At 42.7% G+C, this 230,686-nt stretch carries 213 protein-coding genes, 4 tRNA genes and 2 pseudogenes (2 of these 219 running past the window's edge); 153 read left to right on the top strand and 66 right to left on the bottom strand.

All coding sequences use genetic code 11. The features are described 5' to 3' along the window. The 5 genes in view from AC5FX4_RS14460 to AC5FX4_RS14440 are tightly spaced (at most 12 nt apart) and all read left to right on the top strand, a layout consistent with a single transcriptional unit that may run on beyond the window. Window positions 1–1,059 carry the 3' portion of a DegT/DnrJ/EryC1/StrS family aminotransferase gene (locus tag AC5FX4_RS14460; protein WP_493607061.1) on the top strand. The gene continues 120 nt to the left of window position 1, outside the view, so 1,059 of the gene's 1,179 nt are visible here — the last part of the coding sequence; its start codon lies off the left edge, out of view; it ends in the stop codon at window positions 1,057–1,059. Continuing rightward, window positions 1,060–1,998: an NAD-dependent epimerase/dehydratase family protein gene (locus tag AC5FX4_RS14455; protein WP_493607060.1), complete on the top strand. Its 939-nt coding sequence runs from the start codon at window positions 1,060–1,062 to the stop codon at window positions 1,996–1,998. Beyond that, window positions 1,991–2,929, top strand: coding sequence for a GDP-L-fucose synthase family protein (locus tag AC5FX4_RS14450; RefSeq protein WP_493607059.1), 939 nt, complete (start codon window positions 1,991–1,993; stop codon window positions 2,927–2,929). Before AC5FX4_RS14455 ends, AC5FX4_RS14450 begins: the two co-directional genes overlap by 8 nt. After that, window positions 2,923–4,236, top strand: coding sequence for a hypothetical protein (locus AC5FX4_RS14445; protein ID WP_493607058.1), 1,314 nt, complete (start codon window positions 2,923–2,925; stop codon window positions 4,234–4,236). Before AC5FX4_RS14450 ends, AC5FX4_RS14445 begins: the two co-directional genes overlap by 7 nt. A 12-nt stretch (window positions 4,237–4,248) precedes the next feature. Beyond that, window positions 4,249–5,169: a hypothetical protein gene (locus AC5FX4_RS14440; RefSeq protein WP_493607057.1), complete on the top strand. Its 921-nt coding sequence runs from the start codon at window positions 4,249–4,251 to the stop codon at window positions 5,167–5,169. 53 nt (window positions 5,170–5,222) lie between these two features. On the opposite strand, the gene AC5FX4_RS14435 is transcribed toward AC5FX4_RS14440, so the two are convergent. The 3 genes from AC5FX4_RS14435 to AC5FX4_RS14425 are packed head-to-tail and all read right to left on the bottom strand — an operon-like array spanning window position 5,223 to window position 8,612. Next, on the bottom strand, window positions 5,223–6,428 hold the full coding sequence (locus AC5FX4_RS14435; protein WP_493607056.1) for a class I SAM-dependent methyltransferase: 1,206 nt from the start codon (window positions 6,426–6,428) through the stop codon (window positions 5,223–5,225). Then, on the bottom strand, window positions 6,425–7,396 hold the full coding sequence (locus AC5FX4_RS14430; protein WP_493607055.1) for a phytanoyl-CoA dioxygenase family protein: 972 nt from the start codon (window positions 7,394–7,396) through the stop codon (window positions 6,425–6,427). The genes AC5FX4_RS14435 and AC5FX4_RS14430 overlap by 4 nt, the downstream gene beginning before the upstream one ends. A gap of 4 nt (window positions 7,397–7,400) precedes the next feature. Beyond that, window positions 7,401–8,612, bottom strand: a complete 1,212-nt coding sequence (locus AC5FX4_RS14425) for a hypothetical protein (RefSeq protein WP_493607054.1) — start codon at window positions 8,610–8,612, stop codon at window positions 7,401–7,403. A gap of 186 nt (window positions 8,613–8,798) precedes the next feature. Here AC5FX4_RS14425 and AC5FX4_RS14420 point away from each other — a divergent pair, with 186 nt between their 5' ends. The 12 genes from AC5FX4_RS14420 to AC5FX4_RS14365 are packed head-to-tail and all read left to right on the top strand — an operon-like array spanning window position 8,799 to window position 19,914. After that, entirely contained in the window at window positions 8,799–10,304 is a 1,506-nt protein-coding gene (locus AC5FX4_RS14420) for a B12-binding domain-containing radical SAM protein (protein ID WP_493607053.1), read from the top strand. 1 nt (window position 10,305) lies between these two features. After that, entirely contained in the window at window positions 10,306–11,013 is a 708-nt protein-coding gene (locus tag AC5FX4_RS14415) for a sugar phosphate nucleotidyltransferase (protein WP_493607052.1), read from the top strand. Further along, the gene (locus tag AC5FX4_RS14410; RefSeq protein ID WP_493607051.1) at window positions 11,010–12,002 is read left to right on the top strand and encodes a GHMP family kinase ATP-binding protein; all 993 of its coding nucleotides are present in this window, start codon (window positions 11,010–11,012) and stop codon (window positions 12,000–12,002) included. Before AC5FX4_RS14415 ends, AC5FX4_RS14410 begins: the two co-directional genes overlap by 4 nt. A gap of 5 nt (window positions 12,003–12,007) precedes the next feature. Next, window positions 12,008–13,069, top strand: coding sequence for a hypothetical protein (locus AC5FX4_RS14405; protein WP_493607050.1), 1,062 nt, complete (start codon window positions 12,008–12,010; stop codon window positions 13,067–13,069). 42 nt (window positions 13,070–13,111) lie between these two features. Further along, window positions 13,112–14,197 (top strand): pseudaminic acid synthase, encoded by a 1,086-nt coding sequence (gene pseI, locus AC5FX4_RS14400; protein ID WP_493607049.1) that lies wholly within the window; start codon window positions 13,112–13,114, stop codon window positions 14,195–14,197. Continuing rightward, window positions 14,194–14,934 carry a cytidylyltransferase domain-containing protein gene (locus AC5FX4_RS14395; RefSeq protein WP_493607048.1) on the top strand — a complete coding sequence of 247 codons (741 nt, stop codon included), beginning with the start codon at window positions 14,194–14,196 and terminating at the stop codon, window positions 14,932–14,934. The genes pseI and AC5FX4_RS14395 overlap by 4 nt, the downstream gene beginning before the upstream one ends. A gap of 2 nt (window positions 14,935–14,936) precedes the next feature. Beyond that, window positions 14,937–15,482, top strand: a complete 546-nt coding sequence (locus tag AC5FX4_RS14390) for a GNAT family N-acetyltransferase (protein ID WP_493607047.1) — start codon at window positions 14,937–14,939, stop codon at window positions 15,480–15,482. Continuing rightward, the gene (locus AC5FX4_RS14385; protein WP_493607046.1) at window positions 15,482–15,721 is read left to right on the top strand and encodes an acyl carrier protein; all 240 of its coding nucleotides are present in this window, start codon (window positions 15,482–15,484) and stop codon (window positions 15,719–15,721) included. Before AC5FX4_RS14390 ends, AC5FX4_RS14385 begins: the two co-directional genes overlap by 1 nt. Beyond that, window positions 15,672–16,469 carry an SDR family NAD(P)-dependent oxidoreductase gene (locus tag AC5FX4_RS14380; RefSeq protein ID WP_493607045.1) on the top strand — a complete coding sequence of 266 codons (798 nt, stop codon included), beginning with the start codon at window positions 15,672–15,674 and terminating at the stop codon, window positions 16,467–16,469. Before AC5FX4_RS14385 ends, AC5FX4_RS14380 begins: the two co-directional genes overlap by 50 nt. Continuing rightward, complete coding sequence (locus tag AC5FX4_RS14375) at window positions 16,466–17,779, top strand: AMP-binding protein (RefSeq protein ID WP_493607044.1); 1,314 nt, start codon at window positions 16,466–16,468, stop codon at window positions 17,777–17,779. Before AC5FX4_RS14380 ends, AC5FX4_RS14375 begins: the two co-directional genes overlap by 4 nt. Then, window positions 17,766–18,803, top strand: coding sequence for a LuxE/PaaK family acyltransferase (locus AC5FX4_RS14370; protein WP_493607043.1), 1,038 nt, complete (start codon window positions 17,766–17,768; stop codon window positions 18,801–18,803). Before AC5FX4_RS14375 ends, AC5FX4_RS14370 begins: the two co-directional genes overlap by 14 nt. Then, the gene (locus tag AC5FX4_RS14365) at window positions 18,787–19,914 is read left to right on the top strand and encodes an acyl-CoA reductase (RefSeq protein ID WP_493607042.1); all 1,128 of its coding nucleotides are present in this window, start codon (window positions 18,787–18,789) and stop codon (window positions 19,912–19,914) included. The genes AC5FX4_RS14370 and AC5FX4_RS14365 overlap by 17 nt, the downstream gene beginning before the upstream one ends. A gap of 18 nt (window positions 19,915–19,932) precedes the next feature. Here the strand turns inward: AC5FX4_RS14365 and pseC are convergent, their stop codons facing one another. Then, entirely contained in the window at window positions 19,933–21,093 is a 1,161-nt protein-coding gene (pseC, locus tag AC5FX4_RS14360; RefSeq protein WP_493607041.1) for a UDP-4-amino-4,6-dideoxy-N-acetyl-beta-L-altrosamine transaminase, read from the bottom strand. Continuing rightward, entirely contained in the window at window positions 21,090–22,091 is a 1,002-nt protein-coding gene (gene pseB, locus AC5FX4_RS14355) for a UDP-N-acetylglucosamine 4,6-dehydratase (inverting) (RefSeq protein WP_493607040.1), read from the bottom strand. Before pseB ends, pseC begins: the two co-directional genes overlap by 4 nt. Before the next feature lie 221 nt (window positions 22,092–22,312). Between pseB and AC5FX4_RS14350 the strand changes: the two genes are divergently transcribed. After that, window positions 22,313–23,098 (top strand): flagellin N-terminal helical domain-containing protein, encoded by a 786-nt coding sequence (locus AC5FX4_RS14350; protein ID WP_493607039.1) that lies wholly within the window; start codon window positions 22,313–22,315, stop codon window positions 23,096–23,098. 165 nt (window positions 23,099–23,263) lie between these two features. Continuing rightward, on the top strand, window positions 23,264–24,700 hold the full coding sequence (locus tag AC5FX4_RS14345) for a sigma-54 dependent transcriptional regulator (RefSeq protein ID WP_493607038.1): 1,437 nt from the start codon (window positions 23,264–23,266) through the stop codon (window positions 24,698–24,700). Here the strand turns inward: AC5FX4_RS14345 and AC5FX4_RS14340 are convergent. Beyond that, a complete protein-coding gene (locus tag AC5FX4_RS14340; RefSeq protein ID WP_493607037.1) occupies window positions 24,697–25,302 on the bottom strand; it encodes a DNA-3-methyladenine glycosylase I in 606 nt (201 codons plus the stop codon). The genes AC5FX4_RS14345 and AC5FX4_RS14340 overlap by 4 nt on opposite strands. Before the next feature lie 178 nt (window positions 25,303–25,480). Here AC5FX4_RS14340 and AC5FX4_RS14335 point away from each other — a divergent pair, with 178 nt between their 5' ends. From AC5FX4_RS14335 to AC5FX4_RS14195, 29 genes are all read left to right on the top strand, one after another. Then, the gene (locus AC5FX4_RS14335; RefSeq protein WP_493607036.1) at window positions 25,481–26,590 is read left to right on the top strand and encodes a sensor histidine kinase; all 1,110 of its coding nucleotides are present in this window, start codon (window positions 25,481–25,483) and stop codon (window positions 26,588–26,590) included. Further along, window positions 26,587–27,972 (top strand): sigma-54-dependent transcriptional regulator, encoded by a 1,386-nt coding sequence (locus tag AC5FX4_RS14330; protein ID WP_493607035.1) that lies wholly within the window; start codon window positions 26,587–26,589, stop codon window positions 27,970–27,972. The genes AC5FX4_RS14335 and AC5FX4_RS14330 overlap by 4 nt, the downstream gene beginning before the upstream one ends. Window positions 27,973–28,129: 157 nt before the next feature. Beyond that, window positions 28,130–28,462: a flagellar hook-basal body complex protein FliE gene (gene fliE, locus AC5FX4_RS14325; RefSeq protein ID WP_493607034.1), complete on the top strand. Its 333-nt coding sequence runs from the start codon at window positions 28,130–28,132 to the stop codon at window positions 28,460–28,462. 66 nt (window positions 28,463–28,528) lie between these two features. Beyond that, complete coding sequence (fliF, locus tag AC5FX4_RS14320) at window positions 28,529–30,193, top strand: flagellar basal-body MS-ring/collar protein FliF (RefSeq protein ID WP_493607831.1); 1,665 nt, start codon at window positions 28,529–28,531, stop codon at window positions 30,191–30,193. Further along, window positions 30,186–31,226, top strand: a complete 1,041-nt coding sequence (fliG, locus tag AC5FX4_RS14315) for a flagellar motor switch protein FliG (protein WP_493607033.1) — start codon at window positions 30,186–30,188, stop codon at window positions 31,224–31,226. The genes fliF and fliG overlap by 8 nt, the downstream gene beginning before the upstream one ends. A gap of 3 nt (window positions 31,227–31,229) precedes the next feature. Next, window positions 31,230–32,048 (top strand): flagellar assembly protein FliH, encoded by an 819-nt coding sequence (fliH, locus tag AC5FX4_RS14310; RefSeq protein WP_493607032.1) that lies wholly within the window; start codon window positions 31,230–31,232, stop codon window positions 32,046–32,048. 14 nt (window positions 32,049–32,062) lie between these two features. Continuing rightward, window positions 32,063–33,394, top strand: coding sequence for a flagellar protein export ATPase FliI (gene fliI / locus AC5FX4_RS14305; RefSeq protein ID WP_493607031.1), 1,332 nt, complete (start codon window positions 32,063–32,065; stop codon window positions 33,392–33,394). Then, window positions 33,394–33,834 (top strand): flagellar export protein FliJ, encoded by a 441-nt coding sequence (fliJ, locus tag AC5FX4_RS14300; RefSeq protein WP_493607030.1) that lies wholly within the window; start codon window positions 33,394–33,396, stop codon window positions 33,832–33,834. The genes fliI and fliJ overlap by 1 nt, the downstream gene beginning before the upstream one ends. Window positions 33,835–33,991: 157 nt before the next feature. Next, the gene (locus AC5FX4_RS14295; protein WP_493607029.1) at window positions 33,992–35,953 is read left to right on the top strand and encodes a flagellar hook-length control protein FliK; all 1,962 of its coding nucleotides are present in this window, start codon (window positions 33,992–33,994) and stop codon (window positions 35,951–35,953) included. 56 nt (window positions 35,954–36,009) lie between these two features. Then, a complete protein-coding gene (fliL, locus tag AC5FX4_RS14290) occupies window positions 36,010–36,528 on the top strand; it encodes a flagellar basal body-associated protein FliL (protein WP_493607028.1) in 519 nt (172 codons plus the stop codon). 8 nt (window positions 36,529–36,536) lie between these two features. Beyond that, window positions 36,537–37,628 carry a flagellar motor switch protein FliM gene (gene fliM, locus AC5FX4_RS14285; RefSeq protein WP_493607027.1) on the top strand — a complete coding sequence of 364 codons (1,092 nt, stop codon included), beginning with the start codon at window positions 36,537–36,539 and terminating at the stop codon, window positions 37,626–37,628. Window positions 37,629–37,656: 28 nt separating this feature from the next. Beyond that, a complete protein-coding gene (gene fliN, locus AC5FX4_RS14280; protein ID WP_493607026.1) occupies window positions 37,657–38,055 on the top strand; it encodes a flagellar motor switch protein FliN in 399 nt (132 codons plus the stop codon). Window positions 38,056–38,114: 59 nt separating this feature from the next. Further along, window positions 38,115–38,456 carry a flagellar biosynthetic protein FliO gene (fliO, locus tag AC5FX4_RS14275; RefSeq protein ID WP_493607025.1) on the top strand — a complete coding sequence of 114 codons (342 nt, stop codon included), beginning with the start codon at window positions 38,115–38,117 and terminating at the stop codon, window positions 38,454–38,456. After that, complete coding sequence (gene fliP / locus AC5FX4_RS14270; RefSeq protein ID WP_493607024.1) at window positions 38,449–39,189, top strand: flagellar type III secretion system pore protein FliP; 741 nt, start codon at window positions 38,449–38,451, stop codon at window positions 39,187–39,189. The genes fliO and fliP overlap by 8 nt, the downstream gene beginning before the upstream one ends. A gap of 1 nt (window position 39,190) precedes the next feature. Beyond that, window positions 39,191–39,460, top strand: a complete 270-nt coding sequence (gene fliQ, locus AC5FX4_RS14265; RefSeq protein ID WP_493607023.1) for a flagellar biosynthesis protein FliQ — start codon at window positions 39,191–39,193, stop codon at window positions 39,458–39,460. Between the two features lie 2 nt (window positions 39,461–39,462). Continuing rightward, entirely contained in the window at window positions 39,463–40,242 is a 780-nt protein-coding gene (fliR, locus tag AC5FX4_RS14260) for a flagellar biosynthetic protein FliR (protein ID WP_493607022.1), read from the top strand. Between the two features lie 2 nt (window positions 40,243–40,244). After that, window positions 40,245–41,375, top strand: coding sequence for a flagellar biosynthesis protein FlhB (flhB, locus tag AC5FX4_RS14255; RefSeq protein ID WP_493607021.1), 1,131 nt, complete (start codon window positions 40,245–40,247; stop codon window positions 41,373–41,375). A gap of 62 nt (window positions 41,376–41,437) precedes the next feature. After that, window positions 41,438–43,534 (top strand): flagellar biosynthesis protein FlhA, encoded by a 2,097-nt coding sequence (flhA, locus tag AC5FX4_RS14250; protein ID WP_493607020.1) that lies wholly within the window; start codon window positions 41,438–41,440, stop codon window positions 43,532–43,534. 21 nt (window positions 43,535–43,555) lie between these two features. After that, a complete protein-coding gene (gene flhF, locus AC5FX4_RS14245) occupies window positions 43,556–45,019 on the top strand; it encodes a flagellar biosynthesis GTPase FlhF (RefSeq protein ID WP_493607019.1) in 1,464 nt (487 codons plus the stop codon). Beyond that, complete coding sequence (locus AC5FX4_RS14240) at window positions 45,012–45,872, top strand: MinD/ParA family ATP-binding protein (protein WP_476287763.1); 861 nt, start codon at window positions 45,012–45,014, stop codon at window positions 45,870–45,872. Before flhF ends, AC5FX4_RS14240 begins: the two co-directional genes overlap by 8 nt. Before the next feature lie 2 nt (window positions 45,873–45,874). Next, window positions 45,875–46,609, top strand: coding sequence for an RNA polymerase sigma factor FliA (locus AC5FX4_RS14235; RefSeq protein ID WP_493607018.1), 735 nt, complete (start codon window positions 45,875–45,877; stop codon window positions 46,607–46,609). Between the two features lie 38 nt (window positions 46,610–46,647). Then, window positions 46,648–47,031, top strand: coding sequence for a chemotaxis response regulator CheY (cheY, locus tag AC5FX4_RS14230; protein ID WP_070991394.1), 384 nt, complete (start codon window positions 46,648–46,650; stop codon window positions 47,029–47,031). 20 nt (window positions 47,032–47,051) lie between these two features. Further along, window positions 47,052–47,834, top strand: coding sequence for a protein phosphatase CheZ (locus AC5FX4_RS14225; RefSeq protein WP_493607017.1), 783 nt, complete (start codon window positions 47,052–47,054; stop codon window positions 47,832–47,834). 14 nt (window positions 47,835–47,848) lie between these two features. Next, window positions 47,849–50,071, top strand: a complete 2,223-nt coding sequence (locus AC5FX4_RS14220) for a chemotaxis protein CheA (RefSeq protein ID WP_493607016.1) — start codon at window positions 47,849–47,851, stop codon at window positions 50,069–50,071. Window positions 50,072–50,151: 80 nt separating this feature from the next. Further along, window positions 50,152–51,255 (top strand): protein-glutamate methylesterase/protein-glutamine glutaminase, encoded by a 1,104-nt coding sequence (locus AC5FX4_RS14215; RefSeq protein WP_493607015.1) that lies wholly within the window; start codon window positions 50,152–50,154, stop codon window positions 51,253–51,255. Window positions 51,256–51,322: 67 nt separating this feature from the next. Continuing rightward, window positions 51,323–52,093, top strand: a complete 771-nt coding sequence (locus tag AC5FX4_RS14210; protein ID WP_493607014.1) for a ParA family protein — start codon at window positions 51,323–51,325, stop codon at window positions 52,091–52,093. A gap of 8 nt (window positions 52,094–52,101) precedes the next feature. Continuing rightward, a complete protein-coding gene (locus AC5FX4_RS14205; protein ID WP_493607013.1) occupies window positions 52,102–52,872 on the top strand; it encodes a chemotaxis protein CheW in 771 nt (256 codons plus the stop codon). Between the two features lie 24 nt (window positions 52,873–52,896). Continuing rightward, entirely contained in the window at window positions 52,897–53,394 is a 498-nt protein-coding gene (locus AC5FX4_RS14200; RefSeq protein WP_493607012.1) for a chemotaxis protein CheW, read from the top strand. Window positions 53,395–53,418: 24 nt separating this feature from the next. After that, entirely contained in the window at window positions 53,419–53,820 is a 402-nt protein-coding gene (locus AC5FX4_RS14195; protein WP_493607830.1) for a DUF2802 domain-containing protein, read from the top strand. On the opposite strand, the gene AC5FX4_RS14190 is transcribed toward AC5FX4_RS14195, so the two are convergent. Beyond that, the gene (locus AC5FX4_RS14190) at window positions 53,817–54,113 is read right to left on the bottom strand and encodes an EscU/YscU/HrcU family type III secretion system export apparatus switch protein (protein ID WP_476287779.1); all 297 of its coding nucleotides are present in this window, start codon (window positions 54,111–54,113) and stop codon (window positions 53,817–53,819) included. The two genes, AC5FX4_RS14195 and AC5FX4_RS14190, sit on opposite strands and share 4 nt — an antisense overlap. Before the next feature lie 2 nt (window positions 54,114–54,115). Beyond that, window positions 54,116–56,455, bottom strand: a complete 2,340-nt coding sequence (locus AC5FX4_RS14185) for a flagellar hook-length control protein FliK (protein WP_493607011.1) — start codon at window positions 56,453–56,455, stop codon at window positions 54,116–54,118. Window positions 56,456–56,543: 88 nt separating this feature from the next. Between AC5FX4_RS14185 and ccmA the strand changes: the two genes are divergently transcribed. Genes ccmA through AC5FX4_RS14135 form a run of 10 tightly spaced genes read left to right on the top strand, consistent with a single transcriptional unit; the run spans window position 56,544 to window position 64,269 of the window. Then, a complete protein-coding gene (gene ccmA / locus AC5FX4_RS14180; RefSeq protein ID WP_493607010.1) occupies window positions 56,544–57,179 on the top strand; it encodes a cytochrome c biogenesis heme-transporting ATPase CcmA in 636 nt (211 codons plus the stop codon). Further along, window positions 57,179–57,865, top strand: a complete 687-nt coding sequence (ccmB, locus tag AC5FX4_RS14175; RefSeq protein ID WP_493607009.1) for a heme exporter protein CcmB — start codon at window positions 57,179–57,181, stop codon at window positions 57,863–57,865. The genes ccmA and ccmB overlap by 1 nt, the downstream gene beginning before the upstream one ends. Window position 57,866: 1 nt before the next feature. Continuing rightward, complete coding sequence (locus AC5FX4_RS14170; RefSeq protein WP_493607008.1) at window positions 57,867–58,607, top strand: heme ABC transporter permease; 741 nt, start codon at window positions 57,867–57,869, stop codon at window positions 58,605–58,607. After that, the gene (gene ccmD, locus AC5FX4_RS14165) at window positions 58,607–58,810 is read left to right on the top strand and encodes a heme exporter protein CcmD (RefSeq protein ID WP_493607007.1); all 204 of its coding nucleotides are present in this window, start codon (window positions 58,607–58,609) and stop codon (window positions 58,808–58,810) included. Before AC5FX4_RS14170 ends, ccmD begins: the two co-directional genes overlap by 1 nt. After that, window positions 58,807–59,286, top strand: coding sequence for a cytochrome c maturation protein CcmE (gene ccmE / locus AC5FX4_RS14160; RefSeq protein WP_493607006.1), 480 nt, complete (start codon window positions 58,807–58,809; stop codon window positions 59,284–59,286). Before ccmD ends, ccmE begins: the two co-directional genes overlap by 4 nt. Window position 59,287: 1 nt before the next feature. Continuing rightward, window positions 59,288–61,252, top strand: coding sequence for a heme lyase CcmF/NrfE family subunit (locus AC5FX4_RS14155; RefSeq protein ID WP_493607005.1), 1,965 nt, complete (start codon window positions 59,288–59,290; stop codon window positions 61,250–61,252). Then, the gene (locus tag AC5FX4_RS14150; protein ID WP_493607004.1) at window positions 61,249–61,821 is read left to right on the top strand and encodes a redoxin family protein; all 573 of its coding nucleotides are present in this window, start codon (window positions 61,249–61,251) and stop codon (window positions 61,819–61,821) included. Before AC5FX4_RS14155 ends, AC5FX4_RS14150 begins: the two co-directional genes overlap by 4 nt. Continuing rightward, window positions 61,818–62,273 carry a cytochrome c-type biogenesis protein gene (locus AC5FX4_RS14145; protein ID WP_493607003.1) on the top strand — a complete coding sequence of 152 codons (456 nt, stop codon included), beginning with the start codon at window positions 61,818–61,820 and terminating at the stop codon, window positions 62,271–62,273. The genes AC5FX4_RS14150 and AC5FX4_RS14145 overlap by 4 nt, the downstream gene beginning before the upstream one ends. 1 nt (window position 62,274) lies before the next feature. After that, window positions 62,275–63,537, top strand: a complete 1,263-nt coding sequence (gene ccmI, locus AC5FX4_RS14140) for a c-type cytochrome biogenesis protein CcmI (protein ID WP_493607002.1) — start codon at window positions 62,275–62,277, stop codon at window positions 63,535–63,537. Beyond that, window positions 63,538–64,269, top strand: coding sequence for an MlaA family lipoprotein (locus tag AC5FX4_RS14135; protein ID WP_493607001.1), 732 nt, complete (start codon window positions 63,538–63,540; stop codon window positions 64,267–64,269). A gap of 82 nt (window positions 64,270–64,351) precedes the next feature. Here the strand turns inward: AC5FX4_RS14135 and AC5FX4_RS14130 are convergent, their stop codons facing one another. Beyond that, a complete protein-coding gene (locus tag AC5FX4_RS14130) occupies window positions 64,352–64,636 on the bottom strand; it encodes a hypothetical protein (protein WP_493607000.1) in 285 nt (94 codons plus the stop codon). 274 nt (window positions 64,637–64,910) lie between these two features. Then, window positions 64,911–66,482, bottom strand: a complete 1,572-nt coding sequence (locus tag AC5FX4_RS14125; protein WP_493606999.1) for a cation:proton antiporter domain-containing protein — start codon at window positions 66,480–66,482, stop codon at window positions 64,911–64,913. A 200-nt stretch (window positions 66,483–66,682) separates the two neighbouring features. Between AC5FX4_RS14125 and AC5FX4_RS14120 the strand changes: the two genes are divergently transcribed. Next, window positions 66,683–67,426, top strand: a complete 744-nt coding sequence (locus AC5FX4_RS14120) for a sporulation protein (protein WP_493606998.1) — start codon at window positions 66,683–66,685, stop codon at window positions 67,424–67,426. Window positions 67,427–67,498: 72 nt separating this feature from the next. After that, window positions 67,499–67,948, top strand: a complete 450-nt coding sequence (locus AC5FX4_RS14115) for a GNAT family N-acetyltransferase (RefSeq protein WP_493606997.1) — start codon at window positions 67,499–67,501, stop codon at window positions 67,946–67,948. Window positions 67,949–67,970: 22 nt separating this feature from the next. Here AC5FX4_RS14115 and AC5FX4_RS14110 read toward each other — a convergent pair whose 3' ends face one another. The 5 genes from AC5FX4_RS14110 to AC5FX4_RS14090 form a co-directional block, all read right to left on the bottom strand. Then, window positions 67,971–69,317 (bottom strand): sodium-dependent transporter, encoded by a 1,347-nt coding sequence (locus AC5FX4_RS14110; protein WP_493606996.1) that lies wholly within the window; start codon window positions 69,315–69,317, stop codon window positions 67,971–67,973. Between the two features lie 233 nt (window positions 69,318–69,550). Next, the gene (locus AC5FX4_RS14105) at window positions 69,551–70,840 is read right to left on the bottom strand and encodes a sensor histidine kinase (RefSeq protein ID WP_493606995.1); all 1,290 of its coding nucleotides are present in this window, start codon (window positions 70,838–70,840) and stop codon (window positions 69,551–69,553) included. A 10-nt stretch (window positions 70,841–70,850) separates the two neighbouring features. Continuing rightward, on the bottom strand, window positions 70,851–71,558 hold the full coding sequence (locus tag AC5FX4_RS14100) for a response regulator (RefSeq protein ID WP_493606994.1): 708 nt from the start codon (window positions 71,556–71,558) through the stop codon (window positions 70,851–70,853). A gap of 153 nt (window positions 71,559–71,711) precedes the next feature. Then, window positions 71,712–72,554 (bottom strand): MipA/OmpV family protein, encoded by an 843-nt coding sequence (locus tag AC5FX4_RS14095; RefSeq protein WP_493606993.1) that lies wholly within the window; start codon window positions 72,552–72,554, stop codon window positions 71,712–71,714. Window positions 72,555–72,626: 72 nt separating this feature from the next. Next, window positions 72,627–73,430 carry a hypothetical protein gene (locus AC5FX4_RS14090; protein WP_493606992.1) on the bottom strand — a complete coding sequence of 268 codons (804 nt, stop codon included), beginning with the start codon at window positions 73,428–73,430 and terminating at the stop codon, window positions 72,627–72,629. Between the two features lie 97 nt (window positions 73,431–73,527). Here AC5FX4_RS14090 and AC5FX4_RS14085 point away from each other — a divergent pair, with 97 nt between their 5' ends. Further along, window positions 73,528–74,682, top strand: a complete 1,155-nt coding sequence (locus AC5FX4_RS14085) for a serine hydrolase domain-containing protein (RefSeq protein ID WP_493606991.1) — start codon at window positions 73,528–73,530, stop codon at window positions 74,680–74,682. A 5-nt stretch (window positions 74,683–74,687) separates the two neighbouring features. On the opposite strand, the gene yhbY is transcribed toward AC5FX4_RS14085, so the two are convergent. Continuing rightward, on the bottom strand, window positions 74,688–74,984 hold the full coding sequence (yhbY, locus tag AC5FX4_RS14080; protein ID WP_476287823.1) for a ribosome assembly RNA-binding protein YhbY: 297 nt from the start codon (window positions 74,982–74,984) through the stop codon (window positions 74,688–74,690). A gap of 83 nt (window positions 74,985–75,067) precedes the next feature. On the opposite strand from yhbY, the gene rlmE reads away from it, so the two are divergent. The 9 genes from rlmE (at window position 75,068) to AC5FX4_RS14035 (ending at window position 84,999) form a co-directional block, all read left to right on the top strand. After that, complete coding sequence (gene rlmE, locus AC5FX4_RS14075; RefSeq protein ID WP_493606990.1) at window positions 75,068–75,697, top strand: 23S rRNA (uridine(2552)-2'-O)-methyltransferase RlmE; 630 nt, start codon at window positions 75,068–75,070, stop codon at window positions 75,695–75,697. 68 nt (window positions 75,698–75,765) lie between these two features. Beyond that, complete coding sequence (gene ftsH, locus AC5FX4_RS14070) at window positions 75,766–77,700, top strand: ATP-dependent zinc metalloprotease FtsH (protein WP_493606989.1); 1,935 nt, start codon at window positions 75,766–75,768, stop codon at window positions 77,698–77,700. A 162-nt stretch (window positions 77,701–77,862) separates the two neighbouring features. Next, the gene (folP, locus tag AC5FX4_RS14065; protein WP_493606988.1) at window positions 77,863–78,708 is read left to right on the top strand and encodes a dihydropteroate synthase; all 846 of its coding nucleotides are present in this window, start codon (window positions 77,863–77,865) and stop codon (window positions 78,706–78,708) included. Next, window positions 78,705–80,045, top strand: a complete 1,341-nt coding sequence (gene glmM, locus AC5FX4_RS14060) for a phosphoglucosamine mutase (RefSeq protein ID WP_493606987.1) — start codon at window positions 78,705–78,707, stop codon at window positions 80,043–80,045. Before folP ends, glmM begins: the two co-directional genes overlap by 4 nt. Window positions 80,046–80,124: 79 nt before the next feature. Then, window positions 80,125–80,874 (top strand): triose-phosphate isomerase, encoded by a 750-nt coding sequence (gene tpiA / locus AC5FX4_RS14055; RefSeq protein ID WP_493606986.1) that lies wholly within the window; start codon window positions 80,125–80,127, stop codon window positions 80,872–80,874. After that, window positions 80,875–81,222: a preprotein translocase subunit SecG gene (gene secG / locus AC5FX4_RS14050; protein ID WP_493606985.1), complete on the top strand. Its 348-nt coding sequence runs from the start codon at window positions 80,875–80,877 to the stop codon at window positions 81,220–81,222. A 68-nt stretch (window positions 81,223–81,290) separates the two neighbouring features. Further along, a tRNA-Leu gene (locus AC5FX4_RS14045) sits at window positions 81,291–81,375 on the top strand. 277 nt (window positions 81,376–81,652) lie between these two features. Continuing rightward, window positions 81,653–83,620 carry a UvrD-helicase domain-containing protein gene (locus tag AC5FX4_RS14040; protein ID WP_493606984.1) on the top strand — a complete coding sequence of 656 codons (1,968 nt, stop codon included), beginning with the start codon at window positions 81,653–81,655 and terminating at the stop codon, window positions 83,618–83,620. A gap of 89 nt (window positions 83,621–83,709) precedes the next feature. Beyond that, a complete protein-coding gene (locus AC5FX4_RS14035) occupies window positions 83,710–84,999 on the top strand; it encodes a Glu/Leu/Phe/Val family dehydrogenase (protein WP_493606983.1) in 1,290 nt (429 codons plus the stop codon). 10 nt (window positions 85,000–85,009) lie between these two features. On the opposite strand, the gene AC5FX4_RS14030 is transcribed toward AC5FX4_RS14035, so the two are convergent. Further along, on the bottom strand, window positions 85,010–85,234 hold the full coding sequence (locus AC5FX4_RS14030) for a hypothetical protein (RefSeq protein WP_493606982.1): 225 nt from the start codon (window positions 85,232–85,234) through the stop codon (window positions 85,010–85,012). A 123-nt stretch (window positions 85,235–85,357) separates the two neighbouring features. After that, entirely contained in the window at window positions 85,358–86,017 is a 660-nt protein-coding gene (gene queC, locus AC5FX4_RS14025; protein WP_493606981.1) for a 7-cyano-7-deazaguanine synthase QueC, read from the bottom strand. Window positions 86,018–86,138: 121 nt separating this feature from the next. Here queC and queE point away from each other — a divergent pair, with 121 nt between their 5' ends. Next, the gene (gene queE, locus AC5FX4_RS14020; protein ID WP_493606980.1) at window positions 86,139–86,804 is read left to right on the top strand and encodes a 7-carboxy-7-deazaguanine synthase QueE; all 666 of its coding nucleotides are present in this window, start codon (window positions 86,139–86,141) and stop codon (window positions 86,802–86,804) included. 42 nt (window positions 86,805–86,846) lie between these two features. Here queE and bcp read toward each other — a convergent pair whose 3' ends face one another. Both bcp and AC5FX4_RS14010 read right to left on the bottom strand, forming a co-directional pair. Further along, window positions 86,847–87,317: a thioredoxin-dependent thiol peroxidase gene (bcp, locus tag AC5FX4_RS14015; RefSeq protein ID WP_493606979.1), complete on the bottom strand. Its 471-nt coding sequence runs from the start codon at window positions 87,315–87,317 to the stop codon at window positions 86,847–86,849. Window positions 87,318–87,325: 8 nt separating this feature from the next. Then, the gene (locus tag AC5FX4_RS14010; RefSeq protein WP_493606978.1) at window positions 87,326–87,859 is read right to left on the bottom strand and encodes a glycine cleavage system transcriptional repressor; all 534 of its coding nucleotides are present in this window, start codon (window positions 87,857–87,859) and stop codon (window positions 87,326–87,328) included. A gap of 344 nt (window positions 87,860–88,203) precedes the next feature. Between AC5FX4_RS14010 and bamC the strand changes: the two genes are divergently transcribed. Beyond that, a complete protein-coding gene (bamC, locus tag AC5FX4_RS14005; protein ID WP_493606977.1) occupies window positions 88,204–89,265 on the top strand; it encodes an NlpB/DapX family lipoprotein in 1,062 nt (353 codons plus the stop codon). 68 nt (window positions 89,266–89,333) lie between these two features. Then, on the top strand, window positions 89,334–90,707 hold the full coding sequence (locus AC5FX4_RS14000) for a YjiH family protein (protein WP_493606976.1): 1,374 nt from the start codon (window positions 89,334–89,336) through the stop codon (window positions 90,705–90,707). Window positions 90,708–90,744: 37 nt separating this feature from the next. On the opposite strand, the gene AC5FX4_RS13995 is transcribed toward AC5FX4_RS14000, so the two are convergent. Further along, the gene (locus AC5FX4_RS13995) at window positions 90,745–90,927 is read right to left on the bottom strand and encodes a DUF2897 family protein (protein ID WP_493606975.1); all 183 of its coding nucleotides are present in this window, start codon (window positions 90,925–90,927) and stop codon (window positions 90,745–90,747) included. Window positions 90,928–91,159: 232 nt separating this feature from the next. Here AC5FX4_RS13995 and AC5FX4_RS13990 point away from each other — a divergent pair, with 232 nt between their 5' ends. Further along, window positions 91,160–92,491 (top strand): ankyrin repeat domain-containing protein, encoded by a 1,332-nt coding sequence (locus AC5FX4_RS13990; protein ID WP_493606974.1) that lies wholly within the window; start codon window positions 91,160–91,162, stop codon window positions 92,489–92,491. A gap of 29 nt (window positions 92,492–92,520) precedes the next feature. On the opposite strand, the gene AC5FX4_RS13985 is transcribed toward AC5FX4_RS13990, so the two are convergent. The 5 genes from AC5FX4_RS13985 to AC5FX4_RS13965 are packed head-to-tail and all read right to left on the bottom strand — an operon-like array spanning window position 92,521 to window position 96,028. Further along, entirely contained in the window at window positions 92,521–92,961 is a 441-nt protein-coding gene (locus tag AC5FX4_RS13985; protein ID WP_493606973.1) for a DUF2069 domain-containing protein, read from the bottom strand. Further along, window positions 92,958–93,509 (bottom strand): NAD(P)H:quinone oxidoreductase, encoded by a 552-nt coding sequence (gene wrbA / locus AC5FX4_RS13980; protein ID WP_493606972.1) that lies wholly within the window; start codon window positions 93,507–93,509, stop codon window positions 92,958–92,960. Before wrbA ends, AC5FX4_RS13985 begins: the two co-directional genes overlap by 4 nt. Further along, window positions 93,509–93,856, bottom strand: a complete 348-nt coding sequence (arsC, locus tag AC5FX4_RS13975; protein ID WP_493606971.1) for an arsenate reductase (glutaredoxin) — start codon at window positions 93,854–93,856, stop codon at window positions 93,509–93,511. Before arsC ends, wrbA begins: the two co-directional genes overlap by 1 nt. Before the next feature lie 50 nt (window positions 93,857–93,906). Beyond that, window positions 93,907–95,361 carry a beta-barrel assembly-enhancing protease gene (gene bepA / locus AC5FX4_RS13970; protein ID WP_493606970.1) on the bottom strand — a complete coding sequence of 485 codons (1,455 nt, stop codon included), beginning with the start codon at window positions 95,359–95,361 and terminating at the stop codon, window positions 93,907–93,909. Between the two features lies 1 nt (window position 95,362). Further along, window positions 95,363–96,028 carry a hypothetical protein gene (locus AC5FX4_RS13965; protein ID WP_493607829.1) on the bottom strand — a complete coding sequence of 222 codons (666 nt, stop codon included), beginning with the start codon at window positions 96,026–96,028 and terminating at the stop codon, window positions 95,363–95,365. A gap of 141 nt (window positions 96,029–96,169) precedes the next feature. On the opposite strand from AC5FX4_RS13965, the gene AC5FX4_RS13960 reads away from it, so the two are divergent. Together AC5FX4_RS13960 and AC5FX4_RS13955 are read left to right on the top strand one after the other, a co-directional pair. Beyond that, window positions 96,170–96,403, top strand: a complete 234-nt coding sequence (locus AC5FX4_RS13960; protein ID WP_493606969.1) for a hypothetical protein — start codon at window positions 96,170–96,172, stop codon at window positions 96,401–96,403. After that, on the top strand, window positions 96,396–97,472 hold the full coding sequence (locus tag AC5FX4_RS13955) for an AI-2E family transporter (protein WP_493606968.1): 1,077 nt from the start codon (window positions 96,396–96,398) through the stop codon (window positions 97,470–97,472). Before AC5FX4_RS13960 ends, AC5FX4_RS13955 begins: the two co-directional genes overlap by 8 nt. 33 nt (window positions 97,473–97,505) lie before the next feature. Here the strand turns inward: AC5FX4_RS13955 and AC5FX4_RS13950 are convergent, their stop codons facing one another. Further along, on the bottom strand, window positions 97,506–98,537 hold the full coding sequence (locus tag AC5FX4_RS13950) for a LacI family DNA-binding transcriptional regulator (RefSeq protein WP_493606967.1): 1,032 nt from the start codon (window positions 98,535–98,537) through the stop codon (window positions 97,506–97,508). Between the two features lie 475 nt (window positions 98,538–99,012). Here AC5FX4_RS13950 and pgi point away from each other — a divergent pair, with 475 nt between their 5' ends. The 4 genes from pgi (at window position 99,013) to AC5FX4_RS13930 (ending at window position 106,393) form a co-directional block, all read left to right on the top strand. After that, on the top strand, window positions 99,013–100,653 hold the full coding sequence (gene pgi / locus AC5FX4_RS13945) for a glucose-6-phosphate isomerase (RefSeq protein WP_493606966.1): 1,641 nt from the start codon (window positions 99,013–99,015) through the stop codon (window positions 100,651–100,653). A gap of 331 nt (window positions 100,654–100,984) precedes the next feature. Further along, window positions 100,985–102,457 (top strand): glucose-6-phosphate dehydrogenase, encoded by a 1,473-nt coding sequence (gene zwf / locus AC5FX4_RS13940; protein WP_493606965.1) that lies wholly within the window; start codon window positions 100,985–100,987, stop codon window positions 102,455–102,457. Further along, window positions 102,457–103,164 carry a 6-phosphogluconolactonase gene (gene pgl, locus AC5FX4_RS13935; RefSeq protein ID WP_493606964.1) on the top strand — a complete coding sequence of 236 codons (708 nt, stop codon included), beginning with the start codon at window positions 102,457–102,459 and terminating at the stop codon, window positions 103,162–103,164. Before zwf ends, pgl begins: the two co-directional genes overlap by 1 nt. Before the next feature lie 583 nt (window positions 103,165–103,747). Further along, entirely contained in the window at window positions 103,748–106,393 is a 2,646-nt protein-coding gene (locus AC5FX4_RS13930; RefSeq protein ID WP_493606963.1) for a TonB-dependent receptor, read from the top strand. Window positions 106,394–106,422: 29 nt separating this feature from the next. Here AC5FX4_RS13930 and AC5FX4_RS13925 read toward each other — a convergent pair whose 3' ends face one another. After that, window positions 106,423–107,415: a cupin-like domain-containing protein gene (locus tag AC5FX4_RS13925; protein WP_493606962.1), complete on the bottom strand. Its 993-nt coding sequence runs from the start codon at window positions 107,413–107,415 to the stop codon at window positions 106,423–106,425. A gap of 66 nt (window positions 107,416–107,481) precedes the next feature. Here AC5FX4_RS13925 and AC5FX4_RS13920 point away from each other — a divergent pair, with 66 nt between their 5' ends. The 16 genes from AC5FX4_RS13920 to AC5FX4_RS13845 all read left to right on the top strand — a co-directional run bounded on the left by AC5FX4_RS13920 (window position 107,482) and on the right by AC5FX4_RS13845 (window position 128,948). Beyond that, window positions 107,482–108,180: a SapC family protein gene (locus AC5FX4_RS13920; protein ID WP_493606961.1), complete on the top strand. Its 699-nt coding sequence runs from the start codon at window positions 107,482–107,484 to the stop codon at window positions 108,178–108,180. Window positions 108,181–108,595: 415 nt separating this feature from the next. After that, window positions 108,596–111,814, top strand: a complete 3,219-nt coding sequence (locus AC5FX4_RS13915) for a TonB-dependent receptor (RefSeq protein WP_493606960.1) — start codon at window positions 108,596–108,598, stop codon at window positions 111,812–111,814. Between the two features lie 96 nt (window positions 111,815–111,910). Then, window positions 111,911–113,137 carry an alanine racemase gene (locus AC5FX4_RS13910; protein WP_493606959.1) on the top strand — a complete coding sequence of 409 codons (1,227 nt, stop codon included), beginning with the start codon at window positions 111,911–111,913 and terminating at the stop codon, window positions 113,135–113,137. Between the two features lie 13 nt (window positions 113,138–113,150). Continuing rightward, a complete protein-coding gene (locus AC5FX4_RS13905; RefSeq protein WP_493606958.1) occupies window positions 113,151–114,023 on the top strand; it encodes a MurR/RpiR family transcriptional regulator in 873 nt (290 codons plus the stop codon). A 14-nt stretch (window positions 114,024–114,037) separates the two neighbouring features. After that, window positions 114,038–115,498, top strand: coding sequence for an N-acyl-D-amino-acid deacylase family protein (locus AC5FX4_RS13900; RefSeq protein WP_493606957.1), 1,461 nt, complete (start codon window positions 114,038–114,040; stop codon window positions 115,496–115,498). Between the two features lie 18 nt (window positions 115,499–115,516). Continuing rightward, on the top strand, window positions 115,517–115,903 hold the full coding sequence (locus AC5FX4_RS13895) for a RidA family protein (RefSeq protein WP_493606956.1): 387 nt from the start codon (window positions 115,517–115,519) through the stop codon (window positions 115,901–115,903). A 33-nt stretch (window positions 115,904–115,936) separates the two neighbouring features. Next, complete coding sequence (locus AC5FX4_RS13890) at window positions 115,937–117,364, top strand: sodium:solute symporter family protein (RefSeq protein WP_493606955.1); 1,428 nt, start codon at window positions 115,937–115,939, stop codon at window positions 117,362–117,364. Then, window positions 117,361–118,341, top strand: a complete 981-nt coding sequence (locus AC5FX4_RS13885) for a PfkB family carbohydrate kinase (RefSeq protein ID WP_493606954.1) — start codon at window positions 117,361–117,363, stop codon at window positions 118,339–118,341. The genes AC5FX4_RS13890 and AC5FX4_RS13885 overlap by 4 nt, the downstream gene beginning before the upstream one ends. After that, complete coding sequence (locus AC5FX4_RS13880; protein ID WP_493606953.1) at window positions 118,334–120,706, top strand: family 20 glycosylhydrolase; 2,373 nt, start codon at window positions 118,334–118,336, stop codon at window positions 120,704–120,706. Before AC5FX4_RS13885 ends, AC5FX4_RS13880 begins: the two co-directional genes overlap by 8 nt. 8 nt (window positions 120,707–120,714) lie before the next feature. Continuing rightward, window positions 120,715–121,638 carry an SMP-30/gluconolactonase/LRE family protein gene (locus AC5FX4_RS13875; protein ID WP_493606952.1) on the top strand — a complete coding sequence of 308 codons (924 nt, stop codon included), beginning with the start codon at window positions 120,715–120,717 and terminating at the stop codon, window positions 121,636–121,638. Between the two features lie 186 nt (window positions 121,639–121,824). Then, window positions 121,825–122,532 carry a SapC family protein gene (locus AC5FX4_RS13870; RefSeq protein ID WP_493606951.1) on the top strand — a complete coding sequence of 236 codons (708 nt, stop codon included), beginning with the start codon at window positions 121,825–121,827 and terminating at the stop codon, window positions 122,530–122,532. A gap of 156 nt (window positions 122,533–122,688) precedes the next feature. Then, window positions 122,689–123,672: an isoaspartyl peptidase/L-asparaginase family protein gene (locus tag AC5FX4_RS13865; protein ID WP_493607828.1), complete on the top strand. Its 984-nt coding sequence runs from the start codon at window positions 122,689–122,691 to the stop codon at window positions 123,670–123,672. Window positions 123,673–123,740: 68 nt separating this feature from the next. After that, the gene (locus tag AC5FX4_RS13860; protein ID WP_493606950.1) at window positions 123,741–124,169 is read left to right on the top strand and encodes a CBS domain-containing protein; all 429 of its coding nucleotides are present in this window, start codon (window positions 123,741–123,743) and stop codon (window positions 124,167–124,169) included. A gap of 121 nt (window positions 124,170–124,290) precedes the next feature. Further along, on the top strand, window positions 124,291–128,175 hold the full coding sequence (gene hrpA, locus AC5FX4_RS13855; protein WP_493606949.1) for an ATP-dependent RNA helicase HrpA: 3,885 nt from the start codon (window positions 124,291–124,293) through the stop codon (window positions 128,173–128,175). Window positions 128,176–128,264: 89 nt separating this feature from the next. Next, the gene (locus AC5FX4_RS13850; protein WP_493607827.1) at window positions 128,265–128,648 is read left to right on the top strand and encodes a response regulator; all 384 of its coding nucleotides are present in this window, start codon (window positions 128,265–128,267) and stop codon (window positions 128,646–128,648) included. A gap of 9 nt (window positions 128,649–128,657) precedes the next feature. Continuing rightward, on the top strand, window positions 128,658–128,948 hold the full coding sequence (locus tag AC5FX4_RS13845) for a PilZ domain-containing protein (protein WP_493606948.1): 291 nt from the start codon (window positions 128,658–128,660) through the stop codon (window positions 128,946–128,948). A gap of 222 nt (window positions 128,949–129,170) precedes the next feature. Here AC5FX4_RS13845 and AC5FX4_RS13840 read toward each other — a convergent pair whose 3' ends face one another. Further along, window positions 129,171–130,361 (bottom strand): class I SAM-dependent methyltransferase, encoded by a 1,191-nt coding sequence (locus AC5FX4_RS13840; protein ID WP_493606947.1) that lies wholly within the window; start codon window positions 130,359–130,361, stop codon window positions 129,171–129,173. A gap of 188 nt (window positions 130,362–130,549) precedes the next feature. On the opposite strand from AC5FX4_RS13840, the gene AC5FX4_RS13835 reads away from it, so the two are divergent. Then, window positions 130,550–131,179 carry an HD domain-containing protein gene (locus AC5FX4_RS13835; protein WP_493607826.1) on the top strand — a complete coding sequence of 210 codons (630 nt, stop codon included), beginning with the start codon at window positions 130,550–130,552 and terminating at the stop codon, window positions 131,177–131,179. An 8-nt stretch (window positions 131,180–131,187) separates the two neighbouring features. Here the strand turns inward: AC5FX4_RS13835 and AC5FX4_RS13830 are convergent, their stop codons facing one another. Beyond that, window positions 131,188–132,168: an ion channel gene (locus AC5FX4_RS13830; protein ID WP_493606946.1), complete on the bottom strand. Its 981-nt coding sequence runs from the start codon at window positions 132,166–132,168 to the stop codon at window positions 131,188–131,190. Window positions 132,169–132,253: 85 nt separating this feature from the next. Here AC5FX4_RS13830 and AC5FX4_RS13825 point away from each other — a divergent pair, with 85 nt between their 5' ends. Continuing rightward, complete coding sequence (locus AC5FX4_RS13825; RefSeq protein ID WP_493606945.1) at window positions 132,254–132,943, top strand: M48 family metallopeptidase; 690 nt, start codon at window positions 132,254–132,256, stop codon at window positions 132,941–132,943. A gap of 6 nt (window positions 132,944–132,949) precedes the next feature. Here the strand turns inward: AC5FX4_RS13825 and AC5FX4_RS13820 are convergent. The 3 genes from AC5FX4_RS13820 to AC5FX4_RS13810 all read right to left on the bottom strand — a co-directional run bounded on the left by AC5FX4_RS13820 (window position 132,950) and on the right by AC5FX4_RS13810 (window position 133,245). Further along, window positions 132,950–133,034 (bottom strand) — tRNA-Tyr (locus tag AC5FX4_RS13820). Window positions 133,035–133,056: 22 nt separating this feature from the next. Continuing rightward, window positions 133,057–133,141 (bottom strand) — tRNA-Tyr (locus AC5FX4_RS13815). A gap of 19 nt (window positions 133,142–133,160) precedes the next feature. Next, window positions 133,161–133,245, bottom strand: a tRNA-Tyr gene (locus tag AC5FX4_RS13810). Window positions 133,246–133,357: 112 nt separating this feature from the next. Between AC5FX4_RS13810 and AC5FX4_RS13805 the strand changes: the two genes are divergently transcribed. After that, a complete protein-coding gene (locus tag AC5FX4_RS13805) occupies window positions 133,358–133,879 on the top strand; it encodes a VC2046/SO_2500 family protein (protein WP_493606944.1) in 522 nt (173 codons plus the stop codon). A 1-nt stretch (window position 133,880) separates the two neighbouring features. Here the strand turns inward: AC5FX4_RS13805 and AC5FX4_RS13800 are convergent, their stop codons facing one another. The 3 genes from AC5FX4_RS13800 to AC5FX4_RS13790 form a co-directional block, all read right to left on the bottom strand. Beyond that, window positions 133,881–134,339: a YchJ family protein gene (locus AC5FX4_RS13800; protein WP_493606943.1), complete on the bottom strand. Its 459-nt coding sequence runs from the start codon at window positions 134,337–134,339 to the stop codon at window positions 133,881–133,883. A 12-nt stretch (window positions 134,340–134,351) separates the two neighbouring features. Then, the gene (locus AC5FX4_RS13795) at window positions 134,352–134,795 is read right to left on the bottom strand and encodes a SulA-like leucine-rich domain-containing protein (protein WP_493606942.1); all 444 of its coding nucleotides are present in this window, start codon (window positions 134,793–134,795) and stop codon (window positions 134,352–134,354) included. A 155-nt stretch (window positions 134,796–134,950) separates the two neighbouring features. Further along, window positions 134,951–135,406, bottom strand: coding sequence for a tetratricopeptide repeat protein (locus AC5FX4_RS13790; protein ID WP_493606941.1), 456 nt, complete (start codon window positions 135,404–135,406; stop codon window positions 134,951–134,953). Window positions 135,407–135,526: 120 nt separating this feature from the next. Between AC5FX4_RS13790 and AC5FX4_RS13785 the strand changes: the two genes are divergently transcribed. After that, window positions 135,527–136,816 (top strand): NCS2 family permease, encoded by a 1,290-nt coding sequence (locus AC5FX4_RS13785; RefSeq protein WP_493607825.1) that lies wholly within the window; start codon window positions 135,527–135,529, stop codon window positions 136,814–136,816. Between the two features lie 13 nt (window positions 136,817–136,829). Here AC5FX4_RS13785 and AC5FX4_RS13780 read toward each other — a convergent pair whose 3' ends face one another. Next, window positions 136,830–137,591, bottom strand: a complete 762-nt coding sequence (locus AC5FX4_RS13780) for a hypothetical protein (RefSeq protein WP_493606940.1) — start codon at window positions 137,589–137,591, stop codon at window positions 136,830–136,832. A 288-nt stretch (window positions 137,592–137,879) separates the two neighbouring features. Between AC5FX4_RS13780 and cysB the strand changes: the two genes are divergently transcribed. The 4 genes from cysB (at window position 137,880) to AC5FX4_RS13760 (ending at window position 144,391) form a co-directional block, all read left to right on the top strand. Continuing rightward, complete coding sequence (gene cysB / locus AC5FX4_RS13775; protein ID WP_493606939.1) at window positions 137,880–138,857, top strand: HTH-type transcriptional regulator CysB; 978 nt, start codon at window positions 137,880–137,882, stop codon at window positions 138,855–138,857. A 115-nt stretch (window positions 138,858–138,972) separates the two neighbouring features. Beyond that, a complete protein-coding gene (locus tag AC5FX4_RS13770; protein WP_493606938.1) occupies window positions 138,973–140,445 on the top strand; it encodes an amidohydrolase family protein in 1,473 nt (490 codons plus the stop codon). 220 nt (window positions 140,446–140,665) lie between these two features. After that, on the top strand, window positions 140,666–143,455 hold the full coding sequence (locus AC5FX4_RS13765; protein WP_493606937.1) for a collagenase: 2,790 nt from the start codon (window positions 140,666–140,668) through the stop codon (window positions 143,453–143,455). A 144-nt stretch (window positions 143,456–143,599) separates the two neighbouring features. Continuing rightward, window positions 143,600–144,391: a type 2 periplasmic-binding domain-containing protein gene (locus AC5FX4_RS13760; RefSeq protein ID WP_493606936.1), complete on the top strand. Its 792-nt coding sequence runs from the start codon at window positions 143,600–143,602 to the stop codon at window positions 144,389–144,391. A gap of 28 nt (window positions 144,392–144,419) precedes the next feature. On the opposite strand, the gene gloA is transcribed toward AC5FX4_RS13760, so the two are convergent. From gloA to AC5FX4_RS13740, 4 genes are all read right to left on the bottom strand, one after another. Continuing rightward, a complete protein-coding gene (gene gloA, locus AC5FX4_RS13755; protein WP_493606935.1) occupies window positions 144,420–144,860 on the bottom strand; it encodes a lactoylglutathione lyase in 441 nt (146 codons plus the stop codon). 69 nt (window positions 144,861–144,929) lie between these two features. Continuing rightward, window positions 144,930–146,885: a pre-peptidase C-terminal domain-containing protein gene (locus AC5FX4_RS13750; RefSeq protein ID WP_493606934.1), complete on the bottom strand. Its 1,956-nt coding sequence runs from the start codon at window positions 146,883–146,885 to the stop codon at window positions 144,930–144,932. 18 nt (window positions 146,886–146,903) lie between these two features. Beyond that, on the bottom strand, window positions 146,904–147,479 hold the full coding sequence (locus AC5FX4_RS13745) for an Lcl C-terminal domain-containing protein (RefSeq protein ID WP_493606933.1): 576 nt from the start codon (window positions 147,477–147,479) through the stop codon (window positions 146,904–146,906). Window positions 147,480–147,559: 80 nt separating this feature from the next. Beyond that, a complete protein-coding gene (locus AC5FX4_RS13740; RefSeq protein ID WP_493606932.1) occupies window positions 147,560–149,062 on the bottom strand; it encodes an ethylbenzene dehydrogenase-related protein in 1,503 nt (500 codons plus the stop codon). 186 nt (window positions 149,063–149,248) lie between these two features. Between AC5FX4_RS13740 and AC5FX4_RS13735 the strand changes: the two genes are divergently transcribed. From AC5FX4_RS13735 to AC5FX4_RS13705, 7 genes are all read left to right on the top strand, one after another. Continuing rightward, window positions 149,249–150,427 carry a GAF domain-containing protein gene (locus AC5FX4_RS13735; RefSeq protein ID WP_493606931.1) on the top strand — a complete coding sequence of 393 codons (1,179 nt, stop codon included), beginning with the start codon at window positions 149,249–149,251 and terminating at the stop codon, window positions 150,425–150,427. 78 nt (window positions 150,428–150,505) lie between these two features. Next, a complete protein-coding gene (locus AC5FX4_RS13730) occupies window positions 150,506–151,561 on the top strand; it encodes a DUF8605 domain-containing protein (protein ID WP_493606930.1) in 1,056 nt (351 codons plus the stop codon). Beyond that, a complete protein-coding gene (gene hda / locus AC5FX4_RS13725) occupies window positions 151,558–152,268 on the top strand; it encodes a DnaA inactivator Hda (RefSeq protein WP_493606929.1) in 711 nt (236 codons plus the stop codon). The genes AC5FX4_RS13730 and hda overlap by 4 nt, the downstream gene beginning before the upstream one ends. Window positions 152,269–152,445: 177 nt before the next feature. Continuing rightward, window positions 152,446–153,426 (top strand): phenylalanine--tRNA ligase subunit alpha, encoded by a 981-nt coding sequence (pheS, locus tag AC5FX4_RS13720; protein ID WP_493606928.1) that lies wholly within the window; start codon window positions 152,446–152,448, stop codon window positions 153,424–153,426. A gap of 13 nt (window positions 153,427–153,439) precedes the next feature. Further along, window positions 153,440–155,827: a phenylalanine--tRNA ligase subunit beta gene (gene pheT / locus AC5FX4_RS13715; protein WP_493606927.1), complete on the top strand. Its 2,388-nt coding sequence runs from the start codon at window positions 153,440–153,442 to the stop codon at window positions 155,825–155,827. Between the two features lie 2 nt (window positions 155,828–155,829). After that, window positions 155,830–156,129: an integration host factor subunit alpha gene (gene ihfA, locus AC5FX4_RS13710; RefSeq protein ID WP_010362644.1), complete on the top strand. Its 300-nt coding sequence runs from the start codon at window positions 155,830–155,832 to the stop codon at window positions 156,127–156,129. A 133-nt stretch (window positions 156,130–156,262) separates the two neighbouring features. Beyond that, window positions 156,263–157,876 (top strand): EAL domain-containing protein, encoded by a 1,614-nt coding sequence (locus tag AC5FX4_RS13705; RefSeq protein WP_493606926.1) that lies wholly within the window; start codon window positions 156,263–156,265, stop codon window positions 157,874–157,876. 9 nt (window positions 157,877–157,885) lie between these two features. On the opposite strand, the gene AC5FX4_RS13700 is transcribed toward AC5FX4_RS13705, so the two are convergent. Next, window positions 157,886–159,508 (bottom strand): alpha-glucosidase family protein, encoded by a 1,623-nt coding sequence (locus tag AC5FX4_RS13700; protein ID WP_493606925.1) that lies wholly within the window; start codon window positions 159,506–159,508, stop codon window positions 157,886–157,888. 649 nt (window positions 159,509–160,157) lie between these two features. On the opposite strand from AC5FX4_RS13700, the gene AC5FX4_RS13695 reads away from it, so the two are divergent. The 9 genes from AC5FX4_RS13695 (at window position 160,158) to AC5FX4_RS13655 (ending at window position 174,450) form a co-directional block, all read left to right on the top strand. Further along, on the top strand, window positions 160,158–162,983 hold the full coding sequence (locus AC5FX4_RS13695) for a TonB-dependent receptor (RefSeq protein WP_493606924.1): 2,826 nt from the start codon (window positions 160,158–160,160) through the stop codon (window positions 162,981–162,983). An 85-nt stretch (window positions 162,984–163,068) separates the two neighbouring features. Continuing rightward, a complete protein-coding gene (locus tag AC5FX4_RS13690) occupies window positions 163,069–164,565 on the top strand; it encodes a tryptophan halogenase family protein (protein ID WP_493606923.1) in 1,497 nt (498 codons plus the stop codon). Between the two features lie 12 nt (window positions 164,566–164,577). Next, window positions 164,578–166,422, top strand: a complete 1,845-nt coding sequence (locus tag AC5FX4_RS13685; protein ID WP_493606922.1) for a glycoside hydrolase family 13 protein — start codon at window positions 164,578–164,580, stop codon at window positions 166,420–166,422. Window positions 166,423–166,528: 106 nt separating this feature from the next. After that, entirely contained in the window at window positions 166,529–168,412 is a 1,884-nt protein-coding gene (locus AC5FX4_RS13680; protein WP_493606921.1) for an alpha-amylase family glycosyl hydrolase, read from the top strand. 47 nt (window positions 168,413–168,459) lie between these two features. After that, the gene (locus AC5FX4_RS13675; protein WP_493607824.1) at window positions 168,460–169,908 is read left to right on the top strand and encodes an MFS transporter; all 1,449 of its coding nucleotides are present in this window, start codon (window positions 168,460–168,462) and stop codon (window positions 169,906–169,908) included. A 9-nt stretch (window positions 169,909–169,917) separates the two neighbouring features. Then, complete coding sequence (locus AC5FX4_RS13670; RefSeq protein WP_493606920.1) at window positions 169,918–172,350, top strand: glycoside hydrolase family 15 protein; 2,433 nt, start codon at window positions 169,918–169,920, stop codon at window positions 172,348–172,350. A gap of 194 nt (window positions 172,351–172,544) precedes the next feature. Then, window positions 172,545–173,354, top strand: coding sequence for a trypsin-like serine protease (locus tag AC5FX4_RS13665; protein WP_493606919.1), 810 nt, complete (start codon window positions 172,545–172,547; stop codon window positions 173,352–173,354). Between the two features lie 139 nt (window positions 173,355–173,493). Further along, on the top strand, window positions 173,494–173,907 hold the full coding sequence (locus AC5FX4_RS13660; RefSeq protein ID WP_493606918.1) for a hypothetical protein: 414 nt from the start codon (window positions 173,494–173,496) through the stop codon (window positions 173,905–173,907). 117 nt (window positions 173,908–174,024) lie between these two features. Then, window positions 174,025–174,450, top strand: a complete 426-nt coding sequence (locus AC5FX4_RS13655) for a hypothetical protein (protein WP_493606917.1) — start codon at window positions 174,025–174,027, stop codon at window positions 174,448–174,450. A 46-nt stretch (window positions 174,451–174,496) separates the two neighbouring features. Here AC5FX4_RS13655 and AC5FX4_RS13650 read toward each other — a convergent pair whose 3' ends face one another. Then, a complete protein-coding gene (locus AC5FX4_RS13650; protein WP_493606916.1) occupies window positions 174,497–175,516 on the bottom strand; it encodes a LacI family DNA-binding transcriptional regulator in 1,020 nt (339 codons plus the stop codon). A gap of 294 nt (window positions 175,517–175,810) precedes the next feature. Between AC5FX4_RS13650 and glk the strand changes: the two genes are divergently transcribed. The 4 genes from glk (at window position 175,811) to AC5FX4_RS13630 (ending at window position 179,997) form a co-directional block, all read left to right on the top strand. Further along, window positions 175,811–176,812: a glucokinase gene (gene glk, locus AC5FX4_RS13645; protein WP_493606915.1), complete on the top strand. Its 1,002-nt coding sequence runs from the start codon at window positions 175,811–175,813 to the stop codon at window positions 176,810–176,812. 18 nt (window positions 176,813–176,830) lie between these two features. Continuing rightward, window positions 176,831–177,844 (top strand): LacI family DNA-binding transcriptional regulator, encoded by a 1,014-nt coding sequence (locus AC5FX4_RS13640; protein ID WP_493606914.1) that lies wholly within the window; start codon window positions 176,831–176,833, stop codon window positions 177,842–177,844. 166 nt (window positions 177,845–178,010) lie between these two features. Further along, complete coding sequence (locus AC5FX4_RS13635; RefSeq protein WP_493606913.1) at window positions 178,011–178,250, top strand: HP1242/YdcH family protein; 240 nt, start codon at window positions 178,011–178,013, stop codon at window positions 178,248–178,250. A gap of 142 nt (window positions 178,251–178,392) precedes the next feature. Beyond that, window positions 178,393–179,997: a putative bifunctional diguanylate cyclase/phosphodiesterase gene (locus AC5FX4_RS13630; protein WP_493606912.1), complete on the top strand. Its 1,605-nt coding sequence runs from the start codon at window positions 178,393–178,395 to the stop codon at window positions 179,995–179,997. 183 nt (window positions 179,998–180,180) lie between these two features. Here AC5FX4_RS13630 and AC5FX4_RS13625 read toward each other — a convergent pair whose 3' ends face one another. Beyond that, window positions 180,181–181,152 (bottom strand): LysR family transcriptional regulator, encoded by a 972-nt coding sequence (locus tag AC5FX4_RS13625; protein WP_493606911.1) that lies wholly within the window; start codon window positions 181,150–181,152, stop codon window positions 180,181–180,183. 123 nt (window positions 181,153–181,275) lie between these two features. On the opposite strand from AC5FX4_RS13625, the gene AC5FX4_RS13620 reads away from it, so the two are divergent. The 4 genes from AC5FX4_RS13620 (at window position 181,276) to AC5FX4_RS13605 (ending at window position 187,598) form a co-directional block, all read left to right on the top strand. Then, a complete protein-coding gene (locus AC5FX4_RS13620) occupies window positions 181,276–182,460 on the top strand; it encodes an efflux RND transporter periplasmic adaptor subunit (RefSeq protein ID WP_493606910.1) in 1,185 nt (394 codons plus the stop codon). A 2-nt stretch (window positions 182,461–182,462) separates the two neighbouring features. Next, complete coding sequence (locus tag AC5FX4_RS13615) at window positions 182,463–185,636, top strand: efflux RND transporter permease subunit (RefSeq protein WP_493606909.1); 3,174 nt, start codon at window positions 182,463–182,465, stop codon at window positions 185,634–185,636. A 101-nt stretch (window positions 185,637–185,737) separates the two neighbouring features. Beyond that, entirely contained in the window at window positions 185,738–186,736 is a 999-nt protein-coding gene (locus AC5FX4_RS13610) for a zinc-binding dehydrogenase (RefSeq protein ID WP_493606908.1), read from the top strand. Window positions 186,737–187,013: 277 nt separating this feature from the next. Continuing rightward, window positions 187,014–187,598, top strand: a complete 585-nt coding sequence (locus tag AC5FX4_RS13605; protein ID WP_493606907.1) for an MlaC/ttg2D family ABC transporter substrate-binding protein — start codon at window positions 187,014–187,016, stop codon at window positions 187,596–187,598. Window positions 187,599–187,665: 67 nt separating this feature from the next. Here AC5FX4_RS13605 and AC5FX4_RS13600 read toward each other — a convergent pair whose 3' ends face one another. Beyond that, window positions 187,666–188,466, bottom strand: a complete 801-nt coding sequence (locus AC5FX4_RS13600; RefSeq protein WP_493606906.1) for a DUF2989 domain-containing protein — start codon at window positions 188,464–188,466, stop codon at window positions 187,666–187,668. A gap of 144 nt (window positions 188,467–188,610) precedes the next feature. Between AC5FX4_RS13600 and AC5FX4_RS13595 the strand changes: the two genes are divergently transcribed. The 10 genes and pseudogenes from AC5FX4_RS13595 to AC5FX4_RS13550 all read left to right on the top strand — a co-directional run. Continuing rightward, complete coding sequence (locus AC5FX4_RS13595; protein ID WP_493606905.1) at window positions 188,611–190,056, top strand: glyceraldehyde-3-phosphate dehydrogenase; 1,446 nt, start codon at window positions 188,611–188,613, stop codon at window positions 190,054–190,056. Between the two features lie 160 nt (window positions 190,057–190,216). Next, window positions 190,217–191,344: a M14 family metallopeptidase gene (locus tag AC5FX4_RS13590; RefSeq protein ID WP_493606904.1), complete on the top strand. Its 1,128-nt coding sequence runs from the start codon at window positions 190,217–190,219 to the stop codon at window positions 191,342–191,344. A gap of 66 nt (window positions 191,345–191,410) precedes the next feature. Next, complete coding sequence (locus tag AC5FX4_RS13585; protein WP_493606903.1) at window positions 191,411–193,141, top strand: alanine/glycine:cation symporter family protein; 1,731 nt, start codon at window positions 191,411–191,413, stop codon at window positions 193,139–193,141. A gap of 79 nt (window positions 193,142–193,220) precedes the next feature. Next, on the top strand, window positions 193,221–193,547 hold the full coding sequence (locus AC5FX4_RS13580; RefSeq protein ID WP_493606902.1) for a hypothetical protein: 327 nt from the start codon (window positions 193,221–193,223) through the stop codon (window positions 193,545–193,547). 2 nt (window positions 193,548–193,549) lie between these two features. Further along, window positions 193,550–193,831 carry a YeaC family protein gene (locus AC5FX4_RS13575; RefSeq protein ID WP_493606901.1) on the top strand — a complete coding sequence of 94 codons (282 nt, stop codon included), beginning with the start codon at window positions 193,550–193,552 and terminating at the stop codon, window positions 193,829–193,831. After that, window positions 193,821–196,502: a DUF349 domain-containing protein gene (locus AC5FX4_RS13570; RefSeq protein ID WP_493606900.1), complete on the top strand. Its 2,682-nt coding sequence runs from the start codon at window positions 193,821–193,823 to the stop codon at window positions 196,500–196,502. The genes AC5FX4_RS13575 and AC5FX4_RS13570 overlap by 11 nt, the downstream gene beginning before the upstream one ends. Window positions 196,503–196,701: 199 nt before the next feature. Further along, window positions 196,702–197,676 (top strand): transposase, encoded by a 975-nt coding sequence (locus AC5FX4_RS13565; protein ID WP_493606899.1) that lies wholly within the window; start codon window positions 196,702–196,704, stop codon window positions 197,674–197,676. 305 nt (window positions 197,677–197,981) lie between these two features. Further along, window positions 197,982–198,383 (top strand): hypothetical protein, encoded by a 402-nt coding sequence (locus AC5FX4_RS13560; RefSeq protein WP_493606898.1) that lies wholly within the window; start codon window positions 197,982–197,984, stop codon window positions 198,381–198,383. A gap of 139 nt (window positions 198,384–198,522) precedes the next feature. Continuing rightward, window positions 198,523–198,663 (top strand): annotated as a pseudogene (locus tag AC5FX4_RS13555) (transposase); the annotation flags it as partial. 99 nt (window positions 198,664–198,762) lie between these two features. Further along, window positions 198,763–199,335 (top strand): annotated as a pseudogene (locus tag AC5FX4_RS13550) (transposase); the annotation flags it as partial. A 292-nt stretch (window positions 199,336–199,627) separates the two neighbouring features. Here the strand turns inward: AC5FX4_RS13550 and AC5FX4_RS13545 are convergent. Continuing rightward, the gene (locus tag AC5FX4_RS13545; RefSeq protein WP_493606897.1) at window positions 199,628–201,361 is read right to left on the bottom strand and encodes a M12 family metallo-peptidase; all 1,734 of its coding nucleotides are present in this window, start codon (window positions 201,359–201,361) and stop codon (window positions 199,628–199,630) included. Between the two features lie 162 nt (window positions 201,362–201,523). Here AC5FX4_RS13545 and AC5FX4_RS13540 point away from each other — a divergent pair, with 162 nt between their 5' ends. Next, complete coding sequence (locus AC5FX4_RS13540; protein WP_493606354.1) at window positions 201,524–202,645, top strand: ISAs1 family transposase; 1,122 nt, start codon at window positions 201,524–201,526, stop codon at window positions 202,643–202,645. Here the strand turns inward: AC5FX4_RS13540 and AC5FX4_RS13535 are convergent. Continuing rightward, complete coding sequence (locus AC5FX4_RS13535) at window positions 202,619–202,873, bottom strand: hypothetical protein (RefSeq protein ID WP_493606896.1); 255 nt, start codon at window positions 202,871–202,873, stop codon at window positions 202,619–202,621. The two genes, AC5FX4_RS13540 and AC5FX4_RS13535, sit on opposite strands and share 27 nt — an antisense overlap. Before the next feature lie 303 nt (window positions 202,874–203,176). Between AC5FX4_RS13535 and AC5FX4_RS13530 the strand changes: the two genes are divergently transcribed. Both AC5FX4_RS13530 and AC5FX4_RS13525 read left to right on the top strand, forming a co-directional pair. After that, on the top strand, window positions 203,177–203,557 hold the full coding sequence (locus AC5FX4_RS13530; protein ID WP_493606895.1) for a hypothetical protein: 381 nt from the start codon (window positions 203,177–203,179) through the stop codon (window positions 203,555–203,557). Between the two features lie 122 nt (window positions 203,558–203,679). Further along, window positions 203,680–204,075, top strand: a complete 396-nt coding sequence (locus tag AC5FX4_RS13525) for a DUF4267 domain-containing protein (protein WP_493606894.1) — start codon at window positions 203,680–203,682, stop codon at window positions 204,073–204,075. A gap of 57 nt (window positions 204,076–204,132) precedes the next feature. Here AC5FX4_RS13525 and AC5FX4_RS13520 read toward each other — a convergent pair whose 3' ends face one another. Further along, a complete protein-coding gene (locus tag AC5FX4_RS13520; RefSeq protein WP_493606893.1) occupies window positions 204,133–204,603 on the bottom strand; it encodes a GNAT family N-acetyltransferase in 471 nt (156 codons plus the stop codon). A gap of 17 nt (window positions 204,604–204,620) precedes the next feature. Next, complete coding sequence (locus AC5FX4_RS13515) at window positions 204,621–204,938, bottom strand: heavy metal-binding domain-containing protein (RefSeq protein WP_493606892.1); 318 nt, start codon at window positions 204,936–204,938, stop codon at window positions 204,621–204,623. A gap of 203 nt (window positions 204,939–205,141) precedes the next feature. Between AC5FX4_RS13515 and AC5FX4_RS13510 the strand changes: the two genes are divergently transcribed. After that, window positions 205,142–205,516 (top strand): hypothetical protein, encoded by a 375-nt coding sequence (locus AC5FX4_RS13510; RefSeq protein WP_493606891.1) that lies wholly within the window; start codon window positions 205,142–205,144, stop codon window positions 205,514–205,516. A 105-nt stretch (window positions 205,517–205,621) separates the two neighbouring features. Next, a complete protein-coding gene (locus AC5FX4_RS13505; protein WP_493606890.1) occupies window positions 205,622–206,059 on the top strand; it encodes a GNAT family N-acetyltransferase in 438 nt (145 codons plus the stop codon). A gap of 112 nt (window positions 206,060–206,171) precedes the next feature. Here the strand turns inward: AC5FX4_RS13505 and AC5FX4_RS13500 are convergent, their stop codons facing one another. After that, the gene (locus AC5FX4_RS13500) at window positions 206,172–207,200 is read right to left on the bottom strand and encodes a methionine synthase (protein ID WP_493606889.1); all 1,029 of its coding nucleotides are present in this window, start codon (window positions 207,198–207,200) and stop codon (window positions 206,172–206,174) included. A gap of 30 nt (window positions 207,201–207,230) precedes the next feature. Further along, complete coding sequence (locus tag AC5FX4_RS13495; protein WP_493606888.1) at window positions 207,231–208,205, bottom strand: DUF1852 domain-containing protein; 975 nt, start codon at window positions 208,203–208,205, stop codon at window positions 207,231–207,233. Between the two features lie 470 nt (window positions 208,206–208,675). On the opposite strand from AC5FX4_RS13495, the gene AC5FX4_RS13490 reads away from it, so the two are divergent. Beyond that, the gene (locus AC5FX4_RS13490) at window positions 208,676–209,485 is read left to right on the top strand and encodes a sulfite exporter TauE/SafE family protein (protein WP_493606887.1); all 810 of its coding nucleotides are present in this window, start codon (window positions 208,676–208,678) and stop codon (window positions 209,483–209,485) included. Between the two features lie 64 nt (window positions 209,486–209,549). On the opposite strand, the gene AC5FX4_RS13485 is transcribed toward AC5FX4_RS13490, so the two are convergent. Then, the gene (locus AC5FX4_RS13485; protein ID WP_493606886.1) at window positions 209,550–209,978 is read right to left on the bottom strand and encodes an organic hydroperoxide resistance protein; all 429 of its coding nucleotides are present in this window, start codon (window positions 209,976–209,978) and stop codon (window positions 209,550–209,552) included. 108 nt (window positions 209,979–210,086) lie between these two features. Between AC5FX4_RS13485 and AC5FX4_RS13480 the strand changes: the two genes are divergently transcribed. From AC5FX4_RS13480 to AC5FX4_RS13470, 3 genes are all read left to right on the top strand, one after another. Next, window positions 210,087–210,515 carry a MarR family winged helix-turn-helix transcriptional regulator gene (locus AC5FX4_RS13480; RefSeq protein WP_493606885.1) on the top strand — a complete coding sequence of 143 codons (429 nt, stop codon included), beginning with the start codon at window positions 210,087–210,089 and terminating at the stop codon, window positions 210,513–210,515. A gap of 146 nt (window positions 210,516–210,661) precedes the next feature. After that, window positions 210,662–211,717, top strand: coding sequence for a hypothetical protein (locus AC5FX4_RS13475; RefSeq protein ID WP_493606884.1), 1,056 nt, complete (start codon window positions 210,662–210,664; stop codon window positions 211,715–211,717). A 263-nt stretch (window positions 211,718–211,980) separates the two neighbouring features. Continuing rightward, window positions 211,981–213,045, top strand: a complete 1,065-nt coding sequence (locus AC5FX4_RS13470) for a hypothetical protein (RefSeq protein ID WP_493606883.1) — start codon at window positions 211,981–211,983, stop codon at window positions 213,043–213,045. Between the two features lie 79 nt (window positions 213,046–213,124). On the opposite strand, the gene AC5FX4_RS13465 is transcribed toward AC5FX4_RS13470, so the two are convergent. Further along, window positions 213,125–214,036, bottom strand: coding sequence for a TIGR01777 family oxidoreductase (locus AC5FX4_RS13465; RefSeq protein WP_493606882.1), 912 nt, complete (start codon window positions 214,034–214,036; stop codon window positions 213,125–213,127). Window positions 214,037–214,165: 129 nt separating this feature from the next. On the opposite strand from AC5FX4_RS13465, the gene AC5FX4_RS13460 reads away from it, so the two are divergent. Next, window positions 214,166–215,185 (top strand): AI-2E family transporter, encoded by a 1,020-nt coding sequence (locus tag AC5FX4_RS13460; RefSeq protein WP_493606881.1) that lies wholly within the window; start codon window positions 214,166–214,168, stop codon window positions 215,183–215,185. Between the two features lie 20 nt (window positions 215,186–215,205). Here the strand turns inward: AC5FX4_RS13460 and AC5FX4_RS13455 are convergent, their stop codons facing one another. The 5 genes from AC5FX4_RS13455 to AC5FX4_RS13435 form a co-directional block, all read right to left on the bottom strand. Beyond that, a complete protein-coding gene (locus AC5FX4_RS13455; RefSeq protein WP_493606880.1) occupies window positions 215,206–215,616 on the bottom strand; it encodes a hypothetical protein in 411 nt (136 codons plus the stop codon). Further along, the gene (locus AC5FX4_RS13450; RefSeq protein ID WP_493606879.1) at window positions 215,603–216,943 is read right to left on the bottom strand and encodes an ATP-binding protein; all 1,341 of its coding nucleotides are present in this window, start codon (window positions 216,941–216,943) and stop codon (window positions 215,603–215,605) included. The genes AC5FX4_RS13455 and AC5FX4_RS13450 overlap by 14 nt, the downstream gene beginning before the upstream one ends. Further along, entirely contained in the window at window positions 216,937–217,611 is a 675-nt protein-coding gene (locus AC5FX4_RS13445) for a response regulator transcription factor (protein ID WP_493606878.1), read from the bottom strand. The genes AC5FX4_RS13450 and AC5FX4_RS13445 overlap by 7 nt, the downstream gene beginning before the upstream one ends. A gap of 2 nt (window positions 217,612–217,613) precedes the next feature. Next, window positions 217,614–217,862, bottom strand: coding sequence for a PepSY domain-containing protein (locus AC5FX4_RS13440; RefSeq protein ID WP_493606877.1), 249 nt, complete (start codon window positions 217,860–217,862; stop codon window positions 217,614–217,616). Window positions 217,863–217,938: 76 nt separating this feature from the next. Beyond that, a complete protein-coding gene (locus AC5FX4_RS13435) occupies window positions 217,939–218,238 on the bottom strand; it encodes a YciI family protein (RefSeq protein ID WP_493606876.1) in 300 nt (99 codons plus the stop codon). A gap of 173 nt (window positions 218,239–218,411) precedes the next feature. On the opposite strand from AC5FX4_RS13435, the gene AC5FX4_RS13430 reads away from it, so the two are divergent. Beyond that, window positions 218,412–219,836 carry a sodium-dependent transporter gene (locus AC5FX4_RS13430; RefSeq protein ID WP_493606875.1) on the top strand — a complete coding sequence of 475 codons (1,425 nt, stop codon included), beginning with the start codon at window positions 218,412–218,414 and terminating at the stop codon, window positions 219,834–219,836. A gap of 51 nt (window positions 219,837–219,887) precedes the next feature. Here the strand turns inward: AC5FX4_RS13430 and AC5FX4_RS13425 are convergent, their stop codons facing one another. Together AC5FX4_RS13425 and AC5FX4_RS13420 are read right to left on the bottom strand one after the other, a co-directional pair. Then, window positions 219,888–220,529, bottom strand: a complete 642-nt coding sequence (locus AC5FX4_RS13425) for a CPBP family intramembrane glutamic endopeptidase (RefSeq protein ID WP_493607823.1) — start codon at window positions 220,527–220,529, stop codon at window positions 219,888–219,890. A 78-nt stretch (window positions 220,530–220,607) separates the two neighbouring features. Continuing rightward, on the bottom strand, window positions 220,608–221,195 hold the full coding sequence (locus AC5FX4_RS13420; protein ID WP_493606874.1) for an inner membrane-spanning protein YciB: 588 nt from the start codon (window positions 221,193–221,195) through the stop codon (window positions 220,608–220,610). A 155-nt stretch (window positions 221,196–221,350) separates the two neighbouring features. Between AC5FX4_RS13420 and AC5FX4_RS13415 the strand changes: the two genes are divergently transcribed. Further along, window positions 221,351–221,626, top strand: a complete 276-nt coding sequence (locus tag AC5FX4_RS13415; protein ID WP_493606873.1) for an HU family DNA-binding protein — start codon at window positions 221,351–221,353, stop codon at window positions 221,624–221,626. Between the two features lie 4 nt (window positions 221,627–221,630). Here the strand turns inward: AC5FX4_RS13415 and trpA are convergent, their stop codons facing one another. The 6 genes from trpA to AC5FX4_RS13385 are packed head-to-tail and all read right to left on the bottom strand — an operon-like array spanning window position 221,631 to window position 228,165. Beyond that, window positions 221,631–222,437, bottom strand: coding sequence for a tryptophan synthase subunit alpha (trpA, locus tag AC5FX4_RS13410; RefSeq protein ID WP_493606872.1), 807 nt, complete (start codon window positions 222,435–222,437; stop codon window positions 221,631–221,633). Then, a complete protein-coding gene (trpB, locus tag AC5FX4_RS13405; RefSeq protein WP_493606871.1) occupies window positions 222,437–223,621 on the bottom strand; it encodes a tryptophan synthase subunit beta in 1,185 nt (394 codons plus the stop codon). Before trpB ends, trpA begins: the two co-directional genes overlap by 1 nt. 7 nt (window positions 223,622–223,628) lie before the next feature. Next, complete coding sequence (gene trpCF, locus AC5FX4_RS13400) at window positions 223,629–224,996, bottom strand: bifunctional indole-3-glycerol-phosphate synthase TrpC/phosphoribosylanthranilate isomerase TrpF (RefSeq protein ID WP_493606870.1); 1,368 nt, start codon at window positions 224,994–224,996, stop codon at window positions 223,629–223,631. Continuing rightward, window positions 224,989–225,996: an anthranilate phosphoribosyltransferase gene (gene trpD, locus AC5FX4_RS13395; protein WP_493606869.1), complete on the bottom strand. Its 1,008-nt coding sequence runs from the start codon at window positions 225,994–225,996 to the stop codon at window positions 224,989–224,991. Before trpD ends, trpCF begins: the two co-directional genes overlap by 8 nt. A gap of 8 nt (window positions 225,997–226,004) precedes the next feature. After that, window positions 226,005–226,595 (bottom strand): aminodeoxychorismate/anthranilate synthase component II, encoded by a 591-nt coding sequence (locus AC5FX4_RS13390; RefSeq protein ID WP_493606868.1) that lies wholly within the window; start codon window positions 226,593–226,595, stop codon window positions 226,005–226,007. Then, complete coding sequence (locus tag AC5FX4_RS13385) at window positions 226,585–228,165, bottom strand: anthranilate synthase component 1 (protein ID WP_493606867.1); 1,581 nt, start codon at window positions 228,163–228,165, stop codon at window positions 226,585–226,587. Before AC5FX4_RS13385 ends, AC5FX4_RS13390 begins: the two co-directional genes overlap by 11 nt. A 447-nt stretch (window positions 228,166–228,612) precedes the next feature. Between AC5FX4_RS13385 and rnm the strand changes: the two genes are divergently transcribed. The 3 genes in view from rnm to AC5FX4_RS13370 are tightly spaced (at most 6 nt apart) and all read left to right on the top strand, a layout consistent with a single transcriptional unit that may run on beyond the window. Then, window positions 228,613–229,461, top strand: coding sequence for an RNase RNM (gene rnm, locus AC5FX4_RS13380; RefSeq protein ID WP_493607822.1), 849 nt, complete (start codon window positions 228,613–228,615; stop codon window positions 229,459–229,461). Between the two features lies 1 nt (window position 229,462). Beyond that, a complete protein-coding gene (locus tag AC5FX4_RS13375) occupies window positions 229,463–230,086 on the top strand; it encodes an L-threonylcarbamoyladenylate synthase (RefSeq protein WP_493606866.1) in 624 nt (207 codons plus the stop codon). Between the two features lie 6 nt (window positions 230,087–230,092). Then, a protein-coding gene (locus AC5FX4_RS13370; RefSeq protein WP_493606865.1) for a segregation and condensation protein A crosses the window boundary here: on the top strand, window positions 230,093–230,686 show its 5' portion. It continues 210 nt past the right edge of the window; the window shows 594 of its 804 coding nt (coding positions 1–594); the start codon lies at window positions 230,093–230,095; its stop codon lies beyond the right edge, outside the window.

Here is a 230,686-nt window from a genome sequence, read left to right as displayed (position 1 = left end):
GCCGCCTATCATGGTAAGAAGCATGCGATCATGGTTAACTCCGGTTCATCTGCCAACTTAGTTTCTGTTGCGTCTTTATTTTTTAAACAAGATGCGCCTTTGCAAAGAGGTGATGAAGTTTTGGTGCCAGCATTAAGCTGGGCAACAACCTATCACCCTCTGCAGCAATATGGCCTAAAAGTACGCTTTGTTGATATCGATCTTAATTCATTAAATGTCGATATAAACAAACTCCGCGACGCGATTACTGAAAAGACCAAAATGATTTTGGGAGTGAGCATTTTAGGTAATCCAGCAGCCTTGGATGAAATGCGAAAAATTGCGGATGAGCACGGTCTTTACTTCATGGAAGATAACTGTGAATCCATGGATGCTGAGATTGCTGGGAAAAAAGCGGGTACCTTTGGTGATTTAAACACTTTCAGTTTTTTCTTTTCTCATCACATATCAACGATGGAAGGTGGCATGATCCTAACGGATGATGATGAGCTACACGAAATCTGTAAGTGCTTAAGAGCACATGGCTGGACGCGAGATTTGCCTCAAGGTTCCCAGTTGTTTGAAAAATCTTCAGAAGACCTCTTTGAAGCTTATCGATTTATTTTACCCGGTTATAACGTGCGCCCGACTGAGCTAAATGCTGCAGCAGGTATTGAACAGTTGAAGAAGCTACCTGAGTTCACGAAAGAAAGAAGAAAGAACCTGGCATTGTTTACTTCTCTGTTCGCTAATGATGAGCGATTTATAATTCAAAAAGAAAACGGCAAAAGCTCATGTTTTTGTTTCACAATTATTTTAAACCCTCAAATGAACCTGAATCGTAAAGCTATTTTTTCAGCTCTCACTGAAGCGGGTATTGGCTTTAGAATAATTACTGGTGGTAACTTTCTGCGTCATGATGTTATTAAATACTATGACTACAGTGAAGCGGGTCCAATCATTAATGCCAATATAGCGCATGATTTTGGGTTCTTTGTTGGGAATCATCCATTTGATTTAAGTGAAGAGCTATACACATTGCGTAAAGTATTAGATGAAGCTGCGAAGGAGAACGGTTAAATGTCGTTAAATATATTGGTCACGGGTGGCGCCGGTTATTTGGGCTCAATCTTAGTGCCGGAGCTATTGTTAAAAGGACATAAAGTTACCGTGTTAGACAACTTTATGTTTGCGCAAGATTCACTCAATGCGGTGTGTGCTAACCCTCAGTTTTCGGTTGTTCGCGGTGATTGCAGAGATAAACAATTGATGTCTGCGTTGGTCAAAAAGCACGATGTAGTTATCCCGTTAGCTGCGTTGGTAGGGGCTCCTCTTTGTGCTCGAGATGAGGTTGGAACAATCACCACAAACAAAGACTCTGTTGTCTTACTTACTCAATTGTTGAGTAAAGATCAAAGAGTACTGATGCCTATTACAAACAGTGGTTATGGCATTGGCGAAAGTGGGAAAATGTGTACTGAGGAAAGCCCACTAAAACCAATTAGCTTGTACGGCAGAACTAAAGTTGAAGCAGAAGAAGCGGTGCTTAGCCGAGATGCGTCTATTAGCTTTCGTTTAGCAACTGTATTTGGCTTTGCGCCTAGAATGCGGTTAGATCTGCTCGTTAACGACTTTGTATACCGAGCAGTAAAAGACAGAGCGTTGGTGTTATTCGAATCTCATTTTAAACGTAACTACATTCATATTAGGGATGTTGCGCGTGCTTTTATTCATGGCCTAGAAAACTTTGAGACAATGAAAGGTGAGGCATACAATGTAGGTCTTTCTGATGCCAATCTATCTAAATTAGAACTTTGCCAAGAGATACAAAAACAAGTACCTAGTTTTACTTTCCTTGAAGCGCCGATCGGTGAGGATCCTGATAAACGAGACTACATTGTTTCAAATGCAAAAATAGAAGCGACAGGCTTTTTACCTCAGTACTCGTTAGAGGTGGGCATTAGCGAACTCATCAAGGGATATGAAATGATTTCTAATACCAGATATAGCAATGTCTAAAGTATTTGATTTAGAAAATAAAAAAGTATTCATTGCTGGTCACACAGGACTAGTAGGGAGAGCACTCGCAAGAGTGCTTTCTGATTTTCAAGTAGAAGTAATTTCGGCTAGTAAAAATCAACTAGATCTGCGAAACCAAGCAGATGTGGCAGACTTTATTGCGCAAACTAAACCTGATTTGGTACTTAACTGCGCTGCAAAAGTAGGGGGTATAGAAGCGAACAGAACACAGCCTGTCGATTTTTTATACGACAACTTAATGATATCGACTAATTTAATACATGCGAGTGCCCAACTCGGTGTAACGAGGTTGATGAATTTAGCATCAAATTGCTATTATCCTAGGCTTGCCGCTCAGCCACTCAAAGAAGACTGCTTACTTACAGGGCCATTTGAGCCTACCAATGAAGCGTATGCCATTGCAAAGTTAGCTGCTATGAAGTTGACGCAATATTATGCCCAGCAACATCAATTAAATTACTTTACATTGGTACCGACTAGTTTATATGGACCAGGTGATCATTTTAATGATGAACGCGGGCACGTGATCCCTGCCTTAATTAATCGTTTCCATCACGCCAAACTGCAAAATTTGAAGTCTGTGACTTTGTGGGGAAGTGGTTCCCCCACTCGAGAGTTTTTATATATTGATGATGCGGCTCACGGTATGCTTCACTTTGTTGAGCACTATAATGCGCCAGAGGCAATCAACTTATGTGGTGGCACTGCTATCTCGATTAAAGAGTTAGGCCATAAAATAGCAAACGTGGTGGGCTTCGAGGGAGATCTCTGCTGGGACACTGCTAAACCTGATGGGATGCCACATAAAGCATTGGATCAGACAAGGTGCTTTGAGCATAGTTGGCGACCAACAACTAGTTTTGATGAGGGGCTCAAATTGACTTATCAGGATTACCTTACGCAATGTTAGAAAAACCCAAAACATTTTTTGCAATACATCTCTTTGAATCTAAATCTTACGAGGATTCCGCTGGAAAACTAGAAGTAAGAGAGCCTATGGTTCAATCCGGCTTGCTAGGAGAGCATCAAACTTATCATTTTGGTTGGCAAGAACAAGATAGCATCGATTTAGTAGAAGGTTCGGTAAACAAATGTGCTGAAATAGTCGCAATGCTGCCAGTCGTGGTTTACGGTGCTGGCGCGCATACGACTCAGTATTGGCCTCAGTTGAGCAAGCTGAATATTGTTGCTTTAGCTGACAAAAATAGCCAATTGTGGGGATCACAAGTAAATGGTGTAACAGTTATTTCTCCAGCAGAAATAGCTTCTTATAGCGCTCATGTATTGATTTCTAGCCGAGCATACGAAGAGAATATTTACAGTGAACTGAGTAGTAAATACCCTAACTTAACTTTGCATAAGCTGTATGGTGCCGAATTTATGGCTGCATCGTTAGAGCTGTGGTGTCAAAAGCTAGAACAGCAGGTGATTGATTTTAAACCAGACTTGCTCGTACATACGCCTACACACGTAAAAGAGAATATACCAAAAGCGGTCTTTATCAGGCTCAAAAGCAAATTACCCAGTTTGAAAATTCTCACTATATGGTGGGACTACGACGAAGAAAATGAAGCAGCTGGGTATTTAGATTATGAGCGTGAAGTGCTTAGCTATGCTGACTTAGTTATTGAAAATTCTAATGCAACACGTTTGATCAAGATGCACAAAAATCAACAGCCTTACCATAGGCATAGTAATGTGCATAAAGTGATCTTTCATCCCACATGGTTTGATCCAACGCTATTTTATGATGAGCAATGTCAAAAAAAGCCGATTAAAATTGCGCTATTTGGCAGCATTGTTGGTGACAGACAATATTGGGTAGATCTATTAAGCGCTCGTTATGGCTCAGATTTTCATCACTTCGGTGGCGTATCTGGTGAGCAAAGAAATCCTATACCGATTGCAGAATATGCAAAAATGTTAAGGCAAACACATATCGTGATAAACACTCAAACTTATGGCTTTAGATCTCAATGTAAAGGCAAGGTAAGAGAAACACTACAGGCTGGTGGTGTGCTTTTAGAACAAGATAACCTAGAAACGAGAAGTTTTGAGCAGCTTTATCCAGATATCAAAATTAATTATTTTGATTCAGAAGCGTCGTTAATAAGTCGTATTGATAGTTTGTTAGCGCAGGGAGTGAATGTTCAAAAGGCGGTGCATGCAGATAAGTTATGTACTAATTGGACACGTAGGGTACTCGAGCAGTTATAACTGAGAATGGTCATGAATAAAATAAGAATTGCATACGAAAACCATTGGAACTTCGGTATCCATATTGCTGACACAGTTAAGTTGGCTCAAAAAATGTTCCAGTCTATTGGCTTTGAAGTAGAAATTGCAAAGCAAATAGACTCAAACGTAGTCAATGTTCTAATTGAAAATTTTGACGATGAGTTCACGAATAAAGTATTGGAATGCAAAAAGCAGGGTGCTGAGTTTATTGTCATTGCAACTGAGTTTTTGACTGAGTCAACATTCAATAACTTTAATGGTAAAGAGGGTACTGGGCATTATGATAAAAAAGACTATTGGTTAAAGCGCTATCATAACTTTAAGCAAGTGGCATCAATTTCTAAACTTGTTATGCATTTATCTGATGTACAAGTACCTGTATACCAAAAAGTTTTAATAAATACTCCCGTTGTATATTTACCCCATGTTTATTTTGAGTCTTTGATCCGATTTGAAATGCGGGATCCAATCGATAGGGATATAGATATTCTGTTTACCGGTACAATGACCGACTATCGGCAGAAAATTCTTAGTTCCTTGGCTGAAGCTGGCTTGAATGTTGTGACATTGCCGATGCTAACTGCCGATTTTCATAGAGAAGATGTGGTTAGTAGAGCCAAATTAGCACTCAATATTCCTCAAAATGAAGAGTGGATATATCCTTCCAACTCAAGAATATACTACCATCTACTACATAACTCGCCGATTTTATCTAAGGAAACGGCAGTGCGATGTGAACTAGACGATTACATTTTCCATTACCAGGCCGGCGGGGCTGTTGAAGCTGCGTTGAAAATACTTAACAGTAAAGATTACTTGTCTAAATTTGAACAAAAAAGAAATGCATTTATTGAAGATGATGGAGTGAAGGTCAAGGCGCAAGCGATGATATTGTCACATCTTAATGTGTAGACTCTAGGCGAAACAAAGGGCTAAAGCTGAACTTTAACCCTTTGTTTGAAATTTTATTCTACCAAAGAACCACCCAATACTGGATGCTCTAGAGAGCTTAAACGGCCATTATCAAGCTTTAACAAAGATACTGAGCTGTATATATAGTCTATACCAATCACTGTCACACCTTCTCTATGCATATAGAGTAAGTCTTTATGAGTATCGGCATCGATGATGACATGCTTAATCCCTTTTTCAGCTAGTTCGAATAGTTTAGCTTTAACGGCTTTTTTGTTTTGAATAAAGCTAAAACCGTCTAAGTTAATATTGGTATTTTCAAGAATGAACTTCGCAACAGGGTTGCTTTGGTATTGAGACACGCTAAGAAAGTGCACACGAGATTGAGAGCTTCCTAAATACTCTAAGTCAGCCATCAACGTGTTTTCAATGCGCTCATGAATATACAAGTTTTCAGGGTTAACGATGTCTACCTGTAGGTGATCTAATGATGCATCCTTTGAAAAAAGCACTCTATTTCTTAATCTAATTTCATTAGATGAAATAACTTTGGCATGTTTAAAACCATTATCAATAAAACACTGCTGAAAACTAGCGAGGCTTTGCCAATAGGAGTAGTGACTGCCAATAGCTGCTCTAGGGTGTCTGCGTTCTGAGCCTTCCACTTCTTTACGCAGACCACCTTCTCCAAATTTACACCCTGTCAGTTGATTTGAATCTTCATCAAAATCATACAGGCTATTACTAAAATAAGAGGCTTTTGCTTTTTCAATCGTTGCCGGACAGTTATGAGTACAAAAATATACTGCACCATTGCAAAACTTAGTAACTAAAGCGATAAGATCGGTTGGGTTGTTAAGGTGATGGATGATACCGGATGCATATACTGCATCACATTGTTCCCACATAGCTTCGTCAAGAACATTACCAACTCTGAACTCAACGTTATCGAGTCCTTCAATGGCGGCAATTTGTCTTGCTCGCAATACGACTTCTTCTCTGCCTTCAATACCGATAACTCGAGCACCAGTTCGGCCAAGTTCAATGGTACTGCTACCTTCACCACAACCGATATCTAAAATAGTGCACTCATTCCAGTCTTTTGTTTTTATTTGTGAAAACAAACCGATAAATTCTTTGGGGCGACCATCTTCTAAACCGACCACATCAGGATAAATTGTTTGATCGCTCAACACGGTTGCAAATACGTTAGAAGAGGGGCCTAATTCGTACAGCTTGTTTCTATTTATGCTCATCATTCGTTTCCAATTATTAACCTTGTAAGGTATTTATGCTCATCAGTAATATGGCTGCAATCAACCTTTACTGGCTCAGTATTATCTAAATATAAACTATGATTTAAACCTAGGCCGTAACGGGCCCAAACGACTAATCTATCTTTACTCTTTGGGTTGGAACCTCTATGCAGACCATATGAGTCAGTGATAAATGCGGTACCTGCGGGTCCCTCAACTTTTTCAATGTACTCTGAAAATGAAGAGACAATCAGCTGCTCAAGATCTTCGTTATTGCCATCACCAATAAATGTTGATGCAAATAGCGCTTTGACGTCTTCATCAGGTGAGCTATTGGCAAATTTTTTGTAGAAAATCTGTTCGAATAGCTTGTAGTTATGGCTTTGTCTTACATAAAGTTGAGGTGCACTCTGGTCGTCTACATCGGTTAAATAAATAAACAATGCACAAAACTTGAGGTCATCAGGATCGCGATGAAAGTTTTGAGTTACTTGGGCTTTGGCTTCATGCCCAGACAATGACCACCATGCATTTAATGAGTAAAGTGATGGTGGACAACCCAAATAGTTTTGAATGGTTTCAATGACCTTGTCACTAGTAAAAATATCATATAAATAAGGTGCTTCAATGACATCACTGAGGTTGTAGGATGCAAAATGTCCTAACTCTCTGGCTTGTTCTATGCTGCATGGAGGTAAATCTTGGTTGTTAACGTGCGCAGGATAGCAGTCGCGACTTAAAAAATAGGCTCTGATTTGTTCGCACTGCTCCTGACTCAGAACTTTTCCTAAATTTAAGTAGCCTTGCTCGTCCAGCGCAGACGTTTTTTTCTCGGAGGGTCTTGGTATACCGAGTTGTCTTCTCACAGATATAGCAAATGACTCCGCAATATCGGCTCTGTGTTTTGGGTCCATATCATTCATCAGTTGACCCAAAAAGTTAGTAATAATCTTTTTATCTATATTTTGCATTGGCTTATTCCTCATTTTTTATAAATTTATACATGAGAAATTCATTAGACTCATTGATAGACATCAACGAAAAATGCATCGTCAGAAGTGCCAAAAATTCGTGAGGTAACTCAGTTTCTTCCATTAAAATCAAAGATTTTGAACAGCTTGATAATAGCAAGTCACAGATGTTTTGCTCTTTACACTGTGAATAATGGTGTAACTCTTTGAGTACATTCGTTATGAATACGACCTCACTACGGTAGGGGCGTTCAATGTACAAGCGATTGAGCGGGTGGAGCTTAGCAATAGCGGAATGGGCATTGTGAGGCATTGCTTCAAATTGATGTATTTTTACATCATCTTTTTCAATCACAATACACGCTTGATTATTGGTTTTAAGCGCCGCGAATGATTCTACGCCAAATACCAACATGGGATTGGTCGCAGAACTAGCGTCTAGTTCGTGTTGAACTGTTTTTGAGAAAGCACCAGTAGCCACTTTTGGTAATAATTGCTCGATATAGTCTCTGGCAATTTTTAAGGCCATTTTAATGGGATGGCCTTGTAACTTTGCTGTCAGGGCTTGTTGTTCATGTTCAAGCATGTTATCCAGTCCAATACTGGCAAGTGTCATGGGAGGTTGTCCCTTGGGATAACAGGGGCCGTAGTATGGATGTTCTTCGATCAAAAGCCTTGCCACTCGGTCTAATTCAGGATGCTTAATCATAAGCAAAAGTGGTGCCAGCATGTTGTTCCAAAAAGATGGCCAATTGCAAAAGGGCTGTAAGTCCTGCTCTTTGGGGAGTAATTGTATAGAACCTAAATCCACCATTTTAATTTGCTTATCTACGTGTAACATAAAATTACCGAAATGGGCGTCAGAAAGATGATAACCAAACTCGTATAATTCAGAAAAAACATCGAGCCAGCACATAGCGGAACGCTTTAGATCATAGAGTGAAAAGTGACTACACCTAACGCTAAACTGCATTTTTTCAACCTCTAGCACCTTGTAATAACCTGCTAGGTTGAGGTTGGCAATTTCAGTTCGAGGTATTAAAGCCGCTTGCTGTAGTTTATCGAGCACTTTGCTCTGAAGTAAGGCACTAATTTGTGCCTTTGAAGAATCGTGATAGGCTCTGAAGAACTTACCGTTAAATTGAAACACTCGAGAACTTGGATCGGTTACCGGTGAATTTATCCAAGTGATATCTTTCGTTGTTATATTAGCCATTTTTCACTTTAACTATTTGGAAAACCGATAAGTTTTCATATTAATGCTAGTGTCAGTCTAGCTTTTTTAGTACCCTCCCTCAAGTTATCAATTACATTGCCGAATACATAATAGGAAGAAACCTCGCGGCGCTGTACGTATTTTGTATAAGTGATCGGCGTTAACTAAGCTGAGAGTTATTAATTTATGAATCATAAAGTTGTAGTAGTTAATCCAGGTGGTAGAGAAGCAATCTACCAATCGCTAGGTAACGAGCTGACCGCAATCGAACCCCCTTTGTGGGCAAGACTGATCACAGGCTTTTTAGTTGATAAAAATGTGCCAGTAGATATTCTTGATACTGAAGCGCTTAGCTTAGGTGTTAAAAATGCAGCGGATAAAATTCAAAATATGGACCCATTGTTGGTCGTTGTTGTTGCATTTGGACATCAACCTTCTGCGTCGACACAAGTCATGGTTGGTGCATCAGCGCTTATTGACGAGCTAAAACTACTCAATCCACATATCAAAACACTGTTGGTTGGTGGCCATGTCTCTGCACTGCCTCAGGATACTTTAGAAAAAACTCAATCAGATTTTGTATGCCAAGGTGAAGGAACGATAACCTCATACGAACTTTGGCAGGCATTAAGTAATAACAATGCATTGAGTGAAGTGAAAGGTCTTGTTTATCGTGATGACAATGGAGCCGTTTGTTTTGGTCCTAAGGCCGAAATTTCGGATGATTTAGATACCGATTTGCACGGTAACGTGTGGCACATGTTACCAATGGAAAAGTATCGCGCGCACAATTGGCAGTGTTTCGGAGAGCTAGATACGAGACAGCCATATGCGTCGATTTATACAACTCTTGGCTGTCCTTACAAATGCGTTTTCTGTTGTATAAATGCGCCATTTGATACCAATAAATACCGAACACGAAGCCCACAAGCTGTGGTCGATGAAATCAAGCATCTTTATTACGAATATGGTGTTAAGACCTTTAAAATCATTGATGAAATGTTTGTTTTGAAGAAAAATCATTATATTCCAATTTGCGAAATGCTTGCAGAACTCCCATTTGCCCACGAACTGAACATATGGGCATACGCAAGAGTTGATACGGTGAGGGAAAACACGTTGCCCTTATTGAGAAAAGCTGGGATACGTTGGCTTGCTCTGGGTATTGAATCAGGTAGTGAAGTCGTCAGAGATGGCGCTAAAAAATCTTTTTCTCAAGATGATATTCGTTCCATCGTCAAACAGATTCAACATGCCGATATCAATGTGATGGGCAATTTTATTTTTGGTTTGCCAGATGATGACTTAGAAGCGATGCAGCAAACGCTCGACTTGGCCATTGAATTGCAGTGTGAGTTTATCAACTTCTATTCAGCTATGGCCTATCCAGGTTCAAAGCTATATGTAGATGCAAATCGCTTAGGGTGGGAGTTACCCAAAACATGGTCGGGTTATTCGCAACATAGTTATGATTGCCAACCTCTGCCTACCAATCATATATCTGCGGCAGAAGTGTTAGCATTTAGAGACTCTGCATTTCATGCATATTTTGACAATAAACAATACCTTGAGTTCGTAGCATCAAAGTTTGGTGAAGACACAAAGCAGCACATTTTAGATATGTCTAAAACTAGGTTGCGCCGCAAAATTGTTGAAAGGGTAGAAAACCAAATTGGAGTACAGAACCTTTAATATGAATGATTTACCAATTTTGGTGGTTTTGGCAGGGGGAAAAGGTACTCGGTTGCAAAGTGTCGTTAATGACAGACCTAAAATCCTTGCAAAGATCGCAAATAAACCTTTTATTGAGCACTTGCTGAAATGGGCCAGCACGCAGGGACTCAAACGCATCCATTTTTGTTTGGGTGTTAAAGCAGAGCAAGTGGTTAACTGGCTCGAAGCCCAACAAAGTGAGCTCAATATCTCTTGGCACATTGAAAGCTGTGCAAGAGGCACAGGTGGGGCAATCAGTGATGCGATTGAGCACCTCAAACGAGATGGAACAACTGAGCTTCTCGTTTGTAATGGTGATACGTTTGTTGATTTTGACTTAACCAAATTTGTTGGTCTGTCCAAAGAAGTTGGGGGAGGCATGTTAACGACACAAGTGGAAGATGCTGCTCGCTTTGGCATGGTAGAGCATACAAACGGCTTGTTATCTCACTTTGCAGAAAAACAGCAAATACAAAAATCGGGTGAAATTAATGCAGGCTGGTATTACTTAGGAAAAGCGCATATGGACGCGCTTCAAAAAAGGACGATTGTTTCTTTTGAAACGGAATACCTAATGGATCCACAAAGACCGCCGATAAAATGTATTAACATAGGCCAAAATTTTTTGGATTTTGGCACACCTGAGAGCTACTTACGTGCTCAAGCATTATTTCAGGAGCTATTATGATCATCACTCGCACCCCATTTCGTGTTTCTCTATTTGGTGGAGGTACTGACTACCCAGCTTGGTACCAAGAAAATGGAGGCGCGGTCGTTGGTACAACTATTGATAAGTATTGCTATCTAAGCGTCAGAAAGTTGCCTCCTTTTTTCGAACATAAACACAGAATTGTGTATTCCAAGATTGAAAATGTCAGTGAGCCGAGTGAAATTCAGCACCCTGCGGTCAAAGCGATTCTTCAGGAATATCCGCTAGAACACGGCGTTGAGGTGCACCACTTCAGTGATTTGCCCGCGCGCTCAGGGCTTGGTTCTAGCTCCGCATTTACGGTCGGTCTGATAAATGCGCTGCGAGCTTTGGATGGCAAAATTTCTTCTTCAACACATCTCGGCCTCGAAGCTATTAGAATTGAGCAAGAGGTGATTGGTGAAAAGGTCGGATCACAAGATCAAGTGTGGGCTGCACATGGTGGAACAAATTTCATCGAATTTAACGAGAACGGCAGAATAGACGTGTCTCGACTCATCATGCGACCAGGCAATCATGCACTATTGAATGATCATATTTTATTGTTCTTTACTGGTTTTACTCGCATAGCCGAAACCATTGCGGTTAAAAAAATAGAAAACGTCAAGAAAAAAGCTTCTCAGCTGAAAACATTGCACCAAATGGCAGTTGAAGCGCGCAGTATTCTACAATCGAAAACTCCCGAGTTTACTAACGTGGGTAATATGCTTGACGATGCCTGGCAGCTAAAAAGAGAGTTAGCTGACGGGGTGTCTAACTTAGCCATTGATGAAATCTATCAAAAAGGTAAAAGTGCGGGCGCACTAGGTGGAAAGCTGTTGGGTGCAGGTGGAGGTGGGTTTATGATGTTTTTTGCACCACCACATGCACATCAAAAAATCAAAGCTGCACTGTCAGATCTGATCCATGTTAATTGTAATATTGGCAGTGAAGGCAGCAAGGTTGTTAGCTACGAGCATTATGAGTAGAAGTAGTGAACTTGCCATCTAATGTACCGCAATTAGCTGAAGTATTTATATATGCGAATGCAAGTAAAGATGCGGGGTTTGGCCATGTCATTAGGCAGCAAGCATTGGCAGAAGAACTAAACATGCGTGGGGTGATGGTGACGTTTCTATACCGTAACATGCCCCTTGAGTTACAGAGCCAATTAGCTGGTCAGGGCTTCCAACTTAGACAGGTAACTGTGCAAGATTTATTGTCAGTGCCATCACCGTGCTCAGTGCTCGTATTAGACGATTATCAGTTACGCGAGCTTGATTTATGTACAAGCCAAAAATTCGATTTCTACATCGCAAGTATGGACGATGGGGTTGAACGGTTGGACTATTTATTTGACTTGATCATTGCACCTAGTGAAGTTAACGCAGTGACATTGAATGGAAAACATATTTTGCACGGTGTTGATTATCGATTAATTCGTCGTGACATTGTTGCGGCGCGATGTCAGCAACCAGTGACACCATTTAAGCAAGACATCACATTATGCATCATGCTTGGTGCAACAGATGTATTAGGTCTACAAACACAATTAGTCGCAAAAGCTTGTGAGATTCAGGCGGTGACAAACATACTCATTATTTCAGCATTAGCGCCAAGTACTGCGTTACAGGAGTTGGTGATGACGCAAAAACGAGTGAAAATCGATTATCACCAATCTCCTCGTAATTTAGCACAACTTATGAATCAAAGTGACATAGCAATATGTGGTGCGGGCGGTACCTTATATGAGTTGTTATGTTTGGGGATCCCAGCAATTGCTATCGTTGTCGCTGATAACCAAATGCAAGTAGCATTTTCGCAGCTTAATAAAAAAGCTTATTTTAGTGTAGATGCCACATCAAATATATCATTGGCGATAGACAACACCACAGCGTACATCAACGAATTAATTGGCAATACGACTTTACGAGAGAAAATGTCAGAGTTCGCAAAGCAAAGAGTGTCGGGGATGGGAGCAAAGCATATTGCAGATACGATGCACGAATTGGTGGTTAAAGCACCAAAATGTCATGTAGGCGACTTACATAACTAACGTGGCAGTATCCACTTTATTTGAATATAGGCAAAGGTTTTTATGGCTCAGTCTTTCATTAAACACAGTAACAATTTTAAGCAAGTTTTCAATATAGATGGTATTGAGGTCGGTGCAAACAAGGCACCTTATATCATTGCTGAGCTCTCTGGTAATCATGATGGTGATCTTGAACAAGCATTGGCAATGATTGATGCGGCTGCTAGAACAGGTGTGCAAGCATTAAAAATTCAAACTTACAAACCCGATACCATAACGTTAGATCATAATGGTCCAGAGTTTGTTGTAAAAGAAAAGTTATGGCAAGGGAGAACGCTTTACGACTTGTATGAGCAAGCTCACACGCCCTGGCAATGGCATGAACAGTTATTCAAACGCGCAAGGGCGAATGGCGTAACATTGTTCTCTTCTCCTTTTGATAACACGGCGGTTGATTTACTCGAAGATCTTAACTGCCCAGCATATAAAATAGCATCGTTTGAAATAACAGATATAGGGTTAATTAAGTATGCGACGAGTACTAAAAAGCCTATTATCATGTCCACCGGTATGGCGACATTGGATGAAATTCAAGAAGCGGTTGCTGCTGTGCGCGACGCCGGGGGTAAAGAACTGATCGTGTTACATTGTGTGAGTGGGTATCCTACACCAATTGCCGATTGTAATTTAAACACGCTAGTCGATTTACAAGCTCAACTTGGGGTTCCCGTAGGCTTAAGCGATCATAGCCTAGCAGACACCGCTGCGATAACAGCTACTGCACTTGGGGCTTGTGTCATAGAGAAACATTTTAAACTCTGTGGCGATGAAACCAGCGTTGATGCGGCATTTTCTCTTGATACAGAGCAATTCAAACAATTAGTGACAAGAGTAAAAGACGCGCATTCAAGCTTAGGAAAAGCCAGCTATCGGTTGGCTAAGAGCGAACTTGATAATATCGCATTTAGGCGCTCACTTTATGTAGCGAAAGATATAAAACAAGGTGAAGTATTCACGGTTGAACACGTACGCTCTGTGCGTCCTGGCAAGGGTTTACATCCAAGACACCTAACAGAAGTAATAGGTAAAGTAGCGGCACAAGACGTCGCTTTTGGTACGGCATTATCATGGGAGCATGTTCAATCTTGAAAGTATTTATATTTTCACAAGCGAGAATTGATTCAACAAGGCTGCCTAACAAAGTATTAAAATCTATTGCAGGGCATACCTTGTTGGATCTGCATATTATGCGCGTAGCAAAAGTCAAAAGTGCTCATCGACACGTCATTGTCACTAGCACTGAGCAAAATGATGATGTGATAGTACAAAGTCTAAAGCATAAGGATGTTACAGTTTGTCGCGGCAGTAAGTTGAATGTATTGGAAAGGTTTGTAAGTGCAGCGAAAGAATTAGAGCTTGCGGATAGTGACTGTATTGTTCGACTAACCGCCGATTGTCCGTTGGTTGACGCTCAGCTAATTGATGAACTTATCACGTTACATACTAAAACAAGCTCCGACTATTCAAGTATAGATATTACAACTATCCCTCGAGGGTTTGATGCAGAAATATTCACCGTGGCAGGACTGATGAGTGTTTATCAACGCGCTACGGAAATGTATCAAAAAGAACATGTGACCCCTTATTTTTATCAGCATAAAGAACAATTTAAATGCACAAGTATGTCATTCTCACCCACATTATCACCAGAATTTCGCTTGTGCGTCGACGAGCTTGAAGACTTTGAACTCGTTCGTCAGGTCATCGAACACTTTGAGGATGAAATTGAAAATGTGTCTGCACAAGAAGTTGTGCAATTTTTATCTGAAAACCCTTATGTTGCTAATATAAATAGCCAGATCAGGCAAAAAAAATTGGAAGAGTAATCATGGTTTCAGAGCACTTAACGGGCTATGCGATAGAGCTGAAAAAACTATGTGCAACAGATGTTGAGCAAGTATTTCATTGGCGGAACTTACCTGAGATAAGAAGTCGGATGGTAAGTGATAGCGTCATTGAATTGGATACGCACCGCAAGTGGTTTGATAAAATGCTTAGCTGCAATACTCAAGCACATTATAAAATTATATATAAGGGCGAAGCGCTAGGGGTGATAAATCTCAAATCTGAGTTACCTCTTACTCAGACGGATATTGCTGAAATTGGCATTTATATCGCCGATGAAAAATTTAAAGGCAACTTGCTTGCGTTTGCGCCTTCTCTTTTGTTGATTGATTATGCTTTTGAAACACTAGATATCAGTAAATTGTGCTCTGTAGTGAGAGCAGAAAACAAAGAAGCCCTGAGGTATAATGAGGTGTTGGGTTACCAAGTGGTTGAAACATTGAATAATAACCAGGTTAAGATTGAATTAGATGCCACAGCTTATGGCCGAGCAACTCAACAAATTAAAACCTTTTTGAGTAGAAGTTAATGAATGAAGAAACGTTAAAAAACATATTTGCCACCGTATTGGATATCTCGCCAGAAGAGGTGACAAATGAATTGGCTTATGGACAACATGATAAGTGGGACTCGATGAGCCACATGATGATCATTGCGCAAATTGAATCTGATTTCGATATTATGATTGATACAGATGATATTATTGATATGAGTTCTTTTGAAAAAGCAAAAGAAATCGTTGCCAAATACGGTGTTGAGAGTGAGTAATCAGGCCAAGCAAATTGTTGTGGTGACCGGAGCCTCATCAGGCCTCGGGCTTGCCGTTGCAAGGCAACAAGCCTCAAACCAAGACAATTTGGTGTTGTTGGTTGCTCGTGACGAAGAAAAGTTGTTAAGCGCGAAGCAAAGCATCTGTATGGGCGATGCAGATAATATCCGCTATTTTAGTGCAGATCTCACTGATGATACGCATATTCAATCTCTTATGAAGTTCATTCAGCAGCTCAAGTTACCCGTCCATGCATTTGTGCATTGTGCGGGTTCTATGTATGAAGCGCCTTTACTGATGAGTAAACCCTCTGTGATAGATGAACAATATAGCCAGCATGTAAAAAGCGCCATATTGCTTAGTCAAGGGATCAGCAAACTGATGTTGAGAAATAAAGCGGGTAGCATTGTTTTGGTCAGCTCAGTGGTCGCTCACCAAGGAAGCAAAGGACAAAGTGTCTATTCTGCGATGAAATCAGCGCTCCATGGCTTTGTTGCCAGCCTTGCAGCCGAACTTGGTGGCTTTAATATTAGAGTTAATGCGGTGGCTCCTGGGGTGATAAATACACCACTTGTCGCGCATTTTTCTTCAGATAAAAAACAACAACTCGCTCAATCCACCGCGCTAGGACGGTTAGGCGAACCGGAAGAAATTGCAGAGGTTGTGAGTTTTTTGTTCAGCGAGTGCAGTAGATATATTACTGGACAGGTCATTAATGTTGATGGTGGACTGAGGTTGAGCTTATGACACCATTTTGGATGCTACCCAATAAAAGTAACAGTGTCATTATTGAGGATGATGACTCTCTTAGTTACCAGCAGCTAGATGAAAAGGTGCAAGTGCAACTTGAAACTTTCCCTGTTGAGAAACAGCTAGTCGCGTTGGTGGCAGAAAACACGATTCGCTTCATTGTGACTTACTTGGCACTGTTACGTGGCAAGCATCTTATCTTGTTACTCGATAGCAGTAAAAGTGAATGTGATAATAAAGCAACTGCAGAGCTGTATGGTGCAAACTATTTTGTTACTGAGCATGGCTGCATGCTACTTAATCGTGAGCAAAAAAAGTTAGCCGCAGAGTTAGCATTGTTGTTGCCAACAAGTGGTTCTACAGGCAGTGCTAAGTTTGTTAAGCTCACTTTTACGAATTTGGCACATAATTGCCAAGCGATTACTGCGGTGCTGCCCATTGTGGCAACAGACTGTGCGATGACTTCGTTACCCTTATCTTATAGCTTTGGATTATCCATTTTACACACCCACCTATCAGTTGGCGCAAGCTTGGTTCTGGGCCAACAAAGTGTGATGGCAAAGTCATTTTGGACTCAATTTGAGCAGCATAAGGTCAATAGTTTTTATGGCGTGCCATTCAGTTTTGAAATGCTTCACCGCCTTGGTTTTCAGCGTCTTCCTCTTGGGCAACTAAAGTATTTTGCTCAAGCCGGTGGCAAATTGAACGCACAACTATGGAAAGCGTTACAAACTTATAGCCTTCAATCGAGTACGCCTTTTTACGCTATGTATGGCCAAACAGAAGCAACGGCACGCATTGCGATTATGGATCCTGACATATTTATCACTGCGCCCGAAGGGAGCATCGGAACTTCGCTACCTGAGTGTAAGTTGTATATCGAATCACACAATGACGAGGGGGAGCTTCTTTTTGAAGGCCCGAATGTATTCGCCGGATACGCGTGTGGAGCAGGGGACTTGGCACACTGCGAGCAAATTAACATACTAAGAACCGGTGATATTGCTAAATACTCAGCTTTGGGCTTGATAGAGATCGTTGGGAGAAGCAAGCGCATTGCAAAAATTCAAGGGCGTCGAGTGAATTTGGATGAACTTGAAAGTCAGATTAGCAGTCAGCTGGATTGGCAGTGCGTTATAACAAGTGATGATAAAGTATTGGATGTTTTTTATGAAAAACATTTAGATGAGGCAGAGCGCAAAATTGCTGATATTGCCCTATGTCATTTCGCACTTGTTAAACTTCACCACTGTGATCATATTCCCAGATTGAAAAATGGAAAGGTTGATTATTGTGCTCTTAAATGATGATGAATTAGTAAACTTGCCTGTCTATGAGCTTGATCAGGAGGCCAAGAGTAACTTATTAGTATCAGCGCTTGAGCACTTGCAGGCTTTTCACTGTGAACACTGTAAAGAATTTTTAGTAACCCAAAGGTTGGGAGATACACCTCTTGCTGTCAGTGCATTCAAAAACACGTTGCTAAGCAGCATTGATAAGCAATATATTCATCGAGTGCTTAAATCATCAGGCACAACGGGAAAGCAGTCACAGATCGTACTAGACAGCGCAACAGCGCGATTACAATCAAGAGTTTTATCAAAAATAATGCAGCACTGGCTAGGCCCAAAGCGGCTACCGTTGCTCATTCTTGATAGCAAAAAAGCCCTGGACGTGCGCTCTGGAATGTCAGCCCGTGCAGCGGGAATACAAGGTATGTCTTTTTTCGGACGAGATCTGCATTTTGCTTTGGATGATAAGATGGAGCTGGATCTAGATGTAGTGATGTCATTTGCGCAGAAGTATCAGCAACAAAGTGTTTTTATGTACGGCTTTACATTTATCGTTTGGCAGCAAGTTATTAAGCGCTTACAACAGCTAAATATGACATTGCCTTTTTCCCAAGGGACACTTTTGCACGGCGGTGGTTGGAAAAAAATAACGCAGGAGGCGGTAGACAAGAATACTTTTAAACAAACAGTGCGTGCGCATCTTGGTAATGTACAAGTGCATGATTATTACGGCATGGTAGAACAAACGGGCACTATTCATGTGGAATGTGAACATGGCATGTTACACACGCCAGTTTGGGCTGATATAGAGGTTGTTGATCCAATTGATTTACAGCCTTTACCTTTACACACTCAAGGCATAGTTAAGCTGCAGTCAATGCTTGCAAGAAGTTATCCGGGACACCACATTCTTACTGAAGATTTGGCCACAATTCACGGCGTTGATGATTGTCAATGTGGTCGCAAAGGGAAGTACTTCACGATGCAAGGACGTGTTGCACAAGCACAAGCTAGGGGGTGCAGTGACACTTTCAGATGATCAGACCATGTTACTTGCTGGTAATACGCAATTTCATGATGAACAAATAGCCCCATTTGATGATAGCCTGATAATGTGTGTTGCTCTTTTTTCCCAGTTCTTATTAGCAAAAAAACCGACTGTCGAAGTGGTTGCGTTTGCCTTTTGGTGTCGCGGAAGTAATCTAAAGCGGTTGGCACAGATGTACCGTGATACCCATAAGTTAGGGGGGAATCACCGAGTATTTCATATTGCACCGGCGAATGTTGACACCGTGTATTTGTATACACTCATGCTGAGCTTTTTAGCTGGTAATTTTAATGTTGTTAGGCTTAGCTCTAGGCGTGGAGAAATAGCAGAACAGTTAATTGGTTATTTGAACGAGTATATGCATTCGCAAGCTGGCACGCTACTGGCTCAGAGATGCCAAGTTGTGAGCTATGATGCAGCTAATGAAAGGCGGACTCAGTACTTCTCAAATTGGTGCGATAAGCGTGTTATCTGGGGCGGGAATGAGTCGATAAAGCGAGTTAATGCAATTGCGCCTGTGGCTGATCAGCTGACGTTTCCAGATAGGTTTTCCATTGCAGTAATAAGCTTAAGTAGCAAACCGCTAGCTGAGTCTGCCGCTAAATTGTTTTGCGCAGATTACTTGAGCTTTTCGCAGCAAGCTTGCTCCTCACCCAAAGCTATTATGTGGTTTAATACAAATGAAGTGCTTAAAGCGCACTTTTGGCGTTCCGTAGAGTGTCATGCGCAAATGACGGCTGAATTTGCTACCCACCATCAGTTAAATCGACATATTAATGTGCAAACACTCTTGATCTCACATCCTGATTTAGTTCCAAGATCATCTAAGGCGACTGCACACTATTTAGCTCTAGAGTGTAACCAGTTAAAAAGTTTGGAATTTTTATCAGAACATGAAGGCAACGGTCTTGTTGTCTCGTCTGATATCGATAAATTAAGCACTTTACCACAGAACAGTAAGTTACAGACCATTACCCACTTTGGCTTGTGCGAAAAAGACGTAGAGCAGCTTGGGGGGTTACGTGTTGTACCATTAGGCCAAGCTTTGCAGTTTAATCACGTATGGGACGGAGTGGATCTAATCGCTAGGTTGGCTGATTGAGCATCACCTAGAACTATTTTAAGCGTCGTTCACTATTCGCTCTAGTGTGTGCACGATATAATGTTGTTGTTCTTTCTCTAAGCTAGGGTAAAGAGGAAGAGTCACGGCGCTTTGATAATATTTTTCAGCTTGAGGACAATAGCCTCCTTCAAAGCCCATTTTTTGATAGTACGGTTGCAGGTAAATGGGAATATAGTGCACATGAGCAAAAATATTGTTATCTCTCAGTGCGTTGATAATATTCTTATGTTGAGTGTGCGTTAAATTGGGGACTAAAACAACGTACAGGTGGTAGGCGCTGATCGTTGAACTGTTAACGGCTAATGGCACGACCTTTAAATGACTAAAAAGCGTGTTGTAGTGTTTAGCAAGTTGGTTTCTTCTTTCAATAAAACTATCTATCTTTTTTAGCTGTTCTATACCTAGTGCAGCCTGAATATCTGTCATCCGATAATTGAACCCTAACTCTTGTTGTTGGTAATACCATACGCCGTGACTTGGCTCCGTAAACTCTGTATCGTTATTGGTAATACCATGACTGCGTAGACGCGCCATTTTATTAGCAATGTCAGACTGATTGGTTAAAGCGACACCGCCTTCAGCAGAAGTAATAATTTTGACAGGATGAAAACTGAAGATACAAATGTCGCTATATTGGCAGCTACCCACTTTTTTGTTTTTATAGAACCCACCTACGGCATGTGATGCATCTTCAATAATGCGAAAACCATACTGTATCGATAACTTGTGAATGGCAGCCATATCACATGATTGGCCAGCGAAGTGCACAGGGATAACAACTTTAGGTAATGTGCCTTGTTCTTTGGCTGCCGAAAGTTTACTCGCCAGTGTACTGACACACATATTCCCATTGCTGATATCAATATCGACAAAGTCTACGGATGCTCCGCAATATAATGCACAATTAGCAGAGGCGACGAAAGAATTAGGTGATGTCCAAACTCTATCTCCTTGGCCTACGCCAAGGGCTAAGCAGGCAATGTGTAGTGCGGATGTAGCACTGTTAACTGCAACGGCGTAGCGAGCATCTGTATATGCGCATAAATGCTGCTCAAACTCAGGCACTTTAGGTCCTTGAGTGAGCCAGTTAGACTTTAAAACATCAACAACGGCGTCAATGTCCTGTTGATCGATAGACTGCTTACCATAAGGGATCATAACTGCGCCTGGGCATTAAAAGCTTTAATCTGTTCAACAGTCATATAGATTGGGTTGGTCAGCGAATTATATTCAAATCCAGGCGCAACCGCTTTGCCAACTTCACCAATGGCGTTGGTGTCGAACTTGTTGCTTCTACTGCTAAATTTTATGCCCGGTGCAATGACAAAGTGATCATCAAATTCAAATGTATCATAGCTAAGATCTTCTGGGCACATGACTTCATGAAGCTTTTCACCTGGTCGTATGCCAATTATTTTTTGTGGTAGCCCGGGAGCCATTGCGTTTGCTAAATCCACGATTTTGATTGATGGAATTTTAGGGACAAATATTTCCCCCCCAAGCATACGCTCGAAATTTTTCAAAACAAAATCGACGCCTTCTTGCAAGCTAATCCAAAATCGTGTCATATCGGCATGCGTGATTGGTATGTAACCTTTCCCTTCGTCAATAAACTTTTGGAAAACAGGAACAACAGAACCTCTAGAGCAAACAACATTACCATAGCGGACGACAGAAAATGTGGTTTTATGACCCCCAGCAATATTATTGGCAGCGACAAACAACTTATCAGAAGCGAGTTTGGTTGCTCCGTAAAGATTTATCGGATTTGCAGCTTTATCAGTAGAAAGCGCTATTACCTTCTCAACATCGTTATCCAATGCTGCATCAATGACATTCTCTGCACCGTTAATATTTGTTTTAATGCATTCCATCGGATTGTATTCTGCTGCAGGCACTTGCTTTAATGCTGCAGCATGGATGACATAATTAACCCCTTGCATGGCTCTGCGTAGTCTCGCTTTGTCACGTACATCACCAATAAAATAGCGCATGCAAGGTTGATCAAATATCTGTTGCATTTCAAATTGTTTCAATTCGTCTCGAGAAAAAATAATGATTTTCTTAGGTTTATACCTTTCCAATAAAGTCTTTGTGTATTTTTTACCAAAAGAGCCTGTGCCACCCGTTATCAGGATTGTTTTATTGTCAAACATGGTTACTTTCCTCGAGGTGTAATTAAATCTTTACACTTAGCTCGGCAGATTCTTGTTAATTGTTAGCCGAGCATTATAAATAGAATATCAGTCAATACTTTATATTAGTTTTCGGGATTTTGCAGTATTTATGGTTACAGCATAGGTAATTTGTAGTGGTAGGTGACTTTTTGTGCAAAAAGTAGTATGGTCTAACCTAATACCACTTGATGGGGGTAGGTATGAAAATCCAGTCACAAAGTAGTAGTATTTTTAATAGAATTGAAAATACAGGAAATAAATTAAGCCAGCAGTTGTCTTCGGGCAAACGTGTTAATTCGGCAGCAGACGATGCGGCGGCATTGCAGATTATTGATCGGCTCACTTCTCAGCAAAATGGCTATAGCCAGTCTATTCGGAATGCGAATGATGGTATTTCGTATGCACAAACTGCTGATTCGGCACTATCGGGTGTTAACGATGCTGTGTCGCGTATCAGAGAGCTGTCGATTCAGTCAGGTAATGGCGCTTTAACTGATTCAGATCGCCAAGCGTTGCAAGAAGAAGTGTCTCAGTTGCAAACGCAAATTACAGAAACATTTGAAAACACCTCTTTCGGTGGCGCGAAGCTGTTTAATGGTGAATCGGCGAGCTTTCAAATTGGTCCCGATGCCTTAACAACCAAGTCATTGACGCAAACAGATGGCAGTTTTGCCAGTGGCATTTTGAGTGTCGATATTTCTACGCAAGCCGGTGCGCAAGCAGCTATTGATGTTGCTGATACAGTATCTCAAGACTTAAATACGCAGCGTACTCAATTAGGTGCGTTCGAAAATACAATTTCGAGCACGATTAGACAGGCTGATAATCAGCGTGAAAACATCGCAGCGAGCCAAAGTCGTATCCAAGATACGGATTATGCCAAGGTCGTTTCTGAGCGAACAGCAAATGACATTTTATCACAGGCTTCAATTGCACTAAGGGGTCAAGCAAATCAATCTGCTTCGGCGGTGTTGAACTTACTCTAAAGTCGATAACGAGCTAAATTTAATGATTTAGTACTACCCACTTCTATACCATGTGGCGTTTTTTTGGCGATTATGTCAATAAAATGCCACTTAGGTATTGCATCCCACCTTAAGTGCCTTACAATCATAACTTTAATCCTTACTGAAAGTAGTTGGACTTGTAAGATGGTTTTGATCTTAGATAATAATAATGTTCGCGCTCATGGCCTTCAGGCGGCTTTAACGTTTGTGGGGCAAGGGGCGAAAGTCATACAAGAGTCTGAGATTGAACCGCAAACCACTTTGTCCAACGAATCCATAATCGTGCTAGGTGCTTTGTCAAACTTAGAGCATGAAAAACTCATCAAGTCGCAACCAGCTTTCCCGTTTTTACTGATTGGTGAAACGCTCAAACCGCTTTTAAGCTTGGCAAATGTGGTTGGTCTTATCTCTGAACCATTTAGCCATGATGTAACAATGCAGTTGCTCCACGACTGTCAGCAATACCAACGTATGTTACCTGGCAAGTCAGAAAAAATTGATGGTCGTGCTTTTGATGGTCTTGTCGGTGAAACACCTGCCGTTAAACAAGTTCGATTTTTAATCTCTCAGGTGGCAAAAACAGATGCTAATGTTCTTATTCTAGGAGAATCTGGTACAGGTAAAGAAGTGGTTGCACGTAACGTGCATTTGCTTTCTAATCGTAGTCAAGGCCCTTTTGTGCCTGTGAATTGCGGCGCTATTCCTGGGGAGCTGCTTGAAAGCGAATTATTTGGTCACGAAAAAGGGGCTTTTACGGGAGCGATATCAGCTCGTAAAGGGCGTTTTGAGTTGGCACAAGGTGGTACGCTGTTTCTTGATGAAATAGGGGATATGCCACTGCAAATGCAGGTTAAGTTGCTTCGTGTGCTACAAGAGCGATCTTATGAGCGTGTGGGTGGGACTAAAGCGATTCAAGCAGATGTTCGGATTATTGCAGCGACCCACAGAAACCTGGAAGATATGATCGAAGAAGGCAAGTTTCGTGAAGACTTGTTCTATCGTCTAAATGTGTTTCCGATCGAAAACCCGTCATTAAAAGAACGTGGGGATGATATTCCACTGCTACTAAAAGAGCTAATGCGTCGTGTAAATGAGCAAAGTGGTTCTACTGCTAAATTCACTGAACGTGCAGTTGAAAGCCTCAAAGCCCATGATTGGCCGGGTAATATTCGTGAATTAGCGAATTTAGTTGAACGTATGGTGATCATGTTCCCTGAAAAAGTCGTTGATGTGACCGATTTACCAAATAAGTATCGCCATATTGAGGTTGAAGCATATGAACCTGAATACCCCGAAGAGCTATTAGAAAAAGATGCATTTAATGAGTTGTTCAGTGAAGGCTTTAGTGATTTTGATGACGAGATCGATAATGTTGATATGTCGGGATCCCAGCCACTTCTTGGTTTATTACCTGACGAGGGAATAGAGCTCAAAGAGTATTTGGCTGATCTTGAAGTAAGTTTGATTACTCAAGCGCTGGAGCGTTACGACTATGTTGTATCACGTGCAGCCGACGTACTAGGGGTACGCCGAACTACCTTGGTAGAGAAAATGAAGAAATACAACTTGAATAGAGATTAACTGGTAAGTTCACTGAAAAGTTGCTCAGAATACATGTCGATCACTTGTTGTTTCCTAAAACAGCTATTGTCGTGATCGTTTACCATGCCACAAGCCTGCATATGTGCATACACAGTGGTTGGCCCTAAAAATTTAAAACCACGCTTTTTTAGATCTTTTGCAAAAGCATGGCTTATCTCGGTAGTCGCGAGATAATCACCTCTTGTCGCGATGCTATTCACGATTGGTTTGAAGTTCACAAATGCCCACTGATAACGAGCAAAACTCCCAAATTCTTTTTGAATTTTGATAAACGCGTTGGCGTTGTTTATTGTCGCCGCTATTTTCTTTTCATTGCGCACAATACCTGCATCTTGCATTAGCTCGGCGATATTATTGTCATCCATGGCCGCGACACGTTCGACGTTAAAATTTGCGAAGGCATTCTTATAGCTGTGGCGCTTTTTCAAAATGGTATACCAACTCAGACCAGCTTGTGCAGATTCGAGCGTGATAAATTCAAACAGAGTGTGATCGTCAATAATGGGGACACCCCACTCTTTATCGTGATACTCAACGTAATCGGGCTTGCTTTCATCAACCCATAAACAGCGTGTACACATGATTTTGCTTCCTTGAAAGAATAGTGATTTAGTTAGTGTACATAGTGCTGTATAAAAAACCAGTGTCAAAACACTGTCATTTAAATTTTTATTTTAACTAATTGATATGTATGTTGTTATTTTTTGGCACGTATCCTGCATTTTCAACGATAGAGTTTTATTGGTTGAGAGCAATGTTATGGCTTTAGCGCATGTATTGAATCCACAATTTGTGCCATCTGCACAATACAATCCTTGTTTATTGCAAGAAGCCTACGTTGGCGAATTGAGTGAGCTACGTCAGCAAGCAAGCTGGCTGAGTCATTTGGTTCACACTATGCCTGCTGGGGTCATCGTGCTTGATGGTCAAGGTATGATAGCGAAAGCGAATCAAATCGCCATTGATATGCTAGGCGAACCTTTGGAAGGCGAAAAGTGGTTTAATATTATCCAGCGTTCGTTCAGCCCTCAACAAGATGATGGTCATGAGATTTCGCTCAAAGATGGTCGCTTAATAAAACTGGACATTACAGCGCTCGCACCGGAACCAGGCCAGCTTATTCTAATGACGGACTTAACAGAAACCCGTCGCTTACAATCTCGGGTTGCGCATATGCAAAGGCTAAGTGCGCTTGGCAAAATGGTGGCTTCATTAGCACACCAAGTAAGAACGCCACTGTCGGCAGCGATGCTTTATGCCGCGAATTTAGGCAGCCAAAAGCTGCCAAAAGCGTCGAAATTGAGATTTCATGAAAAGCTAATGTCGCGTTTAAAGGACCTTGAATCTCAGGTTAATGACATGCTGTTGTTTGCAAAAAGTGGTGAGCAACAAGTCGTTGAAAAAGTATCGATGCAGCAGCTTTTAAATGAAGTAAAAGCGGGGGCCGATGCCATGGTTGCAATGAACCAAAGTTCACTTGAGGTGTGCTTACCTGATCCAGACATTACGATTTTAGGAAATAAAACGGCTTTGGCCAGCGCAATTCAAAATCTGATCCATAACAGTATTCAAATTATTGGCACCGACGCTCAAGTTACGTTGGTCGCCCAACAGGATGATCAGCATGACAAAGTGAGGATTTCCGTGATAGACAATGGTCCAGGTATCAACCCCAGCGACGCCGATAAATTATTTGAACCGTTTTACACCACAAAAAGTCAAGGCACAGGATTGGGTCTTGCCGTTGTGAATTCCGTAGCAAATTCGCACAAAGGACGTGTTGAAGTGAAAAATATGCCACAAGGGGGCGCGTGCTTCAGTTTGTTGCTACCCATATCATTCGATACTGAACAATTGGAGGTTGTATGAGTTATTCCATACTAGTTGTTGAAGATGACGCTGGTTTACGCGAAGCCCTAATTGATACGTTGCAGTTGTCAGGTTTTAATTGCGTAGAAGCTTCAAGCGCAGAACAAGCTGTTGTGCTGCTAAAGGAGCAAAGCTTTTCTTTGGTCGTGAGTGATGTACAAATGGGCGCAATGAGCGGTATTGATTTGCTCAAAACCATCAAGCTGAATTATCCAGATTTACCTGTATTGATGATGACCGCTTATGCCACGATTGATGACGCTGTCGAAGCAATGCGTTTAGGTGCCATTGATTATATGGCTAAGCCGTTTGCACCGGAAGTGTTACTAAACATGGTAAGCCGCTACATGCCGCCTAAAGAAAAAGAAGCTGACGGTCCTGTGGTTGAAGATCCACAGAGCCTTAAACTTCTTGAACTTGCAGCAAAGGTTGCTAAATCGGACGCCAGCGTTATGGTCTTGGGTCCAAGCGGTTCTGGTAAAGAAGTACTGGCGCGATATATTCATGACAAATCGGATAGAGCGCAAGAAGCGTTCGTTGCGATTAACTGTGCAGCAATTCCGGAAAACATGCTCGAAGCCACGCTGTTTGGTTACGAAAAAGGGGCATTCACTGGTGCTATCCAAGCGTGTCCAGGTAAATTTGAGCAAGCGCAAAAAGGGACAATTTTGTTGGATGAAATCACCGAAATGGACCTTGGCCTCCAGGCTAAATTGCTGCGCGTTCTGCAAGAACGTGAGGTGGAACGTCTAGGTGGTAGAAAGACTATAGATCTGGATGTCAGAGTTTTGGCAACCAGTAACCGAGATCTCAAAGAAGCAGTGGCTGCAGGTGAGTTTAGAGAAGACTTATATTATCGTTTAAATGTGTTCCCACTCACTTGGCTACCGTTATGTGATAGACCGGGTGACATTGTGGTACTCGCAGAGCATTTGATCGCACGTCACAGCAAGAAATCCAATAAGCCAGCGCCGGTATTAAGTTTTGATGCAAAACAGAAACTGTTATCACATGCATGGCCGGGGAATGTAAGAGAGTTAGACAATGTTGTACAGCGTGCACTGATCTTGCAATTTGGTAATGAAATAGGTGCGGATGATATTTTCATCGAAAATCATCAACCTAGCATATCGATACCGAATGTAAGAGCAACGGAGCCAGTCTATGCTGAGTCGTATGAAGCGATAGCACAGATGCCTAGCGCTGAAGGTGTAGATTACAAAGCGGAGCTACAGGACAAAGAGCACCAAATGATATTAGATACGCTATCAAGGTGCCAAGGGAAGCGTAAAGAAGTCGCAGAGATTCTAGGAATGAGTCCAAGAACCCTTAGGTATAAACTCGCAAAAATGCGCGATATGGGGATCGCCGTACCAGCCTAGTTATATCCTTTTTTCACAAGCCAGCAATTAGCTGGCTTGTGCTTGTCAAAATCATGACGCACCAAAAATAACACCTAAACCTTTGATTTTAAATTAATTTAAAGTTGGCATAAATTCTGCTTTGATATAGGTATCAATTGTAGATGAGGGTGTGGAAATGAACATACAACCCAATGCTTTATATCAAGAAATGCAATCACTAGCGCTTGAAGCAACGCGTAACAGAGGGCAAGAAAGTTTGCCTGTGCAGTCTTCAACTACGTCATCGGCACAGTTTGGCGAACTGCTTTCTGATGCTATTAACACTGTTAATGGTTTACAAAAAGAGGCAAAATCGAAAGTGACGGCGCTTGAAATGGGAGACCGCAGCGTATCACTTGCAGAAGTAATGATAGCCTCGCAAAAATCATCAGTAGCATTTGAAGCAACAGTTCAAGTGAGAAACAAACTGGTTGAGTCTTATAAAGAAATTATGAGCATGCCTGTTTAATTTAGGTAGTGGAGAGTAACTGTGGCAACGAATCAATCAACAGACCTCGCTTTATCAGACGGCCCAATGGGTGTTGAATCTGAAGAGCAACAAGAGCAAAAATCGGGCTATTTTAGTGCGCTGAGTGGCGTTGATATGCTACGCCAAGTTACTCTCGTGATCGCTTTGGCCATTTGTCTTGCAATTGCAGTATTCATTATTATCTGGGCACGTCAGCCTGACATGCGTCCTTTAGGTAAGTATCCGATGGAAGAGCTTGTGCAAACGCTCGACTTTTTGGATGCGCAAAAAATTGAATATGAGTTGGAAGGCAACACCATCATGGTGGCTGAGAACGACTATCAGAGTATTAAATTACAAATGGCTCGTGATGGGTTTAGCCAGTCTCCAAGTTCTGGCACTGACATTTTAATGCAAGACATGGGTTTTGGCGTGAGTCAGCGTTTAGAGCGTGAACGTCTAAAGCATAGCCGTGAGCAACAACTCGCACGCACCATTGAAGAACTGCAAGATGTAAATCGCGCCAAAGTACTTTTGGCGATTCCAAAAGAGAATGTATTTGCGCGTCGCGAAAAGAAACCGTCTGCCACAGTTGTTTTAACTCTAAAGCGCGGCAGAACACTCGGTGGTGAAGAAGTTGACTCGATTGTAGATATTGTTGCATCCGCAGTACAAGGTCTAGAGCCAGCGCGCGTTACCGTGACGGACCAAAATGGTCGTTTGTTAAATTCAGGTTCTCAAGACTCACTCGCAGCTCGTTCACGCAAAGAGTACGAAATTGAACGTAAACGCGAGCAAGAGTACCTAGAAAAAATTGACAGTATTCTTATTCCAGTTGTTGGTTTAGGCAACTTCACAGCGCAAGTTGATTTAACAATGGACTTTAGCGCAGTCGAAGAAACGCAAAAACGCTTTAATCCAGATTTACCAGCAGTGCGCAGTGAAACGACATTTGAAGAAAATAACGTGGGCGGGTTGGCTGTGGGCATTCCTGGTGCGCTAACCAACCAACCACCAGTGAATTCAAATATTCCAGAAATTGCAGGTGCTGGGAATGGCAGTAATAGTACTAACCCAAGCCGTATGCAAAAAGAAGCAACGCGTAACTATGAATTAGACACTACAATTAGTCATAAGCGTCAACAAACAGGTGTCATTCGTCGTATCAGCGTATCGGTTGCGGTTGATTATCTGCCAAAGCCTGACGCTGAGGGTAATATGACTTTAACGCCACGTAGCCAAGAAGAGCTTGCCAATATCCGTCGTTTGTTACAAGGTGGTGTTGGGTTTGATATGCAGCGCGGTGATGCACTTGAAGTTGTTACTGTGCCATTTGTCAGAGAAGATTTAGGCGATACAGTCGAAGTACCACTTTGGGAGCAGGAGTGGTTCATGAAAATCACTCGCTTGGCGCTCGGGGCCTTGGTTATTATCGTACTTATCTTAGCGGTAGTTAGACCAATGCTGAAACGTTTAATCTACCCAGATGATACGTTAGAAGAGTTTGATGAAGATTCACTGACCTCTGGAGTGGACTTGGGAGACAGCACATTAGATATGTTAAATCATGAGTTTGATTCAGCTGCTGTTGGCTTCTCGTCCGATGGTACATTACAATTGCCTGACTTACATGGTGATGAAGACCTGCTCAAAGCAGTACGAGCGCTGGTTGCAAACGAACCTGAATTATCCTCTCAAGTAGTGAAAGCGTGGTTAACTGAAGATGACTGATGAAGAACAAAAGCAACTACCAGCTGCTTATGATGTAAACAAACTGGATGGCGTCGATAAAGCCGCCATCCTGCTACTAAGCCTATCAGAAGAAGATGCTGCGCAAATTTTAAAACATCTAGAGCCTAAACAAGTGCAGCGTGTGGGCATGGCAATGGCGGCACTGGATGACTTATCTCAAGCAAAAATTAGTGCAGTCCATAATCTGTTTATTGAGCAAATCCAAAGCTTCAGTACCATTGGCTTCCAATCGGAAGACTTTATTAAGAAAGCACTGACAGCAGCATTGGGTGAAGACAAGGCTGCCAGTCTCATAGACCAAATTGTGATGGGATCTGGCGCTAAAGGTTTGGATTCACTCAAGTGGATGGACTCTAAGCAGGTTGCGAACATTATTCGCAATGAGCACCCGCAGATCCAAACCATTGTATTGTCTTATCTAGAACCTGAGCAATCTGCGGAAATTTTATCTCAGTTCCCTGAGAAGGTGAGACTTGATTTGACCATGCGTATTGCCAACTTAGAAGAAGTACAACCTGCTGCATTACAAGAATTGAACGAGATCATGGAGAAACAGTTTGCTGGTCAAGCGGGTGCACAGGCAGCGAAAATGGGTGGTCTGAAAGCGGCAGCAGATATTATGAACTACCTAGATACGAATATAGAAGGTCAGTTGATGGACTCGATTCGTGAGCATGACGAAGAAATGTCACAACAAATTCAAGATCTTATGTTTGTATTTGAAAACTTACTCGATGTGGATGACAGAGGTATTCAGGCCATCTTGCGCGAAGTGCAGCAAGATGTATTGATGAAAGCCATCAAGGGTACCGATGACGCACTGAAAGAGAAGATCATGAGCAACATGTCTAAACGTGCGGCTGATATGTTGGCTGATGATTTAGAAGCTATGCCTCCAGTGCGGATCAGTGAAGTTGAAGCTGCTCAAAAAGAAATCCTATCTACAGCGCGTCGTCTAGCCGATTCAGGTGAGATCATGCTCGGTGGTGGTGGCGGTGAGGAGTTCTTGTAATCCATGAGCGACACTAAATTTTATAAAGGTCGTCCAGTTGAAGGTGAAGCGCTGGACGAACTGTTAAAAAACTGGCCTATTCCTGATGTAGCTGAAGATCCTCGAAAGTTTTCTGGTCGCTCTACTGCATTTGGTAAACCGCTTGCGGAACTCTATCAAAAACCAGAGCGTAAAAAGCAGGAGCCTGAGGCTGAAGAGCCAGAATTCCCTACACTGACATTAGAAGAGCTAGAACAAATTCGCCAAGATGCATATGATGAAGGCATCAAGCAAGGTCATGAGCAAGGCTATATTGACGGATTTGATAAGGGTATGACCGAGGGCAAAGAAGCTGGATATAAAGAAGGGGTAGAAATTGGCAAGCAACAAGGACATGACGAAGCCAAGCCTTTAATTGAAGAAAAGCTACAAACTTTGACACTTATCATAAACGAATTACATGAGCCACTACGTTTGGTTGATGAGCGCTGCGAGAAACAACTTGTAGAGCTTGCCAATTTATTGGCACAAGCGGTGATTTTTAAAGAAGTAGAGCAAAACCCTGATGTCGTGTTATTGGCCTTAAAAAAAGCGATGGATGCTTTGCCTATCGCAGACCAAACAGTCAAAATTCATCTTCATCCCGATGACTTAGAGCTTGTCAAAGTCGCGTATGGCGAGGAGCAACTTGCACAACAGCATTGGCACTTATTGCCCGAGCCGACGTTAGAGCGGGGTGGCGTAGAGGTTAAAACGTCACAATCCTCTATTGATATGACACTGAAAACCAGAATGAAAGAAATCTTGGACGACTTTTTGCATAGCAGTGGTATAGAGTCGTAACATTTGGTTGCACAATGAGTGTCGAAAGCCCATTAGCTGAACGTATATCCACATATAAAAAACATATTTCTCCCTATGCAGTGCCAGTTGCAGGCAGCTTAACACGCGTAGTAGGGCTGACCTTGGAAGCTAAAGGGCTCAGTGCACCAGTGGGTAGTCAATGTAAAATTGAAACCATTAGAGGTTTAGTTGATGCAGAAGTAGTCGGCTTCAATGACGACACGCTGTATTTAATGCCGAATGATCATATCTCTGGCGTATTGCCCGGTGCACGTGTTATTCCTCAATTGAAAGAAACAGGCTTACCAGTTGGTATGAGCCTACTCGGACGCGTTGTGGATGGCTTGGGTAGACCGCTCGATGGACTGGGTCCGATCAATGCGGAGCGGACATTAAAGTTTGCCCAATCAACCATCAACCCGCTGGCCAGAAGACCAATTAGCCAACCTATGGACGTTGGCGTGCGAGCAATTAACTCAATCATTACTGTGGGACAAGGCCAACGTATGGGCTTGTTTGCAGGGAGTGGTGTTGGTAAATCAGTGCTGCTTGGCATGATGACTCGAGGCAGTGAAGCCGATGTTATTGTTGTTGGATTAGTTGGTGAACGTGGTCGTGAAGTAAAAGAATTTATTGATGAGATTTTGGGCGCTGAAGGACGAAAACGTTCAGTGGTTGTCGCTGCGCCAGCAGATGCTTCACCACTTATGCGTTTAAAAGGGTGCGAAAGTGCGGTGACGATTGCGGAGTATTTTCGCGATCAAGGGCTTAATGTTCTGCTTTTACTAGACTCCGTCACTCGCTACGCGATGGCGCAACGTGAAATTGCACTCGCAGTTGGTGAACCACCAGCTACCAAAGGATATCCCCCCTCGGTATTTGCTAAACTCCCCGCGCTTGTTGAACGTGCAGGTAATGGCGGAGAAGGGCAAGGTTCAATCACGGCATTTTTTACTGTGTTGAGTGAAGGGGATGATATGCAAGACCCCATCGCAGATTCCGCGCGGGCCATTCTTGATGGTCATATTGTACTGTCTCGTGAACTGGCTGACAGCGGCCATTACCCTGCGATTGATATTGAAAAATCGATAAGCCGTGTTATGCCTCAGGTGGTATCAGAAAGTCATATGCAACAGGCTCGCGTGCTCAAGCAAGTTTATTCAATGTATCAACAGAATAAAGACATGATCACTTTAGGTGCATATCAAAAAGGCAGTGATCCCATGTTAGACCAAGCAATTAATATGATGCCAACTGTCAATGCTTTCCTGCAACAGGGCATGAAAGAAGTGCTTAATTATGATCAGTGTTTACAAGAACTTGCTCAATTACTAGGACAAGAATAATGGCCGTCAATAAGCTTGATTTACTTTATAACTTAGAATCGGAAAAAGAAGAGTCATTGCGCGTGCATTATATGCAGGCACAGCACAACTTAAACGATAATCAACAAAAGCTCTCAGGGTTAAATAATTTTCGGCTCGAATATTCACAGCAACTGCATTTGAAAGCGAAGCAAGGCTTATCAACAGGTGGCTTTTTACAGTACCAAGCGTTTATCAAAAAAATTGAAGATGCGATTTTACAACAGGCTTCAACCGTGAATACAGCAAAGCAAGTTGTCGAGCAACGAAAAAGACTATGGTTGGCTCAACAGGTTAAAGCAAAAGCGATAGCCAAGCTCATAGAGAAGAAAGAACTTGAGCATCAAAAGCGCTTAGATAAAGCCGAACAAAAAATGTTGGACGAGTTCGCGACCAATCAATTTATGAGAAGACGAGCGTAACGTATTAATTTCTATTGAGTAATGAGTTCGTTACTTGGAATCATTCAGTCAGCGGCTAAATACTCAGCAACTCCAATAATAAATTGGTCTGAAATTTGCTTTTATCACGTCAGTGAAGTTTTTGCGGCTGTTAATTGCCGCTTCGGCAGGTACCCATATGCTAAATCTAGTTCTGAATAATACGCCAAAGGTGAATAGTGAACCTTCGGCATTAGAGCAAACTGCATCATCAAACGACAGCTCAGAGCAAAAGAGCTTTTTAGAGGCTTTTAGAGCGCTCAATGATGCGAGTGAGCAACATGCACCTCGGATTTCTGAGGCGTTAGGTACAGACCAAGAGGTGGTTGACAACTCTGACGAAGCCCCCGCTAACGAATTTACACATTCAGACTCTGCGGAAAAATCTGAAGATAACATCGATGATGAACAACAAAAGCCGCAAGGTGAAGCTGCTGACACATCAGGGCAAGATCTACTCGCTCAGATAAATGCGGCTAACCAGCAAAAAACGGATGTTGTTAGGCACCAGTCTAGTAGTGATGGGACTGACGAGCAGCAAGCCGACGGTGCAGACAAGCAAAGCTTTAAGTTTTTGTACGATAAATTGAACGATGAGATAGTCGTCAAAAACCATCCCAAAGATCAGGTTAGCATACCTAAAGTGCCAGAAAACGTGAGTTTGCAGGCAGATGAAGAACCAACTGAAGATCCCCTTAAGTCTGAGTTGAGTAAAGCGGCAGCACAAGGGAAAGCAGAGCAAAACATAGAGGGTGAAGAAGCCGCTGTTAAGAATAGTAAAAAAGAAGCGCAGCTAAACGACTCTACGAAGAAGTTGAATAACGAAGTCGCAGCAAAGCAAGTTGTCAGTGAGGAAGAAAAGACAAAACTTCACTTAGCCGCTGAAAATGACGCTAAAGTTTTGCAGGGTAAACTGAGCGCCGATTCTGTCGGCTCAGGGCAACAAACAAAAAATGACAGCGTTTTAACAGCGACACAAAGTACGGCTCAGTCAGGTAAAGCTCCACAACAATCTGATATTGCAAAGCAAGTGCACGACATTCTAAACAAAGCGCAAAGTGTAGCTACTGCTAGCGAAGCAAGCCCGGAAATGCCAGAAGCAGAGGTTAAGTTGGGTCAAATTCTCAATAAGCAACTTGAATCTTTGAGTCCTAATGAGCGTAAGGTGCTGCAACAAGGGCTGCAGCAGCTTGCCGATAGTGGTAAAGCAAGCCCTATGGCTGAACGTGCATTGTCACAACTAGCAGCCCTTGAGGAACAAGATGCTGCACAAAGTAAATCAATGAATACCCCTTTGACCGTAAACATACCGGGTACAACCAATAAAACGGTGAGCTATAACAGTACCAAGGTGGATAAAGAGAGTATTAAAAGTGAGATGAAAAATGCATTTAAAGGCACTGAGAAGGATGCAACAACTGCACAGTTCATGAACGAGAACAAAAAAGAGTTCAATAATTTGGTGAACTCAATCGCGCAGGCTATGCCGACGCCGCAAGCGGAGCAACTGTTTAGAGCGATTGCATCGCCAGCGCAGAGCGCTTCGCAGCAGGTTGATAATATGGAATTTGTTAAATATGTTGAGCAAATGGATGCAGCACAACATCATACTCAACAAACCCAGCATGCCAACAGTACAACGCAAAAGGTAATCGTTGATCCCCAGCTTCTGCAAGCAATTAATATTGCGCGTAATGATGCGGCTAAAGTGCTTCAAGAAAAAGTATCGATGATGTTGAACCTCAATAATCAAGAGGCCGAAATCCGTCTAGACCCCAGAGAATTAGGCAGTATGCAGATCCGCATAAGAACAGATGCTGAACAAGCTCAGGTTAACTTCGTCGTTCAAAATCAACAGGCTAAAGATCTACTTGAAGAATCTATGCCGAAATTACGAGAGATGTTAGCAGAGCAAGGCATCGAGCTTGGTGAAAGCAATATTCAACACGGTGGCGAAGGAGGAAGTGACACGTCTGATGATAACAAAGGTAGCTCACTTGCTAATTCTGACACAACAAACGAATCAAGCAGCGAAGAAAATTCAAACAGTGGAGCGCGGCCTAATATAAACGATGGTTCTTCAATAGATTATTACGCCTAACTACTGCTATTATATAGAAATAGACCCTTAAGCTGAGTGCTTGAATAAGGATTAACATGGCAGAAGAAACCGACTTAGAAATAGTAGAAACCGGCGGAAAGAAAAAAATCATTATTGCGGGTGCTGCAGTACTTGTTTTGGTTGTAGTAGCTGTATTCTTCCTTTTATCATCCGATGATGAGCCTGTTGAAACACTGGCAGAAGAAACGACAGCAGCAGAGGTTGCTACAACAGCCGCCGCTTCAGCAGATACGGGTAGCGCGTTATACGTTGCTATGCCTCGACCATTTGTTTTTAATGTGCCAGGCGCTAGCCGAGATCGAATTGTACAAATTAAAGTGCAGTTGTTGGTCCGTGGCGATGTGAATGAAGAGATTGCTAAAAAGCATATTCCATTAATTGAAGGCACTTTACTGAGTGTTTTCTCCACAACGACTGCGGATGAACTGACGACCAGCGCCGGAAAAGAAACGCTTCGTTTGGCTGCGGTTGACAAAGTACAAGAAGCGATGGAAAGCGTGGAAGGTAGTAAAGTCATTGAACGTGTTTTATTCACCGGCTTTGTAATGCAGTGAGGTCTTAAGTGAGTGATTTATTATCTCAAGACGAAATTGACGCGCTATTACATGGTGTCGATGACGTTGATGAGGAAGAAATAAACGACGGCGATGACGGGGAGTCCTCCGCGTTACAATATGACTTTTCGTCACAAGATCGTATTGTTCGTGGTCGTATGCCTACGCTCGAGATTGTGAACGAACGTTTTGCTCGTCACATGCGCATCAGCTTATTCAATATGATGCGTCGCACCGCGGAAGTCTCTATCAACGGTGTTCAAATGCTCAAGTTTGGCGAGTATATTCATACACTGTTCGTACCTACCAGTTTGAATATGGTGCGGTTTAGACCTCTAAAAGGAACGGGGCTTATTACCATGGAAGCCCGTTTGGTATTCATTTTAGTAGATAACTTCTTTGGCGGTGATGGCCGTTACCATGCCAAAATTGAAGGTCGAGAATTTACGCCAACTGAACGACGTATCGTGCAAATGCTGCTTAAAATTATCTTTGAAGATTATAAAGAAGCATGGGCACCCGTTATGGATGTGTCGTTTGAATATCTAGACTCTGAAGTAAACCCCGCAATGGCAAACATCGTGAGCCCGACAGAAGTGGTGGTTATTAGTTCCTTTCATATTGAGCTTGATGGGGGCGGCGGAGATTTCCATATTTCTCTACCTTATTCAATGCTCGAACCGATCCGTGAGTTACTCGATGCGGGTGTGCAATCAGATACAGAAGACACCGATCTTCGCTGGAGTAAAGCTCTGCGTGACGAGATTATGGATGTGGAGGTTGAGCTTTCAACGCAACTTTTGGAGATAGATTTAACATTACAACAGGTGATGGAGCTAAAGGCTGGTGATGTTATTCCTGTAGAAATGCCGGAACATATCACCGTATTTATTGAAGAGTTGCCTACATTTAGAGCGAAAATGGGCCGCTCACGAGATAATGTTGCCCTGCAAATTAGTGAGAAAATTAAACGTCCAGAGTCTGTTAAGTCTGAGCTGCATGTATTTACTAAAGGTGGTAAAAAGCTGGACTCAGATGCTGAACTGGCTGAATTAGAAGAAGATTTACACCTTTCTGAAGGCGTAGACTTAGACTGGTAAAGATTGATTATATTAAGGTTTTGATAGTATGAGTGATGATCAAGATACAATGGACGAATGGGCAGCAGCGTTGGCTGAAGCTGAAGAAAGTGAGCAGGGCGTTGAACCTGAAGTCGCAGAACTCGATGAGTTATCTGAAACGAGTTCGAACATATCGCCGGACGAAAAACGTAAGTTAGATACGATTTTAGATATCCCGGTCACCATATCCATGGAAGTAGGACGTTCTAAAATCAATATTCGTAACTTGCTGCAGTTGAACCAGGGCTCGGTTGTTGAACTGGACCGTGTTGCAGGTGAACCGCTAGATGTATTGGTTAACGGTACATTAATCGCTCATGGCGAGGTGGTGGTAGTTAACGACAAATTTGGTATTCGTTTAACTGACGTGATAAGCCAAGTGGAACGTATCAAAAAACTACGATGAGAAGCCTTTTACTCTGCTTGCTGTTTTTAATATCAGCACCAAGTTTAGCGAAGCAACCAATGGCAGGTTTGAGTACAGAACTTATATCCGTCGGCCTGTCATTGATGTTGGTGGTACTCGTTATTATCGGTTTGGCATTTGTGGTAAAAAAGTTGAATCCGAATGTTGGTAATAGCCGAGATTTCAAAGTGATCAGGAGCTTGCCTTTGGGTACGAAAGAGCGGTTAATGGTGATAGAAATCGATAATAAACAACATCTATTAGGCGTAACACCACACAGTATTAATTACTTACATCAACTCGAGCAACCCTTAGAAGAAGCGCAAGTTCCTGCTTTTGCGAAAGAGCTTAGTCGGTTTTTAGGTAATCACAATAACAACAAGAACAAGCCCCATGATTAGATTGATATTACTGCTACTTAGTTTGAGCTTTATACCTTTTGCGGGCGCTGAAGGGATCGAAGCACTGAGCGTAACGACTAACCCGGACGGTTCTCAAGAATACTCGGTAACGCTGCAAGTTTTAGCGATAATGACCGCGCTGAGTTTTATTCCTGCTGCGGTGATCATGATGACTTCCTTTACGCGGATCATTGTTGTATTGGCCATTTTGCGTCAAGCTATCGGCTTGCAACAATCACCTTCTAACCAAGTACTCCTTGGTATGTCCTTGTTTTTAACCTTTTTTATTATGGCGCCTATATTTAGCCAAATAAATGACAGAGCGGTGCAGCCTTATCTCAATGAGCAACTCACTTCAATGCAAGCACTTGAGCAAGCTAAGGAGCCTTTGAAGACTTTTATGTTGTCTCAAACGCGCATTAAAGATTTGGAGACATTCGCTAAAATCGCGGGTTACGACAAGCTTGATAGCCCAGAAGACACGCCATTTATCGTGATTATTCCAGCCTTTGTGACGAGTGAGTTACAAACGGCCTTTATTATTGGCTTTATGTTCTTCATCCCATTTTTGATCCTAGACTTGGTGGTGGCCAGCGTTTTGATGGCGATGGGTATGATGATGTTGTCTCCGATGATCGTCTCGCTTCCATTTAAAATTATGCTGTTCGTCCTCGTGGATGGTTGGGGTTTGGTCATGGGTACCCTCGCGAGAAGTTTTGGACTAGGGGTGTAGTATGGAACCAGAAGTATTTGTCGATATTTTAAGCGATGCCCTGTTTCTGGTGATAAAACTTGTTGCAGCTATTGTTTTACCAGGTCTTATGATTGGTTTAGTTGTCGCCGTTTTCCAAGCGGCAACTTCAATTAACGAGCAGACATTGAGTTTCTTACCTCGTCTCATTATAACAATACTAGCATTGATCATTGCTGGCCACTGGTTAACACAAGAGCTCATGGACTTCTTTACCGGGATTGTGATGCGCATACCCGAAATTGCAGGCTAGCTATGGAAGTTCAACTTGGCGTATTAATGCAATGGTTGAGCGACTTACTGTTACCGTTAGTGAGAATAAGCTCTATGATCATGGTGATGGCGGGTCTAGGCGCACAAACAGTGCCAACGCGCATAAAGCTAGCGTTATCGGTGGTAATTACTTTCGCCGTAATGCCGGCGTTACCTAAATCTGAATTCGTGGAGTTATTTTCATTTGCCATGTTGCTGGTCGTCATTCAGCAAATGATTATCGGCATCGCGATTGGTTTTGCGTCTTTGCTATTGCTTAATACCTTTATTATTGCGGGTCAAATACTGGCTATGCAGACGGGTCTCGGTTTCGCTTCGGTTGTTGATCCTGCCAATGGTATGAGTGTACCGGCTGTTGGTCAGTTCTATCTTATCTTAGCAACCTTACTATTCTTTGTGTTCAATGGTCATTTGATGATGATCCAAATGATAGTGTTCAGTTTTGAAACATTTCCAATTAATGGGCAGTGGTGGCTTGTTGATAACTATTGGCAAATTATCAATTGGGGAGGCTGGATGTTTACCACAGCATTAGCATTATCACTCGCCCCTTTGACTGCTATGCTAGTGATTAACATCTCGTTTGGTATTATGACTAGAGCGGCACCGCAGATGAATATCTTCTCTGTAGGCTTTGCATTTACATTAGTAGCTGGCCTCACAATTATTTGGGCAACATTGGGTAACTTCGTTGTACAGTTTGAGTTTCAGTGGGTAAAAATGACGGAGCTAATGTGTAATTTAATAGGTTGTACGGTGTAGATATGGCGGAAGATTCGGGTCAAGAACGTACGGAAGAACCCACGGACAAAAAGATCTCTGAGTCCAGAAAAAAAGGTCAAGTCGCTCGTTCGAAAGAGCTTGGGACGACATTTGTGCTTATGTTTTCAGCTATTGCGTTGTTGCTATATGGCCCGGCGATAGGCAAAGGCTTGTTTAATGTAATGACTCGCTCATTAACACTCAATCGAAATGAGACCTACGACACAACGAAGATGTTTGCTGTGTGGGGGAGTGCTTTTTCGGAATTGATTTTCCCGCTAGCCATGTTCGTTTTCATTATCGCTTTGGCAGGGATTATAGGAAACACCCTGCTAGGTGGGTTTAACTTTAGCTGGGAAGCGGCGGGGTTTAAAGCCAGTAAAATGTCTCCAGCAAAAGGCCTAAAGCGTATGTTAGGACCACAGGCTGCAATTGAATTAGTAAAGTCAATACTTAAGTTTGTACTTGTTGCGGGCTTCGCTATTTTTTTGATCAATACATTTTTCGACGAAATTTTGCACCTCAGTATTGAGGCTGTGCCAGACAGTGTCGTGCATGCTTTGGAAATACTGGCTTGGATGTTCTTGGCGCTCAGCTGTACTTTAATTATTATTTCTGCGATAGATGCACCTTACCAAAGCTACAACCATCATAAGCAGTTAAAAATGACCCTCCAAGAAGTTAAAGATGAGTACAAAAACTCAGAGGGTGATCCACAGATCAAAGCGCGTATTCGTCGTACGCAACGAGAAATGTCTCAACGGCGAATGATGCAAGATGTACCTGATGCCGATGTTGTAGTGACTAACCCAACGCATTACTCCGTTGCGCTTAAGTACGACACAGAAAAGGCGGGAGCGCCGATCGTCATTGCAAAAGGCGTAGACGAATTAGCGATGCAAATACGAAAAGTAGCCATTGGTAATGAGGTGCCTATCGTTGAGTCGCCAGCACTCACTCGCTCTTTGTACCATACCACAGAAGTGGGTCACCAAATCCCAGATCAATTGTTCACTGCGGTTGCACAGGTATTGGCTTACGTCTTTCAACTTAAGCGTTTCAAAAAGGGTCGAGGACGGCGTCCAACAGAAATCAATAAAGACTTACCGATACCGGATAACTTAAAACACTAGTAAAAATTTGGCGTGCTAATTGCTTTATTAGCTTAGTGTCAATATTTTGCAGTTGTTAAGTTATGGAATTTAAAGCAGTTTTAGCACAGCTCAACAAAGATAAGAAAGAATATGCCAAAGGCGTAGGGACGCCTTTGTTGGTACTTGCTGCGTTAGGTATGGTTATTTTACCCTTGCCTCCTTTCTTGTTGGATATTCTATTCTCTTTCAATATTGCATTAGCATTGGTTGTACTGCTGGTCACTGTTTACACCATGAAGCCGCTTGAGTTTGGTATGTTTCCCGCCGTGCTGCTGATCGCAACCATTATGCGCTTGGCGCTTAACGTTGCCAGTACCCGAGTGGTGTTACTCGAAGGTCACAATGGCGGAGACGCGGCTGGTAAAGTTATTGAGGCGTTTGGCTCAGTGGTTATTGGTGGTAACTATGCTGTTGGTCTTGTGGTGTTCTTAATTCTTATTATCATCAACTTTGTCGTAATCACGAAAGGTGCGGGTCGTATTTCAGAAGTATCTGCACGTTTTACCCTTGATGCGATGCCAGGTAAACAAATGGCGATTGATGCTGACTTAAACGCCGGTTTTATTAGTGCAGATGATGCGCGTGCAAGACGTGAAGAAGTAACGCGTGAGGCAGATTTTTACGGCTCAATGGATGGTGCCAGTAAATTTGTTAAAGGTGATGCGATAGCGGGTATCGTGATCTTGGTTATCAACATTGTTGGTGGTTTGTTTGTAGGTATGATCCAGCACGATTTGTCATTTGGCAGAGCGATGGAAGTATACACCTTGCTGACCATCGGTGATGGTTTGGTGGCACAGCTTCCTTCACTATTACTGTCAATTGGTACTGCTATTGTCGTTACTCGTCAAAACGAATCTCATAACATGGGCGACCAGTTCAAAACTCAGTTAGGTAATGAAAAGTCACTTTTCATCGCATCTGGCATTCTTGTTGTAATGGGGGTCGTGCCGGGCATGCCACATATCGCCTTTTTAAGTTTAGGCGCACTGCTTGGTTATCTTGCGTACTATACACAGCAACAGAAAAAACAAGCCGAGGAAGAAAGCGCGGCTGCTGAGGCCAAAGGTGGTGCCGTTGCAAAACAGCAGGACCAAAAAGAATTGGGCTGGGATGATGTACAGCCAGTTGATGTTATTGGATTAGAGGTGGGTTATCGCCTTATACCTCTAGTTGATCAAGCTCAAGGTGGTGAGTTACTGAGCCGAATTAAAGGGGTGCGTAAGAAACTTTCCCAAGAGCTTGGCTTCTTAGTTCCGCCAGTGCATATTCGCGATAACCTTGAGCTTGATCCAAATGCTTACAACATCACATTAATGGGTGTAGGGTCAGGTACAGGTGAATTAAAGCATGGTGATGAGCTAGCAATTAACCCAGGTCAAGTGTTTGGTCCTATCAAGGGGATTGAAACTAAAGATCCGGCGTTTGGTTTGGACGCGGTCTGGATTAAGCCTGAACAAAAAGATGAGGCACATTCTTTAGGTTATACCGTAGTAGACGCAGCAACGGTTGTCGCAACGCATATCAGCCAATTACTCACCAATAACGCATCGTTGTTACTTGGTCATGAGGAAGTACAGAATTTATTAGATATGCTAGCTAAGAGTCATCCTCGTTTAGTTGAAGGTTTAGTGCCGGACATTTTACCGCTGACTACGGTAGTAAAAGTGTTACAGAATTTGCTTAACGAAGGCGTCGCAATTCGTGATATGCGTTCAATTGTTCAAACCTTAGTTGAGTATGGCCCACGTAGCCAAGACCCTGATGTATTAACGGCTGCAGTGCGAATTTCACTGCGTAGATTAATCGTTCAAGACGCCGTTGGTAACGCGGATGAGATCCCTGTCATAACATTGGCGCCTGAGTTGGAACAGATGTTGCATCAGTCACTTCAGAACGCAGGTGATGAAGGGGCAGGAATCGAACCAGGCCTTGCTGAGCGGCTTCAAAACTCGTTGAGAGAAGCGCATCAAACGCAAGAAATGCTGGGTGACCCGTCCATTTTATTAACCTCAGGTATGTTAAGAAGTGTGCTTTCAAGATTTGTTAAACATACGATCCCCGGCCTTCGCGTGATGTCATATCAAGAAGTGCCAGATGAAAGACAAATTAAGATTGTGAGCTCAGTTGGACAGTAATAGGATTAAAGGGGTTGTAACATGAAAATTAAACGTTTTTTTGCCAAAGATATGCGCACCGCACTTAAAGAAGTGAAAGAAGAGCTTGGTGTTGATGCTGTAATCATGTCAAACAAAAAGCTGGCTGATGGCGTCGAGATTGTTGCTGCTATTGATAATGACCGTGCACCTGCGGCAACAAAAGCGCCTAAAGCAGAGCCTGCGCATCAAGCTCAGCCTCAAGCAGCCGCCCCACGTTTTGTTCGCCCAGAGCCACAAAGAGCGCGTCCAGAGCCACAAGCTCAGGTTGCTGATAGTTTAGAAGCGTTACTTGAGCGTCAAGCCCCACGTCCACGTTCACCGCAGTTAGCCTCTATGTTTTCGCAATCTGGTATTGATACTGAGCAAGTGTTTAAAGCTCGCGCACAAGCTGAAACACACACCCATGCTCAGGAGCGCTTTCAACAGCCACAACATCAACACAGAGCACAAACGCAATCATCAAGCTGGCAGTTTGATGATGAATTAGAAGCTGGGTTTGGTGATGATATGGATCATGACGATCCAAAGCATGATGAAATGAGTGCGATGCGCGAGGAAATGAACGCTATCCGTCAACTTCTTGAACATCAGGTGTCAGGTTTGATGAAACAAGAAATGGCTCGTCGGGATCCAACACGTGCTTGTTTAATTGATCGCCTGCAAGGCATGGGTATTGATGCAGAAGTTGCACAGCAAATGGCGTGCTTTATCCCCGATGACGTATCACGAAAAGAAGCGTGGAACGCGTTACTGAATATGGTTGTAAACCAAATGCATACCACTAATAACGACATTCTTCGTCAAGGTGGTGTATACGCGTTTGTTGGCCCTACAGGCGTAGGCAAAACGACCACCGTTGCAAAGCTTGCAGCACTTGGTGCACAAAAGTACGGCGCTGATAAAGTGGCATTGATCACAACAGATACATATCGTATCGGCGCATATGAGCAATTGTCTACTTATGGTCGGATTATTGGTTGCCCGGTTAAACAGGTAAAAGATGCGAATGAACTTGCAGAAGTTTTGTACCACTTAAGAAATAAAAGACTAGTATTAATAGATACCGCAGGAATGAGCCAACGTGATTTGCGTTTAACTGAACAGTTAAATACTTTGATGCGTAGCACGCGTGTAGATATTCGCAGCTATTTAGTGTTAAGTGCCACATCGCAAATGCATGTGTTACAAGAAACGGTTCGCCATTTCCAAAAAGTAAACTTAAGTGGCTGTATTTTCACCAAACTTGATGAATGTCTAAGTTTAGGCGAGATTATTAGCATAGCGATTCAAAATCGCCTGCCAATAGGGTATCTTACCAATGGACAGCGAGTTCCTGAGGATATTCGCGTCGCGAATGCTCAAAAGCTAGTCAAAAAGGCTGAGCAATTGTATTTAAAAAGAATAAAAGCACAACATTCGAGACCTGTAGCAGTAGCGTCTCAGACAGTAGGAATGTATGATTAACACAGTTTTAGATCAAGCAAGTGGCCTGCGTAAAATGAGTCAAAATAATAATCACGGTGTTAAAGTTATCGCTGTAACCGGTGGTAAGGGTGGTGTAGGCAAAACAAATGTCTCGTTGAATACCGCAATTGCGTTAGGCCAGCAAGGAAATCGCGTCTTAGTATTAGACGCTGACTTAGGTCTGGCTAACTGTGATGTCATGTTAGGCTTAAGGGTAGAAAAAAACCTTTCTCATGTGCTTTCAGGAGAGTGTGAGTTAGACGAAATACTCGTTGAAGGGCCAGCGGGAATTAAAATTGTGCCAGCGACGTCGGGTTCGCAAAGCATGGTTGAGCTAACTCCAGCAGAACATGCGGGACTGATCCGTGCTTTTAGTGAGCTAAACACCGAGTTTGATATATTAATTGTCGATACCGCAGCGGGTATCTCTGATATGGTTCTTAGTTTCTCTCGTGCGGCTCAAGACGTCGTTGTCGTAGTATGTGATGAACCAACTTCTATTACTGATGCTTACGCACTTATCAAAGTACTAAGTCGTGAGCATGGCGTATATAAATTCAAGATTGTTGCCAACATGGTGCGCAGTTTGCGCGAAGGCCAAGAATTATTTGCTAAACTGTCAAAAGTAACTGACAGGTTTTTAGATGTGGCACTTGAGTTAGTCGCAACCATTCCGTTCGACGAAAATATGCGTAAATCATCAAGGCGTCAAAAAACGATTGTTGAGCTTTTTCCAAACTCACCTGCAGCAGTTGCGTTTAGGGGGCTCGCTAGCAAGGCTGTGAAGTGGCCAATTCCACATCAACCTTCTGGTCATTTAGAGTTTTTTATTGAACAACTTGTCAACGGGTAACTATGGCATCATCGGTGAGTAGAGCGATGGGGTATCAGACGTCTGAAAATATACACAAAGTGGTTGAGCGTCATGCGCCGCTAGTGAAAAAAGTCGCGTGTCATTTATTGGCGCGTCTACCAGCTAATATCCAATTAGACGATTTGGTCCAGTCAGGTATGATCGGCCTAATTGAAGCGTCGAAAAATTTTGATGCTTCGAAAGGGGCGAGTTTTGAAACTTTTGCGGGTATTCGCATTCGTGGCGCCATGCTTGACGAAATTCGCCGAGGAGACTGGGCACCTCGTTCTGTTCATCGCAAAAGCCGCATGGTTGCAGAAGCCATCGCTGAGCTTGAATCAATTCTCAATAGAGAGCCAAAAGATACTGAAATAGCTGAAAAACTTGATATTACGCTGGATGAGTACCATCATATTCTTAATGATGTAAATAGCAGTAAAGTGATAGGTATTGAGGACTTAGGTGTTGATGAAGATGTTATTTCGCCATCAGGCGAGGATTTATCGCTAGACAAACCATTTAATAATGTTAAAAATGAACGCTTTAACGAATCGTTGGTCGCAGCGATTAAGTCTTTACCTGAAAGAGACGCTTTAGTTTTGTCGTTGTATTACAATGATGAAATGAATTTAAAAGAAATCGGCCAGATACTAGATGTAAGTGAGTCTCGTGTTAGCCAAATTCATGGGCAGGCAATGATAAGGCTAAGGGCCAAAATCAATGACTGGGTCAATTAGAGTAAAAATAATAGGTTCAAACCTCACTGGAGGATGTTTTGGATAAAAACATGAAAATTCTCGTGGTTGATGATTTTTCTACAATGAGGAGAATAATCAAAAACCTGCTTAGAGATTTAGGCTTTACCAATGTACAAGAAGCTGATGATGGCAGTACTGCGCTTCCAATGCTACAGAATCAAGAGTTTGATTTTGTGGTAACAGATTGGAATATGCCTGGTATGCAAGGGATTGATTTACTCCGTGCAATTAGGGCGGATGAGAATCTTAAGCATATCCCAGTGTTGATGGTAACTGCTGAAGCAAAGAAAGAACAAATCGTGGCAGCAGCCCAAGCAGGCGTAAATGGTTACATTGTTAAGCCGTTTACGGCAGGAACACTAAAAACCAAGTTAGAAAAAGTGTTTGAGCGTTTAGGCTAAGAAATAAGAAGGAGAGGCTAATGTCAACGCCTTCTGTGCCTCAGATCAGCCTTGAGCAGGCAAAACAGCTTGTTGCATATTTGGAACAAGGTGAACAAGAAAAAGCAGATCAATTAATTTTGGAAGCTGCCAATAAAGAGCAGTCTGAGTTGTTTGCAGAGGTGGGTAAGTTAACTCGCCAATTGCATGAATCTTTAAAAAACTTTGAACTCGACACGCGTCTTGCCGATCTGACGACTGAAGCCATTCCTGATGCAAAGCAACGTTTAAATTACGTCATGGAAATGACAGAGAATGCAGCTAATAAAACCATGGACGCAGTTGAGGCAAGTTTACCGCTTGCTCAACAATTAGCTGATGATTTGTCTGATATTAAGCCTACATGGGATCGCTTGATGCGACGTGACATTCAGTTAGGTGAGTTTAAATCACTATGTCACGATTTAGATAAGTTTATGCAAGGGTCACAAACTAGAACAGATGAACTACAAAGTTTGATGACCAATGTTTTAATGGCTCAAGATTATCAAGATTTAACAGGGCAAGTTATTCGTCGAGTTATAGAGCTAGTCAGAGAAGTAGAAGATAGCCTAATTAATTTATTGACTGTTTTTGGTACTACAGACGAGCAGCCAGGTAAAGCAAAACGCTCAGAGGCGAAAGCTGCTCCAAAAGATATTGAAGATGTAAATGTTGATGATATTTCAGGTCCTGAAGGGCCAATTATCGACGCGGATTCAAGGGATGATGTGGTATCAGGGCAAGATGAAGTTGACGACTTACTGTCAAGTTTAGGCTTCTAATTAGGAGAGTATGCATGAGCTTTGAAGTCGATGAAGATATCTTACAAGACTTTCTTGTTGAAGCCGGTGAGATCCTAGAACTGTTATCTGAACAGTTAGTCGAACTAGAGAATAATCCAGAAGATAAAGAGCTGTTAAATGCAATTTTCCGCGGATTTCATACGGTTAAAGGGGGCGCAGGCTTCCTGAGTATGACGGAACTCGTTGATGCCTGTCACGGGGCGGAAAACGTGTTTGACGTACTAAGACAAGGGCAAAGAAAAGTAACATCTGAGCTGATGGATGTTATCTTACAGTCTTTAGATACGATTAATGAAATGTTCGCGCATATTCAAAACCGTGAACAACCAGACCCAGCTGACCCTGCATTGTTGGAAACACTCCACCAATTGAGCAAGCCAGCTTCAGCTGACGAAGTGATTTCTCCACCACCTGCTGCGAGTGCACCAGAGCCTGTCGAGGAAGACGTCCCACCAGTTCCTGAAGTGGAGGCAGATGATGTTCTGTTTGATATCGATACTTCAGATGTTTCATCAAATGGCGACGATGCCAGTATAGATGAAATTACGGAAGATGAATTTGAGAGTCTGCTAGATGAACTGCATGGCACCGGTAATGGTCCTGCGTCTGTGAGTAAGCCTGCAGGGGAAGAGTCTGATGATGGTGATATAACGGATGATGAGTTTGATAGTCTGTTAGACGAGCTTCATGGTGTGGGTAGTTTTGGCGCTTTAGATAAGTCAGGTACACCGAGTGCGGCCCCCGCAAGCACTCCACCTCCAGCTGTTTCAAGTAGCGATAACGACGAGGAAATCAATGATGATGAATTTGAAGCGCTATTAGATGAATTGCACGGTAAAGGAACAGCCCCTCGTTCAGTAGAAAGTGGTGCATCAAAGAGTACGCCTGCGGCTAAACCAGAACCTCAACCAGAAGCAGCGAAGCCTGCGCCCAAACCGCCTGCAACCTCGGCCCCGAGCCCTGCGGCTACAAAAGCGCCAGCGCAAACGCCAGCTTCTGATAGTAAAGCTGCGCCTGCGGCTGCCGCTAAAAAGGCACCCGCGGCACAGGCGGAAACGACCGTTCGTGTTGATACCAAGCGTTTAGATCAAATTATGAATATGGTCGGTGAGCTGGTACTGGTTAGAAACCGATTGGTGAGCTTGGCTAACAACACTAACAGTGAAGCGATGGGCAAGGCTATTTCTAACTTAGATGTGGTCACGGCTGATCTTCAAGGTGCTGTGATGAAAACCCGTATGCAACCGATCAAAAAAGTGTTTGGTCGATTCCCTCGGGTTGTACGTGACTTGGCTAGAAGCCTTAAGAAAGACATTAACCTTGTTCTAGAAGGTGAAGAAACAGATTTAGATAAAAACCTTGTAGAGGCGCTTGCCGATCCGTTGGTGCACTTAGTTAGAAACTCAGTAGACCATGGGATCGAGATGCCGGAGGTACGTGAAGCAGCAGGTAAGGTCCGTACAGGTACCGTTACGCTATCTGCTTCACAAGAGGGTGACCATATTTTACTGACCATTAGAGATGATGGTGCAGGTATGGACCCTGAAAAACTAAAGAAAATAGCTATCAATAAAGGCGTTATCGACTCTGATCAAGCGAGTCGTTTGTCTGATACAGAAGCGTATAACCTCATTTTTGCGCCGGGCTTCTCGACCAAAGAAGAGATATCTGATATCTCAGGTCGGGGTGTGGGCATGGATGTAGTTAAGACCAAAATTACTCAGCTGAATGGTTCGATTAATATTCAATCTGAGTTAGGTGTTGGTACTATCCTGGAAATTAAGGTACCTCTGACACTCGCGATTCTTCCAACCCTCATGGTCATCGTTGGAGAGCAAACATTTGCTTTACCTTTGGCTGGGGTAAGCGAAATTTTCCATTTAGATTTGACCAAGACCAATATTGTTGACGGTCAGTTGACGATCATTGTTCGTGAAAAGGCGATACCGCTTTTCTATTTAGAACATTGGTTGGTCAAGGGTGCTGATAGAAACAGGAGAAAAGCTGAGGGTCATGTGGTTATTGTTCAAATGGGGACGAAGCAGGTTGGCTTTGTGGTGGATTCACTCATTGGGCAAGAAGAGGTGGTTATTAAACCACTAGATGCATTACTGCAAGGTACTCCTGGTATGGCTGGTGCAACAATCACATCAGATGGTGGGATTGCTTTGATCCTTGATGTGCCTAATATGCTTAAGCATTATGCTGGTAAATAGTGTTTTGCATGTAGTGACTTAAATCTTAGTGGTGCCCCGCGCACCACTTTTTGGATCTGTATATTTGAATGAGCGTGCCAATGGCAGTTAAAGTATTAGTAGTTGATGATTCAAGTTTTTTTAGACGCAGAGTAAGTGAAATTCTTGAACTAGACAGTGAAATTAAAGTAATTGATTTTGCTGTTAATGGTAAAGAGGCAGTCGAGAAAGCAGCACAGCTAAAGCCTGATGTGATCACAATGGATGTTGAAATGCCTGTACTGGATGGCATTAGTGCAGTAAAACAAATCATGGCAGCGACGCCTACGCCTATTTTAATGTTCTCTTCGTTAACTAGAGAAGGCGCTAGTGCGACGTTAGATGCTTTAGATGCAGGGGCACTAGACTTTCTACCTAAAAAGTTTGAGGATATAGCTAGAAATAGCGACGATGCGATTAAATCTCTACAAAATAAAGTAAAAGAGATTGGCCGTCGACGCCTGTCACGTTTTGCAATAAGTCCGGCGACCAGGCAGCCTACACGTCCATCAACTGGCACAGGGATTTCGCAGCCAGATAGAACCTTTCAACGCCCGATGGCGAGTTCATCACCAATTGCAGCTAAAGCGTCGGGCAAAAAGTATCAATTAGTGGCGATTGGAACATCAACGGGTGGTCCAGTTGCGCTTCAAACCATCTTGACGCAATTACCAAGTAATTTTCCACATCCGATATTATTGATTCAACACATGCCAGCGGCTTTCACTCCGGCATTTGCTGCTCGCTTGAATAGCCTTTGCAAAATTAAGGTGAAAGAAGCGGAGCAAGGTGATAAGTTGCAGCCAGGTGTTGCATACCTGGCTCCTGGTGGTCAGCAAATGATGGTTGAATCACGAGGCACCTTAAAAGTGTTCGAAGATGATAGTCCGAGAATTACATACAAACCGAGTGTTGATGTGACCTTTGCCAGTGCAGCCAAAGCCTACCAAGGTGATGTACTTGCGGTTGTATTAACAGGAATGGGCGCAGATGGAAGAGATGGTGCCAGAATGCTGAAGCAAGCTGGTGCAACAATTTGGGCACAAGATGAAAAGACTTGTGTGGTCTATGGTATGCCACAGGCAATTGCTAATGCCGGGCTCGCTTCTGAGCATCTCGCATTAGGTGAAGTTGCTGCAAGAATATCAAAAGAGGTTGGCTGTTAAATTTCCACCATGGACAGGCAATAAATAATAATAACAAAAGCTGATAACTTGGAGAGAGCTTTAACACGTGAAGATCTGGACAGTAGCAAACCAAAAAGGGGGAGTAGGGAAAACAACAACTACGGTGAGCTTAGGCGGTATTTTGGCGCTGGAAGGCAAACGGGTGTTGTTAATTGATACCGACCCTCATGCGTCGTTGACATATTATTTCGGGATAGACTCAGAAGAGCTCGAAGTGAGTGTTTACGACGTTTTCGCCCGTGGCAGTGCCATGGAAGCAGAAGAAATTTTGCAAGCACTTTGTCCATCTACGATTGAAAACTTAGATATACTGCCAGCGACAATGGCTATTGCAACGCTGGACAGAAGTATGGGAAACCGTGCTGGTATGGGTTTAGTGTTAAAAAAAGCACTAGACAAAATAAGCGAGCATTATGATTACGCTATTTTAGACTGCCCGCCCGTACTTGGCGTATTAATGGTTAATGCTTTGGCCGCGAGTGAGCGCGTTTTGATCCCTGTCCAAACCGAATTTTTGGCGCTAAAAGGGTTGGATCGAATGATGCGTACGATGGAATTGATGCAAAGTTCGCAATCAAAGTCGTATAAATATACCATAGTACCTACAATGTATGATAAGCGGACCAAAGCATCACTCGAAGCCTACAAGAGCTTACTGAACAGCTATAAAGGCAGTGTTTGGCCTGGAGTTATCCCTGTCGATACAAAATTTAGGGACGCAAGTTTGGCCCAGCAAGTACCGATAGTATATTGTCCCAAATCAAGAGGGGTATTTGCTTATCGTGCGTTACTTGATTATTTACAGCAAGTTGATTAGAGGTATAAATGAGTAAGCAGTTGTTTGCTAACGAAAAAGTAATGAAACAGTATTTGGGAGCTTTGCTAAGCGAAGAAGAGCCCGAAGACAGTGCATTGCTACCTGTTGCTAAGCTGCTCGAACAGGTTCCCGTTATTGTTGAGCAACCAGTTGATGAAGTTGTACCACAAGAACAAGTTGTAATTGAAACGCTTCCAAACATCACTCCTGTTGAAGAACGGGAAATCCCTGAAGAACAAACAAAAAATCTTGAGATACCAGAAAAAAATACTATTATCAAAGAATCTGACGAAACAAAAAATCAACCAGTTAGCGCGAGAGAAGCTTACGGTGATAATGAGTTTCAGGCGTTATTTTTTGAAGTTGCAGGGCTTACTTTAGCGGTGCCATTGAAGTCTCTAGGTGGTATTCACCAGTTAGGTGAAGTTAATCAGTTGTTTGGTAAACCCAAGTGGTTTAAAGGCGTGATGTTGAACCGTGATGAGAAGCTGCACGTTGTAGATACTGCATTATGGGTCATGCCAGAAAAGTACACGCCAGAGCTTGAAGAAAAGCTCGACTATCAATATTTAATAACTTTAGGTGATAGTCCATGGGGATTGCTGGCAGAAAACTTGGTTAATAACATTACTTTACAACCAGATGATGTAAAATGGCGAACAAGTGATAGTAAAAGACCTTGGTTAGCTGGCGTCATAAAAGAAAAAATGTGCGCACTAATTGATGTAGAAAATTTAAACCGTTTGCTTGAGCAAGGTCTCGATAGCCGCGAGCAGTAAACAAGATCTTTTTGGAGTAAAACCATGAGCCAAGATAGACTACTTTCCGCAGATAAAAATGCCGATAGTAATGATGAAGTTCTTCAATGGGTGACCTATAAGCTAGAAGAAGAGACATACGGTATTAACGTAATGCAGGTTCAGGAAGTATTGCGTTACACTGAAATTGCGCCCGTGCCAGGTGCGCCAGCGTATGTACTCGGCATTATTAATTTACGTGGTAACGTAGTAACGGTTATCGACACGCGTGCAAGGTTCGGTTTAGCCAGCGCTGAAGTCACCGATAATTCTCGTATCGTTATAATCGAAGCTGAAAAACAAGTGATTGGCATTTTAGTGGATAGTGTTGCTGAAGTGGTTTATCTACGTAGCTCTGAGATTGATAGCGCTCCCAATATTGGTACTGAGGAAAGTGCTAAGTTTATCCAAGGTGTATCTAATCGCGAGGGTGAACTGCTTATATTGGTTGATTTGAACAAGCTACTCAGTGATGATGAGTGGGACGAATTGAGTCACATATAAATTGTGGAAGTAGTAAATAACAATCTGATCTTATTAATATTAATCGCCTCAGGTTTACTTATTTTAGTATGCTTGGGGTTGATTTTTATGTTGAGCAAGCGATTATCCTCCAACCAACAGAATATTCATCACCTTAAGCACGCATTAAAAGAGAGTCGAGATCAGACTGCCATTTTGCGAAGCGAAATAGCAGAAGTGCGCAGTAGCCTGATGAATATGGGTAAACGGATCGTAGCTTGCGAAAACTATGTTAAAGAACTCGCACAACAGCAAGCGGCACAAAAGTATGATGATCCTGACGCTAAAATTTATTCACGCGCTGTGAAAATGATTGAGTTAGGTGCGGATCTGGAAGAGATCATGAAAGAGTGTGAACTTCCTCGTGCAGAGGCCGAACTTTTGATGTCTTTACATCAAAAGTCCTAGGCTTTGATATCTAGTTTGTCACTAAACCCTTTCCAACCCGGCGGAAATTTTCCCCGTAAAATATAGGAAAAAGCGATGAGCTCTGCGATAACATAGTAGAGCTCTCGTGGTATTTCTTGATGAAGATCCAGTTGCCCAAGTGTTTTTGCAAGCTCGGCATCTTCGTGGATCATAATGCCTTTTTCTTTGGCCAATTCGATAATTTCATCAGCTAGATCACCAAATCCCTTGCAAGCCACATGTGGCGAGCTGCCAGCTTCATAAAGTAATCCGATTGCGGTTTTTTGCTGCATATCTAAACCTTAATATTGACGATTGCATGTTGCTCATAAAAAGTATGAGTTTCGTTGATGTCTTCGGTTAATACAATTTCATTGACCTGTAAGCCATGGCCTGACAATTTTCTACGCAGCGCATCTAAATGCGGCGCGGCTAATTCACACACTTGTGTGGAGTTGCCAATGATTTGACAATCGACGGCTTTATCCATTAATTCAGCTTGTGCGCTGAGTTTACCCAAATGCGCATAGTCAAAATTTAAGCGCACAAACCAGACGGTTTTCTCGGGCATTTTAGCTTTCGCAGGTTTTTTGTATTTACCTATTTGTAATTCTGTTTGCTTACATTCTGATGGTACTTTCATAGGCATGAGCAAATTCAGCAATAGTTGTGTTTCACTATCTACTTTTTGTTGGCTTGGCGGAGCAAGTTGCACACTATTTGCGAGGTTACTTTGCACTTGACCAAGCTCAGCAAGCAAACTCGCGTTTGTTTGCTGAAGATGGGGAACTAGCAGCTTGGCGTTGATGTTCTTGCTATTGGGTAATAGCGTTTCGAGTAGGGCCGTTAAGCGTTGCTCCTGCGTGATACCCTCGGGTAAATTTGGTGTGTTTAACGCTTTGGGTGCAGCCAGTAAAGTGACAAGTAACTTATCCAATGCTTGTGTGAAACTATGCGCTGCGATAGAAGGCACTGTATGTGTATTTGCAGATGTATTTGGTAAAAGGCTAGCAAGCTCCGCGCTGACTAAATTCGTTGAAATATTTGTTGAGTCAATCATGCGACTAAAAGCCTGATGCACCAGTTTAGTCATATCGCTTGACTCCGGGTGCTTAAATTGGCTCAAATTGGCCACTTTTTCACTGAGCATTTGGCTGTTAAAGCTGGTTGCTTGTTTTGTGTTCTCAAAGCTTGATAACTTCATTAGTGTGCTTACCAGCAGACGTTCAATGGGTAAACTTGCTTGATATTTATTACTTATATTTGCAAGTATAGGATCCTGTTGCGTTGCGGCTGCTACATGCTGCTCAGCAAATACCGGTAGTTTTGGCACATTAATGTGGTTTTTTACGGTTTCAGCGAGGGATGATAGCAAATTTTTTGGTTCTTGTTTCAGTTCAGTGCGGTAAGTGATAGGCTGCTGTTTGAGCGTTTCAGCTTGCTTCGAGTGATTGGCCTGAGTAAAGGCTTGGCTCTGCGGTAAACTATTTTTAAGACCTGACAATAATTTAACGAGTGGTGGTAGTGGTGCCTCGTTCTCCATTTTTCTTAACATCAAAGGGATAGCATTGGGATTTAACAGCCGGCTAGGTGTTTGATTTATTAGTGCTGCATCCAGTTTTGAGGCCTGCGCTGGGGTTGATACTTGCTTGAATGGCTTAGACAACCATTGCACGAGTGCTTGCTCAACGGCCTGCTTAATATCTTGTAGATTCAGGTTAAATAGCGGCTTTGTATAAGTGAGTGTACCGCCACTGTTACTGGTATTCGTTACTGGTTGAACCGGATTGTAATTTTGTATCTGCGCAAATCGGTCTTTTACAGGCTGTTTCAAATTCAATAGCTCTGAGACTTGCCGTGTTTTTATTTCCATACCAGCAAGTGTGCTATTGAGCTTAGCGTCTTGCCATTGCGCACTATTCACTTGTTTTGTTGAGCTTAAATTTGCGAGAGGCAACGAAATCGGCTTTTGCTCCGCAGAAAACTTTACGAAGATAGTTTGTTTATCAATGAGTAACTGCGGACTTTTGGCTTGAGATATGAGCTGTTCAACAAGCTTTTGCTTACTGATAGTGCTCGTTAATAAAGCGTCTGCAAAGCCATTGGTCAGTTTTAAGGTCACTTTATCTTTATTCGCTTGCAGTTGCGCAACCAGCTTATGCTCTTCGCTGAGTACTTTAGCCAATGCGGGATCGATGGCCAGTTTTATGCCTAACTGATCTAGCCTTAGTTGTGGGTTGTTGCCTTGAGTTAAGCTTGCACTGGTCGTGATACTACTTTGAGGTGTGCCGCTTTTTAGTAACGTGAGTAATGAAAGTAGTTCGTTGGCAGCTTTAATATTGACCACTTGTTGCGCGCTTTTGAGGGTAAGTGCTTGGCCATTTTCACTCAAAGTGACAACCGCTTCGTTCATGCGGGTGGTGTTTTGAGTACTTTCTTTTGTGGCCAAACGAATAGTTTGCCAACGACCATCAATTTCGACCTCCATTTGTACCGATTCCGGTTTAATCACTATGTTACGTGCTAAAAACTGACTGGGTTGTTTGCTCAGGTCGATTTTTGAACGACCTTCGTTCAAAGCTGCGCTTGCCTCAGGTGTGGTCGAATATTGAATAGAAATCGGTGGCTTATTCATTATTTTAAATCAAATTTTCGCTAATCGGTCGCAACGTGTTATTCGTATTACCATACCATTATGGTAGACTAACGCCCAATTTTGGGTAATGAGAATAACCAATTTGCTAGAGATAAATTCTGTCACTTGTACTAAACAAGAACGCTGTCTGTTTGAATCGTTAAGCTTTTCATTAGAAGCTGGGCAGATCATGCAAATTGAGGGCCCAAATGGCGCTGGTAAAACGTCATTATTGCGTATCATCTCTGGCTTTGCACGTCCTGATGAAGGGGATGTGTTATTTCTAGGTAAATCCATCCAACAGTATTACGACGAGTTTGCGGCACAGCTACTATTTATTGGCCATAAAACAGGGGTTAATGGGCAACTCAGTGCTTATGAAAATGTATGTCATTGGCTAAAAGTGCATGGTTGCGATGTTGATGAGCGAGCCTACGATTTGCTCGCAACGTTGGGCTTGGTTGGGCTTGAAGACGTGCCTGTCAGAACTTTATCGGCCGGCCAACAGAGGCGTGTTGCGCTAGTCAGGTTGTGGTTGAACAATGCCAAGCTGTGGATTTTAGATGAGCCATTTACCGCGCTGGATAAAAAAGGTGTGGCTATGCTACAAGCTCAATTTAGTCAACACCTTCAACAAGGTGGCGCGATTTTATTGACCACCCATCAAGACTTAACCGAACACTTTGCCCAATTAAAAACTTTGCTTTTGGAGTATCAGTTTTAATGAGCGCACAGCATTCTTATTGGCAGTTGTTTGCTGCTGTTTATAGTAAAGATGTCACCTTAGCTTTTCGTCAGCGCTCAGAGATTGTTAATCCGTTGCTGTTTTTTTTAATCGTTATTACTTTGTTCCCTTTGGCTATTGGACCCGAACCGGCGCTGCTAGCCCGCATGGCTCCCGGTATCATTTGGGTGGCTGCCTTGCTATCGACTATGCTGGGTTTAGATAAGCTTTTTAGAGATGACTATAACGATGGCTCGCTAGAGCAGTTGATTGCTTCTCCCTATCCTTTATCTCTTTCTGTATTGGCAAAAGTATTTGCGCATTGGACCATCACTGGGTTGCCTATGGTTATTATGGCACCAGTATTTGCGCTATTGATGAATTTAGATGCACAAGCGCTTGGCGCAACCGTGCTCACGTTATTAATTGGTACGCCCCTTCTTAGCTTTATTGGTGCTATAGGTGCTGGGCTTACTGTGGGTTTACAAAAGGGCGGTATTTTGATGAGTTTACTGGTGCTGCCGCTTTATATTCCAGTCTTAATTTTTGCGACGTCGGCCATCGATACAAGTAGCATGTCACTTGATTATGGCGGACAACTCGCAATCCTTGGCGCAATGCTCGCAATTGCATTTGTTAGCGCGCCAATCGCTATATCTTCAGCATTAAAAGTGAGTGTTAGTTAACATGTGGAAATGGTTACATCCCTATGCAAAGGCAGAGCGGGCGTATCAGCTGTGTAACACGCTGTTGCCGTATTTTGCCGTTATTACCGTCGTGTGTTTAGCTGTTGGTTGGGTATGGGGGCTTGCTTATGCACCCGCAGATTACCAGCAAAAAGATAGTTATCGCATCATTTTCATTCATGTTCCTTCCGCTATTTTGTCTATGGGAGCGTATTCTTCAATGGCTATTGCTGCCATTATTGCTTTGGTATGGCAGATCCGTAACGCGGAACTTGCCGTTATCTCTATTGCTCCCGTGGGCGCGGCCATGACCGCAATAGCATTGATCACAGGCGCTGCATGGGGCAAACCTATGTGGGGGGCTTGGTGGGTGTGGGATGCGCGTCTTACTTCTGAACTTATTTTGTTATTTTTATATCTGGGTGTGTTGTCTTTGTACCACGCTTTTGAGGATAAAAAATCAGCGGGACGAGCAGCGTGTATTCTAGCAATTGTCGGCGTCATTAACTTACCCATTATTCACTTCTCAGTTGAGTGGTGGAATACCCTTCATCAAGGCGCGACTATCACAAAGTTTGATACCAGCGCGATTGACTCCTCAATGCTTTGGCCATTATTGATCAACATTGCTGCGTTTGCTGGATTCGTGGGTGTAGTGACGTTAGTACGATTGAAAAATGAAATCTTACAGCGCGAAAAGCACCGTCCGTGGGTGCGTGAACTTGTGGGGCGAGGTAAATAATGCAGTTTGAATCATTGAGTGAATTTTTGGCGATGGGCGGCTACGGATTTTATGTGTGGCTGTCATTTGGCAGCTGTACGTTGATTTTGTTGAGCGTATTACTGAGTTCTTTGCGAGACTCCAGTAAATTACGACATGAAATTAAAACGCAAATGCACCGTGAAGAGCGTATTAAAAAAGCAAAGCAACAGGAGCAATCATGAATCCGAGAAGAAAAAAACGTTTACTCGCGGTTGTTGCCATCATTTTTGGGGTGGGCTCTGCGATTGGCTTAATGCTTTATGCCTTGCAAGAAAATATTAATTTGTTTTACACGCCTTCAGAATTGATTGAGGGCAAAGGCGAAAATAAAGAGAAGCCGTTCATTGGTCAGAAGCTGCGTATTGGCGGTATGGTTGTGCCTGGTTCTGTGAAACGTGATGAAGCCAACCTTGATGTGAGCTTTAAACTCACTGATACGGGTCCTATGGTAACGATTCGCTATCACGGCATTTTGCCAGACTTATTCCGCGAAGGGCAAGGTATCGTTGCTCAGGGCACATTAGTTGAACCCAACGTGATAGAAGCGTTTGAAGTACTTGCCAAGCATGATGAAGAATATATGCCACCGGAAGTCGCTGAAGCGGTTAAAGGTATCAAGCATGAGAAACCAAAGTACACTTTAGACAGCGAGAACTAATATGATCCCTGAAATAGGTTACTTTTCGCTTGTGCTCGCCATGGCACTGAGCTTGTTACTTTGCATTTTTCCTCTTTGGGGCGCGCATACTGGTAATTTAAGATTGATGCGCGCGGCACCTTCATTGGCGGTTGGTCAGTGTGTATTTGTATTGTTTTCATTCGCGATATTAATTTATATCACTCTGACTGATGATTTTACGGTGGCCTATGTTGCCCACCATTCGAGTACAACGCTGCCTTGGTACTACAAAGTAACTTCAACTTGGGGTGGACATGAAGGGGCAATTTTACTGTGGCTGGTTATGCAGGCTTCTTGGACAGCGGTTGTTGCACTTATGTCGAACTCATTGCCTTGGGTATTGCGTGCACGAGTATTGGGGGTCTTAGGGTTTTTAGGTGTTGGCTTTATGCTTTACACCCTATGGATGTCTAGCCCTTTTGAGCGTTTACTGCCTTATTACCCGGTAGAGGGGCGTGATCTCAATCCATTATTGCAAGACCCAGGCATGATCATTCACCCGCCCTTGCTTTACATGGGTTATGTGGGTTTATCAGTGTCTTTTTCATTCGCGATAGCTGCGTTGTTAACTGGAAAGCTCGATAATACATGGGCTAAATGGTCTAGGCCTTGGACTATGGTTGCATGGGGCTTTTTAACCTTGGGGATCACCATTGGTAGCTGGTGGGCGTACTCAGAGCTAGGTTGGGGTGGCTGGTGGTTCTGGGATCCTGTCGAAAACGCGTCACTTATGCCTTGGCTAGTTGCAACAGCATTGCTGCATTCGTTATCGGTGACAGAAAAGCGCGGTGTATTCAAGTCGTGGACTGTGCTACTGGCTATCACTGCATTCAGTTTATGTTTATTGGGTACCTTTATCGTACGTTCGGGGATCATTGTATCTGTACATGCATTTGCCACCGATCCAGATAGAGGCTTGTTTATTTTATCTTTTCTCGCCTTAGTCGTTGGCGGTAGTTTGGCACTGTATGGCGTGCGAGTGTCACAGGTTAAGAGCGAAGGACGCTATCAGTTTATTTCTCGCGAAGTTGCGCTATGGCTGAATAACATTTTCCTTGTGGTGGCAACATTAGTTGTCCTAATGGGTACTTTACTGCCCATGATCCATAAAGAGCTAGGACTTGGGTCAATTTCAATCGGTGTGCCTTTTTTCAATCAAATGTTTGCAATTTTAATTGTACCGTTTGCTATTTTGCTGGGCCTTGCGCCCTTATTACGCTGGAAGCAAAACAAGTTATCGCCACTTGTTAAAAAGTGGCTGGTTGTTTTAGCTGCCACGCTTGTGATCACTGCAGCATGGTTATTTGGCAGTTTTGAAGTTGTAGCACCGCTAACGTTTATGGCCACAGCGTTGGCTGTGTGGATAGTGTTATCGACGGGGCTTGATTTGGCACAAAAGGTGTCTGTACAAACAAACCTTATGCTGGGCCTTAAGCGTTTAGGAATAAGCTATTGGGCTATGGTGCTAGGCCATGTGGGTATTGCATTTGTGATTGCTGGTGTGACCTTAACATCGGCATATTCAGTCGAACGTTCGGTACGTATGTCGCCAGGTGAAATAGCAACATTGAATGAATATGTCTATCGCTTTGAGGGCGTAAAAGAAATTACCGGACCAAACTATACGGGTCATGCTGGTGTGGTTACGGTATTGAAAAATGATAAGGTCGTGACCGAATTGCATGCAGAAAAGCGCTTATATAACATTGGAATGCAATTTATGACCGAAGCGGCCATTGATGATGGTTTTTTCCGTGATCTTTATTTGGCTTTGGGCGAGCAATTAAGTGGTGGTGCATGGTCATTGCGTATTTACCACAAGCCTTATGTACGCTGGATGTGGCTTGGTGGGATATTAATCGCACTTGCAGGCTTCATTGTACTTGGTGACAAGCGCTATAGAAAAACTAAACAGCATAGTCGTCAACAAGGGGTAAACGCATGAATCGTAAGTTTTTAGGGTTAATCCCATTACTCATTTTCATCTTGTTGTGCGTGTTTCTTTATCAAGGCCTTTTTGGCAATCCCAGAGAACTTCAAACAGGTCGCTTAGGACAGAACATGCCTGAGTTCGTTTTGCCTGACTTGATGGATGATACAAAGCAGTGGAGAAATGATGACCTGCTAGGGGAAGTATACCTACTAAATGTGTGGGGCACTTGGTGTCCAACTTGTATTGCCGAGTTGAGCTACTTAACTGAACTTCGTGAGCAAGGTGTGAAAATTATCGGCCTATATTATGAGCAAGCCTATGATCCTGATTTTGGCGATCAGTTTGACATCAACAAGCTACGTGCGGAAGTGCAAGCGATGTTAGATAGAACAGGTAACCCATACCAATTCAATATTTTGGATTTGCAACGTACGCTTGCTTTGGATTTGGGGGTGTCTGGTGCGCCAGAAACTTTCTTGGTTGACGCAAAGGGTAAAATTCTGCTGCATCATACGGGTGATATTAACCAAAGGATATGGCGTGCTAAGTTTGCACCTAAATTGCAGGAGCTTACACAATGAAACAACTCTTTTTAATGTTATTGCTTGTGAGTGTGTCGGTATTTGCAACCGAAGATCAGTACGAGTTTGAAAGTGCTGAACGTGCCGCAACGTTTAGAGAGCTAACACATGAGTTACGTTGTCCTAAGTGCCAAAACCAAAATATTGCAGACTCTGATGCAATCGTCGCCAAAGACCTGCGTGATAAAGTACTTGGGCTTGTTAACGAAGGCAAAAGTAAGCAAGAAGTTATTGATTACATGATTGATAGGTATGGCTATTTTGTACACTATCAACCGCCTGTCACACCCGCTACGATTGTGCTTTGGGTATTGCCTATTCTTATTGTTGTGTTTGGTTTTGGGTTTATTGTATTTAGACAAAAAACAGCATCCCGCAAGCAAACTTGGAGCAGTGGTGATGAGCAGCAACTCGCCAAGTTAATTCAGCAATACCAGCGAAAGGAGCAGTAATATGACTGGAATAGCACAAATGTGGGGCATGTTCGCACTATTGACGATTTTGGCGTTGCTATTCGTGGTTGTGCCGTTTTTACGCCGTGAAAGAGTACTCACTGTGGATAATGAAGCCAATGCAGAGCGTATCGATATTTACTATCAGAGGTTAGCCGAATTACGGACGGATCTGGATAATGAACGGATTGAGAAAGACAATTACACCGAGTCAGTATTGGAGCTAAAACGTCGTTTACTGAATGAGTTAGCGCCTGAACAGCAATTGAGCAGTCGTGGCAATAACCGCATTTTTGCTTTGACTGGGGTGTTGTTTACTTTGGCTGTAAGTGGTGTGTTTTACCAATTTACAGGGAGTCAGCAGCAAATCTCAAACTGGTACGATGCAATAAACAAGCTACCAGAATATGGCGAACGCGCTGTATTACAGAAGGGGGATGCGTTAACTGCGAATGAACTTCAAGCTTTTGCACTGGGTTTACGGACTAAGCTAGCTAACGGCGGTGATGATGCGGTAGCGTGGATGTTGCTTGGGCGCGTTGCCATGTCTTTAAATGATTTTGAAATGGCTAAACAGGCCTTTGAAAAAGCACTGCAAATGGAGCCACAAAACCAAAATATCTTAGTCAATTACAGCCAAGTATTGCTTGTTGAGGGCTCTGAGCAGGCAATTAACCGCGCAGCGCGATTACTAGCGAGTGTTTTGCAAAAAGATCCCACCAACATCGACGCGATTTCTTTGTTGGCACTAATCGCATATGAAAAGCAAGATTGGCATGAAGCAAAAGCGGCGTTTGAAGTATTGCTGGCAAGTATGGAGCGTGATGATCCTCGTTATCCAATGATAGCGCAGCGAATCGATGAGATAGCGCAAAAAATTACGCCAGTGCAAGAAAGTGGACAGGTGCGCCTTAGCATTAATGTTAAGCTTGGTGAAAATCTAGAAGATAAACTACCAGAGCATGGCACTTTATTTGTTTTTGCTAAAGCGGCAGAAGGGCCTGCCATGCCTCTTGCTGTGCAAAAGCTTACAAATTTTAACTTGCCTTTAAAGTTAACCTTGGACGATAGTATGGCCATGATGCCAAGCCTGAAATTATCTAATTTTGAGGATGTTATTGTGACTGCTCGAATTTCTTTGGACGACAGTGTAATGCCTCAGGCAGGTGAACTGGAAGGGCAAACTGGGGTTATATCATTAAGCTCAGACCTAGGCACCATCTCGGTCACGATCAATCGCGTATTATCAAGCACAGGAAAGTAAATGTATAAGCCATTGTTAGCTGTTCTCGCAGCGGTTTTAATTTCGGGGTGTAGTAGTGTTCCTGCAGAGAAACAGGATGAGCGAGACCCTTTACAATCATTAAACAGGCCTATTTACGATTTTAACATGGATGTATTGGATGCGTATATTTTACGCCCAGTTGCCCAAGGTTATGTCGCTATCACGCCGCAACCTGTTCGCACCGGTATTGTTAATTTTACGACCAATCTAACCACGCCAACCGATGCAATTAACTCGGGGTTACAGGGTAAACCTGCGGACATGGGTATTAACATCGCCCGTTTTCTGGTTAATTCTACGGTTGGTATTTTTGGTATTTTTGACGTAGCGACGAGTCTTGGCCTTGAGCACAAAGATGAAGATTTCGGTCAAACTCTGGGCGTGTGGGGCCTTGGGGATGGTGCATATCTTATGTTGCCAGGTATGGGCCCTTCTACGGTGAGAAACGTAACAGGGGATGTGGTAGATAACTTTGTACTACCTGAAATTGCGTTAACAACGCCACAAACCATATTGGTATTTGCTTTAAAAGCGGTCGAAGCGCGAGCGTCATTAATGGCACAAGAAAAGCTCTTGGAAGAGTCGCTGGACCCTTACGTTTTTATGAAAGATGTTTACTTTCAGCGTCAGTTATATGAGTTACATGATGGTAATCCACCCATCAAGGAAGAACAAACAGACTTTGATGAAGACTTCTTAGAAAATTTATAAAGGAAGTTGTGGTAAAGGAGATAGGCTGGCGACGGGCATTGCCAGCCTATAAAGGGGAGAGTAGGCTCCCGCTAATTCATTTCTAGTGCATCGCACTTCTTTGCTTACGGTAAAATCCTAAACCATTCAATTTTTCAACAAGAGATGGATCGTCCAGTCTTGATGGCGTGTCTTGCTCGCGTAAAAAATGATCGCTTGGCACGTTGTGAAGGTCCAACATTTTATGAAATAAAATATTGCGGATTGTCAACGCTGTCATTCCATTATCCTGAATTTCGTCGAGTCGATTTTGCAGGTCTGAGAATGGCCCAGCTTTAACGTCATCAACGACAGCAGCAAAGTGATTCAGTTGTTTTGTTTTAAGCATAATGGCCCTCTTGTTTAAACGTCCAGTTGTCAAATAAATAAGCGTTGCTTCGCTTTTTTGTGTTAAAAATAGATACTTACGTCTGTAAGCTTGAAAACAGTGTACTCTGTTTTTAGGGCAGATTACTAACTTCGATGTAAAGCTTTGTAAATCGAATAATGCGAGTTTCTAAATGGTGAACAAGGTGTTTTTTGGACATCTAGAAGTAAGGTGTTGATGCGAAAATAAAAATAGTTCTCAGTACCTTTTATGGTACTGAGATAAGACAAATGTATTAAGAAAATAAATTTTGTTTTACGTGTTCAGCAAAGCCACTTCCGGCTTCTAAATAGAAGTTATAAGTAGAATTCACGCCGAGTTCTTCGAGCTCTTTTTGTTGATCTGGGTAATTTGCAATAGCAGTCACTTGGCCCTTAAATCCAGACGCTTGAAGCTGCTCAAGCGCATAAATGTTTTGCATATGTTTAGGCATGGCGAGCATGACCATATCTACTTTTGAATGATTAACGCGTTGCCAAAAATCAGGATCGGTTGCATCCGCCAGCAACACTCGTCTACCTCTTTGCACGTGTTTTTCTACGACTTCCGGTTTTATGTCTATACCCGCTATTGAACCTGGATGGGTTGCCTCAATCGTCTCATAAGCGCCTGTACCAATACGTCCCATGCCAAATATGACAATACGTGTATCCGTTAAGTTCACGGGCAGTTCTTCTTCTAAGCGTTTATTACTTTCGAATTTCAAAAGGAAAGGCTCTAACTTGACGTAGAACCCATTAGCTTGCTTGTTTAAAGGTGAAGCGATAACAAAGGTAATGGAAACGGCAATGGCAACAACAGCGAGCCAGTCAGGGGCGATAGCGCCGCTGCTAGCTGCAACGGCACATACGATGAGGCCAAATTCACTGTAGTTCGCTAAAGTAAACGCACTGAGTAATGAAGTACGGGCGCGTAGTCTCAGCAAATTGGTTAATACGTAATAAAGCGCTACTTTGATAGGAAGTACGAGCGTTAGTAAGCAGGCAATCAGCAGCGCATCAAAGCTCATGCTGGCATTCAAGCCTATATTTAGGAAAAAACCCACAAGTAGCACATCTTTCAAGTTCATGAGTGACTTTGATAATTCGCCCGCCTTTTTATGTGGCGCGAACAGCATACCGATGATCAGTGCACCTAAATCACCTTTTAGGCCCGCAAATTCAAAGGCGTGATAACCAATCACCAAGGCAAAGAAAAAGCCAAATAAGGGGAGTAGCTCACCGTGTTTAGAGCGGTTGAGCACCCAAAGCATGACGGGTCTAAATACTGGCAAACAGACCAATAATACAAGTGCCCAAACATTAGGAGTTTTACCTGTACTGATGGCTAAGAATACGACGGCAAAGATATCTTGCATGACCAAGATCCCGATAGAGATCTTACCATGGAGGCTGGCCATTTCACCGCGTTCTTCAAGCACTTTCACCGCGAATACCGTACTAGAAAAACTAAATGCAAAACCGACGATGAGTGCAGTAGTCAAAGATAAGTCTGTGAATAGCGGCAAACTCATTGCGCCCAAAAACAGCAAGAGTCCGGCAAAAAATGCACTGCTAAGAACAATGTGTAATGTTGCAGGAGCCCACACTTGTGCTTTAACTAGGTTACCTACTTTCAGTTTTAGACCAATGCTAAAAAGGAGCAGGGTCACACCTAAGTCAGCCAATTGGTTCAGCATTTCGGTGCTGCGATAGCCCAGCAGGTTTAGAATAAAGCCAGCCATCAAAAAACCTATCAAAGGCGGTAGTTTTAACTGATATACAGAAAAGCCACAGGCGAATGCAGTAGCAAAAAACAATAGTTCCATAGCAAATGTGGATTGATTAAACCTTAGGTCAGTGTAACAAAACTATATGATTTATAAATTGAAAAGTGATTAATAGCTTAGTTAAACATGCTTTCAATTAAAAAATTGGGCAATAATGCTGCTTTGCATAGAAATTTTCGCTGACAAGCCTTGCTAATTGTGGTTAAGATGCACTAACGGACATTCTCACAGGAGAGCTAATGTTTAAGAAGATCCTTGCATCTGTAGGTATAGGTGCAGCAAAAGTAGATACTATTTTAGAAACGGAACACTTGTACCCGGGGCAGAAGTTTCAAGCCCAAATCGTTGTAGAAGGCGGAAACGTAGAACAAGAAATCAATGGACTAGAATTAGCCCTGATGACTCGCGTTAAAGTTGAAAATGATGACGGCGAATATTTTGTAAATCATGTCATAGATAAGTGGCGCGTAGGTGAGCGTTTTATGCTTTCACCCAATGAACGTAAATTGATCCCATTTGAAGCGCGTTTACATTCTGAAACACCGATCACAGAGATTAATGCGGGATATAATCACAGCTATGTATGGATTGAAACGGGCTTGGATATTGATCTAGCGCTTGATCCCACTGATAGAGATACGCTCCATATTTATCCTAACGACGCGGTTAAGACATGCATGATGGCAATGGAAAAGCTGGGCTTCAACCTAGTAAAGGCGGATGTTGAAAAAGGTTACTTGCGTGCAAGTAATTTCCAGTCATCGTCAGGTTGTTACCAGGAGCTTGAATATCGTCCACAAAGTAGATCGATGTTCGGACTGCAAGAAATTGAGCTTTCGTTTGTTCCAGAAGCCCATAGAACGCATGTGCTTATTGAGCTAGATAGAGCGTTTCGTGCAGACGGGTATGTTGATTTGACGATTGAACATGATCACGTGAATTTGTCACAAGTATGCGATCAGTTGGAAAGACTGTTTGCTTAACTTAATAGAGTGTAAATCAAATGAGCTCAGCAGATATATGCTGGGCTTTTTTCTTTTTAGGAGCGTTATAAAATGCAATGGCAGTTGAAGAGCTTTGCACAGCTTGATACCACAGCTTTGTTTGCATTGCTTAAAGCACGTGTAGATGTATTTGTGGTTGAACAGCAATGTCCTTATCCAGAGCTGGATAGTGTAGACACCGAGTCAAAAACAGTTCATGTGTTTTTGCAAAACAGCGAAGAAGTTTATGCTTACGCGCGTGTTTATCTGAAGTCTGAACACGAATGCGCCATAGGACGAGTTTTGGTCGCACAAAGTGCCAGAGGTAAAGGTCTTGCAAAACCACTTATGGAGAAAGCATTAGCAGTATGCGCAGAGCGTTTTCAAGGGATGGATGTAGTGATCTCGGCGCAAACCTATTTATTACCATTTTATTCTAGCCTTGGATTTGTTTTGGAAGGTGAAGCCTATCTAGAAGACGGCATAGCCCATCAGGATATGCGTTTGAGTCAAGGCGCTTAGAATTAAGCGCCTTTTGAGCATTTTATAACGAGTGTATAAACACGAGTGCAATGGCTAACGGACAAATAAACTTAATATACCAAGGCCAGATCTTCCAAAACAGTCCATTTTCCGCGTCTGGACAGCCATTTTTAATTTCATTGAGTAAGCCATTACGCTGCCAGATCCAACCGACAAAGATACAGCACAACATGCCAATAAGAGGCTGACCGAATTGGGTAGTCAGACTAACAACAAAACCAAACAAGCTAGAGAAATTGAAAATAATGGTAAAGCTCACTAAAGAAATAAGCCCGCCGATGATCCAAGTTGCTTGCACGCGTGATAGAGCAAAGCGCTCTACGGCATATGAAACGGGCGCTTCTAACATCGAAATGGAAGAGGTGAGTGCTGCGATACTCATCAGTGCAAAAAATGCGAACCCGACAAACAACCCTACATTGCCCATGCTGTCAAATAGCGCAGGTAAAACTTGAAAAACGAGGGTGTCTTCTGACAGTAATTCGCCGCTTGCGCTGAATATTTCTACACCTTGTGCCTGCGCGACGTACATTGCTGGGATGATAAGTAAACCAGCAACAAAGGCGATAAATACGTCAATTAATGTCACATAAGCGCCAAGCGATACAAGGTTTTCTTGTTTGCTAATATATGACCCGTAAATGATCATTACACTGGTGCCCAATGAAAGCGAAAAGAAGGCTTGGCCAAGCGCGCTGACTAAAAGTTCGGGGTTCAAAATTGATGAGAAGTCTGGAACTAAATAGGCTTTTAGTCCTTCACTCGCGCCATCTTGCATTAATACGTAAGCTATCAATAAAAATAGAATGCCTAATAGTGCGGGCATGAGTCTTTTCGACCATTTCTCGATGCCATTTTCTACCCCTTTACTGATAATTGAAATCGTCAAAATGACAAACAAGGCGGTAAAGATTAGATCGCGAGCTAAAGACTGCTGATTCAGCCAGTGTGATGTACTGGTTAAATTCGTCAATTCAGCGATTGGCTCCAAGGTTGCACTGAACATCCAGCCGGCAACGATGGCATAAAAGCTCAAAATAAGTCCTGCGCATATGATGCCTCCAAAGCCAACAATAAATGCAAAACGCTTGTTTAATGGGTTTGCAGACAGCTTTTGTAATGAAGAAACGGCGTTTGCTTGGCCATGACGGCCAATAATAAGCTCCGCCATGAGTGCTGGATAAGCTAAACAAAATGCCAGTACTAGGTAAGCGAGCACGAAGGCAGCTCCGCCATTGCTAGCCGTTTGTGTAGGAAATCCCCAAATATTACCCAAGCCAACAGCTGACCCAGCTGCAGCCATAATGAATCCAAAGCGAGAACTAAATTCTCCGCGCACGCTACTCATATTATTTTTACTTCTCTTATTTTTTTAATGCGGCTGACAATCTACTGTAATTAGCTCGAAATAAAAAGTGCAAATTGAACTAGAAATGCCATGATCTAGCACAACTTTTTTGCAATTTTATGCCTGTAATACCTGCATCCCACTGCATATTTTAAAGTCGTACACAGAACTCATTACATTTCAGCTAATTACCTTGTCAACTGTGCTTGTGTGTGGTTATTACTTTACGCTGCTTAGTTATCTTTACAAGGTAAAGTAATGGTGAATTTTGCACCGCCTAAACGTTCAGATTGAGATACATTGGCATTACCATGGTGCCAATCGACTACTTTTGCAACAATGGCTAGCCCTAGGCCATAGCTTTTACCCGCTCTGTTTCGGTGAGTTTGCTCTTGATAAAATGGGCTAAATACTTTGTGCCAGTTTTGTGGCGCAATCCCCGGACCATCATCTTCAATGTGGATGTAAGTGCGCGTTGCATCACTTTCAACATGGATCAAGACCTGACTTCTCGCGAAATCACTCGCGTTCGTCAACAGGTTGGTCACTGCTCGAGCAAGCCAATGAAGATCGGCCTCTATCACCAAGTTTGCTTCCACATCCAACGATAGCAGTAGTTGTGCTTTTTGAAACTTTGGTGTGACTTGTTCAACAAGGGATTCAAAATAGGGTTCTGCTGGTGCTGATTCGAATTTGAGTAAATGCGCTTTTTGCTCAAGTGTGGCAAAAGACAGATAACTGGCAAGCATATCTTCCATTTGATCTAGGTCTTTTTCCATACGTTCCAAAATACCATAGACTTTATTGATATCTTGCTCTTCAAGCGCTGCGTCCAGACCAAACCGCAAACATGCAACCGGTGTTCTTATATCGTGAGATAAACTGGAAGCCATCAATTTGTTTTCGGCTAGGAGTTTATCAATTTGGCTGGCCATTCGATTGAAGGTTAACTCTACATCTTTTATGTAAGTAAATTGGTTGGTTTCAATTCTTGTACTTAGGTCTCCGCTGGCAAATTGCTTGGCTGCGTCGGTCAAAATAGACAGACGTCTAGCCAGTGGTGCTAAAATAAACCACATAAAGGTACATACACCTGCATAAAACAGCAGGGTGAGAACAGCGTCATTGTCTTGTAACTCGGGTGGTTTTTCTAGGCGCAGCTCTAAATAATCGGGTAAAAGTGCTTGATTGGTTTTTAACAAATAAAAACCGGCTTGATCTTCTAAGACCAAACCATTTTTTGTCAACATTTGCGTTTTTAACTCACTAGGAACGGCGAGTGTGTTTCCTAGTTTATAGCTAATAGCGAGTTCATAATCCTGGGCGATTGAACTAATAAATTGTGCTCTTGCTTCGGCAGGTTGTCTAGCCGCCTGTTTTGCAACACCGCTTGCCAAGGTACTTTGCCAGCCGAAGTTATCCTCGGTATCGAGAGCATGTTCGCTAAAAATATCAATCAGCCAACCGAGTACAACGATAGAAACAAGTGCGCTTGTGAGTAAATAGATGTACAGCTTTCTCACAGATCACCCATTACCAAGCGCTTGGCACCATTAAATAGCCTTTGCCCCAAATAGTTTTGATCTTTTCTGGATGTTGAGGGTCGTCATTAAACTTTTTGCGCAGAGCGGATATGAGCACATCTACACTGCGATCTAAGCCATCGTATTCACGTCCTTTGGTTGCTTTAAATACGGAATCTCGTGAAACAACTTCACCGGCATTCGTTGCTAGGAAGTGGAGTAGCAAGTATTCCGCGCTAGAAATGTTCACTTCTTCACCTTGGAGCAATACTTTACGTGCTTGTGTATCAATGCAAAGATTACCAATATGAATAGACTTGTCATTCACGTCCTCGGCCTGTTTAGACTCTCCGGATGCACGTAGCATTGCCTTGATCCGTGCGAGCAGTGCCCGTGGTCTAACTGGTTTGATAACGTAATCGCTGGCACCGACTTCAAGACCAATCACTTCATCCATCTCTTCATCTCTTGCAGTAAGCATAATGATAGGGTGGTTGTAGAATTGGCGTAGTTCACGACAAACACTAATGCCGTCTTGTCCAGGCAACATTACGTCCAATAACACAATGTCTGGATTTAATGATTTAACCATAGCAACGACTTTATCACCACGTTCGCATACGTGTGTGGTATAGCCTTGGTTGTCTAGATAATCAGCTACCCATTTGGCGAGCGATTCATCATCCTCAACGAGTAATATTGTGCCGTAATTATCCATTCCTATAACCTCCAATACTTTCATAAATCTGGCGATTAGTTAAACTCTGTAATTTGTTCCCGAGTTTGCACCACTAACACACCACTGTCACCAATTATTCAACTTATATTGCTTTCATTCAAAATGATACAGATTGAATGAAAATGTGTACTATCAAAAAACATAGCGTATACCTAGCTTAGCTTTATGATGGTGGTTTTGTGCCACAATTGGGCTTTGATAAATTTCGCTAGAAAACCGTGTTGACATCCATCCACACAAGAAGACCCAATTTTCATTGATTGGGTACTCGCCATGAAACTCTAATACGAGACTGGATGCACTGCCTGGTTTATAGACCGGACGAGTGACAGTCGCTTCGTTGCTTTTGATGCCAAAATAATAGTCAACGAAGTCGTCAGAATAAACATTGAGGCCAATGGCGGCTCTAAACTCCCAGTTCCGCCATGGAATGATTTTGGAGTAATAGTAGTTAATAATCCAACCGTTGTGAGTGCTGCTTACATCTTGTAAAAACTCTAAAGAGACTTGTTCATCGCCAAACCTTCGGGTCAAGCGTAGACCCGAGTTAAGATCATAATCACGCTCAGAAATCCCTTTGAGTTCGGGAATTTGATCTGAGTGATATAGGTCAAACCCTTTCTCCCCAAACCCTTGTTGTGCTTGAGTAAGAACTAAGTCTAACCCCCAGTGGTACTTATCTATTACGCTCATACCAACAACAAAACCACCGCTTAATTGACTTCGGTCGATGTCAATATAGGCGTTACCATACGAGGCTCTAAAATTAATATTCAGTAATTCAACTGCATTTTGGTAGCTTTTGGTACCAATAAGGAAAGGATCTTCTAGGATGAGGCCAGAACCTAAGCTCCAGTCATAATTAAATTCGTCACTAGGCTCTAAAGTGTTGTCCGCATACAAGCGGTTACTTGCGGATGCGTTATTGACACAGCAAAAGCAAATGACAAAAAATGACAAGACAACACGGAGCATAATGTTCACCAATATTAAAATCAGTGAACATTATAGGGATTTTATAGTGTAGAACTGTAAGAAATTGTTTTTCTATAACACGTTGATTTTATCAATTAATGTTGCTGCAAGCTGCTGGTGCATCACACTACTCAATGCACTTACTTCGGTTTCTGAACAGGCTCCAGCGGTTTTCTTTGGCTCACTTATCTCGTCTTTAACCTGATAATTTGGAACTTGTACAGGTGTTTGGGTGCGAGCAACTCGCGCTTGTTCCGTGTTTTGCTCAACCACAAAAGATATCACATCGTGTTCATTCGTAATCTTTTGCTCTTTGGTGTAGTTAAACTGCAGTGGGATCCCTTGGAAACTCGCGCTGTCAATTGAAGATTTGGCAAACCATATCACATCTGAAGACGCGACATGAGTGAGCCGCATACTGACGCTGGCAATAATGTTACTACATTGATAACTAGAGGCTTTTTGAGTTAATAGCTGATAAAGCGGATGCGTTGTTTTCGGCTTGTTGAGTACATAAGTTTTGTTGGGACCAAATGTGAGGTCAAGCTCATGTATATTAAGAACATAATCAGCTTTTTTCTTGGTAACTATTTTTAAGCCTTGTTTCTTGAGCGCGCTTTCAATGTGAGATTTAAGAGTATCCGTCATGGCGACCTTATCGGCAACAATACGTACGGTGTTGTTCTTTTTGATAGGGTGTGCAGGTAGCTGCACAGACTTGATACGCGCAGAATCTAGCTCTGTGCTATAGCTGAGCTGGTAAACTTCTTTACTGAGTATTGGCTTGGGGGGAACATTGAGTTTTGGAGCCATTTGGGGTGTTAATGAGCAACCAAAAGACAATGCCACAACGGCGGAAATAAGCAAAAAACGCATCCAAGTACCTCAAATCGCAGTTAAAGTCTTAATTGGTGATACAAACAAAAGTTAACTTCGTGATAAACTCACTTTGACTCGAGTTTAATGGATGATTATGAAGTATCTAGTTCTTGTTGTATTTTGGCTGTTTACTGTAAAAGCAGGCGCATCGGAAGACGCAAAACAGCAGTGGCACCAATTTTTGAACAGCTATTCTAAGCAAGTCGAAGGCAAACTAAAAGAAAAATCAATTCCTGGCGCTGCATTAAGTATTGTTCATGGTGAATTTGGCGATCTAGTCAAAGGTTATGGACAGACCAAAGCGCGTAAGGGTAGTGCAGTAAATGAGCGTACAAGATTTCGCTTGGCATCAGTTTCAAAAACGTTTGCGGGCTCTTTAACGGCAAAGTTGGCAAGTGAAGAGCGCTTCTCTTTAGATGAGTCTGTAAGTCAATACTTGCCGTTCCTACAAGGCACCGATTATCAAACTTTAAAAATTTACCATTTGCTAAGCCATTCAAGTGGCTTGGTACCTAACGCATATGACAACTTAATTGAATCACGTATGCCTTATGAACAAATCGTAGAACGTTTAGTCAAAGTAGAGCGAATTTGCGAACCGGGGCAATGTTATGGTTATCAAAATGCCATGTTCAGTCTGATTTCCGATGTGATTTATCAAGCAACGGGAATGACCTACGAGCGCTGGATCACAGAATCAATTTTCGGTCCGCTGCGAATGGAAGACGGAGGGGTTGGTATTGAAAGCATGACGAAAGATAATAATTACGCTCAACCGCACGTTTTGGGCAGAAAACGCTGGCATACCGCCAAATTAAAACCACATTACTATAAGGTTGCTCCCGCTGCGGGTATCAATGCGAGTGCTCAAGACATGGCGCAATGGTTAAAAGCGCAACTTGGCATGTACCCTGATATTTTGTCGTTGGACGCCCTGACTTTGCAAAGTCGACCGTATACCCATACCAAAAGAGAGCTGAGACGACGCATTTGGCGCAAACATGTTAATGAAGCACATTACGGTTTAGGGTGGCGCATATATGATTATGATGGTGAATTTTTAATGTATCACAGTGGTTGGGTACAGGGTTATCGAACAGATGTTGTGGTCATACCCGCACTCAATATTGGATTTAGTCTCTTGCTCAATGCTGAAAGTGGTTTGATAAATCAGCTAACAACAGATTTTATTTCGCATGTAATTGAGATGTATAGAGATGCGCCATTGCAAGTAAACAATGACGCCTAACGAACTTATTGGCGAGGAAGTTGAATTTTCTTTTCTTCGCTTTGGCGATATAACACGATGGTGTGGCCAATCGTTTGTACCTTGTGAGCGCCCGTTTCTCTGACAATTGCATCAAAAATTAATTGCTTGGTTTCACGATCGTTGGTTGGTACTTTTACCTTGATCAGTTCGTGAATGTCTAGAGAATGAGCAATCTCTACTAAAACACCTTCAGTTAAACCATTTGCACCGAGTAAAACAACCGGTTTTAGTGGGTGAGCCAGTCCTTTTAGGTACTGCTTTTGTTTATTTGATAAAGTCATATTGTTACAATTTACACTATGTAGGCTTGAATTCTCATATTCTACCGCCATCTAAAGAATATTACTAATGAGTTGCAGTTAATATGGCAAATAAAAAGCATTCAGCGAGCTCTAAACGCTGGTTAAAGGAACATGTGGATGATCCCTATGTTCATGAAGCACAAAAGCGCGGGTTTCGCTCGCGGGCAATTTTTAAACTCGAAGAAATTCAGCAAAGAGACAAACTCATTAAACCAGGTATGAGTGTAGTCGACTTAGGGGCTGCGCCTGGAAGTTGGTCACAGTATCTTGCGGAGCAAGTGGGTGAAAATGGGCAAGTAATCGCTTGTGATATTTTGCCTATGGATTCGCTGGCAGGCGTTGACTTTTTGCAAGGAGACTTTAGGGAAGAAGCGGTGCTGAATGCGTTACTTGAACGTATTGGTGGAAAAAACATTGATGTCGTGTTTTCTGATATGGCACCCAACATGAGCGGCAATATGTCAACCGACCAAGCTGGCAGTATGTATTTGGTGGAATTAGCATTGGATATGTGTCATCAAGTGCTAGGCAAAAACGGGGCGTTCGCTGTTAAAGTTTTTCAAGGTGAAGGGTTTGATCAGTTTGTGCAGGAAGTACGTAATTGTTTTAACGTCGTTAAAATTAGAAAGCCAAAAGCGTCGAGACCACGCTCTCGTGAGGTATATATAGTGGCGACGGGTTACAAACTGTAGTACAGTTGGAAAGCATTAAAGTTGAATTTAAATAATTTTGGATACAAGAGGTTAACTCCTTGAGCGATATGGCGAAGAATTTAATACTCTGGTTGGTTATAGCTGTCGTGCTAATGACTGTTTTTCAGAGTTTCAATAGTGGTGATCACATAGATCGCCAAACAAGTTACACGCAGTTTGTCAAAGAAGTGCGCAGTGGTGCCGTTAGGGATGTCAATATTGACCGCTCAACCGGGACTATCACGGGTATGAAAGGCAACGGCGAGCGTTTCCAAACTATCATGCCTATGTATGATGAAGACCTAATCAATGATTTGCTAAAAAATGACGTAAACGTGAAAGGTGTTGCGCCAGAGGAGCAATCATTCCTAGCCAACATTTTCATCTCTTGGTTCCCAATGTTATTGCTTATCGGTGTGTGGATCTTCTTCATGCGTCAGATGCAAGGCGGTGGCGGTAAAGGCGCCATGTCGTTCGGCAAGAGCAAAGCGCGCCTAATGAGTGAAGATCAAGTGAAAACGACTTTCGCGGATGTAGCGGGTTGTGACGAAGCGAAAGAAGATGTGACTGAACTCGTTGACTTTTTACGCGATCCATCAAAATTCCAAAAACTTGGCGGCAGCATTCCAAAAGGTGTGCTTATGGTTGGTCCTCCAGGTACTGGTAAAACGTTACTTGCTAAAGCCGTTGCTGGTGAAGCAAAAGTACCGTTCTTTACCATTTCAGGTTCTGACTTTGTTGAAATGTTTGTTGGTGTTGGTGCATCTCGTGTGCGCGATATGTTTGAGCAAGCGAAAAAAGCCGCACCTTGTATTATCTTCATTGATGAAATTGATGCTGTTGGTCGTAAGCGTGGCGCGGGCATGGGTGGTGGTCACGATGAACGTGAGCAAACTCTAAACCAAATGCTTGTAGAAATGGATGGTTTTGAAGGCAATGAAGGTATTATCGTTATTGCCGCAACGAACCGTCCAGACGTACTTGACCCAGCACTATTACGTCCAGGTCGTTTTGACCGTCAGGTTGTTGTTGGTTTACCTGATATTCGTGGTCGTGAACAAATTCTTAATGTGCATATGCGTAAGGTACCGCTGGATGACAATGTAGAAGCGTCAGTAATTGCACGTGGTACACCTGGTTTTTCTGGTGCAGACTTAGCAAACCTGGTCAACGAAGCTGCACTGTTCGCTGCGCGTGGCAATAAACGTAAAGTAAGCATGGCTGAATTTGACGCTGCTAAAGACAAGATCATGATGGGCGCTGAGCGTAAATCTATGGTCATGAGCGAGCATGAGAAAGAAATGACAGCTTATCACGAAGCGGGCCACGCAATTGTCGGCCGTTTAGTGCCAGAGCACGACCCAGTGTATAAAGTGTCGATCATTCCTCGTGGGCGAGCGTTAGGTGTAACGATGTATTTACCTGAGCAAGATCGCGTCAGTCACTCTAAAGAACATTTAGAGTCGATGCTTTCAAGCTTATATGGTGGCCGTATCGCAGAAGCGCTGATTTATGGTGAAGACAAGGTGACTACTGGCGCAAGTAACGATATCGAACGCGCAACTGACATTGCGAAGAAAATGGTTATGCAGTGGGGCTTAAGTAGTAAACTAGGTCCACAGATGTACCTTGAAGAGCAAGGCGAGATGTACATGGGTGGTGGTTCACACCGTATGGCAGGTATGTCTGACGAAACAGCGAAGCTGATTGACTCAGAAATTAAAGATTTCATCACGCGTAACTATCAACGTGCCGAGCAGATCTTAAAAGATAATATGGACATTTTGCATACCATGAAAGATGCATTAATGAAGTACGAGACCATTGATGCGGGTCAGATTGATGACCTAATGGCCCGTACTGAAGTGCGTCCACCTCGTGATGCACACGACCGAAAACCGGAGAAAAAAGCATCGAAGCAGGATAAAGTTGCTGAAAAAAGCGAAGAAAAGCCTGTAGAGAAGCCTCAAAGCCCTTCTGAACTTGATGATAGAGCAGAATAACGGTTAAAATAGTCTATAATTTCAAAGCCCCGCTGAGACGGGGCTTTTTCATACCTTTAGAATAATTATATTTTGGCGTACACCCTTTTGTTGCGCTAGGTTGGTTACTAAGCGACTTAAGTCTGAGGTAACTAACATTACTCTAAGCTGAGTAAGGTAATAATGACGACAATTTGTTTACCCCGAGGTAGGAAGTTAAACCTCACAAAGCCCCATGTGATGGGGATAGTGAATGTTACCCCTGATTCATTCTCAGATGGCGGCTCGTTTTATGAATTGGACAGCGCTGTCAATCAAGCATTATCCCTTCTTGAGCAAGGTGCGACAATTTTAGATATAGGTGGGGAATCCACTCGCCCGGGTGCACCAGATGTTACTTGTGAAGAAGAACTTAATCGAGTGATCCCGGTTATTAAAGCAATTCGTGCTAAATCGGACTGTGTTATTTCTATCGATACGAGTAAAGCGGTGGTGATGGAGGAGGCGATTGTTGCGGGTGCAGATATCATCAATGATGTGCGTGCTTTGCAAGAGCCTGGCGCATTAGAGGTGGCAGCAAAATATCCTGAAGTTGCTGTTTGTTTGATGCATATGCAGGGTCAGCCAAGAACAATGCAGAACGACCCAAGTTACGAGGATGTCATTGATGATATTAAGGCATTCTTCAGCGAACGCTTGTTAGCATGCCAAGCGCATAACATAGCAAACGAGCGTATCATTCTTGACCCCGGATTCGGGTTTGGCAAAACCCTAGCGCACAATTTTGAGCTACTGGGCAAATTTAACGAATTCAAAACCATCGGTTTACCACTTTTGGCGGGGCTTTCTAGAAAGTCGATGTTTGGGCACTTATTAAATAGAGAAACTGACGAACGACTTGCCGCAAGTCTTGCCGGAGCCTTGTTGTGTGCACAGCAAGGGGCAAATATTATACGCGTGCATGACGTTCAACAAACTGCTGATGTGTTAGATGTATGGCACGCGGCAACACATGGAGTAACCATATGACAACGAGAAAATATTTCGGAACTGACGGAGTCAGAGGATTAGTTGGACAATATCCTATTACCCCTGAGTTTGCACTGAAATTGGGCTGGGCGGCTGGTAAAGTTTTATCAAAAACTGGTACCAAAAAAGTAATTATTGGTAAAGATACCCGCATATCAGGTTACCTCTTAGAAACTTCTTTAGAAGCGGGGCTTATTGCTGCTGGCATAGATGTCGTGCTGCTAGGCCCAATGCCAACTCCTGCTGTTGCTTATCTTACACAAACCTTTAGAGCTGAAGCGGGTATTGTGATCAGTGCTTCTCACAATCCATATCATGATAATGGCATTAAGTTCTTCAGTGGAAACGGTTTGAAATTGGCTGATAGCGTAGAACTTGAAATTGAAGCCATGATGGATGAGGAAATGACGTGTGTTAGCTCAGAAAAACTGGGCAAGGCGCGCCGCTTAGAGAATGCAGATGGTCGATATATTGAATTTTGTAAAAGCCAATTTCCTAAAGAGTTGTCTCTTGAAGGCGTAAAGATAGTTTTGGATTGCGCCAATGGGGCGACCTACCATATTGCCCCAGCGGTAATGCGTGAGTTAGGTGCCACGGTTATTTGCCATGCGTGTGAGCCAAATGGCGTTAATATTAATCATGAGTGTGGTGCAACGCATGTAGATTCGCTAAAACGCAAAGTTCTCGAGCATCAAGCGGATGTAGGGATTGCTTATGATGGCGATGGTGACCGTGTGATGATGGTTGATCATAAAGGGCATGTGTTTGATGGCGATGATATTGTTTACATTATTGTATGCCTTGCACAAGCTAAAGGCACCTTAAATGGCGGTGTAGTTGGTACTGTCATGTCCAACATGGGACTTGAAAATGCACTTAAAGCGAAAGGTATTGAGTTTGCGCGAAGTAAAGTCGGCGATCGCTATGTTATGGAGCTATTAGCAGAAAATGGCTGGACGATAGGTGGAGAGAGTTCAGGTCATGTATTAAACCTTGACTTAATTTGCACCGGTGATGGCATTGTTTCAAGTTTACAAGTGCTTGCGGCTATGGTGTCACAGAATAAGACGCTACAAGATTTAGGTAGCGGCTTTACTAAATACCCAATGAAAATGATCAATGTGCGTTATAGCACTAATGATGATCCCACAGAACAGGAAATTGTGAAGCAAGTTGTCGCAGAGGTTGAGCAGCAGCTAGCTGGTAAAGGGAGAGTGCTACTGAGAAAATCAGGCACAGAACCTGTGATCAGAGTGATGGTTGAAGCAGAACAAGAGAAGCAAGTTATCGATTTTGCCACTAAAATCGCTGAAGTTGTTGAATCTGTGAGCAATTAATCTGTTTTTTAATTTTATTTCTTGTAAATTAGGGTGAGGCAAGTTAGTATCTCACCCGCTTTCTGATGCGGAGTATCGTATGGCGCAGCGTAAGCCAATTGTTGCAGGTAACTGGAAAATGAACGGCTCATTAGAGCTTGTTAATGAAATCTGTAGCGAAGTCAAAAAGCATAGTTATGCAGAACTGGATGTTATTATTTTTCCACCAGCTATGTTACTGAAAGAGGTAGCAGATGCGGGAGTTAATTCAGGTGTGCAAACAGTTTCAGAGTACGAATCAGGTGCATATACAGGCGAAGTTCAGGCAAAGTTAGCGTCTGAATTAGGTGCGAAATACACCTTGGTGGGGCACTCTGAGAGACGGAACCTTTTTGGTGAGTCAAACGAACAGGTTGCAAGTAAATTTGCAATGGCACAGCAACAAGGATTAACACCTGTGCTGTGTGTGGGCGAAACAGAAGCAGAACGTGAAGCTGAGCAAACCGAGCAAATCGTCGCAGAGCAAATAAATGCGGTGATTAATAAATTAGGTGTAGCGGCTTTAAATAATTCTGTGATAGCATACGAACCCGTCTGGGCAATAGGAACTGGTAAAACAGCTACCCCTGAACAAGCTCAAGCAGTACACAAGTTTATACGTGATATGCTTAGCAAGCATGATGAGCATATCGCAAGTACATTGCGCCTCTTATATGGTGGCAGTGTGAATGAAAAAAATAGTGAATTATTATTTGCACAAAAAGACATCGATGGCGGTCTAATTGGCGGCGCGAGTCTAGATAAAGATGCTTTTATTAGTATCTGCAATAGTGCACAAGGGAACGTTTAAATGTACGAAATATTATTAGTTATTTACTTAATTGTTGCATTGGCACTTATTGGTATGGTGTTAATTCAGCAAGGTAAAGGTGCTGATATGGGCTCATCGTTTGGTGCTGGTGCATCAGCAACGGTTTTCGGCTCATCAGGTGCTGGCAACTTTATGACAAAAACCACGACTATTTTAGCGACTGTGTTTTTTGTTTTAAGCATCGTTTTAGGTAATTTAACAACTGGTCAGATTAAAAAGACTGACGAGTGGGAAAACCTAGAAGCACCAGCAGCGACGGTAGCACCAGCAGTAACGGATGTTCCTGCTTCATCTGACGGAAAAAATTCTTCAGACGTACCAAATTAATTTAGATTGGTAACCTTAAGTTACTCGGTAGCTTGATTCCTCAATCAAGTCAATAATACCGGAAAAATGCGGATGTGGTGGAATTGGTAGACACGCCATCTTGAGGGGGTGGTGGCTTCGGCCGTGGGGGTTCAAGTCCCCCCATCCGCACCAAATTCAAAAACCAGCATCATGCTGGTTTTTTTGTTTTTCAAACTTGGTAGACTTTGTCCTTTTCGGTTACGAGCTGCTAGTATTTTCTCGCAAATTTTTAATTGTATTAATACTAATCCGCAATAACACTTAATCATTTTGAGGGATTAAACCTGATGATAGCTGCGTTAAAAATTTCTCATTTAGAACAACTAAATAAACAAATTTTTGCCTTGCTACCAACAAGGTTTTCTTGCCTCGAAATAGGCCACTTAGTTAAGTGGATTGGCATAATTCGTTGAAAAATCTACCCTTGCTCAATTTTGGCATACCTTGCCAAGCACTAACGCTTTCCAATAGCCATATTAAATTGGTGGCTAAGTCTGGCGAACTGTTATTTCTATGGGAAAACCTTCTCAGACCGCCTGAATTAAACAAAAGAGTATTTCACTACTGCCTCACGTTATATTTGAAAGCGGATAGAAAAACTCATGTGTTTAAGCTAAAAGAAGTGCAGGTGACTACCGAACAACTGCAAACTCTATGGGTAAAGCATCATAGTCAATTCCTGTTGCAAAGTATTAATAAGTTAGAGCGATTGTTGAAGCAGCAATACTTATCTTCAAGTAATTTAAAAATAGTAAGTCAATCAGCTCATAACTTGGCGAAGCGTTGGCTGTCGTGGCGACCCGAGACCATATTGCCTCATACTGTACGCCAAGCACTTTTTACGGTCCAAGAGCTGACAAGCTGGCAAGATGCCGATATTGACGATTTTCGAGAAGCTTTCATTGCGTATCAAACACATCAGCATAAGCATTTTTTTGACACCATTGAAGCAAAACCGCTCACCCAAGCGCAAAGACGCGCGTGCATAATTCAAGATGAACGCCAGCTTTTATTGGCGGGTGCGGGAACCGGAAAAACCAGTGTCATGGTTGCGCGTACTCACTTTTTACTAAGAAGTACCAATACGCAAGCACAGCAGATATTACTACTCGCATATGGTAATGAAGCCTCACAAGAGCTTAAGCAACGGCTCGGTGAGCAATTTTGCTGTATGACTTTCCACTCCTTAGGTATGCACATTATTACGCAAGTAGAGGGGGAACAGCCCAAGCTCAGCGAGCTTGTCACAGATAGCCAAAAAATGGATGCGTTTATTCAAGATACATTACAAGCGCTGTGCATGGACTTGGGCTTCAAGCGCGCGTTTGAGTATTTTTGTAAACATGAGTGTGGCGTAGCAAATATTGGAGATTTGAATGAATTTTTGCAGTCGATCAATAGCAAACGGGTAATCAGACATATTAGGTCATTAATTAGCGCATATAAAAATGCGTCAGCAATAAAGCAACTTGGGCAAATTGAAGCAAAGCAAAGTGAACTGTTGGAATGTCTAAAGCCGCTCATTGCTGAGTATCAACTTTATCTTAGCAACGAAAGCGCAATCGATTTTGAAGACATGATTGCACGAGCAACTCGCTACATTGAACAAGAGCAGTTTCAAGTGCCTTGGTATCATATTATGGTTGACGAGTTTCAGGACATTTCACAAGTGCGCGCTGCGTTAATTATGGCGATGCTTGCACAATCGAAGCGCTACCTATTCGCGGTCGGCGACGATTGGCAATCCATTTACCGCTTTAGTGGCGCTGATGTGACTTTAACAACACAGTTTACACGCTACTTCGGTGCCGGAACGGTCACCCAGTTGGATAGAACATTTCGATATCCTCAGCAAATACTGGATATGTCTCGCCAATTTGTTTGTGCAAACCCAGAACAAGTGAATAAACGAATTGCTGCGAATACATCGTCATCAGAGGCGACCGTTAAGGTTATAGATGCGGATAATGCGCAAGATGCGTTAACTCAAATAATAGAAGGTCTCGCCGTTCAAGGTCGGGCTAGCGTACTAATTCTTGCCAGATTTCATAAGATGTTACCTGAGCGCCAGTTTATGGCAAAGTTGCAAGGTCAATTTCAAAATATGCAACTCAAAGCGATGACCTTTCATAGCTCTAAAGGCCGTGAGGCCGACTATTGCATTTTAATGGGGCTGCATGAAGGGAAGCAGGGATTTCCTGCTCATGGGAGGACACAGCCTCTACTGGAAGCGATGCTGCCGATAAAAGAACGCTTTGAATTTGCTGAAGAGCGTCGTTTATTTTACGTTGCCCTGACGCGCGCCAAAAAACAAGTATTTCTAATTAAACCAAATTTGAGACCTTGCCGATTCTTGGATGAGCTGACAATAAATTAACCCGCCACAACCGTTTTGTTTTTGAAAATTAAACTATTCTTCTAGTTTGAGCCGTATAACTAAATACAGCGAATCAGAAAGGGTGAAGAATGAGTGATAACATTTTACAAGATGCAATAGCGAGGCTCACCAATATTGGTAAACATGATCAACGTTATCATGCCGTGCTTGAAGCATTAAGCCAACCACAGAGCACTTTGATCAATCATATTGCCATTCGTAAAGACAACGGTGAAACAGCTTACTTTAAAGCTTATCGATGTAGATATAACGACCTGTTAGGACCTACGAAAGGTGGGATCCGCTTTCATCATCAAGCTGATCAAGACGAAGTTGAAGCGCTTGCGCTTTGGATGACGTTAAAGTGTGCTGTCGTAAAAGTGCCTTTTGGTGGTGCCAAAGGTGCAGTTACGGTTGACCCTAAGTCGCTCTCACCGATGGAGTTGGAACGTTTAGCTCGCTCTTATATTCGTGCAAAAGCTGATTTCATTGGTCCTGAGTTGGATATCCCGGCGCCTGATGTGTACACCAATGCTCGCATCATGGGTTGGATGATGGACGAATATGAGAAGATCACCAGGACCAAGTGCCCGGCGGTTATTACAGGTAAACCAATCGCTTTTGGTGGTAGCCTAGGTCGAGACAGTGCGACAGGGAAAGGCGCCTATTTGTGTGTGGCAGCATTAGCTGAAAAGCTAGGTTGGGAACCCAGTGATAAGACAGTCGCAATACAGGGTTTTGGCAATGGCGGCTATCATTGCGCGCGATTGCTACAAAAAGCAGGGTATAAAGTTGTTGCCGTAAGCGATTCAAAAGGGGGCATTTACTGCCAACAAGGCCTAGATATTGAAAGCGTGTATCACGAAAAGCAGCGAAGTAATACGCTAAGAGCCGTTTACTGTGAACATTCAGTGTGTGAAGACATTGAGCATGAAAGCATTAGTAATGAAGAGTTGTTAGCGTTGAATGTAGACATATTGGTTCCGGCCGCGCTCGCCGGTGTGATCACTAAAAACAATGCGCATCAAATAAAGGCAAGATATATTGTTGAGATCGCAAACGGACCAATCACCTTTGAAGTTGACTCTCAGCTCAGAAAACAAGGGACACAGGTTATTCCAGATATTCTAGCCAATGCTGGTGGTGTCGTGGTGAGCTTTTTTGAGTGGTGTCAAAATCGACAGGGTGAAGCTTGGGATGAAAGCAAAGTGAGTGAAAAGCTTGAAAGTTATATGCGTAAAGCATTTAACAGTGCGTGGCAATTATACGAAGAGCGCGGAACAACACTGCGTGAAGCGGTTTATTTGCTAGCGTTAGAGCGCTTGTCAGAGGCATTGCAAGCGCACGGAACATCAGACTACTTTTCTAACCCTGTTTAACATCCGTAATTTAGAGATTGTTAAACTCTTTTTTGAGCGTGTAGCCCTCATCAGTGACAATTCTCTCGAGTGTTGAAACCCGCTCTTTCAAGGCGTTAATTTCATTTTCAAGCGCCTTCTTTTCCTCACTATTATGTGTTTTTTTGTGAGCGAGGTAGGTATTGAGCATTTTGTTTAACACACCAAAGCCAACTGATATAAAAACAATCAGAACTATCATCGTGGTGCCAGACATAATCATTTCCTTAATTTTACAAATCCGTATAAACATATCAGGGATTACATTAAAGGAACAGTCTTAGAGTGGGGATTTCTACAGTGAGGAGTGGAGCGGGAGTCATCAGCTCCCGCTCAGTGTTTATGCTTCGTAAGGTAGTGGGTCTTGCGCGTTATTTAGATCAAAGGCCTCGAGTCTTTCTTGGCATGCGCCACATTTACCACAGGCTTTTTCACGACCGTTATAGCAAGTCCAAGTATCAGCGTAGTCTAAACCCATTTTTAAGCCGTCAGTCAATATGCCTATTTTGCTGCTGTTTAAATACGGACAAACAATTTCAATTTCTTCATAGTTGGCAATGCGACAAACGTCATCCATTTTCTTAACGAATTCAGGACGACAGTCAGGGTAAATAGCATGATCGCCCGAGTGCGCACCGTAAAATACTTTGTTTGCTTTAATGGATACCGCATAGCCGACAGCAAGAGAAAGTAAGATCATATTACGATTTGGCACCACGGTGCTTTTCATACTTTCTTCTTCGTAGTGTCCTTCAGGCACATCAATGTCATCGGTGAGCGATGAGCCACCAATAAGTTGATTAATCGCTGAAATATCAACAACTTTATGAGCTACGTTGAGCTTTTCACACACTCGTGCTGCCACTTGCAGCTCCTTTACATGGCGTTGGCCATAGTTAAAAGAAAGCGCATAGACTTCATAGCCAGCACGGATGGCTTTGTTTAGCACGGTATATGAATCCATTCCACCGGAATAAATTACGACAACTTTTTCGCTCATAGGTGTTTTGCCTCGATTTTGATAGAGGTTTACTTCAGGGCGCGATATACTACACGGCCGCTGAGAAAATAACAATTTTCCTTGGTGTTTTTTTGAGTTAGTAATGCATTACGGAGCCATTTTGTACAAAATCAACGAAATTTTTGAAACGATACAGGGGGAAGCCAGCTTCACTGGTGTGCCTTCTATATTTTTGCGCTTGCAGGGGTGTCCAGTAGGGTGTGCTTGGTGTGACACGAAGCAAACATGGGACGTAAACCCGACGTATCGTATTTCGTTAGAAAATACTGTTGAGAAAAAAGCTGATTCAGAATGGTGGGCTGAGGCGAGTGCTGAGCAAATCCTCGATTTATTTAAACAGCGTGGCTATCAAGCAAAGCATGTGGTGATCACAGGTGGTGAGCCATGTATGTTCGATCTAGTACCAATTTGTGAGCTTTTACATCGCGAAGGTTACAGCACACAAATAGAAACCAGCGGTACGTTTGAGATCAAAGCACCCGAGCAAACTTGGGTCACGGTTTCGCCTAAAATCAATATGCGCGGTGGCTATGAAGTCCTTACTAGTGCCATGCAGCGTGCTAATGAGATAAAGCACCCAGTTGCGATGCAAAAGCATGTTGAAGAGCTAGAGGCCTTGTTTGAACAAACGGGTGTGACACCAGAGTTGGTGTACTTACAGCCGATCAGTCAAAAGGCCAAAGCCACTAAGCTGGCAATTGATACCTGCATGAAAAAGAACTGGCGTTTGTCGGTGCAAGTGCATAAATATATTGGGATTAACTGATTGTTATGTGAAAAAGGCGCTCATTTAAGCGCCTTTTTTAGGTCATAGACTTTTAAGCTGGTCAATCACCACCTGATGGTGGTCTTTGGTTTTAAACTTATTAAACACATGTTTAATCTTGCCATCTTGGCCCACTAAAAAGCTGATACGGTGTATACCGTCGTACTCTTTGCCCATAAACTTTTTTAAGCCCCAAACACCAAACGCGTCTGCAATGGCGTGGTCTTCGTCAGATAAGAGGTCAAAGTTTAATTCTTTTTTGGTTTCAAAGTTCTTCAGTTTTTTCACCGCATCGGGGCTTATACCTACCGCAACTGTGTTTAGTTCAGCTAACTGCGCCTTGTGATCACGAAGCTGTTCAGCTTGTACGGTACAACCAGGTGTCAATGCTTTTGGATAGAAGTATACGAGTACTTGATTGTGCTCTAGCAAAGAAGCTAAAGAAACCGTTTCATCATTTTGGTTTTGCAGTGAAAAAAGAGGGGCTTGCTCGCCTGCTGTTAAAGTTTTCATGATAATCCTTAGCGAATTCGTCTAAAAATATAATCTACGTTGAGCGCGTGAGATAGATCTTCAAATTTAATTTTAAATTCGTCTACATTGACTTCAGTGGGAATATTAAACTCAAGCTCACAACGCATATGTAATTGTTCATCTTGCTCAAAAGTATCTGATTTTAAAGAGCATATACTAATTTGGTGTTCAGCAAAGAAGCGGGTTACTTTGCTTAACGTGCCTGGTATATCCAGCCCGTGATATTCCAAAGTATAGCCAGCGCTAAAGTCGCCTTGTTGGTGCGAGCTGGTGCGCTTCATCATCGTCAGCAAGCCAAGCTCCATACCTTTTACGGGTAAGCTGTGTTCAACGCGACTAATGGCTGACATATCACCACTTAGTAACATAATAAAAGTGAACTCGTTGCCTAATATTGCTATTCGACTATCGATGATATTACAGTGGCAATCGCTCACTAGCTGAGTCAGCTCGCTGACGATACCAGAGCGATCTTCACCTATGGCTGTTAACACCAGTTGTTGATTTGCAAATGCAGTCATTAACGAAACCTAACCCTTAAAGTTGTGATCTGCCTATTTTATACACAGAGCTGATCGGCGAACAGTTGATATTTAACCGAAAATGGTAACACATATCTGGATCATGAACATGTATGAACTGAGATTTATTGTCGGCAAGGCGGATTATTTTATGGCATTCTTGTGTTTATGCTCATTGGAAAGTACCATAGTTGCAAAATTTTGCGGTCGAGTAAGACTAACCTATTCATTCTTAAAGAACTCACCCTCTTTGGGAATATTTTGATTTGACAGTGAACCAAACCAGCATTCCCTACTCATAGTATTGAAATAAAAATTAATGGGTCTGCTAAGGAGAATAATCAGTGCAGTATTGGATCCCAAAGACGTTGGCTATCGGCGTATTACTTGGTTTATCTGGGTGTAGTGTTTTTACAAATGATGCACATCACGAGCGGAATTACCGCGTGCATGAAGCTGTTAAGGTGCCAGCCAATTTAAAACAGCCATCACAAGATCCCGTTTACACAATGTCCGTAGCGAGTTTTGATAATGACCCGGATCCAAAAGGTTACCGTCCACCTGCCCAAGTGTTAACACTTGCAAAGGGAAGCTGGGTTGAAGAAAACGAACAGCTAGCACGGGTGTTTTTTGATAAAAATGACGGTATTGAAGATTTAACTAGTTTTATTTGGCAGTCTGTCGACAGTGTGATGGGCAACAGAAGCACCGCGTTAGTTGAAGATGATCGAGTCAATGGTAGTGTGATGACCGATTGGTATTCGTTGATCAAACCAACGGAGGGTTGGTTTTGGGAAGACGATGAAGTCGTGTCGGAGCAAAAGTTCCGTTTTGTTGTTGAGCAAAAAGAACACCAAAGAACGGCATCGTTACGTGCTGAGTTAGTGGATTACCGTAGCGATAAAGTTGAGCTTAACGATTTGTTAAAACAGCAACTCGAAGCAAGGGCTGTTAATGAAGTTGTGGCTGAGTTTGACTACTTGTATCGTTTGCTCGAAGTTGAGCTAAGAAAACAGCAGGGCGTTTTGTCGCTTGAGCTTGGCTTCGATGCGCAAGGTAATGGCGCTATGCTTACAGAACAAAGCAGTGATATAGTTCTGGACAGGTTCTCAGGCTTTTTAGAGCGTATGGGCTTTACCATCATTAAAATTGATCGTGATTCAGGCGATATTTCAACTCGTTATGAGAAACCTGACAGTAGTGTATGGGATTCAATTTGGGGTGATGAAGAAATCCAATTACCTATCGAAAGTGGTGATTATAAGATTTCTATCGCAGCGACCAAAGATAAGAGCACTTCTATTACATGGCGTGATGCGCAAGGAGAGGTACTAGATACAGATGTAATGGCGCAACTGCAGCAAGTATTGCTTAAAGCACTGCGCGATAAAGGCTTAACTATTTAATAGTTAGTCTGTTTTTTCAATGAGAAAAGAGCTTAGGCTCTTTTCTTCGTTTTTGTAGGCTAAATATAATGACAACACAAACAAGTCGCAATGTGATGCCAGATTGGCGCACGCTTTTCGCATTTATTGTTCCCTCGCTGATTGGGGTATTTTTGTTTATGACACCAGTGGCAATTGGTGAAGCGATGACAATTCCCATCGCGGTCATGGCAAAAGCCTTACAAGGGTTCGTAGCACCTTACATTGATACGCTTATTTTGGGCATTATCTGTATAACAGGCGTGATGAGCTTGATTGTTAAACTGCTCAAACCCGCGGCTTTGATGAATGTGTCTTTGATAAAGCATTTATTTGACGTGAGTTGGATCTGGTTACTAACGCGTTTGGCGGGTATGGCATTTATTCTAATGACTTATTTCAACGTCGGGCCTGACATGATCCATTCAGAACATACCGGTGCATTGGTATTAAACGATTTGCTGCCAGTGTTATTTTCTGTGTTCATCTTAGCAGGATTGTTACTCCCACTGTTGTTGAATTTTGGCTTATTAGAGTTAGTTGGTACATTGTTAACTAAAGTAATGCGCCCACTCTTTGGGGTACCTGGTCGTAGTGCCGTGAACTGTGTCGCGTCATGGTTAGGTGATGGCAGTGTCGGTATTTTGATGACTGCGAGGCAGTACGAAGATAAATACTACACACAAAAAGAAGCGGCGATTATTGGCACTACCTTTTCAGCGGTGTCTATCACATTTTGTTTGGTCGTGATTGGCCAAGTGAAATTAGAGCACTTGTTTGCACCATTCTACTTAACGGTATGTTTGGCTGGTTTCGTGGCCGCTATCATAGTGCCTCGTTTACCACCGCTGCGCTTTAAGCAAGATGTGTATGTTGATGACAGTCCTGCCGATAAAGATGCTGAAGCGACGCCTGAAGGCAAAACGTTATTTAAGCACGCGTTGGATGTTGCATTAGAAAAGGCACAAAAAGCGCCGGGTGTGAAAGGTACATTACATGAAGGTGTATGCAATGCGCTAGATATGCTTTTTGCCGTACTACCTGTGGTGATGGCTGTAGGTACACTGGCATTAATTGTTGCTGAATATACCTCCGTTTTTCAGGTGCTCGGTACGCCATTTGTGCCGTATTTAGAGCTTTTGAATGTGCCTGAAGCTGAAAAAGCCGCACAAACTATCGTGGTGGGTTTTGCCGATATGTTCATTCCTTCGATTCTTGCTGCGGGCAGTATTGAAAGTGATGTGACTCGATTTATTGTGGCGGCGATGAGTGTGACACAACTTATTTATATGTCGGAAGTTGGTGCATTGTTGCTCGGTAGTAAGATCCCGGTCAATCTATTCGAATTGTTTGCTATTTTCATTTTACGTACATTAGTCACATTGCCAGTTATTTGCTTAATGGCACACTGGCTGGTGGCATAAGTTTATTGTCGTTGGTTTGGACTTGCTTAGTTAAGAGTTAGTCCAAACCATCTTTTTGTTTGTCCTCTTTTGTCTTTTCTGTCGGTTTTATTTGCTGATCTAGCTTACCTTTCAAATCAAATTTAGCGGAATACTTGAGTAGGGCAATATTACTCCAAATGACAGCAATCACTGTCACGATGATGAGTACTATGTGCCATGTTTCGAGTTGCTCAATCATTTGTTACCTCTCTCTTTAAATTGGATGCGATGTGACCCATGTTTTTATATTGACCACGTTTAGTGATGATTCTAGCCGTTATACCATACGGAGGAAATAATCCTGTGATTTAAGTGTATTTTACTAAGCAATTTTTTTACTAAATTGGTATTATTCACCCAGCAGTCAGGCTGTCGAATTTAGGCTCATAGACGACAGCGATTTTTGTTTTTAATAGGTGAATAATAAGCTCATGGAACATGTTTTAATTTGGCCATCACAGTATCCAATGTTACTACGTGGCTTGGTAGAGCAAAATGGGGCATTTATACTTGATGCGCTCGAATCTTGGCCAAGCTGCAGTACAAATACAGATGAACAAGGCGTTAAAACGACCGTATTACCTCCTATTTTTTATCTTCAGTGGCTCAAGCCGTTGGAGCCTTTTGAGTCCTGCTACTTTCAGCATATTGATGAATACGATGAGCAGCAACAGGCTTACACACAACAATTATTCGCGCATATTGAACAATCGGGTATGAGTCGCCAAGCGCTGATTATTAAATTGCTAGAGTGTTTTGCGCAGTACAGTGACTTAGCGATGCAAATTAAGTCAACTGAATACCCGAACTTTTTTGGTTTGCTCATCGCATTAGAATATGCCCAAGTATTTGAATGGTGTTTGGCGGCGAACATCCAGTTAACACCTCAGGACGTTTGCACTGCGTGGCTTGAGCCTGACTTTAGAGCGGCGATTGAAACGCATTTGGATCATTGCTTAGCTGACCGTGATGCGACAGCGTCACAGGCTGCAGAATTGTTGTTGCAAGATGCGCAGTACTATGGCTTGTTGGAAAAGCTTTATGACGATAAAGACCAGATCATGGAAAGGCTAGAGCAAGCACTACTTGAGCAGATCTGTCGTGATGACGTTAAGCAACCAGAGTTGATGGCGTTGATCGCACAAGGCGCGAAAGGGACTGCTCGAGATGTGAATAATAAATCTGCGCTTATGTGGGCAATTGAAAAAGGCTTTGTTAACGTTGCAGAGAAGCTGATTGAGCACCATGATGGTAATGATATTGATGCAACTGGGCAAACCTTTTTACATTTTGCGGTTCAGTCAAATTTAGCAACGATGATAAATTTAGTGCTAGATACCGGAATAGATGCGCATAAAATTGATGAAACAGGACAAACGCCTTATCGTCTAGCGCTTAAACTATCAGCTTTAGTGGCGAAAAAAACGCTGGAACAAAGAGGAATTAAGGAACTGTCGGAAAGTGGCAAGCTTCTGAAGATAAAACAGGTTCATGTACTATATGCCCTAGTTAGCCTGCTACTGCCGTTGCAATTTGTGTTATTTTTCAGTGATCAGATAGAAGACAAATCAATTTTTGTTTGGGGTGCTACCGCACTCGGTCTGCTGTTATTTGGCTTTGCGCGTACCGTGAGAAAAGGGCAACTCTATCCAACTTTACCACACCCTTGGTCACTGAAAGGCTTGATGGCACTCAGTTGGTTTAGCGTAAGTGCACAAGTGCTGTTTGCACTGTTAGTTTTAAGCGCGTTCTTAAGGAGCTAAAGCTGAGTTTCCTCAGCTTTAGACTCGATCTATTTTTCGTTACTATCTTGATGGGCTGCTTTTTCTTCAGCGAGTTCATCTTTTAGCTTACGGATCTTCAACCCAAGCTCCTGTCCTCTATGGCGAGCATAGTAAGTACAGCCGATGAACATACAAGTCGCGAACAATAGCTCGAGCGCGACCCATAACAGCTCTTCTGGAGAAACCCAAAGTAAGCTTAAGCTATGAATAAAGTAAATCATCACGATGAAGTTAGCCCAAGCATAAGTGTATGGCTTGTCTTGTATAATCCCTTTTAAAGGCAGTAGTAAAGGTAGTATGTACACAGTGAATACAAAGCCTGTGCTATAGCCTTCTCTGGGGGCTAGCCAAAAAAGCCACGTTGGCATGAGAACAAGCAGTCCAACATAGCCAAAAATAGCTAAACGTTGATAAGTAACAGTGATGGGTTGTTTTGTTGGTTTAGTCATTTTAACTTACTAGCAATATTGAATAATCTGATACCGACCGCGCGGCAAATTCTCTTTTCGCATTCGCTCAGTACATTGGAATTATGTACTCCTGCAACATGTGTCGCTCCATAGGGGGTACCACCGGTTGTCGTTTCTACTAGCTCAGGTACATCGTAAGGCACACCCAACAGCATCATGCCATGATGGAGCAATGGCAGTGATAGGTTAAGTAGTGTGGCTTCATTGCCGCCATGCATGCTGCTCGATGAGGAAAACACACAGGCGGGTTTGTCTATTAGTTGGCCTTTTAGCCATAGATCGCTCGTGGTTTCCCAAAAAGTTTTCGCTTGCGCGGCCATCATACCGAATCGAGTCGGGGAGCCAAAAGCGAGCGCATCACAGTCGATGAGATCTTGTTTACAGATCACGTGATCATGTGGCTGCTTCTTTTCGAAAGTACGAAGTTTAACGACGGCACCACTGAACTCTAGCGCATCGCTAATTTCATGAGCCATTGCTTCAACTGAGCCATGGCTAGAGTGATAAAGAACAACGACGTTAACCATCAAAGAATTGACAATACTGATTCAGGTGGACGACCTAGCGCAGCTTTTTGTCTGTTCACAACGATAGGGCGCTCGATCAATTTTGGGTTGTCAATCATGGCTTGACGAAGTGTTGTCTCATCACTGTCTTTGCTCAGCCCAAGCTCTTTGAATAAAGTTTCTTTACTGCGTACCAATTGATGCGCAGAATTAAAACCCAACTGCGCTAATAGCGTTTCAAGCTGCTCAAGACTGATGGGCGTTTTTAGGTATTCAACCACTTCTGGCGCAACCCCATTTTCTTCAAGTAAAGCAAGCGTTTCGCGTGATTTTGAGCAGCGAGGGTTATGATAAATTGTAACTGACATATCTAGTCCTATTCGTTTTTACGGCCATTTTAATGTATGAAGAAGGCGACTTAAAGCTTTGCTAGCTCTTTTTGCATTTGGCGGTACTGACTTAACAGCGCCTTTAAGCGAGTTTCTTTGATCTTTTCTTTTTCTTCGACATGATTTAAAGCCCGTTGAATTTCGTCGGCGGCTTTCATATAAGCGCCATATAATGCAAGAACACTGGCTCGCATCTCATGATATGCTGCTTTATCTCCCTGTTGTTTGTACACGTCACTGAGTAATTCTTTAGCGAGTGCATGCTCAGGCTTTTCGAGCAAGAAGAGTCTTAATGTGCGTTCAGCTAGGTCTAATTGGTTTGCCTTTATAGCGGCATTGGCGAAATTAAGCGTCAGAACTTGGTTGTTAGGCCGAAACTCGTGCTTAATTTGCAGCATCTTGGCCGCTTGCTGAGGCTGCTTTTGTGCAATCAGTAAGTCGGTGTACGCATCTAGGTAGAAAAGGTTGTTATCATCTTGTTTTAGCAACTTTTCCAATAGAGATTGTGATTGTTCTAACTTGCCTTGATCCAACAGGCTCAACGCTAAGCCGTATTCGAGCGCTTGCTTATTTAGCTCTGTGGCTTTGAGTCGTAATTGGCTTTCAAAAAACGCTTGCGCATCTTCACTTGAGTACTGATAGCGCGCCAGAACTCGACTTTTAGCCAATTCAAATTTAAGGCTTGCTGGTACATATCGGGTAGCATATTGTTGGGCCCTAAGCCGCACATCTGATACCCGAGATTCAGGCAAGGGGTGAGTTAACAAGAAAGCGGGCGGCTTTGTTTGGTAACGAATTTGCGCTGCTAATTTAGATAAAAACTCACTTGATTGTGTGGGATCGAACCCCGCCTCATAGAGGGTTTGCATACCAAATCGGTCAGCTTCTTGCTCGGCTTGTCGACTATGCGTTAGTTGACTTAATTGAGCCTGAGTAGAGTTAGCTGCGAGTATCGCCATACCTGCATCAGGTGCGACTACCGTCGTTAATATACCTGCGATCATGCCCGCCAAAGTCATCGCACTATTATCTTGTGCTTGTTGAATGCGCCTAGCTAAGTGACGCTGTGTGACGTGTGCAATTTCGTGACCTAATACGGATGCCAGTTGACTTTCATTATCTGCCTCTGCGAGTAATCCGGTGTGAACGCCAACATGCCCGCCATAAAACGCAAAAGCATTTAATGCTTGGTTATTTATCCAAAAAAATGAAAATGGAAAACGCACGTCATTGGCGTTGGCGACGAGTTTATTACCCAACGACGTTAGGTATTCATCCAAAACGGGATCTTGAATAATGGGGGATTGGCTTCGGATCTGCATCATCATAACTTCACCGATGGCCTGTTCTTTTTCTATGGGTAGCGCTTGTAGAGCTGAAGTGCCAAGATCGGGTAATTTTAAGGCACTTTGTCCATGGCTCGTTTGGCTCGCGATCAACATCGCCACACCCAACACCCCACGGACTACAGGGGTCAATTTCATACTATTCCTTTTTTAAACCTTCACCGAGCATAATGCGTGCGATGTCAATTTCATCACCGCATATACGGGCGTCTTTTTCACACATTAAATAAAAATCTTTAATTGTGACACCACCAACCGACACAACGTTCAATTCGGCTTGTAAAAAAGAGATAACCTTGTGAACAACTTTGTGGGCATGAAGTATTAGTGCTTTGTCCGCCGAATCACCTCTATCAAAGTAAAAGCCAATAAATTTATGTAATTGGTTTATACGGATCAAATTTTTCATACTGTGTGGATCCCAAACCCTGAACTCTAAGAAACGATTATCCTTTACGTACTTATCAACTTTGGTGTCTTTGGCATAGGGAAACGCCCACAATTCAAATCCACGTTCCGTAAATACTTGATTGAGTGCGAGCCTAGGCTTGCCTTCACAGTGAATAGCGCCAAAATTGTCTTCATAGCCGTTAAGCAACTCTAAGTTCCAGTTGCGTTTATCAAGTACTCTTTTCACCGCGTTATCAAAGCCGTGGTGCAAAATTCCTTCGGTCTCGCTAATTGATGACGCGACCATGTGATAAAAAGGCGGTAACTCCCCCCAATTGATCTGCTTTTTATACCAGTTTATTTCTTTAAGAGTAGGGTTGGCTGGTAATATAGCCTTATTGTTCGCATGGGACATAACGAGCGACTCTCCGACATTATTTATCGTAAAAGGATAAACCATTGTACTCTATCAGGCCACAGTTGTGCGCGTTTATGTTACATGTCCGAGGTGCTAGAATCGTGAAAAATATTGTAGATATATACTTAGAAAAAATTAATGCCAAAGCCAAAAATAGAAGTTAATTTATCGCTTTACCAATGCCCTCAATTGTTTGTGCAATTTAAGTGGCAGTTGAAAAAAGCGGAGCAAGCCAATTCAAATATTCATTTTTTTTATCTCAAAGAGCAAGACATTGGTGATATAGTGCGATATCTCAGTCAGCATAGTTATTCTTTTAAAAAAAATGACGGCGCAGAGCCATCAATAGAGGTTCATATAAGCAATGTTTGAAATTGTAAAAGCTTGGTACCAAAACAAATTTTCAGATCCTCACTCAGTCACGCTGTTGTTGATGTTGATAGCATCAGTGGCATTATTGTATTTCTTTGGGCCATTTGTAGTGCCGGTTTTAGTCGCTTTGGTGATTGCCTACTTGCTTGATTGGCCCGTGTCGCGTTTGCAAAAAGTGGTGCCAAACCGCACTTTTGCAACAACCTTGGTTATTTTATTGTTCGTTGGTCTATGTTTGGCTTTGATGTTGGGGATTGTGCCAGTGCTTTGGCAGCAGCTCAGTAACTTGGTGCAAGAAAGCCCCCATATGATTGAGCAGGGTAAAGCGTTTCTATTGCATCTGCCTGAGGATTATCCGACGCTTATTTCCGCTAACCAAGTGCAAACTTTGGTGTCTAGTGTGGAAGCAAAAGCACTTGAAATTGGACAGTTTGTCGTTTCTATGTCGTTGACTTCCTTGAAAGACGTCGTAGCTTGGCTGATCTATCTTATTTTGGTGCCGTTACTGGTATTTTTTATGCTTAAGGACAAAGAGGTCTTGACGAAAGGGATCTCTAGTTTAATTCCTAAAGAGCGTCGTTTGATCAGCCAGGTATGGTCGGAAATGGATCACCAAATTATGAATTATATTCGTGGCAAGGTGTTCGAAATTGGTATTGTTGGTTCAACCAGCTTTATTGCGTTTTCTGTTTTGGATTTGCGCTATGCTGCCTTGCTTGGTGCGCTTGTTGGGTTATCAGTGCTAATTCCATTTGTTGGTGCAGCGCTTGTTACGATCCCGGTTGCAGCCGTTGCAATGTTTCAATTTGGTGTTGAAGCGCAATTTTGGACCGTGGTGATTGTTTATGGCGTTATCCAAGCGCTTGATGGCAATGTATTGGTGCCGCTGTTATTTTCTGAAGCGGTCGATTTAAACCCAGTCTATATTATTGTCGCAGTGTTGTTCTTTGGCGGCTTATGGGGCTTTTGGGGGGTATTTTTTGCAATTCCATTGGCGTCTTTGGTTAAAGCGCTGGCGAACGCATGGTCTAATCAACGAGAAGATGATAAACGCATCGTGAGTGAATAAAATGAAGGCACGCACAGTGCCTTCATTTCAGTTTTACGTTGCGGGCCCAGTACTTTCTCGTACTACAAGGCTAGGCGTAAATGTGGTTTTAATGTCTTTATCCTGCTTTCTTGAACCGCGGGTTTTACTAAACAGCAATCTTGCGGCATGTTCTGAAATGACATCATTCGCTTGGTGTGCGGTGGTGAGTTTTGGCCAAGTTTGGCGCGAGAATGGCGAATCTTCGAACCCAGTTATGGATAATTCACTCGGAATATCGATATTCATTAGACGTGCGGCAAATAATGCGCCAGCTGCGACTTCATCGTTACCACCTAAGATTGCGGTAATGCCGTGTGGATTACCATTTTCAAGCAAAGCTTTCGCGCCTTTTACGCCTGACTCGAACGAATAACTGCCTTCGTATAGTAGTTCTTCTGATGGCTCAATATTATGATCGCGCAAAGCTTGTTGGTAACCAGCCAAGCGTTCCGAAGTTGATTTGTGTTCTTTGTCCCCAAGCACAAAGGCAATCCGCTTATGTCCAAGAGACATGAGATGCTGAGTAATCTCATATGCAGCCGCATAGTCATTGACCAAAATACAGTTGTTTCGTTCTGGCACATCGTTTTCGCGGCCAGATAATAAGCGAACGTACTGAACCTTCATCTCATCCAGCATATCGATAATACTTTGCTGCTCAGAAAGCGGTGGGGTAAGTACAAGGCCAGCTAAGCGTGAACGCTTAATCATGGTTATGAACTCGTCTTGCATATTGTCATCTAGGTAACTGCAAGGATGGATAACCAACTCATAGCCTTCATCTTTACAACGAGACAACACACCATTTTGCATATCAATTACGTAATAGGCATTCGGATTGTCGTAGACAAGTCCAATGGCGAATGAGGACGTACCAGCTAAATTCCTTGCAGCAATATTAGGCTGATAGTTCAACTCATTAACTGCACTCATTACCAAATCATAAGTCTTTTTTCTGACTGAAGGTTCTTTATTGATCACCCGAGAGACGGTTTTCATTGAAACACCGGCTAACTTAGCGACATCATTAATGGTGACTTTCATGTTATTGTTCTTTTATTTCCGTAGCCTAAAGCCCGTTATATTTGATGTTTGACTTTACATTGTTGAAGTTAATGGCGCCGTGCCTTCAACAAGAATAAAAGCTTCTTTACTCGTGCGGTAAAACAGAATAACTATACTACACATAACTTACCTAACATAAACTTTAATTAACACAAAACAAATCCATTCAACTCAAGGCAGAAAGATTTAGTTGTTAGAAATTCATTAAATGATCATGTGAGCTGCTTAGTCTATCTAATCTAAACGAAAAATAGCAGTACAAATATCACAAATAAATGAATGATACCGGTGTCAAAAGTCAAAAATTGCGTTATTATCCACATTATAAAATTGGATAGAAGAAAATTGACAGCGTTGTCATCTTGGCATATGGTATTTGCTGACGATAATCTTTCGCGACTAAAAACAGCCGGTTAAAGGCATCGTTTGACGCGCTTTTGTTAGGGGAATGAGTATGAGTTGCCGTAGTGATTTAAGTAGTTGGCAGGCTTTAGAGCAATCTGCAATTGAATTAAAGCAGCAGCATTTGAAGAACTTGTTTGCACAAGACGCACAGCGTTTTGCAAAGTTCTCTTGTCAAATACCCGGATTGTTATTTGATTACTCGAAACAATTGATTGATGAAAAAGTGTTTTCACAACTGATTTCTCTAGCAGAACAAACAGAACTAAGCGCGTGGCGTGAGAAAATGTTCAGTGGAGAAAAGATCAACTTCACTGAAGAGCGAGCTGTGCTTCATGTGGCGCTTCGAAATAGATCGAATACACCCATATTAGTTGATGGCCAAGACGTGATGCCATTGGTGAATGCAGAATTGGCGAAAATAAAAGCCTTCTCTGAGAAAGTGCGCAGCGGTCAATGGGTTGGATACACAGGCAAAGCGGTGAAGGACGTAGTTGCTATTGGAGTAGGTGGCTCAAACCTAGGTCCTCAAATGGTAACTGAAGCACTAAAAAGCTATGCTGATGATACGTTAAATGCGCATTATGTCTCGAATGTTGACGGCGTTCAGCTAGCAGGTGTGCTTGAAAAGCTTGATCCAGAAACAGCACTCTTTGTGGTTTCATCGAAAACATTTACAACATCTGAGACGATGACCAATGCCCGTTCTGCAGTTGCTTGGTTTTTGGAGCATACTCAGAATGAAAGTGACATTGCAAAACATTTTGTTGCGGTAAGCACTAATTTAGAGAAAACCCGTGCGTTTGGTATCGCGGATGAAAACGTTTTTACTATGTGGGATTGGGTTGGCGGCCGTTTCTCTTTATGGAGTGCTATTGGCCTACCTATTGCTCTGTACCTTGGCTATGACAGCTTTGTTGAAGTACTAGAAGGTGCATTTGAGGTGGATGAGCACTTTAGAGAAGCTCCTTTTGAGCGTAACATTCCGCTCATCATGGCACTACTAAGTGTTTGGAATACGAGCTTTTTAGGTCATGCTGCGCAGGCTATTTTGCCATATGATCAGGCATTACATATGTTGCCTGCATACTTGCAGCAAGGTGAAATGGAAAGTAATGGTAAACATGTCGCGTTCGATGGAACCCAGGTGCCGTATACTACCGTACCTTTAATTTGGGGCATGACGGGTATCAACGGGCAACATGCATTTTATCAATATTTGCACCAAGGCAATAATATCGTGCCTGCGGATTTTATCGCATCGCTTAAACCTCAAGTGAGTGTTGGCGCACACCATGATATTTTGTTATCAAACTTCTTCGCGCAAACTGAAGCTATGATGACAGGGGTAGACGAAGAGCAAGTGCGTGCCGATTTATTAGCTAAAGGCAAATCGGAAGTTGAAATAGAGCAGCTTCTGGCACACAAAATCCACCAAGGTAATCGCCCAACGACATCAATGATATTAGATGTCGTGGACGCTAAAGCCATAGGTCGCTTGATAGCGTTGTATGAACACAAGATTTTCTGTCAAGGTATCTTGTTAGAAATCTGCTCATTTGACCAGTGGGGTGTGGAACTCGGTAAAGGGTTAGCTTCAAAAATTGAAAAAGAGCTAACTGAACAGAATATTAGTTTTGAGCACGACAGTTCAACTGCGGGCTTAATCGCATACTATAAAAATAATAGATAAATAGTTTCGCCATAAATGTTTGGCAACCAGTTCACTTCTAAGTGAAAAAATACCTTTGAACGGGTAGCGCTGGAGTTCTTAGGGCCTGTATTTTTGTGAGAGGAATTACAGTGCCCCTAAGACTCATTTATTATGTCTTCACCCGTTATTCTCATCGCGGTGTTTATTCACCATCAAATTTAATAGTTGAACTGTTACAATCGAATTCAACACCGTTAATAGGCGGTTAGTCTGGTACGCTAAGGCATCGGTTAAACCAGACTCAAATAAATCAATGCGTGGTCATCGAACAAGGGCTGTTATGACGCGCTTAACCAGTAGAGAGTAATTTATGCTTAATCCTTTTGATATTGTTATTTTTGGTGGGGGCGGTGATTTAGCATTACGCAAGCTATTGCCTGCAATGTATCGCGCATATCAAGAAGGTAACTTACCTGAAGGCTCTCGTATTTTGCCAACTGTTCGAGAAGAAAGTAAAAAACAAGAATATGTCGAAACAGCACAGCAAGCCCTGAAGTCATTTTTAGGGGACGGAGAGTTTAACCTACGCGATTGGAAAGCATTCGCCGAGTATTTGGTTCCTGTGGTTATTAATGTTACGGAACCTGATGCGCATTGGGATGAGTTACGTACGATTTTAGAACAAGACGCGCTAGATAAATCTCGCGTGTTTTACTTGTCACTTCCACCTGCTGTTTACGGCACCTGTTGTGAGATCTTATCGACGAAAAATTTGATCACAGAGACATCACGAGTGGTTGTCGAAAAGCCAATTGGATACTGTGGTGAATCAGCTGAAGAGATCAATGCTAAAATTGCCGAGTATTTTTCAGAAGAACAGATTTTCCGTATCGACCATTACCTAGGTAAAGAAACAGTTCAAAACTTAATGGCGCTACGATTCTCAAATGCATTGTTTGAAAATCTCTGGGATGCAAAATCTATCGATAACATTCAGATAAGTATCTCTGAGACTGTAGGTTTAGAGTCAAGAGCGGGTTTTTATGACAAAGCTGGTGCATTGCGAGACATGGTGCAAAACCACCTTTTGCAGCTTTTATGTTTGGTTGCGATGGAGTCACCTCATAAACTAAACGCCAATAGCATTCGTGCTGAAAAGCTCAAGGTACTTGAAGCATTGCGTCCTCTTGTTGATGAGCAGGTTGATGCTAACATTGTGCGCGGTCAATATGTACCAGGTGATTTAAATGGCAAACTTGTTCCAGGGTATTTGGAAGAGTTGGGTGAAGGTTCAAGCAAAACGGAAACTTTTGTCGCTATTCGTGCGCATATTGATAACTGGCGTTGGGCTGGGGTGCCTTTCTATCTAAGAACGGGTAAACGTATGAAAAAGCGTTGCGCGGAAATTGTCGTGGAGTACAAGTCTGTCTCTCATAATGTGTACGATGATTCTGTAGGAACAATTCAACCAAACCGTTTGGTGATCCGCTTACAACCAGAAGAAACGATTCAGTTAACCTTGATGTCGAAGCGTATGGATAACTTAAACATGGAGTTACAACCTGTGACGTTAAACATTGAGTTAAGTCAACAGTACGGCTCAAGTTTCCACTCTGATGCATATAAGCGATTGATGCTTGATGCTGCGGCAAACAATCCAGCATTGTTTATTCATCGTGATGAAGTACGTCAAGCTTGGCAATGGATTGATCCAATTATTGAGCGCTGGCAGAAAAAAGGAACTCCATCGTTGTATCGCGCAGGTTCTTGGGGTCCAGAAGATGCCGATGAGTTACTGCAAGAGAATAACCATGCGTGGTTTAATGTTGGAGAACAAGCGTAATGGCCCAATTAACAGAACATTTTTTTGACTCTAAAGAAGCGATGACCGCCGCTCTAGCGAGCAAAATTGAGGCTGGTCTAGTTCAGGGTATAGAGCAAAATGGCCGTGCGGTCATGATGGTATCTGGGGGATCTTCTCCTGCGCCTGCTTATTGTCATTTATCCAGTTTGCCACTTCTATGGGAAAAAGTGTCGGTTGCTATGGTAGATGAACGTTGGGTTGATGCAACCCACGAAAAATCGAATGAAGCATTTATTAAATCAACATTGCTACAAAATAATGCAAATAAAGCACATTTTGTCACCATGAAAAATTCTGCTCAAAATGCAGTTGAAGGGCAAGCCGAATGTGAAGCGCAATATCAGGCGCTAGGGCAGTCTGACATCACAATATTGGGTATGGGCCCCGACGGTCATACAGCGTCATTGTTCCCCCATGCTGAAGGCTTGGAATTTGGCTTAACGACGTCAAATGCTGTCTGTGCAATCAACGCGAAACAAAGCGAAGTGACGGGCAGTATTACTGAGCGTATGACACTCACGTTAAATGGCATAGCGAATTCGCGTCAGGTCATTTTGCTTATTGGCGGTGAAGAAAAACGCGCAGTGTATGAGACAGCCAAGCAGGCAGGCTCTGAATTTGACATTCCGCTCAGAGCTGTTTTGAATCATCCAGATATTGACCTTACAGTCTATTGGTGTCCATAACAGGTCCGTGTATTAAGTACCGAGTGAGCCTTTCTCACTGACTTGCTCGGTATTTTTATTTTTTCTTTGATAAATGACTTCAACGCTTTTCGAAATAATTACCTCAACTTCCAAAACCTCAATAAAAACGTCACTTTTAACACCTAAAATGAACTAATTCATAGTTTGTATGCTAGACATTCAGAACTTGAAAATCTATAATGACAGCGTTGTCATTTTTGAAATATACACCCTTGAACACTTCTGCCAAAGTTTCTCGAAACCAACATAAATATTTCAAAAAGTTATAATAGGGCATCCTTCATATCAATTTTCATATTAGAGTTCCCTTTTTGGCTTCTCAATTGGGCTTTTTATGTTATATTCTCACCAGATTTTGTAACAAATCATACAGTTAGATATTAAGACTTTAGTAAATTCAATATCTTACATTTATTGTTGAATATTTTTTGATTAATTCAACAAAAAACATGTAGCGGATTTGTAATTTACGGTGTATGGTTTGTTATTAGATGACAGCGTTGTCATCATCACTGGGCAGAAGTGATACAAAATTCCAACAAAATGATTCAAGGGGAATCCTGTGTTAGCTAATAATTTTAAGAAAAGCTTACTAGCAGTAAATGTCGGTCTTGTACTAAGTGCAGGTGTTTCAGGCATAGCAGTCGCTGCTGATAATCAAGTAAAAGAAGATGTTGAAGTAATCGAAGTTCGTGGTATTCGTGCCTCAGCAAAAGCGGATATCAACAACAAACGTTTTGCAAATGCGGTTGTTGATTCAATCACTGCCGAAGATATTGGTAAATTTCCAGATAAAAACGTTGCAGAATCACTATCTCGTATTACTGGTGTAGGTGTAAGCCGTGAATTTGGTGAAGGTGAAAAAATCACTGTTCGTGGCTCAGATCCAACAAAAAACCGTACATTGTTAAATGGTCAAAATGTAGGTACTGCGGATTGGTTCATTTTGGACAACCCTTCTCGAAGCTTCAACTTCACGATGCTACCTTCTTCTCTAGTTAGCAGCTTAGAGGTATTTAAGTCTCCAGAAGCGCGAATCGATGAAGGTTCTATCGGTGGTACGGTTATTCTGAAAACTCGCAAGCCACTTGACCTTGATTCAAACACAGTTCACTTAAGCGTGCAAAACCAGTACTCAGAAGTTTCTGAGGAAAATGATCCGCTAGTTGAAGGTCTATTTTCTTGGAAAAATGAAGACGAAAAATTTGGTATTTTAATCTCAGGTTCAAAGGCTGACAGAACCGTTCGCCGTGAAGGTTTTGAGGTATTAGGCTGGGACGCGCATGAAGATGGTACTTATACCCCTCGTACTATGGGGGTGCCTGTATTCCGTCAAGATAGAGAAAGAACGACATTATTCGGTTCTATACAGTTTGCACCATCTGATGATTTTAGCGCAACGTTAAATGTCCTTGACTCCAACATGGATGTGAATAACACGAACTCGAACTATCTTTTAATGAACCCAGGTTCAGAAGCAGAATTAACTTATTCAGGAAAGAATGCGCTTAAAGGTACTGGTGGTAAAGATGTTCGTTGGAACCATATCAACCGTATTTCAAGCACAGACACTAACTCTATTCATCTAGACATCGATTTTGCAACTGACTCATATACAATGAATGTAGAGTTAGGTACAACTGAAGCGAAAGGTGGTACGCTTAATGAAACTTCATGGGAGTATGGTGGAGAAGGTAACTACAACTTTGATTTAACTGGTGGTACGCCAACAGTAAATGCGGGTATTGACGGTACTGACGGTTCTAAATTCAAAGGTGGTTGGATTTGGGGTGGTAACAAACCAACGACAGATGAAGAATCTTATGCACAAGTTGACTTTGATTTTCCAGTAGAAGCTGGTGTTTTCACTTCAGTAAAAGTCGGTGCTAAGTACCGCGATCAAAAGCGCACCCAGGATAGGAATATATATAGTTGGCACTGGGCACCTGCTAACGATGGTGTAAGTGATAACTATATGAACCAAATTCTTAAAACTGACTGTCCGACACTTGCACATTGTGATCTTTCAATGGGCACGGACTCGGTAGGGGCTGATGTTGTGAATGGGGACATCACAAGCCAGTTGACACATAATAGTGCTAAAATGCTTGAGTTAGGCTTAGGTTCAAATGCTGCGTACGCAGCACACAAAGGCCTAGACCAAATATTTGAAGTTAAAGAGAAGAAGACTTCTTTCTATGTTCAAGGTGATTTCTCGGGCGATGGTTTCCGTGGTAATTTAGGTGTGCGTGTAGCTAAGACTGATCAAGACTCTTCTGGTTACTTGTTCTCTTCGGATTCAGGTGCCTTACTTACGGTTAAGAACCCTGGACCAAATGGCGACTTAGTTCCTTCAACATTAGAGTGGACAACAGAGTCTCGTAGTTACACTGAGATTTTACCAAGCTTCAATCTATCGTATGACGTCGCAGAAGATCAAATCGTTCGACTTTCTGCCGCGAGAACGATGGCTCGTCCTAACTTTTTTGATATTTCTCCAATTACTGCACCAAGCAACTTAGAAGAAGATAACCCTACTGCTAAAGCGGGTAATCCAAACCTTGATCCGCAGTTAGCGAATCAGTTTGATGCAGCGTGGGAATACTACTACGGTGAAGCTTCTTTATTTGCAGTAACGTTATTTTATAAAGATATCGAAAGCTACCAAACTTCTGGCACCTCAACACAGGCGTTCTATCACCAAAAAACAGAATCATGGGTTGATGCTACTGTATCTCGCCCTGAAAATGGTGCAGGTGGTACAACAACCGGTATTGAAGCTTCATTGCAACATGACTTTGGTAATGGCTTTGGTGTAACAGCTAACTATACCTATACAGATGCTAACAACGATGGTGAGCGCGATGTAATGAAACCAGGCTCAGGCCTTATCATGGGTGCTTCAGAGAATATGCTTAACGTTTCTGGATACTATGAAACTGAAGAGTTCTCTGTACGCGCGATGTATAACTATCGTACTAAGTGGTATAAAGGTCTTCACGATTCTGGTACTGAGTTATGGAATGATGACTACGGTCAATTAGATTTCAGTGCGACTTATAATGTAACTGAGAATATCTCGGTTGTATTTGAAGGTATTAACTTAACTGACGAAGAAGTTATTGAGTATAATACTGATAAGGCGCGAGTACTGTCTATTTACCAAAATGGTAGAAGATTCGTTCTTGGTGCTAACTTACGATTCTAATGAGTCAAAATAAATTATAAAAATGCCGCTTAGCGGCATTTTTTTTCTAAAATAATTGACTCCACCTTGGGGTATTCATCAGTAAGTCCTGATAATATTCCCTTGTATTTTTTGTTTTCCATTTCATAGTTATCATTTTTATCAAATACATAATGTTTAAATATTTCATGCCATGAATTTCTTTGTGACTCAGGCAAGTTTCTAATGGTCATGATTGTATGTATTAAACTTTCAGATGCTTTCATATTTGTTCCCGCATCGTTTTCCCACCAGTAATTAACAAGCGCATTAATTCTTTCTTGGGCTTTAACGTAATGCCACCACAATGGTGGAATATACAGCGCATCACCTATATTCAGAGAAACTTTTATAACTTGTGATTGGACCATTGAAAAATCTGGATGCATCTTGAGGTCTGGTGTTTCGAAATTAACCATACTGACAGGAGGGCCAGCAATAGTGCGATCGATAGGGGCAACATAGAGGTGCTTTATTGCACTAGGGGGAAGCAAATAAAAGCATCTCTTACCGCATAAATTAAGCGCTATATTATGTTCTGTATCGTAGTGTCCCGGGACTGTAGAATCATTTCCTACCCAGAGTCTAGGGCTGACTGATGTTAAAAATTCTGGTGAGGGGTTTTGTTCGAGAAATGAAGGAAGGCAATCCTCTATTAAAGCGCTTTGCATGACGATTCGATCGCCTTCAAAATTATTCTCTTCAAGAATCAGTTTTTTTAAAACAGCACTTAATGGCAGTTGATAGCGATTAAATGTGTATTTGGAATAGTTTGAATCCACAAAACCAATTAACCCGTTATATGATTTGTCAATAACGAGGGAGTCAACGGGTTTCTTTGATGATTGTCCTATTAATTTTCTTAGGAATAGGTTTGTAGATTTTTTTGATAATTCTAAATTTGACCAGTCATCAAATAAGTTTTTAATAACGATTGGTTTATTTAAGTTCATTAAAAATTCTCTTAAATCTTTATGTTCCTTTGCGTGTATATTCTCGATCATGGCACTTTAAACCTATCTTTATCCGTGGTATTTTTAAGTTAAATATAATATATTTGTGAGTGTATAATGGAAAGTAATTATGAGGTTTTTGACCTCGAAAAACATCGAAATGCTTATGTAATACTAGATAAAAAATATGAGCATGCTAAGAGTCATCATTTTGTAAATATTACTCCGCATGAAATTGCGAAAGTAGCGCTCAGTTTTCCTATCTGCTTTGTTAAAAATCAGGTAGACAGTACTTTTCAACTAGTCGCGATTATGGGATTAGAGGCCGGAAACAATGCCTACTTCGATGGGGAAGGTTTTGTCTCGACTTATGTGCCACTTAATATTCAGAAATACCCATTCCATCTAGCAAAGACTGACGATGGTAATGTTTTTCTTGCTCTAGATAGCGCGTCGATTAATTACAGCGAACAGGGCGAGGCTTTAGTTACACATCAAGGTGAACCATCAGAATATACAAAACGTAAACAAGCACAACTTACAGAGTTATACGAGCAGGATAGCAAAACAGCTGAGTTTGTATCTGCACTCATTGAGCTGGGGCTTCTCAGCGAGTTGCCGTTCAAGTATAACTTGGGAGACGACAAGCCAAAGCAAATTAATGGACTTTATTCGGTGGATAGGGAGTTGTTGCGCGTTTTGGATGATGATTCTCTACTGTCACTTTACAAACTTGGCTATTTAGAAGCTATTTATGCACACCTCATGTCTTTAGGACAGTTTCAGAGGTTGATAGATTTATCAGCTAAAGCTTAGATTGCAATTCATCACTTTAGTGTGACTGAAAACCTTCACTTGATCTAAATAATAGATTCTAGGACTCATTAAGTCCCGACATTGAAATAAGCATAATGCTTATTTCAATGTCGTAGTTGATGTTTGGCCCGTTGGGCTAAACATCAACAGTGCTCACCTTTCTCGATAAAGAGAATATTTTTCTCCTGTTTTGCAATGACCTACACCTCTAGATATGAAACTCGTACCAAAAAACTGTTTACTTTTCGCTCTAGTGTGTTAAAAAGTAACAAAAAGGATATTGTTATTTGGTTATAAAGTAACATAGATGGTTACTTGTAAGTATACACAGCAGTGCCACTGTGAATAAAAGAGATACACATTGGTACTTTGGTAATGCATCAACTGGGTTGAATATAAGAATAAGGGAACGAACATGTCTAAAAATGTGACCGATAACGTTGTACAAAAATCGCAGCGAACCAAGCTAAGTATCGCAGTATCCACGGCGATTATGGGGCTTTGTCCTTTCTTACTGGCCGCGCAAGAAATGGCTCAAAATGACAGCGATGTCAGTCAGGGGCAAGCTGAAGATAAAGTCGAAATAATTGAAGTAACGGGCATACGTGGCAGCATAAACAGTGCACAAAATATTAAGCGTTACGCAGATACTGTCAAAGATGTTATTACTGCGTCAGATATTGGTGCTTTACCCGATAAATCGGTCACAGAGGCGCTGCAGAGGGTGCCGGGGGTAACTATCGAGCGCTTTGCTTCGTCAGACGATCCAAAGCACTATGCCGATGAGGGGACGGGCGTGCTGGTGCGTGGTTTGGATCGTGTGCGCTCAGAGGTCAATGGACGAGATGCGTTCAGTGCGAACCCATCAGGTGGTTTAAGCTACGAAGATTTTCCAGCAGAGTTACTTGGTGCTGTTGAAGTTGTTAAAAACCAAACCGCGGATCTGATCTCAGGTGGTATTTCAGGTACGGTGAACCTCATCACTCGCAAGCCATTTGACTCGGATGAACGCTTAATTTCATTGAATGCTAAGGCTAATTACGGTGATTTCAGAGAAGAGGTGACACCGTCATTTTCTGCTCTATTTTCAGACAACTGGCAGACTAACGCTGGTAAGTTCGGCTTTTTAATTGCCGTATCAGAATCAGAATATCAAACGCGCGGAGATGGGGTTGGCTTAGGTAATTTCCATTCTCGCGGTGATTCATTTGTTCCGACCTTGGATCAATGGGGTGGCATTACAGGCGTCGATCCGTCGTCGCCTGTAGATGGCCCCGCTTTACCAGGGCAACCAGAGGGCAGTGTTTGGCATGTGCCTGTGGCGATACACATGAGTACGGCAACGAATGACCGTAAGCGCACCGGTTTAACCTCATCTTTGCAGTGGGCGAATAGCGATGAAACGATTGTCGCAACGCTTGAACATATTCATTCGAAAGCGTCTTTAGAGTGGAATGAGAGACAAATAGGTCAAGCAGCACAAGGCTTTAAAGGCTTTATGGGCTCTTCGCAAAACTGGATGGATGATGCGACAAATGGCTATCCGCTAACGGCTGAAAATGGTTTTGTTACTTCAGGCGTTGCACTTGGTGTGTCGCCAGAGACGCCATTTTTTTACCGCAGTCGATGGAATTACAACGAGAATACCGTTGATGACACGTCTTTTAAGCTCACCATAAAGCCTATTGACCGACTCACTGTTGATTTAGATTATCAACATGTGAGTTCAGACAAAGAAGTAGAAAACTACAGCATGTCGGGTCAAACACGAGGCAATCACGTGCATGTTGTTTCTCCGTATTACCTCGATATGCGTGGCGAGCGCCCAACTGTGAAATTTTTAAGCGATAACATTCTTACCGCTGGGTGGTCACCCAATGAAGACTGGAATGGTCCAGTGCCGAATGTGTTCCTTGGTAGCGGGATGGAACAAGTTGAGCGTAACAGTGCAGAGTCCGACAGTTTTAAACTTGATTTGAAATATGAATTAGATGGCAGTTTCACCAGCGTCAGTGCAGGTGCATACCTATCGGATAAAGACCTTACCGTGCGGGATACCGCTTATGAAGGTTGGTCTGCCATTGGTACGCCTTGGGTCCAAGAGGATCGAAATGCAGCGGCGGCTGTAAATCGACCTGAGTTGTTCGAGCGCGTCGATTTTTCTGATTATTATCATGGTGAGGTATTACAAGGTAACGTCAATAACTTCTTGTTCCCGAAAATGGACTTAGTGAGAAATTATGCTCAGTCGTTGCGTCAAGGCTGTAAAGAAGGATGGCACAATGCCACGCGCAGTGCGGAAAATAGCGGCGTGTGTACAGGGACTTACGTACCTTATGTCGACAAACCAAACCGAGTCGATGGGCCTTTTGCTGCATTTAATATCAGCTCAACCAATGAAAAACGCACCGAGTTTTATGTCCGAGGTGACTTTGATTTTGAATGGCAAGGTATGCCTGTCGTTGGTAATTTGGGCCTGCGTTATGTGAACTACCAGCTAGAGTCAACAGGTGCCTTGGTTCAGCCGCCTGAAAGTAAGCGCGGTGATGTAGGTGGCTCTTTAAATAATGTCATGCAGCAAGCTGAATACAAACGCTATTACGATATTGCTGGAGGCAAATCTGAGTTAAGTACGGTCGATGGCACCGACTATTCAACTGTATTACCAAGCCTAAACGTGAGCTTAGGTGTTACTGACGATGTTGTGGTTCGTTTTGGCGCGTCAAAAGCGCTGTATTACCCAAGCCTAGTTGACGCCAGAAATATCAATATTATCAGCTTAGACTACGTTAGACGCCTTCAAACCCCTGGCGCGGATTATGATGAAGTAACTAACCCTGTGGTTGGTTTAGACGACATTGAATTGACTGCACTATCGGGTAATCCTTTTATTGAACCGGAAGAAGCAATCAACCTAGATTTGAGTACCGAGTGGTATTTTGCTGATGCAGGTTATATCACGGTCGGTTTATTCCACAAAAAGCTCGATAATATCATCCGTGATAAAGCGTTTGATTTAGATGTGACTTACGGCAGTGAAAAATATGATATTTCGGCTTATGGTCCGGATAATACAGGCTCAGGAACCATTCGTGGCGCGGAGTTTTCATACTCACAGTTTTACGACATGCTACCGGGTGCTTGGCGTGGGTTAGGTTTACAGTTTAACTTTACCTACATCGACCAAGATGGTCTTGAAGATCCAAATCAAGTCTCCGCAGGCACACTTGGGTTTGATGAAAATGGTAACCCCATTAATGATAATCGTAATACCTTCCGCGTGTTTAGCGGCTTACCATTACAAGGCTATTCAGATCAAAACTTTAATATCATTGGTATGTATGAATATGAAGCCATTTCATTTAGATTGGCTTACACATGGCGTTCAGAGTACTTGCTTACGCTGCGTGAGTCGGAAGAGTATGTACCTGCTTATGCCAAAGCGTCAGGTATGATGGATGCGAGTATTTACTACACGATAGATGATCACTGGAAAGTCGGTTTTGAAGCCAGCAACTTGCTAGATACAGAAACCCAGACCGAGTATCAAATGAACCAAACAGGCACTAGGACGCAAGCCCTTAACTTTACAACAGATAGACGTTTTGCACTCAGTGTTCGTGCTACGTTCTAATCAAGCTCAGCCGGTGCATAGTCATCACTATGTACTGGCGAACTTTTTCCTAAATAGTGTCTATTTGCTGTGTTTTGAATGAAGGAGTACTTAGTCATGAGTGAATTTTTTAAAGGCTCGGGTGATCCACTTAAATTGCAGCGCACTGGATGGGATATTCTTGCTGAACAAGTCAGTTTACCCGTGGCTGTTGTGCGCCAAGATGCGTTTGAACAAAACGCCCAGTGGATGGCACAGTTTTCAAAACAAAACAATCTGTTACTTGCACCTCATGGCAAAACCACCATGTCGACAGAGTTGTTTCAATATCAACTCGATGCGGGCGCATGGGCCATTACGCTTGCAACCGTGCCACAATTGATAAGTGCGGTTGATGCGGGCGTAGAGCGCGTGATCTTAGCCAATCAATTAGTGGGAGACTTTCACTTTGAATTGGTGGCGAATTTACTAAAAACAACGTCTTTGGAGCTTTATTGTTTTGTTGATTCTATTGACAACGTTCATGCGCTGGGGGCGTTTTTCGACGAGCAAGACGTAAAGCTAAATGTGTTACTCGAGATGGGCGTGCTTTCTGGGCGGTGTGGTGTTCGAACTGAGAATGAGTTGCAAGCATTACTAAAAGCATGTCAAGCCTATTCGAGTGTACAAGTGATGGGACTTGGGTTTTATGAAGGTGTGATTGGGGGCGATAAAGCACAGCAGCGCGTTGCACAATTTGTAGGTGAAGTGATGACTCGCGCCGAGCAATTGCAGCAACAAGGAGCGTTCTCAACTTCTCTGCCAATTATCACAGGGGCGGGTTCCGCTTGGTATGATGTTGTCACTGAGGTGATGACAAGCAGCGCCAAGCAACAGCAATTTAAATTGGTTATTCGCCCGGGGTGTTATCTTATTCATGACACTGGTATTTACCAAGATGCGCAGCAAGCCATACTCGAACGTAGCGAAATAGCATGTGATGTGCACGGGGAGTTGGTGTCTAGTTTGTTCATTTGGGCATATGTGATGTCGGTGCCTGATCCGGGCCTAGCCATAGTGGGTATGGGCAAGCGAGATGTGGCATTTGACGCAGGCTTACCCACACCACAATGGCATTATTGTAAAAACAGCAGGCAACTACATAAATTACAAAGCAATGTTTACCTTGAGAAAATCATGGACCAGCATGCGATGTTGCGGTTTCCAGACAGTTGTGCACTCAAAGTGGGTGATATGCTATGTTTTTCTACTTCTCACCCGTGTTTAACGTTTGATAAATGGAAACAAATTGGTGTTGTTGAGCAAGACTGGGTGATCACCAAAACCATTACGACACATTTTTAATAGAGGCAATGGCTTGGATATTATTAGTAAAATTAAAGAAGGGTTAGGGCACTTTAGTCCGGCAGAAGAAAAGGTGGCCAGACTCATCATCAGTGAATTAACCTTTGCCGCAAGTGCTTCCATTAGTGAGCTAGCTGAAAAAGCCGAAGTGAGTCACGCTAGTATCACTAGGCTGGCACGTACTTTAGGGTGTGACAATGTTCGAGATCTAAAGTTTCAGCTAACTCAATCGGCGGCCATAGGTGAGCGTTTTACCAATCCTGAATTAGTCGATAAAGAAAAGATCTCCCATGTGTACGCTTCTATTCAAGAGATCCTTGCGATAAATGTTGGCTTGATTGATGAGCAAGTGGTTGAGCTGGCGGCTGGCGCTATTTGCGATACTCGGCATTGTTTGGTGTTCGGCGTGGGTGGCGGCAGCAGTATGATGGCGCAAGAATGTCAGAACCGTTTGTTTCGCCTCGATGTTTTAAGTAATGCACATTCCGATCCCATGATGATGCGCATGGCAGCTGCGACGGTCAATAAAAATGATGTGGTGATCTGCTTATCATTGAGTGGTGTTTCTCCTGATGTGATGGAAGCTGCTCGTATCGCAAAAGAATATGGTGCGCAAATTGTGTCTATTTGCCCAGAGAGTGCGCTGGCTGACATGGCTGATTTCCATCTTCTCATTAAAACTCAAGAAAGTGATTACATTTTCAAACCCAGCGCAGCACGCTATGCGATGATGGCTGCCGTCGATATCCTTTCTAGCGAAGTCGCGGTACGTAACCAAAAGCGCTCAAAAGAAAAGCTGAGACGCTTAAAAATGCGATTGGACCAACATCGTAACGAAAGCAGTAATACGCCACCCGCAGACAAACGCTTTCCTTTGGGAGACTAATTGTTTTGAATATCATGGACGTTGATTTCATTATAAAAAATGCGGTTATTTATCAATGGCCAATGGCGCATGCAAACATGATGGATGTGGCTATTGATAAAGACCAAATTGTTGCGGTGGGCGACTGTAGCCAATTGAATGCAGCACACAGTGTTGATGCAACGGGACTGGTATTGGCCCCTGGGTTTATCGACGTGCATACCCATGATGATCTAGAGGCGATCCGCAACCCGCATATGCTTAGCAAGGTGAGTCAGGGTGTGACAACGGTTATTGCGGGTAATTGTGGGATCAGTGCAGCGCCTTACTACAAAGAGGCCGATCCCGTTGACCCAATCAACCTACTAGGTTCCAAAAGCCAATTGATATATGAAACATTGGCTGATTATCAAACCGCGTTTGAATTGGCCGCACCGAGCGTAAATTTAGCGATGCTCGTTGGTCATACTAGCTTACGGGCTCAAGTGGTTGAAGATTTAACAAAATCCGCCAATCTGGATGAAATAACGCGAATGAAAACGATGTTGGCGCTGGCAATGGAGCAAGGTGCATTGGGCTTAAGCTCTGGGCTTGCTTATTACAACGCCAAAGCGTCAAGCATGGATGAGGTCAATACGTTAGCTGAAGTGGTGAAGCCTTTTGGTGGTATTTATACCACGCATTTACGCACGGAATTTAGCGGTATTCTAGCGGCGATGGACGAAGCATTCTCTACCGCTAAGCGTGCGGATATTCCGCTGGTTATTTCTCACATCAAGTGTGCAGGTAAGGAAAATTGGGGCAGAGCGCCTGAGGTTATCGCATATTTTGAAAAGCAGCGTGAACACCAAGACATAGGTTGTGATTGTTACCCGTACTCAGCAAGTTCTAGTACGTTAGATCTGAACCAAGTAACAGCGGATACTGAAATTTATATTACTTGGTCCGGACCTCATCCAGAAATGGCGAAAAATACGCTACAAGACATAGCATCAAAATGGCAATTGTCATTGCTTGATGCGGCTCAAAAACTTCAGCCAGCAGGGGCTGTTTACCACTGCATGCTAGAAGACGACGTGAAACAGTTTTTACGTTATGAACATAGCATGATCGGCTCCGATGGGTTGCCTTGTGATCCACATCCACATCCAAGGCTATGGGGCACCTTTCCCAGAGTGCTCGGACATTACAGCCAATCGGAACAAACGCTACCCTTAGCATTAGCTATCCATAAAATGACAGCGTTGCCAGCACATAGATTTCAGTTACACAAGCGTGGTGAGATCAAGGTGGGCTATTTTGCCGATCTTGTCTTGTTTGACCCTAAAAGGGTGAGTGATAAAGCCACGTATAGCCAACCTAAACGACCCGCAGAGGGTATCGAGCGGGTGTGGGTGAATGGCAAGCTCAGCTATGTTGCTGGTGCAACGGCTGAATCAATTGTTGACTATGGACGAGCTGGGCGGTTTTTAACACGAAATTCCAACAACAGATAAAAATAGCGAGAGGTTAGAATGGCAATAAGAAGAATTGGTGCCGAAGGCGGCACGGGCACAGGTGGACAGCATTTACCTTTTGCAAGAGCAGTAGAAGCGGGTGGCTGGCTTAAGGTATCGGGGCAAACTCCGATGCGTGATGGCGAGGTGGTGGAAGGCGGTATCGTTGAGCAGTCTCAATTAGCCATCAACAACTGTATCGCCATCATGGAAGAAGCGGGCTATGGGCTTGAGCATGTGACTCACGTGTCTGTGATACTCACTGATGCACGATATTTTCAATCGTTCAACAAGGTGTTTGCTCAAGTGTTTGGCGCACACCCTCCTGCGCGAATTTGTATGGTTGCCGACTTGGTCGTTGATTGCAAAGTGGAAGTTGACGTGACCTGCTACAAAGACGATTGAGCTTCAAAATAATGGGCAAATAAAGGAGGGCATATGTCACAGAGTCAATGGGTGTTTTTGTTCGCATTTCTTGTTTATTTGTGCGCGATGGTACTGATCAGCTGGTTGGTATCTCGTGGGCAGCGCTCCAGTGACGACTTTTTACTGGCTGGACGTCAGGTGCCCTTATTGCTTACTTTAGGCACCACGGTTGCAACCATGGTGGGAACTGGCTCATCAATGGGCGCGGTTGGCTTTGCTTATCACCATGCATGGGCCGGTGCACTGTATGGCATTGGTGGCGCTTTGGGCATTTTATTACTCGCGTGGCTGTTTGCCCCTGCTCGTGCGCAAGCATTTGCAACCATGAGTGAAGAGTTGGCAAGTTATGTTGGTGACAAAGAGTGTGTTCAGAAGATACTGGCAGTGATCATTTATGCTGCCAGCATTGGTTGGCTTGGAGCTCATTTGATAGGTGGTGGTATGTATCTATCGTGGTTGACAGGCTTAGATGAGAGTAGTGCTAAATTGCTAATTGGTGTCGGCTTGGCTATTTATGTCTCGTTAGGTGGCTATTCAGCGGTGGTTTGGACCGATGCAGTTCAAGCCATTATCTTATTTGTAGGCTTTTTACTGATGGCCTATTTCGCTGTTGATTATATCGGTGGATGGCAGGCGCTAAGTAGTAATCAAATTGCCAACGAAAGCGGTTGGCTGTCATATCAAAGCATCGGTTTACTCCCGGCAGTTTCAATGTCTTTGGCTATTTTAGTTGGGGTGCTTGCAACGCCGTCATTTCGACAGCGCATATATTCTGCGCATAGTGTAAAGAGCATTAGGCTGTCGTTTACCATCTCGGGCGCGCTTTATTTAGGGTTTTCGTTGATCCCCGCCGTGATCGGGAGCTGTGCTTATTTGATAAACCCAGACTTAGAAAACCCTGCTTATGCATTTCCCTACATTGCCCTCAATACGCTCCCGATTGCTTTGGGAAGTGTTATTCTGCTGGCAGGCATTTCTGCAACTTTATCCAGCGCTAGCTCCGATGCTATCGCGGGGGTGAGTGTGCTTATCAATGACATTTATCAATGGTGTATGCAACGAGAGATTGTAGTTGAAAAGCAACTGCTAGTATCTCGATTAGCAATGTTAGTAACGGTGTTTATTGCCTTGGCATTGGCGCTGCTTGCCGATGACATCATAAGTTACATCACCAAAATGGTGTCAGTGGTGTTAGCTGGGTTGTGTGTGATGGGTTTATTAGGCCGGTTTTGGTCTGGATATACTTGGCAAGGGGGGTTAGCCACTTTATTTGCTGGTAGTGTTGCCGCTTTGCTGGTAAGTGCCAACAGTGTTTGGCTGAGCTACTTTGGTAATCCCATTATTCCGGCACTTTGTAGCGCTTTGCTGTTAGGTATTGTTGTCAGCGTACTGACAAAAAATAAAGTGTCTGTAGCAACACAAGAGCAGGTGGTGTCATGAGAACAGCCATTCACTCAATGGTATTTTTTGGCGAATGTATGGTGGAACATCGCGCAGATGGATGCAGCTATTTTGGTGGCGACACATTTAATACTGCGTGGTATTTGGTATCGCTCATAAAACAAACTCACTTACAAACAATAAGCGTGCAGTATGCGACTGCAATTGGTTGCGATCATCACAGTCAACAGTTTGTAAATGTGATGAAAGACGCGCAAATAGGCGATTTATTTCTCGAACGGTTTGAACACAAAACCATGGGGCAGTATTGGATCTCGGTGTCAAAGAGTGGAGAGCGCAGCTTTAAATTTGAGCGCACGCAAAGTGCTGCTCGCGAATATTTCAATATTAATGAATCTTTGACCGAGGCATTGAGGCATAAAACAGTTGATGCGATTTACCTCTCAGGGATCAGCCTAGCAATTTTGTGCGATGCGCAGCTTAGCCATCTATTGCATTTACTCAGCACCTTCAAGCAACAAGGTGGCGTAATTTTGTTCGACAACAATTACCGTTCTGTACTTTGGTGTGAGAGAAAGCCACAAAGCGTATATCAACCGATGATGGCGCTGGCCGATATGGCATTTCTAACGCTTGACGATGAGTTTGCCATTCACGGTACAGACACTCTGGAACAAGTATTAGCGAGTTATCAACATCACACAGGGCAATTGCTGGTGATCCGTCAAGGGGCTTTGCCTTGCATTGTCAAACGTGCAAACGATAACGAACATATTCTTGTTGAAGCTGAGTCATTGGATGCACAAACAATCGTTGATACCTGTGCCGCAGGAGACGCATTTGCTGCTGGGTTTATTGCTCAATGGCTAATGAATGGTGTGCAAACACCTGAAGTATGTAAGCAAGCCGCACAATTTGCCCACAAAGTAGCGGCTCAAGTGATCCAACACCATGGCGCTTTGATTGATCCTCACCAATTGCCAGGGCTTAGCTGTCAGGAGGCCGCTCGTGCGTAATTCATTCTTCCAATCCGTGATCTGTGTGATGAGCTTGTTGGTGAGTACAGCCGCTATGTGCGAATTGCCGCTTATGCCTATGCCCAAATCAGTTCAATTACACTCTGGCGAGCTACAACTACCTAGCGAGCTAAGCGTGTCGATTGAAGGCTTTTCTGCGCAACGGGCTCAGTTTCAGTTAAATAAGTTAGCGACGCATTTAACGCGTATCACAGGTAAAAAAACGTCATGGTTAGTGGTTGATGACAAACCAGCGGACCTAACCATTGTGGTTGCGTCTAAAGAGCAAATGCTACAAGTGCCTCAATTTGGGGATGATGAAAGTTATCGGCTTAGCGTTTCTGGCAGTGGTGTTGTGGTCCAAGCCTCCTCTGTTTTTGGTGCGCAACATGCTTTAACCACACTGTCGCAATTGGCGTCACTTGGTAAAAACAATCAAGTCGTTTTTCCGCTAGTTAATATTGCAGATAGCCCTCGTTTTGCGTGGCGAGGGTTACTTATAGATAGTGTGCGTCATTTTATATCTGTTGACACAGTCAAACGTCAATTGGATGGCATGGCGTCAGCCAAACTCAATGTGTTGCACTGGCATCTAACCGACGACCAAGGCTGGCGGATTGAAAGTAAGGCATTTCCTAAATTGACAGAACGCGCTTCTGATGGTCTGTTTTATACTCAGCAGCAAGTGACAGACATAGTTCACTATGCGGCATTGCTTGGGATCAGAGTGGTGCCTGAGTTTGGCATGCCGGGCCATGCTAGTGCGATTGCGGTTGCATACCCTGAGATGATCACCGAGCAACAAGCCTACACTATGCAGCGTCATTGGGGGGTGTTTAAGCCATTATTGAATATTGCCAACCCCAAAGTGTATGACTTTATCGATAAGTTATTTGCACAGATGACAGCTCTTTTTCCCGATAGATATCTACATATTGGGGGTGATGAAGTTGACCCGCAGCAGTGGCTTCAGAGTAAAGAAGTTCAACAATTGATGACTGAGCAAGGGCTGAGCATTGGTCAGGAATTACAAAGCTATTTTAATGCGCGATTACAAAAAATCGTCAATAAGTACGATAGGATCATGATGGGGTGGGATGAAATCTTACATCCTAATTTATCAAAAAACGTGGTTGTACAATCTTGGCGAGGTCATGATTCTTTATATAGCGCAGCGAAAAGTGGCTACAAAGGCGTGCTATCCACGGGGTTTTATATTGATCAGCCACAATATACACATTATCACTATCGCAATGATCCACAAAAAGTGTTGCAAAAAGTCGACATATCCCAGCCACAAAAGCTGAATAAAGCCTTTGTGATCAAGCGTCTTAAAGGGAGCGATGTGAAAGGCGAATTGCGAATGTTTGGTCAGCAAGTGCTGATCAAGCTCAATAACAACCACCACCAAATAGCACGGCTTGAAAATTCAAGGGATGATGTGCGTACGCGTTTGGTGGCCAGCATGGATAGTTGGATGGGGCCGCTTAAGTTTGAGTTTGATTTTGAGCACAACAGTGGTTGGGTGTTAATTGGCAATAGTCGTTATCCTGTGGCGTTTTCAAGTTCAGAACATCTGCAACCAGTTAGCTTTTCACCTTCGCTTACCAAGGCGCAAGAAGCCCTGATTTTAGGTGCAGAGGCGACAATTTGGAGTGAAATGGTCACCGAAGAGAATATCGATTTGCGTATCTGGCCAAGGACATATGCCATTGCCGAACGTTTATGGTCAACTAAAGCGCTTACCAACACGCAGAGTATGTATGCTCGGTTAGAACAAATGAATATCTATGCTGATAAAGTTGTCGGTTTGACGCATCAAACTCAACAGCAACAAGGCTTTAACCGATTGATAAGTAAAGAACTCAGTGAAAAAGAGCGGGTAGCCACAATTAATCTACTTAATACCATGGCGCAAATGTTAGAACCTAGCCATTACTACACCCGACATCATATTAAGTATCTTAAAGATGAATATCATCAACAGACACCATTGACATCGTTTGTTGATTATTTGAACGTGGAAAGCACGGCCGTGCGTGCTTTAGGGGATAGCGTACAGCAATATATTAACGGTGATAAGACACAGTTTGCTGCGATTGCTAAGCAGCTTTTGCAGTGGCGACAGGCGCTGCAAGAATCTAGTCACGTGTTAGCAAAAAGCGCTTTGTTACACGATGAAGTAAAAACCGCGAACAAGCTGCGCAGTGCTGTGGAGCTTGGCCAAAATGTGGTGTCGAGATGTCAAAACCAAACAGAGCAGACTCTATCAGAGCACGACTTGTTGAATTTACAAAAGCTGCAAGATGAAACCGTCTTTGCTGCTATTTACCCGTTACGAGATTTATATTTAGCATGCAAATAAGGAATACCATGAAATTAAAATTAGCTGCCTTGCTATTGGTCGCGAGCAATGTTGCCGCCCAAAATACTCAGGTGCAAACTCAAGATTGGATAGAAGATGGGGTGTTTACGCAAGGTGTAGAAGGGCCAGCAGTGGATGCGAAAGGCAGGCTGTTTGCGGTTAATTATGGTCAAGAAGGCACCATTGGATTGGTGACTAACAAAGGCAAAGCAACCAAGCTATTAACCTTGCCAAATGGTTCGGTGGGTAATGGCATTCGCTTCGATAAACGGGGCAATATGTTTATTGCCGATTATGTTAATCATAACGTCCTGCGTATCTCTGCTGAAGGGCTGAAAGAAGGTGTGGATACATCGAAACATCTCAGTGTTTATGCGCACAATAATAAAATGAATCAGCCAAACGATATCGCCATGATGGATAACGGTATTTTGTTTGCCAGTGATCCCAATTGGCAAACCAGTACCGGCAATTTGTGGCGCATTGATAGCGATGGCAGCACGCATTTGCTTGAAACAAACATGGGCACTACCAATGGTGTTGCTGTCAGTCCAGATAATAAAACCCTGTATGTCAATGAAAGTGTGCAACGAAAAGTGTGGCGCTATCGTCTTGATGACAAGGGCCAAGTGTCAAATAAACAACTGCACATTGAATTTGCTGATTTTGGCTTAGATGGCATGCGAACTGACCAAAATGGCAATTTATATATCGCGCGATACGGTGCAGGAACAATCGCTATCGTGTCTGCGCAAGGTAAATTACTTACAGAAGTTCAACTCAAAGGCCAGCACCCCACCAATCTAGCTTTTGGCGGAGAAGACGGTAAAAGCGTGTTTGTCACCATGCAAAAACGCGGTGCAATTGAAATGTTTCGCGCCAATATAGCCGGTCGAAGTTTTGCATTAACGACGGAGATGAAAAGTGACTAAGTAATCGACATGAAAGAAATTATTATAAATATGTAACAAAAAGAGCGAAAACAGAACAGAAGCTTGTAAAAATGGCATGACACTTGAGGCGGCACTGCATAAAAGATTTAACTTCCAATTTGGACCCAAAACCTTTAGCCTTAGGGCCACACAAGTAATCATTACAAAAATGAATGGAGTAGTATTATGGCGGAGCAACAAGTGCAGCCTCTACATAACGAGAAACATGCCAACATTAAAGTACAAAACGGCATCAACGTTGAATTTCTTAAAACACAGCACTTAATTCCAGTTGTAGCACACGAATTCGCTCGTGTAGCAACTGAGTTCCCAATGGCGTTTGTTAAAAATAACGAAACAGGTCAGTTCCAAGCAGTTGCTATGTTTGGCTTAGCGCCAGGCGAAAACTTATTCGTTGAAGATGGTAAATGGACAGCAGGTTTTGCACCACTTGCAGTAACTCGTTATCCGTTTGGCTTGATCAAGCACCCTGAAGAAGATCAATACGGTATCGTGATTGACGAAGCGAGCCCATTAGTAGGTGAAGAAACGGGTAATGCATTATTCGAAGACGGTAAAGAAACTGAGTATCTTGCTCGCCGTAAAGAAGCATTGGTTAACTTCATTGAGTTTTCTCGTGTAACTGAAACATTTACTCAGTACCTAGCAGAAAAAGAACTGCTTGTTCAACAAACTCTGACTGTTGAAATTCAGGGTGAGAAAAAAGACATCAATGGTATATACCTTGTAGACGAGCGCAAACTAAATGAACTAAGTGACGAAGAATATCTAGAGCTTCGTAAGCGTGGTTACTTAGCGCCAATCTTTGCTTTCTTAACATCAACGCACCAAGTGGCGCGTTTAGCACGTTTAAAAGCAAAGCGCTCAGCTTAATAGAAGCTAAGATTTAAAAAGCACCTGCGGGTGCTTTTTTTGTGTTTGGTCGATTTTTATTGCAAGCCTTATCTATTCCCCGCAAGTTAGTATAAAAAGGGGATTAACATGAAACTTAACTCAATATTTTACTTATCCACCGCTGTGCTATCACTGATGAGCATGCATGTCTTTGCTGATGCTAAACCGATTGCCATTGCAATCCATGGTGGGGCCGGCACAATTGAACAAAGCAAATTTACCGCAGAGCAAGAAGCCGCATATCGAGCGAAGTTATTGGAGGCCGTTGAAGCTGGCTACAAGGTATTGGACGCGGGTGGCGAAAGTTTGGATGCAGTCACAACCGCGATTAATATTTTGGAAGACTCAGCGTTTTTTAATGCTGGAAAAGGCGCTGTGTACACGTTTGACGGTAAACACGAGCTGGATGCATCAATTATGGATGGGCGAGATAGACAAGCGGGAGCCGTTGCCGGTGTAAAGCATATAAAAAACCCCATTAATTTAGCGCGCAAGGTGATGACTGGCTCGGTACATGTCATGTTGAGTGGGGAAGGCGCGGAAGAATTTGCTAAGCAGCAAGGGTTGTCGTTAATTGAAAATAGTTACTTTGACACGCCACATCGTTTTGAGGCATTGCAAAAAACGAAGCAGAAGCTCAATGCAAAAGAAGGTAATAAATCCTACCAAGCATTGCATCAAACATTACCATCAGAATATAAGATTGGCACAGTGGGTGCCGTCGCGCTCGATAAGCATGGCAATCTAGCCGCGGGCACCTCTACCGGAGGGATGACAGCAAAGCGTTTTGGCCGTATTGGAGATTCGCCAGTGATTGGTGCAGGGACATTCGCGGATAATCGTTCATGTGCGGTATCGGCAACAGGGCATGGTGAGTATTTTATTCGCTATAGTGTCGCCAGTGATATTTGCGCTCGAGTGCAATATCAAGACAAAACAATTGAGCAGGCTGGAAACGAAGTGATACACGATGTGTTAGCACCAATTGGTGGTACAGGTGGCGTCATTATCATTGATAAGCAAGGGCATATTAGCATGCCATTTAATACCAAAGGGATGTATCGCGCAAGCAAATCACAAGGGCAAAAAGCGTACGTTGGGATCTTCAAAAAGGATTGAAAAACAGGCAATTCCATGCGCGCCAGCTATAGTTAAATTGCTGGCGTTTATATATGGAGCAAATAACTATGCAATCAATCAAAGTAGCAGACTATCTTAATCACCGTCCGGTGACTTTTAATGTAGAGATGCGTGTGGAGTCTGCGGTTGAAAAATTATTACAAAGTGGTCAAACGGGGGGGCCAGTTGTAGATAGCACTAAACGTGTTATTGGTTTTTTATCTGAGCAAGATTGCCTGCGCAAAATGCTTGAAGCAACCTACCAAAATGAGTCGCACAGTGTTGTGGGTGATGTAATGACCATAGAGCCTGTTTGTGTCGGCCTTAATGACAGTATTGTGCAAATTGCTGATATGATGACGGTCAACAAACCGAAGTTGTATCCTGTAGTGGATGAAGATGGTCGTTTGTTAGGTGTTATTAGCCGAGCAAATGTGTTACTTGCCTTGGATAAGCATTTACACGATACCTACTTGTCTGGTCATCGCTTCGTGTAAAGATAAGTATTAATATTAAATAGTACCGAAATCATTCGGTATTCTTTATCTGAGCATATGCTCAGTAAGCGGTTTTTGATACACTACGCCGGATCTAAAGAATTCTAATAGGTGTTGTGTAGTGAGTGTAGGACCACTGTTTGCTGAGCTAAAATCTTGTTTAAAGAAAGACCAGTTTATTTTAAAAAAGCGCTTGCATGGCGCGAACAAAATCGAAGATTCAGAAAAACAGCGCAAGGTGGTTGCAAGCATTGAAAGTGCCATTGTAAAAAGCCAAGCACTTAGAGTGACTCGTACAGAGCTGCTACCTAAGGTTTCCTACCCCGAACAGCTACCTGTTAGCCAAAAGAAAGATGAAATAAAAGAAGCGATCGCTAACAATCAAGTGGTTATCGTTGCAGGTGAAACTGGCTCAGGTAAAACTACGCAATTACCAAAAATTTGCTTGGAACTAGGCCGAGGTATAGATGGTTACATCGGTCATACCCAACCGAGACGATTAGCAGCTCGAAGCGTTGCTAACCGTATTGCTGAAGAAATTGAATGTTCGTTGGGTGAGCAAGTTGGCTTTAAAATCCGCTTTAGCGATCAGGTGTCTGATAACACCTATGTGAAGCTAATGACCGACGGTATTTTATTGGCTGAAATCCAACAAGACAGATACTTAAACCAATATGACACAATCATTATCGATGAAGCGCACGAACGCAGTTTAAACATCGATTTTATTTTGGGTTATTTGAAAAACTTGTTACCGAAGCGCCCAGATCTGAAAGTTATTATCACCTCGGCAACCATTGACCCAGAACGATTCTCTCAGCATTTTAATAATGCCCCCATCATCGAAGTATCAGGGCGAACTTATCCAGTGGAGGTGCGCTATCGACCGGTGTTAGATACGGCAAGTAATGATAGCGAGGCACAAAGCGATCAGCTTCAAGGGATTTTCGATGCGGTCGATGAGCTATGCGATGAGGGGCCGGGTGATATCCTGATCTTTATGAATGGTGAGCGGGAAATTCGCGATACCGCAGACGCGCTGTCTAAGCGTAATTTAAAAGGGGTTGAAATTCTGCCCTTGTATGCGCGCCTGTCAAATGCTGAGCAAAACAGAATTTTTGCGCCGCATAGTCCACGACGTATAGTTCTGTCAACCAACGTTGCAGAAACGTCATTAACCGTACCGGGAATTCGTTATGTTATTGATCCAGGAACCGCTCGGATCAGTCGCTATAGCTACCGAACTAAAGTACAACGTTTACCTATTGAAGCAGTTTCACAAGCGAGCGCAAATCAGCGAAAAGGTCGTTGTGGACGTGTTGAAGCGGGTATTTGTATTCGTTTATATTCCGAAGAAGACTTTTTATCTCGCCCAGAGTTTACCGATCCTGAAATTCTCAGAACTAACTTAGCATCGGTTATTCTGCAAATGTTGGGCTTAGGTTTAGGCGACATAACCCAATTTCCGTTTGTTCAAGCGCCTGATAGTAGAAATATTAATGACGGTATTGCGCTACTTGAAGAACTTGAAGCGGTGTATCCGAGTCAACGCCGCCATGCGACGAAATTAACGTCATCTGGACGTACATTAAGCCGTTTGCCGATAGACCCGAGACTGGCAAAAATGGTGTTTACGGCCGACAAACTAGGGGCGCTTAGAGAAGTCATTGTGATTGTCGCTGCGTTATCTATCCAAGACCCACGTGAACGACCGCAAGAAAAACGCGGTGCCGCAGATGAAAAACACGCGCGTTTTGAACACCCTGATTCGGACTTCGTGGCTTTCTTGAATTTGTGGTACTACATCGAACAGCAACAAGAAGAATTGTCTCGTGCGCAATTTAGAAAGCTCTGTCAAAAAGACTTTTTGGCCTATATGCGTGTTCGAGAGTGGCAAGATATTGTTTATCAAGTCACAACCATTTGTGAAGAAATGGGTATGAAGTTGAGCGACAATCAAGCTGAACTGGACAATGTTCACCAAGCTTTGTTGAGCGGCATGCTCAGTCACATAGGTGCCAAAGATGAAAACAAGCATTACAAAGGTGCTCGTAACAGCTTGTTCCATATCTTTCCGGGTTCTAGTTTATTTAAGAAAAGTCCGAAATGGTTGATGTCAGCGGAGCTGGTGGAAACGAGTAAACTCTATGCGCGAATGAACGCAAAAATTGATGTGAACTGGATAGCGCCGCTCGCACAGCATGTCGTTAAAAAAAGCTTTAGTGAACCGCACTGGGAGAAAAAGCCCGGTTGTATAATTGCTTTTGAACAGCAGACATTGTTTGGACTTATTATCGTTGCGCGTAAACGCACAGTGTATTCCCAAATTGAGCCAAAGCTGTGTCGAGAGTTGTTCATCAAAGAAGCGTTAGTTGCGCAGCAACTTGGCCAAAATGAAGGATTTTTGCAACATAACCAGTCATTAATTGATGATATTCACGTGCTCGAGCAAAAAGCTCGTCGTCGCGATATTTTGGTGGATGAGCAAACACTGTTCGAATTTTATGACGAACGTTTACCACAAGATGTATGCACACGAGCTGGCTTTAATCACTGGTGGAAAAAGCAAAAACAAAAAGATAAACGCTTTTTACACATGGAAAAGTCATTTTTGATGCAACATGGCGCGGATCAAATTACCGAATTTGATTACCCAGACGTTTGGCATCAAGGAAATATTATGTTGCCTTTGGAATATCACTTTGAGCCGGGACAAGCCATTGATGGTGTGACAGTGAATATTCCATTAGCGTTGCTAAACCAAGTGACAGAGCAAGGATTTGATTGGCACATCCCCGCTTTTCGTCATGAATTAATATGCGGTTTAATCAAGAGCTTGCCGAAAAACTTAAGGCGTAACTTTGTACCTGCACCAAACTATGCAGATGCCGTTTTGGCTGCAGTAGAGCCAATGCAAGGTTCACTCATCGAAGCGCTAAGCACACGTCTATTACGTATGACGGGTGTTAGAGTCGAACAGGAAAGCTGGGACGTGAGTGCACTGGACACACACTTAAAAATTCAATTCCAAGTTGTCGGGGACGACAATGTCGTGCTTGCTCACGGTTTCGAATTGCAAAAGCTCAAAGATCAACTGCAAGGTAAAGTATCAGATACGCTGTCTCAAGTTGCTGAAGAGGGCATTGAACAAACAGAAATAACCCAGTGGCAGTTTGGTGATTTACCTAGTGAGTACACGAAAAAGCAAGGAAATTATGAGATCAAAGCGTTTCCAGCTTTGGTGGATAAGAAAAATAGTACCGCGATTGAGCTGTTCGATAGCGAGATCAAAGCATTTGTACAGCATAAAAAAGGGTTACGTAGACTCGTATTACTGAATGTGCCATCACCAATAAAGTACTTGCAGCAGCATTTGCCAAATAAAGCCAAGTTAGGTTTGTACTTTAACCCATTTGGAAAAGTGCAAGACTTGATAGATGACTGTATTGCGGCGGGTGTTGATCAGTTGCTAACTCAGTATCCAGACGTGCGTGATGAACAAACATTTGAACAAGCAAAAGAGCAAGTGCGTGGTGAACTAGGGAATACGGTTGTATCGATTGCGACACAAGTTGAGCAAGTGTTGAGCATCGCGCATGCAATTAACAAGCGTATGAAAGGTCGCGTTGATTTAACGATGATCACGGCTCATGGCGATATTAAGTCGCAGCTGGAGTCACTGATCTTTAGAGGGTTTGTCAGTGAGCATGGCGCAGACAAACTGCCTGATCTGTTACGTTATATGAAAGCAATCGAGAAACGCTTGGAAAAGCTGCCAGTTGATCCAAATCGCGATAGGTTATGTGTTTTGGAGTTAGAAAAAGTGGCAGAGGCTTATCAAAAAGTGATCTCGCGCATTCCAAAAGGATTGCCAATACCGGATAATGTGCAGGCTATATTTTGGATGCAGCAAGAGCTGCGCGTATCATTGTTCGCGCAAACCCTTGGTACGCCTTATCCTATATCGGCTAAACGGGTGATGAACGCGCTAAAAGAGTGCGAATAATTGTTCAATTTGCTTGCAATTTGTACTAAGCCAATTACCTTATTAAGAGGAACTATTTTTTGGATCTTGTAAAGGAAGTGACATCGACTATGTCCGCTCAGCGAACAGGGAATACAACACCACACGTATTGGTGGTAGATGACGAGTATTTTAACTATGAAATGCTTAGCATGGCGTTGTCAGGGGCTTTTGAGCTTAGCTATGCCGACTCTGGTAAAAGCTGCCTCTCAAATGCGATAGCACATAAACCGGATGCGATCTTATTAGATGTCTGTATGCCGGGTTTGGATGGTTATGATACCTGTCGGATGCTAAAAAATACGCCAGAAACCAAAGATATTCCTGTCGTGATGGTATCTGGTTTGGAGTCAGAGCAAGAACAACAAGCTGGCTATGAAGCGGGTTGTGATGCCTATGTAGTCAAACCTTTTACCATTCAATCCTTATTAGAAAAATTAAAAGCTATGGTATAGGGGGAAGTTATGTTGCATGAAGACAAGCGCCGTTTTATGCGCATGTTGGTGGATACTAAGGCACGATTAACGGTGTTAGAGTCAGGCCATCGACTTGAGGGGATATGTCACGATTTAAGTGCAACAGGATTGTCGATTGAAGTCAGTGAACCTGTTGAGCCCGATACCATGATTGAAGTGCACATTAACTCAACCAGTGAGGCTATTCCTCCATTGAATGCCCATGCAAAGGTCATTCGCTGTTCAAATGAGCAGGAAGAAAAGTACACGCTAGGGCTTGAAATCACCCAGTTTAATTAAACCGCTTATTTAGGCCATACGGTTTTATAGGGGTATGGCCTAGCCTACCTAAAGCGGAGCCTATCTTATCCAAGTAAATTTAAAGCCGCATGAGGGCGCTGGTTTGCCTGACTTAATATTGATTGGCTGGCTTGTTGTAATATTTGATTGGTTTAATTCTTTTCTGGGCTCTTTTTGATTACAAAGCGACTTGTGGCCCTGTAAGGCCACAAGCCACAGAAATCAATAAACCTTACAAATAAGGCCTTTCAAGTAGAAACCTTCTGGGTAGTTGCCTGATATTGGGTGGTCTGCTGCTTGATTTAGGCGCTCAACAATCAGCAAATCTTTTCCAGCATCCAGCGCTGCGTCAGCAACGACTTTTTGGAATAAATTTTGTTCCATTAAGCCTGAGCAGGAGAACGTTAACAAAGTGCCACCTGGCTTTAAGATCTGCATCGCAATCATGTTGATGTCTTTATATCCTCTACACGCGCCATTGAGCTGTGCTTTGCTCTCTGCAAATTTAGGTGGGTCCATTACGATGGTGTCGAACACACGGCCTTCATCACGATATTGACGTAATAGTTTGAATACATCTTGTTTGACGAACTCTGCTTTTGATAAGTCTAAGTTGTTGTGCTCAACGTTACGTTTTGCTGTATCTAAAGCAGGCTGTGATACGTCCACATTAATGACCTTTTCGCAGCCGCCGCGTAGTGCATATAAACCAAAAGTGCCGGTATAGCAGAAACAATTGAGCACTTCTTTGCCCTTTACAAAACGCTCAAGTGCCGCACGACTATCTCTTTGATCAAGATAAAAGCCAGTTTTGTGCCCATTGATAATGTCTACTTCAAGTTTTAGACCATTCTCTTTAATGATAACTGGTGAAGACGGTGCGTCCCCCCATAAAGCGCCAGTTGTCTTTTCTAGTCCTTCCTTTTTGCGCACATCGACGTCAGAACGTTCGTAGATATAACAATCGGGGAATAGCTCACGCAATGCCATAAGCAAGTCACCTTTATGGCGTTCAGCACCAGCGCTGAGCAATTGGCACACTAGATAGTTATCAAACTTATCTATGGTGATACCGGGTAAGCCGTCAGACTCAGCCGCACACAGCCGATATCCTGTGAGTCCACCCTCTGAGATTGTATGCTGACGTGCATCGAGTGCTCTACGCAATCGTTTTAGGAAAAACTGAACGTCAATTTGCTCACTTTGATCAAAACTCCAAACTCTGGCGCGAATTTGCGAGTCTGGACTATAGGCGGCAGTAGCCAAATATTGTCCATCATGGGTGTAGACAGTGACAGTATCACCTAAGGCAGGTTTGCCCTTTATTTTTTTGATTGCTTTAGAGAAAATCCATGGGTGCTTACGTTTGAGTGACTTTTCTCGACCAGGCTGTAAATACAGGGCACAAGACATAAAAATTCCTTACAAAATTGAATGCTTGCCATTTTAGTGAAGGCCATGCCAACATACAATCGTAACAAAGGAATAATCGGCCTATTTAGGTGATAGTAACTACTTACATTGGGTGGCTTTAGTGAAAAATAGAGAGGAAATCTCATTTTGCACGTCACTGAATATTGCGGCGAATACAAGAGAATATGATGCAACATATTGAACAAGCATGTAAAAGTTTTATGGTCAAGAGTGTTTTTGCTGACACTGCGCACGATCTTACGCATATCGAAAGAGTCGTCAAAACAGCAAAACAATTGGCAGAGCAAGAGCAAGCAGATTTGGCCGTTGTGTTGCCTGCAGCTTGGTTACACGATTGTGTGGCGGTTGCTAAAAATCATCCTGACCGTGCGCGTGCGTCGAAAATGGCTGCGGATAAAGCAATCACTTTTTTAAAGTCGATAGATTACGACGAGTCGAAATTTGATGCGATACATCATGCCATTGTGGCCCATAGCTTCAGTGCGAACGTCACACCTGAAACATTGGAAGCCAAAATTGTGCAAGATGCTGATCGGATGGATGCATTGGGGGCAATAGGAGTTAGCCGCTGTATGAAAGTGGGTGGGGCAATCGCACGACATTTATATCACCCTGATGATCCATTTTGTGAAAATAGAGAAGCAGATGATATGCGTTATACGCTAGATCATTTTTTTATTAAGCTACTGCATATCGCTGAGCAAATGCAAACAGAATCCGCCAAGCAAGAAGCGCATAAACGCACGGAATTTATGAAGGCATTCTTGAATCAACTGAAAGAAGAGATCTCGGGTTAAGTTTTCATCTAACGTGTCATTCGTTTAACGAACACTACGACGAATAACGCGAGAGAAAAGCTGCCTGTAAACGCCTCGATGGCCGCGATAAATCGCGAAATGCCGATCGGGGTGATGTCTCCATAGCCAAGGGTTGTGAATGTGACCACACTAAAGTAGAAGCTATTGAGTAATGCACTTATGTTTTCTGCAATTGACTGTGAAAAATCGAGTTGCAGTAACTGTTCATTATAGGTGACGCCGAATACGAAATAGAGCAGTGCGCACATGACTATCATACTGAGGCTAAAACGAATCACGTTTTCAGGCTTTTCTCCATAACCACACAGCAAATTGATAAAGCTGGATACCCATCTTCTTTGAGAGTTTCTAGGGTATTGATGGTGGCGCATACGAAGTTCTTGATAGGTATATTTGCCCGCCATCTCAAATAAGCCTTGCTGTTCAGCGCCTTTTCTCAAAGAACGATAAATTTCTTCAGATTGTAAAAATAGGTCGTTCGCATCGTCAACTCGCTTTTCTTTAAGTGCTGAAAACCCTTGCTGCTCTTGAAGCAGCTTGTCACCAAGATAAAGGTTATCCATGCGTGTGTTATTAAGTTTTATACCTAGTAAATTAGCCTTTTCTAGATGGCAGCAATGCAAATTAGCTTCTCTAAGGTCTGCTTTCATAAGCGACGCATTTCGAAAGGTATTGTTGAATAAGTGAGCACCCTGAAGATTGGCTCGATAGAAATTGCTGTATGATAAGTCGTAACCATTATGGTCGCCGAATTTCACGAGATTAAGGCCTTCTAAGTTGGCACGTTTCAGTTCTAAGCCTTGAAGTAACCCACCACGCTTTGCGTAGCGTTCAAGTTTTTGCGTTAGCTCCAAACCACTTTTATCAAACTTTGCATCGTGCCAAAAGCATAGGCCTGAGCCCATATCAATTTCTTTGCATTGGTGCCCATCGGGTGATTGATACTGACAGCAGGGTTTGTCGGCCATAGCTTACTGATCTCCTTAGTCATTTATTTTATAGATTAGCAGCTATTTGGCGAGGTAGAATGGTCGTGACAAAATTAATTTAAAAATGAAGATGTTTGAATACCAATTGCAGTTGAGTAAAAAACGTAAAACCGTGGCGTTAAAAGTCACGGATACCGGCGTCAAAGTCTATGCACCACATGATGCGTGCATGGATGAAGTGGTGACTTGGCTTGAAACAAAGAAGGCTTGGGTTGCTCAGCAGCAACGTAAACTAGAAACCAGTCTACAGCCTCAAGCACCTTGGGATAAAAATGAGTTAATGATATTTGGTCAAATATATAGATTGGCTGTGAGTGCTAGTGCTAGTGCGAGTGAAGTGTCTCGGGTGGAGCACGAAACACAAACTGTGTTTGTTAAGCAAATTGACAATATTAGCGCTTTAAGAAAGCAACTAATTCAATTACTCACCAATGAAACACAATTGTATATTGAAAGTCGGCTTCCACATTTATGCAAAGAGATGAATACCGAAGTTAAAAGCGTAAAATTCAAGGAATACAAAAGCCGATGGGGAAGTTGCTCTAGCCGTGGTGAGTTGACGTTTAATGTGCTTTTAGCAGGCGCACCTCACGCAATGATAGATTATGTTATTGTTCATGAATTAGCTCATCGTCATGTATTAGCACATAATAAGGCTTTCTGGCAGTTAGTTGAGCATCACTATCAGAATTATCGCGAAGCAGTTATCTGGTTTAAAAAGTTCGGTAAGCAGTTATTTATTGATAAGAATTGATAAAAGTGGTGGAGGGGGCTGGATTCGAACCAGCGAAGGCAGTGCCGTCAGATTTACAGTCTGATCCCTTTGGCCGCTCGGGAACCCCTCCTCTTTTATGGGAGTATACAATTTGGTGGAGGGGGCTGGATTCGAACCAGCGAAGGCAGTGCCGTCAGATTTACAGTCTGATCCCTTTGGCCGCTCGGGAACCCCTCCAAATTGTATTTGTTGTTTGTGGTGGAGGGGGCTGGATTCGAACCAGCGAAGGCAGTGCCGTCAGATTTACAGTCTGATCCCTTTGGCCGCTCGGGAACCCCTCCTAAACAACGGCGGTGATAATAACAAAGTTTTTTATTAAGTAAAGAAAAGTGCTAAAGAAAATTTGAAAAATGCCGATAAAAACGAAGATTCGTAATTAATCGGTGAAACTATATGCAACTTGATGCTGTATTGACCAGAGAAGATCAGCTTGGCACTGCGCTTTCGGTAAGCGTGACTGAGCAACGTAGAGCCGATTTTTCGATGTTATTGGCAATGCTTTCTCAAGATGCATTAGATTTTAGTCAATTTCACCTGCCGGAATCGGCACTTCACGAAGCAGATTTATCAGAGCAGGCATTAAAAAAGGAATTACAAATTGGTCCTCAGCGTGAACTTGCACCTGAGCAGTTTGATATGTTAATTGGTCAAAGTAATGCGCGCATACTCAATGAAGGTGGTATGGCAAGTTTGCGCCTTAATGATTGTTTGTCACCAGAGCCTCTCGCGATACGAGATGATAAAAAGCACGTCCCTTTAATTGTCGTAGATAACTGTGAGCTCTCAGTAAGAAAACGTTTTGAGTCAGTAAAAAGCGGTAACTCTATGCCTGAAAAACCCGCCATGAATGCGGCGGGTTTTTATGACCAACTTGCGACGGGTGAATTGCAAAGCGCATTACAGTTAAGCGCCTAGCTTAGCTAGCATGACATTTCTTAAACTTTTTCCCGCTACCGCAAGGGCAATTATCATTTCTACCCAGTTTAAGTTCTGGGGTTGGATAGATATCACCGTCTAAATATTTCCAGTGTTCGGATTCTTTTATAAAGCGTGACTTCTCATGCAGCATGCATATCTTGTTATCTGCAATATAAGTTGCTTTAAACTCGACGTAACTATCTTCGAGTGTTTTAGAAGTAGCAATTATCTCTAAATTAATAAACTGTACCGACTGAGCGAAAAGTAAAATGTCTTCAATGCTATGGTATTGTTGCTGCGAACTAGCATAGGTTGCGCGAATATACTCAGCATTTTTTTGGTAATATGCACTGTATCTTGAACGCATGAGTTGTTCGGCAGTTATAGGGTGTTGTGTGCCATTAATAAACGGCGCACAACATTGTTCAAATGGCTCTGGAAGGGTGCAATAACACATTATATTTTCGTATTAAGATATCAATGCGTCTATTGTACACGTTTCTAAAGGCGCATTTTTGCAAAAGCAAAAAATATCTGTGTTTGAGCTTGGCAGGTTCAGAGCTTCAAGCGAAATCGGCTCTATAACATCCGTCCAAGTGATCACAGCGGCAAAGTTTCCATTGTTTAGTGCCGATCTCAACACATAATTCAAATCGACTATATGCCTTTTCCTAATCACCAAAAGTTTACTTGAGTCAATTGAGCAACTTTCCATCATCGCTTTGTTAGGCACGTTGTCGGGTGCAATGAGTAACGTCCATCCTTTTTTTTGATTACACTGATGAATGATTTTTAATAGCGCGAGACTTGCGCTGATATCATCTTCAGTAATAACACAATTAAATGCACGTGTTGCCTCTACAGTGTGAGACGAGCTAGCAGAAATACCAAAAACAGAACTTGCTTGTAACATAATCAACTCACTGGTGTTATATACAGTATTTGTATACAGTAGTTTATACAGTGTTTAGATGCAAGCAAATATTGGTACTTTTTTATACAAAAAGTGATAAAAGAACAAAAAGTGAAGCGGCAGAAACATCCATGTTTTTGAAAGTAAAAGAAGATTTACAACTTTTCTTGAACCACAGTGAGGTGATGAATTTGTTCGTAGAGTGTGGCTGCATAACATTGTGCATCTTTGATGCGTTTGGTTGTTAGGTGCGGCTTAAGTTGGTCGATCATTGCTGTAGCAGCATCCATTCCCTGACTTTGAGCAAGTACTAACCAAGCCATCGCATGAAATGGGCTTTGAGGTACGCCTTGACCCTTGACGAACAGCAGTCCTAAATAAAACTGTGCTTTTTGGTTACCCGACATAGCCGCTAACCTCAGCCATTTAGCCGCCAAAGGAAATGCCTCTTCTTTCAAATAATACAATCCTTTTTTAAAAGCTTGTTGAGGATCATTCTCATCAGGAAATTTATCCTCACTATTGGGTGGTGCTGTTACAAAGTCCAGCACGTTGAGCAATTGCTGCTCTAGATCCTGATTTGTTGAATTTTCTGAAGGATTGCGTTCCATAGTGTAACCGTTATGACATACCCATTTGCAAGTTTAGACGAATTCTAACTATTTTGTCCGGTTAGACCAATGATTTATGTTAAAATCCAACAACTTGTTTCTAATTTAAATACCTTTTCTATGTTTGAGCGCTTATTTAAAGTCAATCAGAATGGCTCTACGGTAAAAACCGAGATTATTGCTGGGCTTACAACGTTTGTGACGATGGTCTATATCATATTTGTCAACCCGCCTATGCTAGCCCAAGCGGGCATTGATTTAGGGGCCGCATTTGTCGCTACCTGTATCGCTGCAGCCATCGGCTGTTTTATTATGGGGTTTTTAGCAAATTATCCGTTAGCGCTTGCTCCTGGCATGGGTTTGAATGCCTTTTTCACCTATGGGGTTGTACTCGGGATGGGGCACAGCTGGCAGTCAGCTTTGGGAGCCGTATTTTTATCGGGCTGTATTTTCCTGTTTTTGAGCGTTTTTAAAATACGAGAATGGGTTATACAGGCCATTCCTTTGGTTTTAAAACAGGCAATTGCGACGGGGATTGGCGCATTCTTAGCGTTAATTGCGCTAAAAAATGCGGGGATCATTGTTTCTAGTCCAGCCACATTAGTGAAGCTTGGTGATATTACACAAGCGGGCCCTTTACTCGCAATTTTAAGCTTCTTTATCATCGCAGCGCTTATGTACAGAGATGTGAAAAGTGGTGTCTTAATTAGTATATTTGTGGTCACATTAGTGGCTTGGGGCGCAGGGCTTGTCAACTATCAAGGTGTCATATCAGCGCCACCGAGTATTGCACCGACCATGATGCAACTTGATATTGCCTCGGCTTTGGAACTTTCAATGCTCAGTGTCGTTTTTGCATTTTTATTTGTAGACTTGTTTGATACTTCAGGGACTTTGGTTGCCGTCACGCAAAAAGCGGGCATGGCAGATGAAAAGGGAAAAATGCCTCGATTGGGGCGAGCACTCTCTGCCGACAGTACAGCAACGATAGCTGGTTCTATGTTAGGCACTTCAACCACAACTTCGTACATTGAGTCGGTATCGGGTGTATCGGTCGGTGGTAAAACAGGTTTAACTGCCGTAACAGTCGGTGTTTGCTTCTTGCTGATGATGTTCTTTGCGCCTTTGGCAAAAATGGTACCTGCCTACGCAACCGCAGGGGCCATTTTGTATGTTGCTGTGTTGATGCTGCAGAACTTAAAACTGGTTAACTGGGATGATATGAGCGATGCAATCCCAGTGAGTGTGGTTTTGTTAATGACGCCGCTCACGTTTTCAATCGCACACGGTATTGCTCTGGGTTTTATCGCTTACACAGCGGTTAAAGTTATGTGCCAAAAAGGCCATGAAGTGTCTGTGAGCGTGTGGGTATTAACCGCGTTATTTGTTTTTAAATTTGCTTTAGAATAGTGAGAAGTGGTTGTTACCACTTCTTCTTTGGTGCGAACAATACGTCGAGGTCGTCTTTTTCTTGTTCTTTCTTTTGTTTAACAGAGGACGCGTTAGACGCTTTTAGCTCAGTACTAATTTCTTCCAAATATGAAGTTAATTGTGCTTTTTTCTCGGTAACGTATTCATCACTGTAGGTTACAGCACAGACCGTTGCATAGGCTTTCTCAAAGTACTGTCGAGCAGAGCCTACCATGTTTGCGGTGCGGGCAGATACGCCTCTCTTAATTTGACTTTCTACGTTAATACGTAGCTGTAACTTTTCCAGTCTTCTGTCTTCCGCCACAAACATTTGTGTATCAACTTTACCTTTAGAGTGTTCTGAACGAAGCACGTGTCTAAGCCTTTTAATACCTTGGACTAACGCGATCAGTTGCTTATCAGCGTCGGGGAGATTTAATGCGTCGCTTTGGGCATCGGGATCAATGGGTGTGTTAAGCCTTTCTTTGGCTTCGTTAAGACGATTTTTAAGTTCTTTGTTGGTAGGAGACAGTTCAACCATAGCGGTAAGGGAATCTAGTACGCGCCTTTGCAATACGCGTAAAATAAGTTCTGACATGGGAATGTTGCAGCTGTTGACGATTATGTCTTCTGACTCTTCAATGATTTTTTTATGTTTAGCTAGCTCTTTTCGACGTTCGGCTTCTTGTTTCTCCTTATGCTGCTGTACTGCACTGACCCAAACCGCAATGACGATCAATGCAACAATCAACATAATAATGATAGAAACAAACATAACTTAACTTCTCTTTGACCACGACTAGAAAGATAAATTTTATCTTACATCAATTAATTGCAATCTGAACAGCTTTCCGTTCATATGGATGAAAAATAATTTAAACTTAAGTGTTTATTATTATAGACCAAGACAACAATTTATCCGTTAAACAAGGATGTATGGCTAGTGCTATCTCGTTTCAAGTAATTATGCTAGCCTTAGAGAGTTCGGCTTTGTCGCAAGGTTATTACTCTTCTAGCGTGTCGTGCTCAATGCCAAGTTAAAACTAATAAGAAAAATTAAGCTATGAAATTACAACAACTTAGATATATTGTAGAAGTTTTAAACCACAATTTGAATGTATCGGCAACTGCTGAAAGCCTATATACCTCCCAACCCGGTATTTCTAAACAAGTGAGAATGCTCGAAGATGAGCTTGGTGTGCAAATCTTTGGTCGCAGTGGTAAGCATCTTACTCATGTTACCAATGCTGGTAATGAAATTATAAATATTGCGCGAGAAATATTGTCTAAAGTTGAAGGCATTAAAGCGGTCGCAAATGAGCATACATTACCCGATCAAGGCAAGCTGAATATCGCGACGACGCATACGCAAGCCAGATATGCTTTGCCTGGCGTTATTCAAGGCTTTATGAAGAAGTATCCTGCGGTATCGTTGCATATGCATCAAGGTACTCCGCAACAAATATCAGATGCGGCAGCGCGTGGTGATGCTGACTTTGCCATCGCCACTGAGGCACTTCATTTATACTCAGATTTAGTGATGCTGCCATGTTATCACTGGAATAGAAGTATCGTGGTTGCCAAAGATCATCCATTGGCCCAAAAAATCAATAACTTAACAGTCCATGATGTTGCTCAGTATCCGCTGATTACTTATGTATTCGGCTTTACGGGTCGTTCAGAGTTAGACAAAGCGTTTAACGCGCATGGGTTAGAGCCTCACATTGTCTTTACTGCCACTGATGCTGACGTGATAAAAACTTATGTCCGCCTAGGCCTTGGCGTTGGCGTGCTCGCATCTATGGCGATTGACCGTGTAGCCGATCAAGACCTTGTTTGTATTGATGCCAGCCATCTTTTTGAGGCAAGTACGACCAAGATTGGTTTTAGAAAAGGCAGTTTCTTACGTGGCTATATGTACGACTTTATTGAGCGCTTTGCACCTCACTTGACAAAAGATCTCGTAGAAAGAGCAAGCTTACTTAGAAATCAAGATGATGTAGATGCTTTGTTTGCAGATATCAAATTACCAGTTAAGTGAGTTCACGGCTCATAACAGATCGGTAAGTGCTGATATTACGACCCTGTAATCTGCTGTAATCGACATGTTGGGGTTTTTGACTACCTTTGTATGGATTGGTTTTTGGAAGCATACAATGAACGGACAACACCCCAGTCACGCTCGCTTTTCTTTTGAACATGTTTTTTATGACAGCTTGCTAGATAGGTTGGCAGAAATGCCGATTGGGGCGTTACCTTCAGACGATGAGATTCTGGCCCCAGCTTCGCCTAAACATAGTGTGATCATTGGTAAAATATACACGCAATTCTTGCCCACAACAGAAGTCGTTGAGGCAATGCTTATTAGCGCTGGTAAGGTCGTTATACAAGGGTCGGTCGACCACGTTTGTCAGTATGTAAAACAGCAGAATATTTCCGCTCGGTTTCAATACTTGAGTAAATACCATTGCGTTTGTCCAGGGTTCATAGAGCCAAATATTCAACTAGTATTGAGCGCAATTTTGTCGCAATGGACGCATTTAGGACCATTTGGTTTTGATTGTTCGTGGCAAAAAATGATGCCTCATTACGGCTATAGTTATATCGCCCGTGCACTATTGTATTTGGACAAAGGAATTGAGCCCGATAATTGGTTGTTAGCGTATGGACTCAGTGAAGCGCTATTAGCCGATTATGATCGAACTGAAAAAGTCAGTATCTTTACGTTTATTAATCAGCTGAAAATTACTCGGCCCATTGTTGTATTAGATGATAATAAAGCCGCAGCTTATCTCAATGAACCCGCAATAAGAGCAGTGTACCAGTGCCTTAAATCCTGTAGCGCTAACCCATTTACGAGTGAACATGAATTCAAACAATTGTTACACTGCCAACAAGGCTTGTTTGATGAACAACTCATATGGTTAAGTGCCTCAATTCCTGCTGCGCAATTGAAAAGTCAATTAGTTAATATTTATACATACATGCGCCAAATTGTTAAGCGAGCTTACCGACAAGGTATCACACACCTCGGTGTGGCAGACTCACATCCATTTGCAAAAAAATTACTTAAACAATTTAAGCAGACAAACCCACATATCAATTTAATAGAATCTAAGTTTGAAGTGTCTGAAGAGCTGAACTTTTTTTCTGAATTGGACGACCATATCCCGCATCAAAAGCTAGACAAGAGGTCGATAGCGATGAGTGTAGGTGAAACAGGCGCGGACGGGTATGAATGGATACAATTACGCAGCGGTCAGGTTCAATTACAGCCATGCCAAGCGTTACTCGACTCTGGATATAATATCTGTTTGCATTGTGATTATCCTACTCAACCTCTGAGCCCATTGAGAGTAGCTGAGCAAGCGAGCAAACGTATTACGGATCACGCGCCAGGTCTATCTATGCGGCATGCGAGAGTTTTGTTACCTGAACAACGCTTATCCAAAGTTCAGTCATTACACGGTATTACGCGTGCAAGTGCTGAGCATCTTGGTTGCAGCGGAGGTAGGATCTGCGTAGGAGAATCAGCAAATTTTGTGCATCTGTCAGGCGATCCATTAGCTAGCCAAACCGATTTACGTGATCTTTCCATTATCAGCTGTACAGCCAACTCATTGATGTAAACCATAGTTGCTCTCATCAAACGCATATTTAATGATGCGCTTCAAATAATTAAGCAAAATTAGTTAGCATTATTAACGCGCTGTTATTTCTACATATACGCGTTTGTTTCGGTGATTATTCGTTAAGGTTATATAAAATATATTGTATGCATTGTGTATTTGGTGTTAATACTTTTAGTGCCCATGACGTATGGGTGGGATACAACACAAAAGGTACATTATGAAACTTAAAACAATCATCGTGGCACTACCCATTTTGGGTTCAAGTTTAAGCCATGCGGTATTCGCTGCAAACCAAAGCACATTTTCACTTTTACAGCCTGAATCACATCGACAGGTCGAGCACATTTTTCATGGACATGAACATGCCACTCGCGATGAGCGTGCTCCGGCGAAGGCTTCTGATTATGGTTTATCGGTCAATGTAAATCCTACCACTCAGTTGCTGCAAAGCGTGCAAGCTGATGCAAATGTGAGTTGTGATTTGAACGCACTTGCAAGCGCAACAGGTACCCAGCTTATTTCACAAATTAAAGCTCAGGGCAGCAGTTGTGTGAACGAGCTGTTTTCGGCGAGCAGCCAAATACAAATCAGTACATTCACTAACGATAAAATGACTACTGTTGTTGATGAAGCTCGAGCATTGGCACAAAGCTACGACGGAGCTGGTAGCAATGATTTAACCGCGTTGTTTTTATTTATCCGTGCGGGTTATTACGTTGAATTCTATAACGATGCCGTGACGTTTAGTGACGCGCTACGCACTAATGTGCAAGGTGCGATTGATGCATTCGTGAATAATGCGCACTTTTATGACAACAACAACGAACATGGCAAAGTGCTACAAGAAGTGATCACCACTATGGACAGTGCCGAGTTACAGCACAGGTATTTAGGCGTGGTGCGTCAGTGGCTAGAGAACTTTAACCAAAGTTATGCCAGCAACCGCAATATGCGCAACGCAGTGAATGGTATTTTTACGATTTTATTCCGTGGCCAGTGGAATGATGAGTACGTTCCGCTGATCAAAAAAGACACTGCGTTGGCCAACGCTTTGGTGGCATTCACGCAAAAAAATTGGATGATTGATTCGGACTCTGAATTCCTAATTATTAATGCTGCAGGTGAACTTGCTCGTCTTAAGCAACATGGTGCGAGCGATATCGATGCAATTGTAACGAATGGTCTAAAACAGCTTTTTTCTACTTATAAAAGCTACGGTTATGGCGATGGGTTATGGCTAAACGCGGCTGATGTGGCGTCCTATTATGCCGATTGCAGCGAGTTCAATATTTGTAATTTTGAAGATAATTTAACGCAACAAGTGCTTTCTCAAACCCATCAATGCAGTAGCACGATAAAAATTCGTGCACAAGAGATGACCCCAACTCAGTTATCTTCGGCTTGTGACACCATGGCTGCAGAGGAAACACGCTTTCATAATCGGCTTGCGACGAACCAAACTCCTGTAGCAGATGACAACAATACCTTTTTACAAGTCAATATTTTTAATAGCAGTAACGACTATAAAAAGTATGCTAAAGCCATTTTTAATATCGATACAAACAATGGGGGTATGTATTTAGAAGGTGACCCAAGCAAAGTAGGTAATCAAGCTAACTTTGTCGCTTATGAAGCGAGTTACGCTAAGGGAGAGCATTATGTTTGGAACCTCGAGCATGAATATGTACATTATTTGGATGGTCGCTTTGATTTATATGGCGATTTTAATGCGCCAACTAAGGCAATCGTGTGGTGGTCTGAGGGTGTAGCAGAATACATCGCGAACCAAGATGATAATCAAAAAGCCATTGATACGATCAAAGATGGCTCGGTATATAACTTGCAGCAAATTTTCGCCACGACTTATGATGGCTTTGATCAGGATAGGATCTATCGTTGGGGTTATTTGGGTGTCCGTTTTATGTTTGAACGTCATAACGATGCCGTCAATAATATGCTCGCTAAAACGCGCGTTGGTGACTGGAATGGATACCGAGCGTTACTAGATGGTTGGCAGTCACAATATGATGCGGAGTTTACGCAATGGACTCAAGATCTGGCATCGGGAGAGAACACGCCTCCAGTTGCGAAAATTAATGGCCCATACACTGGCCAAGTTCAAGAAGCGATTGCATTCTCGAGTCAAGGGAGTAGCGATGCGGAAGGTCCTATCAGCCAGTATGTTTGGGACTTTGGAGATGGCAATAACAGCGGTCTTGCAAATCCGACACACAGTTACAGCGAAGCGGGTAATTACACAGTTACACTTACCGTAACCGATTCAAACGGTGCATCAACAACCGCAACAACAACTGCGACCATAGAAGCAACGCGAGGGGCCACAAAACTGTATCGCGGTCAAGCTGTCAGTGTATCTGCGCAACAAAATGAGCAGAAAACATTCCTGATTGAGGTGCCCGAGGGCGCACAAAACTTAAGTTTTGTTACTTCGGGAGGTGATGGGGATGCAGATCTGTATGTGAGTTTCAGCAAAGTGCCAACGACAGAAGACTTCGATTGTCGACCATATAAAAATGGTAATAGTGAGCAATGTGATTTTGCAGCGCCACAAACGGGTAAATATTACGTGATGCTGCGTGCCTACAACACATTCAATAATGTCTCCCTTGTCGCTAACTATGACGCGCCTATAGCGACGTTGCCGGATGCGTGTAAAACACAAGCTGCTAAAACTGGTGGTCGTGCGCAAGCGGGTGAGTTGATTTGCCTCGGTGATGAATCCGTCATGTGGTTTTCACTTGAAAATGTCAGTGCGCAAAACAGTATCCGTATAGAAACAGCCAACGGCACTGGTGACTTAACATTGGAATATAGCAATCAAGGTTGGCCAGATGGTAACAATGTTGATGCGCGTTCAGATAACTTGGGAAATGAAGAATGTATCAGTTTGTCTGGCCAGTTACAGTACTGGGGCTACTTAAAAATATCGGGTAGTAGTCAAGCGGCTTCTCTCAAAGTAAGCTATGACGACGGGGGTTGTCACTAAATTATCGGTTGAATTGAAAAGGGGGATTTATCCTCCTTAATTACTCAATCGTGTTGCAAATTAAATAAGTAGATGCATTGCATTGAGTAAATGTTAGGTTAACATTTAGCTATACAGATTGTTTTTTGAAACAAATGGATATATATGTTTTCTCAATTCAAGTGTGCAGGATTGTATCTGTTCTTAAGCGTTGCTTTTATTATCAGTAATGTGGCTTTCTCAAAAGACAATGTACAAATTTATGCATACCATCTGAAACCACCCTATATGATTGACGTAGAGCAAGAGATTGGCTTTTATTTCGATCTGATCTCGCTTATAAATAAACATCAGCAAGTTGCTAATTTTAAACTCGATTTTTTGCCTCGGAACCGGCTAAATCGTGATATTGCAGAGGCAAAATTGGATGGTTTGATTATGGGGGCCAATCCACTGTGGTTTCATGATGTTGAGAGGAAAAAGTTTGTCTGGTCACGCTCGTTTATGTTGGACCAAGATGAGTTTGTCTCTCATGTAAAAGCACCATTCGAATTCATTGATGACAAGTCGTTGCATGAAAAAGTCATTGGTGGTGTGCGCGGCCACTTTTATTTTCATGTGGACCCAGTTGTCGGGGCCAAAAAGGCGACGCTTATCGCGACGGGCTCCGATCATCAGTTGTTAGAGCTTATTGTCAAACAGCGAATTGATGTGGCAGTGATCAGCCGCGCGACGGTTAACTACCTAGTTTCGGAAAATAAAACTTGGAAAAACGAGATCTATTTTTCAAAGCTGCCACATGAGCGATATGAGCGGGCTTTTTTGGCACCATATGCATTGCAAAGTAGGATCGCAACGATTGACTCACTGTTGCAAATGCCAAAGTTTAAAGATGAACTTCAGCATTTACTTGAGCGCTACCACGTTACTGATGAAGAAATTCTAGCTGATTATTAGTGCTATTTAGCGCGTTCACGAGGGTAATTTACCAACTCCCCGTGTTTTCCATTGAAGCCCATGGCTCTTTGGCAGCTAGAGCCTCACCTTTTTGCAATAACTCAATTGAAATACCATCCGGTGATTTCACAAACGCCATATGACCACAACGAGGTGGTCGATTAATGACAACGCCAGCTTGTTGTAATTTCTCACATGCTGCATAAATATCATCTACTGAAAATGCAAGGTGGCCAAAGTTTCTTCCGCCCGTGTATTGTTCAGAGTCCCAATTGTAGGTGAGTTCGATAGTTGGTTTAAACGTTGTTTTGGCTTCTTCGAGTTGTCCGGGGGCGGCTAAATAGATGAGTGAAAATCGGCCTTGCTCGCTGTCATAACGTTTCACTTCAACTAGGCCAAGTAAGTCACAATAAAAATGTAGCGACGCGTCTAAATCTTTAACGCGTACCATAGTGTGTAAAAATTCCATGAAAAACCCCTTGTTATCGAAAATACTTAGTATGGGCATTTCGATAAATCACAAGGGGTTGTCGTGGAGTTATTCTGCTTTTGCGCTCAATAATACGCCAGAAAAGCTGCTATAGGCTTTCAAACCTATGTGCCAACTGCCTGTCTTAGGAGAAGTAATAGAACACACTTCATTGTTACCATCTTCATAAGGGCGACATTCATAGCTTGAAGATGTTGGTTTTTCACCAAAGCGTACATACAGATCAGCATCCCCAGTACCTGAAGCACTTGTTACCGTCAGCTTACTCATTCCGGCAGGCACTTCAAAGCTGTAATATAGCCAATCATTTTTACTAGCACTTTGATCAGGCCACTGTTGCTGATTAACTGGCGCACCACCAACCTCAAATTTCGCGAGCAGATTTAAGTTAGCGTAAGCTTCATAAGCGTGCAGCATCACATAATACTTACCAACTTGAGCAGTATTGATTGGGCAGCTCTCGCTATTGCCATTTTCATATGGACGACAGTCATAGGCTTGCTGCGTAGCTAGCTGTCCAAAGCGTACGTACATATCTACATCGCCAGAACCACCTGAGGTTGTAAACGCAAGATTAGACGCATTTTCAGGCACATCTAATACGTAGTGTGTTTCTTTACCTTTAGTTGCAGTCAGGCCGCTGAGTGTTTGACCGTTTGTTAATACGATGGCTTCTGGTTCGTCAATAGGACCCGTATCAATCACACTCAATTGGTTAGCAGCTTGTTTGAGCGTAAGCACTTCGCCAATCGTATTGGCATGCCACCAGTTTATATTGGTGGGTAACATGAGTGGATCACTGGCACGCTGTTCCCGCGTGAGTTGATCTGCTGCGCTGTCAAACTGGGCGGTTCGAACCAATAAGTTGTCTTGGCTTACTGAGAGTACTTTAAATTGCTGAATGCTCGCCAAGTCAATGGTCCATGATTTTGGATCGTTTGCGGAGCGGGCAGGGGCGCCCCAACTGCCTTCACCAATATATACTGTCCCGCCGTTGTTTGTTTCATTAAATCCATTTGCTGTGGGTTCTAGCGCTTGCGTGAGTTTGTTGATATGGGTATCAGACTCTACCACTAAGTTCATGCCATTATTATAGAAAGTGCCAGCCCACCAAGTGTGTAAAATGGTGTTATCAGATTTACCAGAATAATGCGGGTACATCGGCTTGTGATACTGGGCTGTACGCCATTTGGTCGCTGTTTTGTTGCTTGATAAGTCTTGTGCTAACCAATTATTCATGGCAGTGGCATAGCTTGACCAGCCACTATTTTTATACTGGCTATTTAGCGTATATACACGCAATAAACTGCCTACATTGAATGCACCATAGCTATCTGAATTAGTACATTGACCATCTTGGTCATAATCAACACCAAACACTTGGCAAAGGGTTTTGTAGTTGCCATCTTCATGATTACCATGGGTCGCAACAAACGGGTAAATACGTTTGTAACTTTGACCATCGATGGTGTCATCCGAGAATGTCAGTTGCCAGTCTTGCAAGTATTCCTTCATTTCCGAGCTTGAATTAGCGTTGGTGTAATCACCACCGTGCATAATGAAAAGAGGGCGAATTTTAGCGATCAGCTTGTTCCCTTCACGACGCGTCGTCCAGCCTGTTCGTGTATCACCACCTGCAACTACCGTAAAAGGTTGATTGCCCGTCGGCGCAGTTTTAAACCAAAACCTTTGGCCACAGCCCTCACTATCACATACGCGATAGTAGATAGCTGTATCAGGTGTTAAACCTTTGAGCGTTACAAATTGGCTTTGTAAACTGCTAGAAAACGTGTGTGATGTATTCACAGCTTGTGTTGACCAGCTTTGCTCATCCGTTGATGATCCAAATTTAACATGATGATTGCTGCCACTGGTTGGCGTAAAGCCAATAGTTGCTTGCGCACTTGGGTTATGATCCCAAATAAGCCTGTGATATTGGCTACCAGCATGCGCGCTGGCAGTTAATGTTAAACCAATAGCTAGGCTCACAATACGTGTGCTCATTTCCTTGATCCTATATTTTTATTGAGTTGAATTTGCGCGACGACTTAACTGCGTTTGGTTTTGCGTGAGCGGACTCACAAGAATGACAAAAGCAGCATTTCTATAGGGCAGATTAACGCTATCACCCGTCTGAAAATTGACTGCTTTGGCACCTTGTTTCAGGTGCCTAAATTGATTCGTTAGGGGCAGCTCGGCGTCATTACTCCAGTAGTCCCCTTTTTTAATATGAGGAAAGTAATCGTAAGCAATGTGCGGTTGACCGGGTCTATTTGGTGTTTGTAATAAGCTTTCCAGCTCACTGCTTGTAGGAAGACGCCAGTTTGACTGGCCACAAAGCTGTTCTTGCTGAGTACGGCGGATCAGATCGTGTGTATCACAGCGCTCTGGCTCGAAATAACAATCGCCAAAATTGGCTTTGCCCAGTTGATTGTTAAACCAAGAGTATGTCCAGTTAGCGTCATGGATTGACTCGCTGTCGGTTTTTACTTCCCATAGCACATTCAATTCGCGGTCAAAGACACATGCCCAAGGCCCTTGCCATGGCTTAATTAGTTTGCCTTCCATTGTTATTTTACTGAAGCGAGGGTGATCCATTGGTTCGATGGTCTCCTCAGAGATCAATGCGTATCCCGATATCAACACAAAAATTAGTAGCGACAAAAAGAGACGTTTTATCACAGCGAATACCTCAACTTAATTGCACGCTGGTGGCGCGTGTGTGCAATTTGGCTATGATCAAACGCAGATACCCACAAACATGTTTGATTATTCAAAGGAATGTCATAGGGTGACTGGGTATCATTTTGTCTAACTAACTCTAAAGTCCAAAATCCATCCTGCCAGTGTCCTTTTGCTCTAACATGCGCTCTGTCACCTTCAAAACGATTTGAACGATAGAGTACCGAGCTTAATTTTGTGCCGTTAGGGTATCTGTCTAGCTCAGATTTATATGGGGTGGAGCCAAACCAAGGCAACACAGTCGACTTTTCATGCTCAGTGCTTTCGGGCAACCGTTTTGGGGTGACCCCATTTTTGCTGTACCACAGCCAGTTCATAACGTACGCGCCACTTTCTTTACCATCAGGTTGGTAACCGGCCGTGTAGCGGCGTGCGCCACTGATCACGGTTGCGGGTCGCCCAATGAAGTTGTCATCCGCTAGCACCATATTGTCGGTTCGCACCGCTTTCCAATGCCAAAGGTCTCGTACTTGGCCATCTAGGCTGGCGTGATAGCCTTTACCGTGCCAGTTACTCGGCTTATCATTGAGCGGTCTTTTCCCGAGCTGGCTGGTGTTATCTGCGCCAAATTGGCAACTGTTTGATAGCATGACCGCAAACTTATCTTCGTAGTAGCTTTGCTCGTCAAAATGATAGAAGCCGTTTTCTTTAACATGCCAACCGTTTTCAGTTTTAACTAGAGGCAAGTGCTCCAAGCTTTGTGTTGGATCAGCCCACTTAAATAGAAAAAAGGTTTCTTCTTGATTACTGAGTGCTTTTATTTCTACTTGAGTTTGGCCGTTTTCAAAGTTTGCACCATGCGTGGTCAAGATTGAGATGGACGCCGCCTGCTGCCATTGTGGCTCGTCTGGTTTGCCATCCACATCCATTAATATATGTTGTGTTATGGGCATTACTTGTAGTGTATGGGTGGTTGATTGCAGCGCGTAAAATGCACTTGTGCTCACGATACCGATAATGAAAGTTAGAGTGATAGGGAGTTGCTTAACGGGCAGCTTAAGCACTCTTTTTATTGCCATTCTGCCCAGCTGTAAGAGATAAATCCAACTGTGCAATAACAGATACACAACGACCGATAGGGCACTGTAAAAATGTACAAAGATAAGGTTTGCAGGTAAACGGTCAAAAAACATTAAAGTGCCACTGACAGCAGCAAACATAATAGAGATATAACCAAATAGTGTCACCCCGTGATGATAGCGACTGCTTCTAACGGGCTTTTTAGCGACGCATTTTTGATAAGCATAATAACCTATCGTTACCCACATAATACTGGCGGCAAACAAATGCCATTGATGTACTTGCCCCGATGGCAATAATGCATTGAGCGTTAATAAATAGGGCTTATCAACAGTTGCAATACGAAGGCCTGTAAATAAACCGATGAATATAGCGCTGACACCGAGTGAATGTAGAATAATGAAGGTTGAACGACGCACAACAAACCGCTTGATTAAATGAAGTTAATTTATATTACATTTTATTTACGTTTTGTTAAATGCAAATGACAACACCTTCACTTTTAAAAGAAAGTTACACTTGTCTTAGCGGATACCGATGCTAACTCCTATACTCAAAGCAGTTATGCCATGACAAGTCAGGCGAATTATTAAGGAGGCAGTACTGTGCCAACGATCACAAATAACAATGTTATTGAAAGTGTCACAGACATTGTCGCTTGTTTAAATACCAGCGACTCCATACAACGCTTTTTACTTGATATTCATTGTATTTTGCAAAAAGTCACTTACGCCGACAATTTTTACGTGGCTTTGTTTGAACATGACGGGACATTGAGTTTTCCCTATTTTCATGATGTAAAAGACGCTATTACTTCAGAAGATTTCGATAAGATAAGTTTAAAGTCAATAGAGAAAACCCTCACAGGTTACGCTATCAGCCAGCAAAAAATTTGTAACTTCACAGAATCCGATATTCAGAAATTGGTAACCTCTGGTGAATTACAAGTTTTGGGTACAATGCCCAAGCAATGGTTATGTTTTCCGTTGTTAAACAGAAACTCGTTTTTAGGGGTATTCATCATTCAATCTTATCGAAACGAGGATGAGTATTCGGGCGTGGTTGTGGATGTGTTGTACACGATCAGTCATGTTATTTCGTCTGCATTAGATGCGTTTAACAACCAACGAGCATTGGTTGAAGCAAACCAAGCATTACAAATATACCAACAAGAACTTGAAGAGCGGGTGCAAGTAAGAACTCGAGAGCTTCAGGCAAGCTTAGAGGAGGTTCAGAACGAAGTGGCCAAGCGAGAGCAATTGCAGCAACAGTTAGAGTATGACTCATTACATGATAATTTAACTGGGCTTGCGAATCGTAAATACCTATTTAAAGAATTGTCCCGCCTTGCCGCCAAATCGGCTCGTGCTCATTTAGAGGTGTACGTGCTGTATATTGATTTAGATGATTTTAAACCGATTAACGATACGCATGGCCATAAAGCCGGTGACTTAGTGCTGCAAAAGGTCGCTAAACGTTTAAGTCAGGAAGTAAGAGCTTATGATCTGGTTTCACGCCTTGGGGGAGATGAATTTGTGGTACTCATGATGGAACCACTTCATTACGGTGTGCTTTCACAAGTGTGTGAACGCATATTAAATCGAATTTGTACGCCTATTGAATTGGATAGTGGTGACCAAGTGCGCTGTGGTTGCAGTATCGGCGTGGCAGGCAATTATGAGCAAAAGTTCAGTGCAGAGGCGATTTTGCATCAGGCAGATGATGCGCTTTATCAGGCAAAAAACAATGGTAAGAATCAAATTAAATTTGCCGTGTCTGATTAGCTATGTGCCGTTTTATGCTTTGCTTTAGTCTGTCTTTGCTTTAGGATCGAATCACAAGACTCCTTTATAGCTTTAGTTATGGCATTGAGAATACTGTTTATTTTTTGTTTGTTATGGTCTGCACAAGCAATGGCCGTGGAGGTCACGGATCTGTACCAAAGTGAGTTATCGGTAACAGACAAAAGCCGCGATACGCGTGTAAAAGCCAGTCAGCAAGCATTACGCAATGTAATCAAAAAACTCACGGGCCGCTTTGAGGGTGGCGAGTCACAACTGATAACACAAGCTATGCGCTCGATTTCGGATTATATGCTCAAGTATGAGTATTTAGACGGCGAAAAAGGCAGCGTTAAAATTCGCGTAAAATTTGAACCAACTAAAGTTGAAGAGTTAATTCAAGATGCTGGTTTGCCGCTTTGGGGAAACCGACGTCCACTTATCGCCATTTGGCTCGCTATCGAAGACAATTTGCGCCGTGACTTTGTTACCCAAGATAGTTATCCGCAGCTTGAGCGTTTAATCTACGACACCGCGGCGGAGTGGGGCGTGCCTGTGATTGTCCCATTGCTTGATTTGGATGACTTGTCAAAAGTGAGCGTTGCTGAAGTGTGGGGGAATTTCTCTGAACCAGTTGAGCTAGCCTCTGAAAGATATAATGCAGAACGCGTGATCACCGCACGTATGTTCCAACAACAAAGCAGCAGTAGTTGGCAACTTGAATGGCGTTATACTGATGCTGAACTGTTTGAAGTTAATAAACTGGTGGGCGATAAGCAGCAAATATTGATCACCATGGTCAATCATTTCTCCGCGGCGCTGGCTAAAAACTACGCGATTGATCCAAATGTGACGCTCGCAACGCAAAGCACTTTTATTCTGGTTGATAACCTTGAAAAATTTACGGCAATTGAACGAGCGCGCCGGCAATTAGCCAGTATGAGTACGGTCGTGGGGGTGGATGTCGTCTATCGTGCCGATGACAAAGTGCGCTTTCGAATAGATCATACTTCAAGCTTGGCTGATTTGATTAAAGCCTTGAATTTAGAGCAGGCGTTTAGTGTGTATGTTGATCCACACGCGTTTTACCAAGTAGCCGATGCTTCAAGGCTGCGTTATAGCTGGGTAGGTCAATGATGAGTAGCGAACCACTACAAATGGCTTTGCCCGTGACGCTACCGGACGATGAAACGTTCGCCTCTTATTTCGGTGGGCCAAAATCTCTTGAAGTGAGTCATTTAAAGGCTGCGTTAAAAAATATTGCCAGTGATTTTCAGTATACCTACTTGTGTGGACTCGCTGACTCGGGCAAATCACACTTACTTTACGCCACCTGTATTCACGCTCAGGAAATGGGGTTATCAACTATTTTATTGAGCTTGAGAGAGGTCATCGATTTTGGGCCAGCGGTGCTAGATGGCTTAGAATCACTAGATGTGGTGTGTATAGACGATGTGCACTTAGTCGCAGGACTAGATAATTGGGAAAAAGCGTTGTTTAACTTTTTTAACCGTTTTAACGAGCCGAATAAATGCTTGGTTGTTACGGCTGATTTGCTGCCGAGCATGTTAAATATCAATTTGCCTGATCTGGAGTCTCGTTTAGCGTGGGGAACGACTTTTCAAATTCGCTCAATGAGTGATGATGATAAAGCCGAAGCGCTGGTGAAAAGAGCCAATATGCGAGGGTTAGAACTCACTGATGAATGTGCGCGATTCTTATTAACTCGCTTAAGTCGCGATATGCGCGCACTGTTGGACGTACTCGATAAACTCGATCATGCTTCGATGGCCGCACAGCGAAAATTAACCATTCCGTTCATCAAAACCACACTCAAACTATAATTCAGTCTTTAAAAATAGGCCTGTGATACTCTAAAAATACGATTACAGGTTTATTTTTACAAATATTCACCCCTAATCACAAACTGAGCAGAGTTAGGGCTAGAATCTAGTCCGTGCTTTCAGTTATCATAAGCGATTAATACACAGCAAATTACCTCCATAAAGATCAGGTATAGAATGAACTTAGAGAATATTTTAGCGCAGGCGCTAGAAGCCGTTTCCGGCGCAAGCGAAATAGCGCATCTTGAGGATGTCCGAGTTAATTACCTTGGTAAAAAAGGTGAGATCACAGGATTACTTAAAACCCTAGGTAAATTAGCGCCAGAAGAGCGCAAAGAAGCTGGGGCAGTGATCAACCAAGCTAAAACCCAAGTACAAGACGCAATTAATGAAAAGCGCGAGCTTTTAACTCAACAAGCGCTTGAGAAAAAACTTGCAGAAGAAACCATTGATGTCACCTTACCGGGCCGCACTATGCCTGTAGGTGGTGTGCACCCAGTGACACGCACTATCGAGCGTATTGAATCATTTTTTGGTGAGTTAGGCTTTGCTGTTAAATCTGGCCCTGAAGTGGAAGATGATTTCCACAACTTTGACGCGTTAAATATTCCTGAGCATCACCCAGCGCGTGCGGACCACGATACATTCTATTTTAATCCTAAGTTGGTACTGCGTACACAAACCAGTGGTGTGCAAATTCGTACCATGGAAGCTGAAAAGCCACCACTACGTATCATTTCTCCAGGTCGTGTATATCGTAACGACTACGACCAAACACATACGCCAATGTTCCATCAAGTAGAAGGTTTGATGGTTGATACAGACGTAAGCTTTACTGAGCTTAAAGGTATTTTGCACGACTTTTTACGTAACTTTTTCGAAGAAGATATGGAGATTCGCTTCCGTCCTTCTTATTTCCCATTCACTGAGCCTTCGGCAGAAGTGGACGTAAAAGGTAAAAATGGCAAATGGTTAGAAGTATTAGGTTGCGGTATGGTGCATCCAAACGTACTTCGCTCAGTGGGTATCGACCCTGAAAAATACACCGGTTTTGCTTTTGGTATGGGTGTAGAGCGTTTAACCATGTTGCGATATGGCGTAAACGACTTACGTGCATTTTTCGAAAACGATTTAAAATTCCTAAACCAATTCAGATAAGAGCGAAGTAAATATGAAATTTAGTGAAAAGTGGTTACGTGAGTGGGTTAATCCAGCCATTGATACTGAGGCTCTTTCTGAACAGCTTTCTATGGCGGGCCTAGAAGTTGATGGTTTGGATCTCGTTGCAGGTAACTTCTCTGGTGTCGTTATTGGTGAAGTAGTTGAATGTGGTCAACACCCAGATGCAGACAAATTACGCGTAACAAAAGTAAACGTCGGTGAAGACGAGCTTTTAGACATCGTGTGTGGTGCAGCAAACTGTCGCACAGGCTTAAAAGTAGCAGTAGCTAAAGTTGGCGCCGTTTTACCAGGTGATTTTAAGATTAAAAAAGCCAAGCTTCGCGGCCAGCCTTCACACGGCATGCTATGTGCGTTTGAAGAGTTAGGTATGGCAGAAAGCTCAGAGGGTATTCTTGAATTACCAGCCGATGCACCGATTGGCCAGTGTATCCGCGAGTATTTCTCATTAGATGATGTAACGATTGACGTTGATTTAACTGCAAACCGCAGCGATTGTTTAGGTATTAAAGGCTTAGCGCGTGAAGTGGGTGTATTAAACTCACTCGACGTGACTGAAGTTGCAATTGAAGCGGTACAGCCAACAATTGATGATAAAATTTCAATTGAGCTTGTGAACAGCAAGGCATGTCCTCGTTATTTAGCTCGTATTATCAAGGGTATTAACCTTGATGCAACAACACCACTTTGGATGGTTGAAAAGCTTCGTCGCTCTGGCGTTCGTTCTATTGATCCGGTTGTGGATGTGACCAACTTTGTTTTACTTGAGCTTGGGCACCCAATGCATGCGTTTGACTTAAATGCCATTGAAGGTGGCATTAAAGTACGCAATGCTAACGAAGGTGAAGAACTGGTACTGCTTGATGGCAACACTGCTAAGCTAAATCCATCAACGCTGTTAATTGCCGATGATAAAAAAGCATTGGCGATGGCGGGTATTTTTGGTGGTGAGGCTTCAGGTGTGCAAGAGGGTACTCAAGATATTCTTCTTGAAAGTGCATTCTTTGCACCACTAGCGATTGCAGGGCAAGCGCGCAGCTATGGTTTACACACTGATGCGTCTCATCGCTATGAACGTGGCGTTGACTATAAATTGCAACGCGATGCTATGGAACGTGCAACGGCACTATTATTAGAGATTGTTGGTGGTGAAGCAGGTCCTGTTGTTGAAGCAGTGTCTGAAGCTGATTTGCCACAAGAGAAGTCTGTTACATTGCGTCGTGCTCGCTTAGATCGAGTTATTGGTTACCACATTGAAGATGCGAAAGTAACCGATATCTTAACGCGTTTAGGTCTAACAGTGAGCTTTGCAGAAGATACGTGGCAGGCACACGTGCCGAGCTACCGTTTCGATATCAGCATTGAAGAAGATCTAATCGAAGAAGTTGCACGCGTATTTGGTTACAACAACATTCCAAATGTAGCGCCAACCGCTGCATTGAAAATGACGACGCATGTAGAAGCAAACGTGCCTGTTTCACGTATGCGCAACGAGCTTGTATCGCGCGGTTATCAAGAAGCAATCACCTACAGCTTTGTTGACCCTAAAGCACAACAATTACTTCACCCAGAATCATACGCACTAGTATTACCACATCCAATTTCTGTTGAGATGTCAGCAATGCGCGTGAGCTTAATGACTGGTTTAGTGAATGCGGTTGTGTATAACCAAAACCGTCAGCAGTCACGTATTCGTTTGTTCGAGCAAGGCTTAAAATTCTTAAAAGATGAATCTGCGGAAAACGGCGTATCTCAAGTGGCTGTTCTTGGTGGTATTGTTTATGGCAATACACACAATGAACATTGGTCAATTGCTTCTCGTGCAGCAGACTTCTTTGATGTAAAAGGTGACTTAGAAGCATTATTGTCACTAACAAATGATAAATCGCGATTCAGCTTTAAAGCCGAAGCCTGTGATGGGTTACACCCAGGTCAGTCTGCGGCAGTGTATTTTGATGATGCAAAAGTTGGCTTTATTGGCGCTATTCATCCACAATTACAAAAGTCTCTAGGTTTGAATAGCACGGCTTATGTGTTTGAAGTAGAAGTAGAAGCATTAAGTGCGCGTAAGTTACCAGAAGCGGTAAGTGTGTCTAAATTTCCATCAAATCGAAGAGATATTGCTATTTTAGTTGCAGATGACGTAAAAATAGGCGATATTTTAGAAAGCATTGAGAAAGTTGGCGGAAATCAATTAGTTGACCTAAACTTATTCGATGTGTATAAGGGCAAAGGTATTGAGCCAAATTATAAGAGTTTGGCGATTGCTCTGACACTACAAGCGGTTGATAGAACACTCGAAGAGAAAGACATCAATCAAGTTGTAGACAACGTGGTGGCTGAATTAGCCAAACAATTTAATGCATCGTTGAGGGACTAGATATGGCGCTTACTAAAGCCGACATAGCTGAACACCTATTTGAAAAATTGGGGATAAATAAAAAGGATGCCAAAGACTTAGTTGAAGCGTTTTTTGAAGAAATCCGCTCAGCGCTTGAAAAAGGAGAGCAAGTAAAGCTCTCAGGTTTTGGCAACTTTGATCTCCGTGACAAAAAAGAGAGACCGGGTCGTAATCCTAAAACAGGTGAAGACATTCCTATCTCTGCGCGTCGCGTAGTAACTTTCCGCCCAGGCCAAAAACTAAAGACTCGCGTCGAAGTTGGTACTAGCAAAGAAAGTTAGAATTTCTCATTAAGTTGAAAGCTATTCTACAAGGCCTTGGGTATATACTCAGGGCCTTTTCTGTAATAAAAAAGTCACAAACCTTCTCTACAATCGTGCCTTTAATAGTGTTGCTGACTGAGGTACAAAGATCATGCCAAGGGCGCGTTTCTTAGCTAAGCAATTGAGATGTATTGCTTACGCTTGGTTGGCTTGTAGTTTTATATTCGGGATCCTACTGGTATTTCTATTTGCACAACACAGAAATATCGAGCAGCAGCATATTCAATCAATTGCCGAAAAGGTGCATTTTGAACTAAATGCCCAGATCAGCGAAATTGACGCTTTTCTCAGTCAAGCTGAGCAGCTTGATGTATCCTGCCCGCAAGAAACTGTTTTTAGGCTTCGTCAGCAGGTTTTCAAAAACCCTGCGATGAGTGAAATTGGGATCGTTAATCACAAAGGTCTACTTTTGTGTAACAACTATGGTGCGTTAGCAACGCCAATTCAGACGACCGCACCGATTAAAACCCAAGGGCTTCGTTATTATGGCTTTGTGATCAGTGAATACATGGAAATGTCGTCATTTGTTTTGGCGAGAACCCGACAAGATAGCTATGAAGTCAATGTGTTGCTACCCAGTGAATGGTTACGCCATACACTTGAATTACAGCAGTATACTCACCTAGATTTTATTGCCTTAGTAGACAGTGAAACCGGTGTGCCCATTGTGTTGCAGGGAGACTATAGTTTACCGCTGAAACAAAGCGTATACCCTATCAACGTCGCAAAAGGAACCAAGGGGAAGTTTGACGATAGTGAGCACAAGTACTTATTTGCTATGCCTTTACAGGCATTACCTAAGCTTTCTATTGTGGCTGCCAGTACGAGCACCAGTATATTTGATGTTGCCGGCTCATCTTTGAGCGTATTGGGTGTGCTTTACCTCATTGTTTGGACTTTACTTAGCTACTTTATATTTTACTATGAACAGCGCCAATTAAGCCTGAAATTTCAGCTTAAGCATGCAATCGCAAAACAGCAGCTCTTTAACGTTTATCAGCCTTTGATTGATGCCAAAACGCAGGAAATGGTGGGAGTGGAAGTCTTGATCCGCTGGCAGCACCCCACGGAAGGTGAGCTAAGCCCCGCTTATTTTGTTCCAGAAGCTGAGCGAAGTGGTGCGATTGTTGAAATATCCATTAATCAAGTAAAAACAGCGGTCAGAGAGCTTAAGCCGTTACTGGCGCAAAACCCAGATCTTAAGGTGTCATTTAACGTCAATGGCCAGCTTTTAAGCTGTATTGAATACCTCAACGCTCTGCACAGCGCGCACAAGCATATAAATAAACTCACCATTGAGTTAACTGAGCGTGATGTATTAGCCCAAGCACAAGTTAAGCAAACGCTTGAGCAGCTTGTACAGTGGGGAATTGAAGTGGCAGTAGATGACTTTGGTACGGGATATAGCGGTTTACAGTATCTACAAAGCTTTCCAATCGATCTGCTTAAGATAGATCAGAGCTTTGTGGCGTCTATAGGCTTAGACAATCTGCAATCCCCTGTACTTAATGCAGTCATTGAAATGGCGACCAAGCTTAATAAAAAGTTGATTGCTGAAGGAGTTGAAACATCATATCAGGCCGATTACTTGCTAAAGCAAGGGGTAGATGTCCACCAAGGTTGGCTATACGCGAAAGCGCTTGCTATTGAGGGGCTTATTAGCATGACACAAAAAAGGGAGCTTAAATCGCTCCCTGTATGCTAATACGCTGCTTTACAAGCTCATGAAATAACAGCCGTATCCAGGAAGTGTGAGCGTAACGCCATTAACGTTACCGGTGTGATGTTCAAGCTCTGTATGCGCTTGGCCATTTAACTCTTGTGGTAAGTCAACCGTTTGTATTTGATCATTCAAGTTGAATACACATAACAAGGTTTGCTGCTCATAGCGTCGGTAAAAAGCCAAAATTGGCTCCGCTGTATCAATAAATTCAATATCGCCATAGCGCAAAATGGGGTGTGTTTTACGCCATGCCATAAAGTGCTGAAAGCGTTTTAGTACCGAATCTTGCGTTTGCTCCTGTAAATCAACAGCTAACGCAGAGTGACTGTTTTCCACTGGTAACCAAGGTGTACCTGCACTAAAGCCTGCATGCGACTGTTTAGCCTGCCAAGGCATTGGCGTTCTGCAGCCGTCACGACCTTTAAAGTTAGGCCAAAATGTAATGCCATATGGGTCTTGTAAATCTTCAAAAGCAACGCTCGCTTCTCCAAGACCAAGCTCCTCACCTTGGTACATACAACTACTGCCGCGTAGTGAGCCCAATAAAGCAGTGAGCATACTGACCTGCTTTGGATCAGGCTCATTGTTTGGATTCCAACGGCTGGCTACGCGTTCTACATCATGGTTACTGAATGCCCAGCAAGGCCATCCTTCAGTCATGACTGACTCTAGCGTGCTTACAGTTTCACGAATGTATTTTGCGCTGTAGTCTTTGGTTAGCAGCTCGAAGCTGTAGCCCATATGTAGTTTATTACCATCGGACGTGTATTCGGCCATTGTTTGTAGCGAGTCTTCAGACGAAATTTCACCTAAGCTGACAGTGCCGGGGTAGCGGTCTAGCAGGGCTCTGATCTCTTGCATGAATGCAAGGTTTTCAGGCTGCGTATTGTTGTAGTAGTGGTATTGGAACGCATACGGATTATCTTCACTAAAACCACGACCTTGACGCAGTTCTTTAGGTTTTGCTGGGTTGTCACGAAGTTGTGCATCATGATAACAAAAGTTTATTGCGTCTAAACGAAAGCCATCCACGCCTTTTTTCAACCAAAACTCGACGTTGTCTAACACGGCGCGTCTTACGTCGGGATTGTGGAAGTTAAGATCTGGCTGTTCAGTTAAAAAGTTGTGCAAGTAATATTGACAGCGCCTTGGCTCCCATTGCCATGCCGTGCCACCAAATATTGAGAGCCAATTGTTTGGTGCACTACCATCAGGTTTGGCATCAGCCCATACATACCAGTCAGCTTTGTCGTTTGTTTTGTTTTCTCTACTTTCAATAAACCATTGATGTTCGTTCGAGGTGTGGCTCAGTACTTGGTCAATAATGATTTTGATATCACGTTGATGCGCTTGCTCAATTAAGTTATCAAAGTCATTTAAGTTACCGAACATAGGATCAATATCTCGGTAATCACTGATGTCATAGCCAAAATCTTTCATTGGTGATTTGAAGAAAGGCGAGATCCAAATCGCATCAACACCCAGCGACTTAATGTAGTCTAATCGATTGATAATGCCCGGGATATCACCAATCCCATCCCCATTTGTATCTTGAAAGCTACGAGGGTAGATCTGATAGATCACCGCGCCTTTCCACCAGTGTTGCTGAGCCATGTACTGTCTCCAAATTTTGCTCAATGTCGCCCCAGATACTTAGCAAATATAGGTTATAGCAGCTAAGCGGGGCAATAATGGCAAAAAGCATACGTTATCCCCTAAATGCTGTAAAAAGGTTGCATACGTATGCACGGTAAATATCGAATTTGATAGACTATTTTGTTCGCTAAAACCATATTCTTTTCCTGTCATAAAAGTTTACCAATTTTATGGTAAGTGGGTTTCGTACATTTTCCTTTCTTTAGATATAGCTATTACCACCACCTTTAATTGGTAATACCAATTTACTGTTTGCTCACTTTTATTTCTTTGTAAGCGAGTTCTAAGTTTATTAAGTGCGAAAAATGGCTATGAATTCGTTAACTTTGATGAAAAAAAGCGCAATATATTTGTGATAACAAAATCTTTATTTTAAAAATAAAAAAATAAATAAAAACAATTTCTTAGCCTGTTTTTGTGTGAAAAAAATGTAAAGCTATCTAAATGTTCTACAGTTTGAATACGTATGCATAAAGTTGTTTGTAAAATTAGCAGAGCGCTAATATGCATCCTGACAACAAAAGTAACTGGCTAAAACGACCGTTTGTCATCAAACGAAAAGATAAAATGAGCCAGCCATAAAATTGGGTAATTGGGATAAAACACTATGTCTATGTTCAAACCAAGTATGTTAACTCTCGCACTGATTGGTGCAGGCGTTGTATCAAACACCGCTTATGCGGCTGAAGAAACGGCAGCAGAAACAGCAAAAAAAGTAGAAGTAATAGAAGTTAAAGGCTTTCGTGCCAGCGTTGTTGAGTCAATCAACACTAAACGTTTTTCTTCAGAGGTTGTAGAGTCAATTTCTGCCGAAGACATAGGTAAATTACCAGACTCTTCAATTGCAGAGTCAATTGCACGTCTGCCAGGGCTTGCAGCTCAACGACTTGATGGTCGTGCGAGTAAGGTAAGTGTTCGTGGTTTTAGCGAAGATGAAAGTGCAACGACCTTCAATGGTCGTGAACAAGTTTCAATTTCTGATAACCGAGGCGTAGAGTTTGACCTTTACCCATCAGAAATTATGAGCGGCGTAACCGTATATAAAACACCTAGCGCAAATCTTGAAGCTGAAGGGATTGCTGGTGTCATTGATATGCAAACTATCAAGCCGTTAAGCACTGACGAGCGAATCGTACAGATTAATACTATGTACGAAAAAACCAGCTTTGATAAATTAAACCCAGATGGTGATGATGCCGGTTTACGTGGCACCTTCTCTTATGTTGATAAGTTTAAAGATGACACTATCGGCGTTGCTTTAGCACTTACAACGATGACCTCTCCAAACCAAGAAAAACGATGGAATGCGTGGGGCTACCCTGAATTTAAAGATAAGAATGGCAAAACACATTCAATTTTGGGTGGTGCAAAACCTTATGTTCGTTCTTCAACATTGGAGCGAGATTCGGCAATGTTTGTGTTGGAGGCAGCGCCTTCAGACAATTTGTCTATGGTTTTTGATGCGTTATACGTAGACTTTAAAGACAAGAAAATTTTGCGTGGTATTGAGATCCCGTTTGCTTGGGGCCAAGGCGAGATCGCAAAAGAAACCGCGGTTGTAGATGAGAGCACAGGTTTTGTTACGAGTGCTATCACGCAGGGGCAGCGAGTGGTTGTACGTAACGACTATGAAGAGCGAGAAGCACAGCTAAGCGCTTTTGGTTTTAACAGCAAATATAGCGTAAATGACTCATTAACATTAGAGTTTGATGTTAGCCATTCAAATGTGGACAAAAAAGAATGGAGTCTTGAAAGCTACTCTGGAACCGGTCGCGGTGATTCAAGAGGCATAGCAGATAACATTGGCTATGCGTTTAACGGTGCGAATACTGGTGCACAGTTTAGCCATGAACTGGATTATAGTGACTACGACTTAATTAAACTGGGTGGGCCACTCTCTTGGGGTGCCAGTGCTGCATTAAATGAGAAATATGGTATTGTCGGCTCTACAAATGCAGACGGTGAATATGTACCGCACCCGTTCGAAAACCAAGCACAAGATGGCTTTTTAAATACACCGACGGTTGAAGATGAGTTAAATACCCTGAAATTCGCGGCTAAACAAGCATTAGAAAACGAGTTTATTTCAAGTGTTGAAGGCGGTATTTCTTATCGCAAGCGCGAAAAGAACAAGGTTTCAGAAGGTTTCTTCTTAACATCAAGTGATTTCTCGTACCCGAATAGCCCTGACTTAATGGCTGTGCCTGAGCAGTATCGTCTAGGTAGTGTTAATCTAGACTTCATCGGTATGGGAAATATGATTGCATATAACTCTCGCGCTTTGCTTGCCGATGGCAAATTCAATATGCTTGCTGAAAGCCTCACAAAACCAGACCATGCAACTAAGTCATGGAAAGTGGAAGAGCAAGTTACCGCTGCATTTGTGCAAGCAAATATTAATGCGGAAGTTGCGGGTTTACCCCTAACGGGTAATGTGGGCGTACGTTATGTGAAAACACAAATCAGCACTGAAGGTGCAATTGCAGATAATGGTGCGAATGGTCAACTTGTGTTCACATCGAGTGCTGTTGATACTGACTACTCACATGTTTTGCCAAGCTTAAACTTATCACTGGCTTTGGATGAACGACAAACTGTTCGTTTTGGTATTGCCAAAACATTGTCTCGCCCTCGTATGGATGAGATGAATTCATCATTGGCAAGAAGTTACAATGAGCAACCTGATGACAATGGAAACAATTGGGAAATAAAAGGTGGTAACCCGCATTTAGCACCAAAGGAAGCGACAGGCATAGACCTAACCTATGAGAACTATTTTAGTGCCGAAGGTTATTTCTCTACTGCGATTTTCTACAAAGACTTAAATGAATGGATCTTTGATAGCTCAGTTGAGCAAGATCTAAGTGGCGTGGTGAACTCTGCGACCGGAAAGATTCCAGCAAATCCTACTGCGACACGTAAGTTTAAAGAAAATGGCGGCGGTGGTGACCTTTGGGGTTACGAAGTGGCAGTTACATTACCATTTAATTTGTTCCATGATAGCTTAGAAGGCTTTGGTATTATCGCCAGCCATACAGGTGTTAAACAGGATGTGAATGATCAATACGGTAAAGAGTACAAGTTACCGGGTTTATCAGAAAGAATTCAAAGCGTTACCGTTTACTATGAAAACTATGGATTCCAGGCGCGTACCAGTATGCGTAAGCGTAGTGACTTTAAAGGCGAAGTAAAGGGTGTAGGGCTTACAAGTGTCCAAGTGGATATCATGGGTGAAACCATCTGGGACGCGCAATTGGGTTATGACTTCGGCGAAGGTGGTTTTAAATCATTGGATGGCTTAGCCGTGACTTTCCAAGTGCAGAACATCACAGAGGAGCCATTCACGGCGCTATCCGGTGATAATGCGTTAGAAGTGCGTGACTATCAAGATTATGGTCGCACTTATATGCTAGGTTTAAGCTATAAATTTTAATCGCTGACACGCGAATAAACCCAAAGCCCTTGTTACTTGTACAAGGGCTTTTTTGTATAAGGGTTAATTACAGGGGGTCTTTAGTATGTCTGAACAACAAGTAAAAAATATCGTCATTGTCGGCGGTGGAACTGCAGGTTGGCTTAGTGCGGTATTTCTGGCCAAGGTAATGGGAAAGCTCATAAATATTACTTTGTTGGAGTCGGCTGAGATTGGCACCGTGGGTGTAGGAGAGGCAACAATTCCACCGTTACAGTCTTTCAATAATGCAATGGGCATTGCTGAAAGCGAGTTTATCAAGCAAACCAACGCCACCATAAAACTGGGAATTCAGTTTGAAGGCTGGGGTAAGCAAGATAGCAGTTATATGCATGCTTTTGGTACGATAGGCAAAGACTTCCCGTTTTGCGAATTTCATAATCATTGGCTTTACGCCAACCAACAGGGTCTTGGCGCTGACTTTTGGGATTACTCCTTAAATTATCAAGCAGCCAAACATCACAAGTTTTCTAAATTAAGCGTAATTCCTGGCACTAATCTCCCTGGTATTACATATGCTTATCATTTTGATGCGGGGTTATATGCTCAGTTTTTAGCAAGTCATGCTAAAGCGATGGGGGTTAATCATCTTCAAGGTACGGTTAAGCAAGTAATCAAAGACGATGAAACTGGTTTTGTTAAGCAGCTAGAATTAGACAATAATGAGCTCATAACGGGAGACTTGTTTTTAGACTGTTCTGGAATGCGCGGTTTGCTGATTGATCAAGCGCTTAATACAGGGTTTGAAGATTGGTCTCATTGGCTGCCCTGTGATAGTGCATGGGCTGTACCGTGTGAACATAATAATGACAAGCGAGCACCCTATACACGTTCAATTGCCCACGCGAGTGGTTGGCAGTGGCAGATCCCTTTGCAGCATCGCATTGGTAATGGCATTGTTTACGCGAGCAAGCATATGTCTGATGAGCAAGCAAAGCAATTATTAATGAATAACTTACCGGGTAAAGCGCTTGCAGAACCAAAACAGATCCGCTTTAGAACTGGGCGCAGACTCACACCATGGCACAAAAATGTGGTGGCTATTGGTTTATCAGGTGGTTTTTTAGAGCCGCTTGAGTCCACCAGTATTCACTTAATTCAAACGGCGATAGTGCGATTGGTTAAGCTATTCCCTCATCAGACGATTGAACCAAGCCAAGTGGCCCTTTATAACCAGCAATCAAAAGTAGAGTTTGAGCGTATTCGTGACTTCATAATCTTGCACTACAAGCTCAATGAACGTGATGACAGTGATTTTTGGCGACAGTGTCAAACGATGGAGATCCCTGACAGCCTAGTGAAAAAAATCCGCCTTTTTGAACAAACAGGCAAGCTGCTACGTGAAGATGATGAGCTCTTTGCTGAAGTAGCTTGGCAACAAGTGTTTATAGGACAAGGGCTCAAGCCAAAACAGCTTCATCCGCTAGTTCGTATGATGAGTGATCAGCAAAGAAATGAGCTGTTTAGTAGCCTTAATACATTAATTCAACAAACCGTAGCGGCAATGCCCGCTCATGAGCAATTTTTATCAAACAATAACTAAAAGAGACTGAAGGTGCAGATTTTTTTAATATTTTTCATTGCTGTAAGCATCAATTTTTGTTCAGTTGCACATGCATATCAAGTAGAGCCAAAAAACTGGTGGGTGGGTATGGAGCACCCTACGTTGCAAATCATGGTACGCAAGGAGCGAGTTGCCCAAGCGCACATTCATTTACGTCCATATAAAGGCGTTCAACTGGTTGGGGTAGAGTATGGTGATAGCCCAAATTATGCTTTTATTAACTTAAATATTGCGCCCAATACCAAAGCAGGAGAACTTGTTTTTGAGCTCTCCGACAAAACACACAAGTCTTTGCTTACATATCCATTACTGGCGCGCAAAACTAACAGTGCAAATCGTCAAGGGTTCTCAAGTCAGGATGTGATCTATTTGATTAACCCAGATCGGTTTGCCAACGGCAATATAGAAAATGACAGTGTGGATGGCATGCTAGAAAAAGCAAATTCCGCACATCGTGGCGGCCGTCATGGTGGTGACATTCGAGGGATAATCGATCGTTTGGATTATATTAAAAATATGGGATTCACCCAATTATGGTTAACCCCCGTGCGCGAGAATAACATGGCGGATTATTCCTATCATGGCTATGCAATGACCGATTTCTATCGCATCGATCCGCGTATGGGTAGCAATGAAGAATATTTAGAGTTAACCCGTTTGGCAGCCCAAAAAGGTATTGGGGTGATCATGGATATGGTACTTAACCATAGTGGCAGCAATCACTGGTGGGTGTCAGATAAGCCGACTAAAGATTGGTTGAATTTTGATGGAAAATATAGCGGTACTAGCCATGCAAGGCAAACAATACAAGACCCACACGCCAGCGAATTTGATAAAAAACAATTTAATGATGGCTGGTTTGTGCCGACAATGCCGGATCTTAATCAACGTCAACCTTTGCTTGCGACATACCTAATACAAAACGCCATTTGGTGGATAGAATACGCGAACCTCAGTGGTATTCGTGTTGATACCTACTCTTATTCGGATAAAGCATTCTTAGCGCAGTGGACGCAAAGAATTATGAATGAATATCCGAACTTTAATATTGTGGGTGAAGAGTGGAGCACTAATCCGGCGATTGCGTCGTATTGGCAGCGCGGTAAGGTTAATCATGATGGCTATTCATCTAGTTTGCCTAGTGTAATGGATTTTTCGTTGCAAGAGTCTTTGATCAAGGCACTAAATGAACAAGAAAGTTGGAATACGGGCTGGATCAGAGTGTATCAATCTCTGGCGAATGACTTCTTATATCCTGACCCAAGTAACTTACTCACCTTTTTAGATAACCACGATATGAGCCGCGTGTATACAGAGTTGGGCCAGAGTCTAGAAAAAACAAAGTTGGCGATGACTTTATTATTGACCACCCGAGGCATTCCTCAGATTTACTATGGAACAGAAGTGCTATTGGATAATACGGGTTCGAACGACCACGGCGATATTCGAATTGATTTTCCGGGTGGTTTTAAGTCCCATGAACAAGATGCCGTTACAGGGAAGGGGCTGACGGATAAGCAAAAGTCGATGCAAGATTATGTGCGTAAACTGACTCATTTACGACAAACTTATCCGGCGATTGCTCGCGGTACGATGACACACTTTAGCCCTTATTCTGGCATTTACAGTTATGTTCGCACTTATAACGGTCAAGCCATCTTGGTCTTGCTTAACAAGCAAAACGAAGACATTAAAGTGGATATGGCGCGTTACAAAGATGTTTTACAGTCTGCAGCTTCTGCAATGGATCTTATAACACAAGACAAGCTGGATATTGCACAACCTATTGAAGTGCCAAGTAACGGTGCGCTTTTACTGCTCATCGATGACCTGTAGATGAATACAGGGTTTGAATACGTATGCAAGCTGTTCAACCTATGCTGTAAGCCAAGGTAGACTGGCTAAGCTGCGATTATGACAACAATAAGTGACAACAAGTTTAATGAATCATAACAAATCAAAAAAGGTAGCGAGGTTTGCGCGTAGCGCTTTGGTAAGTGCAGCGCTAACTTCCTTGTTATCTGGCTGTTCTGAGCCGCAAACAAAAGCGGAAGTGCAAAATGCTTTACCCGCGGCAAATCAGCCGGTGAGCAAACCCATCATATACCAAGTTTTTACACGCTTGTTTGGTAACACTCAAACTGCCAATGTACCTTGGGGTACACTTGAGCAAAATGGTGTTGGCAAATTTGCTGACTTTACACCGAAAGCTTTGAGTGAACTCAAGGCGTTGGGTGTAACGCATATGTGGTACACAGGTGTGTTGCATCATGCTTTAGTGACTGACTACAGCAAGTTTGGTATCGAAGCCGATGACCCTGATGTGGTAAAAGGGCGTGCAGGTTCCCCCTATGCGATTAAAGATTATTACAGTGTAAACCCCGATTTAGCAATCGACCCGAGTCAGCGTATAAGTGAATTTGAAGCCTTGATAAAGCGCACCCATGATGCGGGTATGAAAGTGGTGATTGATATTGTACCTAACCATGTGGCGCGTAACTACCGCTCTATGGCTGCGCCGCAGGGTGTATCTGATTTTGGTGCTCATGATGATGCATCCAAAACATACTTAAGAGATAACAACTTCTACTACGTCGTAGGCAAAGATTTTAAAGTGCCGAGAAGTGATGATTACCAACCTCTAGGTGGACAAGCTCACCCACAAGTGGATGGCGAATTTAAAGAATCACCCGCTAAGTGGACAGGAAATGGCTCTCGTGCAGCACAGCCAGACATCAACGATTGGTACGAAACGGTCAAAGTAAATTATGGTGTTAAGCCTGATGGCAGTTTTGATTTTCCTAGATTGCCAAATGAGTATAAACAAAAGGATGTGCGTGCCCATTATGAATTTTGGCAGCAGCATGACTTACCAGACAGCTGGTACAAGTTCCGAGACATTACCAATTACTGGCTAGACAAAGGCGTTGATGGCTTCCGTTACGATATGGCAGAGATGGTGCCAGTTGAGTTCTGGAGCTTTTTAAATTCTTCTATCAAGATGAAAAACCCAGAAGCGTTTATTTTGGCTGAAGTATATAACCCGAGTCTTTATCGCGATTATGTCCACTTTGGCAAAATGGATTATTTGTATGACAAAGTGGGCTTTTACGACAGTTTGAAGGCGTTAATGCAGCAAACAGGCTCTGCACAAGCTGTGTTAGAGGCACACAGTAGCGTACAAGATATTGCCCCGAATATGCTGCACTTTTTAGAAAACCACGACGAGCAACGCATTGCAAGCACTGAGTTTGCTGGCGATGCGCGCATGGGTAAGCCGGCCATGGTGGTGTCACATCTGATCAGCTCATCTCCAAGCATGTTGTACTTTGGTCAAACAGTGGGTGAAGACGGCTCCGAAAATGCCGGTTTTGGTAAGCCAAGCCGTACCAGTATTTTTGACTATATTGGTGTTCCTGCCCATCAGGCATGGATGAACGATGGCAAGTTTGACGGTGGACAGCTTAGTGAGCAGCAAAAGTTATTGCGTGCGTATTACGTTAAACTGATGTCTTTGAGCACACTTCCAGCAATCGTAGCAGGCGATTTACTGCCTGTTGAACTTGTTGGCGATATTGATGACGCTAAACAGCGAGTGATAACGTTTGCCCGACAATATGCTGGGCAAAAGCTGGTGATTGCCAGCAACTTTGATGCAATGCGTGAGCATACTGTCACGTTAAAATTACCCCATCGTTGGTCTGATAAAACGATTTATCAAGCCACCGACCTTTTAGAAAGCCACAGTAAGTACACTGTGCAAAACAATCAAATCACCATTACATTGGCGCCACGCGCCAGTGTGGTGTACTTACTTGAGGATTAGCCGTGCAACAACAAAAACCAAACTTAAGCTTTTGGCAGATCTGGAATATGTGTTTTGGATTCTTGGGGATCCAATTTGGTTTTGCGCTGCAAAACGGCAATGTGAGTCGAATATTCCAAACTTTAGGGGCGTCTGTTGATGATATTCCCATTTTATGGGTTGCAGCGCCATTAACGGGGTTAATCGTACAGCCCATTATTGGTTATTGGAGCGATAAAACTTGGGGGCGCTTGGGGCGTCGTCGTCCATTTTTCTTATATGGCGCGATTTTAACTACATTATCATTGTTTATTATGCCTAACTCGCCAGCGCTTTGGGTTGCGGCGGGTGTACTTTGGGTAATGGATGCTTCTATCAATGTCACGATGGAACCGTTTCGAGCTTTGGTTGGCGACAACTTAAATGAAAAACAGCGAGCAACAGGGTATGCGATGCAAAGCTTCTTTATTGGCATTGGTGCCATTGTTGCTTCGGCCTTACCTTGGATGATGACTAACTGGTTTGATATCAGCAATACCGCAGCTGAGGGCCAAATTCCAGACTCGGTTAAATACGCGTTTTACTATGGTGGTGCCATCCTATTTTTGGCTGTCATGTGGACGATTGTAAAAACCAAAGAGTACAGCCCGCAAGAACTCGCCAGTTTTGATGGGCAAGCAGCGCACCAGACAATTCAGTCATCAACGTTAAAGACCATCAACTTTGCCAAAGGCGCTTTGATATTTGCTGTACTAGGTGGTGGGGTGCTTGCGAGTGTGATTGCATTGCAACTTGAAAAAGAGCTGTATTTACTCGCAGGCTTATTACTTAGCTTTGCCACGGTTCAGTTACTCGCAGGGTATTTGCAAAACTCACAACGTATTGCTGGCGGCTTTTATCAAGTTATGTACGACGTATTTACGATGCCAAACACGATGCGCCAATTGGCTGTTGTGCAGTTTTTCAGTTGGTTTGCTCTTTTTGCTATGTGGATCTATACAACATCAGCGGTAACTAGCTTTCATTACGGTACGACCGATGTAACCAGTAAGGCGTATAACGACGGTGCTGATTGGGTGGGGGTATTGTTTGCTGCGTACAACGGTTTTGCTGCGTTGGCTGCCGTTGTTATTCCAATGATGGTTAAACGTATTGGCCTTGCTAAGGCGCACATGCTTAATTTGTTGCTCGGTGCGCTTGCTTTGATCAGTTTTATATTTATTTCAAATCCACAACTTTTATGGTTGCCAATGGTGGGTGTTGGGTTTGCGTGGGCATCTATTTTATCGCTTCCGTATGCGATGCTGAGTAACTCACTGCCAAGTCATAAAATGGGCGTATTTATGGGGATATTTAACTTCTTTATCGTGATCCCTCAATTATTGGCGGCCAGTATTCTCGGGCTTATCGTTCGACATCTGTTTGAAAACCAACCTATCTACGCTTTGCTCATCGGTGGTGTATCTTTTGTCTTTGCTGCCATATCTGTATTGCGCGTAAAAACCACCGACGTTTAGGGGAAAACAATGAAACAAATTAATAAGTTAACGCTAGCGCTACTGACTGCAGGACTTGTAGGGTGTGGCAGTGCCAACTATCAAAATACCAACACAGATACCGTTGCGCCGGGGGCACCAGGAGATAAACCATATTGGGCTTATTCGGGAAAAACGGGCATAGGCACTTCATTTGAAGCGTATCTGGATGGTCATTACGCTGATAACGCAAAAACAGGCACTGTCTCTAAGGTATGGTTTTCGATAGCTAAAGGCATGATCACAGAAACCATGTTTGGCTTAATTCACCAAGCACAACTTAAAGATATGCAGTTTATTGTCACAGGTACTGACGAGAATGGTCGTCCGTTTACTGTGGCTGAAAGTAACTCAGATGCTTTTGATATTACCGTTGATTATTTGTACAAAGATACGCAAGGACGTCCTTTATCACTTGCTTATAAGGTGATCAGTAAAGATAAACAAGGTCGTTTTGAACTTGAAAAGCATGTATTTACTGATCCTGATGGCCAAAGTTTGTTCGTGCGTGCGGATATTCGTAGCAATGTGTCGACTCCTTTAGCAGCATATGTGTCTGCAAACCCATATATCAATAACAATGGTGTAAACGATTTTGCCAAAGTGACCCAAGCAGGGTTACAAGCAAATGAAGGGGACAACTACTTAACGATGCAAATGAGCGGCGGCTTTGCACAAGCGTCAGTCGGTTTTACGGGTCAAAGTGACAATATCGACTCACTGCTACAAGAGCAAAAAATTGAAAAAACTTACTCATCGACTGGTGAGCAGTCTGGCAACGTGAGCCTTCTAGGTAAACTTGGCGAAGTTGATGGTTCAGCAAGTTATGACTTAGTGCTTAGCTTTGGTCAATCTGCCCAAGCAAGTGCAGCGCAAGCTAAGCAAACGCTGGCAAAAGGTTATCAGCGTGTACTGGATAACTACAATGGTAAGGGAGAGGCAATTGGTTGGGAAGATTACCTTGCTTCATTGGCTCCCATGCAACGACTAACTCAGTACAGTGCCGATGGCGGTAAATTGCTGCATACCAGTGCCATGGTGTTAAAAGCGCAGGAAGACAAAAGTTATGCGGGGGCGCTCATTGCATCTTTATCTAACCCATGGGGTGACACTGTGCCCGCGATTGAAGGCTCAACGGGTTATAAAGCCGTATGGGTGAGAGATTTTTATCAAGTGGCGATGGCATTTATGGCCATGGGCGATCATCAAACCGCAAAAACGGCATTTGAGTACTTAGAAAAAGTACAAGTGAGTGATTCTACACCGGGCAACAACGGCGATACAGGCTGGTTTTTACAAAAAACGCATGTCGATGGTGAGCTAGAGTGGGTTGGGGTGCAGTTAGACCAAACTGCGATGCCAATTATGCTGGCGTGGAAATTACATCAAGCAAACGTACTGAGTGATGATGAGTTAAGCTACTGGTATAAAAAAATGCTTAAACCTGCGGCAAACTTCTTAGTACACGGTGGTAAAGCCAAAATTCTCTGGAATGACACGCAAATTACACCGCCAGCTACACAGCAAGAGCGTTGGGAAGAGCAAAATGGTTTTTCACCATCGACGACTGCAGCAATTATTTCCGGTCTAGTGACTGCCTCCGATATCGCCAAACACAGTGGTGATTTGGCGGCGGCAAGTCGTTATTTAGAAGTGGCTAAAAAGTATGATAGCCAAGTTGAAGCCTTGATGTTCACCGACAACGGTGTACTCGCTGAACAAGCGCAAAGCCGAGCCACAGATGGCAAGTACTTTTTCAGGATTGGCCAAGACACAAACCCGAACAGTAATACTAAGATCAATAGCAACAATGGCCGCGAAGGCATGAATAAAAAAGCCATTGTTGATGGTGGCTTTTTAGAGTTGGTTCGTTACGGCGTACGTAGCGCTGATGCGTCAAGCATTTTAGCGACTTTGCCTGAGTATGACGACGAAAGCATGATTGATAATCTGCGCGTGAAATACAGTTTTACTTTTGAGGGTGAAGCAGGCAGTTATCCGGGCTATCGTCGCTATGGTAATGATGGCTATGGTGAAGATGAGGTAACAGGCAACAACTACGCACAAGGTGGAACTAACTCCGCCGGACAGCGCGGACGCGTGTGGCCGTTTTTCACCGGCGAGCGTGGTCATTACGAAATTGCGGCAGCGAGTTTGAATGGCTCACTCGATGCTAAAAAAGTAAAAGATATTCAAAACACCTACGTTAAAGGTATGGAGTTGTTTGCTAACGAAGGCATGATGCTACCTGAACAAGTGTGGGACAATGTAGGCGTCAACCCGCACGGTTACACATTTGGAGAGGGAACCAACTCGGCAACGCCATTGGCATGGACACATGCGGAATACGTAAAATTGGTGCGCTCTTTGGCAGATAAACAGGTGTGGGACCATTACCCCATTGTGGAGCAAGATCTTAAGTAATTAAGTTTCTCAATCAGTAGGCGATAGTTTATCGCCTACTGAGCTTATATCATTTACAACCCCTCGAATTTAGAAATCACTTCTTACAAAATTTATCTAATCAACTCTGTCTCTAAGCTAGTAATTTTCTGTTGTCTACAGTAATGTCTCCCGTGGTTGAAATTCTATAAAAACAAACTATTACCGGATGTCTTATGAAACGTTTGATGTTATCAGCATTGTTGATGGGCTGTGCATTTCAAAGTGCTGCAATTGTGACGCGTCACGATGTTGAACCAAACAAATACCTTGTCGAAAATGTCCCTGGTTTTTTAATTGATATGCCTGGCGAAGGGCATGGCGTGTTGATCCGCCCTCAATGGATTGTCACGGTCTCGCACCTCATTTTCTCAGATTACACAGGTAAAAAACTGAACATTCATGGCAAAACATTCACGATTGAAAAAGTTATTGTGCACGAAAATGCGAAGAAACCAGACAACAGTCTATTTTCTGGTGATGCGAAACCACTAATGGATTTTATGAAAACGACCAGTGACATTGCACTGATTAAGCTTGTTGAAAAGGTGGAACATGTTAAGCCTATTGCGCTCTATACAGCCCATGATGAGCAGGGCAAGGAAATTAACGCGTTTGGTCGAGGTTCAACAGGGAATGGAATAGCAGGCTCGGTATATGCAACCAAACGCGAAAAAGTACTACGCACTATGACCAACAAGATCACGCGCGTTGATGGCAATTGGCTATCTATCACTTTAGATGCACCGGGGGAAAATACCACGGTGTTAGAAGGCATCGATGGCTCTGGTGATAGCGGTGGGCCGTTGATCATAACGCATAAAGGGAAACCGTATTTGGCGGGCATGTTTAGCTGGGATTATGTGAAGGGTGACTTAAAAACATTTAAACATGGTCTTTATGGCGGGCAATCTTATCAAGTGCGCATTTCAAATTATGTTGATTGGATCAGTGCACAAATTGAGGCAAATACACCCGCAAAGTGATGACAGTGCAGTAAAGTTGTACGTATTATGATCAGGAACGATTGATAGCACGTTTGTCATAAAATAAATGGGACAGGGAAATCAAGGGGATAAGTGTGCACTGAGCCCTGTCTATAAACAAAAAATAAAAGGAAATAGCATGAACCCTAAACTCGTTAATCTACTTGCAGCAGTAACCTTATGTGGCGTGATGACTGGCTGCCAGTCTACGCAAACACAAGGTGAAAAAGTTGACAAGCTTACAGTGGGCGTAGTGCAAAAAGAGATCAAAAAAGGCATGCCGTCAACCGATGTAGTTGTTGCATTAGGCAGTCCCAACATAGTGAAAACAGCACCGAATGGCAATGAAGTTTGGGTTTACGATAAATTTTCAAAAGAACAAGTATATCAAACAACGGGTGGTACCTTAGGTTACTTTGCAGGACATGGCGGCGGCATCATTTCGTCAGAATACGGTTCTAGCCAAGTGAGTTCGAACACGCTCACGGTGATTATCAAGTTTGATCAAGCGAGTAATGTAGAGAGCATTGCCTATCATCGCAGTAAGTTCTAAACCTAGGTTGCGATGCGAATGAAATATATCAAGTTGATAATCCTCTCCACGTTAACGCTTTTGACTCTAGGCTGCGCTTCAACCAAGCCACAAATGTCGACGCTTGAAGTGAGAAGCATGCAGACTAAAGAATACCAAAGTACTAATGAGCTTGAAGTGTATAAAGCACTGATTAATGCTTTGTTAGATAGAGAGTTTATTTTAAAAGCGTCGGATTCTGACGCGGGTGTTGTCTTGGCCAGCTACACAACCACCAAACTCAACAAGGGAGAGGTGCTCACTAAAGCACTTGCAACGTATCTGACGTTTGGGTTGAACTGGATCTTTGGCGATAACAACCTCGACGATTCTTTGGTTGTGGACCTTTCTGGCAATGTTACCCAGCGACAAGGCATTACCACTGTGCGTATTAATGCCGTGGCAAAACGACTAAATAGTGAAGGGGAAATACTAGAAACACAAATGATCGTTGAACCGGCGTACTACAACTCCATCTTTGAACAAATTGAAAAATCTGTTTTCTTAGAGCAAAACTACGAGTAATACCCCGATGGGCGAATATCGATATGTGATATTCGCCTCCATTCTTTTAGGTATGGCGAACAATCAGGTTAGGTGGCAACAAGGTCGATTCCACATGTTCTCCACGGATCAAATTGAGTAGGTTTTGTACCAACATCTGCCCCGCCAGCGTGGTATTTTGCTGGATGGTTGTCAGCGCAGGTGACACGTAACTTGCCGCTGGAATATTGTCAAAGCCAACCACATTAACGTCTTTTGGTACCTCAATATTTGCTTCTTTTAGGGCGCGCATCGCGCCGATCGCGATGAGATCGCTTGCCGCAAATAAGGCGTTAAATTTTATATTATTGGCTATTAAAGATTTCGTTGCGTGATAGCCTGAGTCTTCAGTGGAGATGGCATTGGCAATTTTACGCTCATTCAAAGTGATCCCATGCTGGTCGAATGTATCTTTAAACCCTTGGTAGCGAGCAAAAAATTCTGGGCTGTGGTGAGAAGCATCACCAATAAACGCGCAATCCGTACGTTTTTTGTCGATCAGGTGCTTAGCTGCGAGTTGTCCACCACCATAATTATCGCAACTGACGGTTAGATCTGGGCGGCCATCCACTTTTGCACCCCAGCACACAAACTTGGTATCTTGATCCAGTAACTGTTGCAGCTTTGATTGATAATCTAAATAGTCGCCATAGCCAAGTAAAATAATGCCATCAGCTCTGTGACTGTCTTCATAATCTGCGCGCCAATCTTGACTACTAGATTGGAATGAAACTAACAGATCGTAGCCCTCTTTTGAGCAGGCCCGCGTAATACTACCCAGCATGCTCAAAAAAAACGGATTGATTTGAGATTCGTCAGTGGTTGGGTCTTCAAATAGCAATAGGGCAAGGGTGCTACTTTGCTGCGTGCGTAAGTTACTGGCATTTTTATCGACTTTATAATTCAACTTTGCAGCGACTTCGTGCACTTTACGTCGAGTTTCTTCGTTGACTAAAGGACTATTTCTCAATGCGCGAGAGACGGTTGATTGCGAGACGCCCGCGTAATGCGCTATGTCAAATGAAGTCGCTTTGCCTTTGTGTTTCATTTTTTTGCTCGACAGAGATAAGAGGTGTTTATTGTCAGCATCTAAATAAATATTTCAACCAATTTTGGCTGAATTGTCATTTTTTTATTGATGAATTCTGACACCGGTGTCATAATGAGGGCGTTTTATCATTTTGTTGTCAAAACGTATTGGCTGCCCATACTATGGGCAGCATTTTTTACATCGGCTAGCGTGCAAATTTAGCTGAGTGGATAACAAAAATAAATGCGCAGGCACAATGGCTCTGAGCATAAAAATAAGCGCATGAAGCGCGATGATAAAAGAGAAAACAACATGACTCAGACAACAAGTTACCAAGAACAAGATTTTGCTCCCATTGTTGTGGCCGATATTGGCGGCACCAATGCGCGTTTCGCAGTGGTTACCAATTACTGCAATATCACTAATCAATTCGAAATACAGCATCAGTTAACCTACCCAAGTGCAGAGTTTCAGTCATTTGAAGCCGCTTTAAATCGTTATTTTGAACAGTTACCTATTGAAAGACCTGTACGAGCGTGTTTAGCCGTTGCGGGGCCGATAAAAGCGCAACAAGTTTATTTGACTAACCTTGGTTGGCATTTCGGTATAGCGGAACTTAAGACTCAAATGCAATTTGAGGACTTAGCCGTGATTAATGACTTTGCTGCTTTTGCTTACGCTGCGCCGTATTTAAATGAAAAACAAAACTTAATACTGAAATCAGGGCAGCCCGAACATCATGCCAATATTGCGGTAATGGGCCCAGGAACTGGTTTTGGCGCTGCGTGTTTAGCCAGAGACATTAATGGTAGTGCGGTGATGAGCTGTGAAGCAGGCCATATCACACTTGCGCCGGTTACAGCTTTAGATCGTCAGCTGTTGCACGCGCTACGTGCTAATTTGCAACATGTGTCGATAGAAAACGTGTTTTCCGGCCCGGGTATAGCACGATTGTATCGCGCTATGGCTGATGTGAAAGGTCATCAAGCAATGGATCTTAATGCGGCTCAAATTAGCCAAATGGCATCCGAATGTGAGATTTGTGATGCGACCTTGTCTCATTTCTGTGACTGGATGGGCAGTGTAGCGGGTGATCTTGCACTCACCTTTGGTGCGCTGGGTGGTGTTTATATTGGTGGTGGTATTTTACCCAGAATGACAGATCGCCTATTATCAAGTCGCTTTGTAGAGCGTTTTACGGAAAAAGGCCTTATGTCACAGTATGTAGGGCAGATCCCAGTCACTTTAGTTGTACAAGATAATATTCCTCTTATTGGTGCTGCTGCGTGTTTACACGAGCGTCGAGGTAGCTAAGAGGCTTGAGATAATTGCATGAAAAAAGTAACCATTAATAGTGTTGCAACCTACGCAGGTGTATCTAAGAAAACGGTATCTCGTGTGCTTAATAATGAGCCTAACGTGAGTCCCGCAACGCGTGAAAAAGTCTTAAAGGTTTTTAAAGAACTCGATTACACACCCAATCCAATTGCACGAGGTTTGGCGAGAAATCGCAGTTTTATTATTGGTTGCTTGTATGACAATCCAAGTAAAAGTTACATTACTCGGGTACAAAGTGGGGCGTTAGAGGCCTGTCATAAGCATAACTACAATCTACTTATTCACCCTTGCGAGTTGCGAGGAGATGCGTTGATCGAGAACATAGAACAATTATTAATGACGTCTCGATTAGATGGCTTAGTGCTCACGCCTCCTTTTTCAGATTCACAAGAGTTAATCGACTTTCTAAAGAAGAAAAACATTCACTTTGCACGCGTCGCGTCGGCGATAGATGATGAAGGTTCCATCTCTGTACGCAGCAATGATGAGCAAGGGGCTTATGAGATCACGGAACACCTGATTAATTTAGGCCACACGCGCATTGCATTTATTAAAGGTCACCCAGATCACAGCGCAACAGAGCAACGTTTTCATGGTTACCAACGAGCGCTAAAAGAGCACAACATTGACGTTGACTCAGCATTGGTTGCCGAAGGTAACTTTAGTTATCACTCTGGTGCTGATAGTGCGAAAGAAATTCTAGATTTATCGCCAAGGCCAAGTGCGGTGTTCGCGTCAAATGATTACATGGCGGCAGCGGTACTTAAATTAGCGACGCAAAGACAACTCAAGGTGCCCGAAGACATCTCTATTGCTGGTTTTGATAATGCGCCTATTGCAAGACATATTTGGCCGGGTCTAACCACGATAGCACAGCCTGTTGAAGAAATGACACGTCAAGCCGTAGAACATTTGATATTACAAATTGGCGATGATCAAGCTGATATATATCAGGCAACGTTAGAAGCTAAGCTCATTGCGCGTGAATCAACGGCGAAGCTGAAATAATCGATTTCAATTTTTTATACTTGCCCAAAAACCTCACTCTTGTGAGGTTTTTTTTGTGCTAAAAGCGGCTTCAAGTTGTGCTAGATCAAGGTTGTAAGGCAATGATGGGCGTACTCTAAATTCATCCAATAAAGGCACAAACAACCACACAAATAGGAATAAAATTATGATTATAGAGCGCCACAGTCTTGCGAAAGAACTACCAGAATTTAAAGAAAAAATTCACGAATTAAAAATGAAGGATCGTCATTTTGCACGTTTATTTGATGACTATCATAATGTTGACCACGAAGTGATCCGTATTGAAGAAGGTGTGGAAAATACCTCGGATGAATACTTAGAGTCTTTGAAAAAGCAAAGGTTACACCTAAAAGATCAGTTGTATGCCATCCTAAAATGTTCCTAACTTTCCATAATATGTTCCTACTTGGGAGCTGGTTTTGACAATACCAACTCCCGCCTCATATCGAGCGTGCTTTGGCCGACAACGTATAATCGCAATTTTTTAAACTATACTCTGATCATTGTTTTCATCATGGAATTGAGCCGTGAGCTTGCTTTCATTGCTCCTAGTTTTTGCAGGCGCAGTCGGATTATGCTTTTCTCTTTATTCTGCGTATAGAATTTGTCAGATATCAAATCATGTTGGCTGGCGGGTGCTATTCGCACTGATCGTGTTCTTCATTCTTGGATATTGTCTATTTGGTGCGTATTTGTACGATGTGCAATCTTCAGATTTACTGAATGTTGGGCTTTCGAGTATTCTCTTTTTCGGCTCTGTGTTCGTTCTTATCATTAATCACCTTTGTAAAAATAGTCTTTTGGAACTGGCTAAGTTGCTTGAATACGAGCGCTGCCATGCGCAAACTGACTTTCTTACCAAGCTGAGCAATAGGGAGCATTGCATTGATAGTATTGAAGACAAAATTGTGGCCAAACAGCCATTTGCACTATTTTTAATTGATTTAAATAACTTCAAAAATATCAACGACTCAGTGGGGCATTTATTTGGAGATAAGGTACTTATTGCCTTTGCTAATAGGATCAAAGAAGCTCTATTAGAAGGGAGTGTGATATTTAGAATGGGGGGGGATGAGTTTATTTTGCTCATAGAAGGTGATACAGAAAGTCAAATTTATAAGCAAAATAATCAACTCATGAAAGCCTTGGAGCAATCATTATTGGTCGATGATGCACGTGTTGACATCTATTACAGTGCGGGCGCGGTGATTTATGATGTGACTACCGATACTGACTGTACGAGCATGTTAAAAAAAGCAGATGATGCGATGTATTTCGCCAAACGGTCGGGGCAAACGCTGGTTATTTATGACGCGGCGGTACACCAAAATAATAGCCATGATCTACATATCTCAGCAAAATTAAGTGAAGCGATGGAAAAGCAAACACTTAAAGTGTTTTATCAGCCTATCATTCTCGCTAGTTCCGGCGAAGTGTATGCAGTGGAAGCAGTAGCACACTGGCCGCAAGAAAGCGGTGGACTTACCGTGCCAGAGCAACTTGTTTGCGCATCGGAAAATAGTAATTTAAATCGTCAGCTAAATACCTTTGTGATCAATAAGGTGTTTGAAGATTTGCCTGACTTACTCAATTGCGAACCGAATTTAATTGTACATATCAATTTGTCTTGTTGTGATTTTGTAAATAAAGAGCTGGTTAATTTACTAGCCAGTTTACTTACTCGCACCGACGTGGATGCAAAGCACATTCTCTTTGAGTTTTCTGAACGGACAATGGCGATGGATATACCTAAAACGAGAGCGCTTTGTGATGTGCTCATTGAGATGGGCTTTGCTGTTGCTGTGGACGACTTTGGTAGCGGTTTTTCTTCTTTTACCATGCTTAAAGATTTGCCATTGTCGCAAATTAAGATTGATAGGGCGTTTGTTGAACATTGTTTGAGTGATGAGCAGTCACAAATCATAGTAGAAACAACGCTGTTTATGGCAAAGAAAATGGGATTGCCGGTTATTGCCGTAGGTGTCACTAATGACAGGATTACAGATCACTTGTGCGGGTTAAATTGTCATTACCTACAGGGCTTCAATGTAAGTGCTGCACTGCCTTTGAACGAATGTATCAGTTGGGTAGATTCAAATCGTCTGGTTAAATCCGAGCTAAAAAAATACTAACTTCATGTGGTGGTAATGTGAGCCTAGGTTGGTGGTATGCCGTTAATCAATAAATTAGAGTGCGATTCAACGGTGCCCTATATATGGTATTAAACAAGGAATCTTGCCCACAGTATGTAAATTTTAACAGCCGTCTATTGCTTTGAGCCCAATGCTGGACTCTTATCTTAAGCGAAATATGCGCTAAAACATAGGTGGCTTTATGGGGGGAGTAAAGCCATACATGTGTTCAAAGTTTGGAATGTTCTTTTCCCATATCGGCACATCTTTACCTATGAATTCACGCATAGCATCAAAAAATAGTCGGGTTCGAACTGGCAAATCGCGGTGCGGATAAACGGCATATAAAGCTGAATAGTCGGCCAATTTGACATGAGTTAGCAAAGGAACCAATTCGCCATTTTGTATTTCTTGATCCACGAGAAAAGCAGGAACGGTACAAAATGCGGTGTCTGACAACACTTTCATCATAAGCAATTCACCATCATTGCTACGAAATATGCTTTTAACGGGGATCTCGCGTGGCTCGTTGTTGTTATCTAAATAGTTAATCCCAGTAAAACGTAAACCGTCACTGGCATAGGTTGCAGCGGGAAGCTCGGCCAATTGTTCCATGTCAGCGGGTGTCCCATAGGCTTCAAGGAAAGTGGGGGTCGCAAGCATAATCAGTCGATTGCGGGCAATTTTTCGTGCGATTAAAGATGAATCTTTTGGCTCACCGACGCGAAATACCAGATCATACCCTTCGCCCACAATGTCAACTAAACGATCTTCCAAGCGCAGTTCGATTTCTACCTGAGGAAAGCGTTTTTGAAATTCATTCACTACAGGTTGTACATATCTTCTGCCTATAATTGTTGAACTAGATATTCTTAACAGGCCTTTAGGTTCTGTATGGTAGTTTTCTGCTAACAACTGAGTTTCGCTTAAAAGCTTTCTGAGTTGCTGCGCTTTTTTTACCATTTCTGCACCAGCGGCTGTCAGTGAAAATGAACGCGTGGTGCGGTTTAGTAACCGAACGCTTAGTTCATCCTCTAGCTTGCTGATTTGTTTGGATATAACGGAACGGTCAATATTTCTGTTTTGCGCGGCTTTAGCAAATGAGCCCCTTTCAACCACATCTAAAAACATCAATAAACGCGTACTAGTATCCATAACTTGCATCCGATGAAATTTAATTGGTGCCATTGTGGCATTAATTAATTTAAAAATCGATGCTTTTTCGGCTTCTTTCTCTTTTGTACACTGACTGCTATGTAGGAAAGGAGAGATAACACCATGAAAAAATCACTGTTAGCATTAGCCATCGTAGGGTGTCTAGCGCATTTAAGTGGTTGCAGCGAGTCACATGCAGAAGCAACTCAGCAACAAGCACACGTATTCAAGCAGCCTATTGACATCACACAAGTCAAAGCCTACCCAGTGCAAGCCCGCTTTACGTACACAAGTCGTTTAGAAGCGGTCGAGCAAGTCCAGTTGCGCCCTCGAGTGTCCGGCAACATTGCACAAGTAAACTTTGAAGAAGGGCAAAGTGTATCAGCCGAAGACGTATTGTTTACGCTGGATAGACGGCCTTTTCTCGTCAAAGTAACCGAATTAGAAGCACGTTTACAAAGTGCAAAAGCAGAACTTGCGCAAGCACAAAGTGACGCAAAAAGAGCATCACGTTTATTGAAAAGTAAGTCGATAGCGCAAGAAGAAGTTGAAAGAAGAAATTCATTGCAAGCTCAGTTAAAGGCGAATGTATTGGCCACCCAAGCAAAGCTTGATGCTGCAAAGTTAGATTTAGAGTATGCACAAGTTAGAGCACCTATTTCTGGTGTTGTATCGCGCGCAGAACTAACGACAGGTAACACGATTCAAGCGGGACAAAGCGTCCTCACGCATATTGTTTCAGATGACTTTGTATATGCCTATTTCGATATCAACGAACGCACTTGGCATGAGCAGTTTAGCCAATTGCAGGGTAACAAGAAAACAGCGGTGGTGATGCAATTGTTAGGTGAAAAGCAATTCAATCATCAGGGCGTAGTGGATTTTGTTGATAATCGTATTAACGAACAAACAGGCACTTTGAGAGTTCGTGCCGTTTTTGACGCATCGGATAAGTTAAAGCCCGGCTCATTTGCGCGTATCAGCATTGCCGCTGATGAAGTGCAAGAGCATGTGTTAGTACCAGAAACCGCAATTGGTACAGACTTAAAAAATCGCTTTGTTCTTGTTACCGATGAACAGGATGTGCTGCAATATCGATTGGTTACCTTGGGCGAGCGTTATGGACTTATGCGCGTGATAAAAACAGGACTAAGCGCTGGTGATAAAGTGGCGGTAAATGGTCCAGCGAGAGTCGGTCCAGGCATGCCGATTGCGCCACAAATGGTAGAAGTTAAACCTGAACAGAACCTGTTGGTTATGATGTCTAAAGACACGACTCAGTTGCTAGTTGCTGAACGAGGAGAGTAGAGATGTCATTTTCTCACTTTTTCATCAAAAGGCCGATCTTTGCGGCCATGTTGTCGTTGGTGATATTGATTGCTGGTGCTATCAGTCTCTTTCAATTACCTGTCAGTGAATACCCTAAAGTCGTACCTCCAACGGTGGTTGTGTCTGCAAGTTACCCGGGCGCAAACCCAACGGTTATTGCACAAACGGTCGCAACACCATTGGAGCAAGAGATCAATGGCACAGAAAACATGCTGTATATGTTTTCGCAAGCAACTAGCGATGGACGTATGACGTTGACCGTCACTTTTGCGCTTGGTACTGATTTAGATAGGGCGCAAGTTCAAGTGCAGAACAGAGTGAACAGTGCGCTACCTAGACTGCCACAAGAGGTGCAAAGGTTAGGTGTGGTGGCACAAAAAGCATCACCGGACTTGACCATGGTGGTGCATTTGTATTCGCCAACGAACAGTCACGATACGACATACTTGTCTAACTACGCAGATTTATATGTCAAAGATGAAATCGCACGTCTTCCTGGCGTGGGCGATGTGAAACTTTTTGGCGGCGGAAAATATGCGATGCGTGTGTGGCTCGACCCAGATGCACTGGCCTCTAACCAGTTAACGGCGATGGATGTTGTTAAAGCGCTGAGAGAGCAAAACCAGCAAGTTGCGGCGGGTAGCTTAGGTGCACAGCCTGCGGCGAATGAATCTCAATTTCAAGTATTGCTTAATGTTCGTGGACGTTTGAGTAGCATTGAAGAGTTCGAACAAGTCGTGATCAAAATTGGTGAGCAAGGGGCTATTACACGATTAAAAGACGTTGCTCGTGTAGAACTTGGTCAAGATCACTATGCTTTGCGCGCGTTGCTCGACGGTCAACCAGCATTAGCGATGCCTATTTTCCAGCGTCCAGGCTCCAACGCAATTGAATTGTCTGAACAAGTACGAGCAACAATGGCGAGGCTAAGTGAGGCATTTCCAGAAGGCGTTGAGTACGATATTGTTTATGATCCGACTGTGTTCGTAAGAGGCTCAATTGATGCGGTGATCAAAACACTGCTTGAAGCGATTGTGCTGGTTGTGCTTGTTGTGATTTTGTTTTTACAAACGTGGCGTGCTTCTATCATTCCATTAATTGCAGTGCCCGTGTCGCTCGTTGGTACCTTTGCGATTATGCAGTGGTTAGGTGTGTCAATTAATACGCTCTCTTTGTTTGGCTTGGTGCTAGCAATCGGTATCGTCGTCGATGACGCGATAGTGGTGGTTGAAAATGTTGAACGGAACATAGGTAAGGGCCTCAGCCCTGTTGAAGCAACCAAGCTCGCGATGAGTGAAGTGACAGGTCCAATTATTGCGATTGCTTTGGTGCTGTGTGCGGTGTTTATTCCAACCGCGTTTATCACCGGTTTATCGGGTCAGTTTTATAAGCAATTTGCGTTAACGATCACCATTTCAACGATTATTTCTGCAATTAACTCGTTAACTTTGTCTCCGGCGTTGAGCGCTTTGTTGTTGAAGCCTCACAATAGTGAACCGGACAGATTAACGCGAGTGTTAGACAAGATATTTGGTCGTTGGGTGTTCCAGCCATTTAATCGCTTATTTGAAAAAAGCAGTGAAGGCTACGAAAAGGTCGTTAAAAAACTCATTCGTATGTCTGCTGTAGTTGGACTTTTATATCTTGCCTTGATCGGCTCGACAATGAAGTTGTTTGACTCTGTGCCTGGGGGCTTCATTCCCGCGCAAGATAAACAATACTTGGTCGCAATTGCACAATTACCAGATGCTGCGAGTTTAGACAGGACTGAAGCCGTAACACGACAAATGGAGCAAATTGCCTTACAAGTACCTGGCGTAGCAAATACCGTGTCGTTTCCAGGTCTGTCAGTGAATGGTTTCACTAATAGTCCAAATTCGGCCATTGTATTTACGCCTTTAGAGGATTTTACAAAGCGCCAAGATCCAAGTCAGTCCGCGATGGCAATTGCGATGGAGTTGAACAAACGTTTTACAGCTATAGATGAGGCGTTTGTTGCTGTGTTTCCACCGCCTCCGATCCAAGGCCTTGGTACGACCGGTGGATTTAAATTACAAATTGAAGATAGAGGCAATAAAGGATTTGAAGCACTTTTCAATACGCTACAAACGGTAACGAATGAAGCGAGAAAAGACCCAGCACTGACGGGGATGTTTTCAAGCTTTAGAATTCAAGTGCCACAAATGGACATAGATATCGACCGAGAACAAGCAATGCTGCAAGGTATTCCGTTATCCGAAGTATTCAATGCATTGCAAGTATACATGGGCTCATTGTATGTCAACGACTTCAATATGTTTGGTAGAACGTATCAAGTCACGGCACAAGCACAGGCACAAAGTCGACTTGATCCGCAGCAAATATTGGCCTTGAAAGTGCGCAATGTGCGTGGCGATATGGTACCGCTCGGCTCTGTGTTAACGGCAACGCCTACGACAGGTCCTGATAGGGTGATGCATTATAATGGTTATCCAAGTGCTGAACTGAATGGCAGTCCAGCCCCAGGTTACAGCTCTGATCAGGCACAGCAAGCGATTGAAGCTATCTTAGCCCAGCATTTACCAAATGGCATGGACTACGAATGGACAGATGTGACATACCAGCAAATCTTAGCCGGTAACACCATGATGTATATTTTCCCATTGGTCGTGCTATTGGTGTTTATGGTGCTAGCCGCGCAATATGAAAGCTTAAAGTTACCTTTAGCTATCATTTTGATTGTACCGATGACGATATTTTCAGCGTTGCTTGGCATATGGTGGATTGGCGGAGACAACAACATCTTTACGCAAATTGCGCTGATCGTACTGGTTGCGCTGGCATGTAAAAATGCCATCTTGATGGTTGAGTTTGCTAAAGAAAAGAATGATACAGGGAGTACACCATTTGCAGCGATTGTTGAAGCATGTCGATTGCGCTTACGCCCAATTTTGATGACTTCAATTGCGTTCACCGCAGGTGTGGTGCCACTTGTGCTGGCGTCCGGTGCAGGTGCAGAAATGCGCCAAGCAATGGGTGTCGCCGTGTTTTTTGGTATGTTAGGTGTTACTTTCTTTGGGCTGCTATTCACCCCGGTATTTTATATGTGGATGAATCGTAAGCAAAGTAAGCAAGATGAAGCTGCATCGTCAAGCACAGTTTTGACATCTGAATAACTTATGGTTGAGCTGTCCTGAAATGAATGTTGTAATAAATAGACATCAACGCGTGATTGAGCGCATTCAGGACACTCACCGTGCAAAGTAAAGAGAATAGTGTGACAACAATACCGAATACGATGAACGCAATTATGCTCGCAAGTGTGGGGCGTGACTTTGAGCTGCAATCAGCGCAAATTGATGTGCCTCGCATCGTGGATAATCAAGTTCTTGTAAAAGTTGAGTATGCAGGGTTAGCTGCGTTGGATGAACGCTTTGCAGTACAAGGCACTCCCTGTTGGCAGTATCCACGCATATTCGGTTTTGATGCCGTTGGTACCGTGGTTGATGCGCCGAAAGGGATGCATCCAGCCATTGGGACTCGAGTCATGTGGCACAATGATATAAGTTCTCCAGGAATAATGTGTGAATATGCGTCGGTAGCGAATTATGCGTTAACGGTGCTGCCGCAAAGTGTCGACCCAGCATTGGCTGCCAGTGTGCCCAGCGCAGGCATGACGGCGTTGATTGCACTCTATAAATTACAATTGAATGAGGGAGAGTCGGTCTTTATTGAGGCCGGGCACACATGCATAGGTCAGTTAGCTATCCAATTTGCAAAGCAGCAGGGGTTAACGGTGTTTACGAGTAGTACGGTTGAAGACTACGACAAGCTGAAGCGTTTAGGTGCTGACGCCGTATTTTCGCTTCATGACGAAAACTTATCGGAGCAGATCCAGCGCCAATATGGCTACGATGGCGTACAAGGCGTGGTTGACTGTACTGGACAAAATACCAATCAACTTATTTCATTATTACAATTTTGTGGTCGGATTAGTTGTGTATCGGGTTTATCCCAACTTGATGATGCATTACTTTTCAAAAAAGCACCGAACATTGGTGTGGTTTCTTTACCAGGTGCGTGGCTTGCAAAGAGTATCTGTGCACAACAAAGAATGTCATTTTTAGGCAATGTGTTGATAGAGAGTTTAGAGCAGGGACAGTTGCATATTGAGCAGCAAGATACACTCGCTTTTGATTGCAGCACGATATCAGATGCGTTGCGACAGCGTATTAATGATGGCAGTACCACTTTTGCAAGCATTAAAATTGCTTGAATAATCTCTTCTAATTTCGAGAAACTGGAGTGATATAACTTGTCACAGTTTCTCGCTATTCCTTACAAATCCTAACATTTGTTTCCCGCGGGCTTAGATATAATACTTTGCGTGATCTATGACCTATCTAACTAAATCACGTGAAAAATGTACACCAGTAACAGGGTAGGGGTTTAATTGGTGTCAAAGATGCACTAAACATGTGCTTCTTTGTGTCTTTTTAATCATTAAATGAGTGCGTAAAATACACTTAAACAAACATTTGGAACGTTTAATTATGAACAGATTACTTGTAGCAGTCGCGTTGCTGTTTTCTTCTTTTGGTTTTGCGGCTGAGTCACCGTATCAACTGATCAATCAGGTAGGAGACAAACTATTTACGGATATTAAAGAAGTAAATGCGAACGGCAATGCAAGTTCTGACGTGATGAAAAATATCGTCCGTAGTCGTTTAATGCCACATATTGATGTGAAGTTTGTCTCTTTTAAGTTGCTCGGTAAACATATTAAAGGCCTACAGCGCGCAGAAGCTGTTGATTTCATTGCCGCAGTAGACAACTATCTGGTTGCGACCTATGCCAATGCGTTACTGCAATATAAAGGACAAGACATAAAGTTTGAAGAATTACCATTTAGCAGCGATGCAGAGTTCGCAACTGTAAAAGTGGTTATTGATGAAGTATCTGGACCTGATATTGATATGCACTTTAAGTTCCGTAAAGGTAAAGACGGTAGCTGGAAAGTATACGATATGGTTGCAGAAGGTATTTCACTGCTAAGTGCGAAGCAAAAAGAAATTACCACACGTATTTCTGAAGTAGGTCTTGCTCAAGTAACAACTGAATTGAAGACTAAGGTGTAACAGTTTTAACTTTCCGACTTTTAAGTTAAAAGCCGTTAAGGGCAGCTTCCGCTGCCCTTTTTTTGTTTTAAAACTCGCGTGGAGAGACGAAAGTCCCGCCTTGAATGCTGTCGTAGGTTTTTTGCGCCAAATCATCTAATGGTGCTAGAGACTTGCCCGTACTTGTTATTTGGTGCTCAATTGGCAATAAATCCACGTCTTTAAAGCCAGACAATTGTGCAACCTTAGCGAATGTATAAGCATGCTTATACTTTTCTTGCTTATAAAAAATACTGGTTAATGTGGCATAAACTTCTGGCTTAGGTTGTTCGCCTTGCTTGTTTAGTTCAAGTACGCGGTACAGCAAATCAATTGTTTTTTCATCGTCCACTTTGGCATAAAAAGTGGCTAGGAATAGCTGAATTTCAGGGTCTTCTCTGACTTCTTTTTGATCTTGCATGTTTAACAACTTATTCATAGCAATTTGGTTGTTGTTGCGTGACCAATGATAATAAAGTAGCCCTGGGTGTGATGTATCAGCCGTTTCTTGAAATATTCGGTTTATCTCTTTGAGGCTTGTCAAATGGCCTTCTACGCGAGAGGTGGTTTTTTCCTTGAGTTTGATATGCTCAATTTTGGCTGCTCTTGATACGCATTTATCATATCGCTCAAAATGCTTTAATAGCTGATACTTATTATTGTCTGTGGGTTCCTTGTATTCAGTATAGCGAGCCATGATCACCTCTGCACGCTCTTCTCTACAGTGACTATCTTGGTTTAAATCACTACAAAACCCGGGTGTTTCATTACACACTTTACTGAGTGTCATTGGATTATCACACCCCACTAATAGTAATACTGACAAGACAAGAGTTTGCCTTAAAACCATGTTGATACCTCTGATCACAATTGATTAATTCATTCTAGCTCAATGAATTGATGAGTAACAGTGGAGAATCGTAGCGGTTTAAATTAGAATACCCGTGCCCAATCGGGCTATCCGTTCAAAAAAATTGTTTATTAGGCAGAAAAAATGACCTTATCTCACGAGCAAGAATATCAAAATAGCTGGCAAGAGCGCCAAGATTATGCAGAAAATATGCAGCCAATTATTGGTCGCTTATACCGTAACTCAGGTATTGAAATTGCTGTTTACGGTCGTCCACTAGTTAATTCAAGTACGATTGACGTGATCAAAGCACACAAAACGGTTGCCCGTTTTGAAGAGCGTAAACTGCGTCTTCGTGAAAGCTTCCCATTCTTAGAAGCGATTAGCAAAATGGATCTAGCACCTGCGCGTATCGATTTGGGTAAATTAGCGTATGGCTACATTTATAAAAACGCGGGTGAAGGCCGCTCAATCGAAGAATATTTGAATGAAGAGCTTGTTGAACTTATCAACAAAGGCGATCGCCAAGCGCCTCGTGATGTTGTTCTTTATGGTTTTGGCCGTATCGGTCGTTTATTAGCGCGCCTACTGATTGAACGTGGCGGCTCTCACGCTGATTTACGCTTACGTGCTATTGTTGTTCGTGGTGGCCGTGATGGTGACCTAGAAAAACGTGCAAGCTTACTTCGTCGCGACTCAATCCACGGTCCTTTCAATGGTTCAATTACAGTTGATCATGAAAAGAGTGCGATCAAAGCAAACGGTAACTACATTCAAGTTATTTACTCAAACTCTCCAGATGAAGTGGATTACACAAAATACGGTATCGAGAATGCGCTTATCGTAGATAACACAGGTATTTGGAAAGATGAAGACGGTTTAGGTTTACACCTTAAGTCGACTGGTGCTGCCAAAGTGCTTCTGACTGCACCTGCGAAAGGCGAGATCAAAAACATCGTGTATGGTGTAAATAACCAAGACATTAAGAGCGAAGATAAGATTGTTTCAGCAGCAAGCTGTACAACTAACGCTATTACACCGGTATTAAAAGCGATCAACGATAAGTTCGGTATTAAAAATGGTCACGTTGAGACAGTACACTCGTACACAAATGACCAAAACCTAATCGATAACTACCACAAAGCAGAGCGTCGTGGTCGTAGTGCGGCGTTGAACATGGTTATTACCTCAACAGGTGCAGCGAAGGCGGTAGCTAAAGCGTTACCTGAGTTGGCTGGTAAATTAACAGGTAATGCGATCCGCGTTCCTACACCAAATGTATCGATGGCAATTATCAACTTGAACTTAGAAACGGCGACAGATCGTGATGAGTTAAATGAGTTCTTACGCGATACCTCATTATACTCAGACCTACGCGACCAGATTGACTATACAGCGTCAACTGAAATCGTTTCTACTGACTTAGTAGGTAGCCGTTACGCGGGTGTTGTTGATTCACAAGCAACAATTGTAGATGGCGATCGCGTTGTGCTTTATGTTTGGTACGATAATGAATTTGGCTATAGCTGTCAGGTTGTTCGTGTAATGCGTGATATGGCAGAAGTGTCATTCCCAAGCTTACCGCGTTAATTTACAGTTAGTCACAAAAAGCCAGCAATTGCTGGCTTTTTTAGTTTTTGAACGCTCGAGGCTATGATACTCTTGGGCGTAATACGTTACAGCTAGGTAACAACATTTAACAGCAACGTTATTTTCCAGTCATGGACGATGTGTAATATTAAGGTACATAATGAACATCACGAGTAATTTTGACAGCGGAAATATCAAGGTGCTTTCGGCCAGTGAGCCACTTGATATTCAGTTAGAAATTAATAAAGACAACGAGTCAGAGTTCTTTCAATGGTTTCACTTTCGTTTAGAAAGCACGCCATTTTTGGGCCACAAGCTGCATATCAATGGCTTAGATAAGTCAGCATACCCAGAAGGGTGGGATGACTATCATGCTGTGGCATCTTACGATCGCCAAACTTGGTTTAGAGTGCCTAGCCGTTTTGAAAATGGCAGTTTGGTTATTGAGTTTGAACCTGAATGTGCACACACTTATTTCGCATACTTTACACCGTACAGCTACGAACGTCATTTAGACTTACTTTATTGGGCGCAAAGCCATGACGTGTGTGAGATTCAAACGTTGGGCCAAACACTAGACGGACGCGATATGAGCTTACTGACCGTGGGTGAGCCAAGTGACGACAAAAAGCACATCTGGATCACGGCACGTCAGCATCCGGGTGAAACGATGGCAGAGTGGTTTGTTGAAGGACTACTGCATAAGTTGCTTGATGACGAAGATCCACATGCTGCGGCATTATTGTCAAAAGCGGTGTTCCATATCGTGCCTAACATGAACCCCGATGGGAGTGTTAGAGGTCATTTGCGTACCAACGCAGCAGGTGTTAACTTAAACCGCGAATGGCAAACGCCAAGCTTGGAAAAGTCACCCGAAGTATTCCATGTACTGAACAAAATGCACGAAACGGGCGTTGATATGTACTTGGATATTCACGGTGATGAGGCGCTACCTTATAACTTTGTGGCGGGTGGCGAAGGTATACCAAGTTACGATGCACGTATTCAAAACTTGGAAGAAACATTCAAACGCGCATTACTGACAATTACACCAGAATTCCAAGATGAATTTGGTTACGACAAAGACGCGCCAGGGGAAGCAAACCTTACTGTAGCATCTTGTGCTGTTGGTGAAGCGTTTAAAGTGTTGGCGTATACCGTTGAAATGCCATTTAAAGATAACGCCAATCTGCCAGATCCATATTATGGCTGGTCTGACAGACGTTCATATCAATTTGGACAAGACACGCTCGCAGCGATTGTGAGTGTGGTAGATAAACTAAGATAATAACAACATTCAAAAAGCAACCTATTATTGGGTTGCTTTTTACGTATAACAACAAGAGGACGAGTCGTGGATGCATTTGGACAGTTTCTAGATTTCCTAGATAGCATTTTGGGGGGATCAGCATGGTTCCCGTATGTATTATTGGGCGTGGGGTTATTTTTCACGATTTACCTCAAGTTCCCGCAAGTTCGTTATTTCAAACATGCGTGTAAAGTCGTAACGGGCAAATTTGATAAAAAAGGCCACGAAGGGGATACCACCCATTTCCAAGCCTTAGCCACGGCGTTGTCTGGTACTGTGGGTACGGGTAACATTGGTGGTGTGGCACTGGCCATTTCAATTGGTGGTCCAGCGGCATTGTTTTGGATGTGGATGACCGCATTCTTTGGTATGACAACCAAATTTGTTGAGGTAACTTTATCTCATAAATATCGTGTGAAAACGGATGATGGCACGATGGCTGGTGGCCCGATGTATTACATGGACCGCCGCTTAAATATGAAATGGCTGGCAATTTTATTTGCAATTGCAACGGTCATTAGCTCGTTTGGTACGGGTAGTTTGCCGCAGATCAACAACATTGCACAGGGTATGGAGGCTACATTTGGTATTGAGCCTTGGCATACCGGTGGTGTACTTTCTATTCTACTTGCTCTGGTTATTTTGGGTGGTATTAAGCGTATCGCTGCGATCACCTCTCGTATTGTGCCACTGATGGCTGCAATCTACATTGTGGGTGCGCTAGGCGTTATTCTTTATAATTTTGAAAACATTGTGCCTTCATTTGCATCTGTGTTTACGAATGCATTTACAGGTTCTGCAGCAGCAGGTGGTTTCTTGGGTGCATCGTTTGCCTATGCATTTAACCGTGGTGTAAACCGTGGTTTATTCTCAAACGAAGCAGGCCAAGGTTCGGCACCTATTGCGCACGCATCAGCAAAAGCAGACGAGCCAGTATCTGAAGGTATGGTGTCTATCCTAGAGCCATTCATCGACACAATTATCATTTGTACGCTGACCGGTCTTGTTATCCTATCTTCGGGCGTATGGTCAGAAAAGTTTGATACCCAGTTTGAACGCTCATCGATGACGATTCTTCAGGGTCAATACAGTGAAAACAACGATGCTCAAAGACAGTCACTGTATAAATACTTAAATGGTGATAAAGAACATGGTGTAGAACTATTTACAGGTTCTATCGATGTTAAACAAGGTGTAGCGCAAGACAATAATTTCACCATAATTCACTCTCGTTCAATCGGTGAAGACATCCGTTTTGGGATCACAGAACGCCACGTTTATACGGGGACTGTTGAGGTTAAAAACGGCGTGCTAGTGGATGATAGCATTAGCGTTCGTGGTAAATCTTTGGTGCACTCTGCTGAGTTAACAACGAAAGCATTTACTCGTGGCTTCTTTGGCGACGGTGGTCAATATATTGTTTCAATCGGCTTGTTAATGTTTGCGTTCTCAACTGCCATCGCATGGTCTTACTACGGTGATAGAGCCATGATTTACCTTTTAGGTAGTCGTTCGGTTATGCCTTACCGCGTATTCTATGTTGCTGGTTTCTTTTGGGCTTCATTCGCGGATACAACTTTGGTTTGGAAACTGGCAGCGGTGGCAATCGTTGTGATGACATTACCTAACTTATTCGGCATTTTCTTGCTTCGTAAAGAAATGAAAGAGTCGGTGGATGACTACTGGCAAAAGTTTAATGCTGAGCACCGAGCTGATCAAAGCTCTGAGCAAAAAGGTGACGATAAAAGCAGCATGCGTGTAAACGAATCGAATTGAACAAAGACATTCGAATAGAAAACAAGTAAAATAGCGCCCACATTGGGCGCTTTTTTGTAGCACTTGGAGGAGTAAAATAATGGCGATTGTACAATGCCCCAGTTGCAGCAAATCTATTTCAAATAAAAATACGGTATGCCCGCATTGCGATCTTCAGTTGGGCGAAATGACCGATGAACAACTTGAACGTCTTGCGATTAAAAAGCGTATCAATAAGCAACAAAAGATAATGAACCATTCTTTTTTAGCCTTAATTTTATTTTTAGGTGGTTTTTTATTTCTATATTGGCGTCAGCCAGAGCCTGAATCATGGCAAATGTTCGCAACCCAAGGCGCTATTGCGGTTGGTTGTGTGTGGTATTTGGTAAACCGTGTCATTTTAATTTATTTGAAAAAGAAAAAGTAACGATGAATATTGATAGTTTAGTGAATGGTCTAACGCCAGAAGTTTATGAACGCTTGCAATATGGTGCAGCAACTGGCAAGTGGCCTGATGGCACGCCGTTAAATGATGCTCAAAAAGAGCAAGCGGTACAGTTAGTGATGCTATACCAAGCTAAAGTTGCTAAAAGTAATGAGCAATTTACTATCAACGAACACGGCCAAATGGTTCAAAAATCAAAGCGTGAATTACAACAAGAATTCAAATCTCAAAACGAAATAGCTAGGTTCAGTGAAAATGATCTTTAAACACCTATTTACGCCAAAATGGAAACACCCTAAAACAGCGGTACGTTTGGCGGCAGTTGATAAATTAGACACAGGGAAGGATGCAGAGGTACTTCACACTATTGCCTTGCAAGACAACTCAACAGAAATCCGCAAAAAAGCACTGCATAAAGTCAATGATCTCGTTTTGTGGTGGCAAGCGTACAAGCAAGACCAAAACCTAAAAGACTTAGCCGAGCTGCAGATCTCTAATGCTGTGCTTAACCAAAGTAATGCGTTAAGTGATGATATTAAAAGTGAATACATAGATAAGTACGCTTCGAACAAGTTTTTAGAGAAGTTAGCGTTTGCTGAAAAAGAAACAACTCAAAAGTGTAAGCTACTGAAACGGCTTGCTAATCCAAAACTGATTGAACGTGCCTTTAAAGAAGGGAATGAATCGCTTCAACAAAGTTTATTACCGCTAATAGAACAGTACCAACTAGACAAAACCGTTTTAAAAAGTGCGCAAGGTGAAGCGCGTAGCAAAATAGAGAACCGTTTAGAGCAAGCGCGTTTGGCGAAAGTCATGCCGGAGCAAGTTGAGCAGCAAACCAAAATGGTGCTTGCAAAACTCAATGTGTTGCGTGAAAAGTTTGATTATGAGCAAGTAGATGAACAAGCTAAGGCATTGTTGAGCCAATGGCAAGAAATTGAACTTAAGTGGTTAGATGAAGAGTCAATAGTTGCTATTGATAACAAGTTTAAAACGATTAATGACAAGCTAGTCACTCATCTTGACAAGCTTAAAGCTGAGTTTGAACAACAGCAAGCCATTGTACAAGCCAAACAAGAAAAAGAAGCGGCATTAAGCACCCTAGTGGCTGCTGTGGATGAATTGGCCTTGCAGCTCTCAAGTGCAGTGAGTGAACTGGATGCTGCGAAAGAAAGCCAACTAAAAGACGCATTAACTAATTTACAAGCACAGCAATCTGAGAGCGAATTTGCGCAATCTCCTGAATTCCTAGAACAAGGCGCACGTTTAGAGCGCTTAGCAACCCAGTTAACGCAATTACCCGCATTACTTGCAGCAAATGCAAAAATGCAGCAGACCCTAGAAGCGTTAGCTCAGATCAGTGCGACGCAAGAGCTCGAGCAGTTAGACCAAACATTAACTGCGCAAAAAGAAGCGTATGACGAGTGTAAAGCAACGCTGCGCCAGTTACCGGATAATCTACAAAAGTCAGCCTCTGAAAAACTATACGCGTTGAGCAACGAGTTTAAAAAGGCGATGGCACCGTTGGTAGACGAGCAGCAAAATCAGTTAAAACAAGCGCGTCGTAAAGGTAAAGATGTTCAGCGTCTTATCGATCAAGGTCGTTTTAATGTGGCTTTTGGCGTATTTAATGGCTTTTTAGAGCATTTTGAAAAACTGACGCCCAACAATCAACAAAGCCTAGAAAAGCTACATGCGAGTCTATCTGACGCTTTGCGTGAAGTACGTGATTGGCAAAAGTATGCAGCAACGCCAAAGCGTGCGGAGCTATTAGCACAGCTTGACGATAAGTTAGCAGAAACTGACATTGATCCTAAAAAGCGTGCGGCTGAAGTTAAGTTGCTCAGAACACGCTGGAACGAATTAGGTCGTGTTGACACGGATGAAGAAAAGGCACAAGCGCAGCAATTTGACGAAAAAATTGAGCTGCTCTTTGCCCCGTGTCGTGAGTACTTTGCTGAGCAAGAACAACAAAGAGCACAAGCCAAAGAAGCGCGTTCGCAAATTATCGCACAAATGCAATCTTTAGCTGAGCAAGAGACGCAAGTTGAAGGGTTTGATTGGCGTAACTTTGAAAGCCAATTCAATCGTTTAACAAAACAGTGGCGTTCCGCAGGTAATGTTGAAGGTGCAGTATACAAAGAGTTAAATGCTCAGTACCGCGCAGTACATAAATCAGTGAATGATCAACTTAAAGCTTATCATCAGCAAAATGCCTCATTAAAGCAAAAGTTAGTTGAACAAGCTGAGCAACAGCTAGAAGCTGACAATTTAGCGGATGCGTGCGAACAGCTTAAAGCGCTGCAAAAGCAATGGCAAACGATTGGTTTTGCAGGCTCGAAGCAAGAGCATACTTTGTGGCAAACGTTTAGAGCACACAATGACGCCGTGTTTGCAAAACGCGGTGAGCAAATTGAACAGCACAAAGAGCAACAAGCGCATCAAGAAGTGGAGCAGCAAGCTCAGCTTGATGCACTTGCTTCAAAATTACACAGTAGTTCATCTTTATCTGAGCTTGAACAACTGAGTGAAGAAGTGAAGGCGCTTGAGCTTTTATCTGGCTTGAAGAAATTGCAAAAGGCACTTTTAGATAAAATTGAAAGCGAGCAAGCTAAGTTGCAAGCCAAAAAAGATAAGCAAAAGTACAATGATTTAATTGCAGTTATTGAACAAGGCGAAGCACTGCCAAGCAATTGGATGCAAGCCAACAGTCGTACAGACTTATCTTCGGCGCAACTATTATTGCGTTTAGAAATTTTGTCGGACAGCGAATCGCCAGCGAACCAAAAGGCAGAGCGTATGGCAGAGCAGGTAGCATTACTTGATGCTAAGTTGCAGGGTGAAGAAGTCAGTTTTGAGCAAACACTAGTACAATACCTGAGTGTGGGTGAAGGCGCGCTTGACGCTAGCCGCTTATTGGCTGTACTCAAAAGCTAACCATTTGCTTTAATTTAAAACGAAGAAAATCCGATGCCAGTCATCGGATTTTTTATGTGCGTATTTTAAGTACGAGTCAGTCACTCGCAAGGTGAACGCGTTAAGCGTGGACATCCACTCCAATTTGCATGTTGGGTTGGTTTGTCTAAGCTTTTAGTTCTTAAAAATCATATCCAATTCTAAGTTCAAGGAGCGAACGATGGGATTAGCAAGGAAGCGGCAAATCAGTTTGTCAGATACCCCTTATTATCACTGTGTTTCACGTTGTGTTCGACGGGCGTTTTTGTGCGGTGAGGATAAGCTAACGGGTAAATCGTATGAGCATCGTCGAGGCTGGGTGGAAGAGCGTTTGCTGTATTTGGCAAGCGTATTTTGTATTGATGTGTGTGCTTATGCTGTGATGAGTAACCATACTCATGTTGTGTTGTATATTGATGATAAAAAAGCACAAAGACTGAGTGATAGAGCAGTATTAATACGTTGGTGCAAACTGTTCAAAGGCTCGATGTTTACCCATATGTATTTAAAAGATGAGCAACTCGATAAGGGCCAACGCTACTTTTTAAATAAAGAGATAAAAGAATACCGAAACCGGCTATCGAGTATCAGTTGGTTTATGCGGGTGTTGAACGAAGGGATAGCACGTCAAGCGAATCGAGAAGATAATTGCACAGGTCGGTTTTGGGAAGGACGTTTTAAAAGCCAAGCGCTTTTAGATGAAGCGGCACTGATGGCCTGTATGGCCTACGTAGATTTAAACCCAATCAGGGCCAAAATGGCTAAAACCCCTGAAGAATCAGCTCATACCAGCATAAAAAAGCGCTGTGAACAGGGAAAAGAAGGTAAACAACCAAAGCAACTAGCACGATTTGTTGGAAGCCCAAGAAAACATATGCCAAAAGGCATGCCTTTTGAGCTTAAATCCTACTTAGAATTAGTGGAACTGACAGGTAAATGTATTCGCACAGACAAACGAGGCTATATCGAAAGCAATCAGGCGCCTATTCTTAAGAGATTGAATATCAAGGCAGAAAACTGGATAAAACTCACCACACAGTTTGAAGAGGTATTTCACGGCGCAGTAGGTAAATCATACAATTTGAATGCTTATTGTGAACGACGAGAGCACAAACGACGACGAAGTATCAAAACCAGCGCAGCATTATTAAGCTAACAATAACCTAGCATGGCCATAAAATTTGATGCTTATACCTAGGCAGGGAAAGTTGTGCTTAAAAGCCGAAAGGTTAAGCGTAATAGTTCGATTTAAGCTAGCAATTATCGGTATCAAGCACATTTATTGGCGATAGCTTAGAAGAATCATTGAGCGGTGGGGATTTGACTGTTAACTTGCTGCTATTTTTAAGTGGCTGTCCATTATTTTTTCGCCGAACTATAATAGAAAGAAAGCTGATAAGAATGTAACTGGTGCTACTCAACAAGAAATACGAATGGTTAGAAAATATTTAGAGAAGAAAAATGGTTAAAAATTTTACAATACAACAAGGTATAGAGCTCCTTTATAAAAATCAGATTTTTGATCTACACAACTTGTACTGTATTGAAAGTATAGAAATGGTGAACTTTCTTAATGAATTTTTGATTACTTTCTCTCCAATTGAACGGTACACGAGTAAGAGAGAAATTGTTCAGTTGAAATTTCATAATGTAAGTTATTTTAATTTAAACGTGCTTAAAACAAGAGGCCAAAGTATCGAAGAAATTGGTTATAAGCCAGCTAATGACTTCGATGATGAATGGTTGTTAGATCATAAAGACGCATCGCCTCAAGACCATATGCATATACGAATCGATTATGACTCCTATATTCGAATTTTTTCTGAATCAGTTTCAGTCAATATATTTAAAAAGGGTAGTTAGGAATAGAAATGATGGAAAAAGGAAATTAACGTGAACGGAATTTAAAATGGACATCCACTCCAATTTGCATGTTGGGTTGGTTTGTCTAAGCTTTTAGTTCTTAAAAATCATATCCAATTCTAAGTTCAAGGAGCGAACGATGGGATTAGCAAGGAAGCGGCAAATCAGTTAGTCAGATACCCCTTATTATCACTGTGTTTCACGTTGTGTTCGACGGGCGTTTTTGTGCGGTGAGGATAAGCTAACGGGTAAATCGTATGAGCATCGTCGAGGGTGCGTGTTTAGCGTGGACATCCACTCCAATTTGCATGTTGGGTTGGTTTGTCTAAGCTTTTAGTTCTTAAAAATCATATCCAATTCTAAGTTCAAGGAGCGAACGATGGGATTAGCAAGGAAGCGGCAAATCAGTTTGTCAGATACCCCTTATTATCACTGTGTTTCACGTTGTGTTCGACGGGCGTTTTTGTGCGGTGAGGATAAGCTAACGGGTAAATCGTATGAGCATCGTCGAGGCTGGGTGGAAGAGCGTTTGCTGTATTTGGCAAGCGTATTTTGTATTGATGTGTGTGCTTATGCTGTGATGAGTAACCATACTCATGTTGTGTTGTATATTGATGATAAAAAAGCACAAAGACTGAGTGATAGAGCAGTATTAATACGTTGGTGCAAACTGTTCAAAGGCTCGATGTTTACCCATATGTATTTAAAAGATGAGCAACTCGATAAGGGCCAACGCTACTTTTTAAATAAAGAGATAAAAGAATACCGAAACCGGCTATCGAGTATCAGTTGGTTTATGCGGGTGTTGAACGAAGGGATAGCACGTCAAGCGAATCGAGAAGATAATTGCACAGGTCGGTTTTGGGAAGGACGTTTTAAAAGCCAAGCGCTTTTAGATGAAGCGGCACTGATGGCATGTATGGCCTACGTAGATTTAAACCCCATCAGGGCCAATGCTATTTTTAAGTGGCTGTCCATTATTTTTTTGAAATTAAGCCTAAATATCTCCGATACAAGCAAAAAATAATGTGAAGACGCGCTTTTGACGGACAAATGTCAAAGGCAAAGGTTTATGTTGTTTGTTCACTTGATAATTTAAATATGGCTGTCTTGGTTTGCATTGGTTTGCATTGGTTTGCATGTTGGTTTGCATGTTTTTTAAATATGGCTGTCTAGGTTTGTTTTTTTTTGAAAATAGGCCACGACTTGTGTTGTAGCCTATGATGAAGTTAAATGTACACTAATCAGTTTCTTACAGTGTTTGATGCATTGGAGGATTCATAACATACTCCAGCCTTACACGCCTTTACTCGATATCTTCTACTTCCCGAGCCTAGATTAGACCATGAAATATATGATTGGGATGCAGCGTATTTGAAGTCAGTCCATGCATTATTATTAAATTGAATAGAAAGCATGTATGAGTCCGCGCCCGCAACATCATTCCAGTTTACGGATATGGTATTGCCACTTACACTGGCTACAGGTGTGTTAGGTGCAGGTAAAGGCTGGTTGTTTGGGTTTGTAACAGTATTGGATATTCCTGAAGGCGAATAACAAATTCCAGCTTTACATGCTTTGACCCTAAACTGCCTATTACCAGGGTTAACGTTAGACCAAGATATATTGGATACATTCGCTGGGTATTTGTAGTCAGTCCATGAATTGTTGTTAAACTTTATGGCAACCATATACGAATCAGCACCAGTTACATCATTCCAATCAACAAAAATATTATTTCCATTCACACTGGCTACGGGGCTATTTGGAGCTGGTAGGGAAATTGGTTCTGGGTTAACGACTGAGTTGGAAATACCAGAAGGGTTGTAACAAACTCCTGATTTACAAGCTTTTACTCTAAATTGTCTACGGCCCTGATTGAGGTTCGACCAAGAGATAAACGATTGTGAAGTTGAGTAAATATAATCAGTCCATGGGTTGTCGTTATACTTAATGGCGAGTTGATAAGATGTTGCTCCCGCTACATCGTTCCAGTTAACTGAAACAGTGTTACCACTAACACTCGCTATAGGTGTATTTGGTATGGGCAGTGGGGTTTCACGGAAATTAGCTATTACTTGGGCTCTTTCATTTAATACCCTTGCATTATTTTCTAGCTCTGCAGAACCTGCGATTTCATCATTTATGTTAATTAAAGGAGATGACCAGTATTGTGTACGAGGCCCTCCGGTGCCATCGGGACAGTTGTAAGCCATGACTGTGCGCCAAGTATTTTCTCGTACATTGCAGTAACCATGTCCATAGGAAAATGGCTCTGAGCTATTATCCTGAGATATGATGTGACGAGCTCCAAAGAGGTGCCCAATTTCATGTGCAAAAGAGTAATAGCCTGTCGCACAGTTTTCTCTTACAAACGCAATAGCGGTACTTTCTGTAGCGCCAATTTCAGAAGCGACTCCACAGAAATCGTAACCATCATTCCCAGTTAAGACCATCATTATATCGGCGTTATGCTCATTTCTTAACCTTCTTAACTCTGCAGACTCTGTTGCTGTGGTATCTCTAAAATAATCTCTGTCAGTATAAAAATTACCACTTTGCACATAGTTTGTTTGATAGGCATGTACGATGTTGACTCTAGTATTTACACCGCTGTTTTCATAAGCTCTATTGGTTTCGAGTTCTAATAAGTCCATATAGCCCTGAATGTCTCCAGCAGCGTTGGCAAAACTTTCAGTGAAAGCAACAATAACCGTAAATTCAGAAGCTAAATCACTTATAGTCTCAGAGCTATCTTGGTAGTTTTTATCAAAGTAATTATTACTATAATTCTCTATGTAGTGTGGGCTATGATCAATTAACTTTTTAGAAGGAACTTCAATAACAAAAGTATTATTACTTGGTGTGGTTCGCAACTTATAAAGGGTGTTATCGTAGTGCATTGAACCCGATATTTTATTATTTTTCTGTGATATAGTAATGCTGCCTTTAGAGTCGTTTGACGAACCAAGAAACATTATTCTCCCAGGTCCTTTACTTACCACTTTATCTATTTTATAGATAACTTTGTTACCTAATAAATCTACTGAGATGCTGGTTCCTGATAGGGCAAGATCATGAACTTTACCTTGACATAATTTTATGATCTTATACTGCTTTTCAGATTAAGCAGCACAATTATGTCAGCCAATAAGTTGTTCGAACACTTTTCTTCAATTGATGACCCACGCCAGCAAGGCAAAGTACAACATACATTGTTCGATATTCTGTTTCTAACTATCAGTGCCGTGATCGCAGGTTGCCAAGGTTGGGAAGAAATTGAAGATTTTGCCCATGACAAGCTATCTTGGTTACGTAAATTTATAGCACTATCGAACGGTGTGCCTCGGCATGACACGATTGCAAGGGTTATAAGCCGTATCGATATGACCCAGTTTCAAGCCAGTTTTTCTCAATGGATGCACAGCTGTAGTGAACTCACAGACGGCAGTGTGGTTGCCATTGATGGAAAAAGGCTAAAAGGTTCATTTAAACAGCCAGATAGAAAAGATGCGATCCACATTGTCAGTGCGTTTGCCTGCGAAAATGGCGTAACGTTAGGTCAATGCAAGACCGACTCGAAGTCCAATGAAATCACCGCAATCCCAGAGTTGCTACAGTTACTAGAGCTAAAAGGTTGCTTAGTGACGATTGATGCGATGGGCTGCCAAAAGGAAATTGCAAAGCAAATTGTAGAAAAAGAAGCAGATTACTTGCTGGCTCTCAAAGCCAATCAGGGCAACTTATTTGAACAAGTGAAACAACTCTTGCAACCAGAAATATCACGCCAGATAGCGACTGATAGCTTATTAAGTGAAGTAGATTATCAACGAGGTCGAGAAGAATTCAGAGCGGCTGTTGTCTGCCATGATATGGCTCAAATTCCCGCAAGTGCTAGCTGGCCCAATTTACAAAGTGTAGGCGTGATAGTGTCTTACCGTAAATCGGATAACCAACAGCAAGGTGAATTAACATATCGATATTACATAAGCTCAGCGAACTTGAGTGCGCAAAGACTAGCAGAAGCCACGCGAGCACATTGGTATATTGAGAACAGTCTTCATTGGTGTTTGGATGTGGCAATGAATGAAGATGGTTGCCGTATACGCCGCGACGGAGCAGCAGAAGTGTTGGCTGGTGTAAGACATATTGCATTGAATTTATTGAAGAAAGAGACATCCTTTAACAAAGGTGTACGCGCGAAACAGCTAAAAGCAGCTAGAAACGAGTGCTATCTAGAAAAGGTATTGAATAGCAAGTGATTTTTCATGCTCTTGCCCTGTGGTTCCTGATGCTAATTTATCATTGAGTTGGTTGTTATAAACGCCATTCAATATGATTTTTTCGTCGTAGGATGTACTGATTTCATCTGATTGATATTGATCGGAGTTTGTCGTGTTAATAAGTAATTCAAAAGCTTCATTGGCGTTAACGTGATTAGCTAATGCTATTAAGCTAAATGAAATGAGTGTTTGTCCTATTTTTTTCACGTAAATATTCCTGTTATGAGAGTGAGAGGGGGTTATATCATATATTTATTTCAATTTTTATTTTAAATAAGAAAGATGATGTGGTTTTAAAATGAATGTGCAAATAGGGTGCGCATAGTAATGTGTCGTTTATTTTCTTTCTTAATATCAGTTAATTTAAAAAGTAATTAGTCGATTCTGAAAAACCGAGTTTTTCAGAATCGACTAACTAAAGAGCCTAAAAAGGGCAGATTGTGTAAAATGAAAACTGGCTTTTGTGTTACGCTTGGTCAGACTGAAATATTAAACTAGTAATACTTATCAATGACTATATGTAAAAAATGTAATTGTAAAATTGTACCAAAAGAAGTTAAGCGTGGAAGAAAAATTTTGAATTTTTGCCCTGTTTGCGGTGCGTCTCTAAGTCGCTTTAGGCTAAAAGAAGTCTATGTGTTAATGGTCAGCTTATTCATACTTTGGTTTGCTGCGTTCTTTAATCATCATTTGGGTGCTGGAAATGTAATTTGGGCGCCAACCATGTTGCTACTCGCCTTTGTAATATTGGCCTCCTTAACTGGTTTACTATTTTCAGCCAATAAAATATTAAAAAAATGCACCGGCAAGTGGAAGGAGTATCATTTTATTTCTCTGGTTATTATGGTGGCATCAATCGCGCTTACAGCCTCTCGATTATGGGGTTTATAAAATTTTAGATTGTCTGTTTTAGAGCGTGATCTGTTGGTTATATCTCGCTTTTTATGATGAAGTTGGCATACTAATAAACGGTGACTATTAACCGTTTTTATAAAACGCGCAGGAATACAATAATGAAAAAGTTAGCGTTCGTCTTAGTTTTACTTATGGCTCTACTTCAAGGGTTTTATGCGTTTTTTGCGTTTTTTGACCCTGTGGAGTTCGCTAATATGCGTGGTGCGGTTATTGTCTCAAACTACGACATCGTTTGGATGCAAGTATATGCCTCTCGGACTTTATTCATTGCACTGATAGTCGCTACGCTACTCTATTTTAAACAGTATAAATTGCTATTGTTTGCTGCGTTGTTTGGCACAATAATGCCTATAGCGGATGGCTATTTAGCCTATCGTACTCAGGCCTCAGAGGGGATTATTGCTAAACATATTGCAACGGTTGTGTATTTGCTAATCACTGCGTTTGTGCTGTTTAGAGTAGTCGCACAGGATAGCGCTTCAGAGCAAAAATAAGTAAATACTCAAAGGTTTTATGATTGACCATGCAATGCACTTGTGACTGTTGAAAAGTCACAAGTATTCTCGCATTTTTCGTCCACCAACAGGGTTTAAACCTTGTTCTTTATAAAACTGCAAGGTTCGCTCAAATTCGGGGAGCGGTGGGGTACACAGTTCTATGCATGACCAGCCTAGGTTTTTACCATGCTCTTTTACTGCATTAATCAACAATGCCCCAATGCCTTTTGAGCGGTATGGCGGAGCGACGTAAAACTCGGGAATAACCCCCATTTTGCCACTTGCATACAAGGCGTAAGTTTGTGTAAAAGTTGCAACCGCAATAGGGGTTTGATTGTCGAACCCTATCAAGGCGCCGTAGTGCCCTTGAACAATGAGTTCAGCACACTTTTCGGCCGTTTCATTAATATCAATGTCAAAGAGAGCTGCATTGGTTTTTGCACATATCTCATCGGTTAACTTTGTAACTAGTGTGGCAATAATTTTAGAATCTTTAGCAGTTGCGAGGGTAAAAGAAATATCCATATTTAAACCCTGATTAGTTACGACTTTAACTTTACCGCAGTTCCGAATACCATAATTTCCGACGAACCATCCATAATGGCGCTGGTTGTAAAACGAATGCCAACAACCGCATCAGCACCTTTCGCGGTTGCGTTTTGCACGAGGCGCTGAATAGCTATATCCCTCGCTTCTGTTAGCATTTCTGTATATCCGCGAATTTCACCGCCAACGATGCCTTTTAATCCTGCCATGATGTCGCGGCCAATATGTTTGGATTGAACAACATTGCCAGTAACCACTCCAACTATGTCGCTAATTTCTCTGCCAGGGATCGTTTCTGTCGTTGAATAAATCATAAAACCTCCATTAAGTATCAACTTTCTGAGTTCACTAATCTCAAAATATATCTTACGTGTTTCAAATCGGTAATGACATATTTTGGATTAACTTTAGGTACTGTTTTTGGTGGTTGTCATTGTGAACCTAAAAAGTTGACAAACCCAGAGGTACGCAAGGAAAATACGCTCAAGTTTGGATCGCGAAGAATAAGTACAAGAAAATGAAAAATAAACTAATGGGGTTAATTAGAAGCGGTGAGTTTCAAGACAGCTCAAACTACTTACTAAGCCAAGAACTCGAATTTCAATATGCAAAGTCGTTGCTCACTTTTTCTCTTGCATTTATTGGTGGCATCGTCACGTTAAAAACAGCGTTGGCGATTGATACACCGGTAAATGAAGGCTTCATTTATGCAGTTGGCTCGGCACTTGTAGCGGCTTTACTTTCCTTGGGCGCTCAAAATGGCATTATAAAAGACTTACGTTTGAGTCGCTCTGCAAGTCCGCTTGTTCGTTTATATCGATTAGCCGCACCGCCAGTGGCATTGGGGGCAGCCATTGGGATGACGATCGCCTATTTTGGTATAGAAATTTGATCACGGTAACACCAAAGTTTGTGCATAATTGCATTTTAGCTTGGAACATATGAGTTAATTTAGTTTAAATGAGTTCAGTATCTTTCTGTAAATTTAAGGAAAGCCGTGGAAATATCTCTTAGACAAATCACCAGTGAAAATTACGAAAACGTCGCTGATCTTGAGCTTCTTGATGAGCAGGAAGATTTTATAGCCAGTAATACTTGGTCTTTGGTTGAGGCGGCATACAATAAAGGTTATGAAGCTCGCGCGATTTACTTAGCCGACCAACTTGTGGGCTTTATTATGTGGGTACGCGAAACGGATGAAAAGATCTCTATTTGGCGTTTTATGATCGACTGTAAATTCCAAAAGCAGGGAATTGGCCGCGTGGCTCTGAATACGGCAATCAATGAAATCAAATTGGTTGATGGGATTAAGGAAATCGAAACATGTTACGTCCCAGTGAATGTGGTGTCTAAAAAGCTCTTTGCTAGTTTTGGTTTCAAAGAAGTGGGTATGGATGCTGATGGCGATGATATGTTGGCGGTGATAACACTGTAGCACACAGTGTCACTTGGCAAGAAGAGGCCGATAAATAGCCTCTTCTTAGTCGTTTTGAATTTCTGCCTCAACGAGTAAAACAAGCGCATACCCAAAGCTTTATCTACTTGTTTTAAGCTTGCAGCTCTTTACGCACGATCTCTGCTCCAGCACTTAAGGCTTTCAGTTTACCCGCCGCAATTGTTCGCGATAACGGTGCCATGCCACAGTTTGTACAAGGGTAAAGCTTGTCGGCGTCAACATACTTGAGTGCTTCGCGCAGTGTTTTGGCTACTTCTTCTGGTGTTTCGATGCTATCAGTAGCAACGTCAATCGCACCAACCATCACTTTTTTTCCACGTACCAATTCGAGTAGTTCAAGCGGCACGTGAGAGTTGTGGCATTCAAGCGAGATAATATCGATGTTCGACTCTTGTAACTTGGGAAAAGCCTCTTCGTATTGTCGCCATTCAGATCCTAAAGTTTTTTTCCAATCGGTATTGGCTTTTATGCCATAGCCGTAGCAAATGTGTACGGCGGTTTCACAATTGAGCCCTTCGATAGCTCTTTCTAAACAGGCTATGCCCCAGTCGTTGACTTCATCAAAGAACACGTTAAATGCAGGCTCGTCAAATTGGATAATATCAACACCAGCCGCTTCTAACTCTTTGGCTTCCTGATTGAGAATTTTGGCAAACTCCCACGCCAGTTTTTCACGACTTTGGTAGTGCTCATCATATAAAGTGTCGACCATGGTCATTGGGCCGGGTAGGGCCCATTTTATCGGTTGCTTAGTTTGCTGGCGTAAAAACTTGGCGTCTTCAACAAACACTGACTTTTGTCGAGAAACAGGGCCTACGACCGTTGGTACGCTGGCATCATAGCGGTCACGAATTTTAACGGTTTGACGCTTTTCAAAATCTACGCCGTCCAAGTGCTCAATGAATGTCGTGACAAAGTGTTGGCGCGTTTGCTCACCATCGCTGACTATATCAATGCCAGCGAGCTGTTGTTCATGTAACGATACGCGCAGCGCATCTTGTTTGCCGTCAAGAAGCTCGTTGCCTGCGAGTTTCCAAGGCGACCAAAGTGTTTCTGGTTGAGCAAGCCAAGTTGGTTTAGGCAAGCTGCCTGCGGTTGATGTGGGTAATAATTTTTTCATAATGAATTCTGTTTTATATGATGTTGATCATTAAGCGTAATTTTCAGAAAACTGCGCCAGCACGGTTTGGTATGGTTTGATGAAAAACTCTTCAGCGAACTTACCTTGTTTTATCGCTAGCTTGCTGCGCTCTTCACGGTCATACACAATTTGCGTGATTGAGTGATCCGCATTTTTCAGATTTGGTTGATAGCACCTACCTGCAACCGCATTGGCGTTGTATATTTCCGGGCGATAAATTTTTTGAAACGTTTCCATCGTGGCAATTGTGCTGATCAGCTCAAGGTTGCTGTAATCATTGAGTAAATCACCGAAAAAGTAGAACGCAAAAGGCGCAACACTGTTTGGCGGCATAAAGTAACGTACCTGTAAGCCCATCTTTTTAAAGTATTGCTCAGTGAGTGACGACTCATTGGGCAGATATTCAAAGCCCAGCACTGGGTGGTGATTTTCGGTGCGGTGATACGTTTTGTTGTCGGAGACACTCAGACAGATCACCGGCGGCTTTTTAAAGTTACTTTTGTAGGTATTTGACTCCACAAAGTTTTTAAATAGTTTACCGTGCAGGTCGCCAAAGTTTTCAGGAATGCTGAATTGCGGTTGATTTTTGTTGTGATCTAACAACAACACACTAAAGTCGTAGTCACGAACATAAGAAGAAAAGTTATTGCCTACAATGCCTTCAATACGCTCATTGGTTTTGTGGTCAATAATGTTGGTTTTTAACACTTCAATTGATGGAAACTTATCGCCACTGCCAGCAATGTCTAAATCAACCGATATAATTTCCAGCTCAACACGGTAACGGTCAGCATTCGGATTGTCCCAGTTTGCAAGGGCATTAAAACGATTATCAATCATGGTTAACGCATTGCGCAGGTTTTGCTGGCGGCTTTCACCACGGGCGAGGTTAGCAAAATTAGTGGTAATACGGGTACTGTCAGATGGCTGATAGTGCTCGTCCAAACGAATGCTTTTAATCGTATAGGTAAAGTCTTTGTTCATGGTGCGCTGGTATCCCAAATTGTGTTCTAACATCTCAAACTGTGGCCGTCACAGTGTATGAGTCCTTCCTAACATCCTACTTATAGGTCTGGCTTTGCTGTCCTCGTTAGGTGATGAGCAATTTATACGTGGATCATCAGTTGAAGAAAAACGGTTTAATTTCACATAAAACATGAATCACATTCATGACTTAGCGTGATGGTTCATGTGATTCTTGTGTTGAAGAGGCAAAAAACTGAAATTCAAGCTTAGAAATCTAGATGTCTAGGTGTTTTTGCGTCTAAGTTGAAATTGTCTCAACTTGAACATGAGTATTCTTCGTCCCTGAAATACGTCTTTAGGGTCAAGAGTTGATGGAACTGTTGATATACTCGCCAGCGAGCTTCGAACTTGGTGCAACATCAAGTAAAGCAACAAACGTATAGACGAACTGCGGTCACGATAAAGATAAAGAATAAGAGACATAAAGAATGAATGAATTAATCGTATTGGTTTTATGCTGTGCAATTTTGGGTAGTGGAGTTGGCTTTTTAGCTGGGTTGCTTGGGATCGGTGGCGGCTTGGTTATAGTACCCATATTGAGTGGTATTTTACTGCACTTTGCTGTTTTGCCAGCTGAACAAGTAGTTATTGTTGCCATTGCGACGTCTTTAGCATCTATCTTATTCACTTCAACCTCTTCGGCGATTGCGCATCATAAAAATGGCAATGTGCCTTGGACCCTTGCGCCATGGATCATGAGCGGCGTGGCATTGGGCGCGCTTGCCAGTGGCTTTTTGGCGGCACTGCTACCAGAAAAAGTTGTCCGAATAGTGTTTGTGGTGACGGTCGTTATAATCGCACTGAAAATGTTTTTAAGTAGCAAAAACAGCACCGCGACTGAGCGCATACTACCCAATAAAGGTGTACTTACTATTCTTACTACCATCACAGGTGGTCTGTCAGCGATGATAGGGATTGGTGGTGGGGCTTTGTTAGTACCACTGTTGACGTTTTTCTCATTGGATATGAAAAAAGCGATTGGTTGTGCATCCGCTTGCGGTATTGTGATTGCCATATTTGGCACCATTGGCTATGTGAGTTCGGGACTCTCGCATTTTGAGTTGAGCAACGGGTTTGTCGGTTTTGTGTATCTACCAGCACTATTAGGCATCGTTTGTACATCTTGGTTTACCGCACCGCTTGGTGCCAAAGCCACGCATGCTTTACCTGTTTCAACGATTAAGAAAATATTTGCCGTATTGTTAGTGGTGATGGCGGGCAAGATGTTGGTGGGGTGAAGGTAAGTTGTGTGGGCAAGTAAGTCGGATAGGCAAAGTGCTATCCGACGTTATACCTAGCCACTTATTTTACCGATAACTTAACTTCAATATTGCCGCGTGTGGCGTTTGAATATGGGCATACTTGGTGTGCTTTTTCTACTAGCGTTTGCGCCGTATCTTTGTCCATATTCGGAATCGACACCTCAAGTTTTACTGCAATGCCAAATCCGCCTTCAATTGGGCCGATATCAACTTGTGCATCAATATTGGTTTGTGCAGGTAGGGCAATTTTATTTTGACCCGCTACAAATTTTAGTGCACCAATAAAACATGCTGCGTAGCCTGCCGCAAATAATTGCTCTGGGTTAGTGCCTTGACCGTCATCCCCACCTAAGCCTTTTGGTGTTGATAATTTCACATCTAGACGACCATCATGTGATTTAGCTGACCCTTCACGGCCACCCGTAGCGTTTGCATAAGCTGAGTAAGCAACAGTTTGTAATTTGTTCATAGATTTCTCCAAGTGGTTAAATTTACTTTGCATACAAAGTATATGGATTTAAAAATGAGATTGCAAATACTTTGTGTGCAAAATAAAATATAGGAAGAGGTAACTATTATGAAAGACGAACAACTCAAGCTTGAGAATCAACTGTGTCATCGACTTTATATGGCATCGAATGGGGTAGGTAGGCGTTATCGGCCACTACTGGACGCGCTTGATTTAACCTACCCGCAATATGTGGTGATGATGGCGATGTGGGAACATAAAAAGCTGACGATTGCTCAGTTGCTAGAAAAAACAGCCATTGATGGCGGTGCTATGACGCTTATCTTAAAAAAGATGGTGGCTAAATCATTACTCGAGATTGTTAAAGATGAAGACGATAAGCGCAAGAAATGGGTTGTACTCACCGAAGTCGGTGCTAGCCTAAAAGCACAAGCGCTCGATATACCCGATAAAATATTGTGTGGATTTGATAACGTAAGCAAGAATGACTTGCAGCAACTTGCTACATTGCTTGATAAAGTTTTGCATAAGCTATAACTAAAATTGCTACAAAAAAGCATGAAGGAGTGGCTAAAAAGTTTGCTTGGAGATCACTTATTCAACATACTGGCTTTTGAATATTAAAAAGTTGCGTTGCGAATAAGCATGATGCCACGCAATGAATTTGCCAGAGGGATTTCTGTATGAGTACGCGATTAAAGTTGTTGATGGTGGTGATTGTCGCCGCTTTGGTTTGGTGGCTGACCGTCGAAACCGAAGTAAGCGGTACAGCGCAAGATCAACCACAAAATCAAGCGGGCGTGAATGAAAACAGCATAGAAGAACCAGCAGTCGTTACGCAAATCTCGCAAACAAAAAGTAGACACGAAGAAGTAGTAGAAACCAATACGCGTTTGCATCAAGCTACGCAACTTGTGGCAGCTCAGTATGAACAAGCCATTCAATACCCACCTTACTCACAGCCTCTTAGCGAAAATGATGTGGACAGATTAGAACCAAACTATTTTTATCCGATTTCAAGTGCCACACAAGATGGTACTGAACCTCTGACCATTAAGCTTTCAAAATATCGCTTTGTATACCCTGAAGATATCAAAGTTGAAGTAACAGGAGGGGACTTTAAGCGTATTGAGTTACAGCTTGCAGATGTTGAGCTTAAACAAGAGTATGGCAAGTCAATTACTCGATCAGGGCAAAGCATCACCTTTAAGGGCGATAAGGAATACGCGCGTAATATGCAACTAATAGCAATGGGTGTTGCGGACGGGAAACGTGTGCCAGTTGTCGCACAATTTCAATATATGCAACCAAGTGCCAAAATTATCGCGTTGTCGAACGCCTATCCGCAGAATGAAAATTTACAGGTAGATGTGACATTGGATGTGTCGAACCCTGGATTGTATCGAGTTCGAGCGAATCTGTTGACTCAAAGTAATCAGCCTTTGGCGCATCTTGTTAGTCAGCAAAAGCTGTCTAAAGGTATACAAACCATGCCATTACGCGCTCATTGGTCGGTTTTGCAAGCGCAGGTGAGCGACATGCGTCTTGCTGGATTTGTCGTTGAACGTATGTCGCCAACGCCCGGTGAACCGGCGCTATTTGGTGACAGTGAACTAACGTATTTTGATATTTTTGATTTTCCTTACGACAGCTTACAGCAATTGTCATATCAGCCATCTCAAAATGAGCTGCAAAAGGTTCAGTTTTTACGCCAGTTGTCTAATCCTGAGAATGACTAAAGCCATGTAACGTGGCTAGTTACGTCATTTTGTTATAAAAACGTCACAAAAAATTCTTTTTTAGAATAAGGTTTTTGTTTTTAAGTTGTTGAATATAAATCATATATTTAATTTTTAGTATTTATAAGAACCTATTATAGGTAAGAGTGTAAACCTAGTGTTGTTTTTTGTTTGTTTGTTGAACATACTGTTGGTTACTCAGTGACCAGAGGTCAGATGTCTGAGTTGTTAATTCGAATAATACGAAATACTCAGGAGTTTACATGAACAAACAATGCAGCAAGTACGGACTAAAGGCTTTTGGTACGCTTTTATTTTTAGTGCTAGCAAGTTTTACTGCGCACAGTAGTGAATATAAAACCATATTAATTCATGGCTTTCAGCCAGATCATCTACTTAATCCGCAAGGGACCAATGTGGTCAGTGACGGTGATTCATACTGGTCGTCATACTGGGGAGCCCGTGCGGATGAACGCATTGACTGGCCGTCATATGAGCGCATCGAAGGTAAGATCGCAACCGATTGGTTATGGCCTAAATTAAAGCAGTTCTCACAATCAAATTTATGTGAGCCAGGTTGTGTTTTATTAACGCATTCAACAGGCGACCTAGTTGCTAGATATTTGATTGATAATCAGGCAACGTGGCTTGAAAATGCGGGTCTTCGCCCATTGAATATCGTCGCTACTTTTGACTTAGCTGGCGCAGGCGGTGGTAGTGAACTTGCTGATACCGCGGTGAGTGCTTTAACAGGGGATAGCCTTTGGGATGCGGTTGTTGAACAAGCCATTAAATTATGGATTGGTAGCACCACGGTTAAGGCGCTAGGTGTGTTGCATGATCTCAAAGTGAACAATGCTCGCAAATTATCTGCACAGCCTTTTGAGCGCACGCCACGTTTACGTTTTGTTGCTAATTCTAGTGATTACTACGGTGCGACGGGTTTGTTTTTAAAAGGTAGTGATGATGGCGTGGTGTCTTCTCATTCATCATGTGGCGCAAGCCGTGCGGGTAGCTTTGGCAGTTGCTCACAGCAAATCGGCATGGATGGTCATGTAAAATCTCAAGGTGATGCTGTGAGCGGCTTTATGCCGTACCACTACCCATTGATTATGGCCGACGACTACACACACCGTACGGTGAGACAAGCGGGCCATCAAGGCAAAGTTACCGTAGCTATGAACAATATTAATGTTGCTGGTAAAAATGTTGGCTACCAAACTTACGACCAAAAAACCGGTTTCTGGATCTTCAAAAAGACTTATCGTTATGTAAAGAACTCAGGTCACGTTGGTTTGTCACAACTGATTTATAACGTAATGCCTTAATACAAAGCCAAAACTGTGTGGCGATTGCTCGGTCGCCGCACATCTATTAACGCCATTTAAAACGGTTTTGTCTTTGAGATCATGATGTGTGATCTCTTACTAATAAACTCTTCAGCGCATCATCTATTGTGATATAGCGAAACCGATAGCCCGACTTTTGCAAACGTTTTGGTACAACGGCTTGTCCATAGACAAGTAAATCCGCCATCTCACCGAATAAAAAACGCAGCATCTTTTCCGGCATAGGTAGCAAAGTAGGTCTTTTGAGGGCTTTACCGAGCGCTTTCGTGAAGGTTAGATTACTCACAGGATTAGGTGCTGTCGCATTAAATATCCCATTCAGTTCGGTATGTTTGATGAGGTACAAAATAAGCTGGACCATGTCATCAATGTGTATCCAAGACATCATTTGTTCGCCGCTGGCCAGTTTTCCACCCAAAGCGCATTTGAATGCAGGGAGCATTTTTTTGAGCGCACCGCCGTGTTGACTGAGCACAATACCCGTTCTTAGAATGCATACCCGTGTATTTTGTGTTTGTGCACTCTGTGCAAGCGATTCCCATTGCTGGCACAGTTGGTGACTGAATTCATCGTGAGGCGCTTGAAATGATTCGTCAACTATAAGCTCATTGGATTGTCGGCCATAAAAACCAATTGCACTGCCTGAAATCAAAGTATGCGGAGGAGTATCGGCTTGCTGAATTTTTTCTACAATTTTTTGTGTGATCTGTAATCGACTGGTGACGATTGCCTGTTTTTGTTGAGCGCTCCAACGCTTATCAGCTATGGGTTCGCCGGCAAGGTTAATAACCACATCGAGCTGGTTAAAGTCGACATCATCAAGAGAATCGACACTGTCGACCCGGTTTTTGAATAACGCTTGTGCCTTGGAGACATGTCTTGTTAATACAGTTACTTGGTGCTTATTAAATAAAAATCGGCATAATTGAGAACCAATTAAGCCAGTTGCGCCCGTAACTAAAACATTCATAATATTTGCCTATTATTTTTTGTATCTAAATTCAGTGTAGGAAATTTACGGCAATTACTGAATAAAGATCATAACGTTTTATTTTTCCTGGTATTCCTTTAAACTTTGCAAAAAACGTAAGGAATTGTCGTGTCTTCGTTAACTGGATTAAATAAAAGTCTCGTCGTGTTAGCGGCATTGGTTGTGGTGCTCGCGGGAGTTAAGTTGGCAAGTGATATTGTTGTCCCCTTTATTTTAGCTGCCTTCATCGCCATAATTTGTAACCCCATCCTTAAATTTTTAGCCCGTTATCGTATTCCTAAGGGCATTGCGATCATGCTGATCATTGCTGTCGTATTGGGTATTGGCACCAGTATCGCAGGGTTAGTTGGACAATCAGTTAACGATTTTTCGCAGCAGTTGCCCAGCTATAAAGCGCAACTACAAAGCAAGTTTATTTGGCTTGTAAATACTGGGGCGCAATACAACATATTGATTGATAAGCAGCAAATAATCGAATTTTTTGACCCCGGGAAGATGATTGATATGGCGTCGTCCATGCTGACTGGTTTTGGTGGGGTGATGGCCAATGTGTTTTTAATCATTTTGACTGTCGTGTTTATGCTATTCGAAGCGCCAACGATCGCGAACAAAGTTCATCTGGCGCTTGATGATCCTGAAATGAAGATGAAGCAAATTGACCGCTTTTTGGAGTCGATAAACTCTTACTTAGCTATCAAGACGTTAGTATCTCTGGGAACAGGTGCATGTGCCTCCTTGATGTTGTGGTTGCTGGGCGTGGATTATTTTATTTTATGGGGCGTGGTGGCGTTTTTATTAAACTACATTCCGAATATCGGTTCTATTATCGCTGCGGTCCCGGCTGTGTTACTTGCCTTAGTCACGCAAGGGGCACTTATTGCAGGTATTGTGGCAGCAGGCTATGTCACGATTAACGCGGTTATGGGTAATATCATTGAACCTAAATACATGGGTCGTGGCTTGGGTTTGTCGACGCTTGTGGTGTTTTTATCTTTGATATTTTGGGGTTGGTTATTTGGTACTGTGGGCATGTTGCTGTCAGTACCACTTACCATGGTTGTGAAAATTGCACTTGAAAATAGCGAAGATGGTCACTGGCTCGCGACCATGTTGGGAAATGAACAGTAATTAATGCCTGCTGCGGATACTTAGTAGGGCAATTGTAAATCGTTAATATGGAGTTTAAGCATTCGAATGGTGCATTTTTTGTGTGTCACGGATGCTTTAATGCTATTTGGTAAAGTATATAAGTAGCGCCACTTGCACGTGTCTTCACTGTAGCGTTCATGCTCTATGATCGTTCTTTTTATGATCGGCAGTAATTGCCGATTACCGGTTTGCTCTTGTACGATTTCGATGTCGTGCAACAACTTGTTTATCCAACTCTGTTGATAACGTCTTAACATGGTGATGTTTTCATCGAGGCACTTAATATAATCACGAGAGCCAATCGGGTGATAGCTTTCGAAGTGAGAGCAGTCGGTTAAAAACAGCTCATCGGTGTTAGCGAATGAAATTAACGGGTATAACAAAAGAATTGTCGCGCTAATCTTTTTCATAATTAAATTCTATTAAAAACCTTGCACCAGAAAATTTAGAGTTTCCTATCTCAATAGTACCGTGGTATGCGTTAACAAGATCAGACACAATTGCCATCCCGACTCCGTGACCCGCCTCATACGTATCTAAACGACTGCCTCTAGTGAGTAGTTCTGAGCGTCTATGCTCTGGTATACCTGGACCATCATCTTCAATTTCCAGCTGGAGAATGTGACCTTTGTCAAAGTGAACATTAATCTCTACACATGTACTACATGCTTTACATGCGTTATCGATAACATTCCCTAAAATCTCCATTAAATCGGTTTTGTCGCCCAAAAATGCGAGCTTTTCATCACAATGCGAATGAAACTCTATGCCCTTATCATGGTAGACCTTTTTCATAGCATTCAGTATTGAGTCTAGCACAGGCTTAATCGTTGTTTGTTTTTTCCACGTATCTGATGCACCTGTTGCGGCTCTTTTTAGCTGATGCTCGATCATGGCATTGATCCTGTCTAGCTGCTCCTGAGCATCTTCATCTTTAGCCAACTCACTCGATTTTAGAACGGCTAGCGGGGTTTTTAGGGCATGTGCTAAGTCACTGAGAGATGCTCGATAGCGCTCTTTTTGACGTTTTTGTGAATCTAGCAGCAGATTAAGATCAGACTTTATCGTCAACAATTCATTAGGGTAAACACCTGTTATTTTCTCTCGTTTTCCTGCTTCAATAGCTTTAATTTCTTTGTCTAAACGCTGTAGGGGACGAGCGCTCCAAATAAAGCCAATTGCCATCAACACTGCAATGATCACGCCCATAATCAGCATCCAAGTGATCAAGGTATTTCTAAAACCGGACATCAATTTAAGTAGCGCTTCGTCATCTTTTAACAAGATAAATCGCGCATGCTTTGAGTAGTCTGCGTTACCCAAAATAACGGTTAAACTTAATTGCCAGTACTTGGCCCCGTTATATTCAACCTGTTTAAATTCCGCAGCGCCGGCTTCATGATCATTGAAAATAGGTGAAATGGACAGGTTAACAGCCGATTCTGAATACCAGATCAGGCTTTGCCCTTGATAAATGAGTGCGTAAGTATCGGAGTTGATACGATTAAGCTCTGGTGCAAGTAGTGTGCGAGGCATTTCAATGCCATCATCCACAAACTCAACTTCTGAAATAAGGGAATATAAATGTGCTTCGAGTGTTTTTTCGGTGGCTTCAACCAGTGAGGCATGATAAGCCTTACCAATCGAGAAAAACAACGCGGGTAGGGCGACAATAAGCACAAAGACAAGGATAAAACCTTGCCTTATTTTAAGAGATATTTGCGCAGGGCTTACCACTGAGTTTTAAACCTATATCCTCTACCACGTAATGTTTCTACCGGGTTTAAGGTACCATCCGGGTCCAGTTTTTTGCGCAGTCGTAGTACAAACACTTCAATCACGTTTGAATCCAGATCAAAGTCTTGATCATAAATATGCTCCGTCAATTCAGATTTAGAAATCACTTTTTGCGGATTTACCATCATGTACTCAAGCACTTTATATTCGTACGCTGTTAAAGATAGTTCCTGATCATTTACCCACACTTGCTGAGAGCGGGTATGGATCTTAATCGGTCCGATCGCAATCTCTGGATTTGCTTGACCTGCGCTTCTACGGATCAAAGCATTGCAACGTGCAATTAGCTCTTCAACATGGAATGGCTTGGTGAGGTAGTCGTCAGCGCCGGCGTCGAGGCCTTCAACTTTGTCTTGCCAACGATCACGTGCAGTTAAAATTAAAATGGGGATCTTAATTCCTTCTGCGCGGGCGCGTTTAATGATTTCTATGCCATCGAGTTTAGGTAATCCTAAATCGATAACGGCCATATCGAGTGGGTATTCAGTTAGGTGATATAAACCAGATTCACCATCATGGCATAAGTCTATGCTGTATCGTTCTTTTTCTAGGGCAGAGCGAAGGTTCTCCGCTAGTTGAATATCATCTTCAATTACTAAAATTCGCATTATTAATCCTTCTTGACAGTGCCTGTTTTTTTATCAACTCGTATATCTACAACATGGCCATCATTTTGTAGAATTCTAACCACATAACTGTCTGTGTTTTCTGTTATTTTCAAAGTTCGGCCGGCGTAATTATCTAATGCAAGTTCCACCGCTTGTTTTTTTGTAACAAGATCGGATGCTTCTTTTTCTACTGCGTAGACGTGTGTACATGCAGTAGCAGCAAAGAGTAAAAAACAAACTAACAACTTCATTTTACTCGGCCTCACCTTATAAATTGCTTTGAATATGAGAATGATAGTAATTGTAACGTAATTAACCGAAACTGAACTACGGCAGTACTTTTTTGTATGGCTTTACTACACTGCTTGAATAAACACCCGCTTCTATATACGGATCTTGTGAGGCCCATGCTTGTGCATCGCTTAAAGATGGAAATTCTGCAATCACTAACGAGCCTGTAAATCCTGCACTACCAGGATCTTCACTATCAATTGCTGGGAGTGGGCCTGCAGCAAATAATCTATTTTGCTCTTTCAGCTCGTTTAAGCGTGCTAAGTGAGCAGGGCGAGTCGCGAGACGCTTCTCTAATGAATTTTCTACGTCGGTTGAGTAGATCATATAAAGCATAGCGGTTTGTTCTTTAAAGGGTTAAATGGACCCATAGTGTAGACTTCTTTAACAAGCCTTGTAAATGCTTTGGCGATTTTGTTGGGCCTTTGGCCTTTAACACTTGAAAACCGCCCGTTAAGGCTGGTAGAGTCGCTCGGATATTCAGAAAAAATAATAATAAGGTTTTCCGCATGAGTGCAAATCGCGAGCATTTTAGCTCTCGACTGGGTTTTATATTAGCAGCAGCTGGATCTGCGGTTGGTATTGGTAACTTGGTTGGTTTTCCTGTGTCAGCAACCAAAAATGGTGGCGGCGCTTTCTTATTAGTATACGCATTGTTTGTGGCATTTATTTGTTTACCAGTGATGATGGCTGAAATGGCAATGGGTCGAAAAGCGCAAAAAGACCCATATGGCGCGTACAAAGCATTATCTGGTGGTGACAAGCGTTGGTCTATTGCAGGTGCATTGGCTGTACTTACGCCATTTATGATTGCTGTATTCTACATGGTTATTACCGTTTGGATTTTTGGCTATCTGGCGCAGACCGCGATGGGCAACTTGGATGCTTTGGCTAACCCTAGCCACTTTGGTGAGTTCATCAACCAAACTTCAGTATTTTGGTACATGCTTATTGTGGGCGTGATAGTCAATTTGATCCTCGTCGGTGGGGTAAAAGAGGGCATTGAAAAGGCCGCTAAACTGCTGATGCCAGCGCTGTTTGTGTTACTTATAGGTTTAGTCGCTTATGTACTGACATTGGATAATGCTATGGCTGGTGTGCGTTATTATATCGTACCAGACTTTTCGAAAATGAATGCCAGTGTATTAAATGGTGCTTTATCTCAAGCCTTCTTTTCACTGTCGTTGGGTATGGGTATTTTGATGACCTATGCGTCGTATATTTCGAAAAAGGATGACATTGTCGGTGGCGCAAAAATGGTTGCTGTCACAGACTCTCTGGTAGCCTTTATTGCTGGCTTAATGGTGTTGCCAGCTATTTTTAGTTTCAACCCAGCAACCAATACGGATGAACTGTCTGACTCATCGGTGTCTATGATTTTCGAGTTTTTACCTAAGATTTTACTCGCGTTACAAGAAGATATTGGTTATTTCGGTGCGTCAGCAGTGGCGTTTGTCTTCTTCTTGTTGGTATTTTTTGCCGCTATCACTTCATTGGTTTCAATTGTTGAAGTACCGACTTCAGCACTGATGGAAGAAAAAAATGTGAGCCGTAAAACGGCATTGCTTATCTTGGCGGGCTCGACAGGTATCTTGACTGTGATGAGTACCATGTCATTTGGTATGGTGGACTGGTTAACGCAATTTGTCAGCTACGGTGACGCTAACAAGAGTTTGTTTGATTTGGTATACGACGTATTTTACGACACGATTTTGCCATTCAACGGTTTAATGGTGTGTTTGTTTGTTATCTATCGTTGGAACAAAGCCAACTTGTCTGAAGAACTAGCGCAAGGTTGTGAAGGCTACAAAGGCAGTTTTGGCGAAAAATACGTTAACTTTTCACTATCGACATTTATTCCTGTGGTATTGCTGTTGATTTTTGCAAACACAGTTGCAACAAAATTCTTTGCGGTGAGCTTGTTTGGCTTTTAGGCCATAGCCGAGTGAGTATGACAAGGGCCAGGCTATATGCCTGGCTTTTTGCTAGAACGTAATGCCTGAATCTAAATAGTGCCCTAAGCCCAGAGTAAACATCCAAAGCCCCCATAAACTATGTTCCAACACACAGACCATGAGTGAACGACTTCTCGCGTAAGTGTATGAAAAGAGTAACCCACCGGCAAACGACAGTGCAATTGCGACCCAGTTGTCATACACACAATGGGCGAGAGCAAAGACTGTAGCGCTCAGTAAAATACGTGTTGTTTTGCTGGGTAAAATCCGCTTGTAGCGATGGAAAAAGTAGCTGCGAAAAATAAGCTCTTGAGGCAATACCGATAATATTGGATAGGCGACGAGGAGATATATCCATTGCGTTGTTGAATTCAGTGGTAGGTCAAACCAATTTTCTTGATTGATTAAACCATAGAGCATGGCAGAGAACAGCGCCCCGGCAAAAAAGGTGGTAAATAGGCGACGTTTGATGGTAGAAAACTGGCCAAGGCTGGTTAATCGAAAGCGCTTAAAATGGGGATCATTGAGCAATAGGAAAAAGCAAATTATCGTTAGGATGATAAGCGCTGGAAACAGCCAATTGGCCAAGTAATTACGAAATAAATAGGCTAACGTCGGTAAGCAAAAAAAGATAAGAAACAGTTCACACCAGCGGTATTGACTTGCGTTCAAGGACATTCTCGCTTCATCTCAGTTTAAAAAAACTATAGCAGCAAAAATGTCCTTAAAAGTGATTTTTTTATTTAAAATTTAGCTCTCAGTTTCTTCTGGTAAGTACTTATAAATACGCATCACAGTGACTAATATCGCAACAAATGTGATGCCCATCAGTCCGAATACTTTAAAGTTCACCCAAGTATCCAAAGAGAAATTGTACGCAACGTATAGGTTTAGTACTGATACAAACGCTAGCAAAATCATCCACATGATATTTAATTGCTCACAGATACCGTGCGGGATATTGATTTCAGGGGCAGGTTGGTCTGCTTTTTCTTTTTCCGCCACAGATTTAAGTAAACCCACTAGGGCCTTTTCAACCAAGTTCTTTTTGAAGATGTAACGAGACACGAGCAGCGAAGCCGATAAAAGAGCGTAGATAACCGTTGCTTTCCACATGATAAAGTTTTCATCTTGGAACAGAATCGTCATGCCGCCCAGTATTAATGCGATAGCAAAAAATACCCAGTGCCGCGTTGCAACTTTGCCGCTGGAAAAATAATGATAAGCCAGTTGCAACATTGAGCCGATGATTAACACACCGGTTGCCCAATAGATGTCGACAAACTTGTATGTCAGAAAAAACAAAATTAACGGAAGGTATTCAAGCAATGCGGCCATAAAAGGTCACCTATTTAATTATCTTGGGTCCGGTTTTACCAAGTTCCTTGCATAAGTTCAAGATTGACTTTTGCAGCTTAACTCCTTAGCCTCTGCGGCTTTTACAATTTGCGCTGCAAATTGCTGCATAATCGAACAAGTAAAAATAGGTAGTTATGAATAAATCGCAATTAGTTTCAGCTATGTCATTAACGAGCGAATTGACAAAAAAAGATACGCAAGCGGTATTAAATAGTATTTTGTCAACGATTCAAAAGCGCTTGTCGGAAGGGGATCAAATGCCGATTTCTGGGTTGGGAACGTTTGCGCTAAGCTACCATCCCGCCAAAGCGGGACGTAACCCAAGAACCGGTGAAACGATCACGATTGAAGGGTGCAACAAGGTGCAATTCAAAGCAGCTAAAGCGCTTAAAGACGCTTTAGCTGATTAATGGTTTAGCGGTGTGTTGCCGCTTTCATGTCACTCACAAAGGCTTTGAGTTCACTCAGCATTTGCTGTGGCTCAGACAGGTTTTGCTCGATAATTTTAACCACGGCAGACCCTGATATTGTCCCAGCCGCGCCAGCATCTAGCGCTGCTTTAACATGTTCAGGTGTAGAAATACCAAAACCAAGTAACGCCGGCGCAGCGTGATACTCTTTAAGTTTGGTGATCATGGAGTCGGCTGGCATTTGTGCAGTGGTTTCCGTACCCGTTACCCCCGCGCGTGATAGCAAGTAGGTATAGCCTCTACCGTAGCTTGCACATTCTCGCAAAGTATCGTCATCTGCGTTTGGTGTGGCGATGAAAATAGGTTCAATACCTGCTGACATTGCGGCGCGACGGAACAACTTAGATTCGTGTAGAGGTACATCAGCAACCAAAATTGAGTCTACACCCGCTTCTTTGGCATCACGGTAAAACTGCTCAATGCCTCTGGCAAAGATCAGGTTTGAATACAGTAAAAGGCCAATGGGAACGTCGGCATTGTATTCGCGAACTAGTTTAATAATGTCGAAACAATCTTGAGTATTAATTTTTTCTTCTAGTGCACGAATATTAGCCGCTTGGATCACTGGGCCATCAGCAATAGGATCTGAAAACGGAATACCTAGTTCAAGTGCGTCAGCGCCACCATCTATTAAGCTTTTTATAATTTCAACACTCAGCGCTTTATTTGGGTCGCCTATGGTTACAAAGGGCACAAATGCACCTTGGTTGTTTTCCGCTAGTGTGCTGAATGTGTTTGAATAACGGCTCATTAAAGCTCTCCTCGCTCGTTAAGTACTTGGTGCACATGGGCTAAGTCTTTGTCACCACGACCACTCAAATTCACCACAAGAATGGTCTCGTCAGTTTGTTGCTCTGCGTATTTTAACGCATAGGCTAGCGCATGGCTTGATTCCAATGCGGGGATGATCCCTTCATTTTTTGCTAGCGCCTGAAACGCTTCAAGCGCCTCGGTATCCGTCACTGCGACATATTGTGCTCGGCCCGTTTCGTGTAAAAATGCGTGTTGTGGGCCAACGGCAGGGTAATCAAGGCCAGCCGAAACCGAATATGACTCTTCTATCTGACCATCTTTATCTTGCATAATATAGGTATATGCACCGTGTAAAATACCTTTTGAGCCTTTGCACAGCGCAGCGCCATGCTCTTCGGTATCTAGGCCTTTTCCAGCAGGCTCAACACCAATGAGTTTTACCGTTGGCTCATCAATAAAGTCGCTAAACATGCCGATTGCGTTTGAGCCACCACCTACGCAGGCAATCACCGCATCAGGCAAGCGGCCTTCTGTTTCCAGTACCTGTTGTTTGGCTTCTTCACCGATCATTTTTTGGAATTCGCGCACAACCGTCGGGAACGGATGAGGGCCGGCTGCGGTGCCCAGCAAATAATGTGCGGTTTTGTAATTAGCTGACCAGTCGCGCAATGCTTCGTTAACGGCATCTTTTAATGTACCTGAGCCTGCGGTTACAGGGATCACTTCGGCACCCATTAAACGCATTCTAAATACATTCGGTTGTTGGCGTTCTACATCTTTTGCACCCATGTAAACACGGCATTTTAAGCCTAGCAATGCACAGGCAAGTGCAGTGGCAACACCATGTTGACCCGCACCAGTTTCTGCAATCACCTCACTTTTACCCATACGTTTTGTCAGTAGTGCTTGACCAAGTACCTGATTGGTTTTGTGTGCACCACCGTGCAATAAGTCTTCACGCTTTAAGTAGAGTTTAACCTTTGGATTTTTAACCAAGTTACGAGTTAACGTCAGTGGTGTAGGTCGACCTGCATATTCATTCAGTAGCTTTTGAAACTCTGTCTGAAATTCAGCGTCTTGCTGTGCCTTATTAAACTCTTCTTCTAACTGCTTTAGTGCGGGTACCAGTAACTCTGGGACAAACATGCCACCAAAATCACCAAAATAAGCTGCGTTGTTCATTTCCACCTCAATAATTTCTGATATTTGCAAAAGCACGTTGTATTTTTTTCTCGCACTTTATACCGGGGCTGAGTTCAACCCCTGAATTTAAATCCAGTCCTTGCGCGCCAAATTTTTGGGCTTCAAGCACGTTATCTGGGTTTAGGCCGCCTGCAAGTATAAAATGACCGGCAACCTGCTCATGCAGCAAGTGCCAATTAAACTTTTCGCCCGTACCGCCAAAGCCATTCTGGGTTTGTGTGTCATACAAGTGTTTATCAACGTCTTTCATCGGTGCGGGTATGACATCACGTACACCTTGTGCTTTCCAAATTTGGCACGTAGCAGGAAGCTGTGTTCTTAATTGCGTGATATAGTCTTGGCTTTCTTGGCCGTGTAATTGAACGGCACTCAATTTGAGTGAGTTCACGTATTCAACCACCAGGTCCATTTGTTCGTTAACGAATACGCCTACATAGTTTAATGGTGCACTTTCTACCACGGTTTTCGCATGGTTTAAGTCAATATGACGCGGCGATTTAGGATAAAAAATAAGGCCACCATACAGGGCACCTGCCTGATAGGCAGCTTGCGCATCTTGACTGCGAGTTAAGCCGCAGACCTTATTTTCCCCTAAAATGAGCTTTCTACAAGCGCCGTCTAAATCCGCTTCGGCCATGAGTGAGCTGCCGACTAAAAAGCCATTACACAGCGGTGCGAGTCGCTTAACATCTTGATGGGTATAAATGCCTGATTCTGAGATAACCACTTTGTCTTCAGGGATTAATTTTCGAAGTTTTTCTGTGGTCGCTAAATCTGTGCTCAAGTCTCGCAAGTTACGGTTATTAATGCCGATAATTTGTGCGTTTAACGCCAGTGCGCGAGTCACTTCTTCTTCATTACTGACTTCGGTTAAAACAGCCATATTAAGCGTTTGAGCAACACTTGCTAGCGTTTGATATTGTTCGTCGTCGAGTACAGATAGCATCAGTAAAATGGCATCACCACCGTGTAATCGGGCTAAGTAGACCTGATATTCATCAATAAAAAAATCTTTGCAGATCAGCGGCTGTCCGACTTTCTGACGCACATAGCTTAAGTACTCATAGCTACCTTGGAAGTATTTTTCATCGGTCAGAACACTGATGCAGGTTGCATAGCGTTTATAAACTTGTGTTATTTCATCCAAGTCAAAGTGTGCTCTTATCAAGCCTTTTGAAGGGGATGCTTTTTTACATTCTAAAATAAATTGGGTACCTGACTGTGCGAGAGCTGCAAAAAAGTCACGCTCAGATGGTGCAACTTTGTCTTTAAATTGCGCCAGAGGCTTATCCGCTTTGCGTTTAATTAGCTCTTCGCGTTTATCAGCAACAATTTTTTCTAATACGTTAGCCATGGTTACTCGCCTCCACAATGTCGTTTAACTTGTCAGCGGCTTTACCACTGGCAAGTACATCCAGTACTGTTTGCGTGGCTGATTTGAAGTTGTCAGCCTTGTTTTCCATCACGAGTAGAGCTGCAACGTTGGCAGCAATCGCGGCATTGTGCGCAGGTAGTCCGCGACCATGCAAAATATCTAAACTTGCGTTGGCGTTGTACTGTGGCGTATCTCCAGCAATTTGTTCAAGCGAATAGTTTTCAAGGCCAAAATCTTGTGGTGTAAGAACGTAATGTGTTATCTCACCCTTGTTCAATTCGGTCACCTGAGTTTCACCATGCAGTGCAATTTCGTCGGTGCCAGCGCCGTGAACGACCATAGCACGCTGAGTACCTAACTTCTCAAGCGTTTTCGCCATAGCTTGGCACAAGCTCGGGTCATAAACACCCAGTAATTGTGTTTGCGGTGCAGCTGGGTTTGCCAAAGGGCCAAGTATATTAAAAATGGTTCTTGTTTTGAGCGTTGTGCGTACAGGCATCGCATACTTAGTGCCTGAATGGTAATTTGGCGCGAATAAGAAAGTAAAGCCTGTTTGGCGTAAGCACTCGCTCGCCACCTTGGCATCCATATCTAAATTAATGTTCAGTGCCTTTAGCAAATCCGCTGAGCCTGATTTACTCGATACACTTCGGTTACCATGTTTCACCACATTTAAGCCACAGGCGGCGGCGACAATTGCTGCCGTGGTGCTCACGTTTATGGTGTTGGCCCCATCACCACCGGTGCCACAGCTGTCAACGCAGCGTAGACCATGGTTGTCAAAAGCCTTTGCGTTAAGGCGCATTGCTTTTGCTGCACCCGCGATTTCTTCGGCAGTTTCGCCTTTAATCTTTAGCGCGATGAGTGCGGCGGTGAGTTCAATATCTGAAAGCTCTCCACGCATTACTTGGTTAAACAGCGCTTCGCTTTGTTCAAAATTTAAAGACTGCTGATCAATAAGGGTATTTAAACTGTCCATGTGCGCTCCTAGCGAGTTAAATAAGCGATGCTTTGCTGCAAAATGCGAGCACCATCAGGGGTTAGTATCGACTCTGGGTGAAACTGGTACCCGAGTACTTTATCTTCACTGTGATAAATCGCCATGGGAATATTTTCATATTGGGCGATCACTTGTAATGAGTCTGGCACCGTGGTCGCCATCAACGAGTGATAACGGGCCACTGGGAAGCGGCTGCCTAGCCCATCAAAAACAGGGTGGGGTTGTGCGTCAATAACAGATGATTTACCGTGTACGGTTTCTCCTGCATGACCGATGGTGCCACCATAGCTTTGTGTTAGCGCTTGTTGACCAAGGCAAATACCCAGCATCGGAAATTTACCTTTGCACAATTCAATCAGTTCTAACAAGCAACCCGCTTGAGCTGGGTTACCGGGGCCTGGAGACAGTACCAATATGACAGGTTGCTGCTCTTGATTCATTTTTTCAAAGATACGCTGTGCACTTAGGTGGTTTCGGTATACCACCATATCCAGACCAAGCAGTGTCAATTCATCAACCAAGTTATAGCTAAAAGAATCGTAGTTATCTAAAAAGTAGACTTTGGCGTTAGTTGGCATTGCCATCTCCTTGATATGTAGACTGAACGGCCTTAATCACAGCTTGTGCTTTGGCGCGTGTTTCATTCGCTTCCGATTGCGGTATTGAGTCGTATACAACGCCAGCACCCGCTTGCACGTAGGCGGTTTGGTTTTTAACAAACGCTGAACGGATCACAATACAGGTATCCATAGCACCATCGCCTGTCAGATAACCGACAGCACCGCCATAACTGCCACGACGCTGCTTTTCAGTTTGACGGATCAATTGGGCTGCTTTAACTTTGGGTGCGCCAACTAAGGTGCCCATGTTCATGCATGCTTGATACGCGTGTAACGCATCTAAGTCAGGTTTGAGTTGACCAACAACGCGAGATACCAAGTGCATCACTTGCGAGTAGCGGTCAACTTTAAGTAGCTCCTTGGCGTGACGCGTGCCAGCAACACTAATGCGGGCAATGTCATTGCGGGCTAAGTCAACGAGCATAAGGTGTTCCGCGCGCTCTTTTTGGTCATTTCTTAATTCCAGCTCAATACGACTATCGAGATCCGGATTAATACGGCCGTCTGCAAACTTACCACGAGGACGCGTTCCAGCAATAGGGTAAACTTCGACCTGTTCATTCTCAATTGAATACTTAAGCGCCGACTCAGGAGATGCCCCAAATAACACAAAATCTTGGTCATTCATGTAAAACATGTAAGGGCTTGGGTTTTGCGCTTTGAGCTGCTGATAAGCTGATAATGGTTGCGCACACGGTAATGAAAATGTGCGAGAAGGCACAACTTGGAAAATGTCACCGTCAACAATGTTGTTTTTTAACTGACTGACTTGGGCACAAAACTGCTCATCAGAGATATTAACATTTACGGGTGCGCTGCCAGTATTAGGTGTGGCTAGGTAAGGTCGCACAGTATTGCAACGTTGGTTAAGCTCTTCCAACTGTTTGCCTACTTCAAAGCAGTTTGCATGTACGTCTGGACCATTAAAAACATTACCAATTAACTCTGTCGTTTGTGCTTGATGGTCGATGAGTACAAGCGTTTCAGCAAGGTAAAAAACGTAATCAGGACATGTATTGTCACCATCTGGCACATCCTCTAAAAGTTCGAAGTTGGCCACCATGTCATAGGCAAATACGCCACCTAAAAATACCGAAAAAGGTGTATCGGAATTACGCTGAATACTGTTAATGCAGGTACGTAGCGCACTAAACGCATTGTCTGCTTTAAGTTTACTGAATTCGTCCAGCTCTTCGTCAAGTGGTTGGTAAGTCAGCGCCAGTGTATTACCGTTCAGTGACGTTTCGCAGTTGTGTACTTGTTGCTGTAAATAAGGCAGCAGTTGCTGGCCATTATTAGACAGCGCTTTGACCAGTACCTGCTTGCTTTGGCATTCAATACGCAGTGCTGCATCGACGAGGATAATACTCTTAACATTGTCTTTGGAGTCGATTTCGGCAGACTCGAGTAACAATGAATTTTTCTTATCTAGTGCCGCATAAAGAGAAAGAGGGCTTGCAATGTAATCCCGTCTTTGTCTTATGCTGGTCACTTCACCCGGTGTGGTTGTTATGTGACTAAATATCAAAACCTCATTCCCCTAATAATAAAAAAACCCCACTAGCTTGTTAGGCTTAGCGGGGTTGATAAACGTATACAACAATGCCGTCCCGCTAAGCTAGGCACCACCACCAAGAAAAAGTTGTTGTTGCATTGTTGTTTAACATGTTTATTTCCTAAATTCAGATACAAAAAAACCCGCTAAGTTTAGCGGGTTTAGAATTTCGTATAGACACAACGAATCACCCGCAATTACGAGTGCCACCACCAAATGTTGTTTTTTAGCATAGTTGTTTTCATTGGTTTATCCGTTTAGATGTCTTTAGTGGGTACAGTAAACCTTACATTTTCATGCGTTGTCAACCCTAAAATTAAGAAAACGTAAATAAAAATAAAAAAATAGTCAAAGTTCGTAACTACAACTGATGATATACTTGTAAGCTAATACAAAGCGATGATTTTAATACGAGATAATTTGATTAAATACGATTTACATAGCCACACCACTTTTTCTGATGGTCGTTTAAGCGTGTCAGAGCTCTTAGAGCGCGCAACAGAAAAAGGCGTAGACGTACTGGCTATTACAGACCACGACACGATTAATGCAATTAAGCCTGCTCGAGAACACATCAAAGAAAACAATCTAGATTTGGAGTTGGTTTCTGGCGTGGAGATCTCTACCAAATGGCATAGCTTTGAAATCCATATTGTCGGCTTGGGACTAGATATTGATAATGCGCAACTCAATGCGTTGTTGTCTGAGCAACAAGCTAAACGCCAAGCGCGGGCCGAAGAAATTGGCCGACGCCTTGCTAAAAATGGTCATGAAGGCATTTATGAACAAGCAAAATCCCTTGCAAAAGATGCTGAAATAACGCGAGCGCATTTTGCGGCCGCTTTGGTCGAGCGCGGCGTTGCGAACAATATCCAAGGTGTGTTTAAAAAGTATTTGGCCCGTAATAAAACTGGATACGTGCCAAGTAGCTGGTGCGATATGGCAACCGCTATTAGTGCGATAAAAGCGGCGGGGGGCGCAAGTGTTTTAGCGCATCCAGCCCGTTATCAGATGTCTAACAAGTGGTTGCGTAAACTCATTGGTGAATTTAGCGATTGTGGGGGTCAGGCGATGGAAGTTGCGCAACCACAACAGCCACCATCTGAACGTCAATTTTTAGGACAACTGAGTCGAGAGTTTGGCTTGATGGCAAGCCAAGGATCTGATTTTCATTACCCAATGCCTTGGTTAGACTTGGGTAAAAACCTATACTTACCAAAAGATTGCCAAGGGGTTTGGCAACACTGGCAAGCAAGCGAGGAATGTTAGCATGAGCCAATTTTTTCATATTCACCCTGACAATCCGCAGGCAAGGCTAATCAAACAGGCGGTTGAAATCATTCAACAAGGCGGGGTGGTTGTCTATCCAACTGATTCTGGTTATGCCCTTGGGTGTAATTTGGGAAATAAACAAGCGAAAGAGCGCATCGAACGTATTCGTGGTATTGAAAAGCATCATAATTTTACTTTGATGTGCAGAGATTTATCTGAGCTTGCAACGTATGCTCGGGTAGACAATCAAATGTTCCGATTGATTAAAAACAACACACCGGGGCCGTATACCTTTATTTTTAAAGGCACGAAAGAAGTGCCCAAACGTTTACTGAACGAGAAGAAAAAAACCATTGGTATTCGCGTAACCGATCATCCTATTACCACAGCCTTGCTTGCTGAACTGGGTGAGCCCATGATGTCGTGTTCGTTGATCTTACCGGGCGAGCAGTACACCGAGTCAGATCCTGACGAAATTCGCCTGCGCATAGAAAAACAAGTCGATTTAATCATTCACGGTGGCTATTTGATTGAACAGGCAACAACGGTTGTTGACCTGTCTGAAGATGACGATATCCAGATATTACGTGTAGGATGTGGCGATACAGCGCCATTTGAGTAACAGTTCATGAATCAAGTGCCGCAACAACAAAAGCTACCTTTGGCATTCTTACATGGAGAAGCGGTTGTTGAAAAGCCGGAAGATCTTTATATTCCGCCTGATGCACTTGAGGTTATTTTAGAAACCTTTGAAGGCCCACTTGATTTACTCCTGTATCTCATAAAAAGGCATAAGCTGGACATCCTACAACTGCCCATTTTGAGTATCACTGAGCAGTATGTTGCCTATGTCGAACTGATGAAAGATTTGCAGCTAGAACTCGCGGGTGAATATCTTGTTATGGCGGCGCTGTTAGCACAGATCAAATCGCGTATGTTGTTACCTGTGCACGAAGAATTGGAAGAAGAAGAAGACCCCAGAGCCGAGTTGGTACGCCGTTTACAAGAGTATGAGCAATTTAAAAAAGCGGCGGAAAATTTAGATGACATTCCCCGTGTAGACCGTGATATTTACCTTGCCCACGCGCTGGTGGATGAATCAGCTGAGCCTGAGGTAAATTTTCCAGACATTGCGCTTAAAGAGCTTGTATTAGCGCTGGGTGATGTGATGGCCCGAGCCAAAACGTTTGAGCATCACCAAGTGAGTGCCGAGGCGCTGTCA

The organism is Pseudoalteromonas sp. ATL1 (genome assembly GCF_058933015.1).
This window is presented reverse-complemented; position numbering and strand designations above follow the sequence as displayed.

What these genes read in the sequence shown, in the direction of transcription:
- AC5FX4_RS14455 (WP_493607060.1), top strand. Translation starts at nt 1,060, where the DNA reads ATGTCGTTAAATATATTGGTCACGGGTGGCGCCGGTTATTTGGGCTCA.
- AC5FX4_RS14450 (WP_493607059.1), top strand. Translation starts at nt 1,991, where the DNA reads ATGTCTAAAGTATTTGATTTAGAAAATAAAAAAGTATTCATTGCTGGT.
- AC5FX4_RS14445 (WP_493607058.1), top strand. Translation starts at nt 2,923, where the DNA reads ATGTTAGAAAAACCCAAAACATTTTTTGCAATACATCTCTTTGAATCT.
- AC5FX4_RS14440 (WP_493607057.1), top strand. Translation starts at nt 4,249, where the DNA reads ATGAATAAAATAAGAATTGCATACGAAAACCATTGGAACTTCGGTATC.
- AC5FX4_RS14435 (WP_493607056.1), bottom strand. Translation starts at nt 6,428, where the DNA reads ATGATGAGCATAAATAGAAACAAGCTGTACGAATTAGGCCCCTCTTCT.
- AC5FX4_RS14430 (WP_493607055.1), bottom strand. Translation starts at nt 7,396, where the DNA reads ATGCAAAATATAGATAAAAAGATTATTACTAACTTTTTGGGTCAACTG.
- AC5FX4_RS14425 (WP_493607054.1), bottom strand. Translation starts at nt 8,612, where the DNA reads ATGGCTAATATAACAACGAAAGATATCACTTGGATAAATTCACCGGTA.
- AC5FX4_RS14420 (WP_493607053.1), top strand. Translation starts at nt 8,799, where the DNA reads ATGAATCATAAAGTTGTAGTAGTTAATCCAGGTGGTAGAGAAGCAATC.
- AC5FX4_RS14415 (WP_493607052.1), top strand. Translation starts at nt 10,306, where the DNA reads ATGAATGATTTACCAATTTTGGTGGTTTTGGCAGGGGGAAAAGGTACT.
- AC5FX4_RS14410 (WP_493607051.1), top strand. Translation starts at nt 11,010, where the DNA reads ATGATCATCACTCGCACCCCATTTCGTGTTTCTCTATTTGGTGGAGGT.
- pseI (WP_493607049.1), top strand. Translation starts at nt 13,112, where the DNA reads ATGGCTCAGTCTTTCATTAAACACAGTAACAATTTTAAGCAAGTTTTC.
- AC5FX4_RS14390 (WP_493607047.1), top strand. Translation starts at nt 14,937, where the DNA reads ATGGTTTCAGAGCACTTAACGGGCTATGCGATAGAGCTGAAAAAACTA.
- AC5FX4_RS14385 (WP_493607046.1), top strand. Translation starts at nt 15,482, where the DNA reads ATGAATGAAGAAACGTTAAAAAACATATTTGCCACCGTATTGGATATC.
- AC5FX4_RS14375 (WP_493607044.1), top strand. Translation starts at nt 16,466, where the DNA reads ATGACACCATTTTGGATGCTACCCAATAAAAGTAACAGTGTCATTATT.
- pseC (WP_493607041.1), bottom strand. Translation starts at nt 21,093, where the DNA reads ATGATCCCTTATGGTAAGCAGTCTATCGATCAACAGGACATTGACGCC.
- pseB (WP_493607040.1), bottom strand. Translation starts at nt 22,091, where the DNA reads ATGTTTGACAATAAAACAATCCTGATAACGGGTGGCACAGGCTCTTTT.
- AC5FX4_RS14350 (WP_493607039.1), top strand. Translation starts at nt 22,313, where the DNA reads ATGAAAATCCAGTCACAAAGTAGTAGTATTTTTAATAGAATTGAAAAT.
- AC5FX4_RS14345 (WP_493607038.1), top strand. Translation starts at nt 23,264, where the DNA reads ATGGTTTTGATCTTAGATAATAATAATGTTCGCGCTCATGGCCTTCAG.
- AC5FX4_RS14340 (WP_493607037.1), bottom strand. Translation starts at nt 25,302, where the DNA reads ATGTGTACACGCTGTTTATGGGTTGATGAAAGCAAGCCCGATTACGTT.
- AC5FX4_RS14335 (WP_493607036.1), top strand. Translation starts at nt 25,481, where the DNA reads ATGGCTTTAGCGCATGTATTGAATCCACAATTTGTGCCATCTGCACAA.
- AC5FX4_RS14330 (WP_493607035.1), top strand. Translation starts at nt 26,587, where the DNA reads ATGAGTTATTCCATACTAGTTGTTGAAGATGACGCTGGTTTACGCGAA.
- fliE (WP_493607034.1), top strand. Translation starts at nt 28,130, where the DNA reads ATGAACATACAACCCAATGCTTTATATCAAGAAATGCAATCACTAGCG.
- fliF (WP_493607831.1), top strand. Translation starts at nt 28,529, where the DNA reads ATGGGTGTTGAATCTGAAGAGCAACAAGAGCAAAAATCGGGCTATTTT.
- fliG (WP_493607033.1), top strand. Translation starts at nt 30,186, where the DNA reads ATGACTGATGAAGAACAAAAGCAACTACCAGCTGCTTATGATGTAAAC.
- fliH (WP_493607032.1), top strand. Translation starts at nt 31,230, where the DNA reads ATGAGCGACACTAAATTTTATAAAGGTCGTCCAGTTGAAGGTGAAGCG.
- fliI (WP_493607031.1), top strand. Translation starts at nt 32,063, where the DNA reads ATGAGTGTCGAAAGCCCATTAGCTGAACGTATATCCACATATAAAAAA.
- fliJ (WP_493607030.1), top strand. Translation starts at nt 33,394, where the DNA reads ATGGCCGTCAATAAGCTTGATTTACTTTATAACTTAGAATCGGAAAAA.
- AC5FX4_RS14295 (WP_493607029.1), top strand. Translation starts at nt 33,992, where the DNA reads ATGCTAAATCTAGTTCTGAATAATACGCCAAAGGTGAATAGTGAACCT.
- fliL (WP_493607028.1), top strand. Translation starts at nt 36,010, where the DNA reads ATGGCAGAAGAAACCGACTTAGAAATAGTAGAAACCGGCGGAAAGAAA.
- fliN (WP_493607026.1), top strand. Translation starts at nt 37,657, where the DNA reads ATGAGTGATGATCAAGATACAATGGACGAATGGGCAGCAGCGTTGGCT.
- fliO (WP_493607025.1), top strand. Translation starts at nt 38,115, where the DNA reads ATGGCAGGTTTGAGTACAGAACTTATATCCGTCGGCCTGTCATTGATG.
- fliP (WP_493607024.1), top strand. Translation starts at nt 38,449, where the DNA reads ATGATTAGATTGATATTACTGCTACTTAGTTTGAGCTTTATACCTTTT.
- fliQ (WP_493607023.1), top strand. Translation starts at nt 39,191, where the DNA reads ATGGAACCAGAAGTATTTGTCGATATTTTAAGCGATGCCCTGTTTCTG.
- fliR (WP_493607022.1), top strand. Translation starts at nt 39,463, where the DNA reads ATGGAAGTTCAACTTGGCGTATTAATGCAATGGTTGAGCGACTTACTG.
- flhB (WP_493607021.1), top strand. Translation starts at nt 40,245, where the DNA reads ATGGCGGAAGATTCGGGTCAAGAACGTACGGAAGAACCCACGGACAAA.
- flhA (WP_493607020.1), top strand. Translation starts at nt 41,438, where the DNA reads ATGGAATTTAAAGCAGTTTTAGCACAGCTCAACAAAGATAAGAAAGAA.
- flhF (WP_493607019.1), top strand. Translation starts at nt 43,556, where the DNA reads ATGAAAATTAAACGTTTTTTTGCCAAAGATATGCGCACCGCACTTAAA.
- AC5FX4_RS14240 (WP_476287763.1), top strand. Translation starts at nt 45,012, where the DNA reads ATGATTAACACAGTTTTAGATCAAGCAAGTGGCCTGCGTAAAATGAGT.
- AC5FX4_RS14235 (WP_493607018.1), top strand. Translation starts at nt 45,875, where the DNA reads ATGGCATCATCGGTGAGTAGAGCGATGGGGTATCAGACGTCTGAAAAT.
- AC5FX4_RS14225 (WP_493607017.1), top strand. Translation starts at nt 47,052, where the DNA reads ATGTCAACGCCTTCTGTGCCTCAGATCAGCCTTGAGCAGGCAAAACAG.
- AC5FX4_RS14220 (WP_493607016.1), top strand. Translation starts at nt 47,849, where the DNA reads ATGAGCTTTGAAGTCGATGAAGATATCTTACAAGACTTTCTTGTTGAA.
- AC5FX4_RS14215 (WP_493607015.1), top strand. Translation starts at nt 50,152, where the DNA reads ATGGCAGTTAAAGTATTAGTAGTTGATGATTCAAGTTTTTTTAGACGC.
- AC5FX4_RS14205 (WP_493607013.1), top strand. Translation starts at nt 52,102, where the DNA reads ATGAGTAAGCAGTTGTTTGCTAACGAAAAAGTAATGAAACAGTATTTG.
- AC5FX4_RS14200 (WP_493607012.1), top strand. Translation starts at nt 52,897, where the DNA reads ATGAGCCAAGATAGACTACTTTCCGCAGATAAAAATGCCGATAGTAAT.
- AC5FX4_RS14190 (WP_476287779.1), bottom strand. Translation starts at nt 54,113, where the DNA reads ATGCAGCAAAAAACCGCAATCGGATTACTTTATGAAGCTGGCAGCTCG.
- AC5FX4_RS14185 (WP_493607011.1), bottom strand. Translation starts at nt 56,455, where the DNA reads ATGAATAAGCCACCGATTTCTATTCAATATTCGACCACACCTGAGGCA.
- ccmA (WP_493607010.1), top strand. Translation starts at nt 56,544, where the DNA reads ATGAGAATAACCAATTTGCTAGAGATAAATTCTGTCACTTGTACTAAA.
- ccmB (WP_493607009.1), top strand. Translation starts at nt 57,179, where the DNA reads ATGAGCGCACAGCATTCTTATTGGCAGTTGTTTGCTGCTGTTTATAGT.
- AC5FX4_RS14170 (WP_493607008.1), top strand. Translation starts at nt 57,867, where the DNA reads ATGTGGAAATGGTTACATCCCTATGCAAAGGCAGAGCGGGCGTATCAG.
- ccmD (WP_493607007.1), top strand. Translation starts at nt 58,607, where the DNA reads ATGCAGTTTGAATCATTGAGTGAATTTTTGGCGATGGGCGGCTACGGA.
- ccmE (WP_493607006.1), top strand. Translation starts at nt 58,807, where the DNA reads ATGAATCCGAGAAGAAAAAAACGTTTACTCGCGGTTGTTGCCATCATT.
- AC5FX4_RS14155 (WP_493607005.1), top strand. Translation starts at nt 59,288, where the DNA reads ATGATCCCTGAAATAGGTTACTTTTCGCTTGTGCTCGCCATGGCACTG.
- AC5FX4_RS14150 (WP_493607004.1), top strand. Translation starts at nt 61,249, where the DNA reads ATGAATCGTAAGTTTTTAGGGTTAATCCCATTACTCATTTTCATCTTG.
- AC5FX4_RS14145 (WP_493607003.1), top strand. Translation starts at nt 61,818, where the DNA reads ATGAAACAACTCTTTTTAATGTTATTGCTTGTGAGTGTGTCGGTATTT.
- ccmI (WP_493607002.1), top strand. Translation starts at nt 62,275, where the DNA reads ATGACTGGAATAGCACAAATGTGGGGCATGTTCGCACTATTGACGATT.
- AC5FX4_RS14135 (WP_493607001.1), top strand. Translation starts at nt 63,538, where the DNA reads ATGTATAAGCCATTGTTAGCTGTTCTCGCAGCGGTTTTAATTTCGGGG.
- AC5FX4_RS14130 (WP_493607000.1), bottom strand. Translation starts at nt 64,636, where the DNA reads ATGCTTAAAACAAAACAACTGAATCACTTTGCTGCTGTCGTTGATGAC.
- AC5FX4_RS14125 (WP_493606999.1), bottom strand. Translation starts at nt 66,482, where the DNA reads ATGGAACTATTGTTTTTTGCTACTGCATTCGCCTGTGGCTTTTCTGTA.
- AC5FX4_RS14120 (WP_493606998.1), top strand. Translation starts at nt 66,683, where the DNA reads ATGTTTAAGAAGATCCTTGCATCTGTAGGTATAGGTGCAGCAAAAGTA.
- AC5FX4_RS14115 (WP_493606997.1), top strand. Translation starts at nt 67,499, where the DNA reads ATGCAATGGCAGTTGAAGAGCTTTGCACAGCTTGATACCACAGCTTTG.
- AC5FX4_RS14110 (WP_493606996.1), bottom strand. Translation starts at nt 69,317, where the DNA reads ATGAGTAGCGTGCGCGGAGAATTTAGTTCTCGCTTTGGATTCATTATG.
- AC5FX4_RS14100 (WP_493606994.1), bottom strand. Translation starts at nt 71,558, where the DNA reads ATGGATAATTACGGCACAATATTACTCGTTGAGGATGATGAATCGCTC.
- AC5FX4_RS14095 (WP_493606993.1), bottom strand. Translation starts at nt 72,554, where the DNA reads ATGCTCCGTGTTGTCTTGTCATTTTTTGTCATTTGCTTTTGCTGTGTC.
- AC5FX4_RS14090 (WP_493606992.1), bottom strand. Translation starts at nt 73,430, where the DNA reads ATGCGTTTTTTGCTTATTTCCGCCGTTGTGGCATTGTCTTTTGGTTGC.
- AC5FX4_RS14085 (WP_493606991.1), top strand. Translation starts at nt 73,528, where the DNA reads ATGAAGTATCTAGTTCTTGTTGTATTTTGGCTGTTTACTGTAAAAGCA.
- yhbY (WP_476287823.1), bottom strand. Translation starts at nt 74,984, where the DNA reads ATGACTTTATCAAATAAACAAAAGCAGTACCTAAAAGGACTGGCTCAC.
- rlmE (WP_493606990.1), top strand. Translation starts at nt 75,068, where the DNA reads ATGGCAAATAAAAAGCATTCAGCGAGCTCTAAACGCTGGTTAAAGGAA.
- ftsH (WP_493606989.1), top strand. Translation starts at nt 75,766, where the DNA reads ATGGCGAAGAATTTAATACTCTGGTTGGTTATAGCTGTCGTGCTAATG.
- folP (WP_493606988.1), top strand. Translation starts at nt 77,863, where the DNA reads ATGACGACAATTTGTTTACCCCGAGGTAGGAAGTTAAACCTCACAAAG.
- glmM (WP_493606987.1), top strand. Translation starts at nt 78,705, where the DNA reads ATGACAACGAGAAAATATTTCGGAACTGACGGAGTCAGAGGATTAGTT.
- tpiA (WP_493606986.1), top strand. Translation starts at nt 80,125, where the DNA reads ATGGCGCAGCGTAAGCCAATTGTTGCAGGTAACTGGAAAATGAACGGC.
- secG (WP_493606985.1), top strand. Translation starts at nt 80,875, where the DNA reads ATGTACGAAATATTATTAGTTATTTACTTAATTGTTGCATTGGCACTT.
- AC5FX4_RS14035 (WP_493606983.1), top strand. Translation starts at nt 83,710, where the DNA reads ATGAGTGATAACATTTTACAAGATGCAATAGCGAGGCTCACCAATATT.
- AC5FX4_RS14030 (WP_493606982.1), bottom strand. Translation starts at nt 85,234, where the DNA reads ATGTCTGGCACCACGATGATAGTTCTGATTGTTTTTATATCAGTTGGC.
- queC (WP_493606981.1), bottom strand. Translation starts at nt 86,017, where the DNA reads ATGAGCGAAAAAGTTGTCGTAATTTATTCCGGTGGAATGGATTCATAT.
- bcp (WP_493606979.1), bottom strand. Translation starts at nt 87,317, where the DNA reads ATGAAAACTTTAACAGCAGGCGAGCAAGCCCCTCTTTTTTCACTGCAA.
- AC5FX4_RS14010 (WP_493606978.1), bottom strand. Translation starts at nt 87,859, where the DNA reads ATGACTGCATTTGCAAATCAACAACTGGTGTTAACAGCCATAGGTGAA.
- AC5FX4_RS14000 (WP_493606976.1), top strand. Translation starts at nt 89,334, where the DNA reads ATGACAACACAAACAAGTCGCAATGTGATGCCAGATTGGCGCACGCTT.
- AC5FX4_RS13995 (WP_493606975.1), bottom strand. Translation starts at nt 90,927, where the DNA reads ATGATTGAGCAACTCGAAACATGGCACATAGTACTCATCATCGTGACA.
- AC5FX4_RS13990 (WP_493606974.1), top strand. Translation starts at nt 91,160, where the DNA reads ATGGAACATGTTTTAATTTGGCCATCACAGTATCCAATGTTACTACGT.
- AC5FX4_RS13985 (WP_493606973.1), bottom strand. Translation starts at nt 92,961, where the DNA reads ATGACTAAACCAACAAAACAACCCATCACTGTTACTTATCAACGTTTA.
- wrbA (WP_493606972.1), bottom strand. Translation starts at nt 93,509, where the DNA reads ATGGTTAACGTCGTTGTTCTTTATCACTCTAGCCATGGCTCAGTTGAA.
- arsC (WP_493606971.1), bottom strand. Translation starts at nt 93,856, where the DNA reads ATGTCAGTTACAATTTATCATAACCCTCGCTGCTCAAAATCACGCGAA.
- bepA (WP_493606970.1), bottom strand. Translation starts at nt 95,361, where the DNA reads ATGAAATTGACCCCTGTAGTCCGTGGGGTGTTGGGTGTGGCGATGTTG.
- AC5FX4_RS13965 (WP_493607829.1), bottom strand. Translation starts at nt 96,028, where the DNA reads ATGTCCCATGCGAACAATAAGGCTATATTACCAGCCAACCCTACTCTT.
- AC5FX4_RS13960 (WP_493606969.1), top strand. Translation starts at nt 96,170, where the DNA reads ATGCCAAAGCCAAAAATAGAAGTTAATTTATCGCTTTACCAATGCCCT.
- AC5FX4_RS13955 (WP_493606968.1), top strand. Translation starts at nt 96,396, where the DNA reads ATGTTTGAAATTGTAAAAGCTTGGTACCAAAACAAATTTTCAGATCCT.
- AC5FX4_RS13950 (WP_493606967.1), bottom strand. Translation starts at nt 98,537, where the DNA reads ATGAAAGTCACCATTAATGATGTCGCTAAGTTAGCCGGTGTTTCAATG.
- pgi (WP_493606966.1), top strand. Translation starts at nt 99,013, where the DNA reads ATGAGTTGCCGTAGTGATTTAAGTAGTTGGCAGGCTTTAGAGCAATCT.
- zwf (WP_493606965.1), top strand. Translation starts at nt 100,985, where the DNA reads ATGCTTAATCCTTTTGATATTGTTATTTTTGGTGGGGGCGGTGATTTA.
- pgl (WP_493606964.1), top strand. Translation starts at nt 102,457, where the DNA reads ATGGCCCAATTAACAGAACATTTTTTTGACTCTAAAGAAGCGATGACC.
- AC5FX4_RS13925 (WP_493606962.1), bottom strand. Translation starts at nt 107,415, where the DNA reads ATGATCGAGAATATACACGCAAAGGAACATAAAGATTTAAGAGAATTT.
- AC5FX4_RS13920 (WP_493606961.1), top strand. Translation starts at nt 107,482, where the DNA reads ATGGAAAGTAATTATGAGGTTTTTGACCTCGAAAAACATCGAAATGCT.
- AC5FX4_RS13915 (WP_493606960.1), top strand. Translation starts at nt 108,596, where the DNA reads ATGTCTAAAAATGTGACCGATAACGTTGTACAAAAATCGCAGCGAACC.
- AC5FX4_RS13910 (WP_493606959.1), top strand. Translation starts at nt 111,911, where the DNA reads ATGAGTGAATTTTTTAAAGGCTCGGGTGATCCACTTAAATTGCAGCGC.
- AC5FX4_RS13900 (WP_493606957.1), top strand. Translation starts at nt 114,038, where the DNA reads ATGGACGTTGATTTCATTATAAAAAATGCGGTTATTTATCAATGGCCA.
- AC5FX4_RS13895 (WP_493606956.1), top strand. Translation starts at nt 115,517, where the DNA reads ATGGCAATAAGAAGAATTGGTGCCGAAGGCGGCACGGGCACAGGTGGA.
- AC5FX4_RS13890 (WP_493606955.1), top strand. Translation starts at nt 115,937, where the DNA reads ATGTCACAGAGTCAATGGGTGTTTTTGTTCGCATTTCTTGTTTATTTG.
- AC5FX4_RS13885 (WP_493606954.1), top strand. Translation starts at nt 117,361, where the DNA reads ATGAGAACAGCCATTCACTCAATGGTATTTTTTGGCGAATGTATGGTG.
- AC5FX4_RS13875 (WP_493606952.1), top strand. Translation starts at nt 120,715, where the DNA reads ATGAAATTAAAATTAGCTGCCTTGCTATTGGTCGCGAGCAATGTTGCC.
- AC5FX4_RS13870 (WP_493606951.1), top strand. Translation starts at nt 121,825, where the DNA reads ATGGCGGAGCAACAAGTGCAGCCTCTACATAACGAGAAACATGCCAAC.
- AC5FX4_RS13865 (WP_493607828.1), top strand. Translation starts at nt 122,689, where the DNA reads ATGAGCATGCATGTCTTTGCTGATGCTAAACCGATTGCCATTGCAATC.
- AC5FX4_RS13860 (WP_493606950.1), top strand. Translation starts at nt 123,741, where the DNA reads ATGCAATCAATCAAAGTAGCAGACTATCTTAATCACCGTCCGGTGACT.
- AC5FX4_RS13850 (WP_493607827.1), top strand. Translation starts at nt 128,265, where the DNA reads ATGTCCGCTCAGCGAACAGGGAATACAACACCACACGTATTGGTGGTA.
- AC5FX4_RS13845 (WP_493606948.1), top strand. Translation starts at nt 128,658, where the DNA reads ATGTTGCATGAAGACAAGCGCCGTTTTATGCGCATGTTGGTGGATACT.
- AC5FX4_RS13840 (WP_493606947.1), bottom strand. Translation starts at nt 130,361, where the DNA reads ATGTCTTGTGCCCTGTATTTACAGCCTGGTCGAGAAAAGTCACTCAAA.
- AC5FX4_RS13835 (WP_493607826.1), top strand. Translation starts at nt 130,550, where the DNA reads ATGCAACATATTGAACAAGCATGTAAAAGTTTTATGGTCAAGAGTGTT.
- AC5FX4_RS13830 (WP_493606946.1), bottom strand. Translation starts at nt 132,168, where the DNA reads ATGGCCGACAAACCCTGCTGTCAGTATCAATCACCCGATGGGCACCAA.
- AC5FX4_RS13825 (WP_493606945.1), top strand. Translation starts at nt 132,254, where the DNA reads ATGAAGATGTTTGAATACCAATTGCAGTTGAGTAAAAAACGTAAAACC.
- AC5FX4_RS13805 (WP_493606944.1), top strand. Translation starts at nt 133,358, where the DNA reads ATGCAACTTGATGCTGTATTGACCAGAGAAGATCAGCTTGGCACTGCG.
- AC5FX4_RS13800 (WP_493606943.1), bottom strand. Translation starts at nt 134,339, where the DNA reads ATGTGTTATTGCACCCTTCCAGAGCCATTTGAACAATGTTGTGCGCCG.
- AC5FX4_RS13795 (WP_493606942.1), bottom strand. Translation starts at nt 134,795, where the DNA reads ATGTTACAAGCAAGTTCTGTTTTTGGTATTTCTGCTAGCTCGTCTCAC.
- AC5FX4_RS13790 (WP_493606941.1), bottom strand. Translation starts at nt 135,406, where the DNA reads ATGGAACGCAATCCTTCAGAAAATTCAACAAATCAGGATCTAGAGCAG.
- AC5FX4_RS13785 (WP_493607825.1), top strand. Translation starts at nt 135,527, where the DNA reads ATGTTTGAGCGCTTATTTAAAGTCAATCAGAATGGCTCTACGGTAAAA.
- AC5FX4_RS13780 (WP_493606940.1), bottom strand. Translation starts at nt 137,591, where the DNA reads ATGTTTGTTTCTATCATTATTATGTTGATTGTTGCATTGATCGTCATT.
- cysB (WP_493606939.1), top strand. Translation starts at nt 137,880, where the DNA reads ATGAAATTACAACAACTTAGATATATTGTAGAAGTTTTAAACCACAAT.
- AC5FX4_RS13770 (WP_493606938.1), top strand. Translation starts at nt 138,973, where the DNA reads ATGAACGGACAACACCCCAGTCACGCTCGCTTTTCTTTTGAACATGTT.
- AC5FX4_RS13765 (WP_493606937.1), top strand. Translation starts at nt 140,666, where the DNA reads ATGAAACTTAAAACAATCATCGTGGCACTACCCATTTTGGGTTCAAGT.
- AC5FX4_RS13760 (WP_493606936.1), top strand. Translation starts at nt 143,600, where the DNA reads ATGTTTTCTCAATTCAAGTGTGCAGGATTGTATCTGTTCTTAAGCGTT.
- gloA (WP_493606935.1), bottom strand. Translation starts at nt 144,860, where the DNA reads ATGGAATTTTTACACACTATGGTACGCGTTAAAGATTTAGACGCGTCG.
- AC5FX4_RS13750 (WP_493606934.1), bottom strand. Translation starts at nt 146,885, where the DNA reads ATGAGCACACGTATTGTGAGCCTAGCTATTGGTTTAACATTAACTGCC.
- AC5FX4_RS13745 (WP_493606933.1), bottom strand. Translation starts at nt 147,479, where the DNA reads ATGGATCACCCTCGCTTCAGTAAAATAACAATGGAAGGCAAACTAATT.
- AC5FX4_RS13730 (WP_493606930.1), top strand. Translation starts at nt 150,506, where the DNA reads ATGGCATTGAGAATACTGTTTATTTTTTGTTTGTTATGGTCTGCACAA.
- hda (WP_493606929.1), top strand. Translation starts at nt 151,558, where the DNA reads ATGATGAGTAGCGAACCACTACAAATGGCTTTGCCCGTGACGCTACCG.
- pheS (WP_493606928.1), top strand. Translation starts at nt 152,446, where the DNA reads ATGAACTTAGAGAATATTTTAGCGCAGGCGCTAGAAGCCGTTTCCGGC.
- pheT (WP_493606927.1), top strand. Translation starts at nt 153,440, where the DNA reads ATGAAATTTAGTGAAAAGTGGTTACGTGAGTGGGTTAATCCAGCCATT.
- ihfA (WP_010362644.1), top strand. Translation starts at nt 155,830, where the DNA reads ATGGCGCTTACTAAAGCCGACATAGCTGAACACCTATTTGAAAAATTG.
- AC5FX4_RS13705 (WP_493606926.1), top strand. Translation starts at nt 156,263, where the DNA reads ATGCCAAGGGCGCGTTTCTTAGCTAAGCAATTGAGATGTATTGCTTAC.
- AC5FX4_RS13700 (WP_493606925.1), bottom strand. Translation starts at nt 159,508, where the DNA reads ATGGCTCAGCAACACTGGTGGAAAGGCGCGGTGATCTATCAGATCTAC.
- AC5FX4_RS13695 (WP_493606924.1), top strand. Translation starts at nt 160,158, where the DNA reads ATGTCTATGTTCAAACCAAGTATGTTAACTCTCGCACTGATTGGTGCA.
- AC5FX4_RS13690 (WP_493606923.1), top strand. Translation starts at nt 163,069, where the DNA reads ATGTCTGAACAACAAGTAAAAAATATCGTCATTGTCGGCGGTGGAACT.
- AC5FX4_RS13680 (WP_493606921.1), top strand. Translation starts at nt 166,529, where the DNA reads ATGAATCATAACAAATCAAAAAAGGTAGCGAGGTTTGCGCGTAGCGCT.
- AC5FX4_RS13675 (WP_493607824.1), top strand. Translation starts at nt 168,460, where the DNA reads ATGTGTTTTGGATTCTTGGGGATCCAATTTGGTTTTGCGCTGCAAAAC.
- AC5FX4_RS13670 (WP_493606920.1), top strand. Translation starts at nt 169,918, where the DNA reads ATGAAACAAATTAATAAGTTAACGCTAGCGCTACTGACTGCAGGACTT.
- AC5FX4_RS13665 (WP_493606919.1), top strand. Translation starts at nt 172,545, where the DNA reads ATGAAACGTTTGATGTTATCAGCATTGTTGATGGGCTGTGCATTTCAA.
- AC5FX4_RS13660 (WP_493606918.1), top strand. Translation starts at nt 173,494, where the DNA reads ATGAACCCTAAACTCGTTAATCTACTTGCAGCAGTAACCTTATGTGGC.
- AC5FX4_RS13655 (WP_493606917.1), top strand. Translation starts at nt 174,025, where the DNA reads ATGCAGACTAAAGAATACCAAAGTACTAATGAGCTTGAAGTGTATAAA.
- AC5FX4_RS13650 (WP_493606916.1), bottom strand. Translation starts at nt 175,516, where the DNA reads ATGAAACACAAAGGCAAAGCGACTTCATTTGACATAGCGCATTACGCG.
- glk (WP_493606915.1), top strand. Translation starts at nt 175,811, where the DNA reads ATGACTCAGACAACAAGTTACCAAGAACAAGATTTTGCTCCCATTGTT.
- AC5FX4_RS13640 (WP_493606914.1), top strand. Translation starts at nt 176,831, where the DNA reads ATGAAAAAAGTAACCATTAATAGTGTTGCAACCTACGCAGGTGTATCT.
- AC5FX4_RS13635 (WP_493606913.1), top strand. Translation starts at nt 178,011, where the DNA reads ATGATTATAGAGCGCCACAGTCTTGCGAAAGAACTACCAGAATTTAAA.
- AC5FX4_RS13625 (WP_493606911.1), bottom strand. Translation starts at nt 181,152, where the DNA reads ATGGATACTAGTACGCGTTTATTGATGTTTTTAGATGTGGTTGAAAGG.
- AC5FX4_RS13620 (WP_493606910.1), top strand. Translation starts at nt 181,276, where the DNA reads ATGAAAAAATCACTGTTAGCATTAGCCATCGTAGGGTGTCTAGCGCAT.
- AC5FX4_RS13615 (WP_493606909.1), top strand. Translation starts at nt 182,463, where the DNA reads ATGTCATTTTCTCACTTTTTCATCAAAAGGCCGATCTTTGCGGCCATG.
- AC5FX4_RS13605 (WP_493606907.1), top strand. Translation starts at nt 187,014, where the DNA reads ATGAACAGATTACTTGTAGCAGTCGCGTTGCTGTTTTCTTCTTTTGGT.
- AC5FX4_RS13600 (WP_493606906.1), bottom strand. Translation starts at nt 188,466, where the DNA reads ATGGTTTTAAGGCAAACTCTTGTCTTGTCAGTATTACTATTAGTGGGG.
- AC5FX4_RS13595 (WP_493606905.1), top strand. Translation starts at nt 188,611, where the DNA reads ATGACCTTATCTCACGAGCAAGAATATCAAAATAGCTGGCAAGAGCGC.
- AC5FX4_RS13590 (WP_493606904.1), top strand. Translation starts at nt 190,217, where the DNA reads ATGAACATCACGAGTAATTTTGACAGCGGAAATATCAAGGTGCTTTCG.
- AC5FX4_RS13580 (WP_493606902.1), top strand. Translation starts at nt 193,221, where the DNA reads ATGGCGATTGTACAATGCCCCAGTTGCAGCAAATCTATTTCAAATAAA.
- AC5FX4_RS13575 (WP_493606901.1), top strand. Translation starts at nt 193,550, where the DNA reads ATGAATATTGATAGTTTAGTGAATGGTCTAACGCCAGAAGTTTATGAA.
- AC5FX4_RS13570 (WP_493606900.1), top strand. Translation starts at nt 193,821, where the DNA reads ATGATCTTTAAACACCTATTTACGCCAAAATGGAAACACCCTAAAACA.
- AC5FX4_RS13565 (WP_493606899.1), top strand. Translation starts at nt 196,702, where the DNA reads ATGGGATTAGCAAGGAAGCGGCAAATCAGTTTGTCAGATACCCCTTAT.
- AC5FX4_RS13560 (WP_493606898.1), top strand. Translation starts at nt 197,982, where the DNA reads ATGGTTAAAAATTTTACAATACAACAAGGTATAGAGCTCCTTTATAAA.
- AC5FX4_RS13545 (WP_493606897.1), bottom strand. Translation starts at nt 201,361, where the DNA reads ATGTTTCTTGGTTCGTCAAACGACTCTAAAGGCAGCATTACTATATCA.
- AC5FX4_RS13540 (WP_493606354.1), top strand. Translation starts at nt 201,524, where the DNA reads ATGTCAGCCAATAAGTTGTTCGAACACTTTTCTTCAATTGATGACCCA.
- AC5FX4_RS13530 (WP_493606895.1), top strand. Translation starts at nt 203,177, where the DNA reads ATGACTATATGTAAAAAATGTAATTGTAAAATTGTACCAAAAGAAGTT.
- AC5FX4_RS13525 (WP_493606894.1), top strand. Translation starts at nt 203,680, where the DNA reads ATGAAAAAGTTAGCGTTCGTCTTAGTTTTACTTATGGCTCTACTTCAA.
- AC5FX4_RS13520 (WP_493606893.1), bottom strand. Translation starts at nt 204,603, where the DNA reads ATGGATATTTCTTTTACCCTCGCAACTGCTAAAGATTCTAAAATTATT.
- AC5FX4_RS13515 (WP_493606892.1), bottom strand. Translation starts at nt 204,938, where the DNA reads ATGATTTATTCAACGACAGAAACGATCCCTGGCAGAGAAATTAGCGAC.
- AC5FX4_RS13510 (WP_493606891.1), top strand. Translation starts at nt 205,142, where the DNA reads ATGAAAAATAAACTAATGGGGTTAATTAGAAGCGGTGAGTTTCAAGAC.
- AC5FX4_RS13500 (WP_493606889.1), bottom strand. Translation starts at nt 207,200, where the DNA reads ATGAAAAAATTATTACCCACATCAACCGCAGGCAGCTTGCCTAAACCA.
- AC5FX4_RS13495 (WP_493606888.1), bottom strand. Translation starts at nt 208,205, where the DNA reads ATGAACAAAGACTTTACCTATACGATTAAAAGCATTCGTTTGGACGAG.
- AC5FX4_RS13490 (WP_493606887.1), top strand. Translation starts at nt 208,676, where the DNA reads ATGAATGAATTAATCGTATTGGTTTTATGCTGTGCAATTTTGGGTAGT.
- AC5FX4_RS13485 (WP_493606886.1), bottom strand. Translation starts at nt 209,978, where the DNA reads ATGAACAAATTACAAACTGTTGCTTACTCAGCTTATGCAAACGCTACG.
- AC5FX4_RS13480 (WP_493606885.1), top strand. Translation starts at nt 210,087, where the DNA reads ATGAAAGACGAACAACTCAAGCTTGAGAATCAACTGTGTCATCGACTT.
- AC5FX4_RS13475 (WP_493606884.1), top strand. Translation starts at nt 210,662, where the DNA reads ATGAGTACGCGATTAAAGTTGTTGATGGTGGTGATTGTCGCCGCTTTG.
- AC5FX4_RS13470 (WP_493606883.1), top strand. Translation starts at nt 211,981, where the DNA reads ATGAACAAACAATGCAGCAAGTACGGACTAAAGGCTTTTGGTACGCTT.
- AC5FX4_RS13465 (WP_493606882.1), bottom strand. Translation starts at nt 214,036, where the DNA reads ATGAATGTTTTAGTTACGGGCGCAACTGGCTTAATTGGTTCTCAATTA.
- AC5FX4_RS13455 (WP_493606880.1), bottom strand. Translation starts at nt 215,616, where the DNA reads ATGAAAAAGATTAGCGCGACAATTCTTTTGTTATACCCGTTAATTTCA.
- AC5FX4_RS13445 (WP_493606878.1), bottom strand. Translation starts at nt 217,611, where the DNA reads ATGCGAATTTTAGTAATTGAAGATGATATTCAACTAGCGGAGAACCTT.
- AC5FX4_RS13440 (WP_493606877.1), bottom strand. Translation starts at nt 217,862, where the DNA reads ATGAAGTTGTTAGTTTGTTTTTTACTCTTTGCTGCTACTGCATGTACA.
- AC5FX4_RS13435 (WP_493606876.1), bottom strand. Translation starts at nt 218,238, where the DNA reads ATGCTTTATATGATCTACTCAACCGACGTAGAAAATTCATTAGAGAAG.
- AC5FX4_RS13430 (WP_493606875.1), top strand. Translation starts at nt 218,412, where the DNA reads ATGAGTGCAAATCGCGAGCATTTTAGCTCTCGACTGGGTTTTATATTA.
- AC5FX4_RS13420 (WP_493606874.1), bottom strand. Translation starts at nt 221,195, where the DNA reads ATGGCCGCATTGCTTGAATACCTTCCGTTAATTTTGTTTTTTCTGACA.
- AC5FX4_RS13415 (WP_493606873.1), top strand. Translation starts at nt 221,351, where the DNA reads ATGAATAAATCGCAATTAGTTTCAGCTATGTCATTAACGAGCGAATTG.
- trpA (WP_493606872.1), bottom strand. Translation starts at nt 222,437, where the DNA reads ATGAGCCGTTATTCAAACACATTCAGCACACTAGCGGAAAACAACCAA.
- trpB (WP_493606871.1), bottom strand. Translation starts at nt 223,621, where the DNA reads ATGAACAACGCAGCTTATTTTGGTGATTTTGGTGGCATGTTTGTCCCA.
- trpCF (WP_493606870.1), bottom strand. Translation starts at nt 224,996, where the DNA reads ATGGCTAACGTATTAGAAAAAATTGTTGCTGATAAACGCGAAGAGCTA.
- trpD (WP_493606869.1), bottom strand. Translation starts at nt 225,996, where the DNA reads ATGGACAGTTTAAATACCCTTATTGATCAGCAGTCTTTAAATTTTGAA.
- AC5FX4_RS13390 (WP_493606868.1), bottom strand. Translation starts at nt 226,595, where the DNA reads ATGCCAACTAACGCCAAAGTCTACTTTTTAGATAACTACGATTCTTTT.
- AC5FX4_RS13375 (WP_493606866.1), top strand. Translation starts at nt 229,463, where the DNA reads ATGAGCCAATTTTTTCATATTCACCCTGACAATCCGCAGGCAAGGCTA.